The 219,971-nt window shown below is 70.8% G+C and carries 236 protein-coding genes, 2 tRNA genes, 2 pseudogenes and 1 riboswitch (1 of these 241 running past the window's edge); of the genes and pseudogenes, 163 read left to right on the top strand and 77 right to left on the bottom strand.

The genetic code is table 11. From position 1 onward, the window contains the following. On the bottom strand, positions 1–181 hold the 5' end (the start) of the coding sequence (dtd, locus tag ACBR40_RS33600; protein WP_344217976.1) for a D-aminoacyl-tRNA deacylase. The gene continues 245 nt to the left of window position 1, outside the view; only the first 181 of its 426 coding nucleotides appear in the window; the start codon lies at positions 179–181; the stop codon falls past the left edge of the window. A 72-nt stretch (positions 182–253) separates the two neighbouring features. Here dtd and ACBR40_RS33595 point away from each other — a divergent pair, with 72 nt between their 5' ends. Further along, positions 254–1,150: an asparaginase gene (locus ACBR40_RS33595; RefSeq protein WP_371251311.1), complete on the top strand. Its 897-nt coding sequence runs from the start codon at positions 254–256 to the stop codon at positions 1,148–1,150. 4 nt (positions 1,151–1,154) lie between these two features. Here the strand turns inward: ACBR40_RS33595 and ACBR40_RS33590 are convergent, their stop codons facing one another. Continuing rightward, entirely contained in the window at positions 1,155–2,765 is a 1,611-nt protein-coding gene (locus ACBR40_RS33590; protein WP_371251310.1) for a DUF2207 domain-containing protein, read from the bottom strand. 27 nt (positions 2,766–2,792) lie between these two features. After that, complete coding sequence (locus tag ACBR40_RS33585) at positions 2,793–3,881, bottom strand: FAD-dependent monooxygenase (protein WP_371251309.1); 1,089 nt, start codon at positions 3,879–3,881, stop codon at positions 2,793–2,795. Positions 3,882–3,986: 105 nt separating this feature from the next. Between ACBR40_RS33585 and ACBR40_RS33580 the strand changes: the two genes are divergently transcribed. Next, the gene (locus ACBR40_RS33580) at positions 3,987–4,931 is read left to right on the top strand and encodes a GntR family transcriptional regulator (protein WP_371251308.1); all 945 of its coding nucleotides are present in this window, start codon (positions 3,987–3,989) and stop codon (positions 4,929–4,931) included. A 6-nt stretch (positions 4,932–4,937) separates the two neighbouring features. Here the strand turns inward: ACBR40_RS33580 and ACBR40_RS33575 are convergent, their stop codons facing one another. Together ACBR40_RS33575 and ACBR40_RS33570 are read right to left on the bottom strand one after the other, a co-directional pair. Beyond that, a complete protein-coding gene (locus ACBR40_RS33575) occupies positions 4,938–6,017 on the bottom strand; it encodes an ABC transporter substrate-binding protein (protein ID WP_371251307.1) in 1,080 nt (359 codons plus the stop codon). After that, the gene (locus tag ACBR40_RS33570; RefSeq protein WP_344217964.1) at positions 6,014–6,550 is read right to left on the bottom strand and encodes a SigE family RNA polymerase sigma factor; all 537 of its coding nucleotides are present in this window, start codon (positions 6,548–6,550) and stop codon (positions 6,014–6,016) included. Before ACBR40_RS33570 ends, ACBR40_RS33575 begins: the two co-directional genes overlap by 4 nt. A gap of 269 nt (positions 6,551–6,819) precedes the next feature. On the opposite strand from ACBR40_RS33570, the gene ACBR40_RS33565 reads away from it, so the two are divergent. Continuing rightward, positions 6,820–7,026, top strand: coding sequence for a cold-shock protein (locus tag ACBR40_RS33565; RefSeq protein ID WP_344217962.1), 207 nt, complete (start codon positions 6,820–6,822; stop codon positions 7,024–7,026). Positions 7,027–7,090: 64 nt separating this feature from the next. Here the strand turns inward: ACBR40_RS33565 and ACBR40_RS33560 are convergent, their stop codons facing one another. Together ACBR40_RS33560 and ACBR40_RS33555 are read right to left on the bottom strand one after the other, a co-directional pair. Continuing rightward, on the bottom strand, positions 7,091–7,351 hold the full coding sequence (locus ACBR40_RS33560) for a MerR family transcriptional regulator (RefSeq protein WP_344218094.1): 261 nt from the start codon (positions 7,349–7,351) through the stop codon (positions 7,091–7,093). Positions 7,352–7,932: 581 nt separating this feature from the next. Beyond that, positions 7,933–8,949, bottom strand: coding sequence for a helix-turn-helix domain-containing protein (locus ACBR40_RS33555; protein ID WP_344217960.1), 1,017 nt, complete (start codon positions 8,947–8,949; stop codon positions 7,933–7,935). Between the two features lie 95 nt (positions 8,950–9,044). Between ACBR40_RS33555 and ACBR40_RS33550 the strand changes: the two genes are divergently transcribed. Further along, complete coding sequence (locus ACBR40_RS33550) at positions 9,045–9,863, top strand: dienelactone hydrolase family protein (RefSeq protein WP_371251306.1); 819 nt, start codon at positions 9,045–9,047, stop codon at positions 9,861–9,863. Here the strand turns inward: ACBR40_RS33550 and ACBR40_RS33545 are convergent. The 5 genes from ACBR40_RS33545 to ACBR40_RS33525 form a co-directional block, all read right to left on the bottom strand. After that, the gene (locus ACBR40_RS33545) at positions 9,848–10,213 is read right to left on the bottom strand and encodes a DUF2516 family protein (protein WP_020544674.1); all 366 of its coding nucleotides are present in this window, start codon (positions 10,211–10,213) and stop codon (positions 9,848–9,850) included. The two genes, ACBR40_RS33550 and ACBR40_RS33545, sit on opposite strands and share 16 nt — an antisense overlap. Positions 10,214–10,371: 158 nt before the next feature. Beyond that, a complete protein-coding gene (locus tag ACBR40_RS33540) occupies positions 10,372–10,806 on the bottom strand; it encodes a hypothetical protein (RefSeq protein WP_344217956.1) in 435 nt (144 codons plus the stop codon). Positions 10,807–10,809: 3 nt separating this feature from the next. Next, positions 10,810–11,301, bottom strand: coding sequence for a helix-turn-helix transcriptional regulator (locus tag ACBR40_RS33535; protein ID WP_344217954.1), 492 nt, complete (start codon positions 11,299–11,301; stop codon positions 10,810–10,812). 60 nt (positions 11,302–11,361) lie between these two features. Next, positions 11,362–12,267: a M56 family metallopeptidase gene (locus ACBR40_RS33530; RefSeq protein WP_371251305.1), complete on the bottom strand. Its 906-nt coding sequence runs from the start codon at positions 12,265–12,267 to the stop codon at positions 11,362–11,364. Then, on the bottom strand, positions 12,264–12,710 hold the full coding sequence (locus tag ACBR40_RS33525) for a BlaI/MecI/CopY family transcriptional regulator (RefSeq protein WP_344217950.1): 447 nt from the start codon (positions 12,708–12,710) through the stop codon (positions 12,264–12,266). The genes ACBR40_RS33530 and ACBR40_RS33525 overlap by 4 nt, the downstream gene beginning before the upstream one ends. On the opposite strand from ACBR40_RS33525, the gene ACBR40_RS33520 reads away from it, so the two are divergent. Beyond that, positions 12,709–13,215, top strand: a complete 507-nt coding sequence (locus ACBR40_RS33520) for an O-acetyl-ADP-ribose deacetylase (RefSeq protein ID WP_371251304.1) — start codon at positions 12,709–12,711, stop codon at positions 13,213–13,215. The genes ACBR40_RS33525 and ACBR40_RS33520 overlap by 2 nt on opposite strands. Here the strand turns inward: ACBR40_RS33520 and ACBR40_RS33515 are convergent. Beyond that, positions 13,212–14,012, bottom strand: coding sequence for a class I SAM-dependent methyltransferase (locus tag ACBR40_RS33515; protein ID WP_371251303.1), 801 nt, complete (start codon positions 14,010–14,012; stop codon positions 13,212–13,214). The genes ACBR40_RS33520 and ACBR40_RS33515 overlap by 4 nt on opposite strands. Positions 14,013–14,050: 38 nt before the next feature. Beyond that, positions 14,051–14,791: an SDR family NAD(P)-dependent oxidoreductase gene (locus ACBR40_RS33510; protein WP_344217944.1), complete on the bottom strand. Its 741-nt coding sequence runs from the start codon at positions 14,789–14,791 to the stop codon at positions 14,051–14,053. Between the two features lie 150 nt (positions 14,792–14,941). Here ACBR40_RS33510 and mshA point away from each other — a divergent pair, with 150 nt between their 5' ends. Genes mshA through ACBR40_RS33495 form a run of 3 tightly spaced genes read left to right on the top strand, consistent with a single transcriptional unit; the run spans position 14,942 to position 17,452 of the window. Beyond that, positions 14,942–16,180, top strand: a complete 1,239-nt coding sequence (gene mshA, locus ACBR40_RS33505) for a D-inositol-3-phosphate glycosyltransferase (RefSeq protein ID WP_371251345.1) — start codon at positions 14,942–14,944, stop codon at positions 16,178–16,180. A gap of 11 nt (positions 16,181–16,191) precedes the next feature. Further along, positions 16,192–16,671, top strand: a complete 480-nt coding sequence (locus tag ACBR40_RS33500) for a YbjN domain-containing protein (RefSeq protein ID WP_344217940.1) — start codon at positions 16,192–16,194, stop codon at positions 16,669–16,671. A 37-nt stretch (positions 16,672–16,708) separates the two neighbouring features. After that, the gene (locus ACBR40_RS33495) at positions 16,709–17,452 is read left to right on the top strand and encodes a phosphoglyceromutase (RefSeq protein ID WP_329585812.1); all 744 of its coding nucleotides are present in this window, start codon (positions 16,709–16,711) and stop codon (positions 17,450–17,452) included. 4 nt (positions 17,453–17,456) lie between these two features. Here the strand turns inward: ACBR40_RS33495 and ACBR40_RS33490 are convergent, their stop codons facing one another. Then, positions 17,457–17,690, bottom strand: coding sequence for a hypothetical protein (locus ACBR40_RS33490; protein WP_344217937.1), 234 nt, complete (start codon positions 17,688–17,690; stop codon positions 17,457–17,459). 49 nt (positions 17,691–17,739) lie between these two features. Beyond that, positions 17,740–18,384: a phosphate signaling complex protein PhoU gene (gene phoU, locus ACBR40_RS33485; RefSeq protein WP_344217935.1), complete on the bottom strand. Its 645-nt coding sequence runs from the start codon at positions 18,382–18,384 to the stop codon at positions 17,740–17,742. 133 nt (positions 18,385–18,517) lie between these two features. Between phoU and ACBR40_RS33480 the strand changes: the two genes are divergently transcribed. Both ACBR40_RS33480 and ACBR40_RS33475 read left to right on the top strand, forming a co-directional pair. Next, positions 18,518–19,693: an ATP-binding protein gene (locus ACBR40_RS33480; protein WP_344218092.1), complete on the top strand. Its 1,176-nt coding sequence runs from the start codon at positions 18,518–18,520 to the stop codon at positions 19,691–19,693. Positions 19,694–19,738: 45 nt separating this feature from the next. After that, complete coding sequence (locus ACBR40_RS33475) at positions 19,739–20,431, top strand: response regulator transcription factor (RefSeq protein ID WP_242377497.1); 693 nt, start codon at positions 19,739–19,741, stop codon at positions 20,429–20,431. A 67-nt stretch (positions 20,432–20,498) separates the two neighbouring features. On the opposite strand, the gene ACBR40_RS33470 is transcribed toward ACBR40_RS33475, so the two are convergent. Beyond that, positions 20,499–21,080 (bottom strand): copper chaperone PCu(A)C, encoded by a 582-nt coding sequence (locus tag ACBR40_RS33470; RefSeq protein WP_344217931.1) that lies wholly within the window; start codon positions 21,078–21,080, stop codon positions 20,499–20,501. A 274-nt stretch (positions 21,081–21,354) separates the two neighbouring features. Between ACBR40_RS33470 and ACBR40_RS33465 the strand changes: the two genes are divergently transcribed. The 4 genes from ACBR40_RS33465 to ACBR40_RS33450 all read left to right on the top strand — a co-directional run bounded on the left by ACBR40_RS33465 (position 21,355) and on the right by ACBR40_RS33450 (position 23,177). After that, entirely contained in the window at positions 21,355–21,837 is a 483-nt protein-coding gene (locus ACBR40_RS33465; protein WP_020544658.1) for a CarD family transcriptional regulator, read from the top strand. A 17-nt stretch (positions 21,838–21,854) separates the two neighbouring features. Beyond that, complete coding sequence (gene ispF / locus ACBR40_RS33460; protein ID WP_344217929.1) at positions 21,855–22,328, top strand: 2-C-methyl-D-erythritol 2,4-cyclodiphosphate synthase; 474 nt, start codon at positions 21,855–21,857, stop codon at positions 22,326–22,328. Between the two features lie 187 nt (positions 22,329–22,515). Then, positions 22,516–22,812, top strand: a complete 297-nt coding sequence (locus ACBR40_RS33455; RefSeq protein WP_344217927.1) for a GlsB/YeaQ/YmgE family stress response membrane protein — start codon at positions 22,516–22,518, stop codon at positions 22,810–22,812. A 137-nt stretch (positions 22,813–22,949) separates the two neighbouring features. Continuing rightward, positions 22,950–23,177, top strand: coding sequence for a GlsB/YeaQ/YmgE family stress response membrane protein (locus ACBR40_RS33450; protein ID WP_371251302.1), 228 nt, complete (start codon positions 22,950–22,952; stop codon positions 23,175–23,177). 133 nt (positions 23,178–23,310) lie between these two features. On the opposite strand, the gene ACBR40_RS33445 is transcribed toward ACBR40_RS33450, so the two are convergent. Beyond that, positions 23,311–24,699: a DUF2637 domain-containing protein gene (locus tag ACBR40_RS33445; protein ID WP_371251301.1), complete on the bottom strand. Its 1,389-nt coding sequence runs from the start codon at positions 24,697–24,699 to the stop codon at positions 23,311–23,313. A 52-nt stretch (positions 24,700–24,751) separates the two neighbouring features. Between ACBR40_RS33445 and ACBR40_RS33440 the strand changes: the two genes are divergently transcribed. The 5 genes from ACBR40_RS33440 to ACBR40_RS33420 all read left to right on the top strand — a co-directional run bounded on the left by ACBR40_RS33440 (position 24,752) and on the right by ACBR40_RS33420 (position 28,138). Further along, the gene (locus ACBR40_RS33440) at positions 24,752–25,138 is read left to right on the top strand and encodes a PPOX class F420-dependent oxidoreductase (RefSeq protein ID WP_344217923.1); all 387 of its coding nucleotides are present in this window, start codon (positions 24,752–24,754) and stop codon (positions 25,136–25,138) included. 43 nt (positions 25,139–25,181) lie between these two features. After that, on the top strand, positions 25,182–26,573 hold the full coding sequence (cysS, locus tag ACBR40_RS33435) for a cysteine--tRNA ligase (protein ID WP_344217921.1): 1,392 nt from the start codon (positions 25,182–25,184) through the stop codon (positions 26,571–26,573). Positions 26,574–26,639: 66 nt separating this feature from the next. Then, the gene (rlmB, locus tag ACBR40_RS33430; RefSeq protein ID WP_371251300.1) at positions 26,640–27,617 is read left to right on the top strand and encodes a 23S rRNA (guanosine(2251)-2'-O)-methyltransferase RlmB; all 978 of its coding nucleotides are present in this window, start codon (positions 26,640–26,642) and stop codon (positions 27,615–27,617) included. 20 nt (positions 27,618–27,637) lie between these two features. Beyond that, positions 27,638–27,710 (top strand) — tRNA-Thr (locus tag ACBR40_RS33425). Positions 27,711–27,859: 149 nt separating this feature from the next. After that, complete coding sequence (locus ACBR40_RS33420; protein ID WP_371251299.1) at positions 27,860–28,138, top strand: hypothetical protein; 279 nt, start codon at positions 27,860–27,862, stop codon at positions 28,136–28,138. Between the two features lie 75 nt (positions 28,139–28,213). Beyond that, a riboswitch (Fluoride riboswitch) is annotated at positions 28,214–28,324 on the top strand. A 6-nt stretch (positions 28,325–28,330) separates the two neighbouring features. Here ACBR40_RS33420 and ACBR40_RS33415 read toward each other — a convergent pair. After that, a pseudogene (locus ACBR40_RS33415) lies at positions 28,331–28,636 on the bottom strand (DUF4279 domain-containing protein); the annotation flags it as partial. Between the two features lie 78 nt (positions 28,637–28,714). Beyond that, on the bottom strand, positions 28,715–29,623 hold the full coding sequence (locus ACBR40_RS33410) for a DUF1963 domain-containing protein (protein WP_371251298.1): 909 nt from the start codon (positions 29,621–29,623) through the stop codon (positions 28,715–28,717). A 265-nt stretch (positions 29,624–29,888) separates the two neighbouring features. Here ACBR40_RS33410 and ACBR40_RS33405 point away from each other — a divergent pair, with 265 nt between their 5' ends. The 4 genes from ACBR40_RS33405 to ACBR40_RS33390 all read left to right on the top strand — a co-directional run bounded on the left by ACBR40_RS33405 (position 29,889) and on the right by ACBR40_RS33390 (position 33,287). Continuing rightward, positions 29,889–30,425: a hypothetical protein gene (locus ACBR40_RS33405; protein ID WP_371251297.1), complete on the top strand. Its 537-nt coding sequence runs from the start codon at positions 29,889–29,891 to the stop codon at positions 30,423–30,425. A gap of 291 nt (positions 30,426–30,716) precedes the next feature. Then, entirely contained in the window at positions 30,717–30,869 is a 153-nt protein-coding gene (locus ACBR40_RS33400; RefSeq protein WP_371251296.1) for a hypothetical protein, read from the top strand. An 83-nt stretch (positions 30,870–30,952) separates the two neighbouring features. Next, the gene (locus tag ACBR40_RS33395) at positions 30,953–31,744 is read left to right on the top strand and encodes a GNAT family N-acetyltransferase (RefSeq protein ID WP_371251295.1); all 792 of its coding nucleotides are present in this window, start codon (positions 30,953–30,955) and stop codon (positions 31,742–31,744) included. 130 nt (positions 31,745–31,874) lie between these two features. After that, the gene (locus tag ACBR40_RS33390; RefSeq protein ID WP_371251294.1) at positions 31,875–33,287 is read left to right on the top strand and encodes a serine/threonine-protein kinase; all 1,413 of its coding nucleotides are present in this window, start codon (positions 31,875–31,877) and stop codon (positions 33,285–33,287) included. A 77-nt stretch (positions 33,288–33,364) separates the two neighbouring features. On the opposite strand, the gene ACBR40_RS33385 is transcribed toward ACBR40_RS33390, so the two are convergent. From ACBR40_RS33385 to ACBR40_RS33375, 3 genes are all read right to left on the bottom strand, one after another. Beyond that, the gene (locus ACBR40_RS33385; protein WP_344217899.1) at positions 33,365–33,715 is read right to left on the bottom strand and encodes a DUF1330 domain-containing protein; all 351 of its coding nucleotides are present in this window, start codon (positions 33,713–33,715) and stop codon (positions 33,365–33,367) included. Positions 33,716–33,822: 107 nt separating this feature from the next. Further along, the gene (locus tag ACBR40_RS33380) at positions 33,823–34,551 is read right to left on the bottom strand and encodes an SDR family oxidoreductase (protein ID WP_371251293.1); all 729 of its coding nucleotides are present in this window, start codon (positions 34,549–34,551) and stop codon (positions 33,823–33,825) included. A gap of 32 nt (positions 34,552–34,583) precedes the next feature. Beyond that, the gene (locus tag ACBR40_RS33375; RefSeq protein WP_371251292.1) at positions 34,584–35,627 is read right to left on the bottom strand and encodes a DUF418 domain-containing protein; all 1,044 of its coding nucleotides are present in this window, start codon (positions 35,625–35,627) and stop codon (positions 34,584–34,586) included. Positions 35,628–36,011: 384 nt separating this feature from the next. Between ACBR40_RS33375 and ACBR40_RS33370 the strand changes: the two genes are divergently transcribed. Continuing rightward, positions 36,012–36,482: a hypothetical protein gene (locus tag ACBR40_RS33370; protein WP_371251291.1), complete on the top strand. Its 471-nt coding sequence runs from the start codon at positions 36,012–36,014 to the stop codon at positions 36,480–36,482. Between the two features lie 41 nt (positions 36,483–36,523). Here ACBR40_RS33370 and ACBR40_RS33365 read toward each other — a convergent pair whose 3' ends face one another. After that, complete coding sequence (locus ACBR40_RS33365; protein WP_371251290.1) at positions 36,524–36,856, bottom strand: hypothetical protein; 333 nt, start codon at positions 36,854–36,856, stop codon at positions 36,524–36,526. Continuing rightward, positions 36,853–37,311, bottom strand: a complete 459-nt coding sequence (locus ACBR40_RS33360; protein ID WP_371251289.1) for a MarR family winged helix-turn-helix transcriptional regulator — start codon at positions 37,309–37,311, stop codon at positions 36,853–36,855. Before ACBR40_RS33360 ends, ACBR40_RS33365 begins: the two co-directional genes overlap by 4 nt. 63 nt (positions 37,312–37,374) lie before the next feature. On the opposite strand from ACBR40_RS33360, the gene ACBR40_RS33355 reads away from it, so the two are divergent. From ACBR40_RS33355 to ACBR40_RS33345, 3 genes are all read left to right on the top strand, one after another. Next, the gene (locus ACBR40_RS33355) at positions 37,375–37,878 is read left to right on the top strand and encodes an SgcJ/EcaC family oxidoreductase (protein WP_371251288.1); all 504 of its coding nucleotides are present in this window, start codon (positions 37,375–37,377) and stop codon (positions 37,876–37,878) included. A gap of 17 nt (positions 37,879–37,895) precedes the next feature. After that, complete coding sequence (locus ACBR40_RS33350; protein ID WP_371251287.1) at positions 37,896–38,240, top strand: VOC family protein; 345 nt, start codon at positions 37,896–37,898, stop codon at positions 38,238–38,240. Positions 38,241–38,432: 192 nt separating this feature from the next. Next, a complete protein-coding gene (locus ACBR40_RS33345) occupies positions 38,433–39,566 on the top strand; it encodes an NAD(P)/FAD-dependent oxidoreductase (RefSeq protein ID WP_371251286.1) in 1,134 nt (377 codons plus the stop codon). A 6-nt stretch (positions 39,567–39,572) separates the two neighbouring features. Here the strand turns inward: ACBR40_RS33345 and ACBR40_RS33340 are convergent, their stop codons facing one another. Next, positions 39,573–40,028, bottom strand: coding sequence for a flavodoxin family protein (locus ACBR40_RS33340; RefSeq protein WP_371251285.1), 456 nt, complete (start codon positions 40,026–40,028; stop codon positions 39,573–39,575). Between the two features lie 186 nt (positions 40,029–40,214). Next, positions 40,215–41,207, bottom strand: a complete 993-nt coding sequence (locus ACBR40_RS33335) for a sugar-binding transcriptional regulator (RefSeq protein WP_371251284.1) — start codon at positions 41,205–41,207, stop codon at positions 40,215–40,217. Positions 41,208–41,504: 297 nt separating this feature from the next. On the opposite strand from ACBR40_RS33335, the gene ACBR40_RS33330 reads away from it, so the two are divergent. The 8 genes from ACBR40_RS33330 to ACBR40_RS33295 are packed head-to-tail and all read left to right on the top strand — an operon-like array spanning position 41,505 to position 50,061. Then, positions 41,505–42,497 carry a sugar phosphate isomerase/epimerase family protein gene (locus ACBR40_RS33330; RefSeq protein WP_344218090.1) on the top strand — a complete coding sequence of 331 codons (993 nt, stop codon included), beginning with the start codon at positions 41,505–41,507 and terminating at the stop codon, positions 42,495–42,497. Next, positions 42,494–43,387 carry a transketolase gene (locus tag ACBR40_RS33325; protein ID WP_371251283.1) on the top strand — a complete coding sequence of 298 codons (894 nt, stop codon included), beginning with the start codon at positions 42,494–42,496 and terminating at the stop codon, positions 43,385–43,387. The genes ACBR40_RS33330 and ACBR40_RS33325 overlap by 4 nt, the downstream gene beginning before the upstream one ends. Then, a complete protein-coding gene (locus ACBR40_RS33320; RefSeq protein WP_344217876.1) occupies positions 43,384–44,334 on the top strand; it encodes a transketolase family protein in 951 nt (316 codons plus the stop codon). Before ACBR40_RS33325 ends, ACBR40_RS33320 begins: the two co-directional genes overlap by 4 nt. Continuing rightward, the gene (locus tag ACBR40_RS33315) at positions 44,327–45,784 is read left to right on the top strand and encodes an FGGY family carbohydrate kinase (RefSeq protein WP_371251282.1); all 1,458 of its coding nucleotides are present in this window, start codon (positions 44,327–44,329) and stop codon (positions 45,782–45,784) included. The genes ACBR40_RS33320 and ACBR40_RS33315 overlap by 8 nt, the downstream gene beginning before the upstream one ends. Then, positions 45,781–46,425: a DUF2291 domain-containing protein gene (locus ACBR40_RS33310; RefSeq protein WP_344217872.1), complete on the top strand. Its 645-nt coding sequence runs from the start codon at positions 45,781–45,783 to the stop codon at positions 46,423–46,425. The genes ACBR40_RS33315 and ACBR40_RS33310 overlap by 4 nt, the downstream gene beginning before the upstream one ends. Beyond that, positions 46,422–47,960 (top strand): sugar ABC transporter ATP-binding protein, encoded by a 1,539-nt coding sequence (locus ACBR40_RS33305; protein ID WP_371251281.1) that lies wholly within the window; start codon positions 46,422–46,424, stop codon positions 47,958–47,960. The genes ACBR40_RS33310 and ACBR40_RS33305 overlap by 4 nt, the downstream gene beginning before the upstream one ends. After that, positions 47,957–49,042 (top strand): ABC transporter permease, encoded by a 1,086-nt coding sequence (locus ACBR40_RS33300; protein WP_344217868.1) that lies wholly within the window; start codon positions 47,957–47,959, stop codon positions 49,040–49,042. Before ACBR40_RS33305 ends, ACBR40_RS33300 begins: the two co-directional genes overlap by 4 nt. Before the next feature lie 29 nt (positions 49,043–49,071). Next, positions 49,072–50,061: a D-ribose ABC transporter substrate-binding protein gene (locus ACBR40_RS33295; protein WP_344217866.1), complete on the top strand. Its 990-nt coding sequence runs from the start codon at positions 49,072–49,074 to the stop codon at positions 50,059–50,061. A 32-nt stretch (positions 50,062–50,093) separates the two neighbouring features. Here ACBR40_RS33295 and ACBR40_RS33290 read toward each other — a convergent pair whose 3' ends face one another. Beyond that, positions 50,094–50,480, bottom strand: a complete 387-nt coding sequence (locus tag ACBR40_RS33290; protein ID WP_344217864.1) for a helix-turn-helix domain-containing protein — start codon at positions 50,478–50,480, stop codon at positions 50,094–50,096. Between the two features lie 91 nt (positions 50,481–50,571). Between ACBR40_RS33290 and ACBR40_RS33285 the strand changes: the two genes are divergently transcribed. Then, entirely contained in the window at positions 50,572–51,534 is a 963-nt protein-coding gene (locus ACBR40_RS33285) for an NADP-dependent oxidoreductase (RefSeq protein ID WP_344217862.1), read from the top strand. 59 nt (positions 51,535–51,593) lie between these two features. Next, on the top strand, positions 51,594–51,944 hold the full coding sequence (locus ACBR40_RS33280) for a YbaB/EbfC family nucleoid-associated protein (RefSeq protein ID WP_364462975.1): 351 nt from the start codon (positions 51,594–51,596) through the stop codon (positions 51,942–51,944). 11 nt (positions 51,945–51,955) lie between these two features. On the opposite strand, the gene ACBR40_RS33275 is transcribed toward ACBR40_RS33280, so the two are convergent. Together ACBR40_RS33275 and ACBR40_RS33270 are read right to left on the bottom strand one after the other, a co-directional pair. Beyond that, positions 51,956–52,906: a hypothetical protein gene (locus tag ACBR40_RS33275; protein WP_364462978.1), complete on the bottom strand. Its 951-nt coding sequence runs from the start codon at positions 52,904–52,906 to the stop codon at positions 51,956–51,958. A 24-nt stretch (positions 52,907–52,930) separates the two neighbouring features. Continuing rightward, positions 52,931–53,323 (bottom strand): hypothetical protein, encoded by a 393-nt coding sequence (locus ACBR40_RS33270; protein ID WP_344217856.1) that lies wholly within the window; start codon positions 53,321–53,323, stop codon positions 52,931–52,933. A gap of 221 nt (positions 53,324–53,544) precedes the next feature. Between ACBR40_RS33270 and ACBR40_RS33265 the strand changes: the two genes are divergently transcribed. Together ACBR40_RS33265 and ACBR40_RS33260 are read left to right on the top strand one after the other, a co-directional pair. Further along, entirely contained in the window at positions 53,545–54,762 is a 1,218-nt protein-coding gene (locus ACBR40_RS33265; protein WP_371251280.1) for a ricin-type beta-trefoil lectin domain protein, read from the top strand. A 100-nt stretch (positions 54,763–54,862) separates the two neighbouring features. Beyond that, the gene (locus ACBR40_RS33260; protein WP_371251279.1) at positions 54,863–55,921 is read left to right on the top strand and encodes an NAD(P)-dependent alcohol dehydrogenase; all 1,059 of its coding nucleotides are present in this window, start codon (positions 54,863–54,865) and stop codon (positions 55,919–55,921) included. Here the strand turns inward: ACBR40_RS33260 and ACBR40_RS33255 are convergent. Continuing rightward, positions 55,908–57,281 (bottom strand): sensor histidine kinase, encoded by a 1,374-nt coding sequence (locus ACBR40_RS33255; RefSeq protein ID WP_371251278.1) that lies wholly within the window; start codon positions 57,279–57,281, stop codon positions 55,908–55,910. The two genes, ACBR40_RS33260 and ACBR40_RS33255, sit on opposite strands and share 14 nt — an antisense overlap. Positions 57,282–57,410: 129 nt before the next feature. Between ACBR40_RS33255 and ACBR40_RS33250 the strand changes: the two genes are divergently transcribed. Next, the gene (locus tag ACBR40_RS33250; protein WP_371251277.1) at positions 57,411–58,667 is read left to right on the top strand and encodes a cation:proton antiporter; all 1,257 of its coding nucleotides are present in this window, start codon (positions 57,411–57,413) and stop codon (positions 58,665–58,667) included. 7 nt (positions 58,668–58,674) lie between these two features. On the opposite strand, the gene ACBR40_RS33245 is transcribed toward ACBR40_RS33250, so the two are convergent. Next, positions 58,675–60,270, bottom strand: coding sequence for an alpha/beta hydrolase (locus tag ACBR40_RS33245; protein ID WP_371251344.1), 1,596 nt, complete (start codon positions 60,268–60,270; stop codon positions 58,675–58,677). 101 nt (positions 60,271–60,371) lie between these two features. Further along, on the bottom strand, positions 60,372–61,133 hold the full coding sequence (locus ACBR40_RS33240) for a class I SAM-dependent methyltransferase (RefSeq protein WP_344217846.1): 762 nt from the start codon (positions 61,131–61,133) through the stop codon (positions 60,372–60,374). Between the two features lie 102 nt (positions 61,134–61,235). Here ACBR40_RS33240 and ACBR40_RS33235 point away from each other — a divergent pair, with 102 nt between their 5' ends. Next, positions 61,236–61,772 (top strand): CGNR zinc finger domain-containing protein, encoded by a 537-nt coding sequence (locus ACBR40_RS33235; protein WP_371251276.1) that lies wholly within the window; start codon positions 61,236–61,238, stop codon positions 61,770–61,772. Positions 61,773–61,823: 51 nt separating this feature from the next. On the opposite strand, the gene ACBR40_RS33230 is transcribed toward ACBR40_RS33235, so the two are convergent. Genes ACBR40_RS33230 through ACBR40_RS33220 form a run of 3 tightly spaced genes read right to left on the bottom strand, consistent with a single transcriptional unit; the run spans position 61,824 to position 62,700 of the window. Then, positions 61,824–61,949 (bottom strand): hypothetical protein, encoded by a 126-nt coding sequence (locus ACBR40_RS33230; protein WP_281249570.1) that lies wholly within the window; start codon positions 61,947–61,949, stop codon positions 61,824–61,826. A 31-nt stretch (positions 61,950–61,980) separates the two neighbouring features. Next, a complete protein-coding gene (locus tag ACBR40_RS33225) occupies positions 61,981–62,364 on the bottom strand; it encodes a ClpX C4-type zinc finger protein (RefSeq protein WP_371251275.1) in 384 nt (127 codons plus the stop codon). Positions 62,365–62,382: 18 nt separating this feature from the next. Next, positions 62,383–62,700 (bottom strand): hypothetical protein, encoded by a 318-nt coding sequence (locus tag ACBR40_RS33220; RefSeq protein ID WP_371251274.1) that lies wholly within the window; start codon positions 62,698–62,700, stop codon positions 62,383–62,385. Between the two features lie 339 nt (positions 62,701–63,039). Between ACBR40_RS33220 and ACBR40_RS33215 the strand changes: the two genes are divergently transcribed. The 8 genes from ACBR40_RS33215 to ACBR40_RS33180 all read left to right on the top strand — a co-directional run bounded on the left by ACBR40_RS33215 (position 63,040) and on the right by ACBR40_RS33180 (position 70,269). Continuing rightward, positions 63,040–64,851: a glycosyltransferase family 2 protein gene (locus ACBR40_RS33215; RefSeq protein ID WP_371251273.1), complete on the top strand. Its 1,812-nt coding sequence runs from the start codon at positions 63,040–63,042 to the stop codon at positions 64,849–64,851. 93 nt (positions 64,852–64,944) lie between these two features. Further along, positions 64,945–65,979: an energy-coupling factor ABC transporter permease gene (locus tag ACBR40_RS33210; protein ID WP_371251272.1), complete on the top strand. Its 1,035-nt coding sequence runs from the start codon at positions 64,945–64,947 to the stop codon at positions 65,977–65,979. A 4-nt stretch (positions 65,980–65,983) separates the two neighbouring features. Further along, positions 65,984–66,754, top strand: a complete 771-nt coding sequence (cbiQ, locus tag ACBR40_RS33205) for a cobalt ECF transporter T component CbiQ (protein ID WP_344217835.1) — start codon at positions 65,984–65,986, stop codon at positions 66,752–66,754. Continuing rightward, positions 66,748–67,485: an ABC transporter ATP-binding protein gene (locus ACBR40_RS33200; RefSeq protein WP_344217833.1), complete on the top strand. Its 738-nt coding sequence runs from the start codon at positions 66,748–66,750 to the stop codon at positions 67,483–67,485. The genes cbiQ and ACBR40_RS33200 overlap by 7 nt, the downstream gene beginning before the upstream one ends. 104 nt (positions 67,486–67,589) lie before the next feature. After that, positions 67,590–67,928 (top strand): STAS domain-containing protein, encoded by a 339-nt coding sequence (locus ACBR40_RS33195; protein WP_091080528.1) that lies wholly within the window; start codon positions 67,590–67,592, stop codon positions 67,926–67,928. A 48-nt stretch (positions 67,929–67,976) separates the two neighbouring features. After that, positions 67,977–68,750: an SDR family oxidoreductase gene (locus ACBR40_RS33190; protein WP_371251271.1), complete on the top strand. Its 774-nt coding sequence runs from the start codon at positions 67,977–67,979 to the stop codon at positions 68,748–68,750. A 16-nt stretch (positions 68,751–68,766) separates the two neighbouring features. Next, positions 68,767–69,531 (top strand): crotonase/enoyl-CoA hydratase family protein, encoded by a 765-nt coding sequence (locus ACBR40_RS33185; RefSeq protein ID WP_344217830.1) that lies wholly within the window; start codon positions 68,767–68,769, stop codon positions 69,529–69,531. 111 nt (positions 69,532–69,642) lie between these two features. Next, positions 69,643–70,269 (top strand): rhomboid family intramembrane serine protease, encoded by a 627-nt coding sequence (locus ACBR40_RS33180; RefSeq protein ID WP_371251270.1) that lies wholly within the window; start codon positions 69,643–69,645, stop codon positions 70,267–70,269. A gap of 28 nt (positions 70,270–70,297) precedes the next feature. On the opposite strand, the gene serC is transcribed toward ACBR40_RS33180, so the two are convergent. After that, positions 70,298–71,407, bottom strand: a complete 1,110-nt coding sequence (gene serC, locus ACBR40_RS33175) for a phosphoserine transaminase (RefSeq protein WP_344217826.1) — start codon at positions 71,405–71,407, stop codon at positions 70,298–70,300. A 199-nt stretch (positions 71,408–71,606) separates the two neighbouring features. Further along, positions 71,607–72,713 carry a citrate synthase 2 gene (locus ACBR40_RS33170; protein ID WP_344217824.1) on the bottom strand — a complete coding sequence of 369 codons (1,107 nt, stop codon included), beginning with the start codon at positions 72,711–72,713 and terminating at the stop codon, positions 71,607–71,609. A gap of 182 nt (positions 72,714–72,895) precedes the next feature. On the opposite strand from ACBR40_RS33170, the gene pdxH reads away from it, so the two are divergent. Next, positions 72,896–73,549 carry a pyridoxamine 5'-phosphate oxidase gene (pdxH, locus tag ACBR40_RS33165; RefSeq protein WP_344217822.1) on the top strand — a complete coding sequence of 218 codons (654 nt, stop codon included), beginning with the start codon at positions 72,896–72,898 and terminating at the stop codon, positions 73,547–73,549. Between the two features lie 10 nt (positions 73,550–73,559). Continuing rightward, on the top strand, positions 73,560–74,816 hold the full coding sequence (locus tag ACBR40_RS33160; RefSeq protein WP_371251269.1) for an MFS transporter: 1,257 nt from the start codon (positions 73,560–73,562) through the stop codon (positions 74,814–74,816). Positions 74,817–74,905: 89 nt separating this feature from the next. Here the strand turns inward: ACBR40_RS33160 and ACBR40_RS33155 are convergent, their stop codons facing one another. Next, positions 74,906–75,541, bottom strand: coding sequence for a UdgX family uracil-DNA binding protein (locus ACBR40_RS33155; protein ID WP_371251268.1), 636 nt, complete (start codon positions 75,539–75,541; stop codon positions 74,906–74,908). Positions 75,542–75,628: 87 nt separating this feature from the next. Here ACBR40_RS33155 and ACBR40_RS33150 point away from each other — a divergent pair, with 87 nt between their 5' ends. From ACBR40_RS33150 to ACBR40_RS33135, 4 genes are all read left to right on the top strand, one after another. After that, positions 75,629–76,336 carry a metal-dependent transcriptional regulator gene (locus ACBR40_RS33150; RefSeq protein WP_344217816.1) on the top strand — a complete coding sequence of 236 codons (708 nt, stop codon included), beginning with the start codon at positions 75,629–75,631 and terminating at the stop codon, positions 76,334–76,336. A gap of 123 nt (positions 76,337–76,459) precedes the next feature. Further along, on the top strand, positions 76,460–78,685 hold the full coding sequence (locus tag ACBR40_RS33145) for a SpoIIE family protein phosphatase (RefSeq protein WP_364463030.1): 2,226 nt from the start codon (positions 76,460–76,462) through the stop codon (positions 78,683–78,685). A gap of 16 nt (positions 78,686–78,701) precedes the next feature. Continuing rightward, positions 78,702–79,490, top strand: coding sequence for an alpha/beta fold hydrolase (locus ACBR40_RS33140; protein WP_371251267.1), 789 nt, complete (start codon positions 78,702–78,704; stop codon positions 79,488–79,490). A gap of 12 nt (positions 79,491–79,502) precedes the next feature. Then, the gene (locus ACBR40_RS33135; RefSeq protein ID WP_371251266.1) at positions 79,503–79,925 is read left to right on the top strand and encodes a MarR family winged helix-turn-helix transcriptional regulator; all 423 of its coding nucleotides are present in this window, start codon (positions 79,503–79,505) and stop codon (positions 79,923–79,925) included. Here the strand turns inward: ACBR40_RS33135 and ACBR40_RS33130 are convergent. Next, positions 79,922–80,086 carry a hypothetical protein gene (locus ACBR40_RS33130; RefSeq protein WP_177240627.1) on the bottom strand — a complete coding sequence of 55 codons (165 nt, stop codon included), beginning with the start codon at positions 80,084–80,086 and terminating at the stop codon, positions 79,922–79,924. The two genes, ACBR40_RS33135 and ACBR40_RS33130, sit on opposite strands and share 4 nt — an antisense overlap. 54 nt (positions 80,087–80,140) lie before the next feature. Continuing rightward, positions 80,141–81,286 (bottom strand): acyl-CoA dehydrogenase family protein, encoded by a 1,146-nt coding sequence (locus ACBR40_RS33125; protein WP_371251265.1) that lies wholly within the window; start codon positions 81,284–81,286, stop codon positions 80,141–80,143. Positions 81,287–81,489: 203 nt separating this feature from the next. On the opposite strand from ACBR40_RS33125, the gene ACBR40_RS33120 reads away from it, so the two are divergent. The 6 genes from ACBR40_RS33120 (at position 81,490) to ACBR40_RS33095 (ending at position 87,327) form a co-directional block, all read left to right on the top strand. Further along, positions 81,490–82,848, top strand: coding sequence for a hypothetical protein (locus ACBR40_RS33120; RefSeq protein ID WP_371251264.1), 1,359 nt, complete (start codon positions 81,490–81,492; stop codon positions 82,846–82,848). Further along, a complete protein-coding gene (locus tag ACBR40_RS33115; RefSeq protein ID WP_371251263.1) occupies positions 82,848–83,636 on the top strand; it encodes a class F sortase in 789 nt (262 codons plus the stop codon). The genes ACBR40_RS33120 and ACBR40_RS33115 overlap by 1 nt, the downstream gene beginning before the upstream one ends. Before the next feature lie 123 nt (positions 83,637–83,759). Further along, the gene (locus ACBR40_RS33110; RefSeq protein WP_371251262.1) at positions 83,760–84,632 is read left to right on the top strand and encodes a hypothetical protein; all 873 of its coding nucleotides are present in this window, start codon (positions 83,760–83,762) and stop codon (positions 84,630–84,632) included. A gap of 5 nt (positions 84,633–84,637) precedes the next feature. Continuing rightward, positions 84,638–85,408, top strand: a complete 771-nt coding sequence (locus ACBR40_RS33105; protein ID WP_344217800.1) for a class F sortase — start codon at positions 84,638–84,640, stop codon at positions 85,406–85,408. A gap of 47 nt (positions 85,409–85,455) precedes the next feature. Continuing rightward, positions 85,456–86,109 carry a hypothetical protein gene (locus ACBR40_RS33100; RefSeq protein WP_371251261.1) on the top strand — a complete coding sequence of 218 codons (654 nt, stop codon included), beginning with the start codon at positions 85,456–85,458 and terminating at the stop codon, positions 86,107–86,109. A gap of 72 nt (positions 86,110–86,181) precedes the next feature. Then, the gene (locus tag ACBR40_RS33095) at positions 86,182–87,327 is read left to right on the top strand and encodes an acetyl-CoA C-acetyltransferase (RefSeq protein ID WP_329585644.1); all 1,146 of its coding nucleotides are present in this window, start codon (positions 86,182–86,184) and stop codon (positions 87,325–87,327) included. 62 nt (positions 87,328–87,389) lie between these two features. On the opposite strand, the gene ACBR40_RS33090 is transcribed toward ACBR40_RS33095, so the two are convergent. Beyond that, the gene (locus ACBR40_RS33090; RefSeq protein WP_344217795.1) at positions 87,390–87,743 is read right to left on the bottom strand and encodes a MerR family transcriptional regulator; all 354 of its coding nucleotides are present in this window, start codon (positions 87,741–87,743) and stop codon (positions 87,390–87,392) included. 58 nt (positions 87,744–87,801) lie between these two features. Between ACBR40_RS33090 and ACBR40_RS33085 the strand changes: the two genes are divergently transcribed. Next, a complete protein-coding gene (locus ACBR40_RS33085) occupies positions 87,802–88,995 on the top strand; it encodes an MFS transporter (protein ID WP_371251260.1) in 1,194 nt (397 codons plus the stop codon). Here ACBR40_RS33085 and ACBR40_RS33080 read toward each other — a convergent pair. Next, complete coding sequence (locus ACBR40_RS33080; protein ID WP_371251259.1) at positions 88,949–90,337, bottom strand: serine hydrolase domain-containing protein; 1,389 nt, start codon at positions 90,335–90,337, stop codon at positions 88,949–88,951. The two genes, ACBR40_RS33085 and ACBR40_RS33080, sit on opposite strands and share 47 nt — an antisense overlap. A 135-nt stretch (positions 90,338–90,472) precedes the next feature. Between ACBR40_RS33080 and ACBR40_RS33075 the strand changes: the two genes are divergently transcribed. The 4 genes from ACBR40_RS33075 to ACBR40_RS33060 all read left to right on the top strand — a co-directional run bounded on the left by ACBR40_RS33075 (position 90,473) and on the right by ACBR40_RS33060 (position 95,641). After that, complete coding sequence (locus ACBR40_RS33075) at positions 90,473–92,344, top strand: acyl-CoA dehydrogenase family protein (RefSeq protein WP_371251258.1); 1,872 nt, start codon at positions 90,473–90,475, stop codon at positions 92,342–92,344. Between the two features lie 222 nt (positions 92,345–92,566). Next, the gene (locus tag ACBR40_RS33070; protein WP_371251343.1) at positions 92,567–93,835 is read left to right on the top strand and encodes an extracellular solute-binding protein; all 1,269 of its coding nucleotides are present in this window, start codon (positions 92,567–92,569) and stop codon (positions 93,833–93,835) included. Positions 93,836–93,914: 79 nt separating this feature from the next. Continuing rightward, complete coding sequence (locus tag ACBR40_RS33065) at positions 93,915–94,799, top strand: sugar ABC transporter permease (protein WP_344217787.1); 885 nt, start codon at positions 93,915–93,917, stop codon at positions 94,797–94,799. Continuing rightward, positions 94,799–95,641, top strand: coding sequence for a carbohydrate ABC transporter permease (locus ACBR40_RS33060; RefSeq protein WP_371251342.1), 843 nt, complete (start codon positions 94,799–94,801; stop codon positions 95,639–95,641). The genes ACBR40_RS33065 and ACBR40_RS33060 overlap by 1 nt, the downstream gene beginning before the upstream one ends. A gap of 37 nt (positions 95,642–95,678) precedes the next feature. On the opposite strand, the gene ACBR40_RS33055 is transcribed toward ACBR40_RS33060, so the two are convergent. Then, positions 95,679–96,416 (bottom strand): methyltransferase domain-containing protein, encoded by a 738-nt coding sequence (locus ACBR40_RS33055; protein ID WP_344217785.1) that lies wholly within the window; start codon positions 96,414–96,416, stop codon positions 95,679–95,681. Positions 96,417–96,542: 126 nt separating this feature from the next. Here ACBR40_RS33055 and ACBR40_RS33050 point away from each other — a divergent pair, with 126 nt between their 5' ends. Further along, complete coding sequence (locus tag ACBR40_RS33050; protein ID WP_371251257.1) at positions 96,543–97,082, top strand: RNA polymerase sigma factor; 540 nt, start codon at positions 96,543–96,545, stop codon at positions 97,080–97,082. Beyond that, complete coding sequence (locus tag ACBR40_RS33045; RefSeq protein WP_371251256.1) at positions 97,069–97,908, top strand: hypothetical protein; 840 nt, start codon at positions 97,069–97,071, stop codon at positions 97,906–97,908. Before ACBR40_RS33050 ends, ACBR40_RS33045 begins: the two co-directional genes overlap by 14 nt. Here the strand turns inward: ACBR40_RS33045 and ACBR40_RS33040 are convergent. Next, the gene (locus tag ACBR40_RS33040; RefSeq protein ID WP_344217779.1) at positions 97,897–98,919 is read right to left on the bottom strand and encodes an adenosine deaminase; all 1,023 of its coding nucleotides are present in this window, start codon (positions 98,917–98,919) and stop codon (positions 97,897–97,899) included. The two genes, ACBR40_RS33045 and ACBR40_RS33040, sit on opposite strands and share 12 nt — an antisense overlap. Positions 98,920–99,000: 81 nt before the next feature. Here ACBR40_RS33040 and ACBR40_RS33035 point away from each other — a divergent pair, with 81 nt between their 5' ends. Together ACBR40_RS33035 and ACBR40_RS33030 are read left to right on the top strand one after the other, a co-directional pair. Then, positions 99,001–99,654: a hypothetical protein gene (locus ACBR40_RS33035; RefSeq protein WP_371251255.1), complete on the top strand. Its 654-nt coding sequence runs from the start codon at positions 99,001–99,003 to the stop codon at positions 99,652–99,654. Positions 99,655–99,705: 51 nt separating this feature from the next. Beyond that, positions 99,706–100,275, top strand: coding sequence for a hypothetical protein (locus ACBR40_RS33030; RefSeq protein ID WP_344217775.1), 570 nt, complete (start codon positions 99,706–99,708; stop codon positions 100,273–100,275). Here ACBR40_RS33030 and ACBR40_RS33025 read toward each other — a convergent pair whose 3' ends face one another. Beyond that, entirely contained in the window at positions 100,276–101,484 is a 1,209-nt protein-coding gene (locus tag ACBR40_RS33025; protein WP_371251254.1) for a pyridoxal phosphate-dependent aminotransferase, read from the bottom strand. It abuts the gene before it with no gap. A gap of 157 nt (positions 101,485–101,641) precedes the next feature. Between ACBR40_RS33025 and ACBR40_RS33020 the strand changes: the two genes are divergently transcribed. The 8 genes from ACBR40_RS33020 to rplL all read left to right on the top strand — a co-directional run bounded on the left by ACBR40_RS33020 (position 101,642) and on the right by rplL (position 106,464). Next, positions 101,642–101,714: transfer RNA gene (locus ACBR40_RS33020), tRNA-Trp, on the top strand. A 77-nt stretch (positions 101,715–101,791) separates the two neighbouring features. After that, positions 101,792–102,037: a preprotein translocase subunit SecE gene (secE, locus tag ACBR40_RS33015; RefSeq protein ID WP_344217771.1), complete on the top strand. Its 246-nt coding sequence runs from the start codon at positions 101,792–101,794 to the stop codon at positions 102,035–102,037. A gap of 63 nt (positions 102,038–102,100) precedes the next feature. After that, positions 102,101–102,865: a transcription termination/antitermination protein NusG gene (gene nusG, locus ACBR40_RS33010; protein ID WP_344217769.1), complete on the top strand. Its 765-nt coding sequence runs from the start codon at positions 102,101–102,103 to the stop codon at positions 102,863–102,865. 121 nt (positions 102,866–102,986) lie between these two features. Then, on the top strand, positions 102,987–103,418 hold the full coding sequence (gene rplK / locus ACBR40_RS33005; protein ID WP_020544879.1) for a 50S ribosomal protein L11: 432 nt from the start codon (positions 102,987–102,989) through the stop codon (positions 103,416–103,418). Positions 103,419–103,487: 69 nt separating this feature from the next. Beyond that, positions 103,488–104,207, top strand: a complete 720-nt coding sequence (rplA, locus tag ACBR40_RS33000; RefSeq protein ID WP_091080601.1) for a 50S ribosomal protein L1 — start codon at positions 103,488–103,490, stop codon at positions 104,205–104,207. Between the two features lie 194 nt (positions 104,208–104,401). Continuing rightward, positions 104,402–105,223, top strand: coding sequence for an LppX_LprAFG lipoprotein (locus ACBR40_RS32995; protein WP_344217765.1), 822 nt, complete (start codon positions 104,402–104,404; stop codon positions 105,221–105,223). A gap of 251 nt (positions 105,224–105,474) precedes the next feature. Further along, positions 105,475–105,999, top strand: coding sequence for a 50S ribosomal protein L10 (rplJ, locus tag ACBR40_RS32990; RefSeq protein WP_329585600.1), 525 nt, complete (start codon positions 105,475–105,477; stop codon positions 105,997–105,999). Between the two features lie 72 nt (positions 106,000–106,071). Next, a complete protein-coding gene (gene rplL / locus ACBR40_RS32985) occupies positions 106,072–106,464 on the top strand; it encodes a 50S ribosomal protein L7/L12 (protein ID WP_020544883.1) in 393 nt (130 codons plus the stop codon). 110 nt (positions 106,465–106,574) lie between these two features. On the opposite strand, the gene ACBR40_RS32980 is transcribed toward rplL, so the two are convergent. Further along, the gene (locus tag ACBR40_RS32980; protein ID WP_371251253.1) at positions 106,575–107,240 is read right to left on the bottom strand and encodes a TetR/AcrR family transcriptional regulator; all 666 of its coding nucleotides are present in this window, start codon (positions 107,238–107,240) and stop codon (positions 106,575–106,577) included. Positions 107,241–107,292: 52 nt separating this feature from the next. On the opposite strand from ACBR40_RS32980, the gene ACBR40_RS32975 reads away from it, so the two are divergent. Together ACBR40_RS32975 and ACBR40_RS32970 are read left to right on the top strand one after the other, a co-directional pair. Further along, the gene (locus tag ACBR40_RS32975) at positions 107,293–108,477 is read left to right on the top strand and encodes a hypothetical protein (RefSeq protein WP_371251252.1); all 1,185 of its coding nucleotides are present in this window, start codon (positions 107,293–107,295) and stop codon (positions 108,475–108,477) included. Between the two features lie 10 nt (positions 108,478–108,487). Beyond that, the gene (locus tag ACBR40_RS32970) at positions 108,488–110,437 is read left to right on the top strand and encodes an ArnT family glycosyltransferase (protein WP_371251251.1); all 1,950 of its coding nucleotides are present in this window, start codon (positions 108,488–108,490) and stop codon (positions 110,435–110,437) included. Here ACBR40_RS32970 and ACBR40_RS32965 read toward each other — a convergent pair. Further along, on the bottom strand, positions 110,424–110,825 hold the full coding sequence (locus ACBR40_RS32965) for a nuclear transport factor 2 family protein (RefSeq protein ID WP_371251250.1): 402 nt from the start codon (positions 110,823–110,825) through the stop codon (positions 110,424–110,426). The genes ACBR40_RS32970 and ACBR40_RS32965 overlap by 14 nt on opposite strands. Before the next feature lie 85 nt (positions 110,826–110,910). Between ACBR40_RS32965 and ACBR40_RS32960 the strand changes: the two genes are divergently transcribed. From ACBR40_RS32960 to truA, 44 genes are all read left to right on the top strand, one after another. Beyond that, on the top strand, positions 110,911–111,477 hold the full coding sequence (locus ACBR40_RS32960) for a TetR family transcriptional regulator (protein ID WP_344217754.1): 567 nt from the start codon (positions 110,911–110,913) through the stop codon (positions 111,475–111,477). A 65-nt stretch (positions 111,478–111,542) separates the two neighbouring features. After that, positions 111,543–112,544, top strand: a complete 1,002-nt coding sequence (locus tag ACBR40_RS32955) for an ABC transporter ATP-binding protein (protein WP_329585583.1) — start codon at positions 111,543–111,545, stop codon at positions 112,542–112,544. Positions 112,545–112,732: 188 nt separating this feature from the next. Further along, positions 112,733–113,233 carry a hypothetical protein gene (locus tag ACBR40_RS32950; RefSeq protein ID WP_344217751.1) on the top strand — a complete coding sequence of 167 codons (501 nt, stop codon included), beginning with the start codon at positions 112,733–112,735 and terminating at the stop codon, positions 113,231–113,233. A 2-nt stretch (positions 113,234–113,235) separates the two neighbouring features. Continuing rightward, positions 113,236–113,727 carry a hypothetical protein gene (locus tag ACBR40_RS32945; protein ID WP_344217749.1) on the top strand — a complete coding sequence of 164 codons (492 nt, stop codon included), beginning with the start codon at positions 113,236–113,238 and terminating at the stop codon, positions 113,725–113,727. 467 nt (positions 113,728–114,194) lie between these two features. Continuing rightward, positions 114,195–117,662: a DNA-directed RNA polymerase subunit beta gene (gene rpoB / locus ACBR40_RS32940; RefSeq protein WP_371251249.1), complete on the top strand. Its 3,468-nt coding sequence runs from the start codon at positions 114,195–114,197 to the stop codon at positions 117,660–117,662. A 17-nt stretch (positions 117,663–117,679) separates the two neighbouring features. Continuing rightward, on the top strand, positions 117,680–121,555 hold the full coding sequence (locus ACBR40_RS32935; RefSeq protein ID WP_344216644.1) for a DNA-directed RNA polymerase subunit beta': 3,876 nt from the start codon (positions 117,680–117,682) through the stop codon (positions 121,553–121,555). 506 nt (positions 121,556–122,061) lie between these two features. Further along, positions 122,062–122,436 (top strand): 30S ribosomal protein S12, encoded by a 375-nt coding sequence (rpsL, locus tag ACBR40_RS32930; RefSeq protein WP_020542315.1) that lies wholly within the window; start codon positions 122,062–122,064, stop codon positions 122,434–122,436. A gap of 2 nt (positions 122,437–122,438) precedes the next feature. Then, on the top strand, positions 122,439–122,909 hold the full coding sequence (rpsG, locus tag ACBR40_RS32925; RefSeq protein ID WP_020542314.1) for a 30S ribosomal protein S7: 471 nt from the start codon (positions 122,439–122,441) through the stop codon (positions 122,907–122,909). A gap of 90 nt (positions 122,910–122,999) precedes the next feature. Next, complete coding sequence (fusA, locus tag ACBR40_RS32920) at positions 123,000–125,048, top strand: elongation factor G (protein ID WP_371251248.1); 2,049 nt, start codon at positions 123,000–123,002, stop codon at positions 125,046–125,048. Between the two features lie 110 nt (positions 125,049–125,158). After that, positions 125,159–126,352 (top strand): elongation factor Tu, encoded by a 1,194-nt coding sequence (tuf, locus tag ACBR40_RS32915; protein WP_020542312.1) that lies wholly within the window; start codon positions 125,159–125,161, stop codon positions 126,350–126,352. Positions 126,353–126,607: 255 nt separating this feature from the next. Continuing rightward, on the top strand, positions 126,608–126,916 hold the full coding sequence (gene rpsJ, locus ACBR40_RS32910) for a 30S ribosomal protein S10 (protein ID WP_012887830.1): 309 nt from the start codon (positions 126,608–126,610) through the stop codon (positions 126,914–126,916). Between the two features lie 14 nt (positions 126,917–126,930). Further along, positions 126,931–127,584: a 50S ribosomal protein L3 gene (gene rplC / locus ACBR40_RS32905; protein ID WP_329585564.1), complete on the top strand. Its 654-nt coding sequence runs from the start codon at positions 126,931–126,933 to the stop codon at positions 127,582–127,584. Beyond that, the gene (gene rplD / locus ACBR40_RS32900) at positions 127,581–128,231 is read left to right on the top strand and encodes a 50S ribosomal protein L4 (RefSeq protein ID WP_344216652.1); all 651 of its coding nucleotides are present in this window, start codon (positions 127,581–127,583) and stop codon (positions 128,229–128,231) included. The genes rplC and rplD overlap by 4 nt, the downstream gene beginning before the upstream one ends. Next, positions 128,231–128,533 carry a 50S ribosomal protein L23 gene (gene rplW / locus ACBR40_RS32895; RefSeq protein WP_329585558.1) on the top strand — a complete coding sequence of 101 codons (303 nt, stop codon included), beginning with the start codon at positions 128,231–128,233 and terminating at the stop codon, positions 128,531–128,533. Before rplD ends, rplW begins: the two co-directional genes overlap by 1 nt. Before the next feature lie 102 nt (positions 128,534–128,635). Further along, a complete protein-coding gene (rplB, locus tag ACBR40_RS32890; RefSeq protein WP_020542308.1) occupies positions 128,636–129,472 on the top strand; it encodes a 50S ribosomal protein L2 in 837 nt (278 codons plus the stop codon). Positions 129,473–129,483: 11 nt separating this feature from the next. Further along, on the top strand, positions 129,484–129,762 hold the full coding sequence (gene rpsS / locus ACBR40_RS32885) for a 30S ribosomal protein S19 (protein WP_030451498.1): 279 nt from the start codon (positions 129,484–129,486) through the stop codon (positions 129,760–129,762). A gap of 31 nt (positions 129,763–129,793) precedes the next feature. Continuing rightward, positions 129,794–130,147 carry a 50S ribosomal protein L22 gene (gene rplV / locus ACBR40_RS32880; protein ID WP_020542306.1) on the top strand — a complete coding sequence of 118 codons (354 nt, stop codon included), beginning with the start codon at positions 129,794–129,796 and terminating at the stop codon, positions 130,145–130,147. Continuing rightward, positions 130,147–130,974, top strand: a complete 828-nt coding sequence (gene rpsC / locus ACBR40_RS32875) for a 30S ribosomal protein S3 (RefSeq protein ID WP_344216656.1) — start codon at positions 130,147–130,149, stop codon at positions 130,972–130,974. Before rplV ends, rpsC begins: the two co-directional genes overlap by 1 nt. Positions 130,975–130,976: 2 nt before the next feature. Then, positions 130,977–131,396, top strand: a complete 420-nt coding sequence (gene rplP / locus ACBR40_RS32870; RefSeq protein ID WP_080043233.1) for a 50S ribosomal protein L16 — start codon at positions 130,977–130,979, stop codon at positions 131,394–131,396. After that, positions 131,396–131,632: a 50S ribosomal protein L29 gene (gene rpmC / locus ACBR40_RS32865; RefSeq protein ID WP_344216658.1), complete on the top strand. Its 237-nt coding sequence runs from the start codon at positions 131,396–131,398 to the stop codon at positions 131,630–131,632. The genes rplP and rpmC overlap by 1 nt, the downstream gene beginning before the upstream one ends. Further along, positions 131,625–131,933 (top strand): 30S ribosomal protein S17, encoded by a 309-nt coding sequence (gene rpsQ / locus ACBR40_RS32860; RefSeq protein ID WP_344216660.1) that lies wholly within the window; start codon positions 131,625–131,627, stop codon positions 131,931–131,933. The genes rpmC and rpsQ overlap by 8 nt, the downstream gene beginning before the upstream one ends. Positions 131,934–132,125: 192 nt before the next feature. After that, positions 132,126–132,497, top strand: a complete 372-nt coding sequence (gene rplN / locus ACBR40_RS32855; RefSeq protein ID WP_026214151.1) for a 50S ribosomal protein L14 — start codon at positions 132,126–132,128, stop codon at positions 132,495–132,497. Between the two features lie 8 nt (positions 132,498–132,505). Then, positions 132,506–132,802 carry a 50S ribosomal protein L24 gene (rplX, locus tag ACBR40_RS32850; protein ID WP_344217050.1) on the top strand — a complete coding sequence of 99 codons (297 nt, stop codon included), beginning with the start codon at positions 132,506–132,508 and terminating at the stop codon, positions 132,800–132,802. Further along, positions 132,802–133,377, top strand: a complete 576-nt coding sequence (gene rplE, locus ACBR40_RS32845; protein WP_344216662.1) for a 50S ribosomal protein L5 — start codon at positions 132,802–132,804, stop codon at positions 133,375–133,377. The genes rplX and rplE overlap by 1 nt, the downstream gene beginning before the upstream one ends. A gap of 4 nt (positions 133,378–133,381) precedes the next feature. Further along, positions 133,382–133,567, top strand: coding sequence for a type Z 30S ribosomal protein S14 (locus ACBR40_RS32840; RefSeq protein ID WP_020542298.1), 186 nt, complete (start codon positions 133,382–133,384; stop codon positions 133,565–133,567). Between the two features lie 156 nt (positions 133,568–133,723). Further along, positions 133,724–134,122, top strand: a complete 399-nt coding sequence (gene rpsH / locus ACBR40_RS32835; protein WP_020542297.1) for a 30S ribosomal protein S8 — start codon at positions 133,724–133,726, stop codon at positions 134,120–134,122. Positions 134,123–134,138: 16 nt separating this feature from the next. Beyond that, positions 134,139–134,681 (top strand): 50S ribosomal protein L6, encoded by a 543-nt coding sequence (rplF, locus tag ACBR40_RS32830; RefSeq protein WP_344216665.1) that lies wholly within the window; start codon positions 134,139–134,141, stop codon positions 134,679–134,681. Between the two features lie 2 nt (positions 134,682–134,683). Next, a complete protein-coding gene (rplR, locus tag ACBR40_RS32825) occupies positions 134,684–135,067 on the top strand; it encodes a 50S ribosomal protein L18 (RefSeq protein WP_091090113.1) in 384 nt (127 codons plus the stop codon). A gap of 31 nt (positions 135,068–135,098) precedes the next feature. Next, a complete protein-coding gene (gene rpsE / locus ACBR40_RS32820) occupies positions 135,099–135,728 on the top strand; it encodes a 30S ribosomal protein S5 (protein WP_103960875.1) in 630 nt (209 codons plus the stop codon). A gap of 2 nt (positions 135,729–135,730) precedes the next feature. After that, entirely contained in the window at positions 135,731–135,913 is a 183-nt protein-coding gene (gene rpmD / locus ACBR40_RS32815; protein ID WP_080043226.1) for a 50S ribosomal protein L30, read from the top strand. Between the two features lie 2 nt (positions 135,914–135,915). After that, positions 135,916–136,371 carry a 50S ribosomal protein L15 gene (gene rplO / locus ACBR40_RS32810; RefSeq protein ID WP_329585533.1) on the top strand — a complete coding sequence of 152 codons (456 nt, stop codon included), beginning with the start codon at positions 135,916–135,918 and terminating at the stop codon, positions 136,369–136,371. A 171-nt stretch (positions 136,372–136,542) separates the two neighbouring features. Next, positions 136,543–137,850 carry a preprotein translocase subunit SecY gene (gene secY / locus ACBR40_RS32805; RefSeq protein WP_344216667.1) on the top strand — a complete coding sequence of 436 codons (1,308 nt, stop codon included), beginning with the start codon at positions 136,543–136,545 and terminating at the stop codon, positions 137,848–137,850. Then, positions 137,850–138,500 (top strand): adenylate kinase, encoded by a 651-nt coding sequence (locus ACBR40_RS32800; protein ID WP_344216669.1) that lies wholly within the window; start codon positions 137,850–137,852, stop codon positions 138,498–138,500. The genes secY and ACBR40_RS32800 overlap by 1 nt, the downstream gene beginning before the upstream one ends. Positions 138,501–138,609: 109 nt before the next feature. Then, a complete protein-coding gene (gene map, locus ACBR40_RS32795) occupies positions 138,610–139,422 on the top strand; it encodes a type I methionyl aminopeptidase (protein ID WP_344216671.1) in 813 nt (270 codons plus the stop codon). A 15-nt stretch (positions 139,423–139,437) separates the two neighbouring features. Next, entirely contained in the window at positions 139,438–139,866 is a 429-nt protein-coding gene (locus ACBR40_RS32790) for a DUF1707 domain-containing protein (RefSeq protein ID WP_344216673.1), read from the top strand. Between the two features lie 104 nt (positions 139,867–139,970). Beyond that, on the top strand, positions 139,971–140,372 hold the full coding sequence (locus tag ACBR40_RS32785; protein WP_344216675.1) for a hypothetical protein: 402 nt from the start codon (positions 139,971–139,973) through the stop codon (positions 140,370–140,372). Positions 140,373–140,644: 272 nt separating this feature from the next. Continuing rightward, positions 140,645–140,866 carry a translation initiation factor IF-1 gene (gene infA / locus ACBR40_RS32780; protein WP_012887858.1) on the top strand — a complete coding sequence of 74 codons (222 nt, stop codon included), beginning with the start codon at positions 140,645–140,647 and terminating at the stop codon, positions 140,864–140,866. 22 nt (positions 140,867–140,888) lie between these two features. Then, positions 140,889–141,002 (top strand): 50S ribosomal protein L36, encoded by a 114-nt coding sequence (rpmJ, locus tag ACBR40_RS32775; RefSeq protein ID WP_003956441.1) that lies wholly within the window; start codon positions 140,889–140,891, stop codon positions 141,000–141,002. A gap of 216 nt (positions 141,003–141,218) precedes the next feature. Then, the gene (gene rpsM, locus ACBR40_RS32770; protein ID WP_020542286.1) at positions 141,219–141,599 is read left to right on the top strand and encodes a 30S ribosomal protein S13; all 381 of its coding nucleotides are present in this window, start codon (positions 141,219–141,221) and stop codon (positions 141,597–141,599) included. A gap of 45 nt (positions 141,600–141,644) precedes the next feature. After that, positions 141,645–142,049 (top strand): 30S ribosomal protein S11, encoded by a 405-nt coding sequence (rpsK, locus tag ACBR40_RS32765; protein WP_012887860.1) that lies wholly within the window; start codon positions 141,645–141,647, stop codon positions 142,047–142,049. Between the two features lie 23 nt (positions 142,050–142,072). Then, on the top strand, positions 142,073–142,699 hold the full coding sequence (gene rpsD / locus ACBR40_RS32760; protein ID WP_020542284.1) for a 30S ribosomal protein S4: 627 nt from the start codon (positions 142,073–142,075) through the stop codon (positions 142,697–142,699). Positions 142,700–142,796: 97 nt separating this feature from the next. Continuing rightward, a complete protein-coding gene (locus ACBR40_RS32755; RefSeq protein ID WP_020542283.1) occupies positions 142,797–143,813 on the top strand; it encodes a DNA-directed RNA polymerase subunit alpha in 1,017 nt (338 codons plus the stop codon). A 102-nt stretch (positions 143,814–143,915) separates the two neighbouring features. Then, positions 143,916–144,479 (top strand): 50S ribosomal protein L17, encoded by a 564-nt coding sequence (gene rplQ / locus ACBR40_RS32750; RefSeq protein WP_371251247.1) that lies wholly within the window; start codon positions 143,916–143,918, stop codon positions 144,477–144,479. Between the two features lie 76 nt (positions 144,480–144,555). Next, entirely contained in the window at positions 144,556–145,455 is a 900-nt protein-coding gene (gene truA, locus ACBR40_RS32745; RefSeq protein ID WP_371251246.1) for a tRNA pseudouridine(38-40) synthase TruA, read from the top strand. Here the strand turns inward: truA and ACBR40_RS32740 are convergent. The 3 genes from ACBR40_RS32740 to ACBR40_RS32730 all read right to left on the bottom strand — a co-directional run bounded on the left by ACBR40_RS32740 (position 145,420) and on the right by ACBR40_RS32730 (position 150,571). After that, positions 145,420–148,563: a hypothetical protein gene (locus tag ACBR40_RS32740; protein ID WP_371251245.1), complete on the bottom strand. Its 3,144-nt coding sequence runs from the start codon at positions 148,561–148,563 to the stop codon at positions 145,420–145,422. The two genes, truA and ACBR40_RS32740, sit on opposite strands and share 36 nt — an antisense overlap. Positions 148,564–148,816: 253 nt before the next feature. Beyond that, on the bottom strand, positions 148,817–149,839 hold the full coding sequence (locus tag ACBR40_RS32735) for a hypothetical protein (RefSeq protein ID WP_371251244.1): 1,023 nt from the start codon (positions 149,837–149,839) through the stop codon (positions 148,817–148,819). Between the two features lie 24 nt (positions 149,840–149,863). Continuing rightward, positions 149,864–150,571 (bottom strand): CAP domain-containing protein, encoded by a 708-nt coding sequence (locus tag ACBR40_RS32730; protein WP_371251243.1) that lies wholly within the window; start codon positions 150,569–150,571, stop codon positions 149,864–149,866. A 370-nt stretch (positions 150,572–150,941) separates the two neighbouring features. On the opposite strand from ACBR40_RS32730, the gene rplM reads away from it, so the two are divergent. The 3 genes from rplM to glmM are packed head-to-tail and all read left to right on the top strand — an operon-like array spanning position 150,942 to position 153,279. Beyond that, entirely contained in the window at positions 150,942–151,385 is a 444-nt protein-coding gene (gene rplM / locus ACBR40_RS32725; RefSeq protein ID WP_020542277.1) for a 50S ribosomal protein L13, read from the top strand. Positions 151,386–151,409: 24 nt separating this feature from the next. Beyond that, positions 151,410–151,928, top strand: a complete 519-nt coding sequence (gene rpsI / locus ACBR40_RS32720) for a 30S ribosomal protein S9 (RefSeq protein WP_329585493.1) — start codon at positions 151,410–151,412, stop codon at positions 151,926–151,928. 1 nt (position 151,929) lies between these two features. Then, on the top strand, positions 151,930–153,279 hold the full coding sequence (gene glmM, locus ACBR40_RS32715) for a phosphoglucosamine mutase (RefSeq protein WP_344216690.1): 1,350 nt from the start codon (positions 151,930–151,932) through the stop codon (positions 153,277–153,279). Positions 153,280–153,368: 89 nt separating this feature from the next. Here glmM and ACBR40_RS32710 read toward each other — a convergent pair whose 3' ends face one another. Continuing rightward, positions 153,369–154,085, bottom strand: a complete 717-nt coding sequence (locus ACBR40_RS32710; protein WP_344216692.1) for an ABC transporter permease subunit — start codon at positions 154,083–154,085, stop codon at positions 153,369–153,371. A 149-nt stretch (positions 154,086–154,234) separates the two neighbouring features. On the opposite strand from ACBR40_RS32710, the pseudogene ACBR40_RS32705 reads away from it, so the two are divergent. Continuing rightward, positions 154,235–155,485, top strand: a pseudogene (locus tag ACBR40_RS32705) (RNA-guided endonuclease InsQ/TnpB family protein). On the opposite strand, the gene ACBR40_RS32700 reads toward ACBR40_RS32705, so the two are convergent. The 4 genes from ACBR40_RS32700 to ACBR40_RS32685 are packed head-to-tail and all read right to left on the bottom strand — an operon-like array spanning position 155,466 to position 159,108. Further along, the gene (locus ACBR40_RS32700; RefSeq protein WP_344216694.1) at positions 155,466–156,383 is read right to left on the bottom strand and encodes an ABC transporter ATP-binding protein; all 918 of its coding nucleotides are present in this window, start codon (positions 156,381–156,383) and stop codon (positions 155,466–155,468) included. The pseudogene ACBR40_RS32705 and the gene ACBR40_RS32700 sit on opposite strands and share 20 nt — an antisense overlap. Next, a complete protein-coding gene (locus ACBR40_RS32695; protein ID WP_344216696.1) occupies positions 156,380–157,240 on the bottom strand; it encodes an ABC transporter permease in 861 nt (286 codons plus the stop codon). The genes ACBR40_RS32700 and ACBR40_RS32695 overlap by 4 nt, the downstream gene beginning before the upstream one ends. Beyond that, on the bottom strand, positions 157,233–158,141 hold the full coding sequence (locus tag ACBR40_RS32690) for an ABC transporter ATP-binding protein (protein WP_344216698.1): 909 nt from the start codon (positions 158,139–158,141) through the stop codon (positions 157,233–157,235). The genes ACBR40_RS32695 and ACBR40_RS32690 overlap by 8 nt, the downstream gene beginning before the upstream one ends. Positions 158,142–158,181: 40 nt before the next feature. Beyond that, positions 158,182–159,108, bottom strand: coding sequence for a DUF389 domain-containing protein (locus ACBR40_RS32685; protein WP_371251242.1), 927 nt, complete (start codon positions 159,106–159,108; stop codon positions 158,182–158,184). Positions 159,109–159,183: 75 nt separating this feature from the next. On the opposite strand from ACBR40_RS32685, the gene ACBR40_RS32680 reads away from it, so the two are divergent. Continuing rightward, on the top strand, positions 159,184–159,321 hold the full coding sequence (locus ACBR40_RS32680; protein WP_329585474.1) for a hypothetical protein: 138 nt from the start codon (positions 159,184–159,186) through the stop codon (positions 159,319–159,321). Here the strand turns inward: ACBR40_RS32680 and coaA are convergent. Further along, complete coding sequence (gene coaA / locus ACBR40_RS32675; protein ID WP_344217052.1) at positions 159,293–160,195, bottom strand: type I pantothenate kinase; 903 nt, start codon at positions 160,193–160,195, stop codon at positions 159,293–159,295. The genes ACBR40_RS32680 and coaA overlap by 29 nt on opposite strands. 182 nt (positions 160,196–160,377) lie before the next feature. Here coaA and ACBR40_RS32670 point away from each other — a divergent pair, with 182 nt between their 5' ends. The 13 genes from ACBR40_RS32670 to ACBR40_RS32610 all read left to right on the top strand — a co-directional run bounded on the left by ACBR40_RS32670 (position 160,378) and on the right by ACBR40_RS32610 (position 171,725). Then, a complete protein-coding gene (locus tag ACBR40_RS32670) occupies positions 160,378–161,793 on the top strand; it encodes a PhoX family phosphatase (protein ID WP_371251241.1) in 1,416 nt (471 codons plus the stop codon). 8 nt (positions 161,794–161,801) lie between these two features. Further along, positions 161,802–162,152, top strand: a complete 351-nt coding sequence (locus tag ACBR40_RS32665; protein WP_344216704.1) for a holo-ACP synthase — start codon at positions 161,802–161,804, stop codon at positions 162,150–162,152. A 21-nt stretch (positions 162,153–162,173) separates the two neighbouring features. After that, the gene (locus ACBR40_RS32660) at positions 162,174–163,637 is read left to right on the top strand and encodes an NAD(P)H-hydrate dehydratase (protein WP_344216706.1); all 1,464 of its coding nucleotides are present in this window, start codon (positions 162,174–162,176) and stop codon (positions 163,635–163,637) included. A gap of 59 nt (positions 163,638–163,696) precedes the next feature. Continuing rightward, on the top strand, positions 163,697–164,818 hold the full coding sequence (gene alr, locus ACBR40_RS32655; RefSeq protein ID WP_371251341.1) for an alanine racemase: 1,122 nt from the start codon (positions 163,697–163,699) through the stop codon (positions 164,816–164,818). Positions 164,819–164,832: 14 nt separating this feature from the next. Then, the gene (locus ACBR40_RS32650) at positions 164,833–165,882 is read left to right on the top strand and encodes an alpha/beta hydrolase (protein ID WP_344216708.1); all 1,050 of its coding nucleotides are present in this window, start codon (positions 164,833–164,835) and stop codon (positions 165,880–165,882) included. Positions 165,883–165,884: 2 nt separating this feature from the next. Continuing rightward, positions 165,885–166,343, top strand: a complete 459-nt coding sequence (tsaE, locus tag ACBR40_RS32645; RefSeq protein WP_371251240.1) for a tRNA (adenosine(37)-N6)-threonylcarbamoyltransferase complex ATPase subunit type 1 TsaE — start codon at positions 165,885–165,887, stop codon at positions 166,341–166,343. A gap of 159 nt (positions 166,344–166,502) precedes the next feature. Next, positions 166,503–167,165 (top strand): hypothetical protein, encoded by a 663-nt coding sequence (locus tag ACBR40_RS32640; RefSeq protein ID WP_371251239.1) that lies wholly within the window; start codon positions 166,503–166,505, stop codon positions 167,163–167,165. Between the two features lie 3 nt (positions 167,166–167,168). Continuing rightward, a complete protein-coding gene (locus ACBR40_RS32635; protein ID WP_344216714.1) occupies positions 167,169–167,708 on the top strand; it encodes a class F sortase in 540 nt (179 codons plus the stop codon). Next, entirely contained in the window at positions 167,705–168,622 is a 918-nt protein-coding gene (locus ACBR40_RS32630) for an aminoglycoside phosphotransferase family protein (RefSeq protein WP_371251238.1), read from the top strand. The genes ACBR40_RS32635 and ACBR40_RS32630 overlap by 4 nt, the downstream gene beginning before the upstream one ends. A gap of 48 nt (positions 168,623–168,670) precedes the next feature. Then, positions 168,671–169,348, top strand: a complete 678-nt coding sequence (gene tsaB, locus ACBR40_RS32625) for a tRNA (adenosine(37)-N6)-threonylcarbamoyltransferase complex dimerization subunit type 1 TsaB (RefSeq protein WP_344216718.1) — start codon at positions 168,671–168,673, stop codon at positions 169,346–169,348. A gap of 10 nt (positions 169,349–169,358) precedes the next feature. Continuing rightward, positions 169,359–169,808 carry a ribosomal protein S18-alanine N-acetyltransferase gene (rimI, locus tag ACBR40_RS32620; RefSeq protein WP_344216720.1) on the top strand — a complete coding sequence of 150 codons (450 nt, stop codon included), beginning with the start codon at positions 169,359–169,361 and terminating at the stop codon, positions 169,806–169,808. Next, positions 169,801–170,832: a tRNA (adenosine(37)-N6)-threonylcarbamoyltransferase complex transferase subunit TsaD gene (gene tsaD, locus ACBR40_RS32615; protein ID WP_329585447.1), complete on the top strand. Its 1,032-nt coding sequence runs from the start codon at positions 169,801–169,803 to the stop codon at positions 170,830–170,832. Before rimI ends, tsaD begins: the two co-directional genes overlap by 8 nt. A gap of 17 nt (positions 170,833–170,849) precedes the next feature. Further along, entirely contained in the window at positions 170,850–171,725 is an 876-nt protein-coding gene (locus ACBR40_RS32610) for an N-acetyltransferase family protein (RefSeq protein WP_371251237.1), read from the top strand. Between the two features lie 36 nt (positions 171,726–171,761). Here ACBR40_RS32610 and ACBR40_RS32605 read toward each other — a convergent pair whose 3' ends face one another. From ACBR40_RS32605 to ACBR40_RS32595, 3 genes are all read right to left on the bottom strand, one after another. Next, complete coding sequence (locus tag ACBR40_RS32605) at positions 171,762–173,822, bottom strand: hypothetical protein (protein ID WP_371251236.1); 2,061 nt, start codon at positions 173,820–173,822, stop codon at positions 171,762–171,764. A gap of 192 nt (positions 173,823–174,014) precedes the next feature. Beyond that, positions 174,015–175,190 (bottom strand): methyltransferase domain-containing protein, encoded by a 1,176-nt coding sequence (locus ACBR40_RS32600; RefSeq protein WP_344216727.1) that lies wholly within the window; start codon positions 175,188–175,190, stop codon positions 174,015–174,017. Positions 175,191–175,201: 11 nt separating this feature from the next. Further along, complete coding sequence (locus ACBR40_RS32595; RefSeq protein WP_371251235.1) at positions 175,202–175,786, bottom strand: MarR family winged helix-turn-helix transcriptional regulator; 585 nt, start codon at positions 175,784–175,786, stop codon at positions 175,202–175,204. A gap of 90 nt (positions 175,787–175,876) precedes the next feature. On the opposite strand from ACBR40_RS32595, the gene ACBR40_RS32590 reads away from it, so the two are divergent. From ACBR40_RS32590 to ACBR40_RS32570, 5 genes are all read left to right on the top strand, one after another. Continuing rightward, on the top strand, positions 175,877–176,731 hold the full coding sequence (locus tag ACBR40_RS32590) for an NAD-dependent epimerase/dehydratase family protein (protein ID WP_371251234.1): 855 nt from the start codon (positions 175,877–175,879) through the stop codon (positions 176,729–176,731). Positions 176,732–176,926: 195 nt separating this feature from the next. Next, the gene (gene groES, locus ACBR40_RS32585) at positions 176,927–177,241 is read left to right on the top strand and encodes a co-chaperone GroES (RefSeq protein ID WP_211212579.1); all 315 of its coding nucleotides are present in this window, start codon (positions 176,927–176,929) and stop codon (positions 177,239–177,241) included. A 69-nt stretch (positions 177,242–177,310) separates the two neighbouring features. Next, positions 177,311–178,930 (top strand): chaperonin GroEL, encoded by a 1,620-nt coding sequence (groL, locus tag ACBR40_RS32580; RefSeq protein ID WP_344216733.1) that lies wholly within the window; start codon positions 177,311–177,313, stop codon positions 178,928–178,930. Between the two features lie 313 nt (positions 178,931–179,243). Next, positions 179,244–179,870, top strand: coding sequence for a hypothetical protein (locus ACBR40_RS32575; RefSeq protein ID WP_371251233.1), 627 nt, complete (start codon positions 179,244–179,246; stop codon positions 179,868–179,870). Positions 179,871–180,114: 244 nt separating this feature from the next. After that, complete coding sequence (locus ACBR40_RS32570) at positions 180,115–180,750, top strand: sigma-70 family RNA polymerase sigma factor (RefSeq protein WP_329592664.1); 636 nt, start codon at positions 180,115–180,117, stop codon at positions 180,748–180,750. 259 nt (positions 180,751–181,009) lie between these two features. Here ACBR40_RS32570 and ACBR40_RS32565 read toward each other — a convergent pair whose 3' ends face one another. Beyond that, complete coding sequence (locus tag ACBR40_RS32565; RefSeq protein WP_329585425.1) at positions 181,010–181,387, bottom strand: DUF5319 domain-containing protein; 378 nt, start codon at positions 181,385–181,387, stop codon at positions 181,010–181,012. 126 nt (positions 181,388–181,513) lie between these two features. After that, positions 181,514–182,524: a helix-turn-helix domain-containing protein gene (locus ACBR40_RS32560; RefSeq protein ID WP_344216738.1), complete on the bottom strand. Its 1,011-nt coding sequence runs from the start codon at positions 182,522–182,524 to the stop codon at positions 181,514–181,516. Positions 182,525–183,005: 481 nt separating this feature from the next. Between ACBR40_RS32560 and guaB the strand changes: the two genes are divergently transcribed. The 5 genes from guaB (at position 183,006) to ACBR40_RS32535 (ending at position 187,950) form a co-directional block, all read left to right on the top strand. Next, positions 183,006–184,487, top strand: coding sequence for an IMP dehydrogenase (gene guaB / locus ACBR40_RS32555; protein ID WP_344216740.1), 1,482 nt, complete (start codon positions 183,006–183,008; stop codon positions 184,485–184,487). A gap of 4 nt (positions 184,488–184,491) precedes the next feature. Continuing rightward, a complete protein-coding gene (locus ACBR40_RS32550; protein WP_344216742.1) occupies positions 184,492–185,613 on the top strand; it encodes a GuaB3 family IMP dehydrogenase-related protein in 1,122 nt (373 codons plus the stop codon). A gap of 112 nt (positions 185,614–185,725) precedes the next feature. Continuing rightward, a complete protein-coding gene (locus ACBR40_RS32545; protein ID WP_371251232.1) occupies positions 185,726–186,310 on the top strand; it encodes a TetR/AcrR family transcriptional regulator in 585 nt (194 codons plus the stop codon). Further along, complete coding sequence (locus tag ACBR40_RS32540) at positions 186,307–187,128, top strand: alpha/beta fold hydrolase (protein ID WP_371251231.1); 822 nt, start codon at positions 186,307–186,309, stop codon at positions 187,126–187,128. The genes ACBR40_RS32545 and ACBR40_RS32540 overlap by 4 nt, the downstream gene beginning before the upstream one ends. A 24-nt stretch (positions 187,129–187,152) precedes the next feature. Further along, entirely contained in the window at positions 187,153–187,950 is a 798-nt protein-coding gene (locus ACBR40_RS32535) for a phosphotransferase family protein (RefSeq protein WP_371251230.1), read from the top strand. A gap of 47 nt (positions 187,951–187,997) precedes the next feature. On the opposite strand, the gene ACBR40_RS32530 is transcribed toward ACBR40_RS32535, so the two are convergent. From ACBR40_RS32530 to ACBR40_RS32515, 4 genes are read right to left on the bottom strand one after another with little or no spacing between them, the layout of a single operon-like run. Continuing rightward, entirely contained in the window at positions 187,998–188,822 is an 825-nt protein-coding gene (locus ACBR40_RS32530; protein ID WP_371251229.1) for a ketose-bisphosphate aldolase, read from the bottom strand. A gap of 9 nt (positions 188,823–188,831) precedes the next feature. After that, positions 188,832–189,731, bottom strand: coding sequence for a 1-phosphofructokinase family hexose kinase (locus ACBR40_RS32525; protein ID WP_371251228.1), 900 nt, complete (start codon positions 189,729–189,731; stop codon positions 188,832–188,834). Continuing rightward, the gene (gene nagA / locus ACBR40_RS32520; RefSeq protein WP_371251227.1) at positions 189,731–190,864 is read right to left on the bottom strand and encodes an N-acetylglucosamine-6-phosphate deacetylase; all 1,134 of its coding nucleotides are present in this window, start codon (positions 190,862–190,864) and stop codon (positions 189,731–189,733) included. The genes ACBR40_RS32525 and nagA overlap by 1 nt, the downstream gene beginning before the upstream one ends. After that, entirely contained in the window at positions 190,861–191,733 is an 873-nt protein-coding gene (locus ACBR40_RS32515) for a sugar isomerase (protein WP_344216756.1), read from the bottom strand. Before ACBR40_RS32515 ends, nagA begins: the two co-directional genes overlap by 4 nt. A 126-nt stretch (positions 191,734–191,859) precedes the next feature. On the opposite strand from ACBR40_RS32515, the gene ACBR40_RS32510 reads away from it, so the two are divergent. From ACBR40_RS32510 to ACBR40_RS32500, 3 genes are read left to right on the top strand one after another with little or no spacing between them, the layout of a single operon-like run. Next, positions 191,860–192,630 carry a DeoR/GlpR family DNA-binding transcription regulator gene (locus tag ACBR40_RS32510; protein ID WP_344216758.1) on the top strand — a complete coding sequence of 257 codons (771 nt, stop codon included), beginning with the start codon at positions 191,860–191,862 and terminating at the stop codon, positions 192,628–192,630. Between the two features lie 48 nt (positions 192,631–192,678). Then, entirely contained in the window at positions 192,679–194,415 is a 1,737-nt protein-coding gene (locus ACBR40_RS32505; protein ID WP_364461411.1) for a glycerol-3-phosphate dehydrogenase/oxidase, read from the top strand. Then, positions 194,412–194,924, top strand: a complete 513-nt coding sequence (locus ACBR40_RS32500) for a DUF664 domain-containing protein (RefSeq protein WP_344216762.1) — start codon at positions 194,412–194,414, stop codon at positions 194,922–194,924. Before ACBR40_RS32505 ends, ACBR40_RS32500 begins: the two co-directional genes overlap by 4 nt. 6 nt (positions 194,925–194,930) lie before the next feature. Here ACBR40_RS32500 and ACBR40_RS32495 read toward each other — a convergent pair whose 3' ends face one another. From ACBR40_RS32495 to ACBR40_RS32485, 3 genes are all read right to left on the bottom strand, one after another. Continuing rightward, a complete protein-coding gene (locus ACBR40_RS32495) occupies positions 194,931–196,187 on the bottom strand; it encodes a S8 family serine peptidase (RefSeq protein WP_371251226.1) in 1,257 nt (418 codons plus the stop codon). Positions 196,188–196,309: 122 nt separating this feature from the next. Then, on the bottom strand, positions 196,310–198,262 hold the full coding sequence (locus ACBR40_RS32490) for a beta-propeller domain-containing protein (RefSeq protein WP_371251225.1): 1,953 nt from the start codon (positions 198,260–198,262) through the stop codon (positions 196,310–196,312). A 31-nt stretch (positions 198,263–198,293) separates the two neighbouring features. Next, positions 198,294–200,618 carry a protein kinase gene (locus ACBR40_RS32485; RefSeq protein ID WP_371251224.1) on the bottom strand — a complete coding sequence of 775 codons (2,325 nt, stop codon included), beginning with the start codon at positions 200,616–200,618 and terminating at the stop codon, positions 198,294–198,296. Between the two features lie 73 nt (positions 200,619–200,691). On the opposite strand from ACBR40_RS32485, the gene ACBR40_RS32480 reads away from it, so the two are divergent. The 3 genes from ACBR40_RS32480 (at position 200,692) to ACBR40_RS32470 (ending at position 204,905) form a co-directional block, all read left to right on the top strand. After that, positions 200,692–202,197, top strand: a complete 1,506-nt coding sequence (locus tag ACBR40_RS32480; RefSeq protein ID WP_371251223.1) for a succinic semialdehyde dehydrogenase — start codon at positions 200,692–200,694, stop codon at positions 202,195–202,197. Next, positions 202,194–203,843, top strand: a complete 1,650-nt coding sequence (locus ACBR40_RS32475) for a GMC family oxidoreductase (protein WP_344216772.1) — start codon at positions 202,194–202,196, stop codon at positions 203,841–203,843. Before ACBR40_RS32480 ends, ACBR40_RS32475 begins: the two co-directional genes overlap by 4 nt. A 63-nt stretch (positions 203,844–203,906) precedes the next feature. Next, the gene (locus ACBR40_RS32470; protein WP_371251222.1) at positions 203,907–204,905 is read left to right on the top strand and encodes a PLP-dependent cysteine synthase family protein; all 999 of its coding nucleotides are present in this window, start codon (positions 203,907–203,909) and stop codon (positions 204,903–204,905) included. Here the strand turns inward: ACBR40_RS32470 and ACBR40_RS32465 are convergent. After that, complete coding sequence (locus ACBR40_RS32465) at positions 204,886–205,629, bottom strand: N-acetyltransferase (protein ID WP_371251221.1); 744 nt, start codon at positions 205,627–205,629, stop codon at positions 204,886–204,888. The two genes, ACBR40_RS32470 and ACBR40_RS32465, sit on opposite strands and share 20 nt — an antisense overlap. A gap of 88 nt (positions 205,630–205,717) precedes the next feature. Between ACBR40_RS32465 and ACBR40_RS32460 the strand changes: the two genes are divergently transcribed. Beyond that, positions 205,718–207,208, top strand: coding sequence for a DUF885 family protein (locus ACBR40_RS32460; protein WP_344216778.1), 1,491 nt, complete (start codon positions 205,718–205,720; stop codon positions 207,206–207,208). A gap of 105 nt (positions 207,209–207,313) precedes the next feature. On the opposite strand, the gene ACBR40_RS32455 is transcribed toward ACBR40_RS32460, so the two are convergent. Further along, complete coding sequence (locus tag ACBR40_RS32455; protein WP_371251220.1) at positions 207,314–208,246, bottom strand: hypothetical protein; 933 nt, start codon at positions 208,244–208,246, stop codon at positions 207,314–207,316. Between the two features lie 97 nt (positions 208,247–208,343). Here ACBR40_RS32455 and guaA point away from each other — a divergent pair, with 97 nt between their 5' ends. The 4 genes from guaA to ACBR40_RS32435 all read left to right on the top strand — a co-directional run bounded on the left by guaA (position 208,344) and on the right by ACBR40_RS32435 (position 213,272). Further along, positions 208,344–209,891 (top strand): glutamine-hydrolyzing GMP synthase, encoded by a 1,548-nt coding sequence (gene guaA, locus ACBR40_RS32450; protein WP_344216782.1) that lies wholly within the window; start codon positions 208,344–208,346, stop codon positions 209,889–209,891. A 152-nt stretch (positions 209,892–210,043) separates the two neighbouring features. Next, positions 210,044–211,222 (top strand): fused response regulator/phosphatase, encoded by a 1,179-nt coding sequence (locus ACBR40_RS32445; protein WP_364461440.1) that lies wholly within the window; start codon positions 210,044–210,046, stop codon positions 211,220–211,222. Further along, the gene (locus ACBR40_RS32440; RefSeq protein ID WP_344216786.1) at positions 211,219–212,808 is read left to right on the top strand and encodes a CHASE3 domain-containing protein; all 1,590 of its coding nucleotides are present in this window, start codon (positions 211,219–211,221) and stop codon (positions 212,806–212,808) included. The genes ACBR40_RS32445 and ACBR40_RS32440 overlap by 4 nt, the downstream gene beginning before the upstream one ends. After that, the gene (locus ACBR40_RS32435; RefSeq protein ID WP_371251219.1) at positions 212,805–213,272 is read left to right on the top strand and encodes a response regulator; all 468 of its coding nucleotides are present in this window, start codon (positions 212,805–212,807) and stop codon (positions 213,270–213,272) included. Before ACBR40_RS32440 ends, ACBR40_RS32435 begins: the two co-directional genes overlap by 4 nt. Here the strand turns inward: ACBR40_RS32435 and ACBR40_RS32430 are convergent. The 6 genes from ACBR40_RS32430 to ACBR40_RS32405 all read right to left on the bottom strand — a co-directional run. Continuing rightward, positions 213,269–214,402: a glutamate--cysteine ligase gene (locus ACBR40_RS32430; RefSeq protein ID WP_371251218.1), complete on the bottom strand. Its 1,134-nt coding sequence runs from the start codon at positions 214,400–214,402 to the stop codon at positions 213,269–213,271. The two genes, ACBR40_RS32435 and ACBR40_RS32430, sit on opposite strands and share 4 nt — an antisense overlap. 25 nt (positions 214,403–214,427) lie before the next feature. Continuing rightward, entirely contained in the window at positions 214,428–215,900 is a 1,473-nt protein-coding gene (locus ACBR40_RS32425) for a hypothetical protein (RefSeq protein WP_371251217.1), read from the bottom strand. Between the two features lie 34 nt (positions 215,901–215,934). Continuing rightward, positions 215,935–216,651 (bottom strand): polysaccharide deacetylase family protein, encoded by a 717-nt coding sequence (locus tag ACBR40_RS32420; protein ID WP_371251216.1) that lies wholly within the window; start codon positions 216,649–216,651, stop codon positions 215,935–215,937. Between the two features lie 61 nt (positions 216,652–216,712). After that, positions 216,713–217,411, bottom strand: a complete 699-nt coding sequence (locus ACBR40_RS32415; RefSeq protein WP_344216796.1) for a class I SAM-dependent methyltransferase — start codon at positions 217,409–217,411, stop codon at positions 216,713–216,715. 4 nt (positions 217,412–217,415) lie between these two features. Then, positions 217,416–218,684 carry a glycosyltransferase gene (locus tag ACBR40_RS32410; protein WP_371251215.1) on the bottom strand — a complete coding sequence of 423 codons (1,269 nt, stop codon included), beginning with the start codon at positions 218,682–218,684 and terminating at the stop codon, positions 217,416–217,418. Positions 218,685–218,795: 111 nt separating this feature from the next. Then, on the bottom strand, positions 218,796–219,971 hold a 1,176-nt coding region (locus ACBR40_RS32405; protein WP_371251214.1), incomplete at its 5' end, for a hypothetical protein.

Genomic DNA, 219,971 nt, shown 5'->3' with positions numbered 1-219,971 from the left:
ACTTCTCGCCGTGCAGGATCCGCAGGCCCCACAGCTTGGCGGCGAGCTTGGCCGCCTCGGCTCTCGTGTCGGTGTGCGTGACCCCGACCAGGACGAGCAGGCCGGGCTCGGCGATCTCGCCGACCGTGCGGCCCTCGACCTCCACGGACGCTGAACTCACTCGCTGCACCACTGCTCGCATGACATCTCATTCTGGACCAGGAAAGACCCTCCGTAGACTCGTCCCGAAAGGGGTTCGGATATGTCGTTGCTCGTGGAAGTCGTGCGATCCGGGTTCGTGGAGTCCACGCATCAGGCCCGCATGCTGACCGTGGACGCCGAAGGCCGCCTGGTCGAGACGCGGGGCGCGGTGCACGTGCCCGCCTCGCCGCGCTCGTCGATGAAGCCGCTCCAGGCGCTCGGCATGCTGCGCAGCGGGCTGGCGCTGGAGGGCGAGCTGCTGGCGCTGGCCTGCGCCTCGCACTCGGGCGAGCCGTTCCACGTGGAGGGGGTACGCAAGATCCTCGCGGGCGCCGGGCTGGAGGAGTCGGCGCTGCAGTGCCCCGAGGACCACCCGGCCGACCGGCGCTCGACCGAGTACGGCCGGATCTACATGAACTGCTCGGGCAAGCACGCCGCCATGCTGGCCACCTGCGCGGTCAACGACTGGCCGCTGACCACCTACCTGGAGCCGTCTCATCCGCTGCAGCGGGCGATCAGGCAGACCGTCGAGGAGCTCACCGGCGAGCGGGTGGCGGCCTCGGGCGTGGACGGCTGCGGGGCGCCGCTGTTCTTCGTGTCGATGCTGGGGGTGACCAAGGCGTTCCGGGCGTTCCCGAGGTCGTCGGAGGACTCGTACGAACGCAGGATCTTCGACGCGATGCGCGCCCACCCCGAGTGGACGTCCGGCACCGACCGGCCCGAGGCGAAGCTCATGCGCGCGCTGCCCGGCCTGATGCTGAAGGCGGGCGCCGAGGGGTTCGACGCGTTCGCCTTCGAGGACGGCAGGGCGGGCGCCGTCAAGATCGAGGACGGCTCGGCGCGGGCCCGCGGGCCGGTCACGGTGGCGGCGCTGCGCTCGCTCGGCCTCGACGCCCCTGAGCTGGCCGAGCTGGCCGCCCCGCAGGTGCTCGGCGGGGGACGGCCGGTCGGCGAGATACGGATCCGCTAGCCGTTCACAGGCTGCGGAACTGGCGGGTGGCGGAGATGGCGCCCGAGGTCGTCGTGCAGAACGTACGCATCGAGCCGGCGAACTTCGACAGGTCCCACTCCGCGGGCCCGTGATACCAGTAGAGGTTGTCGGCCTGGTGGCCGTTGCCGGTGACGGAGGCCACCACCCGCGACCAGTGCTCCACGCCGTCGAAGATCACCGCGTACGGCAGGTAGCGCGAGAACAGCTCCACCCGGTGCTGCTCGGGCACGTGGCCCAGGTCCCCGGAGAACAGATACTCGCGGAAGCCCAGGGTGTGGGCCAGCGCCGCCGAGCCCTTGGCGGTCTTGGCCGGCATGTACTGTCCGCCGACGGCGAGCGCGGCGCCCGCGATGATGACGGCGAGGCCGAGCAGACCGTACGTGGTGAACCAGGCGAGCCCCGCCGTGGCGAGCACGCCGGCCACGATGAGGACGACGCCCACCGTCGTCCAGCGGGTGCGCTCGGTGTCGGGCCGCCGGGCGAACCAGCCCTGCTTGACCACGTCGGCGTAGAGCGCGTCACGCACCTTGCCCAGGTGCGCGGCGAACGTCCCCGACAGTTGCGACAGCAGCACCGCGTCCCGGCCGTCGAAGATGGCGTCGTGGAGCGCCTTCTCGTAGGGCAGCAGGGCGTCGACCGGCGCGGTGGGGAGGCGTACGAGCAGCCAGTCGGGCGCGTCGTAGGTCTGGCGGGGCTGCTCGTCGATGCGCAGGTAGCCGCGGACGGCGAGGTCCACGATGGTGGCGGTGACGTCCACGACGTCGGCCTGCTCGTCCACGAGCGTGCCGATCTGGCCGGGACGGACCCCGTCCGGCGGGGAGAAGTGCCCGTTCTGTACGGGGTTGACCGCCCCCTGGTCGCCGCCCGCCACGCGGGCGTCGCGGCCCCGCGTCCAGTAGAGCAGGCCCACGCCGCCGAGCAGCAGCACCAGCAGGCCGGCCAGGGCGCCGCCGGTGACGGTGTTCAGCGTGAACGCCGAGGCCAGCGAGAAGCGCCGCTCCAGGATCGGCGTGCCCTTGCTGGAGCCCGCCGGATAGCCGATGACGACGGTCAGGGCCTCGCCGGTCGCCAGGTTCTCCTGCTCGAAGTCGGCCTGCGTGCCGGTGTGGTCCATGGAGGCGGCGGTGCAGCCGACGGCGGAGCTGAGCTCGCCGGCGAAGCAGGACAGGTTCTGCACCTGGCCGGGGCCCTGCACCTTGACGGTGGCCTTGGCGACCTGCTGGTTCCAGCCGCTCACCGCGAACCAGCGCAGCTCCTCGACGCCGCCCGAGGACATCACCGCGCCCTTGACGTCGTACTCGACGGTGCCGCTCGTCACGGTGAGCACGTCGCCGTCGAAGGTGCCGCCCTTGACGTTCGAGATCTGGTAGAGGCGGTCGTTGCCGTCGTCGTACCGGGTGCGGGTGATGAAGGTGCGCTTCAGACCGCTCGACCCGCCGCTGATCTTCTCGACCACGTGCAGGGTGCCGTCCTTGCCGAGGGTCATCGTGACGTCGTCCGTGATCCCGGCCGTGCCGGCGAGGGCGGCGGGAGCGGCGGTCAGCGTCAGAGCGGTGGCCCCCAGCGCGGCCAGCGTGAGTCTGAAACCGGTCATGGCGGCAAATCGTAGCGGTTTGTCCCGTCAATCGAGCGTGATGGCGTTCGCCGCCCGTTCGATGCTCTCCGGGGCCGCGCCCTGGCCGGGATTCTCGGTGGCGAGCGCCTGGTTGGCGGCCACGAACGGGCGCATCCGCCGCTCGTAACGGTCGAAGGCGCCGTCCGGGGCCGCGCCGAGCTCCTGCGCCAGCACGTACGCCCCCACCATCGCGAGGCTGGTGCCCTGCCCCGACAGCGGCGAGGCGCAGTAGCCGGCGTCGCCCACCAGCGTCACCCGCCCGGCCGACCAGCGGTCCATCACCACCTGCGCCATCGCGTCGAAGTAGAAGTCGTCCGCCTTCCCCATCGCGTCGAGCAGCCGGGGCACCTCCCAGCCGAGGCCGGCGCAGCGCTCGTGGACGAGCCGCTTCTGGGCGTCGAGGTCGCGGTGGTCGTAGGCGATCGGGCCGTCCTCGAAGCCCAGGTTGACCCGCATCGTGGTGGCGTCGCGGTCGCTGTAGACGACGCCGCCCACCTGGCCCTCGCGGAACCAGGTCTGCCAGTGGTCGAGGCCGAGGAAATTGGGCGCGGTGAAGATGGCGACGTACGCGCCGAGGTGGCGGACGTAGCGCTCCTCGGGGCCGAAGGCCAGGCGGCGTACGTTGGAGTGCAGCCCGTCCGCGCCGACCACGTGGTCGTAGCGCTCGCGCCGGCCGCTGTCGAACGTGACGTCCACGCCGTCCGCGTCCTGGTCGAGGGCGGCGATCGAGTCGCCGTAGACGATGGCCGGGTCGGCGGCGGCGAGGACCAGCGCGGTCAGGTCGTCGCGCATGATCTCGACGTCGGGGCTGTCGAACGCGCCGCCGCTCAGCGTGCCCTCGGTGCTGCGCATGAGCTCGGTGCCGGAGCCGTCCACCATCGACATGCCGCGCATCCGGGTGCGCAGGGCCCTGGCCCGCTCCAGGACGCCCATCCGGTCGGCGACCGTGAGCGCCGCGCCCCGGACGTCGATGGCCTGCCCGCCGGTGCGCGGGGCCGGGGCCCGCTCGACGATCTCCGCCTCGATCCCGTGCCGCCCCAGCCAGTAGGCCAGGACGGGACCGCCGACGCTCGCGCCCGAGATGAGCACCTTCATGTTCCGCTCCTTGGTTTGTACGTTGTACGCGGAACTGAATGTACGGCGTACATACAGCAGGCCACAAGGCTATAATGAGAGGATCTGTACTAGAACAGGAGATAGATGGACACTCCGCCCTACGCCCGCATCGCCTGCGACATCAAGCGGCGCATCGCCGACGGCAGGCTGCGCCCCGGCGACCGCGTGCCCTCCACCCGCCAGCTCGCCCGCGACTGGGACGTCGCCCTGGCCACCGCCGCCAAGGCCCTCGCGCTGCTGGCCCAGGAGGGAGTGGTGGTCGCCGAGCCGCGGGTCGGCACGGTCGTCGCCGAGCTCCGCGGGCCGGGTCGTTCGACCGGCCGTTCCACTGGCCGCCGCGGCTCAGGACAGGCGGCCCGCGAGCCGGGCGGCGCCCGCGAGCGCGTCGTGCGGGCCGCCGTCGAGCTGGCCGACGCCGACGGGCTCGACGAGCTGACCATGCGCGCGCTCGCCGACCGGCTGGGGATGGCCACCATGTCCCTCTACCGCCACGTCAGCGGCAAGGACGAGCTGGTCCTGCTCATGGTCGACGCGGTGCTCGACGACCACCCGCTGCCCGGGGAGCGGCCCGCCGGCTGGCGCGAGGCGCTGGAGACGAGCGCCCGGCTGCAGTGGGCCGCCTACCGGGCGCACCCCTGGATGGCGGGGGTCACCTCGCTGTACCGCCCGCTGCCCTCCGCCGCCCTGCTGAAGCACTCGGAGTGGGTGATGAGCGCCCTGGCCGGCACCCGGCTCGACGCGACGGCCAAGATGAACGTGCACATCCTGCTCTACAGCTTCGTGCAGGGCCTGGCCGCCAACTTCGAGCAGGAGCGGCGGGCCCGCGCCGCCACCGGCCTGTCGGACGAGGAGTGGATGAGCGCGCAGGAGGAGCGCATGCGGGCGGTCAGCGAGTCGCCGGGATACGCGGCCTTCGCCGCGTTCCTGGGCGAGCTGGGGGAGTTCGACCTCGATCTCGACCGGCTCTTCGAGTTCGGGCTGCGGCCGCTGCTCGACGGCCTGGCCCGGCAGATCGACCAGCCGGGCTGAGGCCGCTCACTCGGTCGTCGCGACCGCCTCTCCCGGCTCCGGCAGACGCTTGAGCCAGCCGTGAGCACGGGCCAGGACGGCGATCCGCGTCAGGTGCGTCAGATCCAGCTTGCCGGGATAGGAGCCGAGCGTGACGTTCGCGACCGCCTTCTCGGAGATCTTGGTGTAGGTGGGCAGCGCCGCGCGGGCTTGCTCCGGGTCTGCGGCGACCAGGCGTTGCGCCTTGCCCAGCGCGCGCTGGAAGGCCGCCAGCGTGCGCGGGTTGTGCCGGATCCAGTCCTCGGTGGCCGCCATGCCCGAGGTCTGCACGTTCGCGAGGTCCCCGCTCGTCAGGTCCCCGACGACCCGCACCTGCCCGCTCTCACGTCCGACCGTGATGAAGGGCTCGGCCAGCAGCGCGGCGTCGTACCGTCCCCGCTCCAGCCCGCCGAGCATCTCGGGATAGGAGGTCTCGACCAGCATGACGTCCTCCGACGTCAGCCCGGCCCGCTTCAGCGCGGCGGTCAGAGCCAGCGTCGGGAGCCCGCGGAGTCCGGGGACGGCGATCTCCTTGCGCTTGAGGCCGGCGACCGTCCGCACCTTCGAGGTGGCGTTCACCACGAGGGCCAGCGTTCCCGGCGCGGACTGATGGAAGGCCGCCACGAGCTTGAAATCCTTGCCGGACGCGTTCGCCATGAAAAGCGTCGCGTAGTCGAGCTGGGCCAGATCCAGCCGCTTCAGGTCGAGCAGGGCCACCCCGACCGCCGACGACTGCAGGAACACCGGCCGCACGCTCAGCCCCTCCTCCCGGAAATAGCCCATCCTCTGGGCCACGTGCAGGACCGCGGACTCCACCGTCGGCACCACGCCGACGCTGATGCTCGACCGCTCCGGCGGGAGGGTCGGGCCGACCGCGGCGCGCGGTTCCGCGAGCAACGTCCGCGCCCCGATCGTGGCGGCGAGCAGGGTGACCACGACCGTCGCGGCGGCGGCGAACGCCACCAGGGTGCGCCTCCTCCGCTGATGGCGCTCCAACACCGCCGCGCCCAGGTCGCGCTGCGGCATCTCGTCGGCGATGCGGCCGAGCTCATCTCCGAGCCAGGTCATCGGCGTGCCCCCTCGTTCCAGGCCGGGTCGTCGTTCAGTGCGGGCAGATGGGACGCCAGCTCGGGCGCGAGCGCGCGCAGCCGGGCCAGCGCGTGGTGCGCCTGGCTCTTGACCGTGCCGACCGAGCAGCCCATGAGGGCGGCCACCTCGCGTTCGGTCCGGTCCTCGTAGAAGCGCAGCACCAGCACGGCGCGCTGCTTGGGCGTCAGCCGCATGAGCGCCTGACGCAGCACGATCCGCAGGACGGCGGAGTCCTCGCTCGAATGGGCGCGCTCGGGCAGCTCGGCGCTCAGCACTTCACCTGAGCGGCGGCGCCGTCGCCACGAGATGTACTGGTTCACCAGCGCCTTACGGGCGTAGGCGTCCAGATTGTCGATATGACGCAGCTTCGGCCACCGTCCGAGCATGCGGACCAGCACGCTCTGCAGGAGGTCCTCCGCGAGATGGACCTCCCCGGTGAGCAGATAGCACAGGCGCAGCAACGGGCGTTGGTGGGCATCCAGGAACGCCGTGAACGCGGCATCGCGATCCAACGTCTCTCCTCATGTCGGCACTGCCCCTTGAACGCCGTGGCCGCGGAGAAAGGTTGGCATCGCTGCGCCGTTCGCATCACGGTCGACCGTGTGCTAGGCTGACGGAAGTTGCAGTTGTGGTACCCATAATGAACTTGTGTGCGCCTGACGGTATGTAGCGTCAGGTGCATTTTTTGTTTGCCGGTCTTCTCCGGGTGTGGGCCTATCTGGCGACGCGAGATCCGTACCGTGCGGATTTCGGCTTTTGCACCGACCAAGAGGAGATCATCATGGCTTCCGGCACCGTCAAGTGGTTCAACTCGGAAAAGGGCTTCGGCTTCATTGAGCAGGACGGCGGCGGCGCCGACGTCTTCGCCCACTACTCCAACATCGTCTCCCAGGGCGGCTACCGCGAGCTGCACGAGGGCCAGAAGGTGTCCTTCGACATCACGCAGGGCCAGAAGGGCCCGCAGGCCGAGAACATCGTGGCCGCCTGACGCGACAGCGCCACACCAAGACCCGGTCGGCTTACGCCGCCGGGTCTTTTTGCGTCACGGGGTGCTACTGTCCGGCCGGCTGGTCGCGCGCGTCGTTCACGCGCAGAGCCTCGGCGAGCTGATCTTCGAGGACGATGATCCGGCAGGCCGCTTCGACGGGTGTGCCCTGATCGACGAGTTCGCGGGCGCGCGCGGCCAGCCGCAGCTGCCGGCGGGAGTAGCGGCGGTGCCCGCCGCCGGAGCGTTTCGGCTCGATCAGTCGCGCGGCGCCGAGAGCCCGCAGGAAAGCCGGGCTGACCCCGAGCATCTCCGCGGCGGCGCCCATGCTGTAGGCGGGGTAGTCCTCATCGTCGAACCGGTCTTCGGCGCCGGCTCCAGTCGTGGCTCCGGCGGTGTCCGCGATCCTGCCTCGCGGGAGCGTGTCACCTTCGGCAGCCGGGCGAGGTTGATCCATGCATTCCTTTCCATCACGCGCACAGGGGGCCCCGGCGCCTGTAGCGCCGGGGCCCCGAAGAGTTCAACACCATCTACCGGCCGTCCGGCCGGCTCACTGTTTTCCGCATTCGCCGTGCTGAACGGCGGTGCTGCGGGGATCGCGGATGCGTGACCGTAGACCACCTTCCTATCTGTGGAACTGCGGTACCCGAGCGGCGAGACTCAGCCGGCAACGGGCGATCCCGATGGCGTTCAACACTCCCTTCATCTCTGACTTCCGGACCACTGTCCGACTTCACCTGCGGCAGCGCGTCCACGATCTGGGCCCCTGACAACTGCGCTGGCCCTTCACGTCCGACCTTCTGCCGTTCATCGTGCTCCGGGCAGTTCATCGTGTTGCCAATACTTCCGCTGCCCGGTCAAACCGTTCCTTGCGATACGAGAAACACTAGCCCCAGCGGCCACAAATGTCTACTGCGGCGAAGACAGATTTTCGGTGACCGGCGCGGAAGATCCTCGGCCGGTGGCGCGGCGGAAGGCCGCCCGGTAGTCCTGCGGGCGTCGCCCGGTGTGCCTGGCGAACAGGGCGGCGAAGGTGCCGGGGTCCCGGTAGCCGACGGCCGCGGCGATGCCGGCCACCGTGCGGTCGGTCGTCTCCAGGAGATGGCGGGCGCGGCGGACGCGCGAGGACTGGAGATAGGCGAGCGGGCTCTGGCCGGTCTCGCCGGCGAAGCGCCGCAGCAGCGTGCGGGTGCTGACGTCGAACGTCCTCGACAGCGCGGCGAGGTCGTACCGCTCGGCGAGGTTCTGGTCGAGCCGGCGCATGACCCGGCGGGAGAACTCGTGCCCGGGTTGCGGCAGGAGCCGGGTGTCGACGTACGGGGTCTGGGACGAACGGGCGTCGTCCACGAGCGCCACCCGCGCCGTCGTACGCGCCACACGGGCGCCGCTGTGCTCGCGGATCAACGCCAGCGCGAAGTCGTACATCGCGCTGAAGGCCGCCGTCGTCGTCACCCCTCCGTCGGTGACGACCAGGTGTTCGGGCCTGACCTCGGCGTCCGGGCAGCGCCGGGCCAGCTCGTCGGCGAGGAGCCAGGCCGTCGTGGCCCTGCGCCGGTGGAGCAGCCCCGCCTCGGCGACCAGGAAGGCGCCGGCGCAGATGGCGACCACGGCGTTGCCCGCGGCCGCGTGCGAGCGGATCACGGCGAGCTCGGGGCCGAGGGGCGCCAGCTTCGCGGCCACGTCGAGGCCGGGTCCGAGCTCGAATCCCGGCACCACGAGGACGTCCACCTCGCGTACCGGGCGGACTCCCAGCGTCGTGCCGCCCGAGGCGGCGACCCGGCTCCGCGGCGACATGACCGCCACCTCGTACCTCACGAGGCCGGGACCGCCCAGGTGGGTGGCCATCGTGAGCAGATCGGGGACGCCGAACACCTCGGAGGCGAAACACCCCGGATAGGCCAGGACGCCCACACGCAGCTCGCTCACGCTCGACCTCCTCGGCACGCCTGTGGCGAGATTACCCCTGGACCTGGCGATCCGGCCGATCGCCCCGGCCTGCCCGATCAGTACAGGCTGCCCTCATGAGCCTTGACGATCCCATCACCGATTTCCGCCGCCGCAGCGTGGACGTGGAGGGGGTGGTGAAGACGGTGTACGTCGCGGGATCCGGGCCCGCGGTGGTGCTGATGCCGGAGATGCCGGGCATCAGCCCGGACGTCCTCCGCCTGGCGCGGTGGATCCGCGACGCCGGCTTCACCGTCCATGTTCCGTCGCTCTTCGGCAGGGACGGCGCCTATCCCACCGTGGAGGACGGAGAGAAGGTCGTCCGCCGCGCGTGCGTGAGCGCGGAGTTCCGGGCGTTCGCCGGAGGCGGCACCAGCCCGGTCACGACATGGCTGCGCGGGCTCGCGCGGCAGGCCCACGCCGAGTGCGGAGGTCCGGGCGTCGGCGCGATCGGGCTGTGCTTCACCGGCAACTTCGCCCTCACCATGGCGCTGGAGCCGGCCGTCGTCGCGCCGGTGGTCAACCACCCGTCACTGCCGCTGGACGACCCCGCCGGGCTGGAGCTCAGCGAGGCCGACGCGCTCGCGGTGCGCGAGCGCGTGAGGCGCGACGGGCTCAAGGTGCTCGGCTACCGCTTCGAGGGCGACCGCTGGTGCACCGGCCGGCGCTTCGCCGCCTATCGGGCGCTCCTGGGGGACGCCTTCGACGGCCGGGTCCTACCGGGCGGCGTCGCCCGCGAGGACCCGCCGCCGTTCTTCCGCGACGTGGTGGGAACCCCGCACAGCGTGGTCACCGCCCACCTCGTGGACGAAGAGGGACATCCCACGCTCGCGGCCAGGGACGAGATCCTCGCCTTCCTGGCCGGCGCGCTCGGAGTGGGTCACCAGGGTCCGTAGGGGCCGTTGTTGCCGCCCCGGCCCATGCCCTTCACGGCGGGCTTGACGTCCACGATGTAGACGGCCGCGGCGATGACGGCCAGGATCGAGAAGATCCCGAGCCCGATGCCCATGAACTGGCTGCTGCCGAGGAAGAGGAAGGTGATGAGGTATTCGTAGGCGTTCGCGGCGGAGAACAACGTGGCGAGCACCAGGATGAGCAGCCAGAGCGGCTTCTGGAGCTTGCCCGCCGCGAGGAACGCGTTGGCCGGCACCCGCAGCGCGTGCACGAGCGCGTAGACCGACATGCCGAAGATGACGGCGGCGAGCACCAGGAAGAGGAGGTTGAAGACTCCGTTGATCAGACTCATGTGTCGGCTCCGCCCAACGCCCGTGATGAAAAACCGTTCCCCAGCCTAATAGCCGGGACCGACAGCCGGGCACCCCAGAACAGAAAGGCCCGCCTCCGCGGTGCGGAGACGGGCCGTGCGCGACCGGCGCGGATCAGCGGATCAGCGGGGTCGACGGGTCAGGCCTTGGCGGCCTTGGTGGCGGCGGTGCGAGGGCGGGCGGCCGGCTTCTTCGGCTCGACGGGCTTGGCGACGGGCGGCTCGGCGGCCTCCGACACCTCCTCCAGCTCAAGGGCGGCCGTGCCGCTGGCCTGGCTGACGACCTTGCGGCCGCGCGTGGCGAGGTCCTCGTAGACCTCGGTGGCGCGGTTGGTCAGCTGGTCGGCGTACTCGCGGGCCTTGTCGGGGAACTCGCGGGCGACGGCCTCGACCTTGTCGGCGTAGGCGCGGGTGCGCTCGGGCAGCTCGCGGGTGAGCTCGGAGCGGCGCGACTGGAGCTTCTGGAGCTGCTCGGGCAGCTCGCGCAGCTTCTCGACGGCGTAGTCGCCGACACCGGCGACGACGTAGAACGGCTTGGAATCGGTGAGCTTCTTGACCTCGGTCGCGAGCGTCATGGGTTAACCTTCCTTGGTTTCCTGGTTGACGTTGCCGTTGCGTGAGGTCGCCGCGTAGGGCTCAAGCGCGGCGAGAAACTCCTCGGGCAGCGGCTCGTCGTCCTGCTCGGATCCGGAGTGGGGGCGAGCGTTCTGGGAGGTCTGCTCGCCCTCCTCCGGGTTCTCCTTGCGGAACGACTCGTAGATGTCGATCAGCACCTGGCGTTGCCGCTCGGTGAGACGCGGATCGGCCCGGATCGCCGTGATCACGTCGCTCGGCGGCTCCCGGTCCTCGATCAGGCCGGCTTGCACGTAGAGCGCCTGTGAGGAGATCCGCAGACCCTTGGCGATCTGGTTGAGGATCTCCGCGCTCGGCTTGCGCAGCCCCCGTTCGATCTGGCTGAGGTAGGGGTTGGAGACCCCGGCAGCCGCCGCGAGCTGGCGCAGGGAGATCTTCGCCTGCTGCCGCTGCTCGCGGATGTATTCACCGATCGAACCGACCTTGGGTAGTGCCATACCCATAGTCTGCCTCCCGCTGCTTGCAATTGCAAACGCGGAAGTTAACACCAGCAAGCATCAGAGCTGGTAGACCCACAGGGTGGGAGCGGCGGTGAGCAATGTCACAGCGAGCGTGAGATAACCGTAACGCACCGTCGCCGCGAGCTCGGGGCCGGGCTTGACCAGGCGGTTCACCCGCGCCATGACGTTGTGGGCGTGCACTCCGAGCATGCCGTGGGGCGTCGGCATGGCCCCCGCCGAGCCGAACCTGAGCAGCGCCGTGGCGAGCCGCCGCGGCGAGCAGTAGCGCCGGGCCCGGTCGTCGGCGGCCATCTCGATGAGCAGCTCGACCTGCGCCTGCGCGTCGGCCACGACCTTCGACCACGGCAGCGCCCTGCGCAGCGCGGCGAAGGGCAGCAGCACCAGGTCGTGACGCTCGCGTACGTGCGCCGCCTCGTGCGCCAGCACGGCCGCGAGCTCGTCCTGCGACAGCAGCCTGCGCGCGCCCTCGCTGACCACGACCTGCGAGCGCAGCCCGGGGACGCAGTAGGCGGCCGCGCCCGGGTGGTCGAGCACCCGCACGCCCGGCATCGCCGGGTCGTCGTGGGCGATGAGCGCGAGCAGCGTGCGGTGCCGGTGACGCGCCCGCAGCGCCTGGACCCCGGCGGTGAGCAGCACCGCGACGAGGACGGCCAGCGCGGTGACGCCCGCGATCATGGCGAGCACGTGCAGCGCGTCCCACGGGGTCGCAGGAGTCTCCCCCCGCGCGAACGCGATGAGCCCCGGCAGCACGCCGAGGTCGTAGGGCTGGACCGCGTACGCCAGCATCGCGCCGGTCGTCGCGAGCCCCCAGGCCACGCCCAGGGACTGCCAGAGAAAGATGGCCAGCCGCGGCGCGCGCGGAGTCCAGTCGGCTCTGGTGAAACGCCAGGAGCCGACAGCGCACGCCGCAGCGAGCACCGCCAGCGCCGCTGCCGTGATCACTCTTCCTCCAGCTCCGTGAGGGCTCTGCGCAGGATGTCCGCCTCGGGGCCTGAGACGGCCTGGGCGAAGCGGGTGAGGGCGGCCGACCGGTCGCCCGTCATGCCCAAGGCTTCCAGCATAAGCTCGGCGACGTAGGCGTCGCGGCTTTCGGCCGGCTGATATCTCCAGGCCCGGCCGTCGCGGGTGCGCTGCAGGAACCCTTTGCGGGTGAGGCGGTCGAGCACGGTCATCACCGTGGTCGGCGCGAGGTCACGGTCGGCGATGAGCCTGCCGACCTCGCGGGCGGTCAGTGCGCCGTCCTCCGCCCACAGGATGTCCATGATGCTGCGCTCAAGCTCGCCAAGACCCTTCACGTCCTTCAGGGTAGCTCTACAAGGCGTCGAGCTGGCATTCGGGTGCCGGATGTCACAGACCCGATTCTTGCCGGGGGAAGAGGCGGACATGAACATCACGCTGGTCCAGGGCGACATCACCGCGCAGCCGGTGGACGCCGTCGTCAACGCCGCCAACTCCTCCCTCATGGGCGGCGGCGGCGTGGACGGCGCCATCCACCGGCGCGGCGGCCCCGACATCCTGCGGGCCTGCCGGGAGCTGCGGGCCGGCCGGTACGGGGGCGGCCTGCCGACCGGCCAGGCGGTGGCCACGACCGCGGGCCTGCTGCCCGCCCGCTGGGTGATCCACACCGTCGGGCCCGTCCACTCGGCCGCGGAGGACCGCTCGCACCTGCTGGCCTCCTGCTACCGCGAGTCGCTGCGGGTGGCCGACGAGCTGGAGGCCGCCACGGTGGCCTTCCCCGCCATCTCCACCGGCATCTACGGCTGGCCGATGGACGACGCCGCCCGCATCGCCGTGGCGGCCGTGCGGGCGGCGGAGACGTCGGTGACGGAGGTGAGGTTCGTGCTGTTCGACTCCGCGGCGTACGCGGTCTTCGAGGCCCGGCTTGGTTAGGGCGCGGACCGGGGGTCGATGGCGGCCCACGGCAGCGTCAGCTCGCCCAGCCGCCACCGCCGCCACCCGCCGAGCGGCGGCCGGTCGCACACCGGCCAGGAGCCCATGAGGAGGCGTACGGCGGCCAGCCACCGCTGCCGCGCCCCGTGCGCCCCGTAGGGGGCGCTCACCGCCCAGGCGTGGTCGAAATCGCGCAGGAACGCATGGATCCGCTCACCCGGCACGTTCCGGTGGATGAGCGTCTTCGGCAGCCGGTCGGCGAGGTCGGAGGGCCGCTCGAAGGCGTCGAACCTGGCCGAGAACGTCAGCGTGCCCGGCCCCTCGGGCGACAGGCCCACCCAGACCGCCCGCCGCCCGTTCTCCGAGCAGGTGCCCTCGACCAGCGCGCCGTCCGGGGCGAGCTTGCCGCACAGCACCTCCCAGTAGTGCCAGGCGTCCGCCTCGGGGTACTGGCGCAGCACGTTGAACGCCCGGACCAGCGCCGGCGGCCGGTCCACGGGCAGCTCGAAGCCGCCGAGCCGGAAGCTCAGGCCCTCCCGCTCGTACGGCTTCGCCAGCGCCACCCGCGCCGGGTCGATCTCGATGCCCACCACCTCGACCCGGGGAGCGACCCGGCGCAGCCGGGTGAACAGCTCCAGCGTCGTGGTGTGCGAGGCCCCGTAGCCCAGGTCGACCACCAGGGGCCGCTCGGCCGCCCGCAGCCGCCGCCCGTGGACCGCGACCACCCACCGGTCGCTGCGGCGCAGCCGGTTGTGGCCCGTCGTGCCCCTGGTGACGGCCCCGACGGGCCTGCTCATCGGACCCTGCTCATCGGACCCTGCTCACTGGACCCCGTTCATCGGACGCGGTGCACCTTGTGCTGGGCCGCCTGGGCGCGCGGCCTGATGACCAGGCGGTCGATGTTGACGTGGGCCGGCCTGGTGACGCACCAGGCGATGGCGTCGGCGACGTCGTCGCTGCTCAGCGGGTCGGGGACGCCTTCGTAGACGCGGTCGGCGGCCTCCTGGTCGCCGCGGAACCTGGTGACCGCGAAGCCCTCGCTCCGCACCATGCCCGGCGCGATCTCCACCACGCGCACCGGCTGACCGACCAGCTCCAGGCGCAGGGTCTCGGCCATCGAGGTCTGGGCGTGCTTGGCCGCGCAGTAGCCGCCGCCGCCCTCGTACGACACCAGGCCGGCGGTCGAGGTCAGCATCACCAGCACGCCGTCGCCGGAGTCGATCAGCTTGGGGGTCAGCGCCTGCGTCATGCGCAGGGAGCCGAGCACGTTGACGTCGTACATGCGCTGCCAGTCGTCGAGCCGCCCCTCGGCCACGGACTCCAGGCCGAGCGCGCCGCCCGCGTTGTTGACCAGCACGTCGCAGCGCTCCAGCGAGGCCGCGAGCGTGGCCACCGACTCGTCGGAGGTCACGTCGAGCGTCACCGCCCGGATGCCGGGCACCTCGGCGGCCAGCTTGTCGAGCCGGTCGCGCCGGCGCGCGCCGGCCACCACGTCGTACCCCTCGGCGGCGAGCCGGCGCGCCGTCGCCTCGCCGATCCCGCTGCTCGCCCCGGTCACCACAGCCGTCTTCCGCATGCCCCACATCCTGCCAGCGCGGGGCCGGCGCGTCTGACGTGCCCCCGGTGTGGTCACATGTCGGGAATGTCGTAAAAATCTGGATGGTTAGCAGCAGGGAGGTGATGTCGAGTGAGGCGACGACGGGTCAGCCGGGTCGCGACCATCAGCATGCACACGTCGCCGCTGCACCAGCCCGGTACGGGCGACGCCGGCGGCATGAACGTGTACATCGTGGAGTCCGCCAAGCGGCTCGCCGAGCTCGGCGTGGAGGTGGAGATCTTCACCCGCGCCACCGCCCGCGACCTGCCCCCCGTGGCCGAGCTCGCCCCCGGCGTCCTCGTCCGGCACGTCACCGCCGGCCCGTACGAGGAGATGGACCGCGCCGACCTGCCCGCCCAGCTGTGCGCGTTCCTGTCCGAGGTGCTGCGCATCGAGGCCATGTACGACCCGGGCCGCTACGACGTCATCCACTCCCACTACTGGCTCTCCGGCCAGGTCGGCTGGCTGGCCAAGGAGCGCTGGGGCGTCCCCCTCGTCCACACCATGCACACCATGGCCAAGGTCAAGAACCTCCTCCTCGCCGCCGGCGACAAGCCCGAGCCGCAGGCCCGCGTGGTCGGCGAGGAGCAGGTCGTGCAGATCGCCGACCGCCTGGTCGCCAACACCGGCGACGAGGCCCGCGAGCTCATCGACCTGTACGGCGCCCCCGAGCAGCGCGTCGCCGTCGTCAACCCCGGCGTCAACCTCAACGTCTTCAGGCCCGCCTCGCAGGCCGCCGCCCGGCACCGCCTGGGCCTGCCGCTGGGCGCGCACGTGCTGCTGTTCGTCGGCCGCATCCAGCCGCTCAAGGCGCCCGACGTGCTGCTGCGGGCCGCGTCCCGGCTGCTCATCGAGGATCCGTCGCTGCGCGGGCGGCTCGTCGTGGCCTGCGTCGGCGGCCCGTCAGGCAACGGACTCGCCCGCCCGTCGATCCTCGCCGAGCTGGCCGTCGAGCGGGGCATCCTCGACGTCGTCAGGCTCGTGCCCGCGGTGCCGCAGCAGGAGCTCGCCGACTGGTACCGGGCGGCCACGGTCACGGTCGTGCCGTCGTACAGCGAGTCCTTCGGCCTCGTCGCCCTGGAGTCGCAGGCGTGCGGCACGCCGGTCGCCGCCGCGGCCGTCGGCGGGCTGCGCACCGCCGTCAGGGACGGCGTCTCCGGCCTGCTCCTCGACACCCACGACCCGGCCGAGTGGGCGCGGGCTCTGAGCCGCTTCGTCACCGAGCCCGCCTGGCGCGACCGGCTCGCCGACGGCGCCCGCGCGCACGCCGCCGCCTTCGGCTGGCAGGCCACGGCGTCCCGGCTGGTGGAGGTCTACGCGGCCGCCGTCGCCCACCTGCACAAGACGCCCGTGGCGATCAATCTGTAGCCTGCGTAACCATGCGAGAGATCGTAGAAGCCGCGCTGAAGGCCTCGGAGGTCACCTACGACGAGCCGAGGCCGGGGGCGTTCCTCGTCAAGCTCCCCGGACAGCACAAGCTCGCCACCATGACCTGGCTCATCGTCGGCGAGCGGGTGCTGCACGTCGAGGCGTTCTTCTGCCGCAGGCCGGACGAGAACCACGAGGAGTTCCAGCGCTGGCTGCTGGAGAAGAACGGCTCCATGTACGGCGTGCACTTCTCCCTCGACCCCGTCGGCGACGTCTACCTCGTGGGCCGCGTCCCGCTGGCCGCCGTGGACGCCGACGAGATCGACCGGCTGCTCGGCTGCGTGCTCACCTACGCCGACGACTGGTTCGACCGGGCCCTTGAGCTGGGCTTCGCCTCCTCGATCCGGCGCGAGTGGGCCTGGCGGGCCAAGCGCGGCGAGTCGCTGGCGAACCTCCAGGCGTTCGCCCGCTTCGCCGACCCCGACCGCTGAAAGCCCGCGCGGACCGGCCACCCCTAGGATTGGGGCCATGGCGACTTTGGTGCTGCTACGGCATGGCGAGAGTGACTGGAACGCGAAGGGCCTGTTCACCGGCTGGGTGGACGTGAGCCTGTCCGCCAAGGGCGAGGAAGAGGCCCGCCGGGGCGGCAAGCTCCTGGTGGAGGCCGGGCTGCGCCCGGACATCGTCCACACCAGCCTGCTCAGCCGGGCCATCCAGACGGCCCAGCTCGCGCTGGCCGAGGCCGACCTGGCCTGGCTGCCGGTCAAGCGGAGCTGGCGGCTCAACGAGCGCCACTACGGCGCTCTCCAGGGCAAGAACAAGGCGCAGACGCGCGAGGAGTTCGGCGACGAGCAGTTCATGCTCTGGCGCCGCTCCTACGACGTGCCGCCGCCCCCGATCGCCGACGACGACGAGTTCTCCCAGGCCGGCGACCGCCGCTACGCGCTGCTCCCGCCGGAGCTCATGCCCCGCACGGAGTGCCTGAAGGACGTCGTGGAGCGCATGCTCCCCTACTGGTACGACGAGATCGTCCCCGACCTCTCGGCCGGCCGCACGGTGCTGGTGGCCGCCCACGGCAACTCGCTGCGGGCCCTGGTCAAGCACCTCGACGGCGTCAGCGACGAGGCCATCGCCGGGCTCAACATCCCGACCGGCATCCCGCTGCGCTACGAGCTCGACGCCGACTTCCGCCCGCTCGTCAAGGGCGGCGAATACCTCGACCCCGAGGCCGCCAAGGCCGCCATCGAGGCCGTGGCCAACCAGGGCCGCTGAGGCTTCACCCGCCCGTGGTCGGGCCGAACGGGAGACCCCGTTCGGCCTTGTCCACGCAGTCCGGGCAGACCGGCTGGTCCGCCGAGCGGGCCAGCGCCTCCGGCGTCGCCGGCCGCAGCGTGCCCGCGACGGTGATGCCCGGCGGCAGCCCGGTCGCCCGGTCCACCAGGAACGTCGTCACCTCCGCGGGGTCGTAGTCGAACTCCCGCCTGCACGCGTAGCAGCGACCGCGCTCCATGAGGCCCGCCCCTTCCGACGCCCGACGGGCCCCAGCCTACGACGTGGTTTCAGCTCGGGCGGCTGCCGGTGACGAGGTAGACGACGTCCTGCGCGACCCGTACGGCGTGGTCGGCGTAACGCTCGTAGTAGCGGCCGATGAGCGTGACGTCGATGGCCGACTCCACCCCGTGCGGCCAGTCCTTGCTGAGCAGCATCCGGAACAGCCGGCGGTGCAGCCGGTCCATCGCGTCGTCGTCCTGCGGCAGCTCCAGCGCCGACTCCACGTCGCGCGAGGCGACGCAGCTGCCGGCCTTGGTGACGAGGGCCTCGGCGATCTGGCCCATCTCCACGATCGTGGAGCGCATCTGCGCCGGGATCGCCGAGTCGGGATGGCGCAGCCGGGCGACCTTGGCGACGTGGACCGCGAGGTCGCCCATCCGCTCCAGGTCGGTGCCCATGCGCAGCGCGGTGATGACCAGCCGCAGGTCCACCGCCACCGGCTGCTGCCTGGCCATCAGGTCGAAGATGGTGGTCTCGATCTCGGCGAAGATCGCGTTGACCTCCTCGTCGCGCGAGATGACGCTCTCGGCGATCGCCAGGTCCGAGTCGAGGAGGGCGGTGGTGGCACGGGAGATGGCGGACCGGACCAGCCTGGTCATCTCGACCAGTTTGTCGGTCAGTCCTTCGAGTTCTTCATGGTAGGCGTCGCGCATGTCGTCACCGTACGAGGCGCATGATGAACGAACTTCGACCGCGAGATGAACTTTCCACGAAAGGGACGTTCATCCCCTGATGAGAGGGCATGTAGCCCGAAGCGGGCCACCTACCATCGAAGACATGAGTGAGATGGCCATGAGCTTCGCGGCCCTGGCCGGGTTCGTCGTGGGAGCCCTGGCGGTCCTGTTCTACCGCAACCAGATCGAGGCGCCGAGCCGCGCCGCCGCCGACGAGGGGGCGACGCCAGGGACGGCGCTGCCGCAGGGCGTGGCCTCCGTGCTCGCCGTGCTGCCCTCCTCCGCCGTGGTGCTCGACGCGCACGACCGGGTGCTGCGCGCCAGCTCCGCGGCGCGGGCGTTCGGGCTGGTCAGGGGGGACCGGCTGATGGCCGCCGAACTGCTCGCCCTGGCCCGCCAGGTACGCCGCGACGGCGAGATCCGCGAGAGCGAGATCGACGTCGCCGGGCACAAGTTCGGCCAGGAGACCACGAACTTCGCCGTCCGCGTCGCGCCGCTCGGCTCCTACGGCCAGGTGCTGGTGCTGGCGGAGGACCAGACCGAGCGGCGCCGCGTCGAGGCCGTGCGCCGCGACTTCGTCGCCAACGTCAGCCACGAGCTGAAGACCCCCGTCGGCGCGCTCAGCCTGCTGGCCGAGACCATCCAGGACGCCGCCGACGACCCCGAGGCCGTCACCCGCTTCGCCAACCGCATGCAGCACGAGGCGGCCAGGCTCAACTACCTGGTCCAGGACCTCATCACGCTGAGCAGGATCCAGGGCGCCGAGCCCATCCCCATCCCCGAGCAGGTCGCGATCGACGAGGCCGTCCAGGACGCCATCGACCACTGCAACACCAAGGCCGGGGCGAAGGACATCGCGATCGTCACCGGCGGCACCGAGGGCCTGCGCGTCTGGGGCGACGACGAGCTGCTCGTCACCGCCCTGCGCAACCTCATCGACAACGCCGTCGCCTACAGCCCCGAGCACACCCGGGTCGTCGTCAGCGTCAGACCGGCCGGTGACTCGGTCGAGATCAGCGTCAGCGACCAGGGCATCGGCATCCCGGAGGAGGCGCTGGAGCGCATCTTCGAGCGCTTCTTCCGGGTCGACGCGGCGCGGTCCCGAGCCACCGGCGGCACCGGTCTCGGCCTCGCCATCGTCAAGCACGTCGCCGTCGCGCACGCCGGCGAGGTGTCCGTCTGGAGCAAGGAAGGGTCCGGCTCCACCTTCACCCTCCGCCTGCCGGCCTTCGGCGGCACGGCGGTGGCAGTACCACCCGCAACCCCTCTGGAGGCAGCCCGTGACTGAGCGGAGCCCACGAACCATCGGACACAGCACCCCCAGGGAGGCGTCGTGACCCGGGTGCTCGTCGTCGAGGACGAGGAGTCGTTCTCCGATGCCCTGTCCTACATGTTGCGCAAGGAGGGGTTCGAGGTGTCGGTCGCGGCCACCGGGCCGGAGGCGCTCGACACGTTCGACCGCAACGGCGCCGACCTGGTGCTGCTCGACCTCATGCTGCCCGGCCTGCCCGGCACGGAGGTGTGCCGGTCGCTGCGGCAGCGCTCCAAGGTGCCGGTGATCATGCTGACCGCCAAGGACAGCGAGATCGACAAGGTCGTCGGCCTGGAGCTCGGCGCCGACGACTACGTGACCAAGCCGTTCTCCTCGCGCGAGCTGGTCGCCCGCATCCGGGCGGTGCTGCGCCGCCAGGGCGACGTCGTGGAGGAGCTGGAGAGCGCCGTGCTCGCCGTCGGGCCGGTGCGCATGGACGTCGATCGGCACGTGGTGGCGGTGCGCGGCGAGCAGGTGCAGCTGCCGCTGAAGGAGTTCGAGCTGCTGGAGGTGCTGCTGCGCAACGCCGGCCGGGTGCTCACCCGCGGCCAGCTCATCGACCGCGTCTGGGGCGCCGACTACGTGGGCGACACCAAGACGCTCGACGTGCACGTCAAGCGCCTGCGCGCGAAGATCGAGGCCGATCCGTCCAACCCGCGGTGCATCCTCACCGTGCGCGGCCTCGGCTACAAGTTCGACGTGGTGGACGACTGAAAAACCCCTTGTTCCGGTACGTGACGCGTACCGGGACAAGGGGTTTTCCGCTGTCTCGGGGCTGTCGCTAGTGCGACTCCTCCTCGGCGGGGGCCGAGGCGGAGGGAGTGGGCGTGGGGGCGGGGGTCGCGCCGGGGGCCGGGGGGTATTCGGCGAACTCGCGGCTGCGCGTGACCACAGGCACGTTGAGGGACACGGTGCCGGCGTTGGCGAACTGGAGGTCCAGCTTGATGGTCTCGCCGCCCCTGAGGCTCTTGGAGATGCTCTCGAGCATGAGCTGAGGGCTGGGCTTGCCGGTGTTGACGAGCTGGTTGCTCGGGATCTGGATCGGGCTGGCGATCTTGACGCTGCCCATGTTCCCGGCCGAGACCGCCTGCAGGGTGTCGGGGGTGGCCGCGGTGTTGAGGATGTTGAGGTAGATCGGGGCGGAGCCGCGCCACGGGAGCTGGGCTCCGGAGTCGGGGCCGAGGATGAACGCCTGCGGGATGTTGATGCCACGCGAACCGTAAGCGCCGTTCTCGATCAGAACCTGAGCTTCGTTAGGGGCGTACGGCTTGGCGGTGGTGGCGTCGAATCCCGCGCCGCAGCCGGCGAGCACGGGGGCAGCCAAGAACGCTGCGGCGGCGACAATCCAGCGACGGCTGGTCACGAGCGGGTACTCCTTGGGTCTTGCGCATGCGTGTCGGGGGCTCTCGCGCATGTATCAACGGCGCGTGAGTGCAGCGCCAACCATATCGATCCGAATCCATGGTCATATCCGCGCCCCCGCAGGTCATTCGCTATGTCCGGAAATGTCAGGCATAGAGTTGAGCGCATGTCAAGCCCCAATATGCGGCTTTGACCTGCAGTTATGAGGATTTCACTGTTCCGGGAGGCTGTGGATGCGTGGTACCCTGGAGTACAGCGGAAGGGGTACTTGTCACATGACTTTCCAGGTCGGCGACACTGTCGTCTACCCCCACCATGGGGCTGCTCGGATCGAAGCAATCACGACGCGATCCATCAAGGGTGAGGAAAAGACCTACCTGGTGCTCAAGGTCGACAAGGGCGACCTTACCGTCCAGGTGCCAGCCGAAAACGCAGAACTTGTCGGTGTGCGCGATGTCGTCGGCCAGGAAGGCCTTGAGCGGGTTTTCGATGTCCTTCGCATGCCGCACACGGAAGAGCCGACCAACTGGTCTCGTCGATACAAGGCCAATCTGGAGAAGCTCGCGTCCGGAGATGTGAACAAGGTCGCCGAAGTCGTTCGGGACCTGTGGCGGAGGGACCGCGAGCGCGGTCTGTCCGCGGGCGAGAAGCGCATGCTCGCCAAGGCGCGCCAGATCCTGGTCAGTGAGCTGGCGCTCGCCGAGAAGACCAACGAGGACAAGGCCGAGGCCCTTCTCGACGAGGTTCTCAACAGCTGAACACGAATCTTCCACGGGTGGGCGTCGGTGTCGACGTCCACCCGTTCGCTTCCAAGGACTCAGGGCGCGAGCTGAGCCTCGCCGGGCTGCGCTGGCCGGGGGAGCTCGGGCTTGAGGGCCACTCCGACGGCGACGCCGCCGCCCACGCGGCCTGCGACGCGCTGCTGTCCGCGGCCGGCCTCGGCGACCTCGGCCGCCTGTTCGGCACCGCCGACCCGCGCTGGGCGGGCGCCACGGGCGTCGTCCTGCTGGAGGAGACCGCCCGCCAGGTGCGCGCCGCGGGCTACGAGATCGGCAACATCGCCGTCCAGGTGATCGGCAACCGGCCGAAGCTCGCGCCGCGCCGCGTCGAGGCCGAGCTCGCGCTGACCAACGCCGCGGGCGCGCCCGTGAGCGTCTCCGCCACCACCACCGACGGGCTCGGGCTGACCGGCCGTGGTGAGGGCATCGCCGCCGTCGCGACCGCGCTGGTGGTGAACCTCTCCGGCTAGCCGGGCGTCTCTCATGTGGGATGCGTGAGGGTGTCCCGGCGGGTCGTCAGCCAGCCCGCCTGAATCGGAGGCGGCGGTTCGTCACTGGCGCGGTACGGACCGCCGCCTTCTTCGTACATTGGGTTGTTTGTCCTGTTCAGGGGTACGTCTTCCCGAGACATGTGAACGTCTTCGGGGGGAGCTACACATGATCGGCGCGATTGTCTCCGCCGTGATCATCGGCGCCATCGTCGGTGCACTCGGCCGCCTGCTGGTCCCGGGCCGGCAGAACATGTCCATCGGGCTGACCCTCATCGTCGGCATCGTCGCGGCCTTGATCGGCACAGCGATCGCGTCAGCGCTCGGCGTGGCCAACACGAAAGGCATCAACTGGATCGAGCACATCATCCAGATCGTTCTGGCCGTCATAGGCGTGCTGCTCGTCACCCGGATGGGCATCAGGGGCGGTCGCGGAGGACGTTCTCGCGGCAGTACGACCACATGACCTGCGCAAATCAAAATCAGCGCATAATCGCCGGAGATCGGGTAGCGACATTCCCGTGAGCGTGAATGGGTCACCTCACGGGGAGGTTTCGAACCATGACAATCCAGTCCATCCTTGGCGCCATCGTGATTGGTGCCGTGATTGGCGCAATCGGTCGCCTGCTGCTTCCCGGTAGGCAGGCCATCGGGTGGATCCTCACCGTCGTCGTCGGCATCGTGGCCGCCCTCGTGGGCACGCTGCTCGCGCAGGTGCTGGGCGTGGAGACGACCCCCGGCATCGACTGGATCGAGCTGGTGATGCAGGTCGTGCTCGCCATCGTGGGCGTCGGCCTGGTCGCCGGACTCAAGCGCGGCCACCGCGTCTAGCGAACGCGAACAGCGAACGCGAACAGACAGCAGGCCGGCGGCACGGCACTGGCGCGCTTACGCCGGAGATGCGCCGGACATACATCGGCCCGCCTCGCTCCGCGAGGCGGGCCTTCCTGCTGCGGCTTGTTCGTCAGTCCTCCGGCTCCGGAGGGCGCGGAGTGCTCCGCAGACGGCCGGACGGGGCCGGGGTGTCCTCGCGGATCACCGGGTGGGGGGCCGTGTCCTCTAACTCGCCCTCAGGGGCGTCCGGCGGGGACTGGGGCTTTGAGGGTTCGTCCCTGATGACGGGCTGGGGCTGGGTGTCGGCGTTCCTGGGGTCGGGGCGGGGGTGGACCAGGACGTCGGTGGGCTTGTAACGGTCACCCCAGCGGACCGGGCGGGTGGGGGGCTCCTGCGGTCGGGGGGCGGGTTCTGCGGGCTGTGCGGGCTCTGGGGCGGCGTCCTGGCTGGGCTGAGCGCCACGGCCCTCATGCTCGTCGTCCAGAGCGTCGTTGTGATGGTCGTCGCGGGGGGCGGGGTGTTCCTGCGGCGGCTCCTGGGCGCGCTCAGACGCGGGCGCGTCCGTGAACTCCGGCCGGGACTCCGGCTCCCGGAACTCCGGCTCCCGAGACTCTGGCTCCCGGGACTCCGGCTCCTGGGGCTCTGGCTCCGAAGCTTGCGGCTCCCGGGACTCCGGCTGCTGCCGCTCCTGTTCCCGGAGCCCCGCTGACTGCCCCGAAGCCCGCTCCGAAGCCCGCTCCCGGTCCTGGGGCTCCTGGGACTCTTTGGCGGCATGCCATTCGGCGACCTGAGCCGATACTGGGGCCTGAGCCGATGCCGAAGCGCTCAGCGACCCGGGCTCGTCGTCCTCCCTCGTGGCCGCCGCCCCCGCTTCGTAAGGCGAGACCGGGGGAGTCTCGGGGGCGGGGGTGGGCCCGACGACCGGCGTGGGCTCGAGCACCGCGGCCGCCGCCGCAGCCGGGGAACCCGTCGTACTCGCCGTCACCAGGGGCGGCGGACCCGCCTCGGCCGCGCTTCGCCCCCGGTGGAACGGCACGATGTCCGTCTCCGCGGCACCGTCGTCCCCGGCACCCGAGGCACGCCCACCGGTCACCCTCCCGCCCGACTGGACGTGCTTGATCAGCAGCAGCCACAGCCACAGGGCCACGGCGAGCATGACCCACGGAGCCAGCGCCACCCCCACGGCCACCTGCCGGGCGTCGAAGGCGAAACGCGTCGCGGTGGCCACGTTGACCGCCGCCGCGGCGACGATGAGCAGGACCAGCACGGTCGCCGCCTGCACGCGTACCAGCACGCGGGCCGAACGCAGCAGCAGCACGCACACCAGCGCGACCACGAGCAGCGCGTCGAAGGCGGCCGGGTAGAGATAGGCGAGGTCAGTCCTGGCCTCGCCGACGACGGCGAGCGCGCGCAGGTCGTCGAACGAGAGCGCGCATGCGGCACCGGCGAGCGCGGCGACCGCGAGCCCCGCGAGGGCGATGCCCAGGCGGCGGAGCAAAGAGGGGGGAGTCACGTCCATGGCGGTTTCGAGACTACAGAAGAATGTGATCCGAGACCGATCAAGGAGAGACATGGCCGAGTTGCCCGAGGAAGCGCGCAAACTCCTGGACGCGCCCAATTACGCCACCGTCACCAGCCTCAACGCCGACGGCGGCCCCCAGTCGACGGTGGTGTGGGTACGCGCCGACGGCGACGATGTGCTCTTCTCCACCGTGAAGGGCCGCGTGAAGCCGCGCAACTTCGAGCGCGACCCGCGGGCGAGCCTGCTGATCATCGATCCCGACGATCCGTACCGGTATCTGGAGGTCCGGGGCACGGTGACCATGACGCCGGACCCCGAGGGAGCCCTGATTCAGGAGCTCTCGCAGAAGTACCGAGGCCAGCCGTGGCAGGACAAGCCGGGCACCGAGCGCCTTGTTGTCCGGATTCGGCCGGACAGGGTCGTGTTGCGAGACTGATTTATCGGCCTGATGACGGCCATGAGGCGTTAGCCTTGCCTTCGTGAGCCTGCACATCTACGACACCAGCACGCGCGCCATCCGTGAATTCGTTCCGGTCGAAGCCGGCCGGGCGTCGATTTACCTGTGTGGGGCCACCGTGCAGGCTCCGCCGCATATCGGGCACATCCGCTCGGGCGTGAACTTCGACGTGCTCCGGCGCTGGCTGACCCGTTCCGGCTATGAGGTGACGTTCTGCCGCAACGTCACCGACATCGACGACAAGATCATCAGGGTGTCGGCCGCGGAGGGCGTGCCCTGGTTCGTGGTGGCCGAGCGCAACCAGCGGGCCTTCACGTGGGCGTACGACACGCTGGGCTGCCTGCCGCCGACGGTCGAGCCGCGGGCGACGGGGCACGTGCCCGAGATGATCACCCTCATGCAGCGGCTGATCGATCGCGGGCACGCCTACGCCTCCGGCGGTGACGTCTACTTCGACGTCCGCTCCTGGGCCGACCACTACGGCTCCCTCTCCAACCAGAAGCTGGAGAACATGCGGGGCGCGGGCGACACCGACGACGAGAGCTGCAAGCGCGACCCGCGCGACTTCGCCCTGTGGAAGGGCGAGAAGCCGGGCGAGCCCACCTGGCCCACGCCGTGGGGCCCCGGGCGTCCCGGCTGGCACCTCGAATGCTCGGCGATGGCCACGAAATACCTCGGGCCGACGTTCGACATCCACGGGGGCGGCATCGACCTGATCTTCCCGCACCACGAGAACGAGATCGCCCAGTCCCAGGCGGCCGGCGACGGGTTCGCCCGCAACTGGATGCACAACGGCATGCTCAAGATCGGCGCGGAGAAGATGAGCAAGTCGCTCGGCAACTCCCTGCTGATCCCCGAGATGGTGCAGAAGGTGCGCCCGGTCGAGCTCCGCTACTACCTGGCGGCGCCGCACTACCGCTCCTCGATCGAGTACTCCGAGGAGGCGCTGCTGGAGGCGGCGGCCGCCTACCAGCGCATCGAGGGCTTCGTCACCCGCGCCGCCGAGGTCATCCACGACGTGGACGCGGACGCGCCGCTGCCGCAGGCGTTCGTCGACGCTCTCAACGACGACCTGGGCACGCCCCAGGCGCTGGCGGTCGTCCACGAGGTGGTGCGCGAGGGCAACGTGGCGCTGTCGCGCGGCGACAAGGAGGCCGTGGCGCGGCTGCTCGCCGAGACCCAGAACATGCTCGACGTCCTCGGTCTCGACCCGCGTTCGCCGCAGTGGCGCGGCACCGGCTCCGACCTGTCGCCCGTCGTGGACGCGCTGGTGGCGGTGGCCTTGGAGCAGCGCAAGGCGGCCCGCGCCCGTAAGGACTACGCGGCGGCCGACGCGATCCGCGACCAGCTCGGGGCCGCGGGCATCACGGTCGAGGACACGCCGCACGGCGCCCGCTGGGAGCTGTCCCGCTGACGGAGCCTCACTCCGCCCGAGTGCGAGTGGAGTGAGGCGCCCGGCGGCCCGAGTACCCTTGTTCACATGGCAGCAGGCGGTAGGGCTTCGGGCAGGCCCGCGAAGAAGAAGGGCCCGACCAAGGGCACCGGAGGCCAGGTGCGCCGCGGTCTCCAGGGCAAGGGCGCGACCCCGCCTGCCGAGATGCGTCACTGGTACAAGGACAAGGCCCGCTCCGAGCGCGTCGCGCGCGAGGAGCGCGGCGGGGGCACGGGCGCCCGCCGCCCGTCCGCCGGAGCGTCCCGCCAGCGCCGCTCCGAGGACTCCCCGGAATACATCGGCGGCCGCAACCCGGTCCTGGAGGCCCTGCAGGCCGGCGTGCCCTGCACCGCCCTCTACGTCGCCCAGCGCATCGACAACGACGACCGCGTCCGCGACTCCATCAAGATCGCCGCGGAGCAGGGCATCGCGCTGCTCGAGATCACCCGCGACAAGCTCGACCGCCTGACCGAGGGCGCGGTCCACCAGGGCATCGCACTCCAGATCCCGGCGTACGACTACGCGCACCCGTCCGACCTCGTCGAACTCGCGCAGGACGCCGCCGAGACCCCGCTGATCGTCGCCCTCGACTCGGTCACGGACCCGCGCAACCTCGGGGCCATCGCCCGCTCGGCCACCGCGTTCGGCGCCCACGGCCTGCTCATCCCGTCCCGCCGCTCGGCCGGCGTCACGGCGGGAGCCTGGAAGACCTCGGCCGGCACCCTCGCCAGCCTCCGCGTCGCCCGCGCCTCCAACCTCACCGCCGCCCTCCGCGAATACCGCGACGCCGGCCTGTTCGTCATCGGCCTGGACGGCACCGGCGACACCGACATTGCCGACGTCGACCTCCTGACCGAACCCGCCGTCATCGTCGTCGGCTCCGAGGGCAAGGGCCTGTCCCGCCTGGTCCGCGAACAATGCGACGTCCTGGCCCGCATCCCGATGCAGGCCGCCGCCGAATCCCTGAACGCGGGGGTGGCGGCCGGAGTGGCGTTGTACGAGGTCGCTCGTCAGAGACGCCTCTAGCGTCTACACTGATAGGCCGCGCCGACGTAGCTCAATCGGCAGAGCATCTGTCTTGTAAACAGAAGGTCAGGGGTTCGATTCCCCTCGTCGGCTCTGCAACTCAAAGGCCCCTTCCGGGATTCGGGAGGGGCCTTTTTTGATCTCTGTGCAGCAGCGCCGTACAGCAACGGCCTCGCACCGATCAGACGCCTACTGCACACGAGCTCCTTACGCACTGCGCGGACGTAGTTGTCGAAGGCAGCTTGGAGATCGTCGTGATGCTTCACCCCATCCGTCTTCGTGTAGATGATCAGATGATCCTTGGCCTTCTCCGCCGCCCGATAACTCGCTGCCGAGGCGAAGACCTGGACTGTCAGCAGCGCGTTGAACAGGGCTTTGAACTGCGCTTGATCGAGGTCGGGTGGGGTGGGCCCCTGGTGGTACTTCGTGTGGAACGCCGTCGCATTCCAGTACCCGTTGAAGGTCTTCAGGAATTGGGTATGAGCCTCTCGCCGGTGCTGCCGGGATTGAACAGGCGCTGAGCGCTGAAAGCTGTCGGGAACATCAGGCCGTGCACCGTCCAGCCTTCGCCGGTTTCGAGCGTTCCTGGTTGTGGGCTGCCTTGCGGCGATGAGGCTACTCCGTCGCCAGCTCTACGATAAGTCGTACTCGTCGATCCATAGATCGGCTCCAGCTTTGTGAAGAGAGCTGATGGCTTCTGCGTCGAGGATGAGCCCTCGCGGGTTGGAGTGCTCTCCCGGTTCGAACGACCGAAGCATGACCAACGTGGCCGTTGTGCCACCGGCGGTCAGCTCTCCGATTCGATCCCAGGCGCCGGCCAGCTGATTCATCACAGCTTCCGTCTGCTCACCGAGTGAGGTGGTCTCCGCGAGGCCGGAGTCGAGCATCCATTCGTGTCGTGGCGGTAGCAGGCGCCCACTCTTCCTGCCGCGTCGTGACTCCTTCGCCTCGGACCGAGTCGGCTCGACGCCCACGTATCGGGTGATCTGCTCGGGATCGTATTCATCGGACTGAATCATGAAGTAGACCTGCTGCTCGACGATCACGTGGAAACGGTAGCGGTAGGGCGTGAAAGGTGGCGTGCCATGTGGGTGAGTTCATGAGCCTTGGCTGAGGGACTCCACGGGGCGCTCGGGGCACTCCAAGCAGACGAACAGGTAGAGCGATCCGGCATCCTGGATCATGACATCGGCGGGATTCTGCACTTCCGGAGGAGCGTGAGGGGTCAGCAGCGGACGCTCTTCGATGGGAGCCCAGCGCCTGCCGCTCTCGATGTCGAGTTCCCAGCTCGCAATGGTCAGCAGATGTGCCATCTCGTGGCCTCTGCCGCACACCGACTGCTCCGGATCCTGAATCCAGTTCGCCCAGCCTCCGACCTTGCTTCCTGGAGCAGTCGCAAGGTGGGAGAAGTAACTCCAGCCGTCAGAGTTCGCGGCACTCTCTTCCCACGCCCAGATCCTGGCCCTGAGCTCTGCTGGAAGCTCCCAGCCGTCCGGATACTCCTCCACCCGCTCCGGTGACAGGACGCAGGTCGTGGGGAGATACGAGTCATCGCTCTCGGGATCGGGCTCGGGGGCCTCAATGAGCGGACTTCCGACCTCTTCAGCCTTCCGCCAGCGCACGATCGTGTGAGGCTCACTGTACGGTTTGTGATCGACCGGGCACCACAGCACTTGGAGGGTGTCTGTGCCATCAGGGAAAGGCAGCTCAGGAACATCTCGAGCGAAAAGCTGCATGACCGGGATCAGCGGAAGTGGATCCCGGCCTTTAGATGGGCCATGGGACAGCGGCTCAGGACAGCTTGGCCAAGGCTCATCCGCAGGCCACAACAGCGGGCCACCCATGGAACTGTCGGTGATGGCGGGCTGTCCCTGACGCGGGTGCAGTCGGACCGTGGTCCGGCGCTGACCGGCCAGTTCAGGGAAAACAGTCGCTACATCGAACGGCGCCGAGGGCGTCGTCAGTCCCATGCTCACCACTCCGATCGCAACGGACGACGTCGTCATGGCACACCGTAGAGCAGGGGACCGACAGAACCCCCTGTTCGCAGTTGTGATCTTCGTGTCCTTCGCGTGCCGTCAACCGGGGTGACGAGTGGGCTACCACGAACTGCGGCACCTTCTTGCATCTGTTCAAGGGCAGTATCGAGCTGTAGCCTGTGGCTCAGTGATGATGATCTACCTAATGGGGGACCGATCGTCCCTTTGCTGGGAAGAGGATTTTCTGTCGGCTGTGGCCTCCAGTTGAACCGTTCTCTCCAGGGATTTGGCCATGCGGAGACCGACCTTGGCGCTCGTGGCGACAGCGGGAATGGTGATCGTCGTGATCGCGGCTGCCGTCGCAGCCCTCGTGCCCGTCTTGTCGCTGTCATCGAGCGAAACCAGCTTGGCGATCACGCCGGCTCCTGCCGCGTCCCAGCAAGCCGGCGACCAGGAAGAAGAAGACGGGGAGCGGGTAGCTCCCGGAACCGCGTGGTCGCTGCAGCTCGACGAGGCGGAGCGCCGAAGCCTCGTCGAGGCCGCGCGTAGAGCAGGTGCGTCCGTAGCAGTCGGTGTAGTTGCGAGTGGGACGATATATTATGGCGCCGTATATGGTCAGACCGAAGCCCAGGATAACTTCTACGCGATCGCCATTACCGACCGGATTAACTTCTGGAGCAGGCAGGGCGACAACGAATGGCGCTATGAGGGGGAATTTCAAACAGCGGGCTGCATTCCTCCCGTACCGCTCCGGCTGTACACCGAATGGGGCCTGAGTCTCTCGACAGAACGGCCGACCGGCCAGCCGCCGTGCCCCGTTCGTCAATAGGCGGCAATGTAGTGAGAAACCCCTGAACAGGCGATTCGCCGTCAGGGCGATTTCGTGATCTTGCTGGCGGGCTTGCCGGCACGTCCGCGGCTGCTCGTGGATGACGCGGGCGTGGGGAGCCGGGTGGGTGTGTTCAGGAGGAGAGCGGTCTCCCCCGCTGGTCGTGAAGGCGTACGCCTCCGTCGTTCCAGATACGCGATCTCCGCTTTCGAGCGGCTCGGCGCCGGTGGAGGAGTGACTCGACATCGTCGTCGCCATCGCCCAGGCACTGCGGCGGGGCATGGCGAGGGGGTGTTCCGCCCGATCGGTCCGAAGGTCGTGGCCACGAACCTGTTCACCGTCGTGCATGGCGCTGCGGACGTGATCGCCGCCGGCGATCCACCGAAGCGCGGGTTGGAGGCCGTACGCGACCTCACCCGCCAATGGCTCGGATCGCCGGCGTGACGAGGCGCCGCCGGGGTTCGCTCGGTTGCGCCTAGTGGTGTGGCCGGACAAATCAGTCGTCATGACCCTTACTGTCTTGTCCTGTGACAGACATCGACGATTTGCTCGCGGCCTATGACCAGCAGATGCGGGGAGTGCCTCCCCACCCGCCCGCCGGGGTCACGTACGAGCAGGACGGTCCGCTGTTGCGGATCGTCGGCCAGTTCCGCGGCTTCGTCAGCGCTCCGCGCGACGTCGGCGTCCGCGGCGGCGAGCTCGACCGGCTGATCATCCGCCAGCGCGACTACTTCGCCGCGCGTGGCGAGGCGGTCGAATGGAAGACCCGCGGGCACGACCAGCCGGCCGACCTCACCGAGCGTCTGCTCGCGGCGGGCTTCGTACCGGAGGAGCAGGAGACGGTCCTCATCGGCCTGGCCAAGGACATGACCGCCGCACCGGCTCTGCCGAGCGGTGTCGCCCTGCGGCAGGTGACCGAGGATGTCGACATGCGTCGCATCGCGGCCATGGAGTCCGTCGTCTGGGGACAGGACTGGTCCTGGCTCGGTGAGGACCTGATCGCCCGCGTGTCGGCGGCTCCGGACGAGATCGTGGTCATGGTCGCCGAAGCCGATGGGGAGGTGGTCTCCGCAGCCTGGCTGGTCTTCCGGGAGGACACCGAGTTCGCCGGCTTGTGGGGCGGCTCCACGTTGCCGGCATGGCGGGGCCGGGGCATCTACCGCGCGCTGGTCGCCGCCCGGGCGGAACGCGCCGTTGCCCGCGAGGTCAGGTACCTGCACGTGGACGCGTCCGACGACAGCGCGCCGATCCTGCGGCGGCTCGGCTTCCGCGCGGTGACCACGACGACGCCGTACGTGTGGTCGCCGCCGCAGCCTTGACGGGTAGGGGTCGTGCCTGCCGCGTCACCTGTCCGAAGGCGTTCGGCGTACACCGCGGGTCTGGGGATTTGACAGATTCGCGCGCGTACGCACAGGTACGCTGTCAGGACTTCGGTGCAGACGAGGGAGCATGGTGGCCGCGCAGACACAGCCAGGACGTCTGATCAGCGGGCGGTACCGACTGGAGTCCGTTCTGGGCGGCGGGGGCTTCGGGCGGGTCTGGAAGGCTCACGACGAATCTCTCGATGTGGATGTGGCGGTGAAGGAGGTCTGGCTCCCGTCGGCCGCCTCCGACGAGGAGCATGCGCAGCGGCTGCGGCGCGCCGAGCGGGAGGCGCGCAACGCGGCACGGCTGCGGTCGCATCCGCACATCGTCACCCTCCATGACGTGGTGATCGAGGATCAGGCGCCGTGGATCGTCATGGAACTCGTCGACGGCGGCACTCTCGCTGAGCGGATTCTCCAGAATGGTCCGTTGGAGGCCCGCGCGGTCGCACTGGTCGCCAAGGGGTTGTTGGAGGCCCTCGGTACGGCGCACGCGTCCCGGATCGTGCACCGGGACGTGAAGCCGGCGAACGTGATGTTCGGAGGGGACGGGCGCGTGCTTCTCACCGACTTCGGGATCGCGGTGAAGCAGGGGGACACCGCTCTCACGATGAGCGGTGGGCTGATGGGCTCGCTGGAGTACATCGCGCCGGAACGGTTCAACGGCGTGGACAGCGGGGGTGCGGGGGATCTGTACTCGCTCGGGGTGACGCTGTACCAAGCGTTGGAGGGGGTGTCCCCGTTCCATCGGGACACCCCGACGGAGACGCTCACCGCTGTGCTGTTAGGGGAAGCGCCTGTTCCTCGCGAGGCCGGCGGGCTTGGGACACTGATCACCCGGCTGCTGGACAAGGATCCGGCCAGGCGGCCCACCGCTGCCGAGGCTCTGGCCATGATTGATGCTCTTGAGCTGTCCCGGGTGCCGAACGGCCCTGTGGCGGCGGCCGGTCGTCCTGTCTCGGCGGTCTCGTCGCCGACCCGTACCGAGAACGTTCCTCCTCCGCAGTGGAATCGCAAGTTGCTTATCGCGGGTGGTGCGGTGGTCGCTGCGGTGACAGCTGCGGTTGTCATTGTCGTGGCCACCCAAGGAGACGGAACTCAGGTTCCGCGGGCTGATTCGTCCAGTTCGGCAGCGGATTCCACGGCGCCTGCCGCGAAAGAGTCCGGCGCGAAAGGGCAGGGGATGCCGCCGGGGTGCGAGAACCTGACCGAAGTCATGGAGAAGTGGAACCAGGTCCCGTTGAGCGGAACGGTGCCGCTTCCGCCGACCGAGCACGTCCTGACCGAGATCCTGGACCTTCAGAAGGCCAATCTGGCGAAGGCGGTTCGGCCGGCGGTCAAGACCGCGCTCCAGAACGACATCGACATCGCTGAGAGGGCACTCAAGGCGCTTCGTGCCGATGACCCCGAGACATATCGGCAGGCCGTGGCGAAGGACAAACTCAAGCACCTGACCGAGCTCTCCGACGCCTGCTTCTTCAACAATCTGGGTTCGTGAGAGTGGCGATGGCCACGAGGGACGGCACAATGGGCCGCCCGGTGAGCCTGCCGACCCGGGCGCGACGTCGTCATTGCCTATCCACGGGCGCCTAGCGCCTCCCGCATCTCGTTCGCGGTGGAAATCGGGTCGAAGCCCTCGGGGACGCCTTCCACCAGGATGATGTCGCCCTCGATGTGCCGTGAGCGCAGTGGTGCGATCTCCTGGTACGCGGGCGAGTCCCACCAGCTCTGCGCTTCTTCGATCCCCGGGAAGCCGATCATCACGATGTCCCCCGGCCAGCTGCCCTCCAGCACCTTGCGCTTCGCGCCGCGCACGAGAAAGCGGCCGCCGTACGGCTCGAAGGTGGCGGGGATGCGCTCCATGTACTCGACGATCTCCGGGTGCGGGGCGGACTCTCGCAGGTGAGCTATGACGTAGGCAGACATGGGATCCCTTCCGATCGGTCGCGCTTCGTACTTCCGTGATCGTGGCAGGCGGCCGTGCAGTGAGTCGATGACGTCACAGGTAAAGAGCGGGCGGCGATGTGACCCGCTCAGACCTGTTCGAAGTGGAATGCCTTGATGAAGCAGTCGCGGGGCTGGGTGACCGCGAAGAGGATGCAATCCACGAGTGACTGCGCGGTGAGGGCGTCCTTGGCCTCCCGTGGCGTGGACTCCCACTCCTCGGAGAGGGGGTCGGGGTTGTCGAAGTCGGGCGGGTAGAGCGATATCACCCGGACTCCCTGGGGCCGCAGGCGCTTGGAGAGAATTTCGGTGAAACCGGCTTGGGCGCTCTTGGCCGCGTAGAAGGCGTCGTGCGCGTCCGAACGGTGATGTCCGGCCGTTCCGCAGGCGGAGACCATCGTCACTACGTCCGGCTTGTCCGAGTTGAGCAGGAGGGGGAGGAAGTTCTTCACGGTCAGGACCGTGCCGGTTGCGCCGGATGCGATGGTGTCGACGACATCCGCGTCGGAGGCCGACTGGAGGTCCGGGCCGTGGAGGTAGCGCGCGCCGTTGTTGATCAGGATGTCGACGTGGTGGGTGTGCTGGGCGACGCCGGACGCGAAGTCGCGGATCGAGGCGGGGTCGGTCAGGTCGCAGGCGTACGCGTGGACCTGCTGGTGGCCTCGGTCGCGGATCTCGTCGCGGACGTGCTCGGCGGCGGCGAGGGTGCGCGCGGACAGGAAGACCTCCGCGCCGAGGTCTGCGAATCGGAGGGCCAGGGTTCGCCCGAAGTCGCGGCCGGCAGCGGTGATGACAACGCGATGGTCGTCGAATCTCATGGGTTCGCTCCTTGTTCGGTTCGGGGCATGGATCACTCACTATGCCCGCCCCTGCTGAGGGGTGGGCGGTGCGTCCAGGTGGCCCAGCGCCAGAGCCATTCGACGGGGCCCTGGCGGTAGTGGCGGAGCCAGAGCGTGCAGAACAACCACTGGGCGGCGAGGATGGCTCCGGCGGTCCAGTACGCCGTCGTCAAGGACTCGCCGATCGGCAGGCCGAGGACGCGCGCGGCCAGGAGAACGAGGAGCGTGGCGGTCAGGTAGCCGGTCAGCGCCATCCGGCCCAGTGGTGCGAAGACGAAGCGCAGTGCCGGTCGCAGCGGGGTTCTGAGCAGGATCAGCATGCCGCACACGTACACGCCGACGAGCAGCAGATCGGCCAGGGTGGTCATGGCGGGCAGGTACGTCGTGGCGCCCACGGCCCGCATGCTCGCCTGGGCCCACACAGCGGCGGCCAGTCCCGCCGCGAACGCCAGGCCCAGCAGGAGCGGACCGCGGGTGGAGCGCTCGATCTGGCCGATGACCCCGTAGCGGACCAGCGTCGCGCCCAGCAGGAACAGGCCGGCGATCAGCAAGGGCCCGCCCCCGCCGAGGACCAGCGCCGCCGGGATGAGTACGGCGGCGAGGCCGGCCGTGGCCCAGCGCGGCAGCCAGGTCGAGGGCAGCAGCACCAGCATGCCGACGACGGCGTAGTCGGTCAGGATCTCGCCCGGCCACAGCAGCATGTGGACGAGGCCGATCGCGAGCAGCGCCCCGAGCCGGCGCAGCAGGACCAGGCGTGGGCGAGGGACGCGGCTCGCGGCGGAGTCCAGCAGCAGCGCGAAGCCGATGCCGAACAGCAGGGAGAAGATCGGCAGCCCGAGCCAGGGGTCCCAGTCGCCCATCGGCTGGACCGCGACGGCGGAGCCGCCGGTGGCCATGAGCTGGATGTTGGCGAGCAGGATCTCGCACAGCGCGAAGCCGCGCAGCACGTCGAGCGCGAGGATCCGGGGGCGGCCCGAGGGGGGCGCGGCGCTCTCGGGTTGCCGGTCGGCCGGGACCTGGGGGTGCGAGTTTTGGGGGAGGTCTTCGCGTGGCATGGGGCTTCATCCTGGAGAGCCACGCGAGGTGACGGCACCGGTCGGAAGCAGGGGCCGTGGGGGCCGGGATCATACTTTCGGTCGGTTCAGGGGCGGGTGTGCGGTGTACGGCCATCCGGCGGAGTGGTTCGTCGCATGCCGAAGTCGTCGGGGAGTCCATGGGGCGGGGGAGCGCACGCGTATGGGGCCGATCTCGCCTGTCGCGCCGAACAGAGCCATGATGGCGAGCGCTGTCACGGTGCCGGAGCATGGCGACCTGTCGCCGGCCGCCAGGATGGAGGAATGCGTACAGCCCCGTGGATGGTTCTCATCGGTCCGGCCGCAGCAGGAAAGACCACGCTGGGGGAGGGACTGGCCTCAGCCACAGGAAGAGAGTTCGTTGACGTGGACGCGCTCGGCGAGACCTATTACGTCGAGGTCGGATGGAGCATGGATCGGCTGCGTGACCGGATCCAGGCCGTGGGCAGGGTCGCGGCCGAGCGGGAGTGGGAACCCGCGCGTGCTCATGCCGTGGAGCGCATGATGGCCGACCATCCGGGCGCGATCGTCTCCCTCGGAGCCGGTCACAGCCACTACACGCGGTCCGAGTTGTTCGAGCGGGTTCGGCTCGCGCTTCGCCCCGTCGGTCATGTGGTGCTCGTGCTGCCCTCTTCCGACCGCGAACGGTCCGTCCAGATCCTGCTGCAGCGCAGCCTCGCCACGAAGGGGACCGACTGGATCAGCCGGGACGGGCACGACTTCCTCCGTCAGTGGGTGCACGACCCGGGGAACGTGGCTCTTGCGACGACGGTCCTCCACACCGAGGGGGAAGAGCCCGGGCAGAGCATCAGCCGCCTTTTCACCATGTGTGCGTGATTCACGTGTACAGGTCCCGGTAGCCGCGGTCTTCCACCCCCTCAAGCCCTGCGGACGCTGGAGTGCCGGGGTGCCTGCGGGTGCGCCAGCGGCACGGCGACCGCGGCCTCCCACTGCGGGTCGGCGCTCAACAAGCTGAAACCGGCACGGCAGCCGTTACGACCACCGGCAGGCAGGCGGTGGACGAGCTGCGCCGGCACCTCGGGGTGCTCGCCGACGCCGGGCTGCCGCACCCTGGCATCGAGGACCCGGGGTCGGTCGCCGCCGGCCTGCCCTCGCGGGTGGATCAGCACGGTACGGCCCGGCCGCTCGACACCACTGTCGGTGTGGCCGCAGGCGGACGGGGGCGCCGGGTCCCGGCGCCGCCCGTTCATGAAGAGCTTCTGAGGCGGGTGGCCTGGTCCTCCTGGACGTCCCGGGCGGTGCGCAGGAAGTCGAGGATGACGGCGAGCTCGTCCGGGCCGTACCGCTGGAGCGCCTGGGCGCCCGCCAAGCCGACCGGGGCGAAGATCTCGGACTCGGCCGTACGGGCGGCGTCGGTGGCTGTGACGAGGACGCGGCGGCGGTTGTCCGGATCGGGGGAACGGGTCACCATGCCCGCGCGCTCCAGCCGGTCGATGACCGTGGTGGTGGCCGCCGGGCTGAGCTTGAGCGCGGCACTGATCTGGCCTGCCGTCACCGGGCCGTCGGCCAGCACGCCGTCGAGGCAGCGCAGGTCGGTGCGGTTCAGTGCGAGCCGGGCGGCGGCGGCTTCGTCGAAGGCGTCGAAGCTCTGCTGCAGCAGCCGGAGCTGCATGGCGATCTCTCCGATGAGTTGACGTTTCGACATTCGAATCTTTCTGTTATCGTACATTTCGTTGATCGAAAGAACGATATCAGCCGAGGAGGCATCATGCGTACACCTGCCCTCGCCGAAGGGTCCACCAGCCGCGACACCGAGCGGATCGAGCGGCTCTTCGCCGACTTCAAGGCCGCCTGGACGGCGGGGGACGCGGAGGCGTTCGGGGCGTTGTTCACCGACGACTCCGACTACGTCTCCTACGACGGCACCATCGCCCGCGGCCGGCACGAGCACCAGCGCAACCATGACACGCTCTTCCGCGGCGTCCTGGCCGGCTCGGCGCTGGTCGGCGAGCTGGAGTCGATCCGCTACCTCACCCCTGACGTGGCGGTCGTGCACGGCACGGCCTCCGTCCTGATGCCGTGGCGGTCCGCTCTCCCCGAGCGGCGGCTGTCCCGGCAGACCGTCGTCGTGGTACGGACGGACGCCGGATGGAGGATCGGCGCCATCCACAACGGGCGCGTCCGTCCCGTCACCGTTCCCGAACCTGACGCCCTTCCTTCCCGTCTGTCGCGGTTGATGGCGCGGATCGCGCGCAGGTTCGGCCGCGGATGATCGCTACGCTGGCGGTCATGCGTGTGAGCCAGATTGTGGTGGACTGCCGGGATCCGGCGAACTTGGTGGGGTTCTGGGCGGCGCTGCTGGGCGGGGAGCCGGTGCACCGGGCGCGGGGATGGGCGCACGTGGAGCCGCCCGGCGGCGTACGGCTCGCGTTCCAGCCGGTCGCCGAGGGCAAGGCGGTGAAGAACCGGCTGCACCTGGACATCGAGGTCGAGGCGATCGGGCCGGCCGTCACTGCCGCGGTACGGCTCGGCGCCGCGCCGATCGGCGAGCAGGTCGTGGACGATCAGGGGGCGTTCCAGGTCATGGCCGATCCCGAGGGCAACGAGTTCTGCTTCGTCGCGCCCGCTGGCTGAGGTCTGGTGCTGCTCCCGGGTGCACTCCGGTCAGCCCGAGGGCGAGCAGCCGGTCGGCTCGGGCCGCCGCGTCGGCGGCAGTGGCGCGCGCTGGCCGCGCATTTGTGGTGAATGCGGAGAAGAGGTGAGGGTGCCGGGCGGATACCGTGCAGACCGCCGTCCCGGCGCGGGAGCGCGCCTACCTTGCGAGATATGCGAAGAGTGGACGTACTGGTGGTGGGGGCGGGGCTGGCCGGTCTGCACACCGCCCGGCTGCTCGCCCGGCGCGATCTGGACGTGCTGGTGATCGACCGGCGCAGATCGCCGGACTCGGGGATCCGGACGACGGGGATCTTCGTCCGCCGTACCCTCGACGACTTCGACCTGCCCGAGCACCTGCTCGGGCCGGGCATCCGGGACGTGCTGCTGTACCCGCCGTCGCGGCGCTCGCCGGTCCGGCTCACCAGCGACCGGGACGAGTACCGCGTGGCCGACATGCCGGGCGTCTACCGGTACGCGCGCCGCGCGGCGGAGGCCGCCGGGGCGGAGGTCGTCCCCGGTGTCCGGTACGTCGGGGCGCGGTCGGGCGTCGTGACCCTGGAGGGGGCGGAGCCGGTGGCGGCGCGGTTCGTGGTCGGCGCGGACGGCGCCCGCTCGCACGTGGCCCGTGACCTCGGCCTCGACGTCAACCGGCGGTTCCTGGTCGGGGCCGAGCTGGTGCACCCGATCGCGCCGGGCACGGGCGGCCCGGCGTTCCACTGCGTGCTGGATCCGCGGGTCGCGCCCGGCTACCTCGGGTGGGTGGTGGACGACGGGCGGCAGTCGCACGTCGGCGTCGCGGGGGATCCGGGCGCGATGCGCGCCGGGGTACGGCACCTGCTGGACGCCTTCCTGGCGGACGGCGCGCCGGGGCACGCGCCGCCGGCCGGGCCGGTCGAGCGGCGGGGCGGGCCGATCCCGGTGGGCGGGGTGCTGCGGCGGCTGGCCTGCCCGGCCGGGCTGCTCGTCGGGGACGCGGCGGGCGCGGTGTCGCCGCTGACGGCCGGTGGGCTGGACCCGTGCCTGCGCCTGTCGGAGCTGGCGGCGGCGGTCGTGGCGGGATACCTGCGGACCGGCGACCAGGAGGTGCTGCGACGGTACGACGGGGGCGCGCTGCGGGCGCGGTTCCGGGGGCGGCTGCTGCTGCGGCGGGCGCTCGCCGGCGTACGGACGGCCGCGGCGGCCGAGGCGGCGGTGGGGCTGCTGCGCGGCCGGGCCGGGCGGGCGCTGGCGGCGCGGGTCCTGTTCGGCGACGGCTCGTTCCCCGACGTACGGGCCGGGCTCGCCGACCTGGCGGCCACCCGATGACGCGCCCTACGTGGGGCTGATGGTCGCGGCGAGGGTGGCGCCGAGTTCCCAGCAGGCCGCGAGGTCGTCCTTGCCCGGCGGGCCCGTCACCGTGACCGGCCGGACGACCCGCTCCCACCCGAGCCCGGCCGCGATCGACTCGACGGCGCGCACGGCCCCGGTCGTGTCGTTGTTGCCGTGGACGTACAGCCCGTACGGCATCCGCCGCGTCTCCTCCAGGCACGGGTAGTAGACGGTGTCGAAGAAGTGCTTGAGCGCGCCGCTCATGTAGCCGATGTTGGCGGGCGTGCCCAGGACGACCCCGTCGGCCTCGAACACGTCGACGGCGGTGGCCCGCAGCGCCGCCCGGGCGACCACCTCCACGCCTTCGACCTCGTCGGTCGTGGCGCCGTCGCGCACGGCGGTGAAGAGCTCCTGGAGCGTGGGCGAGGCGGTGTGGTGCACGATCAGCAGGCGTGACACGGCGACGATCCTCTCACGCCTCCGGCGGGCGGCCCGCGTCGGCGCGCGCGGCGGCGTGCGCCGCGGCGGTCCGAGGACCAGGCTCTGGCGGCGGGCTGTCCGGGAACCAGCAGGGCGGGCGGCGGGAGGGCCGGCTTCCCCGCCGTCAGGGCCGGCTTCCCTGCCGCCAGGGCGGGCGGCGGCCCCTCAGAAGTCGTCCGGCTCGTCGAGCAGGGCGCGGGCCGTGGCGACGTCGGTGATGATGACGTTGACCCAGCCGCCGCTGATCGCCGCTCGGATGGCGGCGTGCTTGCGCTCGCCGCCCGCCATCCCGATGCGGCGCGGGATCGCGCGGAAGACCTTGGGGTCGATGCCGACGACCCGGCTGTTGAGGTCGCTGTGGATCAGCTCGCCGGTCGCGTCGAAGAAGCGCTGGCAGACGTCGCCGACCGCGTGGGCGGCGATGAGTTTGTCCTGGTCCGTGGCGGCGAGGGCGTTGCCGCTGTCGCGCAGCAGCGGCGAGGGCTGCACGCTGCCGATGCCGACCAGCGCCATCGTCAGGCTCCGCCACTCCTCGGTAACCGTGCGCATGGCGGCGTCGCCGACCAGGCTCTGGCTGATCTCGGCCGTGCCGACCAGGCCGGGCGCCTGGACGTAGATCGGCTCGGCGCCGACCAGCTCGGCGAGGTGGCCGAGGAGCCGGTTGGCCTTGGCCTGGACGGTGCGCTCGCCGACGCCGCCGACGAGCTGGACCACGCGATCGGCGCCGGCCACCCGCAGCGGGCGGAGCCGGTCGGCGACGGACAGGAGCGTCTGGCTCCACGGGGAGATGCCGATGCGCTCGCCGCCGGCGAGGGTCGACTCGAGGTAGGCCGCCCCGGCCGAGCCGATGCCGGCGAGGATCTCCGACTCGTCGCCGTCGACGTCGACGACGACCGCCTCCCGTAACCCGTAGCGGTCCTCCAGCGCCTGTTCGAGCGTGAGGTGCACGCCCTGGGAGACCACGACGACGGTTCGTACGATGCCGATCTCGCCGGCCCGCTTGAGCAGCCGGGACACCTTCGTCTGCGAGATGTGCAGGGCGTCGGCGATGTCGGCCTGGCGGATGCCGCGCTCGTGGTACATGTGCGCGACCTTGGTGATCAGCCGCACCCGCCCTTCGGGGCCGGACCGGCCGACGCCGCTCGCGTGCACAGCCATCAGGATCCGCCCTTCTCGCCACCGCGAAGACTCCTCGCCCAACATTTTCCATCGGACGGGTCGTTCCTCGCGCCGCCGCGGCGACGGCTGATTGTTTCGCGCACGCTACGTCATCCTCACAGTCGGGTGGAGGAGGTGGCGAGAAGTTATTGACAGCCACCTCACGGATCAGCCACCCTACGGGAACGGAAGATTATGCGTTAGAGCATAAATATGCAATGGACCGTGGTGATGTGCCGCGTGCTGACCGCCGGGACACCACGACCTGCTCAACAAGGAGTGATCGACGTGACGGGCATGCCGACCTTCGGTGCCGGGATCTGGCACTTCGCCACCTACAAGGACCGTTACGCCACCGACGGGTACGGTCCACCGGTCGGGCTGCTGGAGCAGATCGACCGCGCCGGCGCGGTGGGCGAGCTGTCGGTGGTGGACCTGAACTGGCCGTTCGTCGGGTTCGACGGCAGCCTGGACGACGTCAAGGCGGCGCTGGCCAAGAACGACCTGAAGGCCATCGCGATCACGCCCGAGATCTACACGCGCGACTTCGTCAAGGGCTCGTTCACCAACCCCGACCCCGCCGTGCGCAAGAAGGCGATCGCGTTGATGCACGACGCCACCGAGGTGGCCTTGGAGCTGGGCTGCTCGTACGTGAAGCTGTGGCCGGGCCAGGACGGCTGGGACTACCCGTTCCAGGTGAACTACCACGACATCTGGCAGCTCGCGCTGGACGGCCTGACGGAGCTGTGCTCCGCGCACCCTGAGATCAACTATGTGATCGAGTACAAGCCGCGCGAGCCCCGCGTGAAGATCATTTTCCCGAGCGTGGCCCGCACGCTGCTCGGCATCGAGCGCATCGGCCTGCCCAACCTCGGCATCCTGCTCGACTTCGGCCACTCGCTCTACGGCCAGGAGACCCCGGCCGACGCCGCGCAGCTCGCCATCGACCACGGCCGGCTGTTCGCCATCGACGTCAACGACAACATGCGCGGCTGGGACGACGACATGGTGGTCGGCTCGGTGCACCTGGTGGAGACGTTCGAGTTCTTCCACACCCTGCGCCGCAACAACTGGGACGGCGTCTGGCAGCTCGACCAGTTCCCCTTCCGCGAGGACAGCGTCCAGGCCGCCAAGCAGGCGATCCGCTTCCTCAAGGCGGTGCACCGCGCGCTCGACGTCCTCGACGACGACGCGCTCGCCGCCGCCCAGGCCGCGCACGACGCGCTGGCGGCGCAGCGGCTCGTCCAGAACGCGCTGCTGACCTCGATGGCCGGGCTGGAGGAGGCATGACCGAGCTGGCCGTGCACGAGCACGTCGGCCTGCCCGTCTTCGAGCGGCTCGGCCCGCACGCGAGCCGCGCCGAGCAGGTCGCGCACCTGGCCGAGGCCGCCCGGCAGATCCGCATCCAGGACCTCAAGCTCGTCCACCACGCGCGGGCGGGCCACATCGGCGGCGACTTCTCGGCCATCGACATCCTGGCCACCTTGTACGGCGCGGTGCTCGACCTCAGCCCCGAGCGGGTCGCCGACCCGGAACGCGACCGGTTCATCCTGAGCAAGGGCCACGTCGCAGGGGCTTTGTACACGACGCTGGCCGCGTTCGGCTACCTGCCGGTGGCCGAGCTGGCGACGTTCCTGCAGCCGCTGTCGGCGCTCAACGGCCATCCCAGCCGGACGAAGGTCGCGGCCGTCGAGGCCAACACCGGGCCGCTCGGGCACGGGCTGCCGGTCGCGGTCGGGCACGCGCTGTCGGCCAAGCTGGACGGCTCGCCGCGCCGGACGTACGTGCTGGTCGGCGACGGCGAGCTGCAGGAGGGCAGCAACTGGGAGGCGATGATGGCGGCCTCCCAGCACCAGCTCGACCGGCTGACCGTGATCGTCGACCGCAACCGGCTGCAGCAGGGCGCCACCGTCGAGGAGACCAACGACCTCGACCCGCTGCACGACAAGGCGGCCGCGTTCGGCTTCGCCGTGACCGAGGTCGACGGGCACGACCACGGCGAGCTGCTGGACGTGCTGTCGTCGGTGCCGCTGCGGCCCGGCAAGCCGACCTTCGTGATCGCCCACACGCACAAGGGCCACCCGATCTCGTTCATGAGCGACAACGTCGCCTGGCACCACAAGGTGCCGAACGAGGCCGAGTATCAGCAGGCGCTCACCGAACTGGAGGACAAGTCATGACCTCGGTCGCCGACCGGCCCCGCTTCGACTGCCGGGACGCCTACGTCGCGACCCTGTCGGAGCTGGCGCACGAGGACCACCGGATCGTCGGCGTGGTCAACGACTCGGTCGGCTCCAGCAAGCTCGCCGGCTTCCGCACGTCCTTCCCCGACCGGCTGATCAACGTCGGCATCGCCGAGCAGGACATGGTCGGCGTGGCCGCCGGCCTGGCCAACGGCGGCCGGATCCCGTTCGTCTCCGCGGCCTCCTGCTTCCTCACCGCCCGGGCCCTGGAGCAGATCAAGGCCGACGTCGCCTACTCCAACCACAACGTCAAGCTGTGCGGCATGAGCCCCGGTCTGGCCTACGGCGAGCTGGGCGCCACCCACCACTCCATCGAGGACATCGCCTGGCTGCGGGCCATCGACAACCTGACCGTCATCGTCCCCGCCGACCCGATCGAGACCAGCGCCGCGCTGCGCTGGGCGGCCGAGGTGGAGGGGCCGGTGTTCGTCCGGGTCAGCAGGATGAGCGTGCCGCAGGTGAACGCCGACGACTACACCTTCGTCCCCGGCCGGGCGGTGACGCTACGCGAGGGCGGCGACGTGACGCTGATCGCCAACGGCACCGTGCTGTGGCGGGCGCTGGTCGCCGCCGAGCAGCTGGAGGCCGAGGGCGTCTCGGCACGGGTGCTGTCGATGCCGACGGTCAAGCCGCTCGACACGGAGGCGGTCGTAGCGGCCGCGCGGGAGACCGCGGGCATCGTCACCGTCGAGGAGTCGACCATCGCCGGCGGTCTCGGAGGCGCCGTCGCCGAGACCGTCGTCCAGCACCACCCCGCCAGGGTCGCCATCCTCGGCGTCCCCGAGTTCGCCCCCACCGGGTCGGCCGCCTTCCTGCTCGACCGCTACGGCATGTCCCCGGAGGGCATCGCCGCCTCGGCGCGGAGCCTGCTCAGCCATGGCTAGCCCGCTCATCCTCGCCATCGACCAGGGCACCAGCTCCACCAAGGCGCTCCTGGTCGATGAGGACGGCCGGGTCGTCTCCCGCGCGGCCGTCCCGCTCGCCGAGGTCCAGCCGCGGCCGGGCTGGGTCGAGCAGGACCCCGCGGAGCTGTGGCAGAGCGTGCGGCGGGCGGTCGCCGCCTGCGTCGCCCCCGAGCACGCCCACCGGGTCGCCGGCGTCGGGATCAGCAACCAGCGCGAGTCCCTGGTCCTGTGGGACCGGCGCACCGGCGAGCCCGCCGGGCCGCTGCTGAGCTGGCAGGACCAGCGCACCGCCGACCGCTGCCACGAGCTGGCCGGCTCGGCCGAGCTGGTCCGCTCGGTCAGCGGCCTGCCGCTGGACCCGATGTTCTCCGCGCTGAAGGCCCGCTGGCTGCTCGACACGTACGGGCGGCGCGGGCTCTGCCTCGGCACGATTGATTCCTGGCTGCTCAGCCGCTTCGGCGGCGAGCACGTCATCGAGGTCGGCAACGCCTCCCGCACCCAGCTCCTCGACATCGGGACCGGGCAGTGGGACGAGCGGCTGCTGGAGCTGTTCGGCGTGCCGGCCGAGGTGCTGCCCCGGGTGACGGCCTCGACCGGGCCGTTCCCCGGCGTCCGCGACCTGGCGCCGCTGCCCGACGGGACGCCGGTGCTGGCGGTGCTGGGCGACTCGCACGCCGCGATGTTCGCCCACGCCGGCTGGCGGCCCGGGGTGGTCAAGGCCACCTACGGGACCGGTTCCTCGGTGATGGCGGTCGGCGGCGGGGACGCGCCGGGGCTGTGCCGCAGCATCGCGTGGGACCTCGGCGACGGCCCGGTGCCGGCCGTCGAGGGCAACATCCGGGCCACCGGCCGCGTGATCTCCTGGCTGGCGGACCTGCTGGACGCGCCCGCCGAGACCCTGCTGGCCGAGGCGGAGGACGCGGACACCGGCGGGACGCACTTCGTGCCCGCCTTCGGCGGCCTCGGCGCCCCCTGGTGGGACCCGGACGCGACGCCGGTCATCACCGGCTTCTCGCTGGGCACCCGGCGGGCGCAGCTGGTGGCCGCCGCACTGGAGGCCGTGGCCTTCCAGGTCGAGGACGTCGTGGCCGCCGTCGAGGCGGCGACCGGACGGGTCCGCGTCCTCATGGCGGACGGCGGGCTCACCCGCAGCGCCCGGCTCATGCGCCTGCAGGCCGACCTCAGCGGGCGGATCGTCGCCCGCAGCGGCGAGCACGACCTGTCCGCGCTGGGCGCGGCCGACGCCGCCGGGCTCGCCGCCAAGCTCTGGACCCTCGACCGCCTGGAGGCCAGGCACCGGCCCGCCGACACCTACCGGCCCGCCATCGACGAGGCCGGGCGCGCCAGAAGGAAGGCTGCCTGGCACGCGGCCGTCCGTCAGGCCCGTCCCGAGCACTCCGGGCCCTCGCAGGAAGGAGAAGTCACATGACCGCATCGGCGCCGGCCGCCCGCCGGCGCGTCCCGGCCCGGTGGATCGCCGCCGCACTGGTCGCCCTGCTGATCGTGCTCATGGCGGTCGACACCGAGTACCGCACCGCCGAGACGGCCGCCGCCGCGGCGCCCGCGAAGTTCGACCCGGCCGCCTTCGGCGCCCAGAACTACCAGGCCAAAGTGGTGCCCGCCATCGAGCAGTCCGCCGTCGACCTGCCGGTCCTGCTCAAGGCCCTGGCCGACGACAAGGAGGCCGCCGGCCAGAAGTACGGCAAACGCCAGGGCACCGGCCCGTACAGCTTCGCCGTCAAGGGCACGGGCACCGCGGGCAAGGCCCGCTCCGGCCTGCTGCCCGTCACGGTCGAGGGCCTGCCGGAAGACACGAAGGTGTCGCTGCAGATCGGCCCGGCCATCAACGGCACGGCGCTGCGCGACGCCGCAGGCTTCATCACCTTCGGCCAGTTCACGAACCAGGTCGAGTACGCGGACGCCGCCACCGCGCTGAACAACGAGCTGCGCGGCAAGCTGCTGAACGGCCTCGACGTCGCCGCCCTGGACGGCAAGGAGATCACCTTCACCGGCGCGTTCACGCTGCTCACCCCGCAGACCGTGACCATCACCCCGGTGGCGATCTCATGAGCGCTCCCGTGCTGCGGGCCTGCGAGGTCACCAAGGTCTACGGCGGCACCCACGCGCTCAGAGGCGTCGACTTCCCCGTCACCGGGGGCCGCGTGACCGCGCTGTTCGGCGAGAACGGGGCCGGAAAGTCCACGCTGATGAAGATCCTGGCCGGCATCGAGCGGCCCACTACGGGTCACGTCGAGCTGGACGGGCGGGCCGTGCGGCTCCAGTCCTCCCGGCACGCCGCCGACCTGGGCATCGCCATCATCCACCAGGAGCTGAGCCTGTGCCCGAACCTCAGCGTCACCGACAACCTGTTCCTGGCCCGCGAGGTCCGCACCGGGTTCGGCACCGTCGATCGCAAGGCGCAGCGCGCGGCCACCCGGGCCGTGCTCGACCGGCTGGAGGAGCACACCGACCCGGACGAGCTGGTCGGCGACCTGCGGCTGGGCCAGCAGCAGCTCGTGGAGATCGCCCGCGCCCTGCTCCAGGAGGCGCGCGTCCTGATCATGGACGAGCCTACCTCCGCGCTGACCGCGCCCGAGGTCGAGGTGCTGTTCAAGGTGATCAGGGAGCTGACCGCCGCGGGCGTGGCCGTCGTCTACATCTCCCACCACCTCGACGAGGCGCTCGACATCGCCGACGACGTCGTGGTGCTGCGTGACGGCGCGCTCGTCGCCACCGCCAGGGCGGACGAGGTGGACATCCGCTGGATCGTCGAGCAGATGGTCGGCCGCGACCAGGACACCCTCTTCCCCGACCGCGAGCCCGTGCTCGGCGAGGAGGCGCTGACCGTGCGCGGCCTCACGGTCGCCGACCCGGCCGTCCCCGACCGGCTCGCCGTGGACGGGCTGTCGCTCGCCGTGCGCGCGGGCGAGATCGTCGGCGTCTACGGCCTGATGGGCGCGGGCCGCACCGAGCTGCTGGAGGCGGTCGCGGGCCGGCTCCGGCCGGTGTCCGGCGAGATCCTGCTGGCCGGGACACCCCTGGAGGGGCCCGGCATCCGCGAGCGCATCGAGCGCGGCGTGGTGCTGGTGCCCGAGGACCGCCAGCGTGACGGCCTCGTCCAGACCATGTCGGTGGGGCAGAACCTGTCACTCGCGGCGCTCGGCTCGTACGTCCGCGGCCTGTTCGTGTCGCAGCCGCGCGAGCGGGCCGCGGTCACCCGCGCGATCACCGACGTCACCGTCAAGACCAGCGGCCACGCGGCGGCCATCGGCTCGCTCAGCGGCGGCAACCAGCAGAAGGTGGTCATCGGCAAGGCGCTGCTGACCGGGCCGCGCGTGCTGCTGCTCGACGAGCCGTCACGCGGGGTCGACGTCGGCGCCAAGGCCGACATCTTCGAGTTGATGGCGGCCCAGGCCAGGAGCGGGCTGGCCGTCCTTTTCACCACATCCGACGCCGAAGAGGCTCTGCACATCCCCGACCGGCTGCTCGTGCTCGCCCGCGGCGCCCTCGTCGGCGAGTTTCGGCGCGGCGAGCTCACCCGGGAGGAACTCATGCGCGTGTCCGACGGCGGAACCCAGGCCGAAGAACGGGACGGCGCGTCATGACGGCGACCGCCACCGCCGCGCCCCCGGAGCGGGAAGCCGCCGCCCGCGCCCGCCGCCTGTCGCTGCTCAACGTGGCCTTCGAGGCGCGCGCGTTCATCGCGCTCGCCGTGCTCATCGTCGTCTTCGCCCTGCTGTCGGACGCGTTCCTGACGGTCCCGAACCTGATCACGATGACCAAGCACGTCGCCATCAACGCGGTCATCGCGCTCGGCATGCTGCTGGTCATACTCAAGGGCGGCATCGACCTGTCGGTCGGCTCGATCGTCGGGCTGTCCGGCGTGGTCGCGGGCGAGCTGCTGGGCGGCCTCCACGTGGGCGGCGTGATCGCCTATCCGCCGGTGTGGGTGGTGATCGTGCTGTGCGTGACGGTCGGCATGGCCGTCGGCGCGCTCAACGGGCTGCTCGTCACCCGCTTCAACGTCGCGCCGTTCATCGCGACGCTCGGCATGCTGTACGTGGCCCGCGGCGCGGCGATGCTCATCTCCGACGGCGCCACCTATCCCAATCTGGCCGGCAACCCCGCCCTCGGCAACACCGGCTTCGGCCTGCTCGGCAGCGGCCGCCCGCTCGGCCTGCCCACCTCGATCTGGATCATGATCGCGCTGGCGGTGGCGGCGACCCTCCTGCTCGCCAAGTCGCCGTTCGGCCGCTGGCTCTACGCCACGGGCGGCAACGAGCGGGCCGCCGACCTGTCCGGCGTGCCGATCCGGCGGGTCAAGACCCTCGTGTACGTCATCTCCGGAGCGTGCGCCGCCGTGGCCGGGCTCATCATCGCCTCCGAGCTGACCTCGGCCGCGCCGCAGGCGGGGGAGACGTACGAGCTGAACGCCATCGCCGCGGTCGTCATCGGCGGCGCGGCGCTCAGCGGCGGCCGGGGCACCGTGCGCGGCACCCTGGTCGGCGCGTTCGTCATCGGCTTCCTCGCCGACGGCCTGGTGATCCTGGGCGTGTCGACGTTCTGGCAGATCCTCATCAAGGGCGCCGTGATCATCCTCGCCGTCATGCTCGACCAGGGCCAGCAGCGATTCAAGCGCCGTGGGGCCGCCGCCGCGGCGGTCGCCGCGACCAAGCACCACGACTAGACAGCACCACCCCCCGAAGGAGAACCACCATGCGCCGTGTGCTCACCATGGCCCTGTCCCTGACCATCGGCTGCGCCGCGCTGACCGCCTGCGGAGGGGGCGGCGGCGAGCAGCCGGCCACCAGCGCGTCCGCGAGCGGCGGCGCGAGCGCGGCCGGCGGGCTGATCGCGATCATCACGCCCTCGCACGACAACCCGTTCTTCAAGGCCGAGGCCGACGCCGCCAAGGCCCAGGCGGAGAAGCTCGGCTACCAGACGTCCGTGGCCTCCCACGATGACGACCCCAACAAGCAGAGCGAGCTGATCGACGCGGCGATCTCCCGCCAGGCCAAGGCGATCATCCTGGACAACGCCGGCGCGGACGCCTCCATCGGCCCGGTGCGCAAGGCGACCGACGGCGGCATCCCCGTCTTCCTGATCGACCGGGAGATCAACGCCACCGGCATCGCCAAGGCGCAGATCGTCTCCAACAACGCCCAGGGCGCGCAGCTCGCCGCGCAGTCGTTCGTCGAGGCCATGAAGAACAAGGGCAACTACGTCGAGCTGGTCGGCAAGGAGTCCGACACCAACGCCAGCGTGCGTTCCAAGGGCTTCGCCGACGTCATCTCGCAGTACCCGGACCTGAAGCAGGTCGCCAAGGAGAGCGCCAACTGGGACCAGCAGGAGGCGTTCACCAAGATGGAGACCATCATCCAGAAGAACCGCGACATCCAGGGCGTGATCGCCGGCAACGACACCATGGCCCTCGGCGCGGTCGCCGCGCTCAAGGCCGCCGGCCTGCTGGACAAGGTCACGGTCGTCGGCTTCGACGGCAGCCCCGACGCGATCGCCGCCATCAAGGCCGGCGAGATGCACGCCACCGCGCTGCAGCCCGCCGCGCTCGGCGCCATCAGCGCCGTCGACCAGGCCGACCAGTTCATCAAGACCGGCAAGACGGGCAAGGAGGAGAAGCAGTCGATCGACTGCGAGCTGGTCACCGCCGACAACGCGGACGAGTTCGGGGTGTTCGCCAGGAAGTAGCGCACAACCGGGCCGACGCAGCGGTGGCCACGCTACTCGTGGCCACCCGCGTCGGCGCGCGCGGCGTGGATCTCGTCGAGGTGCTGCTCCACCCAGGAGCGCAGCAGGCCGAGGGGGCCGGCCACGCCGCGGCCGAGGTCGGTGAGCGCGTACTCGACGTGCAGCGGGACCGCCGGGTAGATCGTCCGGTCGACGAACCCGTTCTCCTCCAGGCGGCGCAGGGTCTGGGTGAGCACCTTGGGGCTCACCCCCTCCAGGCGGCGCTGCAGCGCGCCGAACCGCTGCGGCCCCTCCTCCAGCGCGCCGACCGCGAGGGCGGACCACTTGTTGGCCAGCAGATCGAGGACGTCCCGGCAGGGGCACTGCGCGGCGTAGACGTCGTGCCGGTCGTGCAGGCCGGAGCGGCAGGTCAGCGCCATGACCTGGTCCTTTCCTTCATGGGTGATTACTACCCAAAGGATAGTAGTGTCCCTTGCTAGTTACTACCCTCTCTTGGGTAGCGTCGGCTGCATGTCATCCACCATGCATGCGATCGTTCAGGACTCCTTCGGCGGCCCGGAGGTGCTGCGCCTCGCCGAGGTGCCGCGACCGGCCCCGCTGCCCACCGAAATCCTCGTACGGGTGCACGCCGCCGGCGTGAACCCCGTCGACTGGAAGACCCGCCAGGGCGGCGGCATGGCCGGGGTGCTGGGGGAGCCGCCGTTCATCCTGGGTTGGGACGTCTCCGGCGTGGTCGAGGAGACCGGGTTCGGCGTGACGATCTTCGAGCCGGGGGACGAGGTGTTCGGCATGCCGTGGTTCCCGCGCCAGGCGGGGGCCTACGCGGAGTACGTCACCGCGCCCGCCCGCCACTTCGCCCGCAAGCCGCGCGCCTTCGGCCACGAGGCCGCCGCCGGGACCCCGCTGGCCGCCCTCACCGCCTGGCAGGCCCTCGTCGACACCGCCGCGCTCGGCAGCGGGCAGCGGGTGCTGGTCCACGCGGCGGCGGGCGGCGTCGGCCATCTGGCGGTGCAGCTCGCCCGGCACGCGGGCGCGTACGTCATCGGCACCGCCAGCGCCGCCCGGCACGACTGGCTGCGCTCGCTGGGCGTGGACGAGGTGATCGACTACACCACGACCAGGTTCGAGGAGGCCGTACGCGACGTGGACGTGGTCCTCGACCTCGTCGGCGACTCCCACGACCGGACGAGCACCCGTTCGCTGGAGGTGCTGCGGCCGGGCGGGCTGCTCATCGCGGTGCCGTCGGGCGTGCAGCCCGAGCTGGTCGAGCGCGCCCGCGAACGCGGCGTGCGCGCCACCGGCATCCTGGTCGAGCCGGACGGCGCGGCGCTGACCAGGATCGCCGAGCTGATCGACAAGGGCGAGCTGAACGTCGAGGTCGAGGAGGTCTTCCCGCTCGCGGAGGCCGCCGAGGCGCACGCGCGCGGCGAGCGGGGGCGCAACCGGGGCAAGATCGTGCTCCGCGTCCCCTGATCTGCTGTGTCTTTTGTTAGGTATTGCGCCTTATGTGAGTTTTGTGGCACAACTGGCGCATGATTCAGCGCGATCTCCGCAGCGGCGATCCGGAGCTCGACCGCCTCATGGCGGAGCTCCAGGCGAGTTCTCAGGAGTTCTCCGAGGTCATCGGCAAGGTCGGTGACGTGGTGGGGCAGGCCGAGAGCACGGACGGGAAGATCAAGGTGCGCGTCTCGTCCTCGGGACAGCTCCTCGGCCTGCACCTCGACCCCAGGGCGATGCGGCTGGGGTCGCAGGAGCTGGCGGGCGCGATCATGGAGCTGTCGCGGCGCGCGACCGACGACGCGGCGCGCCGGCTCATGGAGGTGACGCGCCCCTACCTCGAAGGCGACCGGCCTCCCGCCCAGGGCGATCGGCGCCGCCGATAGCCGCAGCCTCGTCACGGGCGCGCGATGAGGCTGCGCGTGCCGTGGATGAGGAACTTCTGGTACATCTCCTCCTTGGTCAGGCCGTGCTCCGCGCCGGGCAGCGGGTTGTCCCCGTGCTGCGCGTCCATCGTCATCGAGTACGTGACGGAGGACGCCATCCGAGGCAGGAAGCTGCCGGTGTTCAGCTCGGTGCCGTTCGGCAGCTTGACGTGGGTGGCGACGTTCCGCAGGCCGGGCACCTTCGCCATCAGCGCCGTGCTGCCCTCGGCCACCGTGTCGAAGGCCATGTTCGCCACGAAGTGCTCGCGGAAGGCGTCGAGGTTGTAGCCGGCCGACCTGACGTCGTTGCCCGACAGGTCCTTCTTGACGCCGCCCAGGTAGTTGATCCCCAGGGGCAGGACGACCTCGCCGGTCGCGTACGCGGCGCTGTCGGCCAGCATGTACGCGAACAGCGGCAGCAGCATGACGACGAACCGGTTGGCGGTGTACTTGAGCACCAGCGCCTTCCGCTTCATGATCGCCTGAAGGATCTTCCAGGTGACCACCTGGTAGCCGATGGTGTACATCATGTCCACCGTCAGGATCCAGCACAGCACGTGCAGGGCGTGATTGATCTTCTCGATCGTGTCGGCGTAGGCGCGGCAGGCGTTGGCCACGTTCCGGTGCTTGAGCGAGACCGCGAGCACGGCCGGGCCGTACTGGGTGGTCCAGAACTTCTTGAACTCCTCGACCGCCGGGTCCTCGCTGGTCTTCCAGACCTTCTCGGCGGCCGCGTTGGCCTCGCGGAAGTGCTTGTCGATGTCGTCGGCGACGTCGTCCAGAGTGTCGGCCAGCTCGCGGATCTTCTTCGGGTCGCCGTCCAGGTACGAGATGCCGAACAGCACCTCGGGCGCCAGCACGCCCGCGGCTCCGGCCCCGGCCATGCCGGTCAGCGCGACCTTCGCTCCGAGCCCCAGGGCCATGCCCGTCCCCTCCCTCGCCGGCCGTCAGGCCAGCTCGACCGGTGTGGTGGGCACGGCGAGGTCCTTCGGCTGCTGCTTGCCGAACTCCACCAGGTCGTGCACGAAGGCGTTCTTGTCGACCATGCTCGCCCAGTCGGCGGTCTTGACGTTCTTGCTCATGGCCGTGACGGCCGCGCCGATGGCCTCGTACGACTTGGTGAGGTTGTCCAGGGCGGTGAACAGGTCCTTCTGCGCGGCGTCGTAGCCGGGGTGGCCGTCCTTGCCCCTGCGGAAGATCAGCGCCGCCTCGTCCTCGCCGAGGTAGGCCCTGAGGGTCTCCACCGCCGAGCGGTCCAGGCTGACGGCCCTGGCGAACTCGCCGCCCTCGTCGTGGATCGCCTTGCCGGCGGCCTCCATGCTCTTGTGATCGATGTCCACAACAGCCCCTCCTGCCACTTCTGCACGGAATCGCCAGTCTCCGAACGGATTATTTCGGGGCGATGTCCTATTGGTTGCTACTTCGAAGCGAAGTCGGGTCTCGCAGTGAGAGCGCTCTCTTGACAGGGACGGTGAGATTGCCGGAAGGTTTCCGTAAAATCACGACTCGTGGATCCGATGAGGTAACCCGAATGATCCGCACCCCCCGAACATCCCGCACGTTGCTCGCTGTCGGCGCCGCGCTCGTCTCGGTGCTCGCCCTGCTCGTCCCCCTGGCCGGCACCGCGAGCGCCGCCCCCGCCCCCGGCCCGCTGGTCTGGTCCGACGAGTTCGACGGAGCCGCAGGCAGCGCCGTGAACGCCGCCAAGTGGCGCTTCGACATCGGCGGCGGCGGCTGGGGCAACAACGAGCAGCAGTACTACACCGACAGCACCCGCAACGCCGCCCTCGACGGCTCGGGCAACCTGGTCATCACCGCCCGCCGCGAGAACCCGGCCAACTACCAGTGCCACTACGGCACCTGCCAGTACACCTCGGCCCGGCTGCTCACCTCCGCCACCTTCACCCGCGCCTACGGCCGCTTCGAGGCCCGCATGAAGCTCCCCAGGGGCCAGGGCATCTGGCCGGCCTTCTGGATGCTGGGCAACGACATCGGCTCGGTCGGCTGGCCCAACAGCGGCGAGATCGACATCATGGAGAACATCGGCCGCGAGCCGAACACCGTCCACGGCACCATCCACGGCCCCGGCTACTCCGGCGGGGGCGGCATCGGCGCGGGTTACACCATCGGCGGCGCGTTCGCCGACGCCTTCCACACCTTCGCCGTCGACTGGTCGCCCAACCTGATCGTCTGGTACGTGGACGGCGTGGAGTACCAGCGGCGCACCCCCGCCGACCTCGGCGGCAACCGCTGGGTCTTCGACCACCCGTTCTTCATGATCATGAACGTCGCGGTCGGCGGCAACTGGCCCGGCTACCCCGACGCGACCACCACGTTCCCGCAGACGATGACCGTCGACTACGTCCGCGTCTACGCCCCGCCCACCGACACCGGCACCGGCGGCCGCATCACCGGCATCGGCGGCAAGTGCGTCGACGTGGCCGGGGCCGCCACCGCCAACGGCACCGCCGTCCAGCTCTGGGACTGCAACGGCACGGGCGCCCAGAACTGGTCGTGGAACGCCGACGGCTCGGTGCGCGCGCTCGGCAAGTGCATGGACGTCACCAGCGGCGCCACGGCCAACGGCGCGAAGGTGCAGCTCTACGACTGCAACGGCACCGGCGCCCAGAAGTGGACGTACAACTCCGGCAACGGCCAGATCGTCAACCCGCAGTCGGGCAGGTGCCTCGACGCGACCGACGTGAGCTCGGCCAACGGCACCCGCCTGCAGATCTGGGACTGCGGCGGCGGCGCCAACCAGAAGTGGTCCCGTTCCTGAGAGAGCGCGTTCTCGGCGGCCCCGCCCGGTGAACGGGCGGGGCCGCGTCATTCCCCGCGGGGAATTGTCCCGGCCCGCGCGGTCACCGCAGGATCGGCCCATGACCGACACGACGACCGGCACGACGACCGGCACGACGACCGGCACGACGACGAGACGGCGGATGCTCGGCTGGCGCGCGCGCAGCGGGGCCGGGATCGACGGGCTGGAGCTGCGCGAGGAGCCGGAGCCCGTCCCCGGTCCCGGCGAGGTGCTGGTGGCGGTGCGGGCGGTCACGCTCGGCTACCGGGAGCTGCTGGTGCTGCGGGGCGAGTACGTCCTGCCGGTCAAGGACGACCTGGTGCCGGTGTCGGACGGCGCGGGTGAGGTGGTGGAGCTCGGGCCGGGGGTGCGGCGGGCGCGGATCGGCGACCGGGTGACGGCCGGGCTGTTCCCGTACTGGCTGGACGGGCCGTTCGGCCGGCCTGAGCACTTCCCGCAGCTCGGCGGCTCGCTGGACGGCTGGCTCGCCCAGAAGGTGGTCCTGCCGGAGAGCGCCCTCGTGCCGGTGCCCGCCCACCTGTCCTACGCCGAGGCCGCGACGCTGCCGTGCGCCGCGGTGACCGCCTGGCACGCGCTGGACGGCGTACGGGCCGGCGACACCGTGCTGACGCTCGGCACCGGCGGCGTGTCGCTGTTCGCGGCCCAGCTCGCCAAGCTGCTCGGCGCGCGGGTCCTCGCCACCACCGGCGACGCCGCCAAGGCCGGGCGGCTGCGCGCGCTGGGCGTGGACGAGGTGGTGGTCCGCGGCGACGGCGACTGGCCCGAGCGGGTACGCGCGCTCACGGACGGCGGGCGGGGCGTGGACCGGGTCGTCGACGTGGTGGGCGACCTGCCGCGCGCGCTCCGCGCGGTGGCGATGTCGGGGGAGGTGGCGCTGGTCGGGTTCCTCGGCGGGGAGCCGCCCGTGCTGGATCCGCGGGCGCTGTTCGGGGCCGGCGCGCGGGTACGGCCGCTCGCGGTGGGGAGCCGGGCCCAGTTCGAGGCGATGAACCGGGCCATCGAGGCGGGCGGGATGCGGCCGGTGGTGGACCGGGTGTTCGGGTTCGAGGAGGCCGTCGCGGCCTTCCGCCACTACGCGGAAGAGCGCCCGTTCGGCAAGGTGGTCATCGCCCTCTGAGAGCCGGCAGCCGCAGCACGAAGCGGGCGCCCGCGTCGGAGTCCTCGATCGTCAGCGTGCCGCCGTGCGTCCGGGCGATCTCGCGGGCGATCGGCAGGCCGAGCCCGGTGCCTCCCGCGTCCCTGCTGCGGGAGGCGTCGAGGCGGGTGAAGCGCTGGAAGACCATCTCGCGGTGCTCGGGCGCGATGCCCGCGCCGTCGTCCAGCACCTCCAGCACGGCCTCCCCGCCCTGCTGCCGCACGGTGACGAGGATCTTCCGCTCGGCGTGCCGTTCCGCGTTGTCCAGCAGGTTGGTGAGCAGGCGGACGAGCTGGAGCGGGTCGCCGCTGACGACGACGCCCGGCCGCAGGCTGGTGATCACCTGCTTGGCGCGGGGCCGGACGGTCTCGGCGGCCACCAGTTCGCCGAGGTCCACCTGCTCCCGGGAGGAGGGCGCGCCGGCGTCCAGCTTGGTGAGGGTGAGCAGGTCGGCGACGATGGCCTGGAGCCGGTCGAGGCTGGTCAGCACCTCACGCCCGGTCTCCGGCCAATCGGTGTCCTCGGGGTGGAGCAGCGCGTCCTCGACCTGGGTGCGCATGGCGGTGATCGGGCTGCGCAGGTCGTGTGAGGCGTCGGTGGCGAACCTGCGCTGCCGCTCCATCGCGAGCTCCTGCTGGTGTCTCGCCTTCTCCAGCCGCTCCAGCATGTGGTTGCCGGTCACGGCGAGGTCCCTGATCTCGTCGTCGTGCTGCGTGACGGGCAGACGCATCGGGCCGTCGCCGCCCGCCGTGATGTCGGCCAGTTTCCTCGTGATGGCGCTGACCGGGGCGAGCGCCCTGGCCACGATGTGGGAGACCCCGAAGTAGGCCAGCGCGACCAGCAGCGCCGTGACGACCACCTGGAAGACGATCAGCCGCGGGCTGACGTACCAGGGGACGGACGGGGCGAAGGCGAGGATGCGGTAGTCGCCTTCCGGCTGGTAGGCGATCAGCCCGGCCACCGTCTTGCAGGAGCCGGGGAAGGCGGGCAGGTCGCAGACCTCGTCGGCGACGTCGCTGGCCATGGTCCCGCGCGGGACGACGGTCGTCTGCCGGGGCTGCCCGGCCAGGTTGGGGGTCGAGGAGATCGGTCGGCCGGACGGGTCGAGCACCTGGATGCCGTCGAGGCCGTTGGCCGGCAGGATCGCGCCGAGCCTGTTCCGCTTGATCAGCAGGAGCACGAACAGGGCCTTGCCCGACGTCTCGTGCGCGTGGGCGATCGCGGCCTGGTTCCGGACGCCCCACACCACGAACGCGCTGACCACCACGTTCAGCAGCAGCATCACGATGGCCGCGTACAGTGCCAGCCGGCTGCGGAGCGAATGCCCCAAACGTGTCTTCACGCCCCTCCCCCGCTGGCCAGGACATCACAGCCCATGTCTTCGGCGAAGGATCAGCCACCCCAAGGTTGGATAAAAAGGTCGCGGCGGCGGCACGACTGTCCGCGGCCGGGCAGGGAAGTGACCCGGCTGATGTCCTCCCCTGATCTTGTCCTGGCCCTCGCGGGCGCCGCCGCGCTGCTCGCCGCCGTCCTGCCCGGCCTGCTGGCCCGCCGGGCGATCTCGCTTCCCCTCGTGTACCTGCTCGCCGGCATGGCGCTGTACCTGCTGCCGATCGGGCTTCCCGAGCCCGACCCCGTCGTCCACCGGACCGCCGTCGAGCACGTCACCGAGATCTGCGTGCTGGTCTCGCTCATGGGCGCCGGGCTGGCGCTCAACCGGGCGGCCGGGTTACGGAGCTGGTCGAGCACGTGGCGGCTGCTCGGCTGGGCCATGCCGCTGACCGTCGCCGGGGTCGCCGCCGCCGCGACGGGCATCCTCGGCTGGCCGCTCGCCGCCGCGCTCCTGCTCGGGGCGGTGCTCGCGCCGACCGACCCGGTGCTCGCCTCCGACGTCAGCGTGGGCGAGCCGGTCGACGCCGAGAACGCCGACGACGAGGTCCGCTTCGCCCTCACCTCCGAGGCCGGGCTGAACGACGGCCTCGCCTTCCCCTTCGTGTACGCCGCCATCGCCCTCGCCACCGTCGGCGGCACGGGCTGGCTGGGCGAATGGGCGCTGACCGACGTGCTCTACCGGGTGGTCGCGGGCGTGGTCTGCGGCCTGCTCATCGGCCGCCTGATCGGCCGGCTCACCTTCCACTCGCCGGCGGAGGAGCTGCGCCTGGCCGAGCGCCGCGACGGCTTCGTGGCGCTGGCCGCCACCCTCCTCGCCTACGGGGTGACCGAGCTGGCCGGCGGCTACGGCTTCATCGCCGTGTTCGTCACCGCCTGCGCCATCCGCAGGGTCGAGCACGGCCACGGCTACAACAGCGTCCTGCACGGCTTCGTCGAGCAGCTCGAACGGCTCTTCACCGCCTGGCTGCTGCTCCTGCTCGGCGGCTTCGTGGCGGCCGGGGGCCTGGCCCCGCTCACCTGGGGCGGCGCCGCCGTCGGCCTGCTGCTGCTCCTGGTCATCCGCCCGCTGGCTGGCTGGCTCTCCCAGCTCCGCGGCCCGGCCGGGCCACGGGAGCGGGGGGTGATCTCGTTCTTCGGCATCCGGGGGATCGGGTCGCTGTTCTATCTGGCGTACGCGCTGGGCCACGCCGACTTCGGCGTGCCCGCGGAGGAGCTGTGGGCGGTGACCGCCTTCACCGTGGTGGTCTCGGTCGTCCTGCACGGCATCACCGCCACCCCGGCCATGAACCGCCTCGACGCGCTCCGCGAGCGCGTCGAGGCGGGCGGCCGGAGCTAGGGGCGGGTCACCGGCGGGCGTACGTCCAGCCGGGCAGACCGGGCCGCGGACCCGGGTACGGACGCGGCGCGCTCTTGGCGCTCACCTCGGCGGGCGGTACCGCCGGGCAGCGGGCGCCCTTGGCGGGAAGCTCGCCGGAGACCAGGTAACGGTCGATGGCGCCCGTCGGGCACTCGCCGTGGCCGTAGATGCCGTGGCCCCACCCTTCGTACGTCAGCAGCCGGGCCTCCCGCCCGATCTGCGCCGCCGCGTTGACCGCCCACGGGTAGGGCGTGGCGGGGTCGTGCAGGGAGTTGCCGACCAGCAGCGTCGGCGAGCCGTCCACCTTCAGCCGGTGCTGCGGGTTCGGCGTGCGCGTGCCCTGGCAGGTCAGCGTCAGCGGGTGCGCCGCTGAGCTGATCAGCATGTCCGGGGCGATGGCCGCCGACCTGCGGAGCAGCCGGTCCCATTCGCGGAAGTCGCGTACGGGCAGCGCGTAGTCCTGGCAGAAGACGAAGCTCGCGTCGTTGATGGTCTCCTCGGCGGCGACGGCGGCCTTCTTGGCGGTCACCGGGGCGAGGAGGGGGCTCACGGTCCCCGTGCCGCTCTCCATGGCCGCCAGCAGCTCGGCCAGCTCGCGCCAGATCGGGCCGTAGAAGGCGCTGAAGGCGATCCCGACGAGGTCGAGCTTGCGCAGCACGAAATCAGGCTGCCCGGGGAAGGTCAGCTCGCCGCGCTCGGCCTTCGCCAGCAGCTCGTGCCAGAGCGCGCGGACGTCCCTGCCGTGCAGCGCGCAGGTGTCGGTCCGGCCGCACCAGGTCACGAACTCGTCGAAGGAGTCCTGCGCGGTCCACGACTCGGTGTCCAGGAACGCCTGGGTGCCGAGGCTGTGGTCCATGTTGCTGTCGAGCGCGAGGGCGCGGACCCGGCGGGGGTAGCGCTCGGCGTAGAGCTGGCCGATTAGCGTGCCGTAGGAGATGCCGTAGTAGGTGAGCTTGTCGTCGCCGAGCGCGGCGCGCAGGGCGTCGAGGTCGCGGATCACGTTACCGGTGTGGACGTGGTCGAACAGCGGGCCGGTGCGCCGGCGGCAGTCGTCGGCGTAGCGCCGGTTGAAGGCCAGCATCGCGTTCCAGTCGGCCTGGCCGCGCAGCGCGGTCGGGTCGGGGGCCTGGACGGCGAGCTCCAGCGAGCAGGTGATGGGGTGGCTGCGGGCCACGCCGCGCGGGTCGAAGCCGACCACGTCGAACCGGCTGGTGATCTCGGGGGTGAAGCCGAGCCACTCGCCCAGCACGGCGTCCACGCCGGAGCCACCGGGGCCGCCGGGGTTGATCACCAGGGAGCCGATGCGGGCGGCCGGGTCGCTCGCCCTGCGCCGGGCGAGGGCCAGCTCGAAGGTCCCGCCGCGCGGGTTGTTCCAGTCGATCGGCACGGTCAGCGTCCCGCACTCGACGGCGGCGTTCTCCGCGCAGGGGGCCCACCGCAGGGCCGGCGCCGCGCCCGTCGCGCCGGTCGTGCTGGTGGCGGCCGGGTCGGCCGGGGCGGCTGTCGCGCCGGCGGCGGTCGCCGGCGCGAGCGGCGCGACGAGACCCAGGAGGAGGGCGAGGATCAGGACTGGTCTTCGCATCACGATTCCCATCGTCGGGGGACTCGATCATCGGTCAGCGAACCCGACAAGAGCATCCGACTGAAGTAGGAAATCGTGTCATACCAGGGTCCCAGCCGGGGTCACCCGCGTACGGCGCACAGCAGCCGGTTGTTGCCGCGCTGCCAGAGCGTGCCCACCTCGCCGAACCCGGCCGCCCGCAGCGCCTCGACGTGCTCCGACAGCAGGTGGGACTCCGAGCCGTGGTGGTCCGCCCCGGCGGTGGTCCGCTCGCGGTCGAGCTCGGCGAGCGCCGGGTCCGCGCTGACGGCCTCCCACCAGGCGCGCCAGTCCTCGGGCCGCTCGGCGCCGAAGACCCGCTCGGTCTCGCGCTCGTGCAGCGCGCGCTCCAGCCGGGCGAGCTCGGGCGTGACGTCGTCGCTGTCCAGGTGGTCGCCGTTGAGCAGCAGTCCGCCGGGGCGGAGCACCCCGGCCAGCTCGGTGTAGACCCTGAGCAGGTCGGGGCCGGAGATCCAGTGCAGCGCGGTCGTGCTGACGGCCGCGTCCGCGGGCCGGTCGAGGCCGAGCAGGTCGCTCCAGCCGGGCGTACGCAGATCGGCGGGGACGAACGTGAGCCCCGGATAGGCCGCACGGCCGAGCCCGAGCAGCAGCGGGTCGGCGTCCACGGACACGACCCTGGCCTCGGGCAGCCGTTCCACGATCCGCGCCGACAGCGACCCGGGCCCGCACCCCAGGTCGATGACCAGCGGATCGGGCCGGTCCAGGGCTTCGAGGGCGTCGATCAGGGCGGTGAAGCGCTCCTCGCGGTCGGGCAGGTAGCCCTCCTGCTGGCGGTCCCAGCGCGCGATCCACTCCCGTGCGGCATCGTGAGTGAGCACAGACATCTCCTTGTGACTGTCGTTTATGCTTTCGTCAGTCACAACATAGAACGCGAAGGTGTAACCGGTCAATTGGACTTCAACAGTCACACCGATGGAGTGGTCCGGGTGACGGTGGCGTTGGTGAACGCCCTGACCCCCGGCGAGCAGCGCGGACGCCCCTATCCGGGGCCCGCGGACGCCGGCGTCGCGGCCACCGACGCGCTGCGGACCGTCTACCGGACGTACCGGGAGGTGAGCGCCGCCGAGGGCGGCGAGCTGGCCGCGGTCGCCGCCCGCCTGCGCGCGGTCTTCGCCGCCGTCGCGGCCGGCGACGTCGACACCGCCGCTATCACGGTCAACGGGCTGCTGGAGGAGTTCCGCGCCCGCCCGATGCTCGAACGACACGACGGCGAGCCCTGGCACCTGCACTTCCACGGCCCGAGCGGCACTCCGGCCGGCGAGTGGGGGGCGAGCTGCGCGACGGGCCTCGCCATCGTGCTCGGCGGTGAGTTCGCCGAGCGGCTCGGGGTGTGCACGGCGCCGCACTGCGACCGCGTCTACGTGGACGTCTCGCGCAACGGCACCCGCAGGTTCTGCTCCACGGCCTGCCAGAACCGGGTCAAGACGGCCGCCTTCCGCGCCCGGGGCCGTGCGGGGGAGTGAAAGCCCCCCTGCTCCAGCTCCCCGTGCGCGGACGGGGAGCTGGAGCCCGTTCTAACCGGCTTCCTGCGCCGGGGCGCCGAGCCGTTCCGCCTCTTCGTGCAGCGCGAGGACCAGCACCAGCTCCAGGCGGAGCTCGTCGAGGTCCGGCGCGGCGAGGCCGCCGAGGACGCGCATCATCAGCCTCCCTGCCGATGAGACGCCCCAAGGGTCACACGGGATTACCGACCGGGCCCTCGGATCTGAACCGTTCCCACGCCGACTGGCGCGTCATGCCGAGCGCGGAGCCGATGCGTTCCCAGCTCACGTTCCGGTCGCGGAGTTGCGCGACCCAGTCGTGCAGATTGTCGTCCACCTGAGCCTGTACGGCGGCGATTTTCGGCAGATGGTCGAGGATTTCCTGATCGGACATGGATTCCCAGGCGGGAAGCCGGGGCTCCGGGGAAGCGGTGGTGCGTTCGCTTTCCAGGATTACGTTGCACAGGTCTACGCATTCGTTGCAGATGTGTACACCTGGGCCTGCGATGAGTTTGCTCACTTCCGCGCTTCTCTTGTGACAGAAGGAGCACCGGAGTTTGTCTTTCCAGTCAGGCATGGCCTGACGATACGCCCGTCAGGCGACTCCTGACAAGCCTTGCCGCGAATCTCGCGCGAACTGCTCCTCCACGATGGCCCGGCGCTCCTCGGTGATGCGCCCGCAGATCGCCACGTAGGCGTTCAGCACCTTGCAGTACGACTGCCGCGCCCGCTCCACGTCCGCACGCAGGGCGAGGACGCGTTCGGCGTCGCCGCTCAGCTCGGCCTCGGCCAGCAGCGCGCGGGCCTCGGCGACGATCTCCTCGGCGCGCCTTCTCGTACGGCGGAGCAGCGCCGAGCATTCGTGCAACTCGGTCAACCGAGCCGAGGAGACGATGAACTCAGCGACATGCACGGCCGATCCCATTTCCTGCCACCTCCCGGTCACGGTTGCCTAACTGTAGACGCGCGTACCCCATGAGTGGATCACACGGTCCGTAGGGGAGTACCTCAGTGCACCCCCCGGAGAGGTTTCTACCACCGGGAGGGAAAACCTCTTTCCTGAGCCGCGTTCGGTCGCGCGGTAATGCGGCAATTGGCGGCCCTGCCGGTGCCTATTGGCGAAATGCGGTCATTATCCGTTGTCTGCAAAAAGCCGGAGACGAAGACAGCCGATCGGCCCCCCGGAGGTCGCGTCTTGGTCACATACTGAGACCACAACGCGACTGACAGTGATCACGGGAGTGGTGGAGCGATGCCGGCGCCTGGCAACGACGACGCGGTGGACGTCAGTGTCGTCATCCCCGCACACAACTGCCGCGACTACCTGGACAGATGCCTCACGTCCGTGCTGGTGCAGCGGGTGAAGAAGGAGATCGTCGTGGTGGACGACGGCTCCACCGACGGCAGCGCCGACCTGCTCGACCTCTACGCCGCCTACCACCGCGACAGCGTGCGCGTCGTGCACATCAGGGGCGGCGGCGGCGCCGGCCGCCCGCGCAACGTCGGCATGGAGCACGCCACCGGCCGCTACGTGTTCTTCTGCGACGCCGACGACTACCTCGGCCCCGAGGCGCTCGAACGCATGGTGGCCATGGGCGACCGCAACGGCTCCGACATCGTCCTCGGCAAGATCGTCGGGCACGGCCGCCGCGCGCCGCAGTCGATGTTCCAGCACAACGCCGACCGCGCCGACCTCGGCGACAGCACCGTCTACAACAGCCTGAGCTGCTTCAAGCTGTTCCGCAGAGACCTGCTGGAGCGTCACCGCATCCGCTTCGGCGAGGGCATGCTCGTCGGCGAGGACATCATCTTCACCGTCCACGCCTACTGCCACGCCCGGGTCATCTCCGTGGTCGCCGACTACGACTGCTACCACCTGGTGTCCAGGCCCGACGGCAGCAGCATCATGCAGCAGCCGGGCAGCCGCGACCCGCTCGCGTGGCTCGCCATGATCCGCGAGCCGATCCGGCTCATGGCCCGGCACATCCCGCCCGGCGCGCTCCGCGACCACCTGCTGCGCCGGCACTTCAGGCTCGACGCCTTCGCCCAGCTCGGCTTGGTCTTCCTGGAGAGCGACGACATCCGGCGCAAGGACATCGCCCGCGAGGTCGCCGCCCTGTGCGAGGAGTGGTACACCCCGGGCGTGCACGAGCGGCTCAACAGCATCGACCGGCAGCGGGCGGGCGCGCTCGACGACATCGACCGGCTGGTGCGCCTGGCCCGCATCGAAAGCGCCACCGTACGCCGCCGGCTGACCGGGCTGAGCTGGGACGGCGACCGCCTGGTGGTGACGGGAGCCGCCCGCCTCGACGGGATCAGCAGGGACGACGGGGTCACGCTGGTCCTGCGCTCGCGCTACGACCCGCACGCCGAGCTGGTCGTGCCCGCCCGGCGCAAGGGCGGCGAGTTCGTCGCCCCGATCGACGTGGCGGCGCTCGACTCCGGCGTCTGGGACCTCCGGGTCGCCGTCGAGCTGGAGGGCGTGGTGCGTCACGGCCGGCTCGGCGCCGAGCGCGACAAGGGCGTCGCCCGCCCGGAGCCCCGGCTGGTGGGCGAGATGGCGGTGCTCCCTTACTTCACCCGCGACAACGGCAACCTGAGCATCGACGTCGGCGGGCACGTGGTCGACGTGCCCGGCGCGGTGCGCCTGCTGCGCACCCGCTGGTCGCTCGGGCGCCGGCTGCAGGTGCACGGCGAGGTGAGCGTCGCCGGGTCCACCCCGTCCGCCGCGGCGGTCCGGCAGCTCGTCTGGCGCGAGCGGCGCAGCGGGCGCGAGCGGGCCGAGCCGGTGACGGCGCTGCCCGGCGGCGCTTTCACGGCCAGGCCCGCGATCGGGCGGCTCGCGCCCGGCACCTGGGACGCCTACCTGGAGCTCGATCTCGGCGGTCCGCCCGCGCGGTTCAGGATCGAGGCCGACGCGGACGCGGTCGCCACGCCGCGCCGGTGGCCGGGGGCCGCCCTGCTGCGGAGCGTGCGGCCGTACGCGACGTCGGGCAAGGGACGGCTGAGCGCGGTGGTCAGGCGGATGTCGGCCAGGAGCCTCGCGAGGCGCATTCTCAAGTAATTGCCACCCATGTGCAGGTGCAACACCATGTCCTAAAGTAGGGGGTTGTTCGTCCCCATTTGGCGGGTCGTCCCCTTTTTGGGAGGCAAGGTCGTGCACGTACCTGATGGGTTCTTCAATGTGGCGACGTCGGTTTCCGCCGGAGCGGTGGCGGCGGCCGGCGTCGCCGTGTGCCTGCGCGGCGCGCGGCGGGAGCTCGACGACCGTACCGCGCCCATGGCCGGGCTGGTCGCGGCCTTCATCTTCGCCGTCCAGATGCTCAACTTCCCCGTCGCGGCCGGCACCAGCGGGCACCTGCTGGGAGGGGCGCTCGCCGCGATACTCGTCGGCCCCTACACCGGCGTGTTGTGCATGGCCGTGGTCCTCCTCGTCCAGGCCGTGTTCTTCGCCGACGGCGGGCTGACCGCGCTGGGCGTCAACGTCACGATCATGGGCCTGGTCACCGTGCTCGCCGGATGGGCGGTCTTCCGCGTGGTCACCGGCTTCGCGCGGGGCAAGGGCGGGGTGACGGCGGCGGCCTTCCTCGCGGCGCTGGTCTCCGTACCGGCCTCGGCGCTGGTGTTCACGCTGCTGTTCTGGATCGGCGGCACCGCGCCGATCTCGGTCGGCGCGGTCGCGGCGGCGATGGGCGGCGTGCACCTGCTCATCGGCATCGGCGAGGGCGTCATCACGGCGGTCACCGTGGGCGCGGTCCTGGCCGTCCGGCCCGACCTCGTGTACGGCGCGCGCAATCTGGCCAGGCCGCTGGTGCTGCGCGGCGCGGACGGCGAGAGCACGACCGTGGCCGTGCCCCAGCCCGTGGCGGCGGCGCCGGCGGGAGGGCGGCTCAAGCCGTTCCTGCTCGGCGGCGTCGGCGTGACGCTGGTGCTGGCCGGGCTCGTGTCGTTCTTCGCCTCGCCCGACCCCGACGGGCTGGAGGCCGTGGCCGAGAACCAGGGCTTCGGCGGGCAGGCGGGCGAGCACGCCTTCGGCGGATGGGCGCTGGCCGACTACGGCGAGGTCGGCGGGATCCCGGTCGGCATCGCCGGGATCATCGGCGTCGGCCTGGTGCTGCTCATCGCCGGAGCGGTGGCCTTCGCCGCCAGGAACCGCGACGCCGCCACGAAGCGCGACGGCGTCAGGGCGTGACGACGTGAGCGCGGGCCACCACCACCGGCTCCACCTGCCGGGCGACTCCGTCGTGCACCGGCTGCCGCCGCAGTGCAAGCTGCTGGCGGTCCTCGCGTTCGCGATCGTGGTGGTGGCCACCCCGCGGGAGCGGTTCTGGGCGTTCGCCGCCTACGCCGTGCTGCTCGGCGCGGTCGCGGCGGCCGCCAGGGTGCCGGCCGGGCACATCGCGCGGCGGATGGTGATCGAGGTGCCGTTCGTGCTGTTCGCGGTGCTCATCCCGGTCATCGGGCTGGGGGAGCGGGTGAGCGTGCTCGGCCTCTCGCTGAGCGTGGAAGGGCTCTGGGCGGCCTGGAACATCCTCGCCAAGGCCACACTCGGCGTGGTGGCCTCCATCTTGCTGGCCGCCACCACGGAGCCGCGGGTGATCCTGCTCGGCGCGCAGCGGCTGCGGCTGCCGGACCTGCTCGTGCAGATCGCCATGTTCATGCTGCGCTACATGGACGTGATCCTCGACGAGATGCGCCGGATGCGGGTGGCGCGGGAGTCGCGGGGGTTCGAGGCCAGGAACGCCCGGCACATCCCGGTGATCGCCCGCTCGGCGGGGGCGCTGTTCATCCGCTCGTACGAGCGGGGCGAGCGGGTGCACCTGGCCATGCTGAGCCGCGGTTACACCGGCCGGATGCCGATAATGGCAGACATGACGGCATCGACCGCCCAATGGGCCACCGCGCTCGCCCTGCCCGCCGGGGCCCTCGCCGTGCTGGGACTCTCCCTGGCGGGGCTCGGGTGGTGAACTCCCTGGAGGTGAGGCGGCTCGCCTACGCCTACCCGGACGGCACGCAGGCCCTGTTCGGCGTGGACCTGTCGATCGCCCGGGGCGAGCGGGTGGCGCTCCTCGGCCCCAACGGCGCGGGCAAGACCACGCTCGTCATGCATCTCAACGGCATACTCGCGGCGGGCCACGGCACCGTCACCGTGGCCGGCACCCCGGTGCGCAAGGACACGCTCAAGGAGATCAGGCAGCGCGTCGGCCTGGTCTTCCAGGACCCCGACGACCAGCTCTTCATGCCCACGGTCCGCGACGACGTGGCCTTCGGCCCGGCCAACGCCGGACTGCGCGGCGCGGAGCTGGACCGGGTCGTGACGGCGGCCCTGGAGCGGGTGGGCATGCTGGACGCGATCGACCGGCCGCCGCACCACCTGTCGTTCGGCCAGCGGCGCCGGGTGGCCGTGGCGACCGTGCTCGCCATGGAGCCCGAGATCCTGGTGCTCGACGAGCCCTCCTCCAACCTCGACCCGGCCGCGCGACGGGAGCTGGCCGAGATCCTGCGCTCGCTCGACGTGACCGTGCTCATGGTCACGCACGACCTGCCGTACGCGCTGGAGCTGTGCGAGCGCTCCCTCATCCTCTCCGGCGGCGTGATCGCCGCCGACGGGCCCACGCGCGAGCTCCTGGCCGACGCGGAGCTGCTGGCCGAGCACCGCCTGGAGCTCCCGTACGGGTTCACCATCCCGGCCGCGTGACCAGGGCTGTCCCAACTCGCCCGTTTTATCCGGCTGTTCGTGGTCTGTGCATGCCCAGTGGAGGGGCATGTCGAAGTACAGTGGCTCATCGAGGAGGGGCCCAAATGAAGCTGCGGCTTGCGCGACATGCCCTGGGAGACGCCGTGGTGGTGGCCGTTGAGGGAGAGCTCGACCTGTTCACCGCACCGTTCCTCCGGGACGAAGTACGCGACGCCATCAAGCAGGACAGCGCGAAGCTCGTGCTCGACCTGCAGCAGCTGTCGTTCATGGACTCCAGCGGGCTGTCGGTGCTGATCGAGGCCTGGCGCCTGGCCACCGGAGAGGGCGGCGGGGTGTCGCTCGCGGCCCCGCAGGCCCCCGTCGCGCGCATCCTGCGCACCACGGGCCTGGACCGCCGGATCAAGGTTTACTCCGACGTGGACAGCGCCGTGGGCGAGATTTAACCACCCCCAAGTAGAACTTCATTCGGTTCTCGGGTTAGGGTCCGGGTTATGGACGTGAACGGATCCTCAGCAATCATCTCCGGCGGCGCCAGCGGCCTCGGCGAGGCGACCGCCCGCGAGCTGGCCCGCGCCGGCGCCACCGTGGTCGTGGCCGACCTCAACGAAGAGCGCGGCAAGTCGGTGGCCGACGAGATCGGCGGCGTCTTCGTCAAGACCGACGTGTCGGACGAGGAGCAGGTGCAGGCGGCCGTGGACGCCGCCGTCGCCACCGGCAAGCCCCTCCGCGTGGTGGTCAACAGCGCCGGCATCGGCTGGGCCGAGCGCACGGTCAACCGCGATGGCAGCCCGCACAACCCGGCCACCTACCGCAAGGTCATCGAGGTCAACCTGATCGGCACGTTCAACCTCATGCGCCTGGCGGCGGCCGCCATCGCCAAGACCGAGCCGGCCGACGCCGACGGTCAGCGCGGCGTCGTCGTCAACACCGCCTCCGTCGCCGCTCTGGAGGGCCAGACCGGCCAGCTCGCCTACTCGGCGTCCAAGGGCGGCATCGTGGGCATGACCCTGCCCGCGGCGCGCGACCTGTCCGCCATCGGCGTCCGTGTGAACACGATCTGCCCCGGCATCATCGACACCCCCATCTACGGCTTCTCGCCCAACTCCGAGGAGTTCAAGGCCAAGCTCGTCGCGCCGGTCGTCTTCCCCAAGCGCATGGGGCGCGCCGACGAGTTCGCGCACCTGGTGCGCTCGCTGGTCGAGAACGACTACATGAACGGCGAGGTCATCCGCTTCGACGGCGGCATCCGCTTCCAGCCCAAGTAGCCCGGGAGTCTTTCTCGTGTCTGACGAAGTGCTCGTCGAGGAGTCCGGCAACGTCGCGATCCTCACGATCAACCGCCCCAAGGCCCGCAACGCGGTCAACGGCGCGGTGGCGCGCGGGATCGCGGAGGCCCTGGACGGCCTCGACGCCCGCCCGGAGATCTCCGCGTACGTCCTGACCGGCGCGGGCGGCACCTTCTGCGCCGGCATGGACCTGAAGGGCTTCCTGACCGGCGACCTCCCGGTGGTGGAGGGACGCGGCTTCGGCGGCCTCACCGAGGCCCCGCCGAAGAAGCCGCTGATCGCGGCCGTCGAGGGCTACGCGCTCGCCGGCGGCTTCGAGCTGGCCCTGGCCTGCGACCTCATCGTGGCCTCCGCGGAGTCCACCTTCGGCCTGCCGGAGCCCAAGCGCGGCCTCGTGGCGGGCGCGGGCGGCATCATGCGGCTGCCGCGGCGGATCCCGTACCACGTGGCCATGGAGATGGCGCTGACGGGCGACCACTACCCGGCCTCGCGCCTGTACGAGCTGGGCCTGGTCAACCGGATCGCCGAGCCGGGCAAGGCCCTTGAGGAGGCGCTGGAGCTGGCCCGCAAGGTCGCCGCCAACGCGCCGCTGGCCCTCGCCGCGACCAAGAAGGTCGTCATCGAGTCGCAGGACTGGTCGCTGGAGGAGATGTTCAAGAAGCAGGGGGCGATCATCAACCCGGTGTTCGGCTCCAAGGACGCCATGGAGGGCGCCGCCGCGTTCGCGGAGAAGCGCGCCCCCCAGTGGAAGGGCGAGTAACGCCCTGGTCCCGGCCCTCCCGTCCCGGCTCAGGGACGGGAGGGACTTAGCGCGCGCATAGCTCGTTCCGCTTACGGTAAAGAAAGAGGGAACAAGCTACCGGGAGAGCGCATGGGCGACTATTCGGGTTCGAGGTTCGACTCCGTCAAGCGGGGCGCGGGGTCGCTGCTCTCGGGCGCCCTCAGCGCGTTCCTCATCGTGGCCGCCATGCTCGCCATCATGTGGATCGTCGAGGTCGTGGACGTCTTCCTCAACGGCGCGCTGGATCGCAACTTCGGCATCGTCGGCTGGGAGAGCGACGGACTGGTCGGCATCCTCTTCGCGCCGTTCCTGCACGGCGGCTTCGGCCACCTCATGGCCAACTCGCTGCCGCTGCTCGTGCTGGGTTTCCTGGCCGGGCTGCGTGACCTGCGCAAGTTCTTCCTGGCCACCCTGATCATCATCGTGCTGGGCGGGCTCGGCACCTGGCTGATGAGCCCCAGGGCGATCACGGTGGGCGCGAGCGGGCTGATCTTCGGCTACTTCGGCTACATCATGGCCCGGGGGCTGTTCGACCGGCGCCTGCTCGACCTCGTCATCGCCGTGGGCGTCGGCATCGCCTACTGGGGCATCCTGGCCGGTCTGCTGCCCAACCAGCCGGGCATCTCCTGGCAGGGACACCTGTGCGGGCTGATCGCCGGCGTGCTGGCCGGCTGGCTGCTGCGCCGCAGGAGCAAAAAGGAGATCCCCGCCTACTGAGCGCGCAGGCGGGGACCTCGCAGGAGCGCTAGAGGCGCTCGACCACGTAGTCGACGCAGGTCGTGAGCGCCTCGACGTCGGCCGGGTCGATGGCCGGGAACATCGCGATGCGCAGCTGGTTGCGGCCCAGCTTGCGGTAGGGCTCGGTGTCGACGATGCCGTTGGCGCGCAGCACCTTGGCCACGGCGGCGGCGTCCACGTCGTCGCTGAAGTCGATCGTGCCGACCACCTGCGAGCGGAACTCGGGCGCGGCGAACGGCGTGGCGTAGGACGACTTCTCGGCCCAGGTGTAGAGGCGCGAGCTGGAGTCGGCGGTGCGGGAGGTGGTCCAGGCCAGGCCGCCGTTGCCGTTCATCCAGTCGAGCTGGTCGGCCAGCAGGAACAGCGTGGCCACGGCCGGGGTGTTGTAGGTCTGGTCCTTGCCGGAGTTGTCGATCGCGATGGGCAGGCTGAAGAACTCGGGCACGTAGCGGTCGGTCGCGGCGATCTCCTCGACGCGGGCCAGGGCGCGCGGCGACATGAGCGCGATCCACAGGCCGCCGTCGGAGGCGAAGCTCTTCTGCGGCGCGAAGTAGTAGACGTCGGTCTCGGAGACGTCGACCGGCAGGCCGCCCGCGCCGGAGGTGGCGTCCACGAGCACCAGGGCGTCGTCGCCGCCGACCCGCTCGATCGGCATGGCGACGCCGGTCGAGGTCTCGTTGTGGGTGAGCGCGTAGACGTCGACGCCGTCCTCGGCGACCGCCTTGGGGTGGGTGCCGACGTCGGACTTGATGACGCTCGGCTCGGCCAGCCACGGCGCCTTCTTGGTGACGGCGGCGAACTTCGAGGAGAACTCGCCGAAGGACAGGTGCTGCGACTTCTCGCGCACCAGCCCGAAGGCGGCGATGTCCCAGAACGCGGTGGTGCCGCCGTTGCCCAGGACCACCTGGTAGCCCTCGGGCAGCGAGAACAGGTCGGCGAGACCGGAGCGTACGCGGCCGACCAGGTTCTTGACCGGCTTCTGGCGGTGCGAGGTGCCCATGAGCTCCGCCCCGGAGGCGGCGAGCGCGGCCAGTTGCTCGGTGCGAACCTTCGAGGGCCCGCAGCCGAAGCGGCCGTCGGCGGGCTTGATGTCAGCGGGAATCACGATGTCAGCCACATGATGGAGCCTACCGACCGGAGCCGGGTGGCTCGCACGGGGTCCGACATCTGAGATTGACGCGTTTTGCCGTCATGTGCCCAGGTCAGCGGCCCTGCGGGAGAGGGCGGGCAGGCGGGCACGGAACGGCCGCCGCGCGGGTGCGAGCCACGCGGCGGCCGTCCGTTCCGTCACCGGAGTCTCGTCCGGGGAGGGGGTGTCAGAGCTTGCCGACGACCTCGTCGGCGCCCGGCACGTCGCTCAGCGGGCGCGAGGACGGGCCGACGTAGTTCGCGCTGGGGCGGACGAGCCTGCCCGTGCGCTTCTGCTCCAGGATGTGCGCCGCCCAGCCGGCCGTGCGGGCACAGGTGAACATCGAGGTGAACATGTTGGAGGGGACCTCGGCGAAGTCGAGCACCACGGCCGCCCAGTACTCCACGTTCGTGGCGAGCACCCGGTCGGGCTTGCGGGCGTGCAGCTCCTCCAGCGCGGCCTGCTCCAGCGCCGCGGCGACCTCGTACCGGGGAGCGTCGAGCTCCTTGGCGGTGCGGCGCAGCACGCGGGCCCGCGGGTCCTCCGCGCGGTAGACGCGGTGGCCGAAGCCCATGAGCCTGTTGCCCTTGTCGAGCTCGCTCTGCACGTACTTCTTGGCGTCGCCGAGCTGCTCGACGCCCTCGATCATGTGCAGCACGCGGGCCGGGGCGCCGCCGTGCAGCGGGCCCGACATGGCGCCCACGGCGCCGGAGAGCGCGGCGGCCACGTCGGCGCCGGTGGAGGCGATGACGCGGGCGGTGAACGTGGAGGCGTTCATGCCGTGCTCGGCCGCGGAGGTCCAGTAGGCGTCGATGGCCCTGACATGCTTGGGATCGGGCTCGCCGCGCCAGCGGATCATGAAACGCTCGACGATGCTGGTGGCCTGGTCGACCTTGCTCTCGGGAACCATCGGCAGGCCGAGACCACGGGCGGATTGCGCCACGAACGACAGGGCCATGACCGACGCGCGGGCGAGCTGGTCGCGGGCCTCGTCGTCGCTGATGTCGAGCAGCGGCTTGAAGCCATAGGCCGGAGCCAGCATGGCGAGCGCGCTCTGTACGTCTACGCGGATGTCACCGGAGTGGACAGGGATGGGGAACGGCTCCGCCGGGGGCAGACCCGGCTGGAACGTGTTGTCGACCAGCAGGCCCCAAACGTGCCCGAAGGGGACACGGCCGACCAGCTCTTCGATGTCGACGCCCCGGTATCGAAGGGCGCCCCCTTCTTTGTCCGGTTCCGCGATCTCGGTCTCGAAAGCTACGACGCCTTCGAGCCCGGGTTTGAAGTCGGACATACTCGGCCGCCTCCCTTTCTGCCATGTTCCGGCAATGCAAAGCCTTGATGTCGAGATACCGGCGGGTCAATTTAACCCCCTCCCAGCTCCTGCTCGGTCTCCGGACCCGCCGAAGCGCCAAAGCCGCTGGTGGGGAGCGGTGTAGTGGGATCTACCACACGAGCGCGCAACAATACCGTCTCGTGGATGCCACCCCGCGCCCGCCCTCGCTGGCGGGGCTCCGACGCACGTACGAGGGCGAGCCGCTGCTCGAAGCCGATCTCGCGGCCGACCCGATCGCCCAGTTCACTCTCTGGTTCCAGGAGGCCACGGCCGCCGGGATCCCGGAGCCCAACGCCATGGTGCTCGCCACCGCCTCGGCAGGCGGCCGGCCGAGCGCCCGCATCGTCCTGCTCAAGGGCTACGACGAGCGCGGCTTCGTCTTCTACACGAACTACGAGTCCCGCAAGGGCCGCGACCTGGCCGAGAACGCCCGCGCGTCCCTGCTGTTCCCCTGGCACGCGATCCGCCGCCAGGTCCGCGTGGACGGCACCGTGAGCCGCATCTCCCACGAGGAGTCGGCCGAATACTTCAACTCCCGCCCGTACGGCTCCCGCATCGGCGCGTGGGCGTCGCGGCAGTCGGCCGTCGTACGCTCCCGCGAGGAGCTGGACGCCCGCTACGAGAAGCTGGCGGCGCGCTGGCCGGAGGAGCCGCCGGTGCCCGAGTTCTGGGGCGGGTTCCGCGTCCATCCCGTGGAGATGGAGTTCTGGCAGGGACAGCTCGACCGGATGCACGACCGGCTCCGCTACCGGCGGACACCACCCGGATGGGTCCTGGAGAGACTTGCACCTTAATGTTCGTTAAGTGGCATTCGGGGACTTGATCAAGCGTCATCTCGTGGACACCCGGCCGCTCGGCGTGCCGGCCTACCGGCGGATCTGGCTCGGCCAGGCGGTCTCGCACGTAGGGGTCGGGGTCACCGTCGTCGCGGTCGGCAAGCAGGTCTACGACATCACCGGGTCCTCGTTCTGGGTCGGGCTGCTCGGCCTGGCCAACCTGGTCCCGCTCATCGTCTTCGGGCTGTGGGGCGGAGCCGTGGCCGACGCCGTCGACCGGCGCAAGCTGCTGCTCGCCGGATCGGCCGTGGCCTGGACGGCGACGCTGTTCATCCTCGTCCAGGCGCTGATCGGGCTCGACAACGTCTACGTGATCTTCGCCGCGGTCGCGGTGAACGCCACCGGGTTCGCCATCACCGGGCCGACCCGGGGCGCGATCATCCCCCGCATCCTGCGGCCGGAGCTGGTCCCCGCGGCCAACGCCCTCAACTCGCTGGTCTACAGCATCGGCGCGGTGATCGGGCCGATGCTCGGCGGCCTGCTGCTCGTGGGCGGCGGGTACGCGGCCGCCTACGCCGTGGACGCCCTCCTCTTCACCGCCGGCCTCTACGCGGCCTTCAAGCTCCCCGCGCTGCCCCCGCTGGGCGAGGTGACCCGGCCGGGTGCGCGGGCGGTGCTGGAGGGGCTCGCCTTCATCATGCGCAGCCCCGTGCTGCTCATGTCGTTCGTCGTGGACATCATCGCCATGGTCTTCGCCCTGCCCAGGGCGCTCTTCCCCGAGGCGGCCGACCTGTGGTTCGGCGGCTCGGCGCTCGCGCTCGGCTGGCTCAACGCGGCCATGGCCATCGGCTCCGTCGTCGGCGCGCTGTTCTCCGGCTGGGTCGGCAGGGTGCGGCGGCAGGGCGTCGCGCTGGTCGTCGTCATCGCCGTGTGGGGGCTCGCCGTCGCCGCCGCGGGGATGACGGGGAACCTGTGGCTGGTGGTGACGTTCATGGCCGTCGGCGGGGTGGCCGACGTCATCTCCTCGGTGTGGCGGCAGTCGATACTCCAGCTCTACGCGCCGGACGAGATGCGCGGGCGGATGCAGGGCGCCTTCATGGTGGTGGTGGCCGGCGGGCCGCGCCTCGGCGACCTGCGGGCCGGCGCGACCGCCACGATGCTCGGGCTGAGCGGCGCCTGGGTGGGCGGCGGCCTCGCCTGCGCGGCCGTGGTGCTCGTCGTCGGGCTGTCGGTCGCGGGCTTCCGCAACTACCGCGCCGACCTGGTGGCCGAACGGGCGGGCTAGGCGACGCCCACCGCCGAGGCGGGCGGGTTGGGCGACGTCCTCCGCCGAGGCGGGCGGGTTGGGCGACGTCCTCCGCCGAGGCGGGCGGGCTAGGCGACCTCCGCCGCCGCGCGGAGGTCGGACAGGAAGCCCGCGTACGCGGCCTCCCGGTCGGGGGCGCGCAGCACGGCGGACGGGTGGATCGTCGCCACCGCCAGCCGGTCCCCGAGCGACACCGCCTCGCCCCGGTGCCGCGTCACCCTGAACGCGGCGCCGAGCAGCGAGCGCGCCGCCGTCGCGCCGAGCACCACGACCACGCGCGGCTCCACCGCGGCCAGCTCGGCTTCCAGCCACGGCCGGCAGGCGGTGATCTCGCCGGCCGTCGGCTTCTGGTGGATGCGCCGCTTGCCGCGCGGCACCCAGGAGAAGTGCTTGACGGCGTTGGTGACGTACACGTCGTCGCGGGCGATGCCCGCCTCCTCCAGCCCTCTGTCCAGGACGCGGCCCGCCGGGCCCACGAACGGATGCCCCTGCCGGTCCTCCTGGTCGCCTGGCTGCTCGCCCACGAGCATGAAGGCCGCCTTCCCCGGCCCCTCGCCGAACACCGTCTGCGTGGCGTCGCGGTAGAGATCGCAGCCCTCGCAGCGGGCCGCCGCCGCGCGCAGCGAGGCGAGGTCGAGCCGGTCGGGAAGGAAGTCGCCCGCGCCGTTGTTGCCGTCCTTGACCATCGTCGGTCGTTCTCCCAATAGGGTTCCCTGCGTGACCTACGTGCCCGAGGCGGACGGGCTCAGTCCCCGCCACGACCGACGTAACATTCAGTTGGGAGGACTGCCTTGACCGCACACGGCCTGATCGACACGACGGAGATGTACCTCCGCACGATTTACGAGCTCGAGGAGGAGGGCATCGTCCCGCTGCGTGCCCGCATCGCCGAGCGCCTGCAGCAGAGCGGCCCCACCGTGAGCCAGACCGTCGCCCGCATGGAGCGCGACGGCCTCGTCCGGGTCGAGGGCGACCGCCACCTCGCGATGACCGACCTGGGCCGCCAGCTCGCCACCCGCGTGATGCGCAAGCACCGCCTCGCCGAATGCCTGCTCACCCAGGTCATCGGCCTGCCGTGGGAAGAGGTCCACGTCGAGGCGTGCCGCTGGGAGCACGTGATGTCGGAGTCGGTGGAGGCCCGGCTGGTGACCCTGCTCGACAACCCCACCGTGTGCCCGCACGGCAACCCCATCCCCGGCCTGGCGGAGCTCGGCGCCAAGGAGCCGGCCGAGGCCGCTCCCGACGGGCTCACGTCGATGAGCGACCTTGCGGTGGGCCCCATGGGCGTGCCCGTGGTGGTGCGGCGAATTAGCGAACAAGTGCAAAGTGATCCCGCTGTGATGCTTAAACTCAAGCAAGTTGGGATACAACCCGGACGCGAGGTCACGCTCGCGGCGAGCGACGACGGTGTGCGGGTGACAGGTGACGGTGACGCGAACGACAATCCCGCGGAGCTTCCGCGTGATGTTGCCGCGCACGTTTTTGTCTCCAAGCGCTGACGTGCGCGCAGCGGCTTGGTTGAATCCCTTCTGGGAGGCCCTCCACTCTCCCCAGACCAAGACTGTTGCAGGAGCGCTCGTGGTTCGCTGTGCATGCTCGCCACCCCGAGGAGTGGTCTTCGGATGAAGCGTTGGGGGGATCTGTCACAGGACGGGGTTGATCATCTCGCCGCCGGGTCCGTTCTCGACCATGCCGAGATGGCGGTGGTCGTCACCGACCGTTTCAGCAATCTCCTCTACTGGAACCCCTTCGCCGAGAAGCTCTTCGGCCGGCCGGGCCCCGCTTCGCCGGGGGACACCTCGGTCCTGTCCCTCGGGATCATGGAGAAGGACCACCCGCAGGCGATCGAGCTGGCCAAGCACGTGCTCAAGGGCGGGGTGTGGGAGGGCACCTTCGACGTCAAGCGCGGCGACGGCACCATCGTCTACGTCCGCGCCCAGGCCGTGCCGCTGCGCCACACCTCCGGAGCCGTCACCGGCATCGTGATCACCGCCCGCGAGGCCCTGCGCAGCAACGAGCGCGAGAAGGACCGCTTCGGCCTGCTGGAGCGCATCGGCGAGCGGCTGGCCGGCTCCCTCTACGTCGAGGAGACGCTCAAGCGGGTCGCCGAGATGCTCGTCCCGCAGTTCGCCGACCACTGCTTCATCGAGCTGATGGAGGGCGACCGCCTCGTCCGGCGGGTCGCGCATCACGTGCAGGGGTGGACCCCGCCGTCGGGCACGTGGAAGCCGGTGGGCGCGGAGATCCGCTACCCCATCGGCCACTACGCCGACACCGCGCTGCGCCGCCAGGAGACCATCCTCGTCGAGGACTTCGCCACCAGCAGCTTCCCCTCGCCCAGCGAGGGCAGCGCCCGCCTGTGCGGCGAGATCGGCATGACCTCGGCCATCGTCGCCCCGCTGCTGGTGCGCGGCGAGACCCTGGGCCTGATGTACCTCGGCCTGTCCAACCTCACCGACCGCCGCAGCCCTCATTACGACGCCTTCGACCGTGACTTCGTCGGGGCCATCGCCACCCGGGTCGCGGTCGCGATCGACAACGCGCTGCTGTTCGAGGAGGAGCGGCACACCGCCGAGTCGTTCCAGAAATACCTGCTGCCGCGCGGCGCGATGCCCCGTCTCGACGGCCTGCAGATCGCGGTGCGCTACTTCCCTGCGGCTCCGCTGGCCTCTCACGGGCAGGGCATCCAGACCCAGGTCGGCGGCGACTGGTACGACGTGATCCCGCTGTCGGCCGGCCGGGTCGGCATCGTCATCGGCGACGTCGAGGGCCGGGGCGCCAAGGCGGCGGCCGTCATGGGCCAGCTCAGGGCCGCCCTGCGGGCCTTCGCGCAGGACGACAAGTCGCCCGCCGACATCCTCGCCAGGCTCGACGAGTGGACCCGCATCATCGCCACGCCCGAGCAGGACGACAACGGCGCCGACATCAGCATCCCGCCCATCGTGACCTGCCAATACCTCGTCTACGACGCCTGGTCGCGGCAGCTGTCGTTCGCCAACGCCGGGCACGCCCCGCCGCTGCTGCTGGTCGACGGCCAGTGCGTGGAGCTCGACATCGAGGAGGTCGGCCAGCCGCTCGGCGTCCGCGCCAAGGGCCTGCACGCCGACCTGGTCTACAAGGAGGAGACGCGCACCCTCCCGCCGGGCGCGGCGCTGCTGCTCTACACCGACGGCCTGGTCGACCGGCGGCCCGGCCGCGACGGCCACCCGCCGACCGAGTCCGAGACGCTGGGCGTGCTCTGCGAGAAGCTGTCCAAGCTGTCCGACGCCGACGTCGAGCGCATCGCCGAGACCGCCACGGTCGCGGTGCCCGGCGAGATCGACGACGACATGGCGATCCTGGTGGTCCGCTCCAGCGACGTCGATCTCGACGTCGAGGAGCGCACGTTCCCGGCGCAGCCGATCATGGTCGGCGAGGCGCGGCGGATGGCCGCCGAGGCCTTCTCCGGCTGGAACGTGCCCGAGGAGCGGGCCGAGCTGGCCTGTCTGCTGGTCTCCGAGGTCGTCACCAACGTCGTGCTGCACGCCTCCACCGCCACCGTGCCGCGCAGGGAGCTGTCCGTGGACGGGCCGCCGCTGCCGTTCGAAGAGTCCTGGGACCTGCCGGGCTTCGAGGACGAGGCGATCGGCGACAAGGAGTTCACGCTCCGGCTGCGCAGGGGCGAGGAGGCGGTCTGGGTCGAGGTGTTCGACCAGGACCTGCGCCTGCCGCGGATCCGCAGCGCCGGCGAGAACGACGAGGGCGGGCGCGGCCTCTACCTCGTGGACCAGCTTGCTCGGCGTTGGGGCTCGCGTCCTACCAAGGAAGGCAAAGCCGTCTGGTTCGAGATTCCCACCCGCGGCAGGTGAGTGGTCTACTGGCCGCATGGACCTGGCCTTCGAACGGCGGGGCACCGGCGCGCCGCTGATCCTCATCCACGGCATCGGGCACCACTGGCAGGCCTGGCTGCCGGTGCTGGACCGGCTCGCCGCCGAGCGCACGGTCTTCGCCGTGGACCTGCCCGGGTTCGGCGACTCGCCGGGGCTGCCGGAGGGCACCCCGTACACACCGGAGTCGCTGGCGGACGCGGTCGAGTCGTTCTGCGCGCTGCTCGGCATCCGTGAGCCCGCCGTCGCGGGCAACTCGCTCGGCGGCTACCTCGCGCTCGAACTCGCCGCCCGCGGCGTCGTCAGCTCGGCCGTCGCGCTGTCGCCGGCCGGCTTCTGGACCCGTTCCGAGTTCCTGTACGCCCGCACGGTGCTGCGCGCGCTGCGCGCCACGGCCCGCGCCCTGCCGCCCGAGCAGGCCGCCCGCATGGCGGAGGAGCCCGCCTCGCGGGCGCTGTCCGCCGGGATGCTGGTCGCCCACCCCACGAGGATGGAGCCTGCGGCGCTGGTCGCGGCCACGCAGGCGCTGGCCGCCGCGCCCGGGTTCGACGAGACGCTCGCCTCCTTCGAGGGGCTCATGCCGCCCGCGCCACCGAAATCGCCGATCACCATCGCGTGGGGCGAGCACGACCGGCTGCTGCTGCGCAGGCAGGCGGTCCGCGCCGGGCGGTGGTCGGGGCAGCGGGTCAAGCTGCTGAACGGGTGCGGCCACGTCCCGATGAGCGACGATCCGGCGCTGGTCGCGCGGGTGATCCTGGACGCGATCCAGCCGGTCGTGCCGGGGTAGCATCGCCACCCTATGCACGAGGACAAGGACATCGCCGCCATCGAACGCGCGATGGTCGCCATCAGGCGCAGGCAGCGGCGGCGCGCCCTCGCCGCGGCCGACGGCGCGGGCCCCGAGCACGACGTCCTCGACGTCATCGAGGGCGCCCGCGAGCCGGTCACGGTGACCGGGGTCGCCGAGGCGCTCGGCGTGGACCAGCCGCGGGCGAGCCGGCTGGTGGCCGCCGCCGTGACGGGCGGCCTGGTGCGGCGCGAGGCCGACCAGGCCGACGGCCGGCGCTCGCACCTCGTGCTGACCGACGCCGGGCGGGACGCGCTGGCCCGTGCGCACGAGAGCAGGCAGGCGAGCTTCGCCGAGGCCACGCGGACGTGGACGGCGGCCGAGCGGGCGGAGTTCGCCCGGCTGCTCACCCGGTTCGTGGAAGGGATGCGCTAGACCTTCGTCTGGCCCCAGACGAGCAGCATGGCGATGATGAACACGATCATCACGCCCGCGTAGCCCACGGCTCCCAGGCGGAAGGCCCGGCGCACCCGGTTGAGCAGCCAGGCGAACAGCAACGCCAGGAAGACCAGGAGGATCAGGCCGCCGGATTCCATGCTGTCCAGTATGCGGCGCGGGGCCGGTCCGCGCGCGGCCCCGCGGGCTTCCGGTCAGAATTCGAAGGACCGGCCGATGATCTCCTTCATGATCTCGGTGGTGCCGCCGTAGATCGTCTGCACCCGGCTGTCCAGCCAGGCCCTCGCCACGGGGTACTCCGTCATGTAGCCGTAGCCGCCGTGGAGCTGGAGGCAGCGGTCGATGACCTTGTTCTGCAGCTCGGTGGTCCACCACTTGGCCTTGGCCGCGTCCACCGCCGTGAGCTCGCCTGCGTTGAGCGCGAGGATGCACTTGTCGACGTAGGTGCGGGCGATGTCGGTCTCGGTCGCCAGCTCGGCCAGGACGAACCTGGTGTTCTGGAACGAGCCGATGTTGCGGCCGAAGGCCTGGCGGGACCTGCAGTACTCGATGGTCTGCTCCAGCACTGACTCCGCCGAGGCCACGGCCGCCACGGCGATCGACAGGCGCTCCTGGGGCAGGTTGTGCATGAGCTGGAAGAAGCCCTCGCCGTCGTTCGGGCCGAGACGGTTGGCCACGGGGACCCGGACGTTCTCGAAGAACAGCTCGGCGGTGTCCTGGGCCTTCATGCCGACCTTGTCCAGGTTGCGCCCGCGCTGGAAGCCCTCCGTGCCCCGCTCGACCACGATCAGCGTCGTGCCCCTGGCCCTGGCCGCCGGATCGGTCTTGGTGACCACGACCACCAGGTCGGCGTTGATGCCGTTGGTGATGAAGGTCTTCTGGCCGTTGATGACGTAGTGGTCGCCCTCGCGGACCGCGGTCGTCCTGATGCCCTGCAGGTCGCTGCCCGCGCCGGGCTCGCTCATCGCGATCGCGGTGATCAGCTCGCCGCTCACGAAGCCGGGCAGCCAGCGCTGCTTCTGCTCGTCGTTGGTGAGGTCCACGACGTACGGGGCCATGACGTCGTTGTGCAGCGAGAACCCGAGGCCGGACGCGCCGTGCCGGATGATCTCCTCGACGATCACCGCGTTGTAGCGGAAGTCCTTGACGCCCGCGCCGCCGTACTCCTCGGGCACCGAGAACCCGAACATCCCCAGCTCGCCGGCCTGTTTCCAGACCTCGCGCGGGACGATGCCCTCCTTCTCCCACCGCGCGTGGTGCGGCACCACCTCGCGGGTCATGAACTCGCGCACCGTCTCACGGAAGAGCAGGTGCTCCTCGTCGAAAAGATCTCTCTCCATACGCCACCTCCAGAACGGGATTCTGTTACTGGACACGGCTTCATCACAAGTGATGGAAGATGGGGCATTCCGCATGTGTTGTCGGTCTTCGCGACTCTAGGATCTACCCTCGGTCTATTTGTGGGTGATCGGAGTCTCCCGTGAGTCGGTTGCGCAAGGCGTTGATCGCCGCATCGGTCGGTTCCGTGGCGGCATTAGGTGCGATGGTGTCGTCGAACCTGCCCGCGTCGGCGGCGCAGGCCGATCTTGAGGTCGAATACATCTGTAAGCCGACCGGTACGAGCAGCATCGTCAGGCACGGTCCGGTGCGGCTGGTCACCAATCTGACCTTCGACACCGACCTCGTCGTGGGCGGGCCGCTCAACTACACGTGGAAGCTCCAGTACACCGGTGACGGCAGCCGGTTGCAGTCACCCGGCTACTTCGGGCCGGGCGGAGAGGTCCACGCCATCGGCAACCTCGAGCTCAAGAGCAACTGGGTTGGCATCCTGCAGCCCAAGGGCAGCGCCGATCCGGAGAAGGCCCTGCGGCCTGATGACGAACTCGGCCTGCCTCCCATGCTGAACGACCCCGGCCTCATCGACAAGCCGGGCACTATCAAGATCACCCCGAAGGACATCGACCTCGACTTCACTCCGCCGGACAGCAGTGTGGTCATCAACGACGGTGACGACACCGACAACCCGAGCGACATGCAGATCGTCTACCACGGCACGTGGACGCCCGTGGGCGGCCGCCCGTCCTCCGAGCATCACGTGCACAACGACCTGCACGAGACCACCGAGTTGAACGCCTCCGCTGAGCTGACCTTCGTCGGCACGAGCGTCAAGTACATCGGCCCGACGGACAAGGACGCCGGGCCGGTCAACATCTACATCGACGGCATCAAGCGGGCGACGGTGGACCCCTCGCGCGACGGCAACGACGACCCGGTGAACCATGACCTCAACGGCGGCCAGCCGTTGTGGGTCTCGCCCAAGCTGACCTACGGCAAGCATGTGATCAAGGTCGAGAACGCCTCGACCAAGCCTGCCTGGCTGGACGCGTTCGAGGTGTCGACGGCCACCGCGCAGCTTCCGACCGGATTCCACGGCGCGAAGTGCACGCCGGCCAGCCCTCCCGGATCCATCGTGGTCACCGTCGGGGAGAGAGTGACCAGCCCGCCGCCCACGACGAACGAGCCCACGACCACGCCGCCGACCAGCCCGCCGGCGACCAACACCAGCACCGGCACCCCGACGACCACGGCGACCGGCACGAACTCGCCGTCGCCGAGCTCGCAGTACACCCACCCGGGGATCGTGATCGTCGGGCCCGGCGGCACCAGCACCACCACCCCCACCACCTCGACCTCCGCCACCCCGACCGTGACCAAGTACGTCAGGCCGCAGGTGGTCAAGACGCCCAAGGGCGGGGTGAACACCGGTGAGGCGCCGGATCCGCCGGTGGACTCCGGGGCGTACACGTTGATCGCGGGCGGCTCCGCGATGATCATGGGTAGCGCCGCGGGCGGCCTGGTGCTGTGGCGTCGCCGCGCCGCACACGCCGGAGGTGTGAAGTGATGAGCGAGCAGAAGCAGAAGTCGACTCTCGACAAGGCGATGCCGGGCCTGCTGATCGCGGGCTCGCTGGCCGGGGTGGGCGCCGTCATGGTGGGCCTGCTCTCGCTGGCGCCCACGGTGGACGACGGCTCCGGCCCCGGCGGCCCCCTCGCGGCGGGCCAGCCGTCCACGGTGCAGATCGAGAACGCGGGCGCGTTCGTCCTGCCGCCGACCGTCGGCCCCGGCGGCAAGAGCGGCCTGACCCCGGCCCGCATCGACGCGCCGCCGCCGCTGGCCGCGGTGCCGACCGTGGCCCCGATCCCGGCGGCCAGGACCACGAAGGCCAAGGCCAAGGCGAAGCCGTCGCGCATCAAGATCCCGAAGATCAAGGTGAACGCGCCGGTCGGCCAGGTGACGGTGGACCTCAAGGGCAACCTGGGCACCCCGTCGCTGAGCAAGCCGAACCAGACCGGCTGGTACCGCTTCTCCCCGCTTCCGGGCGAGAACGGCCCGACGGTCATCAACGGGCACGTCAGCACCCGCAAGGGTCCCGCCGTCTTCGCCCGGCTCTCGGAGCTGGTGAAGGGCGACAACATCTACGTGTACCGGTCGGACGGCAAGGTCGCCCGCTACACGGTGAGCGGGATCGAGCAGGTCAGCAAGACGACCTTCCCGACGAAGCGGGTCTACGGCAACACCGAGGGCGCGCAGCTCCGGCTGATCACCTGCGGCGGCGTCTACAACAAGGGAGCGCACAGCTACAAGGACAACATCGTCGTGTACGCCACGCTCTCGAAGAAGAAGGTCTGACCCGGGAGCAACCGGTTTGACGGTTTACGGGAAGTTGACAGGTAGAGTTCGTAAGATCTCAACCTAGCCGAGACCAAGAATTGGAAAACTGGCACACTCCCGCCAACCTGCACTGAATTGGAGATGGAAGTGCTGACGTCCAAGGCGCGGCGCCGCCTCGCCCTCAAGACATCCGCCATGGCCGTCCTCGGTGCAGGGATCTTCGGTGGGCTGCCGGTGGTGGCCGCGCTGGCCGCCCCGGTCGACGTGGTCTACAGCTGTACGGCGACGGGCAGCCAGCCCACGAACGTGCCCTTCCGCATGGAGCTGCGCACCCCGGCCGCCGCCACGCCCAGCGGGGCGGTCACCGTGACGTGGGACATCGCGCAGCCGACCAACACGCAGAGCCGGCTCCCGGCGCCCTCGGAGATCACGCCGAGCAGCGCTGTGGTGGCCGTGGGCACGATCAGCCCGAGCGGCACACCGGTGCCTGCGACGCCGGTGACGGTGGGGCAGACGTCCACGCCGTTCGCGACGATCTCCGAGGGCAGCCCGATGCCGCTGGCCACCATGACCATGGTGATCACGCCGACCGCGACCGGCACGGTGGCGCTCAAGGGCGGCGGCTTCGCGCTCCAGGTCAACGGCCACCCCGTCTACACCTGCGCGCCGGGCGCGTCCGGGGGGCCGTCGGCGCAGTTCGTCGTGACGACCGGGGGTACGGGCACGCCGACGGGCACCGGCACCCCCACCAGCACCGGGACCGGCACGCCGACGCCCACGCCCACCACCTCCACCCCCCGGCCGACCAAGACGACCACCGAGATCGTCACCATCACCCCGTCCAGCAAGCAGTCCACGAAGAAGTCCCAGACCCCCAAGGCGGGCGCCGACACCGGTCTGGGCGGCACGATGGGGCCGGACGGGCGGACGTTCATCCTGGCCGGAACCGCGCTGATCGGCGCCGCCACGGTGGGCGGGCTGCTCATGCGCCGGCGCAACGCGACCAGGGGCTGAGCGCGGTGTCGGGATACCACCCGTACGGCGGCGGACTTCCTGCCCCGCAGCCGCCGCAGCCGGACAAGGGGAGCACAGCGCTCAGGGCGGTGCTGATCGTGGCGGCCATCGCCGGGGTCGTGACGGTCGTGGCCGGGCTGCTGATCGTGCTGAACTCGCCCGACGAGTACGGCCTGGCCGCGAACAACCGCGACAGCCTGGCGCTGCCGTCCCAGCCGCACGCCGCGGGCAACAACCCGGAGCAGGCGCTCTTCCAGGCCGACCCCGACGCGCCGCCGCCGCTGCCGCAGATCACCCCGGCCCCGCCGATGCTGCCGTCCACCCCGATCCGGGTCGTGATCAAGCGGCTGGGGATCAACGCCCCGGTCAAGACCGTGGGCCTGGCCAAGGACGGCACGATCGAGGTGCCGCCGGCGGACGACCCGAACCTCGTGGGCTGGTACCGCAACATGTCCACGCCGGGCGAGGCGGGCCCGGCCGTGCTGCTCGGGCACAAGGACACCAGGACGCGCAGTGCGGTGTTCAGCAGGTTGCCCGAGATCAAGAACGGCGACACCATCGAGGTCAAGCGGCAGGACAAGACCACGGCGGTGTTCACCGTGGGCGGCGTGGAGCAGGCGAACAAGAAGACGTTCCCGACCCAGCGCGTCTACGGGCCGCAGGACAACGCCCAGCTGCACCTCATCACCTGCGGCGGGACCTACGACCGGCGCACCGGGCACTACACCGACAACGTCATCGTCTACGCGACGATGACGAGCTCCTATCGAAGCTGACCGCATAGAGCGGCTCACTGGCAAGCGCGGAGGCGGGCATGGGCTGGATGGCCAAGCGGAGACTGCGTACGGGCCCGACGGCGGTGCTGCCGGCCAAGGTCCAGCCGGCCGAGCTGTTGCAGGTCGTACGGCTGGCCGACCCGGCCGCCCGCCTGGACGGCGACGACGTCGTGGCCACGGACGTACGGGTGTGCGCGCCCGTGGAGGCCGAGCCCGGGCTGACGGGCGGCGTGCTGGAGAAGTCGTGGGCGGTGCGGGTGGCCGGCGAGGGGCCGCTGCCGCTGGACTTCTTCGACCGGTTCCTGGCCGAGGGCATCGCGTTCCGGCTGAAGGGGCTCGCGGTCTGCCGCGGCGAGGTGAGCGACCCGGCCGACGAGGAGGACTCGGGCCCCGCGGTCATCGTCCCGGTGCGCCCGTCCGCCGAGGAGCTGGCGCCGCTGCTGGAGCCGCAGGAGGACGACGAGTTCACGTTCACGGCGGGGGAGATCCGGGCCGTGCTGGTGCCGCAGAAGGGGCAGCCGCCCGCGGTGGGGGAGCTGCTGCCGTTCGCGACCGAGCTGACCGCGATCGAGCTGCGCGGCGACGAGCCGGCCAAGCTGGGGGCGTTGGCGCTGGAGCTCGCCGACCAGCTCAACGGGCTGGTCGTGGACCGGTGGCGGTTCCGGGTGGACGCCGCGGAGGACCTTCTCCCCCCGGAGTGAGCAGCGCCAGAACGTCGTTCTGTTGTAGGCTGCCCTTAGTAACCGAATAATGCTCGGTTTCCAGGAGGCACTGTGGCAGAGGCGTACATCGTCGGGGCGGTCCGCACCCCGGTCGGCAAGAAGAAGGGCGGTCTTTCCACCGTCCACCCCACTGACCTGGCCGCTCACACGCTGAAGGCGCTCGTCGAGCGCACCGGCGTGGACCCCGCCGCGGTCGAGGACGTCATTCTGGGATGCGTCATGCAGTTCGGCCCCCAGAGCATGGACATCGCCCGTAACGCCTGGCTGTCGGCCGGTCTGCCGGAGACCGTCCCCGGCGTCACCATCGACCGCCAGTGCGGCTCCTCGCAGCAGTCGATCCACTTCGCCGCCCAGGGCGTCATGTCCGGCACGCAGGACCTCGTCGTGGCCGGCGGCGTCGAGTCGATGAGCATCGTCCCCATGGGCTCGTCCATCAAGGCCGCGCTCGACATGGGGATGCCGTTCCCGTTCGGCGAGAAGTGGGTCGAGCGGTACGGCAAGCAGGAGATCTCGCAGTTCCGCGGCGCGGAGCTGATGTGCGAGAAGTGGGGCTACACCCGCGAGGTCCTGGAGCAGTTCGCGCTGGAGTCGCACCAGCGGGCCGCCAAGGCCATCGCGAACGGCTACTTCAAGGAGCAGATCGCCCCGATCAACGGCGTCGAGGACGACGAGGGCCCGCGGGCGGACACCACCCTGGAGAAGATGGGCACCCTCAAGACCCTGAAGGAGGGCGGCCAGATCACCGCGGCCACCTCCTCGCAGATCTCCGACGGCTCGGGCGCCGTGCTCATCGCCTCCGAGCAGGCGGTCAAGGACCACGGGCTGACCCCGCGCGCCCGCATCCACCAGCTCGCGCTCATGGGCGACGACCCGGTCTACATGCTGACCGCGCCGATCCCCGCCACGCAGCGGGCGCTGAAGAAGGCCGGCATGTCGATCGACCAGATCGACGTCGTGGAGATCAACGAGGCGTTCGCCCCGGTGCCGCTGGCCTGGATGCACGAGCTCGGGGCCGACCCGGCCAAGGTCAACCCCAACGGCGGCGCCATCGCCCTCGGCCACCCCTTGGGCGGCACCGGCGCGATCCTGATGACCAAGCTCCTGCACGAGCTGGAGCGCACGGGCGGCCGCTACGGCCTGCAGACGATGTGCGAGGGCGGCGGCCAGGCCAACGTCACGATCATCGAGCGGCTCTAGGAGCAGATGAAAGAGACGGAGCGCCGTCTCCTCGGCCGACGAGGAGGCGGCGCTTCCGCATGTCACACGCGGGACGCCGCGATCACCCGGTCGAGGGCGTCGCGGGACTCGCTCAGGTCCGCCATCGCCCGGTCGATGCGCTCGCGCTCGCCGCGCAGCTGCCCGACGACGTCCCGGCAGGTGGGGGCCAGCACCTCGCCCTCGGGCTCCAGGCAGGGCAGCACGGTCGCGATCGTCGAGGTGGACAGGCCCGCCGAGAGCAGGCAGCGGATGCGGCGCACGGTCTCCACGTGGGCCTCGGTGTAGACGCGGTAGCCGCTGGGAAGGCGCTCCGGGGCCAGCAGGCCCTGCTCCTCGTAGTAGCGCAGCAGCCGCTCGCTCACGCCGGTGCGCCGGACCAGCTCGCCGATCCGCATGTGATCCCCCTCACCGCCGATTGACTCTCACATCCATGTGAGACTTTAGCGTACCCGCATGAAACAGGGACTTTTCGTACCGGCCATGCTCATGGTGAGCGTCTTCGTGGTCGGCACTTCCGAGTATCTGATCGCCGGGTTGCTGCCGCAGGTGGCCGCCGACTTGGACGTCACGCTTTCCACGGCCGGGCACGCGGTGACGGCGTACGCGCTGGGCGTCGTGGCCGGCGGGCCGCTGGTGACGATCGCGACGGTGCGGCTGCCGCGCAAGGGGCTGGCGCTGGGGTTGCTGGTGCTGTTCGCGGCGGGCAACGCGATCTGCGCGGTAGCCGGGTCGTACGGGGTGCTGATCGCGGGCCGGGTGGTCGCCTCGCTCAGCCACGCCGCCTTCCTGACGCTGGCGCTCATGCTGACCGTGCGGGCGGTCGCGCCGGAGCGGGTGGGGACGGCCATCGCGGTCGTCGGCTCAGGGTTCTCGGCGGCGACCCTGCTGGGCGTGCCGGTCGGCGTGCTGGTGGGGGACGGGGCCGGGTGGCGGGCGCCGTTCGCGGGGCTCGCGGTGCTGGCGCTGGCCGCCGTCGTGCTGCTGGCCGTGGTGCTGCCACGGGAGGCCGCGCCGGACACCAGCGTCGCGGCCGAGCTGCGAACCATGCTGCGCCGGCCGGTGCCGGTCGTGATCGCGACCACCGCCGTGGGGCTGGCGGCCACCTCGACCGTGTTCACCTACCTCGCGCCCGCCCTGTCGCGGATCACCGGGTTCGCGCCGGCGGCGGTGTCGGCGTTGCTGCTGGTGTACGGCGTGGGCGGCCTGGCGGGCGGCCTGGTCGCGGGACGGCTGGCCGACCGGTCGCTGCCGGCCACGGTGCGCGGGACGTTCGCCGGGCTCGCGGTGGTGCTGGCGCTGTTCCCGTTCGCGCTGGGATGGCCGGTGGCGGCCGTGGCCGTGGTGCTCGCGTTCGGCCTGCTGACCTCCGCCACGACCCCGGTGCTGCAGAGCCTGCTGCTGCGGCACGCGGGCGGCGCGCCGACGCTGGCGGTGTCGGTGAACGTGTGCGCGTTCAACATCGGCATCGCGGCCGGCTCCGCGCTCGGTGGCGGCCTGGTCGCGGCGGACGGCCTGCGGTGGCTCGGGCTCGCCGCCGCCGCGCTCGCCCTGGCCGCGCTGGCCGTGAGCTACGTGGCCGTCCCGGCGGCCCGCCGTCAGGTCAGCGCGGCCGGCGGTTCCGTAGCGCGAGCACGCGGGCGAGCGTGACGGCGGCTCCCGCGAGGGCCGTCACGAGCAACGTGATCGACAGCGGCGCCGCGAAGTACGTGAGCTGCGCCCACGTGACGGTCCTGCCGTTCATCAGGAACGACACCCAGTCGGGGTAGGTCGCCAGCACCACGGCCGGCAGCAGGGCGGGCAGCAGCCGGAGCGCGTACCACCGGCGGGGCCTGGCCGCCCAGCGGCGGGCGCGGAGCACCCCCAGCGCGCCGAGCCCGGCCGCCACGAGCGCGACCGCGGCCAGGATGCCGTCGTAGAGCCGCCGGTCGGCGCCCGGCGGCTCGGGCACGCGGCCCTCGCTCAGCGCCGTCAGCCCTTGCATGATCGTGTACGTGTCGTCCTGCAAGGCCGCGCTGTTGCTCATCACCGCGAAGCCGTAACCGGTGCGCGGCGAGAGGGCGGCCACCGCCGTGTACGTGAACAGGTTCCCGGAATGCACGAGCTGCCCGGACTCCTCCTCCACGCCCCAGCCCATCCCGTACGGGCGGACCGCGGCGGGCGTGTGCATGGTCTCCAGGCTCCGCTTCCCGACCACCGGACGGCCGTCCCCGGACTGGGCGATGAGCCACTTGCCCATGTCGTTCGCCGTGGTGACGACGCCGCCCGAGCCGCTGCCGTTGAGGAAGGCGGGCAGCTCGGGGCGCGGCAGCCAGGCCCCGTAGACGGAGTTGTAGCCGTCGGCGGGGCGGACCACCTGGTCGCTCACGGCGCTGGAGGTCATGCCGAGCGGCCCGAAGACCCGATCGCGCAGGTACGAGCCGAAGTCCCGGCCCCCGGCCACCTCGACCAGCCGGGCGGCGAGGTCGTAGTTGACGTTGCAGTACTCCCATCGGGTGCCCGGCTCGGCCCGCAGCCGCCCGCCGGACAGCCGGGCGGTGTAGTCGGCCAGCGTGATCGTCTCCTCCAGGGCGTTGACGTCGACCGTGGTGTCCGACAGGCCGGAGGTCTGGTTGAGCAGCTGGCGCACGGTGACGCGGGCGGCGCGCGGGTCGGCCATCCGGAAGCCGGGAAGCTGCGCGGCGACCGGGTCGTCCAGCCGGATCTTGCCGCGCTCGACGAGCGTCATGACCGCCGTCGCGGTGAACGCCTTGCTCACCGAGGCCACCCGCATCGGCGTGTCGGCGGTGACCGCGTGGCCCTCGGAGTCGTGGCCGTACCCGGCGGCGTGCACGACCTGCCCGTCGTGGGTCACGACCACCGACACGCCCGGCAGGCCGGTGGTGGCGACGGCGTCGCGCACGTACGCGTCCACGGAGGCGGGAGTCAGGGCGGGAGCGGGGGCCGGGAAGAGGGCGCCCGCCGCGAACAGGCTGATCAGGAGCGTTTTCACGTCACGAAACCTAGGGAAGGAGCAGCCCCCTCCGGATCTGCCGTCCGGTCACCGGCGCCCCTGACGAAAGTCGGGTCTCATCTGAGAAAGAGGGCATATAACCGGCACCGGGACGGCGTGACGTCTGGAGGCGCGATGACGCAGCACACCAGGTACGAGGAGTCCAGAGCGGTCGGCGAGCAGGCCCGCGAGCAGGAGTGGACCCGGCCCAGCTTCGGCAAGCAGCTCTTCCTCGGCGACTTCCGGCTGGAGCTGGTCCATCCGGCGCCCGCCCTGCCCGACGAGGCCGCCAAGCGGGGGGAGGAGTTCGTCCGGGCGGTCCGCCGGTTTCTGGACGGGCACGTCGATCCCGCGCTCATCGAGCGGACCGGGCAGATCCCGGACGACGTGGTCAAGGGCCTGGCCGGGCTGGGCGCGTTCGGCATCACGATCGGCGAGGAGTACGGCGGGCTCGGTCTGCCCTACCTGTACTACTGCCGGGCCCTCATGCTCGTCGGCTCGTACTGCCCGGCGCTGGCCACGCTGCTGTCGGCGCACCAGTCGATCGGGGTGCCGCAGCCGCTGAAGCTGTTCGGCAGCGAGGAGCAGAAGCGCGCGTTCCTGCCGCGCTGCGCGCGGGGCGAGATCTCCGCCTTCCTGCTGACCGAGCCCGACGTGGGCTCCGACCCGGCCCGCCTGGCGACCACCGCCGTCCGCGACGGCGACGACTACGTGCTCGACGGCGTCAAGCTGTGGACGACGAACGGCGTCATCGCCGACCTGCTCGTGGTCATGGCGCGGACCGGGAAGAAGATCAGCGCGTTCGTGGTCGAGGCCGACTCGCCGGGCATCACGGTCAGGCGGCGCAACACGTTCATGGGCCTGCGCGGCATCGAGAACGGCGTCACCGAGTTCAAGCAGGTCAGAGTGCCCGCGGGGAACCTGATCGGGCGCGAGGGCGACGGGCTGCGGATCGCGCTCACCACGCTGAACACCGGCCGGCTCTCCCTGCCCGCCACCTGCGCGGGCAACGCCAAATGGGCGGTGCGGATCGCCCGCGAGTGGAGCAACGCCCGGGTGCAGTGGGGCCACGCCATCGGCCGGCACGAGGCCGTGGCCACGAAGATCGCCTTCATCGCGGCCACCGCGTACGCGCTGGAGGCCGTCATGGAGCTCAACTGCCGCCTGGCCGACGACAAGCGCAACGACATCAGGATCGAGGCCGCGCTCGGCAAGCTGTACGCCTCGGAGATGGGCTACCGGGTGCTGGACGAGCTGGTCCAGATCAGGGGCGGGCGCGGCTACGAGAGCGCGGAGTCGCTGGCCGCGCGCGGCGAGCGCGGCGTGCCCGCCGAGCAGATGCTCCGCGACGCCAGGATCAACCGCATCTTCGAGGGCTCCACCGAGATCATGCACCTGGCGATCACCCGCGAGGCCGTGGACGCCCACCTGTCGGCCGCCGGCGAGCTGATCAACCCGGACGCCTCCCGCCAGGAACGCGCCGCGGCGGTCAAGCGGGCCGGCCGCTTCTACGCCGGCTGGCTGCCCACGCTGGTCGCCGGCGCGGGCACCCTGCCCGGCGGGTACGCCGCCTTCGGCCCCCTCGCCGCCCACCTCCGTTTCGTGGAGCGGACCAGCAGGAAGCTGGCCCGGTCCACCTTCTACGCGATGTCCCGCTGGCAGGGCAGGCTGGAGCACCGGCAGGCGTTCCTCGGGCGGGTCGTGGACATCGGGGCGGAGCTGCTCGCCATGACCGCCGTCTGCGTCAAGGCCGAGAGCGACTCCGCCGATCTCGGGCGGCGGCCGTACGAGCTGGCCGACACCTTCTGCCACCAGGCCAGACGCCGGGTGGACACGCTGCTCGACCGGCTCTGGGACAACACCGACGCCCGGGACGTCCGGCTGGCCGGGTACGTGCTGGACGGCCGCTACGACTTCGTCGAGGAAGGCGTGCTGGACCCGTCCATCGACGGGCCGTGGATCGGCGCCCCCGAGGGCGGCGAGAACGTCCGGCGGAAGATCACCTGACATCTGGTCTAGACCGGTTGTGCGCAGCCGTCGCGATGACTGTTGTCGAACCGCAATAGACCGGTATAGACCGGGTGGGGAACGCTCGCTTACGCTGGCGCAAACACGGAGGGCTTCCGGGTCATCGCAGTGCCTCCGTGAGCTCATCCCCCTGGGCGGGGTCCGACCACTGGTACGGACCAGCGTCACCCGTCCGACGAGAAGGCGGTATCTCCAGTGAACATGAAGCTTGTGGGCGGCGCCGCTCTCAGCCTTGCCACGCTGCTGGTCCTGACCAGCTGCGGCTCGGGCGACGGCGGCAGCGGCAACGGCGGCGGCGACCAGGCGTCCTCCGGCGGCGAGGTCACGCTCAAGATGGTCGCCGCCGACTACGGCGACGGGCCGGGCAAGCCGAACTCGGGCGAGACGTTCTGGAAGGGCGTCGTGGACGAGTTCCAGGCCGCGAACCCCGGCATCAAGGTCGACGTCCAGGTCATCAACTGGAACGACATCGACAAGCAGGTCGCCACCATGGTCCAGAACGGCCAGGTGCCCGACATCCTGCAGACCGGCGACTACTCCGGCTTCGTCAAGGACGGGCTGCTCTACAAGACCGACGAGGTCCTCTCCCCGAACGTCTCCGGCGACCTGCTGCAGAAGTTCGCCGACTTCGGCAAGGTGGACGGCACCGGGTACGGCATCCCGTTCGTCTCCTCCGCCCGCGCCATGTTCTACAACAAGGACCTGTTCAGCAAGGCCGGCATCAGCGAGCCCCCCAAGACCTGGGACGAGCTCAAGGCCGCCGCCGAGAAGCTGAAGGCGGCCGGCGTGACCCAGCCGTTCGGCCTGCCCCTCGGCCAGGAGGAGGCCCAGGGCGAGTCGTTCCTGTGGATGCTCGGCAACGGCGGCGGCTACAAGGACGCCTCCGGCAAGTGGGCCATCAACTCCCCGCAGAACATCGAGACCTTCACGTACATGAAGGGCCTGGTCGACGCCGGCCTGACCACCCCCAACCCCGGCACCAAGGACCGCAAGACGGTCTGGGAGGACTTCGGCGCCGGCAAGGTCGGCATGGTCAACGGCGGCCCCATGTCGATCCCGATCTTCGACGCGGCCGGCCTGAAGAACTACGGCGTCGCGCCCATCCCCGGCAAGAGCGGGCCGCTCGACACCACGCTCGGCGTCATGGACTGGATCATGGCGTTCAACAAGAACGGCCACGCCGCCGAGATCAAGAAGTTCTTCGACTTCTTCTACACCGGCAACGCCGCGCAGAAGATCTCCGACACCTACAAGCTGCTGCCGGTCACCAACGGCGGCATCGAGAAGCTGTCGGGCGACGAGAAGCTGAAGCCGTTCCTGGACGCGCTGCCCAACGCCAGCTTCTACCCCTTCCAGGACCCGAAGTGGGCCGAGGTGAACCCGGCGATCAAGCAGACCATCGGCGGCGCCGTCAAGGAGGACCCGGCCAAGGTCCTCGGCGAGCTGCAGAAGGTCGCCGAGGCGGGCTGATCACGGTGGCCGGCCCGGCGTCCGTGACGGGCGCCGGGCCGCCTCCCGTGACGACACTGTCCCACGTGGAAGGTTCTGCATGAGAAGGTTGCGCGCCCTCGAACCCCTCGCCTGGGTCGGGCCGGCCGTGGTGCTCATCGCGGTGGTCGTGCTCTGGCCGGTGATCGAGATGATCCGGTCGTCGTTCCTCAAGATCAGCCGGTTCGGCGTGGTCCAGGGCGGCAACGGGCTGGCGAACTACGAGAAGCTCTTCAACGAGAAGGACTTCGCGGACATCATGGTCCGCAGCGTGATCTGGGTGGTCGCGGTCGTCGTGCTCACCGTGCTGGTCTCGCTGGCCCTCGCCCAGCTGTTCAACCAGCGTTTCCCGCTGCGCAAGGTGGCCCGCTGGGCGCTCATCGCGCCCTGGGCGGCGTCCGTGCTGATGACGGCGATCATCTTCAAGTGGATGCTCGACCCCGAAGTGGGCGTCATCAACCAGATCCGCCTCAAACTCGGGCTCATCGACGCGATGGGCGGCGCGGCGGCCGACCAGCTCGGCGACGCCTCCACGGCCATGCCGTGGCTGGTGTTCGTGGCCGTGTTCGTGTCGGTGCCGTTCACCACGTACGCGCTGCTCGCCGGCCTCGCCACCATCCCCGGCGACGTCTACGAGGCGGCCAGGATGGACGGGGCGGGGCGGCTGCGTACGTACTGGTCGATCACGCTGCCGCTGCTGCGCCCCGCGCTCACCGTGGCCGCGCTGATCAACGTGATGAACGTCTTCAACAGCTTCCCGATCATCTGGGCCATGACCCACGGGCAGCCCGGCTACTCCACGGCCACCTCGACGATCCTCATGTTCATTCTCAAGAGCTCCGACATCGGCGAGTCGGCCGCCATGTCCGTGGTCAACTTCGGCATGGTCGTCGTGCTGACCGTGATCTTCCTGCGGGTGTCGCGGTGGAACAAGGAGGTGGCGTGATGGCGAGCCGAGGCGCCGTCGTGCGCACCATGCCCAGGCTCAAGACCGTGCTCGTCGCGGCCGCCGCCTACGTCGTGGCGCTGATCTTCCTGTTCCCGTACGTGGTGATGCTGCTCACCTCGCTGCGCAGCCAGGACTCGCTGCGGGACGTGACGTTCTGGCCCGACGAGTGGGTGTGGTCGAACCTCGCCGGCTTCTGGAGCAGCGGCCTGGCGGGCAACCTCTGGGTCACGATCAAGGTGGCCGCCGGCTCCACCGTGCTGGTGCTCCTGGTGGCGCTGCCCGCGGCGTACTACTCGGCCCGGCACCGCTTCAGGGGACGGACCGCGTTCCTGATCCTGGTGCTGATCACCCAGATGTTCCAGCCCACGGCCATGCTGGTGGGCATCTACCGCGAGTTCTACCAGTTCGGGCTGGTGGACTCGATCTGGTCGCTGATCCTGGTCAACGGCGGGTTCAACCTGGCGTTCGCGGTCTGGATCCTGAACGCGTACTTCGCCTCGATCCCGCGGGAGCTGGAGGAGGCGGCGTTCATCGACGGCAACGGGCGCTTCGGCGCGCTGTTCCGCATCACGCTGCCGCTCGCCATGCCCGGGGTCATCACGGCGCTGATCTTCACGTTCATCGCGGCGTGGAACGAGTTCGTGGTCGCGCTCACGCTGACCACGACGCCCGACAGGCAGCCGCTCACCGTGGCGCTGAACTCCTTCATCGGGCAGTACCAGGTGGACTGGCAGAACCTGTTCGCCGGTTCGGTGATCGCCACGATCCCGGTGATCATCCTGTTCGCGCTGATCGAGCGCAAGGTCGTCGGCGGCCTGACCGCCGGATCGATCAAGTGAGGCGCGGGGGAGGCCCACCGGCCTCCCCCGGCCGCCCTCAGCTCTGGGGAACGCGCGCCACGCAGAAGACCGTCTGGCCGAACGGCGGACGGAAGAACCGCTCGATGAGCCGCGTCAGCGGCACCACCGTACGGTCGTAGATCTTGACCAGGCGCGGGTCGGGATAGCCGACGCCGCCCCGGCGCACCGCCGCCCACCAGGCGATGCCGCCCAGGAAGTTGATCGGCTTGAGCACCTCGACGTCCAGGCCCGCCCGCGCGACCGTGGCGCCCAGCGTCTTCGGCGTGTAGCGCTGGACGTGGCCGACCTTGCGGTCGAAGTCGCCGTAGAGCTGGGGGTAGCCCGGCACCCAGATGATGATCCGGCCGCCCGGCAGCGTCACCCGCGCCAGCGAGCGCAGCGCCTCGGCGTCGTCCTCGATGTGCTCCAGGACGTTCATCAGCACGACGGTGTCGACCTTGTCCTTCAGCGGGATGTCGGTCGGCAGGCCGAACTGCAGCACGTCGATCTCGTCGCGCCCCGCGAAGCGCTTCTCCAGCTGCTCGACGCAGTAGGGGTCGAAGTCGCTGACCACGAGCCGGTCGAGGCGCGGCAGGAACTGCTCGGCGAAGTGCCCGAGACCCGAACCGATCTCCAGCATCGAGCGGCCCACATGCGGGGCGACCATGTCGAACTCGTACTGCCGGTAGTTCTTGGCCTCGTCCCCACCGAGGTGGTTCTCCAGGGCCTCGTCACCGGCCGCCGGTTGCACTACACGGTCATACCCAGAAGACATAGTCCCGTTCCTTCAAGGGAGCACACGGATTGCCCGAGTCTAATGCCCCGATCAGCGGCAGGGGTCACGCGATCCGATGGACGCTCTTCCCTGCTGGCCCTGGTTTGCGGTGGAATCTGACTCGTCATGGACGACGACGAGGCGATCGCGCGCTCGCTCGACGGTGACCTGAACGCCTATGAGGCTCTGGTCGCCCGCTACAGCGCGCTCGCCCACCGTACCGCGTACCTGCTCGGCGCGGGGGACGAAGCCGAGGACGTGGTGCAGGAGGCGTTCGTCAAGGCGTTCCGGCACCTGCCGGGCTTCCGGCGGGAGTCGCCCTTCCGGCCGTGGCTGCTGCGGATCGTGGCCAACGAGACGCACAACCTGACCCGGTCACGGGGGCGGCGCGCGGAGCTGGCGCTCCGGCTGGGCGCGGCCGCCGACGGGCGGGCGCCCGACGACCCCGAGGGGGCCGCCGTCGCCACCGACCGCCGCGCCCGGCTGCTGGCCGCCGTCCGGTCACTGCCCGAACGGGAACGCCAAGCCGTGGTGTGCCGGTACTTCTTACAGCTGACGGAGGCGGAGACGGCCCAGGTGCTGGACTGTCCGCTGGGCACCGTCAAGTCCAGCACCCATCGGGGGCTGGCGCGGCTGAGGGAGGAGGTGGGCAATGAACTCGCATGACCCGAACGACCCGGACACTCCGGACACGCACGCAGACACTCCGGACCGGGATGCGGACGCTTCGGACGCGCGTCCGGACGCGCTGGAGTCCGAGCTGCTCGCCCTCGGCGCCCTGCTCGACGTGCCCCCCGCCGCCCCCGCCACCGACATGGCCACCGCTGTCCGCGCCCGCCTCACCCAACCCGATCCCGGTGCGCCTGCCCGGCCGGACCCCGTCCTGCCTGCCCGACCGGGTGGGCGGCGGAGGCGGCGGTGGGTGGTCGTGGTGGCGGTGGTGGCGGTGGTCGTGGCCATCACCGCCGCCACCCCGCAGGGCCGGGCCGCCGTGGTGAAGATCCTCCGCTTCGCGGGCGTCGAGCTGCGGGTCTCCGACACCCCGCCCCCGCCGCTCACCACCACCGCGCCGCTCCCAGGCGAGCGCACCGTGGCCCCGGAGGAGCTGCCGGCCCTGGCCCGCTTCCCGGTACGCACCCCCACCCGCCTGGGCCCCCCGCGGACGGCGACGGTCTCCGACGGCGGCCGGGTGGTGTCGATGTTCTGGCCGGGCGGCATCCGCCTCGACCAGTTCGACGGCGAGATGAGCCCGTACTTCTTCAAACAGCTCGGCCCTCCGTTCCCCACGCACGTCGAGCTCGACGGCGGCGCGGAGGGCTGGTGGGTCGGCGGCGAGCACCCGCTCGGCTACCTCCGCCGCGCGGACGGCACGGCCGTGCCGCTCCGCCAGGCGGCGCCCACGCTCATCTGGACGAGCGGCGGCGTCAACCACCGCCTGGAGGGCGTACGCACCGCGCGCGAGGCCGCCGAGATCGCCGCATCACTCCGGTGACCCGGTGAGCCAGTCGTCGACGCCCTTCAGCAGCTCCTTGCGCACCGCCTCGGGCGCCGCCGACGAGCGCACCGACTGCCGGGCCAGCTCGGCGAGCTCGGCGTCGGAGAAGCCGTACTCCTCCCTGGCCAGCTCGTACTGCCGCAGCAGCCGGTCGCCGAACAGCAGCGGGTCGTCGGCCCCCAGCGCGATCGGCACCCCCGCGTCGAACAGCCGCCGCAGCGGCACGTCGGCGGCCCGCTCGGCCACCCCCAGCCCGACGTTCGAGGTCGGGCAGACCTCGCAGCAGATCTGCCGATCGGCCAGGCGGCTCATGAGCCAGTCGTCCTCGGCCGACCGCACGCCGTGCCCGACCCGGTCGGCCCCCAGGTCGTCCACGCACTGCTGGACGCTGCGCGGGCCCAGCAGCTCGCCGCCGTGCGGCACGGCCAGCAGCCCGCCCCGCTTGGCGATCCTGAAGGCGCGCTCGAAGTCGCGGGCCTCGCCCCGGCGCTCGTCGTTGGACAGCCCGAAGCCGATGACCCCGTGATCGCGGTATTGCAGGGCGAGCCTGGCCAGCGTGTTGGCGTCCAGCGGGTGCCTGGTCCGGTTCGCGGCCACGATCACCGCGATGCCGACGCCGGAGTGCTCGGCGGCCTGGCGCACGGCGTCCAGCATCAGCTCCAGCGTGGCCGTCAGCCCGCCGAACCGCTGGGCGTAGCCGGACGGGTCCACCTGGATCTCCAGCCAGCGCGACCCGGCCTCCGCCTCGTCCTCGGCGGTCTCGCGCAGCAGCCGGTAGACGTGCTCCGGGCGGGTCAGGACGGACCGGGCGATGTCGTACAGCCGCTGGAACCTGAACCAGCCGCGCTCGTCGGTGGCCCGCAGCTTGGGCGGCCAGTCCTGCTCCAGCGCGTCGGGCAGGTGCAACCCCTGATCCCTGGCCAGCTCGATCAGCGTGGCGTGCCGCATGGAGCCGGTGAAGTGCAGGTGAAGATGTGCTTTGGGGAGCGTGACCAGGGACTTCGGCATCTCCTCATCTTGCCACCGGCGTCGCCATCGGTTGGCTCAAAAGAGGGGTAGGAGGCGGGCCGAGCAGGGGATCATCGGGGAATGATCCCCGAGGGGCGCGTGTACGGGCAGGAACCCGCGGCCGGAACCGCGGACGCGGGCGGGCAGAGCAGGCGGGCGGCGCTCGCGGCGCTGGCGTTCGCCGCGACCGCGGTGGCCATCTACGGGCTGTTCGCGTCGGGCTTCGGGCGAGTGCGCCCGCTCGACCCGGCGGCGGAGCCGGCCGCCGCCGGGCAGGGCCCGCCCGCCCCCGCCCCGCCGGCGCGGACCCCGTCGCCCGAGCCGGCCGCGCCGCCGGCGCCCAGGCTGGCTGTGATCGCCGACGGCTTCTACCTCACCTACCTCCCTCCGGGCCTGAAGCGCACCGGCGGTGGAACGTTCGGCGCCGGGGCGGGCGGCTGGGCCAGGTACGCCCCGGCGGGCTCCGGCCAGTCCGGCAGGTACATCGTGGCGCGCGTCGAACGCGGCCCCTTCGCCGCCGACTGGCCGCGCTACCGCTCCCATGCCGCCGTGCTCGACGGTCGTGCCACCGTGCTGCACGGCAGGCCCGCCGTGGTCGGCCGGGACCCGCGCGGCGGCCGGACGATCGCCTGGCTGGAGCGCCGCGGCACAGGCGTGCGCGTCAGGGCAGGTGAATCCCTGCGTAAGGAACTCCTCGCAGTTGCCGCCTCGGTCAAGGCTCGTGTAGGAGACTAGAGCCCCTTCCCGTCCCCTTCCCGGGGTGTCCACACACGTCATGGGGGGTCCATGCGGCGTCCGGCGGCGGTGCTCCTCGCGCTCGCGCTCTTCGGCTGCGCGCTTTCCGGCTGCGCGGGCGACGGCGGCTCGGGCGGCGGCGAGGCCCCGGTGCCCCGTACGTCCGCCGAGCCTCTGTCCCAAGAAACCCTGTCCGAAGAGCCCCTGCCCGAGGAGACCCCGTCCGCCGAGCAGGCCGGCAGCCAGGCGCTGACGCTGTCGTGCGACGCCGCCTCCGAGGTCCAGCTGCCCGCCGTGCCCGCCCCGCTCGAACGCGCGGGCGCCTTCTCCCGCCTCCCCGCCCTCACCCGCCCCCTCGCCGTGCACGGCCTGATCTGGAGCCGGAACGACGAGCGGCTGTACGTCGGCGTGGTGTGCGGCCCGCGTACCGCCGAGCAGTTCGTCACGCTGGTGGCGCGGGCGCGGCTCACGGCGTGGGAGGGTCGGCCCGCGCTGCACTGGACCACGCGCACGGGCGTGCGCAACCTCATGTGGCTGGACCGCCCCGGCGTGGCCGTCTACGTCGGCGCGACGCCGGGGCTCAGCGACCGGATCCAGCCGATCGCCGCCGGGATCGGCTAGTCAGCGGGCCTCGGCCAGCAGCTTGCCCAGGCGGCTGACGCCCTCGACCAGGTCGTCGTCGCCCAGCGCGTACGACAGCCGGAAGTATCCAGGCGTCCCGAACGCCTCCCCGGGCACCACCGCGACCTCGGCCTCCTCCAGGATCAGCTCCGCCAGCTCGGCGGACGTCCCGGGCCGCCGCCCTCGCAACTCCTTGCCGACCAGCGCCTTGACCGACGGGTAGGCGTAGAACGCCCCCTTGGGCTCCGGGCACAGCACGCCCGGGATGTCGTTGAGCATCCGCACCATCGTCTGCCGCCGCCGGTCGAAGGCCGTGCGCATCTCGGCCACCGCCGACAGGTCGCCGGAGACCGCCGCCAGCGCCGCCATCTGCGAGACGTTGGAGACGTTGGAGGTGGCGTGCGACTGCAGGTTGGTGGCCGCCTTGACGACGTCGGCCGGGCCGATCAGCCAGCCCACCCGCCAGCCGGTCATCGCGTACGTCTTGGCCACCCCGTTGAGTACCACGACCCGGTCGCCCAGCTCGGGGACGGCCGTGGCGATGCTGGTGAACTCGGCGCCGCCGTACACCAGGTGCTCGTAGATCTCGTCGGTGATCACCCACAGGCCGTGCTCGGCGGCCCACCGGCCGATCTCGACCGTCTGCTCGCGGGTGTGGACCGCGCCCGTCGGGTTGGACGGCGAGACGAACAGCAGCGCCTTCGTCCGCTCCGTGCGCGCCGCCTCCAGCTGCTCGACGCTCGCGAGGTAGCCGGTGGACTCGTCGGTGACCACGTCGACCTGCGTGCCCCCGGCCAGCTTGATCGCCTCGGGGTAGGTCGTCCAGTAGGGCGCCACGACGAGCACCTCGTCGCCCGGGTCGAGCAGGGTGGCGAACGCCTCGTAGACGGCCTGCTTGCCGCCGTTGGTGACGAGCACCTGCGAGGGCTCGGCCGAGTAGCCGGAGTCGCGCCGCGTCTTGGCCGCGATGGCCTGCTTGAGCTCGGGCAGCCCGCCGGCCGGGGTGTACTTGTGGAAACGCGGGTCGCGCGCCGCCTCGACCGCCGCCTCGACGATGTAGCCGGGCGTCGGGAAGTCGGGCTCGCCCGCGCCGAACCCGATGACCGGGCGCCCGGCGGCCTTCATGGCCTTCGCCTTGGCGTCCACGGCCAGGGTGGCGGACTCGGAAATCGCGGAGATTCTTGCGGAGATGCGGCGTCGGCTCGGCATGGTTCCATCGTCGCACGACACGCTGACCTGGGGGATCAGGTTTTGGTTCGACGTGCCGGGCAATCCCCCGTATGCTTCAGCTCGGTCCTTCCGCCGCATGTCGGCGAGCGGTTCGGTCCAGGCAGTGATTCAATCAGGGTAACCTGGTTGATGACATAGGGCACTGGCGCAATTGGTAGCGCACCGGTCTCCAAAACCGGCGGTTGGGGGTTCGAGTCCCTCGTGCCCTGCGAGTGCGGTCCGCGCAAGATAGGCGTGTAAGCGCGCCGCAGAACTGCGTTGGATACGACGAATTCAGGTGAGGACTGTGGCGATCGACACGCGCGGCGAGACCGCAGACAAGCCCAGTGGCGAGAAGAAGACGCGCACTTCACCTGCCCTCTTCTATCGGCAGGTCGTCAACGAGCTTCGTAAGGTCATCTGGCCGACACGCAAGGATCTCATCACTTACACCACGGTCGTTCTGGTATTCGTTCTGATCATGGTTGCCATCGTCTACGGGCTCGACAGCGCCCTGGGATGGGCAGTGCTGAAGGTCTTCGGCGGGGCCTGATCCTGACGCCGCCGGTCGACTGACGGAGTCGCCCTTCGATTCGACGAAAGAGGAAGAGTCACCGTGTCCGAGTCTTCATTTCCGGCGGACGAGTCTCGCGACGAGTGGGACGACGAGCTGGAAGAGGCCACTGAGGAGACCGCCGAGGCGGAGTCCGAGGAGGCCGAGGTAGCGGAGAGCGACGAGCCGACCGAGGCCGATGCTTCCGCCGCCGAGGACGCTTCGGCCCTTCCCGACGTCGATCCCGTCGAGGAGTTCAAGCAGTCGCTGCGCGGCCTGCCCGGCGAGTGGTACGTCATCCACTCCTACGCCGGCTACGAGAACCGCGTGAAGTCCAACATCGAGAGCCGCAACGTCTCGCTCAACATGGAGGACTACATCTACCAGGTCGAGGTGCCGACGCACACCGTCCAGGAGTTCAAGAGCGGCAAGAAGGTGCCGGTCAAGGAGCGCGTGCTGCCCGGCTACGTCCTGGTGCGCATGGAGCTGACCGACGAGTCCTGGGCCGCGGTGCGCAACACCCCGGGCGTCACCGGCTTCGTCGGCCTGTCCAACAAGCCGAGCCCGCTCAGCCTCGACGAGGTCGCCAAGCTGCTCGCCCCCGAGCCGACCGAGGAGACCAAGAAGGCGGCCACCAAGACCGCCACCGGCCCCACGGTCGAGTTCGAGATCGGCGAGTCCGTCACGGTCATGGACGGCCCGTTCGCCACCCTGCCGGCCTCGGTGAGCGAGATCAGCCCCGAGTCGCAGAAGCTCAAGGTGCTCGTCTCGATCTTCGGCCGGGAGACCCCGGTGGAGCTGTCGTTCAACCAGGTCTCGAAGATCTAGGTCGATCACCTACACTTAGACGTTCGGACTGGCCGCCTGCGCTGTCGGGCGGCCTCCGACATGTCAGGGCCGCATCCGCCGCCCGGCATCGCATCACAATCCAGGACCCGGAGAAGGACACATGCCTCCGAAGAAGAAAATCGCCGCGTTGGTGAAGGTCCAGCTCCCCGCTGGCCAGGCCACCCCGGCGCCGCCGGTGGGTACCGCCCTCGGTCCCCACGGCGTCAACATCATGGACTTCGTCAAGCAGTACAACGCTGCGACGGAGGCCCAGCGGGGCAACATCATCCCCGTTGAGATCACCATTTTCGAGGACCGCAGCTTCACCTTCGTCACGAAGACGCCGCCGGCCCCCGAGCTGATCAAGAAGGCCCTCGGCCTCGACAAGGGCAGCGCGGTCCCGCACCGCGACAAGGTCGGCAAGCTGAGCCGCGAGCAGCTGCGCAGCATCGCCGAGACCAAGATGCCCGACCTCAACGCCAACGACATCGAGGCGGCCGAGAAGATCATCGCCGGCACCGCCCGGTCGATGGGCATCACGATCGCCGAGTAACACCCCTTCCCAGACGTCGTGGGAGGGCCGCCGCGACGGCGACGGCCCGAGTACCACTAGGAGTACGCAATGAAGCGCAGCAAAGCGCACAAGGACGCGGCGGCCAAGGTCGACCGCGACAAGCTCTACACCCCGGTCGAGGCCGCCAAGCTCGCCAAGGAGACGTCGACCACCAAGTTCGACGCCACCGTCGAGGTCGCGCTGCGGCTGGGCGTCGACCCTCGCAAGGCAGACCAGATCGTGCGCGGCACGGTCAACCTTCCGCACGGCACCGGCAAGACCGCCCGGGTCCTGGTCTTCGCGACCGGTGACCGTGCCGAGGCTGCCCGCGAGGCGGGCGCCGACATCGTCGGCGCCGACGAGCTGATCGACGAGATCTCCAAGGGCAACCGGCTCAACGAGTTCGACGCCGTGGTGGCCACGCCCGACATGATGGGCAAGGTCGGCCGCCTGGGCCGCGTTCTCGGCCCGCGTGGCCTCATGCCCAACCCGAAGACCGGCACGGTGACGCCCGACGTCGCCAAGGCCGTCACGGACATCAAGGGCGGCAAGATCGAGTTCCGCACCGACCGGCAGGCCAACCTGCACTTCATCATCGGCAAGACGTCCTTCGGCGAGCGTCAGCTCCTGGAGAACTACGCTGCCGCGCTGGACGAGGTGCTGCGTCTCAAGCCGTCGGCCGCCAAGGGCCGCTACCTGAAGAAGGTCACCTTCTCCACGACGATGGGCCCGGGCGTTCCGGTCGACCCCAACGTCACCCGCGGCATCACCGCCGAGCTGGGCGAGTAATCGCGTCTGCTCAGGTAGAGCCCCGCCCGTCTCGTACGGGCGGGGCTCTTCTGCTTGGGTCAGGCGTTCTTTGCGCCGGAGGGGTTGGGGGTTGTGGAGGAGCTGTGCAGAGTGTGTGGGGGAGAACCCTGGGTTTTCCCCGAATTGTGCGGGGAAGCCGCTACAGTCCCGGATCGCAAACGTAGGGTCAAGACATGCTGAAGCGCACGATAAGTCTCGCCGCGGCCGGAGCCGCGCTCGTCGTGGCCGCGGTTGCCGGTTGTGGCACGAACGCCCAACCCATCCAGGTCAACTTGGCGGCCTCTGAGGTCCTGGCGCAGGCCGCGCAGAAGACCTCCGAGGTCACCAGCTACACCGTCGACGCCGTCGTCAACGCCTCCGCCGCCCAGGAGGGCAACGGCCGGGTGCAGGGCCGCATGCTCTACCAGAGCAAGCCCGAGCTCGCCGTGGACCTCACGCTGGACACCGTGGACATGGGCGGTCAGAGCCTGCCTGGCGGCGTTCGCGCCGTGCTGCAGGGCGACACCGTCTACGTCAAGGTCGAGGCGCTGAACAAGATGCTGGGCGCCACCAAGCCGTGGATCAAGGTCTCGCTGAACGAGGTCGGCGACCGTACGCAGGTCGACCAGTACCTCGCCCAGATCCAGCAGTTCGACCTGGCCAACGTCACCAAGCTCGTCACGGCCTCCAAGGACGTGAAGCAGGTCGGCACCGAGAGCGTCAACGGCGAGGACACCACCCACTACAGCGGCACCTTCCCGGTCGAGGCGGCCGTGCTGCTGCTGCCGGCCGACCGGCAGGAGCAGGCCCGCTCGAACCTGGCCGAGCTCAAGGACGTCGCGTTCGACGTCTGGGTGGCCGCCGACGGCCTGCCCCGCAAGCTCGCCCTGAACGGCCAGAAGGACGGCGGCAAGCTGGACGCCACGCTGTTCTTCAAGGACTACAACAAGCCCGTGACCATCCAGGCCCCGGCCGCCGACCAGGTCGGCGAGATGCCGAAGACCACGACCAACTAGGAACCACCACCGAGAACGATTTGGAAACTCGGCGGCCAGCGCGTACTCTGGTCGTTGCCGAAGACCGCCGGTCGTCGTCAGGTGCTCACATCCTGGCGGCCGAAGGTTCCACGTCTTGTGGACGACCCGCGCAGGTGTGATGCGAGTTTCCCGCATGGTCATCCATGTGCGTGAGCCCCGTGTGCGCCCTGCGCCCGGGGCTGTTCTCATTTCTGAAGACCTTCGCCGGCGGCACATCTGGAAGGAGGCCCATGGCGAGGGCGGATAAGGCGACGGCTGTTGCCGAGCTCAAGAACGAGTTCGAAGGTAGCGCCGCCGCCGTTCTGACCGAGTACCGCGGTCTCACCGTCGCGCAGCTCAAGGACCTGCGCAAGTCCCTCGGTGAGAATGCGAAGTTCGCCGTGGCGAAGAACACCCTGACCAAGATCGCGGCCAACGAGGCCGGCGTGACGGGTCTGGACGACCTGCTGGTCGGCCCCACCGCTGTCGCCTTCGTCAAGGGCGACGTCGTGGAGGCGGCCAAGGGTCTGCGTGACTTCGCCAAGGCCAATCCCCTTCTGGTGATCAAGGGCGGCGTGCTCGAGGGCAAGACGCTCGACGCCACCGAGATCACCAAGCTCGCCGACCTCGAGTCCCGCGAGGTCCTCCTCGCGAAGCTTGCCGGTGCGCTCAAGGCGAAGCAGAGCGCCGCTGCCGCGATGTTCGCCGCGCTGCCCACGCAGATGGCTCAGCTGGCCGAAGCCCTTCGCGCGAAGCGCGAAGAAGCAGGCGAGTAACACGGGGGTTGCCGCACCCACCGCGGTCCCGTTCCTAGTTTTCAGCAAGTCCTAAACGTAAGGAAACGCATCATGGCGAAGCTCAGCAACGACGAGCTCATCGACGCTTTCAAGGAGATGACCCTCCTTGAGCTCTCCGAGTTCGTGAAGCAGTTCGAGGACATCTTCGACGTCAAGGCCGCCGCCCCCGTCGCGGTCGCCGCCGCCCCCGCCGCCGGTGGCGGTGCCGAGGCCCCGGCCGCCGAGGAGCAGGACGAGTTCGACGTCATCCTCGAGGCCGCCGGCGACAAGAAGATCCAGGTCATCAAGGAGATCCGCGCCCTGACGTCCCTGGGCCTCAAGGAGGCCAAGGACCTGGTTGACGGTGCTCCGAAGCCGGTCTTCGACGGCAAGGTCAACAAGGAGCAGGCGGAGAAGGCCAAGGCTGCCCTCGAGGGCGCCGGCGCGACCGTCACCGTCAAGTAAGACGGCTGGAGCTCCTGGCTCGACGCTGAAGGGGCGGAGGACATCCTGGTGCCGGATGTCCGCCGCCCCTTTTCGTATGCCCGGGGGCTTCCGCGACCACGACGGCGGTGTCAGAGCCGGCTCTGGATGCCGTCGAGGATGAGCGTGAGCCCGAGCTCGAACTGGGCGTCGAAGTCGTCGATGCGCACCTGCGCGAGCTCGGCGAGCTGCGGGCGGTGCCGTTCCAGATGCCGCGCGGTCCGCTCGCGCAGGTCGGTCTCGGCCGGAGGGGTGCGGACGACGGTCCGCCAGATGTTCTCGGCCGCGACGAACCCGTTGACGTAGGACGACAGGGTCCCGACGGCGGCGACCAGCTCAGGGCCGGACAGGCCGGCGCCGGCGAGGGCGGCGTAGCAGCGTTCGGAGCGGGCCAGGGCGTTGGGGCCGAGCAGCGGGCGGGTGGCGGTGAGCGCGGGAGCCCACGGGTGCCGCCGCATGACCTGCCTGCTCTGGGTGAGCTGGGCGGTCAGCAGGTCGCGCCAGGATGGGTGCTCGCGCAGCTCGACCTCGCCGATCACCTCGTCGAGTGCCAGGTCGAGCACGTCCTCCTTGCTCGTGACGTACTCGTACAGGGACATTGTGCCCGCCTGCAGGCGCGCGGCCAGGGCGCGCATCGAGAACCCGGGCACGCCCTCCGCGTCGAGCAGCGCGACGGCCGCCTCGACGATGCGCGCGCGGGACAGGCGCGGCTTGCGCGGGCGTTCGTCGTCGCCGCGCAGCCAGATCGACTCGGGCATCCGTCCTCCGGCCGTGCGCTGTACGGAAAACCGTACGGCTAGCTTACGCGCCATGACCGAACCGCGCTGGACGCACGCGTACGCCCTGCTCGCCCTGCGCCTGAACCGCCTGATGGGCGGCGGCGCACTGATCTACCGAGGCCCGCGAGAGTGGCGTGACCAGGCCGAGTCCGAGGCCCCCGCCGTCCCCGGCCGCCTGGCGGACGACGCCGACCGGCTGCTGGAGCGCCCGCCGTCCCCCTACCTGGCCGCCCACGTGACCGCGATGCGGGCGGTCGCCCGCTATCTGGCCGGCGAGCGGCTGCCCCTCACCGAGTACGCCCGCCAGGTCCTGGGCCTGGAGCCGCGGTGGCTGCCCGAGTCGCTGTTCGAGCAGGCGCACGACCGGCTCGACCGGGCGCTGCCGAAGCGGCCGGGGCCGTTGTCCGAGCGGCTGCACGACTGGCAGGCCGCGCACACCCTGCACGCCGTCGAACGCCTGCCCGGCCTGGTCGCCGAGGCGGTGGCGGAGTGCCGCCGGCGGACGAACGAGATCATCCCGCTCCCTCCCGGCGAGGTCGTCGACTGCCTGCTCGTCCGGGACACGCACTTCCACGCGGCCGGTGACTATCAGGGCGGGCTGAGGTCGGCGATCCACATCAACGTCTCGATCCCCTTCAACCTGGCCGATCTGCTGTACGTCGTCGCGCACGAGGGCCATCCCGGACATATCGCGGAGTCCATGCTCAAGGAGGCGCGCGCGGACCAGCGCGTGAGGTTCATGGTGTCCCCGTCGTTCCTGCTCAGCGAGGGGCTGGGGCTGCTGGCCGAGGAGATCGTCTTCCCCGGTGACGAGGCCCAGGAGTGGCTGACCGCCCACATCCTCCCCACCTGCGGCATCCGTCCGGACGGGAGCGACTTCGCGGCCGTTCACCAGGCCAGGAACGTGTTGTGGGGCGTCTGGGGCAACGCCGCGCTCATGGCCGCCGAGGGGCGCGGGGAGGCGGAGGTGGGCGCGTACCTGGCCCGGTGGGCGCTGTACGACGACCGGGAGGTGGCGGCGGCGCTGGCGGGACTCCAGCCGTCGGCGGCCAGCCCGTACATCTTCGGATATTTCCATGGATGGGAGCTGCTGCGGCCCTGGGTCACCGGTCCCGACCGGGTCCGCCGCCTCCTCACCGAGCAACTTCTCCCCGGCGACGTCGGGCTCAGGAACTTCTCATCCCCGTCTCAGGGCCGCTCCACCCCGCCTGCCTAGCGTGCGGGACGTGAAAGACAAGTCTCGCTGGGCGCTCGCCGCCCTGCTCGCGGGCACGGGCGTGCTCTACGTCTGGGGGCTCTGCGCCTCGGGGTGGGCGAACGCGTACTACGCGGCCGCCGTACAGGCGGGCAGCCAGAGCTGGAAGGCGTTCTTCTTCGGGGCCTCCGACGCCGCGAACGCGATCACCGTGGACAAGACCCCGGCCGCGCTCTGGCCGATGGGGCTGAGCGTGCGGCTGTTCGGGCTGAACACGTGGGCCATGCTGGTGCCGCAGGCGCTGATGGGGGTCGCGACGGTGGCCCTGGTGCACGCCTCGGCGCGCCGGCTGTTCACGCCGTGGGCCGGGCTGCTGGCCGGAGCCGTCATGGCGCTGACGCCGGTGGCGGTGCTGATGTTCCGCTTCAACAACCCCGACGCGCTGCTCGTGCTGCTGCTGACCGCGGCCGGCTACTGCGTGGTGCGCGCCCAGGAACGCGGCGCGACCCGGTGGCTGGTGCTGGCGGGGGCGGCGATCGGGTTCGCGTTCCTCGCCAAGATGCTGCAGGCGTTCCTCGTGCTGCCGGGGTTCGCGCTGGTGTACCTGGTGACCGCGCCGGTGCCGGTGCGGCGGCGGCTCTGGCAGCTCCTGGCGGCCGGGGCGGCGCTGGTGGCCGCCGCCGGGTGGTGGCTGCTGGCGGTGGCGCTGGTGCCCGCCGGCGAGCGGCCCTACATCGGCGGCTCGCAGGGCGACAGCGTGCTGGAGCTGGCGCTCGGCTACAACGGCATCGGGCGGATCAACGGCGACGACTACGGCGGGCTCGGCAACCTCGACCAGCAGGCCGGGTGGCTGCGGCTGTTCGACACCGAGGCGGGCGGGCAGATCGCCTGGCTGCTGCCGGCGGCGCTGGCGCTGCTCGTCGCGGTCACCTGGCGGACCAGGCGGGCGGCGCGGACGGACGCGGTGCGGGCCGCGTTCTGGGTGTGGGGGAGCTGGCTGGTGGTCACGGGGCTGGTCTTCAGCCTCATGCGGGGGATCTTCCACGCGTACTACACGGTGGCGCTGGCTCCGGCCATCGCGGTGCTGGTGGGCATGGGCGTGGCGGCGCTGTGGGAGCGTGGGGCGCGTCGATCGCTGGCGGTCGTGGTCATGGGGACGGTCGTGTGGGCGTATGTGCTGCTGTCGCGCAGCGCCGGCTGGAACCCCTGGCTCGGGATCGCGGTGGTCGTGGCGGGGCTTGTGGCCGCGCTGGCGATGTTGCTGACCCGGCGGGTGACGGCCGTGGCGGCCGTCGCGGTGGTGGCGTGCCTGGCGGGGCCGGCCGCGTACGCGGTGGACACGGCGGCCACGCCCCACACCGGGGCGATCCCGACGGCCGGGCCCAGCACGGGCGGCGACTTCGGCCGGGCTGGTGGAGGCGGGTTCCGGCCCGGAGGCGGGCGGGCGTTCCGTCAGGACGGGGACGGGGACGGGGACGGGGACGGGGACGGGGCCTGGGACGGGGACGGCGCCGGAGCGGGCAGCGGCGGTGTCGGACGCGGCGGCGTGGGCCCCGGCGGCGTGGGCCCCGGCGGCGTGGGCCCCGGTGGGAGGGGGCGCGGCGGCGGGGGCGGGCTGCTCGACGTCGGCGCTCCGAGCGCCGAGCTGACCGCGCTGCTGAAGGCCGGCGGCTACACGTGGGCGGCGGCCACCGTCGGCTCCAACAACGCGGCCGGCTACCAGCTCGCCACCGGCCTCCCGGTGATGGCGGTGGGCGGCTTCAACGGCACCGATCCCGCGCCGACGCTGGAGGAGTTCCAGCGTCACGTCGCGGCGGGGAAGATCCACTACTTCCTCGGCACGGGAATGGGCGGCTTCGGCGCAGGACGTAAGGGGGCGGGCGGCAGCGACGACGCGGCCAGGATCGCCGCCTGGGTCCAGGAGAACTTCACCGCCACCACCGTCGGCGGCGTCCCCGTCTTCGACCTCACCCGGAAGTGACAGTTTCGGAACGCACCCGGGCGATGGCACTGGTGTCCATGTAGTCCCTGGCGTGGACGATCGCGCCGTCCCGTACCCGGAGGATCACCAGGCTGGGGACCTCCACGGCGCGCTCCCCGGCCCTGACGCGCGTCACCTGCTCCACGACCACCACCTCGGGGTCCTGAGCGCGGTGCAGCGCCACCAGCCGCACCTCCTCGGCCTCGAACGGCGAGCCGCCCCACATGACCCGGTACGCGTCCCTCACGGCCTCCCGCCCGGCGAGCGGCGCGAGCCCCCCGAACGGGAACTCGTGCAGCCCCTCGGGGGAGTAGAGCCCGGCCAGCTCGTCGGGCGACTTGTGCAGCATCGCGGCCTGGTAGCCGGCGACGATCTCCTCGATGGACATGGCCGTCCCTTTCGCTCAACGTTTGTTGACTCAACGAGCGTAGAGCGAAAAGGCTCGGCCGGTCAACGCGGGTAGAGTCGGCGTCGTGAGCGAACGACTGCCGCCCCGGGCCGAGCGGCGGCGCAGGACCGAGCGGCACATCCTCGACGCGGCCCGGACGCTGTTCGCCGAGGTGGGGTACGAACGCACCACGATCCGGGCCGTCGCCCGCGCCGCCGGAGTGGACCCCGCCCTGGTCATGCAGTACTTCGGCAGCAAGCAGGAGCTGTTCAGGCACGCCGCCGAGGCGGTCCCGCCCCCGGAGGAGGGCCTGGACGCCGACGAGCTGGTCGACCACCTCCTCGGCACCCTCGACACCAAGATCGGCGAGCTGTCCCCGGGATCGCTGGCCATGCTGCGCTCGATGCTCACCCATCCCGAGGCCGGCGCCGCCGCCCGCGAGGCGCTGGCCCGGCAGATCGACCGGCTGGCGACCGCGATCCCCGGCGACGACGCCCGGCTGCGGGCCGCGCTGATGGCCGTGGTCATGCTGGGCGTCACCATCGGCCACCAGCTCCTGGAGCTGGAGGAGCTGCGGGGCGTCCCGCCGGAGGAGATCGCCCGGCTGCTGCGGCCCGGCCTGCTGGCCCTTACTGGACCCGAGGTCTCATAGCCGCTTCCCAAGCGGCCCGCGTCCCCGTTACGGTGAGGCCATCGTTCGCGACTGGGAGGTGGCCGGTGGGCGTCGAGGTCGTCGTGGAAGGGCTCACCAAGTCGTTCGGGCGCCAGGTCATCTGGGAGGACGTCTCCTTCACCCTCCCGGCCGGGCAGATCTCCGTGCTGCTCGGCCCGTCCGGCACCGGCAAGTCCGTCTTTCTCAAGACGCTGGTCGGCCTGCTCCGTCCCGACCGCGGCCACATCTGGATCGACGGCCACGACCTCGCCAACTGCCGCGAGAGCAAGCTCTACGAGCTGCGCAGGCTGTTCGGCGTGCTCTTTCAGGACGGCGCGCTGTTCGGCTCGCTCAACCTCTACGACAACATCGCCTTCCCGCTGCGCGAGCACACGAAGAAGAGCGAGTCCCAGATCCGCGACGTCGTCATGGAGAAGATCGAGCTGGTCGGCCTGCGGGGCGCGGAGGACAAACTGCCGGGCGAGATCTCGGGCGGCATGCGCAAGCGGGCCGGGCTGGCCAGGGCGCTCGTGCTGGAGCCCGAGATCATCCTGTTCGACGAGCCGGACTCCGGGCTCGACCCGGTGCGCACCGCGCTGCTCAACCAGCTCATCGTGGACCTCAACGCCGAGGTCGAGGCCACGTTCCTGATCGTGACGCACGACATCAACACCGCCCGTACCGTGCCGGACAGCATCGGGATGCTCTTCCGGCGCGAGCTGGTCATGTTCGGCCCGCGCGAGATGCTGCTGTCCAGCGACGAGCCGGTGGTACGGCAGTTCCTCAACGCCCGCAGGCATGGCCCGATCGGCATGTCGGAGGAGAAGGACCTGTCCGAGCTGGAGGCCGAGGCCCAGCTCGGGCACGACCCCGGCGTGCTGCCGCCGATCCCGCCGCAGCTCATGCCGACGGGCAACCGCGTCCGCCGCACCCAGCAGCCGCCCGGCACGTGGCTGGCGGCCAACGGCGTGATCCCGCCGCAGGGGTCGTTCGTGGACGAGCGCGGGCGCAACTGGCTGGAGGAGTACCCCCGCCTGGTCAACGCCCACCTGCACGGCGTCCAGTAGTCGGGCCGGCCCGGGGGGAGTGCCCGACCGGCCGGAGTTCTGCCCGGAGCGGCCGTCTCAGGGCCGTCTGGGGGCATTTTAGGGACGCATCCGCCTTCGCCCCCGTTACCACACCGCCTCGGTCGTTTCCGGGACTCCGGGGACGAGCGCCGCGTTATGATCCGGCGATCTGGGAGGGGTGAGTGGTCATGACATGGCTGGGCGTCCGTTCCGCGCGCATCGTGATCACGGTGCTCGGCGGGATGCTGGCGGTGCTCGTGGGCATGGGCGCCTGGATCGCCGCCGAGGCCCGCGAGGTGCAGGGTAGGGCGGGCGACCGCGAGGCCGTGCTGCTGGCCGCCGGCGCCCACGCGAGGAACCTCGTCTCGCTCGACTACCGCACCGTGGACGCCGATCTGCAGCGCATCCTCGACACCTCCACGGGCCCGGCCAGAGCCGAGTACGTCGCCACCGCCGCCAAGCTGAAGACCACCACCGTCGAGAGCAAGGTCGTCCAGACCGGCGTGCTGCGCGCCACGGGCCTGGTCTCGCTGACCGGCGGCAAGGCCAAGGCGCTGGCCGTCGCCGACGTGGAGATCCACTGGGACGGCTCGGACAGCCCGGCCCAGGAGCGCTACTACCGCTGGTCGATGGAGCTGGAGAAGGTCGGCGGCGTCTGGCGGGTGTCGAAGGCGGTGCAGGTGCTGTGAGGATGTTCGCGATCGTGCTGCTGGGCGTCCTGGTGGCGGTGGGCGCCGTGCTGGTGCCGACCATGTGGTTCAACCTGCGCGACCTGCGGGAGGCCGACGCGGCCGGCGACTCCGCGATGGCCGCCGCTCGGCAGGTCGCCCCCCAGTTGCTCTCCTACGACTACCGCACGATCGAGCAGGACCTCGCGCGGGCCGGCGGGCACACCACCGGTGAGCTCACCCGGCACTACAAGGAGCTGGCCACCAGCCTGGTCACGCGGGCCAAGGCGGAGAAGATCGTACGGACCGCCGCCGTCGCGGGGGCCGCGGTCGAGAGCGCAAGTCCCGACCGCGTGGAGGTTCTGCTGTTCGTGAACATGGGTACGGTCAGACAGGTGCCCGGTCAGGCCGGGCCGCAGCAGCAGGTGGCCCAGAACCGCGCCAGGCTCGTCATGGTCCGCCAGGGGGAGCGCTGGCTGGCCGCCGATCTCTCCACGCTCCTGGGGAGCGCGTGAGGCCCGCAGGGCCGATGACCTGCGCCTGGAGCCCCCGGGCGCGCCGCCGGGTTCAATTGTTACCAAAAAGCTGGTTTAGCGCCGTCCAAGAGACGGGTAACCCAGTCACAGCTACACCGGTGATCGGCATGGGTTCGACCCCCGGTGTGACGGAGCGTTAACCGCCCCCGTTCGCGGGTATCGTCTTGGGCCATGGCGGTAGGCGATCTGTCACGCAGGGAAGAAAACCCAGCGTCCGGGCCCCGAACCGGCTATTAGTCGGGCTCGCGGGCTTGACGTATCCGCCCGAACGGGCGATGCTGCGACCAACGTGGAGCATGCAGCGAGAGCGAAGTGGACAGGCGTGTGCCGATCGGCTACACTGCCCCTTTGCGCTGCCCTTTGACGACCCGTGATGCTTGCTCACGTTGCGAGGTTGTCTGGCGTGCGTGTAGTCAGTCCGCCGCGAGCCCTCGGAAGGACATCTGTTGGCAGCCTCGCGCAACGCCTCCGCCGTACCCGCTGGTCCCCGTCGCGTGTCTTTCGCGCGTATCCAGGAGCCGCTCGAAGTTCCTGACCTTCTGGCCCTGCAGACCGAGTCTTTCGACTGGCTGCTCGGCAACGACAAGTGGAAGGCCCGGGTAGAGGCGGCTCGTCAGGCCGGGCGCAGGGACGTCCCGACCCAGTCGGGCCTCGAAGAGATCTTCGAAGAGATCAGTCCGATCGAGGACTTCTCGGGGACCATGTCCTTGTCGTTCCGGGATCACCGGTTCGAGCCGCCGAAGTACTCCGTAGACGAGTGCAAAGACAAGGACATGACCTACTCCGCCCCGATGTTCGTCACGGCGGAGTTCATCAATAACACCACTGGTGAGATCAAGAGCCAGACGGTGTTCATGGGTGATTTCCCGCTCATGACGCCGAAGGGCACGTTCATCATCAACGGCACCGAGCGTGTCGTGGTCTCGCAGCTGGTCCGCTCGCCCGGTGTGTATTTCGAGCGCACTGTGGACAAGACCTCCGACAAGGACCTGTACGGGTGCAAGGTGATCCCGTCGCGGGGTGCCTGGCTGGAGTTCGAGATCGACAAGCGTGACAGCGTCGGTGTGCGTATCGACCGCAAGCGCAAGCAGGCCGTGACGGTGCTGCTGAAGGCGCTGGGCTGGACGAACGACCAGATTCTGGAGCGGTTCGGCCAGTACGAGTCGATGCGGGCGACGCTGGAGAAGGATCACACGGCGGGTCAGGACGACGCGCTGCTGGACATCTACCGCAAGCTGCGGCCGGGTGAGCCGCCGACCAAGGAGTCGGCGCAGACGCTGCTGGAGAATCTGTACTTCAACGCCAAGCGGTACGACCTGGCGAAGGTGGGCCGCTACAAGATCAACAAGAAGCTCGGGGTCGACGCGGAGATCACGCAGGGCACCCTGACCGAAGAGGACATCGTCGCCACGATCGAGTACATCGTCCGGCTGCACGCCGGCGAGGAGTCGATGCCGGGCGCCAACGGTGAGGTGATCGTCGAGATCGACGACATCGACCACTTCGGCAACCGCCGCCTGCGCAGCGTCGGCGAGCTGATCCAGAACCAGGTCCGGCTCGGCCTGGCCCGCATGGAGCGGGTCGTGCGCGAGCGGATGACGACGCAGGACGTCGAGGCGATCACGCCGCAGACCCTGATCAACATCCGGCCGGTCGTGGCGTCGATCAAGGAGTTCTTCGGCACCTCCCAGCTGTCGCAGTTCATGGACCAGACCAACCCGCTCGCCGGCCTGACGCACAAGCGGCGTCTGTCCGCGCTGGGCCCCGGTGGTCTGTCCCGTGAGCGGGCCGGCTTCGAGGTCCGTGACGTGCACCCGTCCCACTACGGCCGGATGTGCCCGATCGAGACCCCTGAAGGCCCCAACATCGGCCTGATCGGCTCGCTGGCCTCCTACGGCCGCATCAACGCCTTCGGCTTCGTCGAGACGCCCTACCGCAAGGTCGTCGACGGCAAGGTGACCGAGCAGGTCGACTACCTGACCGCCGACGAGGAGGACCGCTACGTCAAGGCGCAGGCCAACACGGCGCTCAACCCCGACGGCTCGTTCGCCGAGGCCCGCGTCCTGGTCCGCACCAAGGGCGGTGAGACCGAGCTCGCCCGTGCCGAGGAGGTCGACTACATCGACGTGTCGCCGCGCCAGATGGTGTCGGTCGCGACGGCGATGATCCCGTTCCTCGAGCACGACGACGCCAACCGCGCGCTCATGGGCTCCAACATGCAGCGCCAGTCGGTGCCGCTGCTCAAGAGCGAGGCGCCGCTGGTCGGCACCGGCATGGAATACCGTGCCGCGACCGACGCCGGCGACGTCATCAGCGCCGAGAAGGCCGGCGTGGTCGAGGAGGTCTCCGCCGACTACGTCACCGTCATGAACGACGACGGCACGCGCACCACCTACCGTGTCGCCAAGTTCAAGCGTTCCAACCAGGGCACCAGCTTCAACCAGAAGCCCATCGTCGCCGAGGGCGACCGGGTGGAGGTCAACCAGGTCATCGCCGACGGCCCCTGCACCGACCAGGGCGAGATGGCGCTGGGCAAGAACCTCCTGGTGGCGTTCATGCCGTGGGAGGGTCACAACTACGAGGACGCGATCATCCTGTCCCAGCGCCTGGTGCAGGACGACGTGCTGTCGTCGATCCACATCGAGGAGCACGAGGTCGACGCCCGCGACACCAAGCTGGGCCCCGAGGAGATCACGCGGGACATCCCGAACGTCTCCGAGGAGGTGCTGGCCGACCTCGACGAGCGCGGCATCATCCGCATCGGCGCCGAGGTCGTCCCCGGCGACATCCTGGTCGGCAAGGTCACCCCGAAGGGCGAGACCGAGCTGACCCCGGAGGAGCGGCTGCTTCGCGCGATCTTCGGCGAGAAGGCCCGCGAGGTCCGTGACACCTCGCTGAAGGTGCCGCACGGCGAGTCCGGCAAGGTCATCGGCGTCCGGGTGTTCTCCCGCGAGGAGGGCGACGAGCTTCCTCCGGGCGTCAACGAGCTGGTCCGCGTCTACGTCGCGCAGAAGCGCAAGATCACCGACGGCGACAAGCTGGCCGGCCGGCACGGCAACAAGGGCGTCATCTCCAAGATCCTGCCGGTCGAGGACATGCCGTTCCTGGAGGACGGCACCCCGGTCGACATCATCCTCAACCCGCTGGGCGTGCCCGGCCGAATGAACGTCGGCCAGGTGCTGGAGACCCACCTCGGGTGGATCGCCGCCCGTGGCTGGGACATCTCGGGTGTCCAGGAGGCGTGGGCCGAGCGGCTGCGCGACAAGGGCTTCGGCCAGGTCGAGCCGCGCACCAACGTCGCCACCCCGGTCTTCGACGGCGCGCACGAGGAGGAGATCGTCGGTCTGCTCCAGAACACCGTGCCCAACCGCGACGGCCAGCGGATGGTCCAGCCCTCCGGCAAGGCCCAGCTGTTCGACGGCCGCTCCGGTGAGCCGTTCCCGTACCCGATCTCGGTCGGCTACATCTACATCCTCAAGCTGCTCCACCTGGTCGACGACAAGATTCACGCTCGGTCGACCGGCCCGTACTCCATGATCACCCAGCAGCCGCTCGGCGGTAAGGCCCAGTTCGGTGGCCAGCGCTTCGGTGAGATGGAGGTGTGGGCGCTGGAGGCGTACGGCGCCGCCTACGCCCTGCAGGAGCTCCTGACCATCAAGTCCGACGACGTCCTCGGCCGCGTGAAGGTCTACGAGGCCATCGTCAAGGGCGAGAACATCCCCGAGCCCGGCATCCCGGAGTCCTTCAAGGTCCTCATCAAGGAGATGCAGTCGCTGTGCCTCAACGTCGAGGTGCTCTCCAGCGACGGCATGTCCATCGAGATGCGCGACACCGACGAGGACGTCTTCCGCGCCGCGGAGGAGCTCGGCATCGATCTGTCCCGGCGTGAGCCGAGCAGCGTGGAAGAAGTCTGAGGGGGAGATCGCACATAATGCTGGACGTCAACTTCTTCGACGAGCTTCGGATCGGGCTGGCGACGGCCGACGACATTCGTCAGTGGTCGCACGGCGAGGTCAAGAAGCCGGAGACCATCAACTACCGCACCCTCAAGCCGGAGAAGGACGGGCTCTTCTGCGAGAAGATCTTCGGTCCGACCCGCGACTGGGAGTGCTACTGCGGCAAGTACAAGCGCGTCCGCTTCAAGGGCATCATCTGTGAGCGCTGCGGCGTCGAGGTGACCCGCGCCAAGGTGCGTCGTGAGCGGATGGGCCACATCGAGCTGGCCGCGCCGGTCACGCACATCTGGTACTTCAAGGGCGTCCCGTCGCGTCTCGGCTACCTGCTCGACCTGGCCCCGAAGGACCTGGAGAAGGTCATCTACTTCGCGGCCTACATGATCACGCATGTCGACACCGAGATGCGTGAGCGTGACCTGCCCTCGCTGGAGGCGAAGATCTCCGTCGAGCGGCAGCACATCGAGCAGCGCCGTGACGCCGACGTCGAGTCCCGGCAGAAGAAGCTCGAGACCGACCTGGCCGAGCTCGAGGCCGCCGGCGCCAAGGGCGACCAGCGCCGCAAGGTCCGTGAGGGCGCCGAGCGCGAGATGCGTCAGCTCCGTGACCGGGCCCAGCGCGAGCTGGACCGGCTGGAGGAGGTCTGGAGCCGCTTCAAGAACCTCAAGGTCCAGGACCTCGAGGGCGACGAGCTGCTCTACCGCGAGATGCGCGACCGCTTCGGCCGCTACTTCAAGGGCGGCATGGGCGCTCAGGCCATCCAGGACCGCCTGATCGGCTTCGACCTCGACGCCGAGGCCGAGAACCTCCGCGAGACGATCCGCAGCGGCAAGGGCCAGAAGAAGGCCCGCGCGCTCAAGCGGCTCAAGGTGGTGTCGGCGTTCCTCAACACCACCAACTCGCCGCGCGGCATGGTGCTCGACTGCATCCCGGTGATCCCGCCGGACCTGCGTCCGATGGTGCAGCTCGACGGTGGCCGCTTCGCGACCTCCGACCTCAACGACCTCTACCGCCGGGTCATCAACCGGAACAACCGCCTCAAGCGTCTGCTCGACCTCGGCGCGCCCGAGATCATCGTGAACAACGAGAAGCGGATGCTCCAGGAGGCCGTGGACGCGCTGTTCGACAACGGCCGGCGCGGCCGCCCGGTCACCGGCCCCGGCAACCGTCCGCTCAAGTCCCTCAGCGACATGCTGAAGGGCAAGCAGGGCCGGTTCCGCCAGAACCTGCTGGGCAAGCGAGTCGACTACTCCGGCCGTTCGGTCATCGTCGTCGGCCCGCAGCTCAAGCTGCACCAGTGCGGCCTGCCCAAGCAGATGGCGCTGGAGCTGTTCAAGCCGTTCGTGATGAAGCGGCTGGTCGATCTCAACCACGCCCAGAACATCAAGTCGGCCAAGCGGATGGTCGAGCGCGCCCGCCCGGTGGTGTGGGACGTGCTCGAAGAGGTCATCACCGAGCACCCCGTGCTGCTCAACCGCGCTCCGACGCTCCACCGCCTGGGCATCCAGGCGTTCGAGCCGCAGCTCGTCGAGGGCAAGGCCATCCAGATCCACCCGCTCGTCTGCACCGCGTTCAACGCGGACTTCGACGGCGACCAGATGGCCGTGCACCTGCCGCTGTCGGCCGAGGCCCAGGCCGAGGCGCGCATCCTGATGCTCTCGACCAACAACATCCTCAAGCCGGCCGACGGCAAGCCCGTCACCATGCCGACCCAGGACATGGTCATCGGCCTCTACTGGCTGACGACCATGAAGGAAGGCGCGAAGGGCGAGGGCCGGGTGTTCGGCTCGGTGGCCGAGGCGCAGATGGCCTTCGACCGCCGCGAGCTGGACATCCAGGCCAAGATCCAGATCCGGCTCAAGGACGTCCTGCCGCCGCGCGCCTGGGTGGCTCCCGAGGGTTGGGAGCAGGGCGACCCGGTCCGGCTGGAGACCACGTTCGGGCGGTGCCTGTTCAACCAGACGCTGCCGGTCAGCTACCCGTTCGTCGACTTCCAGGTCGGCAAGAAGCAGCTGTCCCAGATCGTGAACGAGCTGGCGGAGACCTACCCGAAGATCGAGGTCGCCGCTTCGCTCGACGCGCTCAAGGACGCCGGCTTCCGGTGGGCGACGCGCTCCGGCGTCACGATCTCGATCGAGGACGTCGTCGCGCCGCCGAACAAGACCGACATCATGGAGAACTACGAACGCCGGGCCGACAAGGTCCAGCGCGAGTACGAGCGCGGTCTGATCACCGACGAGGAGCGCCGCCAGGAGCTCATCGAGATCTGGACGCACGCGACGGCCGACGTCGAGACCGACATGGTCAACGCCTTCCCGGCGACCAACCCGGTCTGGATGATGGTCAACTCCGGCGCCCGAGGCAACAAGATGCAGGTCCGCCAGATCGCCGGCATCCGCGGCCTGGTGTCCAACACCAAGGGTGAGACGATCCCGCGGCCGATCAAGGCCTCGTTCCGCGAGGGCCTGTCGGTGCTGGAGTACTTCATCTCCACCCACGGTCAGCGGAAGGGTCTCGCCGACACCGCGCTGCGCACCGCCGACTCGGGCTACCTGACCCGTCGTCTGGTGGACGTCGCGCAGGACGTCATCGTGCGTGAGATCGACTGCGGCACCGACCGCGCGGTCCCGCTGCACGTCGGCGACAGGGACGCCTCGGGCAACCTGGTCAAGGCGGAGAACGCCGAGTCCAACGTGCACGGGCGCATCCTGGCCGAGGACGTCGAGGTCGACGGCAAGGTCATCGTGCCGGCGGGCGTCGACATCAACGACACCCACGTCACGAAGCTGGTCGAGGCCGGCGTCGAGACCGTGCGCACCCGCAGCGCGCTGGTGTGCGAGGCGAAGATCGGTGTCTGCGCCACCTGCTACGGCCGCTCGCTGGCGACCGGCAAGCTCGTGGACGTCGGCGAGGCGGTCGGCATCATCGCCGCCCAGTCGATCGGTGAGCCCGGCACGCAGCTGACGATGCGGACCTTCCACACCGGTGGTGTGGCGGGCGCCGACATCACCCACGGTCTGCCCCGTGTCACGGAGCTGTTCGAGGCGCGCATCCCCAAGGGTGTCGCCCCGATCTCCGAGGCCGAGGGCCGGGCGAGGATCGACGAGACCGACAAGACCAGGAAGATCGTCATCACTCCGGACGACGGCTCGGAGGAGATCGCCTACCCGGTCTCGATGCGTTCGCGCCTGCTCGTGCAGGACGGCGACCGCGTCTCGGTCGGCACCCAGCTCGTGGCCGGTGCGGTCAACCCCAACGAGGTGCTGCGCATCCTCGGCCCGCGGGCCGTGCAGCTGCACCTGGTGGCGGAGGTCCAGCAGGTCTACCGCTCGCAGGGTGTGTCGATCCACGACAAGCACATCGAGATCATCGTCAGGCAGATGCTCAAGCGGGTCAACGTCCTGGAGTCCGGCGACACCGACCTGCTGCCCGGCGAGCTCGTCGAGCGGCCGAGGTTCGAGCAGATGAACCGCGAGACGGTGGCCGAGGGCGGCAGCCCGGCCGCGGGCCGTCCGGTGCTCATGGGCATCACCAAGGCCTCGCTGGCCACCGAGTCGTGGCTGTCGGCGGCCTCCTTCCAGGAGACCACCAGGGTCCTGACGGACGCGGCGATCCACGCCAAGTCCGACTCGCTCCTGGGCCTGAAGGAGAACGTCATCATCGGTAAGCTCATCCCGGCCGGCACGGGCATGCCCCAATACCGCAACATCCGGGTGGAGCCGACCGAGGAGGCCAAGGCGGCCATGTACACCGTCGGCGGTTACGACGGCTCGGCGGCCGACTACACCTTCGGCACCGGCAGCGGCGAGGCCGTGCCGCTGGAGGAGTACGACTTCGGCCAGTACAACCGGTAAATCCGCGACGTACGGCGCGCCCGGGTCCCTCTGCCGAGGGGCCCGGGCGCGTCGCTTCTCCGGGGCGCTCAGGCCCGCGGGGGCGTCGTTTCCGGTCGCGGTACGGTGACGGTTCGCCGTACCGCGAACGAGAGCTCGTCAGGGCCTATATCATTACCCGGGAGCTGTGGGACGGGCCGCATGCGAGACGCCTGATGAAGCAGGGCCCCGACGACCCGGAGCAGCATGGCTTGCTGGTCATGCTGCGCCGTTTTGACGTGTCGCTCGGGCCTGGGTAGTCTTGAGCATCGTGCCCGTTCTCATGCGGGCTCTCGACCGTGCGCTCATGACAAGCGCAGGACGGTCTTCCGGCTCGTAAACCTCGCGGGAAGTCTGCGTGAACAACGCGACACGCCCGAGCGCGGGGGCACCGGGACGGAGAAAATCAGCAGGTCATGACACCGGCAGTGCCTGCGAAAAGCACCACCAATGACGTGACACCGGCCAAGGCACGAAACGGAGTGGCAGTGCCCACTATTCAGCAGTTGGTCCGCAAGGGCCGGCAGGACAAGGTCTCCAAGACCAAGACTCCTGCCCTCAAGGGGAGTCCGCAGCGGCGCGGCGTCTGCCAGCGCGTTTACACCACGACTCCGAAGAAGCCCAACTCGGCACTGCGCAAGGTGGCCCGCGTTCGGCTCACGAACGGCATCGAGGTCACGGCTTACATCCCCGGTGTGGGTCACAACCTTCAGGAGCACTCCATCGTGCTCGTGCGTGGCGGTCGTGTGAAGGACCTGCCTGGTGTTCGCTACAAGATCATCCGCGGTTCGCTGGACACCCAGGGTGTCCGCAACCGCAAGCAGGCCCGCAGCCGCTACGGCGCGAAGAAGGAGAAGAGCTAACAATGCCTCGTAAGGGTTCTCCTGGCCGTCGGCAGCTCATGGCCGACCCGGTCTACAGCTCGCCCCTGGTTACCGCTCTGATCAACAAGGTCCTCCTCGACGGCAAGCGTTCCATCGCCCAGTCGATCGTGTACGGCGCCCTCGAGGGCTGCAGGGAGAAGACCGGCAACGACCCGGTCGTCACCCTGAAGCGCGCGCTCGACAACGTCAAGCCCACCCTCGAGGTCCGCAGCCGCCGCGTCGGTGGCGCGACCTACCAGGTGCCGGTCGAGGTGCGCGCCGCGCGCAGCACCACCCTGGCCCTGCGCTGGCTGGTGCAGTACTCCCGCGCCCGCCGCGAGAAGACCATGACCGAGCGCCTCATGAACGAGCTCCTCGACGCCAGCAACGGCCTCGGGGCGAGCGTCAAGAAGCGCGAGGACACCCACAAGATGGCCGAGTCCAACAAGGCCTTCGCCCACTACCGCTGGTAACCCGGCGGGTCCGACGAGACGACGAGGACGCGAGTTACAGTGGCCGCTACGACCGCTCTTGACCTGGCCAAGGTCCGCAACATCGGGATCATGGCCCATATCGACGCGGGCAAGACCACCACGACCGAGCGCATCCTGTTCTACACCGGCATCAACTACAAGCTCGGTGAAGTCCACGAGGGCGCAGCCACCATGGACTGGATGGAGCAGGAGCAGGAGCGCGGCATCACCATCACGTCTGCCGCGACGACCTGCGAGTGGATCGGTCACACGATCAACATCATCGACACCCCGGGTCACGTCGACTTCACCATCGAGGTGGAGCGTTCGCTCCGCGTCCTCGACGGCGCGGTCGCCGTGTTCGACGGCGTCGCCGGTGTTGAGCCCCAGTCAGAGACGGTGTGGCGCCAGGCGGACCGCTACAACGTCCCGCGCATCTGTTTCGTGAACAAGATGGACCGGGTCGGCGCGGAGTTCCACCGCTGCGTCGACATGATGGTCAGCCGTCTGGGCGCCACGCCGGCCGTCATCCAGCTCCCGCTGGGCGTCGAGGCCGACTTCAAGGGCGTCATCGACCTGATCAAGATGAAGGCCCTGCTCTGGAGCGCCGAGGCGGCCAAGGGCGAGATGTACGACACCGTCGACATCCCGGCCGACCACGCCGACGCGGCCCGTGAGTGGCGCGACCGCCTCATCGAGACGGTCGCCGAGAACGACGACGAGCTGATGGAGCTCTTCCTCGAGGGCACCGAGCCCTCCGAGGAGCAGCTGGTCGCGGCCCTGCGCCGCGCGACGCTGGCCAGCGCCATCAACCCGGTGCTGTGCGGCACCGCGTTCAAGAACAAGGGCGTGCAGCCCCTGCTCGACGCCATCGTCGCCTACCTCCCGGCGCCGACCGACATCCCGGCCTTCAAGGGCCACGCGGTCGGCAACGAGGACAAGGTCATCGAGCGGCACGCGGACCCGGCCGAGCCGTTCTCCGCCCTGGCCTTCAAGATCGCCAGCGACCCGCACCTGGGCAAGATCACCTACATCCGCATCTACTCGGGCACGCTCGAGTCCGGTTCACAGGTCATCAACTCTGTGAAGGGCAAGAAGGAGCGGATCGGCAAGATCTACCAGATGCACGCCAACAAGCGCGAGGAGCGCCCGTCGGCGATCGCTGGCCAGATCGTCGCGGTCATGGGTCTGAAGGACACCACGACCGGCGACACCCTGTCCGACCCGTCCAACCAGGTCGTGCTCGAGTCGATGACGTTCCCGGCCCCGGTCATCAACGTCGCGATCGAGCCCAAGACCAAGGGCGACCAGGAGAAGCTGTCCACCGCGATCCAGCGGCTGGCCGAGGAGGACCCGTCCTTCCAGGTCCGCCGTGACGAGGAGACCGGTCAGACGGTCATCTGGGGCATGGGCGAGCTTCACCTGGAGATCCTCGTCGACCGGATGCGTCGCGAGTTCAAGGTCGAGGCCAACGTCGGCCGCCCGCAGGTCGCCTACCGCGAGACCATCCGCCGCAAGGTGGAGAAGGTCGACTACACCCACAAGAAGCAGACCGGTGGTTCCGGTCAGTTCGCGCGGGTGATCATCGACCTCGAGCCGCTCGGCGAGGGCAACGACGGCTACGAGTTCGAGAACAAGGTCACGGGTGGCCGCGTCCCGAGGGAGTACATCCCGTCGGTCGACGCGGGCGCTCAGGAGGCCGCCGAGTTCGGCGTGCTGGCCGGCTACCCGATGGTGGGCGTGAAGGTGACGCTCCAGGACGGTGCCGCGCACGACGTCGACTCCTCGGAAATGGCCTTCAAGATCGCCGGCTCGATGGCCTTCAAGGAGGCCGCGCGCAAGGCGGACGCCGTTCTTCTCGAGCCGATGATGGCCGTCGAGGTCACCACGCCCGAGGACTACATGGGTGATGTCATCGGTGACCTCAACGGTCGCCGCGGGCAGATCCAGGCGATGGACGAGCGGGCCGGCGCCCGTGTCGTCCAGGCGCTCGTGCCGCTGTCTGAGATGTTCGGCTACGTGGGCGACCTGCGTAGCAAGACGCAGGGGCGCGCGAGCTACAGCATGCAGTTCGACTCCTACGCGGAGGTGCCTCCGGGCATCGCCAAGGAGATCGTCGCGAAGGCCCGGGGCGAGTAGTTCCGGTCCCTGGCGGGGTGGTGCGAGCCACCCCGCCGCCTAGGGGTCTGGGTTCTCCCGGGCCCGAGTGTGTAGACGAAAGTCAGTCAGATTCTCTAAGGAGAGAACCAGTGGGCAAGGCCAAGTTCGAGCGGACCAAGCCGCACATGAACATCGGCACCATTGGACACATCGACCACGGCAAGACCACGCTGACCGCGGCGATCACCAAGGTGCTTCACGACCGTTACCCCGAGCTCAACAAGGCGACCCCGTTCGACAAGATCGACAAGGCGCCGGAGGAGAAGGCTCGCGGCATCACGATCTCCATCGCGCACGTCGAGTACCAGACCGAGAAGCGCCACTACGCCCACGTGGACTGCCCCGGTCACGCCGACTACGTGAAGAACATGATCACCGGTGCCGCTCAGATGGACGGCGCCATCCTCGTGGTCGCCGCCACCGACGGCCCGATGCCGCAGACGAAGGAGCACGTCCTCCTGGCCCGCCAGGTCGGCGTCCCCTACATCGTCGTGGCCCTCAACAAGTCCGACATGGTGGACGACGAGGAGATCCTGGAGCTCGTCGAGCTCGAGGTCCGCGAGCTGCTGTCGGCGCAGGAGTTCCCCGGCGACGACCTGCCCGTGGTGCGTGTGTCCGCGCTCAAGGCCCTCGAGGGCGACGAGAAGTGGGCCGACAGCATCATCGAGCTCATGAACGCCGTGGACGAGAACGTCCCCGAGCCGCCGCGTGAGACGGAGAAGCCGTTCCTCATGCCGGTCGAGGACGTCTTCTCGATCACCGGTCGCGGTACGGTCGTCACCGGCCGTATCGAGCGCGGCATCGTCAAGGTCAACGAGCAGGTCGACATCATCGGCATCAAGCCGGAGAAGACGACGACCACCGTCACCAGCATCGAGATGTTCAACAAGATGCTCGACGAGGGTCACGCCGGTGACAACGCCGCCCTGCTGCTCCGCGGCATCAAGCGCGACGACGTCGAGCGCGGCCAGTGCATCATCAAGCCGGGCACGACCACCCCGCACACCGAGTTCGAGGGCCAGGTCTACATCCTGTCCAAGGACGAGGGCGGCCGGCACACGCCGTTCTTCAACAACTACCGCCCGCAGTTCTACTTCCGTACGACGGACGTGACCGGCGTGGTGAACCTCCCCGAGGGCACCGAGATGGTCATGCCGGGCGACAACACCGAGATGCGCGTTGAGCTGATCCAGCCCATCGCCATGGAGGAAGGCCTGAAGTTCGCGATCCGTGAGGGTGGCCGCACCGTCGGCGCCGGTCGGGTCACGAAGATCATCAAGTAGCCAGACCGTGGGGGCGGCGGTCGGGCCCCGAATCCCGGGCCCGACCGCCGTTCCACGTGGACCTCGCGCAAAAGGCGCCGTGATCCAGCAGTGAATTCGGCCCCAGTGACCGAAGTCACTGCCGGATCACGGAAGAAAAGGCAGATCGACTACGTCTGCCTCGTGGGGTCAAAGCAGGCATCGACCTGCACTGACATAGCGGCAACAGGCCGCACGATACTTTTTCAGACGACAGCGAAGGACACCGAGGCCACTATGGCGGGACAGAAGATCCGCATCCGGCTTAAGGCCTATGACCACGAGGTCATCGACAGCTCGGCCAAGAAGATCGTCGAGACGGTGACGCGGACTGGCGCGAAGGTCGCGGGCCCGGTGCCGCTGCCGACCGAGAAGAACGTGTACTGCGTCATCCGCTCGCCGCACAAGTACAAGGACAGCCGCGAGCACTTCGAGATGCGCACGCACAAGCGGCTGATTGACATCATCGACCCGACCCCCAAGACGGTCGACTCGCTCATGCGGCTCGACCTCCCCGCGGGTGTCGACATTTCGATCAAGCTCTGAGGGAACGCACTGACATGGCTAAGACGATCAAGGGCGTCCTAGGCAAGAAGCTCGGCATGACCCAGGTCTTCGACGCGGACAACCGGATCGTACCGGTGACCGTGGTCGAGGCCGGTCCGTGCGTGGTGACCCGGGTCCGCACCGCGGAGAAGGACGGCTACACCGCCGTCCAGCTCGGCTACGGGCAGGTCGACCCCCGGAAGGTCAACAAGCCGCTCGGCGACTACCTGCGCAAGCACGACATCACCCCGCGCCGTTACTTCGCGGAGATCCGCACCGACGACGCGAGCGACTACACCATCGGCCAGGAGCTGCTGGCCGACACCTTCGAGGCCGGCCAGTTCGTCGACGTGACGGGCAAGAGCAAGGGCAAGGGCTTCGCCGGTGTCATGAAGCGGCACGGCTTCGGTGGTCTGGGCGCGTCGCACGGTACGCAGCGCAAGCACCGCTCGCCGGGTTCCATCGGTGGCTGCGCCACCCCGGGCCGCGTTTTCAAGGGTCTGCGCATGGCTGGCCGGATGGGCAACGTCCGCACCACCGTGCAGAGCCTCAAGGTTCACGCCGTGGACGCCGAGAAGGGTCTCATCCTCATCAAGGGTGCGATTCCCGGCGCCAACGGCAGCCTGGTCCTCGTCCGTACCGCTGCCAAGAAGGGGGCTGCCAAGTGAGCACCACTATTGACGTCCTCGACGCCAGCGGCGCGAAGACCGGCACCGTCGACCTCCCCGAGGACATCTTCGGGGCCAAGGTCAACGTTCCGCTGATCCACCAGGTGGTCGTGGCCCAGCTCGCCGCTCGCCGGCAGGGCACCCACAAGGCCAAGACCCGTGGTGAGGTCTCCGGCGGCGGCAAGAAGCCGTACCGCCAGAAGGGCACCGGCCGCGCCCGTCAGGGCTCGACCCGCGCGCCGCAGTTCGCCGGCGGTGGCGTCGTCCACGGCCCCGTGCCGCGCGACTACTCCCAGCGCACGCCCAAGAAGATGAAGTCCGCCGCGCTGCGCGGTGCGCTGTCCGACCGCGCGAGCGGCGGCCGCGTGCACGTGGTCAGCTCGCTGGTCACGGGGGAGACCCCGAAGACCAAGTCGGCGCTGGAGGCCCTGCGCAAGATCACCCAGGCTCCGCGCGTCCTCGTCGTGGTCGACGAGGCCGACGAGCTGACCTGGCTGAGCCTGCGCAACGCCCCCGAGGTCCACCTGCTGGACTCCGGGCAGCTCAACACCTACGACGTGCTCGTGCACGACGACGTGGTCTTCACCCAGGAGGCCTACGACCAGGTCGTCGCTCGCCTGAGCAACAGCGGGAAGGAAGAGGCCTGATGGACAAGATCGCCGACCCGCGCGACGTCATCATCAAGCCGGTCGTCTCCGAGAAGAGCTACGGCCTGATCGACGAGAACAACAAGTACACGTTCCTGGTGAAGAAGACCGCGAACAAGACCCAGGTCAAGATCGCCGTCGAGCAGATCTTCGGGGTCAAGGTCACCAGCGTGAACACGATCAACCGGCAGGGCAAGCGCAAGCGCACCCGCACCGGCTACGGCAAGCGTCCCGACACCAAGCGCGCGATCGTGAGCCTGGTCGAGGGCGATCGGATCGACATCTTCGGTCAGATCGGCTAGCAGCCAGAAGATAGAGCGGGCCCCCGAGGTCCGCGGGGTGAGACCGCCGCACGCTCGTGCGGCGGGCTCATCCATGTAACCGACGAAGGATGAACGAAAAAGATGGGCATCCGTAAATACAAGCCGACGACTCCCGGTCGCCGCGGATCGAGTGTCTCGGACTTCTCCGAGATCACTCGCAGCGAGCCCGAGAAGTCGCTGCTTGCGCCCCTTCACAACAAGGGCGGCCGCAACGTGCACGGCCGGGTGACCGCACGCCACCAGGGCGGCGGCCACAAGCGCGCCTACCGGATCATTGACTTCCGTAGGCATGACAAGGACGGCATCCCGGCGAAGGTCGCTCACATCGAGTACGACCCCAACCGCACCGCCAACATCGCTCTGCTGCACTACGCCGACGGTGAGAAGCGCTACATCATCGCGCCGACGGGCCTCAAGCAGGGCGACCGCATCGAGAACGGCCCCGCGGCCGACATCAAGACGGGCAACTGCCTGCCGCTGCGCAACATCCCGACCGGTACCTTCATCCACGCGGTGGAGCTCCGTCCGGGCGGCGGCGCCAAGCTCGGTCGCTCCGCCGGCGCCCAGATCCAGCTGCTCGCCAAGGAAGGCCAGTACGCCACCCTGCGTATGCCGTCCGGTGAGATGCGCATGGTCGACGTGCGCTGCCGGGCGACGGTCGGCCAGGTCGGCAACGCCGAGCAGGCCAACATCAACTGGGGCAAGGCCGGCCGTATGCGGTGGAAGGGCAAGCGCCCCACCGTCCGCGGTGTCGCGATGAACCCCGTCGACCACCCGCACGGTGGTGGTGAGGGCAAGACCTCCGGTGGTCGCCACCCGGTGAACCCGAAGGGCAAGCCCGAGGGCCGCACCCGCCAGGCGAACAAGGCCAGCGACCGGCTGATCATCCGGCGTCGCAGCAAGAGGAAGAAGCGGTAGGAGCAGCCGAAATGCCACGTAGCCTTAAGAAGGGTCCCTTCGTGGACGACCACCTGCAGAAGAAGGTGGACGCCCAGAACGAGAAGGGCACCAAGAACGTCATCAAGACGTGGTCGCGGCGCTCCATGATCGTTCCCGACATGCTCGGGCACACGATCGCCGTGCACGACGGCCGTAAGCACGTCCCGGTGTTCGTCACCGAGTCGATGATCGGCCACAAGCTCGGAGAGTTCGCCCCGACGCGGACGTTCCGCAGCCACGTCAAGGAAGACCGGCGCAGCCGGCGATAGACGCCTTCAGAAGCATTCAGAGGAGTAAGCGATGGAAGCCAGGGCTCAGGCGCGGTTCGTCCGCGTCACGCCCCAGAAGGCCCGCCGTGTGGTGGACCTCATTCGCGGGCTGCCCGCTTCGGAGGCGCAGGCCGTGCTGCAGTTCGCTCCCCAGTCGGCGAGCGAGCCGATCTACAAGGTGCTCAGCAGCGCCATGGCGAACGCCGAGCACAACTTCGACCTCGACCCGCAGACGCTCGTCGTCAGCCGGGCCTGGGTCGACGAGGGCCCGACGCTGAAGCGGTTCCGCCCGCGTGCACAGGGTCGTGCCTATCGGATCAACAAGCGGACGAGCCACATCACCGTGATCGTGGAGTCCCGCGAGCCGAAGGGAAGGACCCGATAGTGGGCCAGAAGGTTAACCCGCACGGGTTCCGCCTCGGCATCACGACCGACTTCAAGAGCCGGTGGTACGCCGACAAGCTGTACAAGTCCTACGTCGCCGAGGACGTGTCGATCCGCCGCATGCTCCAGAAGGGCATGGAGCGGGCCGGCATCTCCAAGGTCGAGATCGAGCGCACCACGGACCGCGTGCAGGTGGACATCCACACCGCGCGTCCCGGCATCGTGATCGGCCGTCGCGGCGCCGAGGCCGACCGCATTCGCGGTGACCTGGAGAAGCTGACCAAGAAGCAGGTCCAGCTCAACATCCTCGAGGTCAAGAACCCGGAGATCGACGCGCAGCTCGTCGCGCAGGGCGTGGCCGAGCAGCTGTCCAGCCGTGTCTCGTTCCGCCGCGCCATGCGCAAGGCGATGCAGTCGGCCATGAAGTCCGGCGCCAAGGGCATCCGTGTCCAGTGCTCCGGTCGTCTGGGCGGCGCCGAGATGTCCCGGTCGGAGTTCTACCGCGAGGGCCGCGTGCCGCTGCACACCCTCCGCGCGGACATCGACTATGGCTTCTACGAGGCCCGCACTACCTTCGGCCGCATCGGCGTGAAGGTCTGGATCTACAAGGGCGAGGCTCCGACCAGCCGCGCCGAGCGCGAGGCGGCTGCCGCCGGCGCCCGGGCCGGCCAGCGCCGTGAGCGTGACGACCGTCGCGGTGGCGGCGACCGTCCGCGCCGTGGCGGCGACCGCGCACGTCGCGGCGGCCGCGCCCCCCGCACCGAGGCGGCCGCGCAGGCCGCCCCCGAGACCGGCCCGGCCGCGCAGCCGGGTGCTGAAGGGAGCTGACCATGCTGATCCCGCGCAGGGTCAAGCACCGCAAGCAGCACCGGCCCGACCGCAGCGGAGCCGCCAAGGGCGGCACCAGGGTCGTGTTCGGCGAGTTCGGCATTCAGGCCGTTGAGCACTCCTACGTGACCAACCGCCAGATCGAGTCGGCTCGTATCGCCATGACCCGTCACATCCGCCGTGGCGGCAAGGTGTGGATCAACATCTACCCCGACCGTCCGCTCACGAAGAAGCCGGCCGAGACCCGCATGGGTTCCGGTAAGGGTTCGCCGGAGTGGTGGATCGCCAACGTCAAGCCCGGACGCGTGATGTTCGAGCTGTCCGGCGTGGCGGAGCCGATCGCTCGCGAGGCGCTTCAGCGTGCGATCCACAAGCTCCCGATGAAGTGCAAGATCGTTAAGCGTGAAGTGGGTGAGGCGTGATGGCACAGGGCCTGACCGCCGGCGAGCTGCGGCTCGAGGACCAGGACACCCTGGTCCAGAAGCTGAAGGAGGCGAAGGAGGAGCTGTTCAACCTCCGCTTCCAGGCGGCGACCGGTCAGTTGGAGAGCCACGGGCGGCTGCGGGCCGTCCGCCGCGAGATCGCCCGTATCTACACCGTGATGCGCGAGCGGGAGCTCGGCATCGTCACGGTCGAGAAGGAGTCGAGCGATGGCTGACGAGACCACCACCAGCACCGAGGCCGGCGCGGCCGAGGCCGAGGGCACCCAGCGGAACTTCCGCAAGGTGCGCGAGGGCCTCGTCGTCAGCGACAAGATGGACAAGACCGTCGTCGTCGCCGTCGAGGACCGCGTCAAGCACCGCCTGTACGGCAAGGTCATCCGCCGGACGACCAAGTACAAGGCGCACGACGAGGCCAACGCCTGTGGCGTCGGCGACCGCGTGCTGCTGATGGAGACCCGCCCCCTCTCCGCCACCAAGCGGTGGAGGGTCGTGGAGATCCTCGAGAAGGCCAAGTAAGGCCCTCTCGCATATACCGCGCCCCGTGGGGGCTCTTCAGAGCCCCCATGACGGCGTCCAAGGACGCGGGGTCCTCCGGGGCCTCGCGTCGCCTGCGGTGCGGCCCCAGCGGGGCTGTGGCCGTGGGAACAAGACAACATCAGGTTCCGCCAGGCTCAGCGATGAGAACCGGCGCGACTAACAGGAGTTAACGTGATCCAGCAGGAGTCGCGGCTCAAGGTCGCCGACAACACGGGCGCGAAGGAGATCCTTTGCATCCGTGTGCTCGGCGGCTCGGGCCGACGCTACGCCGGTATCGGCGACGTGATCGTCGCCACTGTCAAGGACGCGCTGCCGGGCAGCACGGGCGTCAAGAAGGGCGACGTGGTCAAGGCCGTCATCGTCCGCACGGTCAAGGAGCGGCGCCGGCCCGACGGCTCCTACATCCGCTTCGACGAGAACGCCGCCGTCATCATCAAGGACAGCGGTGACCCTCGTGGCACTCGTATCTTCGGCCCGGTCGGCCGCGAGCTGCGTGACAAGAAGTTCATGCGCATCATCTCGCTCGCCCCGGAGGTGCTGTAATGCCGAAGCTGCATGTGAAGAAGGGTGACCTGGTCGAGGTCATCGCCGGCAAGGACAAGGGCGCCAAGGGCCGGGTCATCGCCGCGCTCCCGGGCGAGGACCGTGTGGTCGTCGAGGGCGTCAACATGATCAAGAAGCACGCGAAGGAGACCCACCAGGGTCCGCGCGGCGCCAAGACGGGCGGCGTGCAGACCATGGAGGGCCCCATCCACGTCTCGAACGTGAAGAGGCTCAAGGACGACAAGCCCGCCGACAAGAAGGCCGACGAGAAGAAGGCCGACGAGAAGACGGGTGAGGACAGCTGATGACTGCCACGACCACTGAGACCGAGCGCCCGACGCCCCGGCTCAAGACGAAGTACCGCGAGGAGATCGCGGCGCAGCTGCGCGAGCAGTTCGACATCAAGAACGTCATGCAGACCCCCGGCCTGGTCAAGATCAAGGTCAACATGGGTGTCGGCGAGGCGGCTCGCGACTCCAAGCTGATCGAGGGCGCCGTTCGCGACCTCACCGTGATCACCGGCCAGAAGCCGGCCGTCGTCCGGGCCCGCAAGTCCATCGCGCAGTTCAAGCTGCGTGAGGGCATGCCGATCGGCGCGCACGTCACGCTGCGCGGCGACCGCATGTGGGAGTTCCTGGACCGGCTGCTCGCGCTCGCGCTGCCCCGTATCCGTGACTTCCGCGGCCTTTCGCCCAAGCAGTTCGACGGCAACGGGAACTACACCTTCGGTCTGACCGAGCAGGTCATGTTCCACGAGGTCGACCAGGACAAGGTCGACCGGCCGCGCGGCATGGACATCACGATCGTGACCACCGCGACCAACGACGACCAGGGCCGGGCGCTGCTGAAGCTCCTCGGCTTCCCGTTCAAGGAGGCCTGATCCAATGGCGAAGAAGTCGCTGATCGCCAAGGCGGGGCGCAAGCAGAAGTTCGAGGTCCGGGCCTACACCCGGTGCTCGCGGTGCGGCCGTCCCCGCGCCGTCTACAGGAAGTTCGGGCTCTGCCGCGTGTGCTTCCGCGAGATGGCGCACCGTGGCGAGCTGCCCGGCATCACCAAGTCGAGCTGGTAGGTAACCTGGTGGGCGGCTGTGCCGCTCACCAGGCACTCATATTTTCGTAGTACAAGGATCAGGACGCCCGGTGCGGGCGTCCGTGACCACGCCGAAGGTCCACCGGCAGAGCGCTGCTTGGCCGACTGGAAACCGCGGCGAGGAAGGCCACTGGCCATGACGATGACCGACCCGATCGCAGACATGCTCACGCGTCTGCGCAACGCGAATTCGGCGTACCACGACAGCGTGTCGATGCCGTACTCGAAGATCAAGGCGCACATCGCCGAGATCCTCCAGCAGGAGGGCTACATCCAGGCCTGGACCGTCGAGGACGCCAAGGTTGGCAAGAACCTTGTCGTGGAGCTCAAGTTCGGGCCGACCCGTGAGCGGTCGCTCGCGGGTCTGCGCCGGGTTTCCAAGCCCGGCCTGCGGGTCTATGCGAAGAAGGACAATCTGCCTCGAGTCCTGGGCGGGCTGGGCGTCGCGATCATCTCGACGTCCCACGGCCTCATGACCGACAAGCAGGCCGGCAAGCGTGGCGTGGGCGGGGAAGTCCTCGCCTACGTCTGGTAGAGGGGAGGAACCCAGCATGTCGCGTATCGGACGGCTGCCCATCCCTGTGCCCAGTGGCGTGGACATCACGATCGACGGCCAGAGCGTTCAGGTGAAGGGCCCTAAGGGCACGCTTACTCACAACGTCGCGGAGCCCATTCAGGTGGGTCGCGACGACGACGGCTCCATCGCCGTCACCCGTCCCAACGACGAGAACAAGGTCCGTGCCCTGCACGGCCTCTCGCGCACGCTCATCGCCAACATGGTGCAGGGCGTGACCCAGGGCTACTCGAAGTCCCTGGAGATCGTCGGCGTCGGTTACCGCGTCCAGGCCAAGGGCCCGACGCAGCTGGAGTTCTCCCTGGGCTTCAGCCACCCGGTCATCGTGGACGCCCCCGAGGGCGTCACCTTCCGCGTCGAGAAGCCGACGCTGTTCCACGTGGACGGCATCGACAAGCAGAAGGTCGGCGAGGTCGCCGCGAACATCCGCAAGCTGCGCAAGCCTGACCCGTACAAGGGCAAGGGCGTGCGCTACCAGGGCGAACAGATCCGCCGCAAGGTCGGAAAGGCTGGTAAGTAGGCATGGCTCCGAAGACTGCGTTCAGCAAGCACACGGCTGCCCGCACCGTCTCGCGGGCCCGCCGTCACCGCCGCGTCCGCAAGTTCGTCGTCGGTACGGCCGAGCGTCCGCGCCTGGTCGTCAACCGCTCGACCCGTCACATGTTCGTCCAGATCGTGGACGACTCCGTCGGCCACACGCTGGTGAGCGCGTCCACCATGGACCCCTCGCTGCGCACGCTGGAGGCGGACAAGACCGAGAAGGCGAAGAAGGTCGGCGAGCTCCTCGCTCAGCGGGCCAAGGAAGCCGGGATCACCAAGGTCGTCTTCGACCGCGGTGGCAACCGCTACGCGGGGCGCATCGCCGCGCTGGCGGACAGCGCCCGCGAAGGTGGGCTCGAATTCTGATGACCGCAAATGCTGAGATGAGGAACCACTGATGGCTGCAGCTCCGCGTCGCGGTGGCGGCACCGGTGGCGAGCGGCGGGACCGTCGTGACGATCGCCGCGGTGGCGCCGCCGACAAGGGCGTCTCGTACATCGAGCGCGTAGTGAAGATCAACCGAGTGGCCAAGGTCGTGAAGGGTGGTCGTCGCTTCAGCTTCACCGCCCTCGTCGTCGTCGGTGACGGCAACGGCCTGGTCGGCGTCGGCTACGGCAAGGCCAAGGAAGTGCCCGCGGCCATCGCCAAGGGCGTCGAAGAGGCCAAGAAGCACTTCTTCAAGGTGCCCCGCATCCAGGGCACCATCCCGCACACCGTGCAGGGCGAGGAGGCGGCCGGTGTCGTCTTCCTGCGTCCGGCCTCGGCCGGTACCGGCGTCATCGCCGGTGGCCCGGTGCGCGCGGTGCTGGAGTGCGCCGGCATCCACGACGTCCTGTCGAAGTCGCTCGGCTCCGACAACCCGATCAACATCGTGCACGCCACCGTGGCCGCGCTGAAGGGCCTTTCGCGCCCCGAGGAGATCGCCGCCCGCCGTGGCCTGCCGATCGAGGACGTGGCTCCGGCCGCCATGCTCAAGGCTCAGCGCGAGGGCCTGGCGGAGGCCGCGGCCGCTAAGGCGGTGAGCTAGTCATGGCACGCCTGAAGATCACTCAGGTTCGCTCGAAGATCGGTGGCAAGCAGAACCAGCGTGACTCGCTGCGTTCGCTTGGCCTGAAGCGAATCGGCGACGTCGTCGTCAAGGAGGACCGTCCCGAGATTCGCGGGATGGTCTCCGTGGTGACGCACCTCGTCGAGGTGGAAGAGGTCGACTAGTCATGACTGACAAGGCTCCGCTCAAGATTCACGACCTCCGTCCGGCTCCGGGCGCCAACAAGTCCAAGATCCGCAAGGGTCGCGGCGAGGCGTCCAAGGGCAAGACGGCCGGTCGGGGCACCAAGGGCACGCACGCCCGCACCACGATGCTCCCGGGCTTCGAGGGTGGCCAGGTGCCGCTGCAGAGGCGTCTGCCGAAGCTCAAGGGCTTCTCCAACGCCCTGTTCAAGACGACCTACCAGGTCGTCAACCTGGACCGGATCGGTGAGCTGTTCCCCGAGGGTGGCGAGGTCACCGTCGAGGCGCTGGTCGCCAAGGGTGCTGTTCGCAAGAACCAGCTCGTGAAGGTCCTCGGCACCGGTGAGATCTCCGTCGCGGTCAACGTGCAGGCGCACGCCTTCTCGTCCGCGGCGAAGGAGAAGATCGCCGCCGCCGGTGGCTCCGTTACCGAGCTGTAGTAACGCTATGACGAGGCGTGGGGGCCCTGACAATGGGCTCCCACGCCCGTAGTGCGTTAGAGTTCGCGAGACGGCAGGCTTCTGTCCGGCTCGTTCTGACAATGAGACTCAGATGGCAGATCCCCGCACCATCGCATACTCAATTCGCCTCATAGGCGCGCAGGAGGGACCGTGCTGACCGCGTTTACCCGGGCGTTCCGGACGCCGGACCTGCGCAAGAAGTTGCTCTTCACGCTGGGCATCATCGCGCTTTTCCGTCTCGGCTCGGTTCTTCCGACTCCGGGAGTTCACGTCCAGAATCTGGCCGCCTGTTTCAACCAGGCGCGCGCTGATCAGGAGACCGGCAACATCTACGGGATGGTGCAGCTGTTCAGCGGTGGCGCCCTCCTGAAACTTTCAGTGTTCGCGCTGGGCATCATGCCGTACATCACCGCGAGCATCATTCTCCAGCTGCTCGTCGTGGTCATTCCACGACTGGAGGCGCTGAAGAAGGAAGGCCAGGCCGGCCAGACCAAGATCACGCAGTACACGCGTTATCTGACCATCGGCCTCGCGGTCCTGCAGTCGACGGCCTTCATCGCCCTGGCCCGCACGGGTCAGCTCTTCCCGAACTGTCAGCAGAGCGTGCTGCTCGACCCTGACGACATCTTCAGCATCGTCACGATGGTCGTCATCATGACGGCGGGCACCTCGGTCATCATGTGGCTGGGTGAGCTGATCACCGACCGCGGCGTCGGCAACGGCATGTCGATCCTGATCTTCACCCAGGTCGTGGCGGTCTTCCCGTCCGAGCTGGTCAACATCTTCAAGGCCAACCCCTTCACCTTCACGGTGGTCATGGTGGTCGGCGTCTTCATGATCGCCGCGGTGGTCTTCGTCGAGCAGGCGCAGCGCCGCATCCCGGTCCAGTACGCCAAGCGCATGGTCGGCCGGCGGATGTACGGCGGCACCTCGACCTACATCCCGCTGAAGGTCAACCAGGCCGGCATCATCCCGGTGATCTTCGCGTCCTCGCTGCTCTACCTGCCGCAGCTGGTGACCTCGCTCTTCCAGACGAGCGACAACGCGGTCATCAGGTGGATCTCGACGAACCTCGCCACCGGCGACACGCCGATCTACATGGCCACGTTCTTCCTGCTGATCATCTTCTTCACGTACTTCTACGTGTCGATTACGTTCAACCCCGCTGAAGTCGCCGACAACATGAAGAAGTACGGTGGGTTCATTCCGGGCATCCGCCCCGGTCGCCCGACGGCTGAGTACCTCAACTTCGTGCTCACCCGCCTGACGGCTCCGGGGTCGCTCTATCTGGGTCTCATCTCCATGGTCCCGATCGTCGCTCTCGCGGTGTCCGGTGCGAGCCAGAACTTCCCGTTCGGAGGGACGAGTATCCTGATCATGGTAGGCGTGGGCCTGGACACGGTTAAGCAGATCGAGAGCCAGCTGCAGCAGCGTAACTACGAAGGCTTCCTGCGGTAGTGCGTCTCGTCCTGGTGGGGCCTCCCGGAGCGGGTAAGGGGACTCAGGCCCAGTACATCGCATCGAACCTGTCCATCCCGAAGATCTCGACAGGTGACATCTTCCGTGCCAACGTCTCCGGCGGCACGGACCTCGGCAAGCTGGCCAAGACCTACATGGACCGCGGCGACCTGGTGCCCGACGAGGTCACCATCGCCATGGTCCGCGACCGCCTGTCCGAGCCCGACGCGCAGGACGGTTTCCTGCTCGACGGGTTCCCGAGGAACGTCGCGCAGGCGGAGATCCTGCGCGACATGCTCAAGGACTGGGGCCAGGCGCTCGACCTGGTCCTGGAGCTGGTCGTGGACGACGACGAGGTGGTCAGGCGGCTGGCCGGCCGGCGCACCTGCAGCCAGTGCGGCCGCATCTGGCACGTCGACTTCGACGACAAGAAGGACGACAGGTGCGACGCGTGCGGGGGCGTGCTCTTCCAGCGGGACGACGACAAAGAGGAGACCGTCCGGCACCGGCTGGAGGTCTACCAGGAGCAGACCGCGCCGCTGGTCTCCTACTACGCGGAGGAGGGCATCCTCGTGGGGGTCGACGCGACCGGCCCCGTGGAGGAGGTCACCGGGCGGGCCATGGAGGCGATCAGCCCTTACATGGGCTAGCTGCGGCATCGACAAGGCGGAGGTGGCACGGGTTTCCGTGCCACCTCGCGGCTATTGTGGGGGAATTGGGCCCCCGATGTGGCCCGTTGAGACCCATGGGGGGCAGAACATGTTCAAGAGGAACCGGCACGGCATCCAGATCAAGTCGCCGGAGCAGCTGGAGAAGATGCGCGCGGCCGGGCTGGTCGTCGGGCGCACGCTGGACCTGCTGAAGCGCTCGGTCGAGCCGGGGATGACGCCGCTCGACCTCGACTCCATCGCCGAGAAGGCGATCAGGGACGAGGGCGCGATCCCGTCGTTCAAGGGCTACCAGGGCTTCCCCGCGACGATCTGCGCCTCGGTCAACGACGAGGTGGTCCACGGCATCCCCACCGACGCCCGCAAGCTGCGCGAGGGCGACGTCATCTCCATCGACTGCGGCGCCATCCTGGACGGCTGGCACGGCGACTCGGCCGTGACGGTCCCGGTCGGCGAGGTGGACCCGAAGCTGACCGAGCTGATGCGGGTGACCGAGGAGGCCATGTGGCGCGGCATCGCGGCGCTGCGGCCCGGCCGGCACCTGTCCGACATCGGCTTCGAGATCGAGAAGTACGTCAAGTCGCAGGGCCGCTTCGGCATCCCGCCCGAGTACGGCGGCCACGGCATCGGCACCGAGATGCACATGGACCCGTGGATCGCCAACCACGGCCGGCCGGGGCGCGGCCCGGTGCTGGAGGAAGGCATGTGCCTGGCCATCGAGCCCATGGTCAACCTGGGCACCGAGCGCACCCGGGTGCTGTCCGACGAGTGGACCGTGGTGACCGTGGACGGCAAGTCGTCCGCGCACTTCGAACACAGCGTCGCCGTGACACATAATGGTCCTTGGGTGCTTACCGCCCTGGACGGGGGCGAATCTCGCCTCGGAGGACACTCGCAGAACTGAACCGGGAGTGGTGGGATGGCGAACAGCCCTGAGATGCGAGCCTCGGACGGCGACCGCGACCGGGTCGCCGCCGTCCTCCGCGAGCACACGGCCCAGGGCCGCATCACCATGGACGAGTTCAACGAGCGGCTCGAACAGCTCTACAAGTCCAAGACCTACGGTGAGCTGGCCAGGCTGACCGCCGACCTGCCGGAGGTCGACCTCCGAAACCGCCCCAAGGTCTCGAAGGAGATCGAGAAGAAGCGCGACGCGCACGCGGGCATCAAGGCGGCGTGGGGCGCGTGGGCGATGGCCAGCGGCATCAACTGGGTGATCTGGTTAATCGTGAGCTCCACCTCCAACGGTGACGTCTATCCCTGGCCGTTGTGGGTCATGGGCCCGTGGGGCGTGATCCTGCTGATCAGCACCATCTTCGGCAACAACCAGCCCAAGCAGCAGCAGTAGGGATTTGTGCACTAGTGCACTGTGTGCATTCATCCGCAGTACGGACAAGTCCGGATTCCTAACGTGAGCGGTGTCGGCAACACCACTCACCGGAGGAACCCAAGATGCGCAAGCTGTTCGCGGCCGCCGCCCTCGCCGGCTCGATCGCCGTCACCGGCCTCACCCTCGCCGCCCCCGCCGCCCAGGCGGCCACCTCGCAGACCACGGCCAGTTCGGTGAAGAGCTGGGGCAAGTACTACTCCAGCAACCGCAAGGCCTACACCTACGGCAAGACCTGGAAGTCCGGCGGCCGGGTGTACACCCACTGGTACGGCAAGGAGTCGACGCCGAAGAAGGGCTACGTCTGGTTCAAGTACTACTCGGGCGGGAACTGGCACTCCTTCTACCGCGGCTGGAACGGCTCGTACCACGAGACCTGGTCGCAGCCGGGCATCAAGAAGCTGTACACCTACACCTGCTGGGGCGGCCCCACGAAATACTGCGGGCCCACGCACCGCATCTACTGATCGTCCCCTTCCGGAAAGGTCCGCCGGGCTCTCTCCCCTGGCGGGCCTTTCGGGCTGTGCGGGTGGGGTACACTCTTACATGGTTGTGTCAGGACACCTGGCACGCGTTTCGCGTTTTTGGCTCAGGTGTCGTACACTCCTTAGTCGGCTCACTATGACTTGTCACGCGTCGGCGGTCCTCGCTGATCGCCGCTCTCTCCGAAGCGTGAAGGTCGCGGCTGCGTAGTGAACCGGAGCCTCAGACGACCGATCAGTGAAACGCGAGGAATTCTTTGGCCAAGAAAGACGGCGCCATCGAGATCGAGGGCACTGTGGTCGAGTCGCTCCCGAACGCCATGTTCCGGGTGCAGCTCGACAACGGCCATAAGGTCCTGGCCCACATCAGCGGACGGATGCGGATGCACTACATCCGGATTCTGCCGGACGACCGGGTAGTCGTTGAGCTGAGCCCCTACGACCTCAGTCGTGGGCGGATCGTCTACCGATACAAGTAAGACGTCTGAGGAACAAAGGACAATGAAGGTAAAGCCGAGCGTCAAGAAGATCTGCGACAAGTGCAAGGTGATCCGCCGGCACGGTCGCGTCATGGTGATCTGCGACAACCTGCGCCACAAGCAGCGCCAGGGCTAAGTCGCCGCAAGGCTTCTCCGAGTCCGCCCCGATCGCGGGAGCGGGCTCGACGCATGAGAAGCCTCCAGTCAGTTAGCGCGTTTCACGCCTGAGCAGGCGGCCTTTCGGTCGAACCGTTCAGGAGACCCCCGGTCGGAGGCCGGGGCCCTCACCCCGGGCATGGGGAGGGGTAGTGCGGCGCAAGACCTCCGCCACAGAAAAGGAGAATGCCCGACCATGGCTCGCCTGGTTGGCGTCGACCTCCCCCGCGACAAGCGGCTGGAGATCGCTCTCACCTACATTTACGGGATCGGCCGCACCCGCGCCCAGGAGATCCTCGAGGCCACCGGTGTCAGCGGGGACCTTCGCGTCCACCAGCTCAGCGACACCGAGCTCGTCCCGATGCGTGACTACATCGAGGCGAACTTCAAGATCGAGGGTGACCTGCGCCGCGAGGTCCAGGCCGACATCCGTCGCAAGATCGAGATCGGTTGCTACCAGGGCATCCGGCACCGCAAGGGCCTGCCCGTGCACGGTCAGCGCACGCAGACCAACGCGCGCACCCGCAAGGGCAAGAAGAAGACCGTCGCCGGCAAGAAGAAGCCCGGTAAGAAGTAGTCCTCGCAGCCGCTGGACCGAAGACCTCAGGAGTAACGGCAAACAATGCCTCCTAAGAGCCGTCAGGGCGCGCCGAAGAAGGTGCGCCGCAAGGAGAAGAAGAACGTCGCTCACGGGCACGCCCACATCAAGAGCACGTTCAACAACACGATCGTCTCGATCACCGACCCCAGCGGGAACGTGATCTCCTGGGCCAGCGCCGGCCACGTGGGTTTCAAGGGCTCCCGTAAGTCCACCCCGTTCGCCGCCCAGATGGCCGCCGAGAACGCCGCCCGCCGCGCCATGGAGCACGGCATGCGCAAGGTCGACGTCTTCGTCAAGGGTCCCGGCTCCGGCCGTGAGACCGCGATCCGCTCGCTGCAGGCCACCGGCCTCGAAGTGGGCTCGATCCAGGACGTCACCCCGGTTCCGCACAACGGTTGCCGGCCGCCCAAGCGCCGCCGCGTCTGAGATAGCGCAGGAGATAGAGACACATGGCTCGTTACACGGGCGCGGACTGCAAGCTGTGCCGCCGCGAGAAGACCAAGCTCTTCCTCAAGGGCAGCAAGTGCGAATCCGCCAAGTGCCCCATCGAGATCCGTCCTTACCCGCCGGGTGAGCACGGCCGCGGACGTCCCAAGGAGTCCGAGTACCAGCTTCAGCTTCGTGAGAAGCAGAAGACCCGCCGCATCTACGGCGTCCTCGAGAAGCAGTTCCACAACTACTACGAGGAAGCCTCCCGCAAGACTGGCAAGACCGGTGAGGTGCTGCTCCAGATCCTGGAGAGCCGCCTCGACAACGTGGTCTACCGCGCCGGTTTCGCCCAGTCGCGCGACGCCGCCCGCCAGCAGGTCCGTCACGGGCACATCCTGGTGAACGGCAAGAAGGTCGACATCCCGTCCTACCTGGTCCGGGAGCACGACATCATCGAGGTCCGCGAGAACAAGCGCAACCTCATGCCGTACGAGGTCGCGCGGGCCACGGCCGGCGACCGCACGATCCCGGCCTGGCTGGGCGTCGTGCCGGACAAGCTCCGCGTCCTGGTGCACCAGCTGCCCGTCCGGCAGCAGATCGACACCCAGGTCCAGGAGCAGCTCATCGTCGAGTACTACTCGAAGTGAGCCTCGGCCGAGGTGCGGTTCGCCGTACCTCGGCTACGCTTTTCATCGGAGTGGTGTCATATAGCGGGCGCCACACGAAAAAGGGGAGAACCCGCACATGCTGATCGCTCAGCGCCCGACTCTCCTGGAAGAGTCGCTCGACGACACCCGGTCCCGGTTCGTGATCGAGCCGCTGGAGCCGGGCTTCGGTTACACCATCGGCAACTCGCTGCGTCGCACGCTGCTGTCGTCCATTCCGGGCGCGGCCGTGACGAGCATCCGCATCGAGGGCGTGCTGCACGAGTTCTCGACCGTTCCCGGGGTCAAGGAAGACGTCACCGACATCATCCTCAACCTCAAGGAACTGGTCGTCTCCTCCGAGCACGACGAGCCGGTCGTGATGTACCTGCGCAAGCAGGGCCCGGGCGAGGTCACCGCCGCCGACATCGCGCCTCCGGCCGGTGTCGAGGTGCACAACCCCGAGCTGCGCATCGCGACGCTCAACGGCAAGGCCAAGCTGGAGATGGAGCTGACCGTCGAGCGCGGCCGCGGCTACGTCTCCGCCGCCCAGAACAAGCAGCCGGGCCAGGAGATCGGTCGCATCCCGATCGACTCGATCTACTCCCCGGTGCTCAAGGTCACCTACAAGGTCGAGGCCACCCGAGTCGAGCAGCGGACCGACTTCGACCGGCTCATCCTCGACGTCGAGACCAAGCCCGCCATGAAGCCCCGCGACGCGGTGGCCTCCGCCGGCAAGACCCTCGTCGAGCTCTTCGGCCTGGCCCGTGAGCTCAACGTCGAGGCCGAGGGCATCGACATCGGCCCGTCGCCCACCGACGCCGCCCTGGCGGCCGACCTGGCGCTGCCGATCGAGGAGCTCAACCTCACCGTCCGCTCGTACAACTGCCTCAAGCGCGAGGGCATCCACACCGTGGGCGAGCTCGTCGCGCGGAGCGAGCAGGACCTGCTCGACATAAGGAACTTCGGCGCCAAGTCGATCGAAGAGGTCAAGCAGAAGCTGCACGAGATGTCGCTGTCGCTCAAGGACTCCCCGCCCGGGTTCGACCCGAGCGCGGTGGCCGGCGGCGGCTACGACGACGACGACAGCGCGTACGTCGAGACCGAGCAGTACTGATCACACACTGATAGCGCGGGCCCCCTGGCAAGCAGGGGGCCTGGCGGCCCGACTCCGGTACCTGGCACGGCCGGGGCGGGTTGACTCCGAGGAGAGAATCCCATGCCCAAGCCCACCAAGGGTGCCCGTCTTGGCGGCAGCCCGGCGCACGAGCGGCTGATCCTGGCCAACCTGGCGACGGACCTGTTCCGGCACGGCAAGATCCGTACGACGGTCGCGAAGGCCAAGCGCCTGCGTCCGGTCGCGGAGCGCCTGATCACCAAGGCGAAGAAGGGCGACATCCACAACCGTCGCCAGGTCCTGACCGTCGTCAGGGACAAGGGCGTCGTTCACCACCTCTTCACCGAGATCGCGACGACGTTCGCCGAGCGTCCCGGTGGCTACACCCGGATCACCAAGATCGGTCCGCGTAAGGGCGACAACGCCCCCATGGCGATCATCGAGCTGGTGACCGAGCCGCTGAACGCCGTCACGACCCGCCGCACCGAGGCTCCCGCCGCCCCGGCCGCCGCTCCGGCGACCGAGGAGGCCCCGAAGTCCGAGGCCGCCGAGGCCGACGCCGCCGAGGAGCCCAAGGCCGAGACCGCCGAGGCTCCGGAGGCTCAGGCCGCCGAGGGCGCCGGCGACGCGGAGAAGAAGGACGCGGAGAAGAAGGACGAAGCCTGATCTTTCAGGCAGGACGTATCGGGCCCGGACCCCTCCACGGGGGGCCGGGCCCTTTGCTCTCTCAGGGGGATTCATCGTGGTACGGCTCCGCCTCGACCTCGCGTACGACGGGAGCGAGTTCTCCGGCTGGGCCCGGCAGCCCGGGCGGCGTACCGTCCAGGGCGAGCTCGAACAGGCGCTCGGCCGGATCCTGCGCCTCGGCGAGCCCGCGACGCTGACCGTGGCCGGGCGGACGGACGCCGGCGTGCACGCCCGCGGCCAGGTCGCCCATCTGGACGTGCCGGACGACGCCCTCGCCGAGCTGGACGGCAACCGGGGACCGCTCGGCACGGCGGAGCGGCTCGCTGCGCTCGTTCGGCGGCTGGGTGGGGTTCTGCCCCTCGATGTACGGGTTCATCGCGTCAGCGTGGCTCCTGAGGGCTTTGACGCACGGTTCTCGGCGACGTTCCGGCGGTACGCGTACCGGGTGTGCGACACGGTGGGCGGAGTGGACCCGCTGCGGCGGCACGAGATCGTCTGGCACAACCGCCCCCTCGACCTCGACGCGCTCAACGCGGCCGCGGCCCGGCTGCTCGGCGAGCACGACTTCGCGGCCTTCTGCAAGAAGCGCGAGGGCGCCACGACCATCCGGGAGCTGCGGCGGCTCGACTGGGTGCGCGAGCCCGGCGGCGTGCTGGTGGCCACCGTCGTGGCCGACGCGTTCTGCCACTCGATGGTGCGGGCGCTGGTCGGGTCGCTGCTGGCGGCCGGCGACGGGCGGCGGCCGGTGGAGTGGCCCGGACAGGTGCTGGTCCGGGCCGTACGCGACTCGGGCGTGCACGTCGCGCCCGCCCACGGGCTGTGCCTGGAGGAGGTGGGCTACCCGCCGGACGCCGAGCTCGCCGCGCGGGCGGCGGCCACGCGGCGGGTGCGCACCCTGCCGGTCCCCGGCGACGCGGCCTCAGCCGCCGGTGACGCGGCGCTCCAGGACGAGTGAGGTCTCGTCGCGGAAGGCGCCGCTGACCTTCGGCAGCGTCTTCTCGTTGTCGGCCGGGGTGCGGCCGTCGGCGTACGTGGCGTAGCTGAAGACGATGTAGCGGCCCCAGACGAGGCCGGCCGCGTACCCGCCGGCGATCTGCACCCGATCGCCGCCCGAGCCCTTGGGGCCGGGCAGCGGGCGGAACCAGACGTTCTTCCCGAGGTCCTTCGTCTGGTCGACGGCGGTGGCGGCTTCCTTGGTCGGCAGGACCGCGATGCCCGTGGTGACCGCGTAGCGCTTCTTGCTGTCCACGTAGGTGGCGCGGAGGACGCGGGTGCAGCTCTGCGCCTTCAGCGCGTCGGCGAAGGCGCCGGTGGCGGCCTTGTCGCAGGTCGTCTCCATGCCGGCCTTGACCCGTTTGAACGTCGTGCCCGCCGCGCTCACCTTCTTCTTCGGGAACGCCTCCGACAGCGACAGCTTCTGCGGGTCGCTCTGCTCCGAGTCGAGAACGGACGCGCCGGGGCCGTCGCTGGTGACGGCGGTCTGCTGGGGCTGGCCCTGGCCCTGCCCCTGACCTTGCCCGTCCTGGCCGGACGGGGGGCCGGTGCGGGCGGCGGCCGTGGTGGGGGCCGGGTCGCTCACCGCCTGATAGGCGAAGAAACCGCCGGTGGCGACGCCGACCAGGGCGAGGGCGCCCAGGGTGACCAGCAGCGCCCGCTTCCCGCCGCCCGAGGGGGGCGGGGGTGGGGGCGGGATCTGGAACGGGGCCTGCTTGAACGCCCCCGGCGGGAACGCCGGGCCGCCTCCGGCCGTGCCCTTGCCCGCCGTGGTGACCGCCAGGCCGTGGGGCGGGGTCGGCAGGTCCAGGCTGGTGGACTGGCGCTGGCCCCAGGTGTCGCGGGAGAAGGGGAGGTCGGGGATCCGCTGCGGGGCCGTCGCGCCCGTCGCGTCCGTCGCGCCCGGCGGGAGCGGCGGGAGCGGCGGCCAGACGGGGACGTCGCCGGGCTCCGCTGGGCGGACGGGGGTGGGGGCGTTCGGATCGAAGGGGGTGGCGGGCGGCTGGTCGTCGTCCGGGGTGCCGGTGTCCTCGGGCGGCGTGGCGCCGTGAGGAGACGCGGGTGCTCCGGAGGGGGCGGCCGGCTGGGGCGGCAGGGGCGCGTCCGACGGTTGCCGCTGCTCGGCAGGGCGGGTGTCCACGGCCTCGGCCACGGGGGCGGAGAGGGGGATCGCGTGGCCGCCGCTGTGCCGTCGCGGGTCCTCGTCCGGCGTCGCGCCCTGCTGGGCGTCGTCGGAGGGGTGCCGGTGAGGACCTTCCTGAGGAACGGGGACAGCGCCGGGACGGGTGGCGTCCGGGTCGGTGCCGTCGGGAGAGGCGGGGTGTCCGGGCGCGGAGGCGTTCTGGCTCGCGGGCGGCGGGGCGCCTGGGCCGGGCGTGGAGATGCCCGGGGCGGTGGTGGCGGGGTAGGCGGTGAGCCCGGTGGCGGGCTGCGAGAGGCCGGCGGGGCGCTGGACGGGGTGCGGGCCGCTCGGCCCTTGCGGGTCACTCAGCCCTTGTACGTGGCCCGGGCCCTGCGGGTGGCTCGGCCCTTGTACGTGACCCGGGCCTTGTGGGCCGCTGGGGCCTTGCTGCAGGTGGCTCGGTCCTTGCGCGTGGCCCGGGCCCTGCGGACCGCTGGGGCCTTGTTGTGGGTGGCTCGGTACCTGGGGCTGGTCCGGGGTGGGCGCGGCGGAACTGTGGGGTGGGCGAACGGTGCCCTCCGGGTCGGTGGCGTTGGCGTCGAAGGCGGTGGGCTGAGGCTCGTCGGGCTCGGCCACCAGCTCGCCGGTGGCCGCGGGCCACGGGGGCATGGCGTGCGGGTCCGAGGGCGGGGCCGGCCATACGGGCATGCCCGCCGCTGCGGCGGTGAAGGCGGGAGGCGGCTCCCACGGGGGCGCACCGGGTACGCCGGGGTTCACGGGCCAGGACGGCGGGTCCTGCGCGGTCGGCTGCTGCGGGGCGGGACGGCCGTCGGACGCCGGGGTGGCGGACGGCCAGGGGGCACCCTCGGCGGGCTGGTGGCCGATCACGCCCTGGAGGTCCGCCTGGAGCGGCCCGACCCACGGGGTGTCGGCGGACGGCTGCCCAGGCTGCGGGACAGGGGCCTGCTGAGAAGCGGCGTCCGGAGAGCCGACGTAAGGGGAAGCGGCGTGCGGCTCAGCGCCATCCGGGAACGCGGTGTGCGGGGAAGTGGCGTGTGCCTCGGTGCCGCCTGGAAAAGTGGCGTGCGGGGAAGCAGCGTGAGGGGTAACGGCGTGCGGTCCGGTGCCACCCGGAGAAGCGGCGTACGGGGGGATGGGCTGCGGGCCGCTGACGTGCGGGTGTGCGGTCTCCGCGCCGGGGGCCTGCCCCATCGCGGGCGGTTGGGTGGTGTGCGGGCCGCTTGTGGGCTGCGGATGGACGGTTCGGGGGTCGCCGGCCTGCTGTCCCGTGTACGGGCCGCTTGGGTGCGGGGCGGCGTGTGGCTGGGCCGGGTACGGCACCGTCGGCGGGTGTTGAGGAACGTCGGCGGCCTGGGAGGGCGCGGGGTACGGGTTGGCGCCGGAGTGGGGCGAGCGACCGTAGCCGGAGGGCGGCTGGGCGCCGTAGCCGGAGGGCGGCTGGGCGCCGGGGCCGGGGGGCGCGGCACCAGGGTGGGGCTGGTTCAGGCCGGGATGAGTCTGGTCGGAGCCGAGGTGAGTGGCGCCATGGCCGGGTTGCGCGAGGCCGTGGCCAGGTTGCGCGAGGCCGTGGCCGGGGTGCGCGAGGCCGTGGTCGGGCTGGGCGGTGTCAGCGCTGGGGTGCGCGGTGCCGTAGCCGGGCTGGGGGGCGTCAGCGCTGGGGTGAGCGGTGCCGTAGCCGGGCTGCGCAGGGCCGTGACCGGGCTGCATGGGGCCGGGGCCGGGTGGGGTGGCGCCGGGGGTGGAGTGGGGTGGGGGTGGCGCGGGGTGGCGGGGGGTGTGGGACGGGGGGTCGGCGTCGGCGTGGTCGGCGTACCAGTCGTACGGTGTGCCGGCGTCCGTCGGCACCTCCCACGGCTGTACGGCGCCCTCTGCCCCCGACGGCGGCTCGGTGGGTACGGACCCGAGGATCGGGGGGACGACGGACACGGTCTCGTCGCCGGGCTCCTCCGCTGGGGAGGCGGGCGCCGGCGGTTGGGCTCGCCCGTTGGTCTGGCCGAAGCTAGGCGGCGGCGTCGCAGGTCGGGCAGTGTTGCCGGTGCCCTTGCGATCGTGTTCAGACCCGGGTTCCTGACCACGCATAGGGGGAGCCTAGCGAGAGAGGCGAGATCGTTACGTCGGTATGGGCGTTCCCAGAGGCAGTGGGCATCCCGTTTGGGGGGTTAAGACGGCAGAAGACGGGTTACGTCAACGGGCTGCCGGTCAGCGTCCGGTTGTCCAGAGCCTTGAAGACTGTCGCCTTCGTGATGTCGTCAATTGCCTGTGAAATGCGCTTTTGTCCCTTGGCGTCGGGCTTGGTGCCGTTCTTGTTCTGGAACCAGACGAGGACCGCATAGTGGCCGTGCGTCCAGATCCGCGCCCCGCCGCTGCCCGACCCTAGAAACTTGGTGACACTGTCCTTACCGGTCAGCGGCTTCACGTAGTTGCTCGCGTCGCCGACCTTGGCCACCTTGCCGGCGTTCTTGCCGGTCGAGAGGTTGGCCAGGCCGACCGTGCCGATCACCGTGCCCGCCTTGTCGCGGAAGCTCGCCCGGACGAATTGCGTGCACTTGGCGGCTTTGAGCGCCTTCTGCAGCTTGTCGCCGAGCGCGCCGTCGGTGCACTTCTTGTCCTTGCTGGTGATCGTCATCTCGTAGCCGCGGCCGGACGTGGTGAACTTCCGCTTCTTGCCGAAGACCTCCTTGACCGAGATGGGGTCGGGGTCGGTCAAGCGGTTCTCGGCGTAGCCGTACTTGCCGGGCGGCACGGACGGCAGCGGGGCCGAGGTGCGCTGCGGCTCGGCGGTCTCGGCGCTGGTGGGGCCGCCCGCGTTCCACATCATGGCGATGCCGCCGCCGAGCGCGCCGAGCACCAGCACGCCGCCGATCGCGAACCACAGCGGCGCGCGTGAGCGCGGCCCCTCGTCGTAGGGGCTCCAGCCGATCCTGCTGTTGACCTGCGTGGCCGCGCCAGGAGCGGGGTCGCCGGCGGCCTCCGCGCCGGGCGCGCCAGGAATGCCGGGGCCGTCAGGGCCGCCAGGGGTGCCGAAAGCACCGGGACCGCCGAAGGCACCGGGGCCGCCGGGACCGCCGGGAGCACCGGGGGCTCCACCAGGGGCGCCGGGGGCCGGTTGCTGCGCGGGTGCGGCGTCGTCGAAGGGGCGAGCGCGGCGGGACCGGCGAGGGGCGCGCTCCTGGGCGTTCTCAGGCTGCTCGGGAAAACCCATGCGGCGACATTACCGCGACGTGGCTCACTGAGTTCCGAAGTCCTGGGTCCACCAAGGGCCGTCGGGGCCGGACGCGACGCCCACGCCGATGGCCCTCAGGCCGCAGTCGAGGATGTTCCTGCGGTGGTCGGGGCTGTCGAGCCAGCCGCGCACCGCCTCCTCGGCCGTGCTGTAGCCGGCGCCGATGTTCTCGGCGGCGCCGTAGCGGTATCCGGCGCGCTCCATGCGGTCCCAGGGGGAGTCGCCGCCGGGGGAGTTGTGGGTGAGCCGGCCGGTACGGGCCATCTCCAGCGCGTGCGTACGCGCCGAGCGGGTCAGCCCCGAGTCCACCCGCAGCGGCCCGCAGCCGCGCCGCGCCCTGGCCGCGTTCGTGAGCGTGACGACGCGGCCCGCGAGGCCGGGGATGAGCGCCACCTCGGCGTCCTGGTCGCCGCCGAGCACCTGGGTGGGGTCGCCCTGGCTGTCGAAGGAGCCGGGGATCTGGCCGTCGGTGCGCGAGGCGGTGGGCTTGGGGGTCGCGCCGCCCGGGAGCCGGTTGGTCGTGACCTCGCGCGGGATGCTTTCGAGCTGCTGGTACGCCTTCTTCTCCACGGTCGGCGCGGGGTTGGCCGTGGCCGCGGCGGGCGGGGCGGTGCCGTTGAGGTAGATGTGGGGGTCCGCCGCCGGATCATCCGTCAATCGACCGATCAGCACCCCCGTGAACAGCACGGCGAACATGAGGCAGGTCAACACACCCAGATGGCTCCGGCGCCGAGCGCCCCGCTGGGATGGCCGGGTGTGAGAGGTCTGCCACATACCGCAAACAACGATAGGGATGAAAGGTCGTGGGAAAGAAGGGGTCCCAGGGAAACGAAATCGAACCGTTCTGAGTCGGGTAGACTCTTCCGCGGGTACCGGTCTTTTGACCTGCAGACAGGTGGGCGGGTAACCTAATCGTTCGTTGTGTGCATAGGTCCTGCGTGACCAATGCGCGGCGCGTCCGGCGTCATCTCCCGTAGCGAGGAGACGGAAGGTCCGGGCTGCCGTGTGCCCGCACCGACCGACCAATGCGGCTGTCGCATCCGACAGCGCCGAAGACGCGAGCATAAAGAAGGCTACGACCGTGCGCACGTACTCACCGAAGCCCGCCGACGTCCAGCGTCAGTGGTACGTCATCGACGCGACCGATGTCGTGCTGGGCCGGCTGGCCAGCCACGTCGCGACCCTGCTCCGCGGCAAGCACAAGCCGATCTTCGCCAACCACGTCGACACCGGTGACTTCGTCATCGTCATCAACGCGGACAAGATCGCGCTGAGCGGCAACAAGCTTGAGCAGAAGAAGGCGTACCGCCACTCGGGCTACCCGGGCGGTCTGCGTTCCGTCTCGTACGGCGAGCTCATGGAGAAGCGGCCCGACAAGGCCGTCGAGAAGGCCGTCAAGGGCATGCTGCCGAAGAACTCCCTCGGCCGGAAGATGGCCAAGAAGCTGAAGGTCTACGCGGGCGCCGAGCACCCGCACCAGGCCCAGAAGCCCGTGCCGTTCCAGATCACCCAGATCGCCCAGTAGTAGCGAAAGATTTAGAGGAGAACCGTGGCTGAGCCCACCGGTGTCGAGACGGTCGAGGCCGAGCTGGAGGAATACTCCGGCGAGGACTTCCCTTCCGAGTACACCACCGAGTCCACCGCCAGCGCTGACGCGCCTGTGCGTAAGCCCGTCACCACGGGCAACTCGTACGGCACCGGTCGCCGCAAGGAGGCGATCGCCCGCGTGCGCATCGTTCCCGGCACCGGCAAGTGGACGATCAACGGCCGTTCGCTGGACGTCTACTTCCCGAACAAGGTCCACCAGCAGATCGTCAACGAGCCGTTCGTCGTGCTCGGCGCCGAGGAGGCGTTCGACGTCATCGCCCGCATCGACGGCGGCGGCGTGACCGGCCAGGCCGGCGCGCTGCGCATGGGCCTGTCCCGCGCGCTGGCGATCCTGGACGTCGAGGTCAACCGGCCGCCGCTGAAGAAGGCCGGCTTCCTCACCCGTGACGCCCGCGCCACGGAGCGGAAGAAGTACGGCCTCAAGAAGGCCCGCAAGGCTCCGCAGTACAGCAAGCGCTAAATTGGCGCGCCTTTTCGGCACCGACGGGGTACGAGGGGTCGCGGGCCGCGACCTCACGGCCCAGCTCGCCATGGATCTGTCCGTGGCGGCGGCCCACGTCCTCGGCGATGCAGGCGCGTTCGCCGCCACCGGGCGTCATCCGGTGGCGGTGGTGGGCCGGGACCCGCGCGCCTCGGGGGAGTTCCTCGAGGCCGCCGTGGTCGCCGGCCTCGCGGCGTCCGGGGTGGACGTGCTGCGGCTCGGGGTGCTGCCCACGCCCGCCGTCGCCCACCTCACGGCCGCGCTCGGCGCCGACCTCGGCGTCATGTTGTCGGCCTCGCACAACGCGGCGCCGGACAACGGCATCAAGTTCCTGGCCCGCGGCGGCTTCAAGCTGTCCGACGCGGTCGAGGACGAGATCGAGCGGCGGCTCGGCGAGGAGTGGGGCTTCCCCGTCGGCTCCGGCGTGGGCCGGGTGCGTGACGCCTACGGTGAGGCCGACCGTTACATCTCGCACGTGCTGACCACGATGAACCACCCGCTCGACGGGCTCAGCGTGGTCGTCGACTGCGCCCACGGCGCCGCCCACATGGTGGCTCCGGAGGCGCTGGTGCGGGCCGGCGCCCGCGTCGAGGCCATCGGGGCCCGCCCCGACGGCCTCAACATCAACGACGGCTACGGCTCCACCCACCTCGACCGGGTCCGCCAGGTGGTCGTCTCGCGCGGCGCGGACCTGGGCGTGGCCTACGACGGCGACGCCGACCGCTGCCTCGCCGTCGATCACACGGGCGAGATCGTGGACGGCGACCGGATCATGGCGATCCTGGCCGGCGCCATGCACGACGAGGGCCTGCTGGCCAAGGACACCGTGGTCGCGACCGTGATGTCCAACCTGGGCTTCAAGCTGGCGATGCGCGAGGCGGGCATCTCCGTGGTGGAGACCGCGGTGGGCGACCGCTACGTGCTCGAACGCATGAAGTCCGACGGCTACAACCTCGGCGGCGAGCAGTCGGGCCACGTCATCATGCTGGACCACGCCACCACCGGCGACGGCCTGCTCACCTCGCTCCACCTGCTGGGCGTGGTGGCGAAGACGGGCGTGCCGCTGAAGGAGCTGGCCGCGGTGATGACGCCGCTGCCGCAGATCCTCATCAACGTCAAGGACGTCGACAAGGCCAAGGCCGGCGCCGACGAGCTGACGGCCGCCGTGCGGGCGGCCGAGGCGGAGCTGGGGGAGACCGGCCGGGTGCTGATCCGGCCGAGCGGCACCGAGCCGATGATCAGGGTCATGGTCGAGGCCGCGTCGGAGGAGCACGCCACCCAGGTGGCCAACCGCCTCGCGGACGTGGTCCGCAGAGCCTGCGGCACCTGAGCGACGAAAGAAGAAGGGCCCACGGGGAGCGCTCCCCGTGGGCCCTTCTCGTACCCCTGGTCCCATCGCTCTGCCCAGGAGTGCCGCGGTTATTCGTCTCCGGTCAAGGAATAGACGCGTAGGCGGCGGCCTGCCCAGAAGACGCCGGCGAGGGTGACGACGATCAGGGCGGGGACGGCGAAGCCCAGGGTGACGTCCGTACGGAAGAACGGGGAGTCGGTGATCTGGCCGGCGACGGACTGCCCCCACGCCTGGATGGAGAAGCGGCGGGCGCCCGGGACGAGGTTGCCCACGAGGCTCTCCCAGACCAGGGCGTAGATGACGCCGATCGTGACCGCGTGCCGGGTGACGACGCCGAGCAGCAGGAAGAGCGCCGCGTAGGCGATGCCCGCCACCAGGGCGCCGACGGCGAACCCGGCCGCGATGCCGGCCTCGTTCCCGACGAGCAGCCAGCCGGCGACGTACGTCGGCACCGTCGCGAACAGCGCCAGCAGCGAGACGGCCACCACGAACTTCGTCCGGATGATGACCGGGCGGGAGATCGGCTTGGACATCAGGTGGATGATCGTGCCGTCGTCGATCTCGGGGGCGATGACGCCGGTGCCGGCGATGAGGCCGAGCAGCGGCAGCATGGTGCTGAGCGCGAAGCTCTGCAGCAGCAGGACGGTGGTGCGCTGGTCGCTCTCGCCGACCAGCTTGAACAGCACCGCGAGCGCGATCAGGGCGAGGGGCAGCAGCAGGAGCAGCACGATCCGCCGCCGCCCGAGCAGGGCGCGGTAGGTGATGGCCGCGACGACGGTGTTCATCGAGAACCTCCGAGGAGACCCCCGCCTTCAGGCGGGGGAGGAATCGGACTCCTGCGGAGCGGGGCAGGAGCAGGCGGTGCGCCGTCAGGCGGACCGCCGTCTTTCGGGATCGTCCGGTGCTCGGCTGATCTCGCATCTAGGATCGAGGGGTGGCGCAGCTGGTGAAGCGGGCCTACAAGTACCGCTTCTACCCGACCCCTGAGCAGGCCGAGGAGCTTGTGCGGACGTTCGGCTGTGTGCGCCTGGTCTACAACAAGGCGCTGGAGGAGCGGACCCGCGCCTACACGCTGGAAGGCCGCGGCGTCTCCTACGCGGAGTCGTCGGCCGCGCTGACGGCGTGGAAGAAGACGCCGGAGCTGGCGTTCTTGTGTGAGGTGTCGTCGGTGCCGTTGCAGCAGACGCTGCGGCATCTGCAGGCGGCGTTCGCGAACTTCTTCGCCCGCCGCGCGAAGTATCCAACGTTCAAGAGCAAGAAGCGGTCGCGGGCGTCGGCCGAATACACCCGCTCTGGGTTCCGCTGGCGTGACGGGCGGCTCACCTTGGCCAAGATGGGCGCGCCGCTGGACATCGTGTGGTCGCGTCCGCTGCCCGAGGGGGCCGAGCCGTCCACGGTCACCGTGTCCAGGGACCCGGCCGGGCGGTGGTTCGTGTCCCTGCTGGTGGAGGAGAAGATCGCGCCTTTGCCGCCGGTCGAGCGGTCGACGGGCCTGGACGCGGGCCTCACCGCCCTGCTCACGCTGGCGTGCGGCGAGAAGATCGCCAATCCGCGTCATGAGCGTCGTGAGCGGCGCAGGGTGGTCAAGGCACAGCGGGCGCTGGCCCGCAAACAGAAGGGATCGAACAACCGGGCCAAGGCCCGGCTGCGCGTGGCGAAGATCTACGCCCGGATCGCCGACCGCAGGCGCGACTACCTGCACAAGGTCACCACACGGCTGGTACGCGAAAATCAAGTGATCGCCGTGGAGGACCTGGCCATCCGCAACCTGCTCAAGAACCATGCGCTGGCCCGCGCCATCTCCGATGCCGGCTGGCGGGAGCTGCGGCGCCAGCTGGAGTACAAGACGGACTGGTACCGCCGCACGCTGGCGGTCGTGGACCGCTTCTTTCCCTCCTCCAAGTTGTGCTCGGTCTGCGGGGCCCTGCAGGAGAAGATGCCGTTGAGCGTCCGGGTGTGGGTCTGTGCGTGCGGTGCGGTCCATGACCGGGAGGTGAACGCGGCCCAGAACGTGCTCGCCGCCGGGCTGGCGGAGAGCTGAAACGCCTGTGGAGCTGGTGTAAGACCTCAAGCGGGAGTCCTCCTCTCGGGCGGGCGATCGGCGGTGAAGCAGGAAGACCGACCGGCGACGGTCGGACTCTCCCTCGTTCAAGAGGGGGAGGATGTCAACCGGTGCTCCTGTTGATCAGGTACGAGAAGACGCTCTCCAGGTCCTCGTCGGCGGGGGAGACCTGGTGCAGGCGGACGCCTTCGGCCTGGGCGAGCTTGGGCAGCAGGCGGGCGAAGCGCCGGAACTCGGTCGCCTGGACCTCCAGGCCGTCGGGGCGCAGCGTGATGCCGCCGGCCGAGGGGTCGCGGATGAGGGCGGCGGCGAGCTTCCTGTCGTCGCTGGAGCGGATCATGAACAGGTGGGGGCGGTCGGTCATGAGCCGTCGGATGTCGCGGAAGTCGCCGGAGGCGGCGTGGCGGCCGGAGACCAGCACCTCGATGTGCTGGGCGACGCGCTCGACCTCCTCCAGGATGTGCGAGCTGAACAGGATGGTCTTGCCGGCCGTGCCCATGGCCCGGATCAGGTCCATGAGGTGCAGCCGCTGGCGCGGGTCCATGCCGTTGAACGGCTCGTCCAGCAGCAGCACGGGCGGGTCGTGGACGAGCGCGGCGGCGACCTTGACGCGCTGGCGCATGCCCTTCGAGTACGTCTCCACCCGCCGGTCCTTCGGCTCCTCCATCTCGACCGTGGCGAGGGCCTTGCGGGCGGCCTCCTCGGGGTCGGACAGGCCGTGCAGCCGGGCGGCGGACAGGACGAACTGCCAGCCGGTGAGGAAGCCGTAGACGCCCTCACGCTCGGGGACCAGTCCGATATTTCGGTAAATCTGGTGGTTCTTCCAGACGCGGTCGCCGTTGAGCGTGACCGTGCCGCCCGAGGGGGCCAGGAAGCCCGCCATCATGTGCAGGAGCGTCGACTTGCCGGCGCCGTTGGGGCCGAGCAGGCCGGTGACGCCGGGGCCGATCGTCATCGTCACGTCGTTGACGGCGACGACGTTGCCGTACCAGCGCGACACCTGGGAGAGCTCGATCTTCATCGGGCGGCCGCCTTCCGGTAGCGCAGCGCGAGCGCGCCGAGGCCGGCGGCGATCAGCAGGACGAGGACCGCCAGCGAGGCGGGGCCGCTGGGGTAGGGAGCCTCGTCGATGAAGTGCGACGGGGTGCCGAACAACCAGGACTGTACGGAGTCGACCAGCCAGAACGGGTTGAGCAGCGCCGCCCAGGAGGCCGCGGCCTCGTTGCCGGTCGAGTAGAAGGCGCCGTAGACGATGGGCACGGACGCGGACGACAGCAGGTAGACGACCATCACCGAGGCCACGCCGAGCCCGCGCCGGGGCGTGAACGAGGCCAGCGCAAGCCCGAACGCGGCCAGCAGCAGCGCCAGCGCCAGCGCCATGAGGACCGAGCCGGCGTACTCGCCGGTGGCCAGGTCGCCCGGCAGGTCCACGACCACCTCGCCCACGAAGATGAGGGTGAGGGGCGCCGCGACGAGCAGGAACACCGCCACGGTCATGGCCGCGACCTTGGCGACCACGTAGTCGGTGACCGAGACCGGCCGCGACAGGTAGAGCGGGAGCACGCGGTGGCGCAGGTCGGGGGCGACCACGGTGGGCGACTGCGAGGCCAGGAAGATCGCCACGACGGCCTGCATGATCACCGCGTACGCGCTGTAGGCGATGCCGCGCTCCTTGAGCAGCGCCATGAGGGCGATGCTCACGACGGCGGGCATCAGCATGATGGCGAACAGCGCGAACGGCACGATCTTGCTGCGCGCCGGGCGGCCGAGGCCGAAGATCCCGCGCAGGCTGTGCACGGCCAGCGCCCGGAACGAGTGGGCGCGGCCGAGCCGGGGCCCGTCGTAGTGGCGGTAGCCGATGTCGTAGATCTCAGACATGCGCCACCTCCTCCCTGAAGACGTCCTCGATGCGGTGGCGGCCCTGCTCCAGCCGGATCAGGCACAGGTCGAGGTCGGCGGCGGCGTCGCGGACGGCGTCGTACGTCTCCGGCCCCACCACCTCCACCACCAGCAGCCGCCCCTGCGGCGAGACGGTGTGCCCGGCCTCGGACAGGCGGGCGGCCAGCGCGTCCATGCCCTCGTCGACCTCGACCGTGACGGTCCGCGTGGTCTGGGTGAACTCGCCGATGGCCGACGAGCGCAGCAGCCGCCCCGCGTCGATGACCACGACGTGGTCGCAGATGCGTTCGAGCTCGCCCAGCAGGTGGGAGGTGACCACCACGCTGATGCCGAACTCGGTGCCGATGCGCCGGACGAGCGCCAGCATCTCGTCGCGGCCGCGCGGGTCGAGGCCGTTGGTGGGCTCGTCCAGGAAGACCACCTTGGGGTCGTGGACGAGCGCCTGGGCCAGCTTGACCCGCTGCTTCATGCCGGTGGAGTAGCCGCCGATCGGGCGGTAGCGCTCTTCGGCGAGGCCGACGTGGCGCAGCACGTCGGCGGCGCGCTCGCGGGCGGCCGTGCGCGGCAGCCCGGACATCTGGGCGAGGTGGACCACCAGCTCGGTGGCGGAGACGTCGGGGGGCAGGCATTCGTGCTCGGGCATGTAACCGACGAGCCTGCGGATCCCGGCGCCCTGGGAGGTGACGTCCAGGTCGAGTACGCGGGCCGTGCCGCTGGTGGGCGGCAGCAGGCCGAGCAGGATCTTGATCAGCGTCGACTTGCCCGCGCCGTTGGCCCCCACCAGCCCGGTGACGCCGGGCCCGACGGTGACCGTGAGCTGGTCGACCGCGGTGACGGTGGGGAAACGTTTGGTCAGCCCCTCGGTGGCGAGGATGTGCATGAGCCGGACCCTACCTGGGCGGCCCGTGCCGTGGCGTCGGTCAAACGGATGAACGTCGTCCTACTTGAGGCCAGAATCTGCGCTGGATCTGCAGGGTGACGGTGCCCGCGATGACCATGCCGAGGATGTTGACCGCGAGCTGGGACACCGAGCCCGCGACCTCCTCCCAGTCGGCCAGCGCCAGGGCCACGGCGGCGTAGCCGGCCGCGGGAACCGTGGTGACCGAGATGAACACGCCGATCAGGGCCGAGGACTTGCCCGCGGTGACCGACAGCACCCCGGCCGCGCCCGCCAGCAGCGCCACGATGAACGACCACCGGTCGGGCTTGACGATGAACTGCACCTCGGCGTTGCTCTGCAGATTGCCGATGTCGATCCAGCCGAGCAGGTGGATGACCAGCGCGCAGGCGAAGGTGACGAAGATGGCCACCAGGAAGCCGACGACCAGCGTGCGCAGGGACGTGACGATGAGGTGCCAGTGCCGGTGGAGCAGGCCGAAGCAGATGGCGGCGATCGCGCCGAACTCGGGCCCGAGCACCATCGCGCCGACCATGAGGATCGGCGAGTTCTGCAGCACGCCGATGCCCGACAGCATGGTGGCGATGACGAAGAAGGTGAGGTACGCCCACGTCACACGGGAGTCGGCCGACACCCGCTGCGCCAGCTCCTCCCAGATGACCGCGTCGTCGGGATGGCCGGGCGCCTCCTCGACCGCCTCGTCGGCGACCTCGGACAGCGACAGGTCGACCTGCTCGGCCGCGATCGAGCCCTCGCTCCTCAGCCAGCCGAGGCGGCCGATCACTTCGTTGGCCGACTCGCGGGCCGCGTCGCAGAGGATGACGTCACCCTTGGGGACGCGGCCCGCGCCGGTCAGGACCACGATGTTGGTGACGCCGGGGCAGTCCTCCAGCACCGCCGTCACCTCGTCGGTGCGGCCGGCCGGGCTGATCAGTCGCAGATGCAGCACGAGCCCATTGTGATCGATCGTGGCGTCGATCGGACGTTGACGGGGTTTTGATACCTATGCCGGAAGCTCCCTGCCATGATCCGGTACAGATGCCACGAACACGGCGAAGAGTGCTGGTTCGCCGATCTCGACGACCAGGAGTGCGGGGGCAGGTTCGCCCTCTACCTGTTCGAGGAGGTGGCGTTCAGGTCCGGCGAAGCCGTACCCGCCTGACCGCGTGGTCGACGCCCTTCTTCAGCACGAGGTCGGCCCGGCCCCGGGTGGGGGCGATGTTCTCGACCAGGTTGCGCTCGTTGATGTCGCGCCAGACGTTCACGGCGAAGGCGGTGGCCTCGTCGTGGGAGAGCTCGGCGATGTGCCGGAAGTACGACTTCGGGTCCTCGAAGGCGGTGCGGCGCAGCTTGTGGAAGCGTTCGACGTACCAGGTGCGGATGCTCTCCACCTTGGCGTCGACGTAGATGGAGAAGTCGAAGTAGTCGTTGACGGCGAGGGAGGTGGGCGGGGCGGGCTGGAGGACGTTGAGTCCTTCGATGATCAGGATGTCGGGATTTTTCACGGTCTGGACCGCGCCGGGGACGATGTCGTACTCAAGGTGGCTGTAGACGGGCGCCCGCACCTCGGCAGCCCCCGCCTTGACCTCCGCCACGAACCTGACCAGCGCCCGCCGGTCATAGCTCTCGGGGAACCCCTTGCGGTGCATGATCCCCTTGGCCTCCAGCACCGCGTTGGGGTGGAGGAAGCTGTCGGTGGTGACCAGCTCCACGCGCGGATGCTCGGGCCAGCGGGCCAGCAGCGTGTGCAGCAGCCGCGCCGTGGTGGACTTGCCCACCGCGACGCTCCCGGCGATGCCCAGGATGTACGGCACGCGCGTCTCGGGATGGCCGAGGAACGCGCTCAGCACGCTGCTGCGTTGCTTGGATCCGGTGAAGTGCAGGTTGAGCAGCCGGGTCAGCGGAAGATAGATGTCCGTGACCTCGGTCAGGTCGATGGGGTCGTCCAGACCGCGCAGCTCTTCCAGCTCTTCGGCGGTGAGAGTCAAGGGCGTGTTCTTGCGGAGCTCGCTCCACTGCTCCCTGCTCAGTTCCACGTAGCCGTTGTTCACCTAGGCAGCGTAGCGATGCGCCACAAGGGAGATCATGGGCGGCCCCTGGTTCCGCGTCCACAGCCTGTGGATAAAAGATGGGGATTATCGAGAGCCAGTTCGGGGAACGATGATCGATTCGACGAAATCGTTATGCAAGGGTTGGGAGGCGGCTAGCCTCTCGTTGCGTGGACCGTCGCCGTTTCCTCACCGCCATGACCGCCGCCGGCGTCGTCGCCGGGCCGTTCGCCGGGGTCGCCTGCGCGGGACGGCAGGGCGGCGCCCAGGCCGCCCCCAGCGGTTACGGCCCGCTGCGCCCGGCCCGCGACCTGCGTGACGGCAAGGTGCGCCTGCACCTGCCCGAGGGCTTCCGCTACCGCTCGTTCAGCGCCGCGGGCGAGAAGTTCAGCGACGGCGGCGAGGTGCCCGGCCGGCACGACGGCATGGCCGCCTTCTCCGGGCCCGGCGACAGCGTGATCCTCGTACGCAACCACGAGGTCGGCGGCGCGGTCGGCGCGTTCGGCGACCGCGAGCGCGCCTACGACCCGATGGCCGGGGGCGGCACCTCCACCCTCCGCGTCACCCGCCAGGGCGAGGTCATCAGGGCAACCCCGTCGCTCACCGGCACCATGATGAACTGCTCGGGCGGGCCCATGGCCTGGCGGGCCTGGGTGAGCTGCGAGGAGACCGTCAACGGCCCCGACGTGGCCGACGCGCCCGGCGGCGAGGGCAACGCCAGGCTCACCCAGAAGCACGGCTACATCTTCGAGGTGCCGCTCAACCGCGCCGCCACGGCCAGGCCCATCCGGGCGGCCGGCCGGTTCGCGCATGAGTCGGCCGCCTTCGACCCCTCCTCGGGCGCCCTCTACCTCACCGAGGACAACTTCGCCCATCCGTCCGGGTTCTACCGCTACCTGCCGCCCAAGCACCCGGTGCTGGCCGGCAAGCTGCTCGACGGCGGGCGGCTGCAGATGCTGGCCGTCGCCGAAACCGAGCGCGCCGACCTGTCCCTGGGGCAGCGGCCCGGGGCCGCGTACGCCACCACGTGGGTGGACATCGACGACCCCGACCCCGCCTTCCGCGGCCGGCCCGCCTACGACGAGGCGGTCCAGGCCGTCGGCCGCCAGGGCCGGGCCAAGGGCGCGGCGATCTTCGCCAGGCTGGAGGGCGCGGTCTTCCACCAGGGCGTGGTCTACTTCGTCTCCACGCAGGGCGGCGACACCTCGCCGGCCGACCCCATGCCCGACGGGTTCGGCAAGGGGCGCGGCCAGGTGTGGGCGTACGAGACCTGGAGCGGCACGCTCAGGCTGGTCTACGAGTCGCCGCGCGCGTCGGTCCTCGACCTGCCCGACAACATCACGGTGAGCAGGCGCGGCACGCTCGTCCTGTGCGAGGACGGCGACGGCGACAACTACCTGCGCGGGCTGACCAAGGCAGGGAAACTCTTCGACTTCTGCCGGCTCGCGCCGATCGCCGGCGACCCCGGGGCCGAGTTCGCGGGCAGCACCTTCGGGCCCGGCGGGCACACGCTGTTCGTCAACGTGCAGGCCAAACAGGGCAGGTCGTTCGCCATCTGGGGGCCCTGGGAGCGCGGGCTGTTCTAATGGACGCCATGATCCTGGGCATCGGCGTGGACGTGGTGGACATCTCCCGCTTCGAGCAGGCGCTCGAACGCACCCCGAGCCTGCGCGAGCGGCTGTTCACCGAGAACGAGCAGACGCTGCCCGCGCGGTCGCTGGCCGCCAGGTTCGCCGCCAAGGAGGCCGTGGCCAAGGCGCTGGGCGCGCCCCGGGGGCTCGGGCACCGGGAGGCCGAGGTGTGCCGCGGCGAGCTGGGCCGGCCCGAGCTGCGGGTGACCGGGCGGGTGGCCGAGGTGGCGTACGAGCTGGGCGTCAAGCGCTGGCACGTCTCGCTCAGCCACGACGCGGGCGTGGCCGTGGCCTACGTGATCGCCGAGGGCTAGCGCGGGGGATAGCTTCGGATCATGCGCACCGCCTACACCGCCGACCAGATCCGCGCCGCCGAGCACGTCCTCATGGCCGGGCTGCCGCCCGGCACGCTCATGCAGCGGGCCGCCGCCGGGCTCGCCGCCGCCTGCGCGGGGCTGCTCGGCCGCGTGTACGGCAGCCGGGTCGTGCTGCTCGTCGGCAGCGGCGACAACGGCGGCGACGCGCTCTACGCGGGCGAGCGGCTGGCGCGGCGCGGGGCGCGGGTGGAGGCCATCCTCGCCGGGTCGAAGACGCACGAGGAGGGGCTGGCCGCGCTGCTGCGGGCCGGCGGGCGGGCAGCCGGGCCCTCAGCCGGGCCGGACGCGCTCACGCGGGCCGACCTCGTCATGGACGGGCTGGTCGGGATCGGGGCGTCGGGGGCGCTGCGGGAGCCGTACGCGGCGCTGGCCGAGCAGGCGAACGCGGCCCGCGCCCCCGTCGTCGCCGTGGACGTGCCGAGCGGCGTGGACGCGAGCACCGGCCGGGTCGAGGGCGCGGCCGTGCGCGCCCAGGTGACCGTGACCATGGGCGCGATCAAGACCGGGCTGCTGGTCGATCCAGGAGCCGGGTACGCCGGCCGGGTCGAGCTGGTGGACATCGGGCTCGGCCCCTGCCTGCCCGACCCCGACGTGGCCGCGCTCACCGGCGGCGACGTGGACGACCTGCTGCCGCGCCCCGGCAACGAGTCCGACAAATACCGCAGGGGAGTGCTCGGCGTGCTGGCCGGCAGCGACCTCTACACCGGCGCGGCCGTGCTGGCCGTCGGCGGGGCGCTGCGCGCCGGGGCCGGGATGGTCCGCTACGCCGGCCCGGCCGAGCCCGTGGCGCAGGTGCGCGCCGCCTGGCCGGAGGCCGTGATCACCACGCTCGACCGGCCGACCATCGAGGACGTCGGCAGGGTGCAGGCGTGGGTGCTCGGGCCGGGCCTCGGCACCGGCGACTGGGCGCACGAGCTGGCCGCCCAGGTGCTCGGCACCGGCCTGCCGGTGCTCGTGGACGCCGACGGGCTGACCGTGGTCGCGCGGGACCGCTCGCTGCTGCGCCGCGCCGCGCCCACGCTGATCACCCCGCACGCCGGCGAGCTGGCCAGGCTGATCGGGGCCGAGCGCGCGGACATCGAGGCGGCACGGCTGGAGCACGCCCGCGCGGCGGCGGCGGAGCTGGGCGTGACCGTGCTGCTCAAGGGCTCGACCACGGTCGTGGCCGAGGAGTCCAGGCCGGTCCGGGTCAACCCGACCGGCACCTCCTGGCTGGCCACCGGCGGCACCGGCGACGTGCTGTCGGGCGTGGCGGGCTCGCTGCTGGCCCAGGGGCTCGGGGCGTACGACGCGGGGTCGTGCGCGGCCTATCTGCACGGGCTGGCCGGCCGGCTGGCCGCCGACGGCGCTCCGCTGGCCGCCGCGGACGTCACCACGGCCGTTCCCGCCGCCATCCGGGCGGTGACGGCCGGGGGCGCCTGAGGTGAAAAACGCGCTCGACCACGCCCGTGAGCTGCCACACTGGGAGGATGTACTCCTCGATGGCCACGCCCGCGGAGGCACGCGTCGACCTGGCCGCCATCAGGCACAACGTCGCCCTGCTCAAGGAGCGCACGGGCGCCGAGCTGATGGGCGCCGTCAAGGCCGACGCCTACGGGCACGGCCTTGTCCCCTGTTCGCGCGCGGTGCTGGAGGGCGGCGCGAGCCGCCTCGGCGTCGCGTTCGTCAGGGAGGCGCTGGAGCTGCGCGCGGGCGGCGTGACCGCGCCCGTCCTCGCCTGGCTCATCACCCCGGGCGAGCCGCTCGACGAGGCGCTGACGCACGACGTCGAGCTGTCGGCCGCCGACGTGCGGCTGCTCGACGAGATCGCCGCCGCCGCGCGCCGCACCGGACGCACCGCCCGGCTGCACCTGGAGGCCGACACCGGCATGAGCAGGGGCGGCGCTCCGCTGGCCGCCTGGCCGGGGCTGCTGGCCAGGGCGCTGGAGCTGCAGGCCGAGGCGGCCGTCGAGATCGTCGGCCTGTGGTCGCACTTCGCCTGCGCCGACATCCCCGGCCATCCGTCCGTGCACCAGCAGCTGGAGGCCTACCAGACGGCGCTGAAGCTCGCCGAGCAGGCGGGCGCGGCCGGCTCCCACGTGATCAGGCACCTCGCCAACTCCGCCGGCGCGCTCACGCTGCCCGAGGCCCGCTACGACCTGGTCCGGCCGGGCATCGCGATGTACGGCCTCAGCCCGATCCCCGAGCAGGGCGGCTTCGGCCTGCGCCCGGCGATGACCCTGGTGGCGCAGGCCGCGCTGGTCAAGCGCGTCCCGCAGGACTCCGGGGTCAGCTACGGCCACCTCTACACCACCGAACGCGAGACTCACCTGGCGCTCGTCCCTCTCGGCTACGCCGACGGCATACTCCGGCACGCCACGGGAAGAGCCGAGGTGCTCGCGGGCGGGCGGCGAAGGCGGGTCGCGGGCCGCGTGTGCATGGACCAGTTCATGATCGACCTAGGTGACGACCTGCTCGCCGCCGGCGACGAGGTGGTGCTGTTCGGCCCGGGCGACGGGGGCGAGCCGACCGCTCAGGAGTGGGCCGATACCCTCGGCACGATCACGCATGAGATCGTGACCAGGATCGGCTCGCGGGTGCCGCGGGTCCACACGGGCGCTTGAGAAGGATCGGGGAGATGACGACGACAACACGCCGCAGGTTCGGGATCGCCGGCGCGCTCGTCGGCGCGGCGTCGGCGGGGGTCGCGGCGGCGGCCATGGCCAAGCGCTACGCGGTCGGCCGGATCAGGCTCCGCCCCGACACCGAGGCCAGCGAGCCGTTCGGCGAGCTGCGGGGCAGGGAGCGCACGCACATCACCTCCGACGGCGTGGCGCTGCACGTCGAGCTCGACGGCCCCGACGACGCGCCGCTGACCATCGTGTTCTGCCACGGCTACTGCCTCAGCCTGGAGTCCTGGCACTACCAGCGCAAGGACCTGCGCGAGAACTACCGGCTGGTGCTGTGGGACCAGCGCTCCCACGGCCGTTCGCAGCGCGCCCAGGCCGACGAGAGCATGATCGACCGGCTGGGCGACGACCTGGCCGAGGTGATCGAGGAGTTCGTGCCCGGCCCGTGCGTGCTGGTCGGCCACTCCATGGGCGGCATGACGATCATGGCGCTGGCCGACCGCCACCCCGGCCTGTTCGGTGACAAGATCCGAGCCGTGGCGCTGCTCGCGACCTCGGCGGGCAAGCTGGCCGAGCTGACGCTGGGCCTGCCGGCCATGCTGTCCAAGGTCGTCCACAAGTTCGCGCCGGGCACGGTGTCCATGCTGGGCAAGCGCGGCGCGCTCATCGACCGCACCCGCAGCGCCGGCAGCGACATCGCCTTCCTCATCACCCGCTACATGGGCTTCGGCGACGCGAAGAACGTCAGCCCCACCGTCGTCGACTTCGCCGAGTCGATGATCAGGGCCACCCCCACCGAGGTCTTCGCCGACTTCTACCCGGCCCTGATGAACCACGACAAACTGGCCGCGCTGGACGTGCTCGACTCCGTGCCCACCGCGATCCTCGTGGGCGACGGCGACTGGCTCACCCCGCCCGACCACAGCAAGGCCATCGCGGCCGCGCTGCCCAAGGCCCAGCTGACCGAGGTGCCCGACACCTCGCACCTGATCCAGCTCGAACGTCCCGGCGTGGTCAACGACGCGCTGCGCGACCTGGCCAAGAGGGTGGAGCTGTAGCGATGAGAGCAGCGACCGCCGAGGCCATGCGGGCGTTCGGCGCCCGGCTGGCGGCCCACCTGCGGGCCGGCGACCTGATCGTGCTGTCCGGGCCGCTCGGCGCGGGCAAGACCACGCTGGTGCAGGGCATCGCGGAAGGGCTCAAAGTACGCGGCCCGATCACCTCGCCCACGTTCGTCATCGCCCGGGTGCACCCCTCGCTGCGCCAGGGGCCGCCGCTCGTGCACGCCGACGCCTACCGGCTGGGCGGCGACCTGGAGGTCGACGACCTCGACCTCGACGCCTCGCTGGAGGAGTCCGTCACCGTCGTCGAGTGGGGCGAAGGGCTGGTCGAGGGCCTGGCCGACGACCGGCTGGAGATCCACATCGACAGGGAGGCGGGCGACGAGGCCCGCGTGCTCACCGTGCGCGGCGTGGGGCCGCGTTGGGCCGACACGCCGATTGATCGGCTCGAAGGGTAAAACGCCGGTCACGTCCTGGCAAAACTGGCACCCTTGACGTACCCGGCCGAAGACATGATCGTTGGCAGGGATTCGCCCAGAATTTCTGGGTATCAGGGAGGGCGACATCCACGATTTGGGTGGATGCTGGTGGCAGGACGGCAAAGTGGGGTGCGGCCGGTGCTCAGGGTCAGGCGTGTCGCGTACGCGGGAGCTCTCGTCATCGTAGGTCTGACCGGCTGCACAGCCTCGGCCGAGACCGAACCCACGGCAACCCCGACGGCCACGGCGTCGGGCACGCCGTTATCCAGCGCCACCGGCACTCCCGCGCCCACGGGCACCCGGCCCAGGATCCAGGTCCAGCTCAACCCCGACCGGGTCACCGCGGGCCAGACCAACACCGTGTGGATCCTCGCCAACTGCCCCGTCCCCACCGGCGGCCCGGCGCACACCGGCACCGCCACGTCCCGGGCGTTCGTCAGCGGCGCCACGCTCAACCCCGTGCCCTCCGGCGCCAGCTCCCCGACCCCCACCGGCTCGGCGGCCGGCTCGCCCTGGGTGCGCGGCTCCGCGCAGGTCTCAGGAACGGTCCCGCGCGGCACCTACACCGTCAGCGTCAAGTGCGACGGCACCAACGACGCCGGCAGCGCGCGGCTGCGCGTCGTGGCCGGCGAGGCGCTGCCCACCCACGTCCCGACCCGGGCGCCCCGCGCGGGCGGCGGCGGCACGTACGCCAAGGACGTGGACGAGGGCTCCTCCATCCCCTTCGGCCCGGCGGGCGTGCTGCTCGGTCTCGCCCTCGCGGGTGGCATCGGCTGGGCGGTCAAGCGGCGCAAGGGGTAGACGATGGCACGACCTGGACGGGTCGTCGTCGCGGGGGTCGTCACGGGGCTGGTGCTGTTCGCCTTCGGCAAGGGCGCTCAACAGGAGGCGTCCACGCCCGCCGCGAACGTCGTGCCCGAGAGCCTCGACATCCCCTCGATCGACCTGGAGGCCCCGCTCATGAAGCTGGGCCTCGCCAAGAACGGCGACGTCGAGCTGCCGCCGTACGAGAAGCCCAAGACCGCCGGCTGGTACGAAGGCAGCGCCGTGCCCGGCGAGAAGGGCGCCTCGGTCATCATCGGCCATGTCGACACCAAGACCGCCCCCGCCGTGTTCTACAAGCTCAGGGACCTGCGCAAGGGCCAGACCGTCAAGGTGCGGCGCAGCGACGGCAAGACGGTGACGTACAAGGTCGACTCGATCGAGCAGGTGCACAAGGACAGCTTCCCCACCAGGCGGGTCTACCTGGAGGACGGGCTGAGGCTGGTGACCTGCGGCGGCGAGTTCGATCGCGCGCGTGGCGAGTACCTCGACAACGTCATCGTCTACGCTTCCCGTGCATGAGCCATCCTCCCGCCGTCGGCGGCAGCCGGGTGCCCTGGTCGCGGGTGCCTGAAGAGGTCCGCGCCGCGGTCGAGGAGTTCCTCGGCGGGCGCGTGATCGAGGCGCGCACCCAGGAGGGCGGGTTCTCGCCCGCGGCCGCCGTACGGCTGCGCACCGAGCACGGCCGGCGGGCCTTCGTCAAGACCGTCGGGCCCGAGCCCAACCCCGACACCCCGCCCATCTACCGCGCCGAGCTCAGGATCGCCGCGGCCCTGCCGGAGTCGGCGCCCGTGCCCCGGCTGCTGACCGGGTTCGAGCTGGCCGGCTGGGTGACGCTGGTCTTCGAGGACGTCGAGGGCGAGCACCCCGAGCTGCCCTGGAGACGCGACCAGCTCGACCGGGTGCTCGATGCGCTCGCGCGGATGTCGCGGGCGCTGACCCCCTCGCCCGTCGCCGACGCGCCGACGGTCGCCGAGGTCTTCGGCGACTCCTTCCACGGCTGGCGCAGGCTGACCGGTGAGGACACCGCCGGGCTCGACCCGTGGGCGCTGCGCCACCTCGGCGAGCTGGCCGAGCTTGAGGCCGGCTGGGAGGCGGCCGCGGCCGGCGACAGCCTCGCGCACGGTGACCTGCGCGCCGACAACATCCTGCTGGCCGGCGAGCGCGTCTTCGTCGTGGACTGGCCCTGGGCCTGCCGGGCGGCGCCCTGGTTCGACCTGCTGTGCATGCTGCCGTCCGTCGGGATGCAGGGCGGCCCGCCGCCGTGGGAGCTGTTCGCCGACGCCGAGCCCGCCGTGGTCGCGGCGGTGGCCGGATATCTGGCCCGGCAGTCGCGGCAGCCGCCACCGCCGGGGCTGGCGACGGTACGGGAGTTCCAGCGGGCGCAGGGCGTGGTCGCGCTGGAGTGGCTGCGGCGGCGTACGGGCTGGGACTGACGGCGTTACGGGCGGGTGCGCGGTCCGCTGCGGGTAGGCTAATCAGTCGTGCTGGTCCTGGCTTTCGATACCGCGACACCCGCCGTCACCGCCGCGCTCCACGACGGCGAGCGGGTGCTCGCCGAGCACACGACGATCGACGCGCGGCGCCACGGCGAACTGCTCGCCCCCACCATCGAGCTCGTGCTGGCCGAGGCCCGCGTGACGCTCCGCGACGTGACCGCCGTCGTCGCCGGCAGCGGCCCCGGCCCCTACACCGGGCTGCGCGTCGGCCTCATGACCGCGCAGGGGCTCGCGACCACGCTCGGCGTGCCCGCGTACGGCGTCTGCACGCTCGACGCGCTCGCCTACGGCAGCGGCCTGACCGAGCCGTTCCTCGCCGCCACCGACGCGCGGCGCAAGGAGGTCTTCTGGGCCCGCTACGCCGACCTGCGCACCCGGCTCGACGGGCCGGCCGTCGACCGGCCCGCCGACGTCCCCGCCGACGGGCTGCCGGTCATCGGCGCCGGCGCCGACCTCTACCGCGACGTGCTGGAGGGCAAGGGCCACGAGGCGCCGCCCTACCCGTACGCCGGATCGCTGGCCGCCCTCGCCGTCGAACGGCTGGCCGCCGGCGCCCCGCTCGACCCGGCGCGCCCCATCTACCTGCGGCGCCCCGACGCCGTCGTGCCCGGCGCCCCGAAGAAGGTGCTCGCGCCCGGCGAGAGCGGGCGGGCGACGGCGTGAGGCGGCCCACATGGTGACGCTGCGGCCCATGACCGGCGCCGACCTGCCGGCGGTCATGGCGATCGAGCGGGCCACGTTCCCGCTCGACGCGTGGAGCGAGGGCATGATGCGCGGCGAGCTGGACGACATGCCGCGCACCCGCCACTACGTGGTGGCCCTGGACGAGGACGAGATCGTCGGCTACGCCGGGCTCGCGGCCGCCTCCGACCAGGCCGACGTGCAGACCATCGCGGTGCTCGACAAGCACCAGGGGCGCGGCATCGGCAGCGCCCTGTTGACCGAACTGCTGGCCGAGGCCCGGCGCAGGGGAGCGCGCGAGATGTTCCTGGAGGTCCGCGCGGACAACCCGCGCGCCCAGGCGGTCTACCGGCGCTTCGAGTTCGAGGAGATCGGCACCCGCCGCCGCTACTACGACGACGGCACCGACGCGATCATGATGAGAAGGAAGCTGGATGGCTGACGAACCCCTGGTGCTCGGCATCGAGACGTCCTGCGACGAGACCGGCATCGGCATCGTCCGCGGCCACACGCTGCTGGCCAACACCATCGCCTCCAGCATGGACGAGCACGCCAGATTCGGCGGCGTGGTGCCCGAGGTAGCCTCGCGCGCCCATCTGGAGGCCATGACGCCCACCGTGGAGGCGGCGCTGGCCGCGGCCGGGCTGCGCTTCACCGACATCGACGCCATCGCCGTCACCGCGGGGCCCGGCCTCGCGGGGGCGCTGCTGGTCGGCGTGGCGGCGGCGAAGTCGTACGCGCTCGGGCTCGGCGTCCCCCTCTACGGCGTCAACCACCTGGCCGCGCACGTGGCCGTGGACGAGTTGGAGCACGGGCCGCTGCCCAAGCCGTGCATCGCCCTGCTGGTCTCCGGCGGGCACTCCTCGCTGCTGCTCGTGCCCGACGTGACCGGCGACGTCATCTCGCTCGGCTCGACCGTGGACGACGCGGCGGGGGAGGCGTTCGACAAGGTGGCGCGGGTGCTGGGGCTGCCGTTCCCCGGCGGGCCGCACATCGACCGGGCCGCCCGCGACGGCTCGGGCACCGCCGTCACGTTCCCGCGCGGCAAGATCGACGACGGCACGCTCGACTTCTCCTTCTCCGGGCTCAAGACCGCCGTGGCGCGGTGGGTGGAGGCGCGCGAGGCGGCGGGGCAGAGCGTGCACGTGCCCGACGTGGCCGCCTCCTTCCAGGAGGCCGTGGTCGACGTGCTCACCCGCAAGGCGCTGCAGGCATGCCGCAAATACGGTGTCTCCGACCTGCTCATCGGCGGCGGCGTCGCGGCCAACTCGCGGCTGCGGGCGCTCGCCCAGGAGCGGTGCGACGCCGCCGGGGTGCGGCTGCGGGTGCCGCGGCCGGGGCTCTGCACCGACAACGGGGCGATGGTGGCCGCGCTGGGCTCCGACCTGATCGCGGCCGGCGTCTCGCCGTCCAGCCTGCAGATCCCGGCCGACTCGTCCCTGCCGATCACCACCGTGCACGTGTGACCCTGACCCGGCCTTCGATGCGCATCGTCCCTCTGGTCGATCCGGAGCCGACGCCGTCCAGCCGGCGCCTCGCCTGGCTCGCCACCCTGCCGACCGGCGCTCCCGCCGGGTCGGCGTTCCTGCGCCTGTACGTGAAGGCGGGCCAGGATCATCTGGCCGAGCTCGACCTGCACGTCCACCCGGCCGAGCAGCGCAAGGGCGTCGGTTCCCTCCTGCTGGACGCCGCGGTGACGGCGGCCCGGCAGGAACGGCGGCGCAGCCTCACCGCGCAGGCGGAGCCCGGCTCGCCGGCGGAGGCGTTCCTGGCCGCGCGCGGCTTCCGTACGGTCCTGACCCTGACCTACGCGCGGCTGCCGCTGGCGGACACCAACCCGGACGACCTCAAGGCGATCGTCCAGAGCCCGCACCCCGGCTACCGGCTGGTCACGTGGGAGGGTGTCGTGCCCGACGACCTGGCCGAGACGTTCGCCCGATCCCGCCGCGCGATGGACGACATGCCCATGGACGACACCGACCACGGCACCGTGAGCTGGGACGTCGACCGCGTACGACAGGCGGCGCTGACCATCGGGAAGCGCGGCGAAACGCTGCACACCGTCGCCGCCGTCGCGGAGCCGGACGGGTCCATCGCCGGCTTCACCGAGCTGGTCGTGCCGGGAGACGGCAGGGGCGACGCCCAGCACTACGGCACCGGCGTGCTGCCCGAGCATCGCGGGCACGGGCTCGCCCGCTGGATGAAGGCCGAGGCCATCCGGCAGGCACGCGAGCGCTACCCGGACCTTGAGGGCCTGCTGACCGACACGGCCGACAGCAACCGTCACATGCGCGCCGTCAACGACGCGCTCGGCTACCTGCCGACCCACAGGATGCTGACGCTGCAGCTCGACCTTTAGCGGCCCCGTGAACACGTCCGTGGTCACGGGGATGCCTCAGTCCTTGGTACGGGTGGGGCGGAGCAGGGCCTCGGCCAGGGCCAGCATGGTGTCCTCCAGCGCGCCCAGTCGCCTGGTGAGGTCGGCCGCGGCCGGCTCGACGATGCCGGTGACCGTACGGGCCAGCTCGTCGCGGTCGGGGCGCGAGCCCACCAGCTCGGTCAGCGCCTCGGCGGCGGCCGTCAGGCGGTCGGCCTGCTCGCCGGCCTGAGCGCCGAGCAGCTCCGGCAGCCCCAGGGACGCGGGCAGCCCGTCGACCCGGCGGCCGACCGCGTCGATGCGGCCGTCGATGGCGTCGAGGTGCCGACCGGTCTGCCCGGCGCTGGCGGCCAGCCCGGTGAGGTGGGCGTCGAACCCGTCGAAGCGGCCGCCCAGGTGCTCCTCGGCCTCTCCCAGCCGCTCGTCGAGCGCGTCGAGCTGGGTGTCGAGCTTGTTGAAGCGGCCCTCGCTGCGGTTGGCGGTCTCGCCGATGCGCTGGTCGGCGGCGGCCACCCGGTCGTCGAGCGCCGTGAAGCGGGCGTCGAGTCGGGTGCCGAGCGCGTCGAAGCGGTCGTCGTGGCGGCTCAGGTGGCCGTCCACCGTGCCGAGGCGCTGGTCGAGCGCGCCGAGCTGGCCGTCCATGTGGGTGAGCCGCGTGTCGACACCGCCCATGCGGCCGTCGAGGCTGCCCATGCGGCCGTCGAGGCCGTCGAGGCGGGTGTCGATGTCGGCCAGGCACTCGTCGGTCGACTCCAGCCGCCCGTCGAACCCGGTGAGCCGGGTGTCCAGACCGGCCAGCCGGCCCTCGACCCGGCCGAGCCGGGCGTCCACGCCGGCGAGGCGGTCGGTCAGGCGCTGCTCGCTCTCGCCGAGCTGCACGGCCAGGTGCTGGTCGGTCTCGTCGAGGCGGGTCGTGAGGCGCTGCTCGATCGCGGCGAGGTGGCCGTCGAGGCGTTCGTCGGTCTCCCGCAGGCGGACGGTCACCCGCGCGTCGGTCTCCTCCAGGCGTGCGGTCAGCCGCCTGCCGGTCTCCTCGACGCCGGCGGCGGTCTCGTCGAGCTTGGCGCTGAGCCGCTGGTCGGTCTCGTCGAGCCGGGTGGACAGGTTGCGGTCGGTCTCCTCCAGGCGGGCGGTGAGGGCGCGGTCGGTCTCCTCCAGACGTGTGGAGAGGGCGCGGTCGGTCTCGTCTAGGCGGGCGGTGAGGTTGCGGTCGGTGTCGCCGAGGCGGGCGGACAGGCTGCGGTCGGTCTCCTCCAGGCGGGCCGTCAGCCGTTGGTCCGTCTCCTTGAGGCGGGTGGTGAGGCGCTGGTCGGTGGCGTCGAGGCGGGCGGTGAGCTGCTTGCCGGTCTCCTCCAGGCGGGCCGCGCCGTCGTCGAGGCGCGCGGTGAGGCGCTGCTCGACGGCCTCGACCTGGACGGAGAGCCGTTCGGCCGTGCCGGTCAGCCGGTCGTTGACGCCCTCGGACAGCTCGCCGACGACCGCCTCGACCTGCTCGGTGCGGGAGCTCAGCTCGGCCACGGACCTGTCGAGCCTGGTGAAGCGGCCCGCCGCGGCCTCCATCCCGGCGTGAAGATTGGCCAGCATGCCGGCGAAGTCGGACATCCCCTTGGTGATGCCGTCGGTGGTCTCCAGCACGGACTGCAGGCGCTTGAGCGCCTCGTCGACGTTCTCGCCCACGGTGCCGAGATCGGCCCAGAGGCTCGGCAGCTCGGACACCGGGGCGACGCGGGCGTCCACGTGGCCCACCCGGTCGCCGACGGCGTCCACGTGGTCGCGTACGGCCTCGACGTGCTGTGCCAGCCCCTCCGCCCACATCGGCGGCTTGGCGGAGATGTCCTCCAGCCGCCCGTTGACCGACTCCAGAGCGCCGCTGAGGCCGCCCAGCTCGCGCTCGCGCACCTCCCGCAGCAGCCACTCCATGCCTTCGAGCCGCTGGCGGATCTCGTCGAGGACGGCCCCCTGCGTGCGCTGCTCGTAGACGTGGTCCTGTGACGCGCGGTTGAGCAGGTCTCGCATCCTCTCGGAGACGTTCGTGTAGCCCCCTGCCGTGAGAAGGGTCGTGTGGTTGGAATTGTCCACCGAAAGGCTCCTTCGCTCGCCGGCGGTCTGTTGCGCAGCGGTGGGATAGGTCCGGTTTGCAGTGAAATGGCGAGAACGCGACAACCGCATCAGGGGGAGAACTCCCGCCCGCCAACCTTAGCCCCTCGATCAAGGTCCGGAAGCGTCGAATGGAAAGATCGTGGTTGGCGAGAGATCGACCGTTATCCGTGGTCAGGCACTTGGGGAGGTGTCGCAGATAAAGGCATATGGGCGCTCCATAATGCGAGTCAGGATGATTACCGCTGACTTTTCCCCATTGAGTCGCAAGTCGGCTCGGAGCCGTTCGATGTCGAGAGCAGAGCCGCGCTTCTTGATGGTGACATTTCCGATTTGTCGCTCACGCAGCGCCGCCCGGAGTTTCTTCAGCGAGAACGTCATCACCTCGTCCACGGCGTAACGCGCGGCCCACGGGGTGTCGATCGGCTCGTCGGCGGCGATGTAGGCGATCTGCTGGTCGAGCAGCCGCCCGCCGACCAGGCCGGCCACCTCGCGCACCAGGTGCGCCCTGATCGCGGCGCCGTCGGGCTCGTAGACGTAGCGGCCCAGCGCGCCGACCGGCGCCAGGCTCTCGGGGCCGGTGGCGGCCAGGGTGTGCCCGCCGGGCAGCAGGGTGGCGCGGCGCATCGAGCGGCTGCCGGGGCCGGTCCAGATGGCCGCCTCCTTGACCTCCCCCTTGTACGAGACCCACTCGGCCTCGGCGGACTCGGGGATGTAGGAGTAGGGGATGCCCGGGGCGACCTTGACGCAGGCGCGGTCCGCCCGCGCCACCAGGTCGAGCACCGTCGGCCACGGCGGAGAGTACGCCAGAGGATCGAACGTGCGGCCCCGCCCCGTCCGCCTGGCCGGGTCGGCGAAGAGCGCGTCGTAGTCCTCGGGCCGCACCGCCCCCGCGTTGCCCACGACCACGCTCACCCGGTCGGCGACGCCGAGCGCCTCGGCGTTCGCCCTGGCCACGGCGACGGTCAGCGGGTCGATGTCCACGGCGGTCACGGTGCAGCCCGCCCGCGCCAGGGCGAGAAGGTCGCCGCCGACGCCGCAGCAGACGTCGATCACGCGCGCTCCTGCGAGGCGGCGGGCGCGGTGCTCGGCCACCTCCTTGCGGGTGGACTGCTCCAGGCCGTGCGGGGTGAAGAACATCACCTCGGCGTCCTCGCCGAACTTCGCCCGCGCCCGTTCGCGGAGCGCCGCCTGGGTGAGCGCGGCCGAGGTGAGCGCGGCGTCGTACGTGCGGCGCAGCCTGGTGGCGGCGGCGACGGGATCGGCCCCCGTGGCGGTCAGCTCCACGGCCTCGGCGAGCGCCTGCCGGCCGCGGGAGGTCAGGAGCTGTCGGAAGGCGTCGAGGTCCACGTTGCCCGACGTTATCGCGTCGCGGAACCCCTCGTGACGCCGCTCGTGACGGTCTCCGTAGTGGTCGCGGCGGCGTCCCCGGCGGCGCACGAGACGGCGGGGGTGTCGCCCAGGGACAGCAGGAGCTTGCGGAGCAGGGCGGCCAGGGCGTCCTGGTCGTCCGCGGAGAGCCCGGACAGCAGCCGGGCCTCGTTGGCCGCGTGCCGTTCGAGCACGTCGTCGGCCACCCGCCGGCCCTCTTCGGTCAGCCCGACGAACGTCATCCGCCGGTTGCCCGGGGCCGGCCACCGATCGACGAGCCCGCGGTCGAGCAGGTGGTCGATGCGGTTGGTGAGCGCGCCGGGGCTCACCATGGCGGCGGCCGAAAGGTCCTTCATGCACATCCGGACGTCCTCGGCGCGCCGGAGCGTGGCGAGCACGTCGAACTCCCACGCCTCCAGTCCGTGCTCGGCCAGGAACTCCCTGGCGGCGCGGTCCAGCAGCCGGGAGGCGCGCGTGACCCTGCCGACCACGCCCGTGGGGGACACGTCGACGCCGGGCCGCGCCCGCGCCCACTGGCCGATGATCTCGTCGACCGCGTCGATCGCCTCGTCCATGCGCTCGATCCTACGACATTGAAATGTTCGACGCCTGGCGCTATCTTCGGCGTGGAAGACTTCGATGTCGAACTTTTTGAGGTGAGAGTGATGCGGGTTCTGGTGATCGGCGCGACCGGTTACATCGGGGCGGCCGTCGTGGAGCGGCTGGTCGCGGGGGGCCACGAGGTGATCGCGTACGTACGCCCGCCGGCCGACGGCGCGAGGCGGGTGCCGGCGGCGTCGGGCGAGCGGTACGGCGACCTGTCGGACCCTGCCGCGCTGCAGGCGGCACTGGAGCCGGGTGTCGAGGTCGTCGTGCACGCCGGGCAGCTCACCGGCGACCGTGAGACCGACCTCGCCGTCGCGGGTGTCCCGGCCGCCGCGGGGGCGCGGATGGTGTACCTGAGCGGCGTGTGGGTGCTCGGCGCGGTCGACGGGGGCGACGAGGACAGCCCGGCCCGGCCGATTCCGCTCGTGGCGTACCGGGACGAGGTGGAGCGAGTGGTGCTCGGCGGCGGCGGCTCCGTCGTACGGCCGGGCGTGGTGCACGGCAGGGGCTCCGGCATCCCCGCGCTCCTTCGCGGCCTGGCCGCCGAGCGCGGCACCGGAGTGTACGTCTCGGCCGACGGCACGGCGCCCACCTGGACCTTCGTGCACGTGGACGACCTCGCCGAGCTCGTCGCGGCGGTCGTGGAGCGCGGCGGGGCGGCGGTCTACCACGGCGTGAGCGAGGAGGCCGTGCCGCTCACGGACGTGGCCGAGGCGGCGGCCCGCGCGGCCGGCGTCAAGGAGGTCGCCGAGCCCTGGCCGCTGGAGGAGGCCGCGAAGGCGCTCGGGGCCGGATTCGCCGAGGCCCTGGCCCTCGGCCAGCGGGTCGGCGCGCCGCGCACCCGCCGCGAGCTCGGCTGGACCCCGACCCGGCCGGGGATCGTCGCCGAGCTCACCGAGGGCTCGTACGCCTGATCGACACCCGTTGTTCCGATCGCTGTCAGCAGACGCGGACGCGTTCGTGTTGACTGTCAAGGCCCTCTTGCATATGTTTCCTGTTGGCACTCTCCCCTTGAGAGTGCCAACGTGCGACGAGGCAGGTCTGACACCCGCGACGGCAGGCCCAGCTGGTCGCCTCTTCTGATCATTCACATCTGAAGGGGAGGTCCGATCGTGACGACCGCCACCAAGGTTCCCGTTAAGCCGCTCGGCGACCGCATTGTGGTTCAGCCGCTTGAGGCCGAGCAGACCACGGCTTCCGGCCTGGTCATCCCTGACACCGCCAAGGAGAAGCCGCAGGAGGGCCGAGTCCTCGCGGTGGGTCCGGGCAACTGGGACGAGGACGGCGAGAAGCGGATTCCGCTCGACGTCTCCGAGGGCGACATCGTCCTCTACAGCAAGTACGGCGGCACCGAGGTCAAGTACAACGGCGAGGAGTACCTCGTGCTCTCCGCCCGCGACGTTCTCGCGATCATCGAGAAGTAGGCCGGATGCGTCGAGCCCCGGGCGCTTTAGGGCGGCCGGGGCTTTCGACGCCAGGAGAGGACTTTCAGCATGGCGAAGATCCTGGAGTTCGACGAGAACGCGCGGCGCGCCCTGGAGCGCGGCGTCAACGCCCTCGCGGACGCCGTGAAGGTTACCCTCGGCCCGCGGGGCCGCAACGTCGTCATCGACAAGAAGTTCGGTGCGCCGACGATCACGAACGACGGCGTGACCATCGCTCGTGAGATCGAGCTGGAGGAGCGCTACGAGAACCTCGGCGCCCAGCTCGCCAAGGAAGTGGCCACCAAGACCAACGACATCGCGGGTGACGGCACCACCACCGCGACCGTCCTGGCCCAGGCCATGGTCCGCGAGGGCCTGCGCAACGTCGCCGCCGGCGCCTCGCCGCTGTCGCTCAAGCGCGGCATCGACAAGGCCGCCAAGGCGGTCAGCGACAAGCTGCTCTCGGTGGCCCGCGAGGTCGGCGACAAGAACGAGATCGCCAACGTCGCCACCATCTCCGCCCAGGACGCCAAGATCGGCGAGCTGATCGCCGAGGCGTTCGACAAGGTGGGCAAGGACGGTGTCCTCACCGTCGAAGAGTCCAACGCCATGGGCATGGAGCTCGAGTTCACCGAGGGCATGCAGTTCGACAAGGGTTACCTGTCGGCCTACATGGTGACCGACCCCGAGCGCATGGAGGCCGTCCTGGAGGACGCCTACATCCTGCTCACCCAGGGCAAGGTCTCCTCCATCGCGGACTTCCTGCCGCTGCTGGAGAAGATCGCCCAGACCAAGAAGCCGCTGCTCGTGGTCGCCGAGGACGTCGAGGGCGAGGCCCTGGCCGTCCTGGTCACCAACAAGATCCGCGGCACGTTCACCTCCGTCGCCGTCAAGGCCCCCGGCTTCGGCGACCGCCGCAAGGCGATGCTGCAGGACATGGCCATCCTCACCGGCGGCCAGGTCGTCAGCGAGGAGGTCGGCCTCAAGCTGGAGCACGTCGGCCTGGAGGTGCTCGGCACCGCCCGCCGCGTCGTGGTGACCAAGGACACCACGACCATCGTCGACGGCGCCGGTGACGCGCAGGCCATCGAGGACCGCGTCAAGGAGATCAAGCTCGCCATCGAGCAGTCCGACTCCGACTGGGACCGCGAGAAGCTGCAGGAGCGCCTGGCCAAGCTCGCCGGCGGCGTGTGCGTGCTGCGCGTCGGCGCGGCCACCGAGGTCGAGCTCAAGGAGAAGAAGCACCGCCTTGAGGACGCGATCTCCGCCACCCGCGCGGCGATCGAGGAGGGCATCGTCTCCGGCGGTGGCTCCGCGCTCATCCACGTCGGCAAGGAGCTCGACGACCTCGGCCTGAGCGGCGACGAGGCCACGGGCGTCGGCATCGTCCGCCGTTCGCTGGTCGAGCCGGCCCGGTGGATCGCCGAGAACGCCGGCCTTGAGGGCTACGTCGTCACGCACAAGATCGCCGAGCTGTCCGCGGGTCACGGCCTCAACGCCGCCACCGGCGAATACGGCGACCTCATCGGCCAGGGCGTCATCGACCCGGTCAAGGTCACCCGCTCGGCCGTCCAGAACGCCGCCTCGATCGCGGGCATGCTGCTCACCACCGAGGCGCTCGTCGTGGACAAGCCCGAGGAGGAGGCTCCGGCCGCCGGCCAGGGCCACGGTCACGGCCACGGCCACTGATCGGCCTTCTTTCCGCTTCACCTGTCACGGCCCGCGTCCCGCTGCCGCCTTCGGGCGGAGGGGGAGGCGGGCCGCGGCGGTTTCCGGGGCTCCGGTGTCCCAGCGGCTTTCGCGTCTCCGGGACCCTCGCGTCTCCGGGACCCTCGCGTCTCCGGGACCCTCGCGTCTCGGGCTTTCGGGGCTCCGGAGCACTCGTTCGCGTCTCCGGGCCCTTGCGTCTCCGGGCTTGCGTCTCGGGGGCTTCGCGTCTCCGGGCCTCCGGCGAGCCCCCGGGCTCGGCGGGTGCGTACGCTGGGCGGCGGGAGGTGGCGGGATGCAGTACCGGCGGGCGGTGCAGCGGCTGCGGCGGCTCGCCGAGACGTGCGACCAGACGCGCCGGGTGGCGGCGGCGGAGCCGTTCCTGCGGGCGGCGTACGTCTTCGGAGGGCTGCTGGAGGGAGCCGACCCGGTGGACGCCCTTGAGGTGGTCCTCGTGCTGAACCTGCCGCCCGAGGAGGTGACCTGGGGCTCCCAGCCGCCCGGCACGGCCTGGCTCGTGGACTTCCTGGAGTTGGACAAGGGCGGGATCGCCTACTGGTGGCGCTCCCGGAGGGACCCGGTGTGGAACCACCACATCAGGGAGCCGGTGCGGTTCTGGTCCGTGGAGGAGGGGACGGACCAGGACGTGCTCGACGCCCTCCGCGACCGCCGCACCGCCCTGCTGCGGCGCGAGACCCCGGGCAGCGCCCAGGACGTACGGGCACGCACCGCCGAGGAGCGGGAGGCGGCGCTCGAACACCTGCGTGAGGTGCACCGCTCCTACTGGGACCGCAAGTGGCGCCGTGACCACCGCGGCATCGGCCGCTACCCCGAACACCATCTGTGGGAGGCCGTCGAGGGCTACCTGGAGCTCCTGGACCTCGGCGGCGAGGACGCCGACGGCGGCGACGAGTCTCGTTAGAGGCCGAGGGCGGAGTTACGTTCGGTTGGGGAAGTGTCGGAAAAGGTGGACTAATGGCGTAAACCGGCAGTGCGTGATAAGCGTCGGTCTCTGACAATTGTCGCGCATTTCGGCTTATCAGGTGAAACATTATGCCAGCCTAAAGGCTTAGTGTGATCAGTCGATTACTCCCCGTTATCGTCGCGTCAATGTGACCAATCCGTAGCCGTTCGCCATGACGACAGGCCGGATCAGTGAGGGCATCATGCCTATCGTGAGCGAGGGAAGCGTCGCCGACGCCAAAATTGGGGTAAGGCTCGCGTCGAGACTTCCGGCACGGACGGATGACTCCGACCTAAGGGAACTGACGAGCCTCGCCGTACAGGGGGATCGCAGCGCGATCGAATCCCTGCTCGGCGAGTTGCGTCCGATGGTGGTGCGCTATTGCCGCGCCAGGCTGGGCAGGGTTTCTGGGCAATATCACATTGCCGATGACGTGGCCCAGGAGGTCTGCATCGCGGTGTTGTCCGCGTTGCCGCGATACCGCGACATGGGGCGGCCGTTCGCCTCGTTCGTCTTCGGGATCGCCTCGCACAAGGTGGCCGACGCGCTGCGGAGCTCGGTGCGCTCCGCCGTGCCGACCCAGGACCTGCCGGACGGGCCGGACGAGGGCCCGGGGCCGGAGGAGACGGTGGTCCGCTACATCGAGGTCGAGCACGCCCGCCGGCTGCTCGCCCGGCTGCCCGAGAACCAGCGCGAGCTGCTGCTGCTGCGGGTGGTCTCCGGTCTGTCCGCCGAGGAGACCGGTAATGTACTCGGTATGTCACCAGGTGCCGTCCGCGTCGCCCAGCATCGGGCGCTGACCAGGCTGCGGCAGATGGCGGAGCTGGAGTCCGCTTGACGCCGGAGCACGAGACCGACGCGCTGTTCGATGTGCTCGGTCGTGGAGAGCTGCCCGGCCCCGGCTCGGGTCACGCCGGCGACCCCGCGGTGCGCCTGCTGGCCGCGCTGGTCGGTGACGTCCTCGACAGGGACGTTCCGGATCGGGACGGGCTGGGCGGGCTCTGTGCCCTGGGAGGACGGCCTCGGCTGTCCGAGGTCGGTGACGCGGGCCGGGGCCGCTCCTCAGAGTCTTCCGACGGTTCGCCTGATGATCTCGGTCAGCGACGCTCCTCCGTGTCGATGACGCCGTCGACGTAGCCCCTGGCGTATTCCCAGGTCACGTAGTCGGCGGGGTCGGGGTGGAAGGCCGGCTCATGCACCTGCGGCTGGCCTTTCTCGATCATCTGCCGGAGGTTGCCGCGCAGCAGCTCCCAGTCGAAGTAGTGCTGCTCACCGCATTCCGGGCAGTCGAGCACGAGACCCAGCACCCCCTGCGGTTCGAGCAGGGAGCGGAAGACCTCGACGTCGGCGAGGTCGGTGATGGCCTCGTCACGCTCGGCCGCGGTCAGTGGCTCCGCGTCGTCGAGCGCGCCCATCGCCGAGGAAGGGTCGTTCGGGTCGTCCGCGAACGGGTCGCGGGGGACGTCTTCCAGCACCTTCCCACCATATGACCGATGCGGCCCGCGCGGTGAGTATCTGACACCGGCGGTGAGTGTCCCGCACCGGTGACGGCCTTGATCCGGTCGTCCCACGGGCGGCGCGGAAAGGGCCCCCGCCCCTGGTCAGCTCAGCCAGCCGCGCCTGGTCGCCTCGACTCCCGCGTGGAAGCGCGTCTGGGTGCCCAGCTCGGACATGGCGTCGGCGAAGCGGGCGCGTACGGTGCGGACCGAGACGCCGAGCTGGCGGGCGATGGAGTCGTCGCACATGCCCTGGGCGGCCAGGCGCAGCACCTGCACCATCCCCTCGCCCTTGCGGCCCCAGGGGAGCGGCACCGCCCGTCCCCACAGCTCGTCGAACAGCGCGCGCAGCACGCCGACGACCACAGGGGTGCGGACCAGGTAGAAGTTGTAGGCGTGGTCGGGCAGGTTGCCGCCCCAGAACGGCGGCAGGCCCGCCACCTCCGCCCCGGCCGTCATGAACCAGCTCGGCACCCTGCGCAGGGTGCGCACCTGGCCGCCGGTCTCGATGAGCTCGGTGAGCTGGGCGCGGACGCCGGGCAGTGCGAGCGTGTCCACGGGAATGACCGCGTATACCGTGAGCAGTTTTCGTTTTTGCGCATCAATCCAGGGATCCGCAAATTTGCGAACAAAGTCAGTCATAGTGCGCTCATCGGGGATCGCCGTCACCAATTCCATCCCCGGCGACTGCACCGCGATGCCGACGACGCTTTCGTAGAGCACGTCCGCGCCGTTCGCGAGTTCGACCGTGAAGGATCCGCTCTGGTAGTCGCGGCCGGCGTCGTAATCGCGGATGAGGCCGCGGATCGAGCCGAAGGCGGAGTCGATCATCCGGCTCTCCTCGGCGAGCCGGTCGAGGCGCTGGGCGATCACCCGGCCGAGCGCGGCGGCGGGGTGCCGGGCGAAGTACTCCCCGGAGTGCTCGTCCACGACCCCGAGCTTGACCAGATCGTCGAGCTGGCGGCCGACCTTCTCCACGGGGTCGTCCATCGCCTGGGCGATGTCGGTGCGGGTGGCCCTGTGCAGGCGCAGGATCGCCGTGTAGAGCGCGCGCTGGGCCGCGTCCAGGCCCAGCGTCTCCAGCGGATCTGTCCGGGTGCGGGACTCGTTGCGCATGGTGGGCGGCTCCGTAGGGGGAACACGGCGTGCCGTGAGAATAACGCCGCTTGACGCCCTTGTCCGCTTCTTGCGACGACTGGCGGTTCCTCCGCGTCCACCGGTGCGCCCTCGTGCAGCTTCGTGCAACTGCACGTTTGGACATTGCGGCGCTGCCGGTGCGTAACGCAGGATTCACATAGCGTCGGCATCTCGTCAGAGTGCGGCAGCGCAGCCCATCAGGACGCGGAGGGGGGTTCGGTGGTGCGTGGCGCCGCGGCATTGGGTTGCCGGTGGCCGGGGGATGGGACGGATCACCGACCGTCCCATCCCCCGGCACTTTTTGTTGCGGTGGATGCCGGGAGTACGACGGGCCGTGGGGGTCATCGTCCTCCCGGCATTCGCGTGTCCGGCGGGCGCGATGTGCGAGGTCGGCGGTGCGCGTTTGGCGGCAGGCCATAGACTGAGGCCCATCAACGGGAACGGCAGAGGGGGCCGCAGCATGTCCAAGTTCACCGAGACAGGACTGACCTTCGACGACGTGCTGCTGGTGCCAGCCTATTCAGACCTGCAGCCGGGCGAGGCCGACACGACCTCCCGCCTTTCGCGCGGCATCACGTTGTCCATCCCGCTCGTCTCGGCGGCCATGGACACCGTGACCGAGGCCCGCATGGCGGTCGCCATGGCCCGGCAGGGCGGCATCGGCATCCTGCACCGCAACCTCGCGGTCGAGGAGCAGGCGCAGCAGGTCGACCTGGTCAAACGGTCCGAGGCCGGCATGGTGACCAACCCCGTCACCTGCAGCCCCGACGACACGCTGGCCGACGTGGAGCGGCTCTGCGCGACCTACCGCATCTCGGGCGTGCCCGTGACGGACGTGTCGGGCGCGCTCGTCGGCATCGTCACCAACCGCGACATGCGCTTCGAGACCGACCAGTCGCGCCCGGTGCGCGAGGTCATGACGAAGATGCCGCTGGTCACCGCCCCGGTCGGGGTGTCGAGGGACGACGCGTTCGCCCTGCTGCGGCAGAACAAGATCGAGAAGCTGCCGCTGGTCGACCCGGACGGCCGGCTGCGCGGCCTGATCACGGTGAAGGACTTCACCAAGAGCGAGCAGTACCCGCTGTCCACCAAGGACGCCGACGGCCGGCTGCTCGTGGGCGCGGCCGTGGGCGTCGGCGGCGACGCCGAGCTGCGCGCCAAGGCGCTCATCGAGGCCGGGGTCGACGTCATCGTCGTGGACGTGGCCCACGGCCACTCCAGGGGCCTGGCCGACATGATCGCCAAGGTCAAGGCCAACAGCAAGGTCCAGGTCATCGGCGGCAACATCGCCACCAGGGCGGGCGCCCAGATGCTGGTCGACGCGGGCGCCGACGCGGTCAAGGTCGGGGTCGGCCCCGGCTCGATCTGCACCACCCGGGTGGTGGCCGGGGTGGGCGCGCCGCAGGTCACGGCCATCTACGAGGCGTCCAAGGCCGCCGCGCCCGCGGGCGTGCCGGTCATCGGCGACGGCGGACTCCAATACTCCGGCGACATCGTCAAGGCCATCGCGGCCGGCGCCGACACGGTCATGCTGGGCTCGCTGCTGGCCGGCTGCGAGGAGTCGCCCGGCGAGCTGATCTTCATCAACGGCAAGCAGTTCAAGTCGTACCGGGGCATGGGGTCGCTGGGCGCGGTGCGCAACCGCGAGCGCGGCGGCACCTCCTTCAGCAAGGACCGCTACGCCCAGGGCGACATCAGCGGCGAGGACAAGTTCATCCCCGAGGGCATCGAGGGCCAGGTGCCCTACCGCGGCCCGGTGGCGGCCGTCGCGCACCAGCTGGTCGGCGGGCTGCGCCAGGGCATGTGGTACGCGGGATGCCGCACGATCGAGCAGATGCACACCGACTGTGAGCTCATGCCGATCACCGCGGCGGGCCTCAAGGAGAGCCACCCCCACGACATCCAGATGACCGTGGAAGCTCCGAACTATCACAGAAGGTAAGTTCATGACTCAGCAGGTGGAGATCGGCCGGGGGAAGACCGGGCGGCGGGCGTACGCGCTGGACGAGATCGGTCTGGTGCCCTCGCGGCGGACCCGCGACCCGGAGGAGGTCTCGATCGCCTGGCAGATCGACGCCTACCGGTTCGAGCTGCCCGTTGTCGTCGCGCCCATGGACAGCGTCGTGTCGCCGGCCACCGCCATCGAGATCGGGCGGCTCGGCGGCCTGGCCCCGCTCGACCTCGAAGGGCTCTGGACGCGCTACGAGGACCCGCAGCCGCTGCTGGAGGAGTGCGCGGCGCTCGACGCCGAGGCGGCCACCAGGCGGCTGCAGGAGATCTACGCGGCGCCGATCAAGGAGGAGCTGATCGGCCGGCGCATCGAGGAGATCCGCGCCTCCGGGGTCACCACGGCGGTCCGGCTGTCGCCGCAGCGCACGGTCCAATACCACAAGGCCGTGATCGACGCGGGCGTCGACATCTTCGTCATCCGCGGCACCACCGTCTCGGCCGAGCACGTCTCGGGGCGCGCCGAGCCGCTCAACCTCAAGCAGTTCATCTACGAGCTGGACGTCCCGGTCATCGTGGGCGGCTGCGCCACCTACACCGCGGCCCTGCACCTCATGCGCACGGGCGCGGCCGGGGTGCTGGTCGGCTTCGGCGGCGGCGCCTCGCACACCACCCGCAACGTGCTGGGCGTGGCGGTGCCGATGGCCACGGCGATCTCCGACGTGGCGGCGGCGCGGCGCGACTACATGGACGAGTCGGGCGGCCGCTACGTCCACGTCATCGCCGACGGCGGCATGGGCACCTCCGGCGACATCGCCAAGGCCATCGCCTGCGGAGCCGACGCCGTCATGGTGGGCTCGCCGCTGGCCCGCGCGGCCGAGGCGCCCGGCCGGGGCTTCCACTGGGGCTCCGAGGCGCACCACCCCGACCTGCCCAGGGGGCGGCGGGTGGAGTTCGGCACCGTGGGGACGCTGGAGCAGATCCTGCACGGCCCCTCCAGCGTGGCCGACGGCTCGATGAACCTGATGGGCGCGCTCAAGCGCACGATGGCTTCCACGGGCTACTCCGACATCAAGGAGTTCCAGCGGGTCGAGGTCGTCGTCTCGCCGGTCCAGCGCTGACCGCCTCACGACCGCGACGGCCCGCCTCCCGCTCACCGGGAGGCGGGCCGTTTTTCATGCGTGTGCTAACCTAGTGCTCCTAGGTAAGAAGCTAGAGACACTAGGAGGACGGGTGGCGCGAGCGGGGCTGACGGCCGAGCGCATCACGCGGGCGGCGGCCGACCTGGCCGACGAGGTCGGCTTCGACAACGTCACGGTGTCGGCGCTGGCCCGGCACTTCGGCGTCAAGGACGCGAGCCTCTACTCGCACGTCAAGAACCTGCGCGACCTGCGCACCAGGGTGGCGGTGCTCGCCGCCGGCGAGATGGTGGACCTCATCGCGGCGGCCGTCGCCGGGCGGTCGGGCAAGGACGCCCTGGCCGCGTTCGCGGGCGCCTACCGCTCGTACGCCCTGCGCCACCCCGGCCGCTACGCCGCCACGCAGAGCAAGGTGGACCTCGCGCAGGTCGCCGACCTGGCGCCGTTCCTGCGCACCGGCGAGCTGACGTACGGGATGCTGCGCGCCTACGACCTGGCCGAGCCCGACCTCACCGACGCGGTGCGGCTGCTGCGCAGCACCTTCCACGGCTACACCAGCCTGGAGGCCGTGGGCGGCTTCCAGCACTCCCGGGACGTGGACGCGTCCTGGGACCAGGCGATCGAGGCCCTGCACGTGCTGCTGACGCACTGGCCCAGGGCGAACGAGGAGGAACGATGAAGACCGGCACGCTGCGCGTCCCCGGCGCCGAGCTGTTCCACGAGGTGCGCGGCACGGGCCCGATGCTGCTGCTGGTGCCGGGCGGGGGCGGCGACGCGGGCACCTTCGACGGCATCGCCGACGTGCTCGCCCGCGACTTCACCGTGGTCGCCGCCGACCCGCGCGGCTACTCCCGCAGCCGGCTCGACAGCCCCGAGCCCGTGGACCAGCGGGTGGAGACGCAGAGCGAGGACTGCGCCCGGCTCATCGACCACCTGGGCGGCGGCAGCGCGTACGTCTTCGGCGGCAGCGACGGCGCGATCGTCGTGCTCGACCTGCTCGCCCGCCATCCCGGACGGGTGCGGCGGGCCGTGGTCCACGAGCCGCCGTGCGTGGCGGTGCTGCCGGACGCCACCGAGCAGCTGGGGTTCTTCGGCAAGGTGTACGAGATCTACCGGGCCGAGGGGCTGGCTGCGGCGGGGGCGTACATGAGCGAGGGCATCGGCGGCACGCTCAGGCCGCTGCCGGATCCGGCGACGCTGTCGCCCCGGGCCGCCGAGCGGGTGGTGAGGACGGTGGCGAACATGCCGCGGTTCATGGAGCACGAGCTGCGGCAGTTCACCGCGTACGAGCCGGACCTGGAGGCGCTGGCGGCCGTCGCCGACCGGCTGGTCCTGGCGGCGGGGCGGGAGACGCGGGGGCATCTGCCGTACCGGCCGGCGGCGGAGCTGGCCCGGCGGCTCGGGCGCGAGCTGACCGAGTTCCCCGGCGGGCACGGCGGCTACACCGAGGCGCCCGAGGAGTTCGCCGAGCTGCTGGCACGGACGCTGCGGGGCTGAGCCGCCTGCCGTAGCATGCGCGGGATGGCCGATCTTCAGCACACCCACGAGGTGGCGTTCGACGGCGACGTCGTCACCAAGCGCTACCGCGCCGGCGGTCCGGGCTCGGCCGAGCGGGAGTGGCGGGCGCTCACCCTGCTGGCCGAGCACGCGCCGGGGCTCGCGCCTGAGCCGATCGCGTTCGAGGCGGGCGTGGTGCGGATGAGCCGCCTCGACGGGGAGCCGCTGCGCGGGCTGCCCGTGACCGACGAGCACCTGACGGCCCTGGCGGAGGCACTGGCCGGGCTGCACGCCGCCGTTCCCCTGCCGGTGCTGCTTGACGTGCCCGTGCGGCCGTGGCAGCGCGAGGCGGTCCGCGACTGGCTGCGCGGGCAGGGAGCGCGGTGGCGCGCCCGCGACCCGCTCGCCGACCGGGCCGTGCGCGAAGGGCTGCGCTGGCTGGACGGGTGGCGGCCGGACGGGAGCGGGGTGCGGCCGGTGTTCGGGGGCGGTGACGGCAACCTGGCCAACTTCCTGTGGGACGGCGGCCGGGTGCGGGTCGTCGACTTCGAGGACTCGGGGCGGAGCGATCTGGCGTACGAGCTGGCGGAGCTGGCCGAGCACGTGTCCATGTGGGTGGACGGCCCCACGGACGTCGGGGTGGACCTCGTCGCCCGGTTCGGGCTGGGCGCGGAGGAGGAGCGGCGGCTGCGCGAGTGCCGCAGGGCGCAGGCGCTGGTCTGGCTCTTCCTGCTCGCGCAGGACGACCCGGACAAGCCGCGCAACCCGCCCGGCACCTTCCGGCGCCAGGCGGAACGGGTGCTGGCCCGCCTGGACGGTTGAGGCGCGCCGACGGCCGCGCCGCAAGCTCGGCGAGGCGCGCCTGAGGCTCAGCCCGCCAGGACGCCCAGCAGGTGGCTGACCTCACGGGTCACCGCGTCGCGGCCGGCCTTGACGTATTTGCGCGGATCGACCACCCGCTCGTCGTGGCCGAGGTAGTCGCGGATCGCGCCGGTGAACGCCTTGTTCAGGTGGGTGGCGATGTTGATCTTCTTCATGCCGTGCCGTACGGCGGCCCGCAGGGTGTCGTCCGGCACGCCCGACGAGCCGTGCAGCACCAGCGGCACCGGCACCGCCGCGCGCAGCTCGGCGATGAGGCCGAGGTCCAGCTCGGCGGACTTCGTGGTCATGGCGTGGGAGGTGCCGACGGCCACGGCGAGCGCGTCCACGCCGGTCCTCGCGACGTAGTCGACGGCCTCGTGCGGCTTGGTGCGCGCGCCAGGAGCGTGCACGCCGTCCTTGCCGCCGACCTCGCCCAGCTCGGCCTCGACCCACACGCCGCGTTCGTGGCACCAGGCCGCCACCTCGGCCGTGGCGCGGACGTTGTCCTCGTCGGGCAGGGCGGAGGCGTCGTACATGACCGAGCCGAGGCCCAGCTCCACCGCCTCCTCCACGAGCGCGCGGTCGGTGGCGTGGTCGAGGTGGACGGCGACCGGCACGGCGGCGCGCCGGGCCACCGCGAGCGCGCCCAGCGCGATCGGCTCCAGCGCCCCGTGGTAGCGGACGCAGTTCTCGCTGATCTGCAGCACGACCGGCAGGCCCAGGGACTCGGCCCCGGCGACGATGGCGGTGGCGTGCTCAAGCTGGATCACGTTGAAGGCACCCACCCCCGCGGGGGACTGACGGACGATGTCGCCGATGGCGGAGAGGGGCATGGTCGCTCCTTACGTGATGACGATCTGGGGAAGGATCGCGGCGTAGACGTCGCGGTCGAAGTCGCCGGCCACCGGGGCGGCCACCGCGGCCGCGCCGAGCGCCGCCGCCCGCCGCAGCCGGTCCGGCCACGGGGTCGCCTCGGCCAGGCCCAGTGCCAGCCCGGCGACCAGGGAGTCGCCCGCGCCGGTGGGGTTGCCGCGCACGGTGTAGGGCATCCGGGCCCGGAACGTTCCCTCGCCGGTGACGGCGAGCAGCCCGCCCGCGCCCAGGGACACCACGACCGACTCCGCGCCCCGCTCGCGCAGCGCCCGCGCGCCCTCCTCGGGGGCGCCGGGCACGGCCCTCGCCAGCTCCTCGGCGTTGGGCTTGACGATCGCGGGCCGGCCCTCGGGCGCGTGGCGCAGCGGGTCGCCGTCGGCGTCCACGATGACCGGCGCGGCGGTGAGGCCGCTGAGCGTGGCGTAGAAGTCCGCGGGGACGCCGCGCGGCAGGCTGCCCGAGAGCACCACCACCTCGGCGTCGGCGGCCAGCGCCGCGTAGTGCCGGGTGAAGGCCGCCAGCTCCTCGCCCGTGACCTCGGGGCCCGGCTCGTTGAACAGCGTCGTCGCCGGCCGCTCGCCGGTCTCGGAGACCGCGAGCGTGGTGCGGGAGTCGCCCGCGACGGCGAAGACCGCGCTCGGCAGCTCCGCCGCCCGCAGGTCGTGCTCGATCGCCTGCCCGGTGGGCCCGCCGGCCAGGCCGGTGACCAGCACCTCCCGGCCGAGCGAGGCCAGCACCCTGGCCACGTTGACGCCCTTGCCGCCCGCGCGCCTGTGCACCTCCCCGACCCGGTTGACGCCGTCCCATTCGACGGCGGGCACCTGGTAGGTCACGTCGAGCGCCATGTTGAGCGTCACCGTGAGGATCATCAGGGCTCCGTCGTCCAGACGCCGTCCTTCATGACCGCGTCCACCTCCAGGTCGGGGGAGAGCACGACCAGGTCGGCGGCCTTGCCGACGGCGATCGAGCCGATGCTCCCCGCCAGGCCGAGCACCCGCGCGGGCGTCAGCGAGGTCACCTGGACGGCGTCGGGCAGCGACAGGCCGAGCTCGCGCACGGCCCGGCGGAAGGCGACGTCCATGGTGAGGGTGGAGCCCGCGATGGAGCCGCCCTCGGCGAGCCTGGCCACGCCGTCGTCGACGCGTACGCGCATCGAGCCGAGCCGGTAGTCGCCGTCGCCTAGCCCGGCGGCCGACATGGCGTCGGTGACGAGCACCGTGCGGCCGGGCCCGGCCACCTCGTACGCCAGCCGCAGCATGGCCGGATGCACGTGCACGCCGTCGTTGATCAGCTCGACCGTCACCCGCTCGTCGTCGAGCAGGGCCGCGATGGGGCCGGGCGCGCGGTGCCCGAGCTGCGGCATCGCGTTGTAGAGATGGGTGGCGAGGCTCGCGCCCGCCTCGATGCCGGCGATGGTCAGGTCGTAGTCGGCCTCGGTGTGGCCGATCGCGGCGATCACGCCCTCGGCCACGGCCAGCCGGATCGTGTCGAGCGCCCCGGGCAGCTCGGGCGCGATGGTGAGCATGCGCACATGCCCGCGCCCGGCCTTGACCAGCTCCGCGAACTCCTGCGGCGACGGCTCGCGCAGCGCCGCCGGGTCGTGCGCGCCGCACCGGCCGCGCGCGATGTAGGGGCCCTCGAAGTGGATGCCGGCCAGCAGCCCTTCCTCGCAGAGCTCGGCCAGCGCCGCCGCGGCCCGCGCCAGCGCCTCGGGGGCGTCGCTGACCAGGCTCGCCATCGTGGTGGTGGTGCCGTGACGCCGGTGCAGCGCCACGGCGGTGCGCGCCTGGTCGAGGTCGCCGGTGGGGAAGGAGCCGCCGGCGCCCCCGTGGTTGTGCACGTCCACGAAGCCGGGCACGACGTGCCGGCCGCCCAGGGCGAGGCCGGGGCCGGGAGCGCTGCCCTGGCCGACGTGCGTGATCCGGCCGTCTTCGATGGTCAGCCACCCCTCGTGCACACCTTCGGTGGTCACGATCCGGGCGTCGGCGAGAGTAAGGCTCATGGAGAAAGGATCACAGATCGCGTGAGGTGCATGGGCTCGTCGGGGTTGAGCCCGGCGGCGAAGGCCCGGGCGACCGCCACGCGCTGGGCGCGGATCAGCTCGGCCATCGGGTCGAGTCCGCTCTCGACGAACGTCGCGCCGGTCCGTTCGACCTGCGCGCGCAGGCCCTCGGGGGCCTCGCCGAGCATCCAGGTGACGCGGCCGGGCGCGCCGATGCTGATCGGGCCGTGCCGGTATTCCATCGCCGGGTACGCCTCCGTCCACGACCGGGACGCCTCGCGCATCTTGAGCGCCGCCTCCTGCGCCAGCCCGACGGTCCAGCCCGCGCCGAGGAAGCTGAACTGCTCGGCCTCCACCAGCTCGGCGGGCAGGGGAGCGGCCACGGCCTCCTCCGCGTCGGCGACGGCCTGGGTCAGGTCCTCGCCGAGGCTCGCGCGCAGCAGCGCGAGCTGCGTGGTGGCGAACCTGGTCTGCACGACCGACCGCTCGTCGGCGTAGTCGAGCACGACGACGTCGCCGGCCGCCTCCATGATCGGCGTCTTGGGGTCGGCGGTGATGGCCGTGGTCCGCGTGCTGATGCGGCCCAGCAGGTCGAGCACCTCGGTCGTGGTGCCGGAGCGGGTCAGCGCGAGCACCCGGTCGTAGGCGCGGCCCACGGGGAACTCGGAGGCCGCGAAGGCGTCGGTCTCGCCCTGCCCGGCCTGCTCGCGGAGCGTGGCGTAGGCCATCGCGATGAACCACGAGGTGCCGCAGCCGACCACGGCGACCCGCTCGCCCTCACGCGGCAGCGCGTCCGCGGGGACGTTCGCGACGGCGCGCCGCCAGCACTCCGGCTGTGACGCGATCTCGGCTTCGGTGTGGGTGGTCACCCGGCCTCCCCAGGATTGATTGTTTCTGCACCTTTTATAGCAGGAAAGTGCACATTTGGGCAGTGGTGGCTCCACCCCTCCCGGTGTGCCACGCTTGCTGCGGACCACATCCGCTAGGAGGCCCCCGTGTCCCGCTACGACCGCTGGAACGCCATCCTCGAACTGCTCGCCCAGGAGGGGCGGCTGACGGTGGAGGAGGCGGCCCAGGCGCTCGAGGTGTCCACCGCGACCATCCGGCGGGACTTCGACCAGCTCGCGCAGCAGCAGATGCTCATGCGCACGCGCGGCGGCGCGGTCGCCCAGAGCGTCAGCTACGACCTCCCGCTGCGCTACAAGACCGCCCGGCACGCCGACGAGAAGAACCGCATCGCCACCGCCGCCGCCGAGCTGGTCCCGCCCGGCGCGGTGGTCGGGCTCAACGGCGGCACCACGACCTCCGAGCTGGCCCGCACCCTGGCGATCCGGCCCGCGCTGGAGAGCGGTTTCACCGTCGTCACCAACGCGCTCAACATCGCCGCCGAGCTGACCGTACGCCAGCACGTCAAGATCGTGGTGACCGGCGGGGTCGCCAGGCCGCAGTCGTACGAGCTGATCGGCCCGCTCGCCTCCGGCGTCCTGGAGCAGGTGACGCTGGACATCGCCTTCCTCGGCGTGGACGGCCTGGACGTCGAGCTGGGCGCCTCCGCGCACCACGAGGGCGAGGCCAGCGTCAACAACCTGCTGATCAGCAGGGCCGCGCAGGTCGTCGTGGTGGCCGACTCCTCCAAGATCGGGAAGCGGGCGTTCTCCCGCATCTGCCCCATCACCAGGATCGACACGCTGGTCACCGACGACCGGCTCTCCGACGAGCTGGCGGGCGCGCTCAGCGACGCCGGGGTGAAGGTCGTACGCGCCTGAGGCTTATCTGTGGGTATGTAGGGGCTCAGGACGCTATCAGGGAGTGTTATGGCCTCGGGGATGGGTGCGGCCAGGCTCGGTCCAGCCGAGCGCGCCGCGGCGCTGGAGCGGATGGCCGAGCGGGAGCTCGACGTGGTCGTGGTCGGCGGCGGAGTGGTGGGGGCGGGGGTCGCACTCGACGCGGTGACCCGCGGCCTGGACACGGGCCTGGTGGAGGCGCGGGACTTCGCCTCCGGCACCTCGTCCCGTTCCTCCAAGCTCATCCACGGCGGGCTGCGCTACTTGGAACAGCTCAACTTCGAGCTGGTGCGCGAGGCGTTGCAGGAGCGCTCGCTGCTGCTCCAGCGCATCGCGCCGCACCTGGTCAGGCCGGTGCCGTTCCTGTTCCCCCTGACGCACCACCTGTGGGAGCGGCCGTACGTGGGGGCGGGGGTGGCCCTGTACGACACGCTCGGCTTCGCCTCGGGCCTGACCCGGGGCGTGCCCGGCCACCGGCACCTGTCGCGCTCGCGCGCGCTCCGGCTGGCCCCGGCGCTGAAGAAGTCCGCCTTCACCGGCGCGGTCCAGTACTGGGACGCCCAGGTGGACGACGCCCGCTTCGTGATGATGACGCTGCGCACGGCGGCCGCGTACGGCGCCCACGTCGCCCCGCGCACCCAGGTCGTCGGCTTCCTGCGCGAGGGCGAGCGGGTCACCGGCGTACGCGTCCGCGACCTTGAGTCCGGCGCCGAGCAGGAGATCCGGGCCCAGCAGGTGGTCAACGCGACCGGAGTGTGGACCGACGACATCCAGGAGCTGGTCGGCGGGCGCGGCCAGATCCACGTCCGGGCGTCCAAGGGCATCCACCTGGTCGTGCCGCGCGACCGCATCCACTCGCTGACCGGGATCATCCTGCGGACCGAGAAGTCGGTGCTGTTCGTCATCCCGTGGGGCCGCCACTGGATCGTCGGCACCACCGACACCAGCTGGACGCTCGACAAGTCGCACCCGGCCGCCTCCCGCGCCGACATCGACTACCTGCTCGACCACGTCAACGCGGTGCTGTCGACGCCGCTGACCCGCGACGACGTGGAGGGCGTCTACGCCGGGCTGCGCCCGCTGCTGTGGGGCGAGTCGGACGAGACGTCCAAGCTGTCGCGCGAGCACGTCGTCGCGCATCCGGTGCCGGGGCTGGTGATGATCGCCGGCGGCAAGTACACCACCTACCGGGTGATGGCCCGCGACGCCGTGGACGCCGTCGCGCACGGCCTGGACCAGCGGGTGCCGCCGTCGTGCACCGACCGCGTCCCGCTGGTGGGCGCCGAGGGCTACCAGGCGCTGTGGAACTCCCGGCACCGCCTCGCCCACTCCTCCGGCCTGCACGTGGCGCGGATCGAGCACCTGCTCCAGCGCTACGGCTCGCTCATCGACGAGGTGCTGGAGCTGATCGAGCGGGACCCGTCGCTGGGCAGGCCGCTGACCAAGGCCGACGACTACCTGCGGGCCGAGATCGTGTACGCCGCCACCCACGAGGGCGCCCGGCATCTCAACGACGTGCTGACCCGGCGCACCCGCATCTCGATCGAGACCTTCCACCGCGGCGCGGCGGTCGCGCAGGAGGCCGCCGAGCTGCTGGCCGGCCCGCTCGGCTGGACCGACGAGCAGGTCAAGCGGGAGGTCGAGTACTTCACCAAGCGTGTCGAGGCCGAACGCCGCTCCCAGGAGCAGGACTCCGACCAGGAGGCGGACGCGATCCGGCTGGGCGCCCCGGAGATCGTCCCCGTCGTCGTCCCGGAGCGGGCGTGAGCGGCGGCGAGCCGTCACGGCGGCTCTCCGACCCCCGCGAGCTGCTGGAGGGCTATCTCGACCACTACCGCGCCGAGGTCCTGCGGCTGCTGGAGGGCTTTCCCGACCCCGAGGTGAGCCGGGTGCCGTCCGGCTGGACGCCGGTGGCGATGCTCAAGCACCTGGCGTCCATGGAGCGGCGCTGGTTCGTGTGGGACCACGCGGGCGAGCCGGTGGACGATCCCGACGACGACCGCGACGAGGCCGGCGACCTCGCGACCGACGAGTCCTTCGCCGAGGTCAGGGCGTTCTACCTGGCGCAGTGCGAGCGTTCACGCCAGGTGGTCGCCGCGGGGCGGCTGTCGGACCGGGCCTCGCGGATCGGCCGCTTCCGCGAGGAGGAGCCGCCGACGCTGGGGTGGATCATGTTCCACGTGCTGGAGGAGTACATGCGGCACGCCGGGCACCTCGACATCGCCCGCGAGCTGGCCGAGGCGGAGGAGCGGGCGGCCCCGGGGGCCGCCCGCTAGCGAGAATCAGTACTTCGTGGCGTCGTGCACGTCGAGCAGCGGCTCCTTGACGCCGTCGCCCGAGTCGTCGGTCCAGTTGAAGTTGCCGGTCGAGATCAGCGTGCTGCGCACGGCGAGGGCGCCGGCCCGGGTGGTGGGCTTGCGGGTGCCCGCGGTGAGGACGCCGGCCGCGCCGGCCACGTGCGGGCTGGCCATCGAGGTGCCGCTGATCGTGTTGTAGCCGCCGTTGCGCCAGGTCGAGTAGATGCAGGTGCCGGGCGCGGTGATCTCGACGGTGGAGCCGTAGTTCGAGTAGAACGCCGAGGTGTCGTCCTGGTCGGTCTCGCTGCGGCACGACAGCGTGCTGCCGCCGGCGCCGCCGGCCAGGCCGTCGTTGTCGGTCAGCGCCGAGACGGTGACCACGTCGGCGTGGTTGGCCGGGAAGAAGCTGGAGGTGTTGGCGTGGCTGTTGCCGGCCGCCACGACGACCACGACGCCGGCGTTGGTGGCGTTCGTGATCGCGCTGCTGATCGCGCTGCTCGAACAGCCGCTGCAGCCGAGGCTCAGGTTGATGACCTCGATGGTGGCGGCGCGGGCCACCACCCAGTCGAGACCGGCGGCGATGGCGGACAGGGTGCCGGAGCCGGCGGAGTTGAGCACCTTCACGGCGTGGATGCGGGCGCCGGGGGCGACGCCGACCGCGCCGATGTTGTTGTCGATGGCGCCGATGGTGCCGGCCACGTGGGAGCCGTGGCCGTTGTCGTCGGTGCCGGAGTTGTTGACGCAGACGCCGGTCTGGCAGTTGGTGCGGGCCACCACGTTGAGGTCGGGGTGGGTGTAGTCCACGCCGGTGTCGACGACCGCGACGTCGGTGTTGATGCGGACGTCGTCCACGCCGTCGATGTCGAGGTTGGGGTTGCTCGGGCCGAAGATCCGCCGGATGCCGGTGGGCACGGTCTGGGCGAAGGTGTGGACCTCGGCGTCGGGCTCGACGCTCAGCACGTTGGGGTTCTTCTTGAGCCGTTCGGCCGCCTCGGCGGTGAGCTGGGCGGTGTAGCCCTTGAAGGCGTGCTCGTACACGCCGACGAGATGGCCGCCGTACTGGGCGGTCTGGGCGGCGGCGAGGCTCTGCGGGGCCTCCCGGGTGATCGGCCTGAGCTGGACGATGTACGTGCCCTCGTCGGCGGCCGCGCCGGTCGTGACGGCGGCCGACGCGCCGAGCGGCGTCAGGGGTAACGCCAGCGCGCCGACGAGCAATGCGAGCAGGGGGGTGAGTGATCGCATGGCAGCGTGAGCCCTTTCTCGATGAAGATCGGACAGGTTGCTGTCAGCAAAAGTTTCACGACTTGTCGGGTAAGTCCATACAAAAGACGCCGGTTAGCTACTAACCGGCATCTTTTGCTTGCTTAACGGAGCGGGATCCACGCTTGTGAGTCGAGCGTCGCCGCGTCGTTGACCTGCAGCCCTTCCTGCGACAGGGTCCAGACCGAGGACCCGATGACGATCGAGCGTTGGATACCGGGCTGGTATGGCTGGTCGCTGCCCTCTTGCCGCTGCGCCGGATGCCTGATCATGCCGAGCTTCGTCACCCCGGAGTCGTCGATCCGCAGCACCAGCGCGCCCGACCCGTCCTGCTGGAACAGGGGGATCACCGACAGGCCCGTCTTCGGCCAGTACAGGAACGCGTGCGGGTCCCACTCGGCCTCCGAGCCGGACTCCTTCTGGAAGAACCGCGACAGCCGGCGCGGCGCGGCCGGGTCGCTGACGTCGAACAGCGAGATCTGCGTGCCCAGCGTGCGGCCCTTGTCACTGGCCTCCTGGCCGATCCCGATCAGCCGCCCCTCGGCCCCCGGATGCAGGTACGCCGAATAGCCGGTGATCTTCAGCTCACCTGTCACCCTCGGCCGCGCCGGGTCGCGCAGGTCCAGCGTGTAGAGCGGGTCCACCTGGCGGAAGGTGACGCAGTAGCCGACCGGGCCGATGAAGCGCACCGAGTAGATGCGCTCGCCCTTGCCGAGACCGCCGACCTCGCCGGTCTTCGCCAGCGTGCGGGCGTCGAGGACGTGGACGGTGCTGGAGCTCTCACGGCCGTCGGCGGAGACGATCGTGGTGGCGGCGCGCAGGTGGCCGTCGTACTCCGACAGCGAGTACTGGTTCAGCAGGCGGCCGGCGACCTTGCCCGAGGCCGCGTACGCGGGCCGGCCGGGCGAGGCGACGTCGAAGCGGTGGATCTCGGTCTCCTCCGGCGGCGCCGTAGGCGTGGGTACCGGTTCCGTGGGCGTCGGCTCCACGGCCGGGGCCTCGCCGGTGGCCGGGGTCTCCTCGGTGGGCAGCTGGGGCAGCGGCGCCCACCAGCGCGGGTTGCTGGCGACGTACAGGCTGGTGCCGGTGCCGTAGACGATGTCGCCGTCGGCGGCCAGCGCGATCGGGTCGGTGCCGGCGGCGGTGAGGCCCTGCGCCAGGTCGAGGGTGTGGATCGTCAGCAGTGACGTCCCGGTGTAGTCCGTTGGGTGGCTGATCCGCTCGCACGGGACCTTGCCGTCGGTGACCTTGCCCGCGGCGTCGGTGATCTGCAGCTTCGGCAGCCAGGCGTCGAGCGGCGCGCGGCGGACCGTCTCCTGGTTGCGCTTGAGCTGCTCGGCCTCCGTCGCGTTCTCGGCCTGCGGGAACTCGATCTGCGGCTGGCTGCGGGTGACGATGCGGACGGTCGAGCCGACCATGCGGGCGTCGACGTACGTGCCCGACGGCTTGACCGTGCCGATGACCTTCGGCCGGCCGCCGGCCAGGTCCACGAGGACGTACCGGGTGTCGCCCATCGGCATCATGCGGGTGCTCTTGACCATGATGTCGCCGTAGCCGCGGAACAGCACCAGCGCCCGGTCCCCGGCCATCAGCAGGTCCGCGGGGGCGTAGTAGTGCTGGTCGCCCTCGGTCAGCCTGAGCGAGCCCGTCACCTTTCGGGTGGCGGTGTCGATGATCCGCAGGGTGCCGTTCGTGACGGTCACGACCCGGTCGCCGTCGGTCTTGACCAGGTCGGGCTCGTCCACGCCGGCCTCGTGCACGTTCGTGGTGGAGTGCTCGGGCGTGCTCTGCTTCGCCGTGGCCGCGGTGTCCGAGCGCTCCATCATCATGGGCATCACGCCGCCGAGCCCCCAGGGGGACACGTTCGCGGCCGCGTGCTCGCGCAGGCCCGACAGCAGGTCGTCGCAGCCGCTGTAGGACACCAGGCGGATCGCGCCCAGCGACGACGGCTTCTGACGGCCGGGCGGCTCCTCCGCGGACTTCCCCGCCGAAGAGGTGCAGGACGCCACCGCCGCCAGCGCGGCGACGGTCGCGACCGTACGGATCAACGTTCTCATGCCCCTATCACGGCTCGCGGGGGCGAGCGGTTCAGGAGCGGTGCTGCGGGTTGACGGTGAACGCCGGGCTGAAGTCGAGGTCGTCGGGCACGTCGACCAGCTTGCGCACCAGCTTGCCGGTGAAGTCGATCACCTGGATCTCGTCGACGTCGTTGTTGTCCTGCTCCCAGCAGTAGAGGTGGCTCTCGTCGTAGAAGCCGAGCACCTTGTCGCAGTCGGAGCCGAACTTGCGCACCCGCTCGCCGGACGCGGTGTCCCAGATGCAGTGGTCGCCGTCGCCGCCGTTGGGGCAGTTGGTGACGAACGTCTTGCCGGAGGGCGAGAAGATGTCCTGGGTGCCGGCCGACAGCGTGCCGATGCCGGGCAGCGAGCGGGTCGCCTTGCCCTGGGCGTCGAAGAAGCGCAGGCCGCGGTTCTTCTCGTCGCCGTAGACGTTGATCGCGCCCTCGTCCTCGGCGTCGAAGCCGAAGGCGGTGTCGCGGACGGCGGTGTCGCTCACGTTGACCACGTCGGCCTTCTTGGCGGCCACGTCCACGAGGACGAAGCCGAGATAGACCCACTTGTCCGCGCCGGTCTTGCGCTCGATGTTGAGCAGGATCTTGGTGCTGTCCTTCGACCAGGCCCGGATGCTGCTGATCAGCGGGGACTTGACGGTCTTGATCGTCGAGCGGTCGCCGGTCGTGCGGTCGGTGATGACGATGAAGTCGTGGTTGTCGGAGCTGTAGTCGCGGCCCCGGGTGGCGAGGTAGCGGCCGTCGGGGGAGACCCTGGACTCCCAGTTACCGGCGTACTTGGTGAACGTCGTGTTCTGCAGCGAGTCGCGCGCGTAGTCGATCCAGTCCTCCTTCTTCTTGTCGTAGACCTCGTAGGAGGTCAGGAGGACGGCGTCGGAGGGGGTCTCGTAGAGGTGGATGGCGCCGCCGGCCAGCGTCTTGCGCTGGCCCTCGCGCGGGACGCCGGTCTCCTGGGGCGTGGACGGCGGCGTGCTCTCCCGGGGGTTCGTGCTCGCGGCGGGGGAGTCGGACGAGGCGACCTTGGCGCCGCCGCTGTTCGTCTTGTCCAGGGTGACGATCACGATGACGCCCGCGAGCAGCAGTAACGCCACGCCGGCGGTGATGCCGGCGATCAGCGGGCCGCGGCTCTTGCGGCGCGGGGGCTGCTGGCCGTACCTGCTGGGATAGGTCGGCTGGCCGTACGGCGGAGCCGGCTGGTGCGGCGGCTGCCACGGCTGGGACCCGGGCGGCGGGACGTGCCCCCCGTGGCCGACCGGCTGCGGCCCCGACTGCGGGTACGGCACCGGCCCCGACGCCGGACCACCCGGGTGCGGACCGGAGGGCGGGCCGGACAGCGGGCCGGACAGCGGACCCGAGTGCGGGCCCGGCATCGGGCCGCTGGGCTGGGGCCCCGAGGCCGGGCCGCCCGGCTGGGGCCCGGAGGGCCGGCCGGGCGGCGGGTAGGCGGCCGAAGGGCCGTGCGGGGCCGGCGGGCCGGCCGGGCTCTGCGGCGCGGCCTCGGCGGCGGCCTGGGCGAGGATGCCCGAGCCGCCCGCCGGATGCTGGAGCAGGCGCATGATCACCTGCTCGGCGGTGGGCCGCTGGGCGGGATCCTTGTTGAGGCAGTCGGTGACCACGTCGAGCAGCTGGCCCTCCAGCACGCCGAGGTCGGGCTGCTGGTTGAGCACGCGGTTGATCACCGCGGGCATGGTGTCGCTGCCGAACGGCGCCCGCCCCGAGGCCGCGTAGACCATGGCGCTGCCCCAGGCGAACATGTCGGCCGCCGGCCCCACGGTGTGGCCCATGATCTGCTCGGGCGGCATGTACGACGGCGTGCCCACGACCATGCTGCTGATCGTCGAGGTGGCGTCGAGCGCGCGGGCGATGCCGAAGTCGATGACCCGCGGCCCGTCGGCGCCGATGATCACGTTGGCCGGCTTGAAGTCGCGGTGCACGATGCCGGCCTGGTGGATGGCGGCCAGCGCGGTGGCCGTGCCGATGGCCAGCCGGTGCAGCACCGACCCGGTGCGCGGCCCCTCCTCCTGCACGACGCGGTGCAGGGAGGGGCCCTCGATGTACTCGCTGACGATGTAGGGGCGGTCCTGCTCCACGCCGGTGCCGAGGACGGCGGCCGTGCAGAACGGCGCCACCTGCTGGGCCACCTGCACCTCGCGCAGGAACCGTTCGACGCTGACGGCGTCGCCCGCCTGGTCGGGGCGCAGCCACTTGACGGCCACGTGTGTGCCCGACGGGTCCTTGGCGAGGTAGACGACGCCTTGACCGCCCTCGCCGAGCCGGCCGAGGAGATCCAGGCCCGCCAGCCGCTGCGGATCTCCTGGGCGGAGCGGAGCGAAGGATGCCATGTGGTGATTCTTGCGCTACCACGCGGATCCGCAAAAACTACCGGTGAGTAGGCAAGCGGAATATCCTTCTGCCATGCGTGCCACCGCCCCCGGCAGGACCCAGCACATCATCTCGCCCTTCACCGGCGAGACCATCGCCGAGCTCGCCCTCAGCGACGTCGAGGACGTCCAGGCGGCCTACCGGCGGGCGCGCTCCGCCCAGGCCGCGTGGGCCGCCCGGCCCGCCGCCGCGCGGGCGGAGCCGTTCCTGCGCCTGCACGACGCGATACTCGACCGCCGCGACGAGATCCTCGACCTCGTCCAGGACGAGACCGGCAAGGCCCGCAAGCACGCCATGGAGGAGGTGCTCGACGTCGCGGGCTGCAGCCTCTACTACGCCCGCCGCGCGCCCCGCCTACTCGCCCCGGCCCGCCGCCAGGGCATCTTCCCGCTCGCCACCCGGGTCACCGAGCTGCGCCAGCCCAAGGGCGTGGTCGCGGTGATCTCCCCGTGGAACTACCCGCTGTCGCTCGGCGTCACCGACATCGTCCCCGCGCTGCTGGCCGGGAACGCCGTCGTCCACAAACCGGACACGCAGACCGCCCGGTCCACGCTGTGGACCATCGACCTGCTCGTCGAGCTGGGCATGCCGCGCGAGATCTGGCAGGTCGTGCTGGGCGAGCCGGCCGACATCGGCGACGCGCTGCTGGACGACGCCGACTACGTGGCGTTCACCGGCTCCACGCGCGGCGGCAGGAAGATCGCCGAGGAGGCGGCCAAGCGGCTCATCGGCTGCTCGCTGGAGCTCGGCGGCAAGAACCCGATGCTGGTGCTCGACGACGCCGACCTGGACGTGGCCGTGCAGGGCGCGCTGCGGGCCTGCTTCACCAGCGCGGGCCAGCTCTGCCTGTCGACCGAGCGCCTGTACGTGCACGAGTCCGTCTTCGAGGAGTTCGCCCGCCGCTTCGTCAAGCAGGTCGGCAACCTCAAGCTGGGCGCGGGCCACGACTGGTCGGTCCAGATGGGCTCCCTGTCCTCGCGGCGGCAGCTCGACGCGGTGGCCGCGCACGTGGACGACGCCCTCGCCAAGGGCGCGCGGCTGCTGACCGGCGGCCGGGCCCGCCCCGACCTCGGCCCGCTGTTCTACGAGCCCACCGTGCTCACCGGCGTCAGCGAGGACATGGAGCTGTGCAGGAACGAGACGTTCGGCCCGGTCGTGGCGCTCTACCCGTTCGGGACCGACGACGAGGCGGTTGAGCTCGCCAACGACACGGTCTACGGGCTCAACGCCTCCGTCTGGACCTCCGACGTGGCGCGCGGGCGCAGGCTGGCCGCCCGGATCAAGGCCGGCACGGTCAACATCAACGAGGGGTACGGCTCCGCGTACGCCTCCTACGACGCCCCCATGGGCGGCATGAAGTCCTCCGGACTCGGCCGCCGCCACGGCACGGAGGGCCTGCTGCGCTACACCGAGTCCAAGACCGTGGCCGCGCAGGCGGGCTGGCTCGGCTTCGAGCCGCCGTTCGACCTGACGGCCGAGGCGTGGGCAGGGGTCCTCGCCGGCACGCTCAAGGCCATGCGCAGGCTCGGCGTCCGATGAGCTTCGACGTCCTCGTCATCGGCTCGGGGTTCGGCGGCAGCGTCGCGGCGCTGCGCCTGGCCGAGAAGGGCTACCGGGTCGGCGTGCTGGAGGCGGGCCGCCGTTTCGACGCGACCACCCTGCCCGTCACCTCCTGGCGGATCCGCGACTTCCTCTGGGCCCCGTGGCTGGGGCTCAAGGGCATCCAGCGCATCCACCTGCTGCGCGGCGAACGGGGCAGCAAGGTCATGGTGCTGGCGGGCGCCGGGGTCGGCGGCGGTTCCCTGGTGTACGCCAACACGCTGTACGAGCCGCTCGCCCCGTTCTTCGACGACCCGCAGTGGGCGGGCATCACCGACTGGCGGTCCGAGCTCGCCCCCCACTACGACCAGGCCAAGCGCATGCTGGGCGTGGTGCCCAACCCCACCTTCACGCCCGCCGACGAGATCATGACCAGGGTCGCCGCGAAGATGGGCGTGGCCGGCACCTTCCGCCTCGCCCCGGTCGGCGTCTACTTCGGCCCGGACGGCGTGGACCCCTACTTCGGCGGGGCCGGACCGGAGCGGCGCGGCTGCGTCGAGTGCGGCGCGTGCATGACCGGCTGCCGCTTCGGCGCCAAGAACATGCTGACCGAGAACTACCTCCACCTCGCCGAGCGGGCCGGGGCCAGGATCCACCCGGAGTGCACGGTCACCTCGGTGCGGCCCCTGCCGTCCGGCGGCTACCAGGTGTCCGCGCACCGGACGGGCTCGCCGCTGCGCCGCCGTACGTTCACGGCCCGGCAGGTGGTCTTCGCGGCGGGCACGTACGGCACCCAGCGCCTGCTCCACAAGCTGCGCGACGAGGGCGTGCTGCCGCGCCTGTCGTCCAGGCTGGGGGCGCTGACCCGGACCAACTCCGAGGCGCTGCTCGGCGTCGAGCGACTGGGGAGCGGCGGCGAGAAGCTCAACGGCGGCGTGGCCATCACCTCCTCCATCCACCCCGACGCCGAGACCCACATCGAGCCCGTACGCTACGGCGACGGCTCCAACGCCATGGGCCTGCTGCGCACCCTGCTCGTGGACGGCGGCCAGAACCGCCTGCGCGCCTTCGCCCGCGAGGCGGCCAGGCGTCCGCTGCGCACGCTACGCCTGTTCGACCTGCGCCGCTGGTCGGAGCGGACCGTCATCGCCCTGGTCATGCAGGCCAAGGACAACTCGATCACCGTGCGGAGGAGCCGGTTCGGGCTGCGCTCCTCGCTGGGGCACGGCGAGCCCAACCCGACCTGGATCCCCGCGGGCCACGAGGCCGTGCGGCACGCCGCCGCCGAGATCGACGGCATGCCCGGCGGGACGTGGCTCGACCTGTTCGACATCCCGACGACGGCCCACTTCCTCGGCGGCTGCGCGATCGGCGACTCGCCGGGCACCGGCGTCATCGACCCCTACCACCGCGTGTACGGCCACGAGGGGCTGCACGTCGTGGACGGCTCGGCCGTCTCGGCCAACCTGGGCGTCAACCCGTCGCTCACCATCACCGCCCAGGCCGAGCGCGCCCTGTCGTTCTGGCCCAATGCGGGGGAGCCCGATCCGCGTCCGCCGCTCGGCGCGGCGTACGCGCGGCTCGCCCCGGTCCGCCCCCGCCACCCGGCGGTCCCTGCGGGTGCTCCCGCCGCACTCCCGGAATAGGCCCGAATAGGCCCCTGGCGAACGCGCGGGCTCCGGCGGGCCGGAGGATGGCAGGGTGAGGGCGTGACCTGGACCACCTCCGCGCTCGCGCTCCTCGGGCCCGAGCCGCCGACCCCGCTGATCGAGCTCCCGGTCGCCGCGCCGGGCGTCCGGCTCCTGCTGAAGGACGAGTCGCGGCAGCCGACCGGCAGCCTCCGGCACCGCCACGCGCGGGCCCTGTTCCGGCGGGCGATCGCCGAGGGCCTGATCACCGAGGGCACGACCGTGGTGGAGGCCACCGGCGGCAACGCCGCCGTCGCGCAGGCGTGGTTCGCGCGGCGGCTCGGCCTGCCGTACGTCGTGGTCATGCCGGGCGAGCGCACCGAGGCCCGCGCGCGGCCGGTGGAGGCGCTGGGCGGCGAGTGCCGCTTCGTGACCCCGCCGCTCGCCATCTACGACGCCGCCCGCGCGCTCGGCGGCCACTTCCTCGACCAGTTCGGCCGCGCGACGCCGCACGACCTCGCCGGCGAGCTGTTCGGCCAGGTCAGGCCCGACTGGGTGGTGACGGGCGCGGGCACCGGCGCGACCTCGGCCGGTCTCGGCGCGTGGGCCCGCGAGCACGGCCTGCCCTGCCGCGTCGCGGTCGCCGACCCCGACAACTCCGCCTACTTCCCCGGCTGGACCCTCGACGCCGCCGACTACGCCACGGGCATGCCGTCGCGGATCGAGGGCATCGGCCGCCCCCGCGTCGAGCCCGGCTTCCGTTTCGACCTCGTCGACCTCGTCGTCCCCGTGCCCGACGCGGCGAGCGTCGCGGCGGCCCGCCGCCTGCGCGAGGTCACCGGCCTGCCGGTCGGCCCGTCCTCGGGCACCGCCCTCTGGGCGGCGCTGGAGCTGGTCGAACGCCTGCGCGCCAGGGGCGAGGGCGGCACGGTCGTGTCGCTGATCGGCGACGCCGCCGCGCGCCACCTGGCCACCTGCCACGACGACGCCTGGGCGGCGGCGAAGGGCCTCGACGTGGACCGGCACCTGGGCACGCTCCGCGAGCGCGTTCACGGGCCCGTCAGCTCAGAGGGTGGCTGACCCAGACGTTCGGCTCCACGTAGACCGCGTGGTCGTGCTCGACGCGACAGTGCACCGGGGTCAGCGCGCCCGGCACCTCGACCTCGCCCGACCGGTCGAAGGGCAGGCCGGTCCACGCCCGCCACTCGGCCAGGGTGCCCGCCACCACCATCGACCGCGGGGCCACCTTGACGATCTTCCCGCCCGCCCGTACGTGCACCCGCAGCCACGGGTCGTACGGCAGGCCGTCCTCGCGGACGCGCCAGGCGTACTCGGCCATGGGCGTGCCGGGCTCCAGGTGCTTGCGGTTGGGGCGGACTGGGGCGACCAGCTCGGCGAAGCCGAGGAGGGCGGCGCGCTCGCGCATCGCCCGGAGCATGACGCCCGACAGCCCCTCGCCCTGCCGGTCCTTGCGGACGCTGATCTCCAGCGCGGAGACGCCGTTCGCGTGCCGCCCCCGCGCGCGGGCCAGCCAGCCGCGCCTGATCACGCCGTCCCAGCCGTCGTCGGGCAGCTCGGCGGTCTCCGACCGGTACGGCATCATGCAGGCCCGCGCCACCATCCGCCCCGGCTCGGCGTCGTCGTCGGCCACCAGCACGTAGTCGGCGTACGTGGTGTCGGCGAGGGGATAGAACAGGTCGGCGATCGGGTCGTTGAGCGCGAACTCCGGCCAGGTGTGGTCCATCTTCCACAGCGTCGCGGCGAACTCCGGCCGCTCGGCGAGAGTGGTGATCGTCAGGGCCATGCCGATCATTGTCACATCACCCTTCACCGGCAAGCACCCGCTTTTTCGCCACTTAATGGGACTTATCGCCGTGCGCTACCGTCGGCCCATGACAGAACTCACCCCCAGGCTGCGCGCGGTCGCCGACCTCATCGTGGCCGAGGCGCGCGAGGCCGGCGGCAGGCACGAGTACGACGGCCACGTCCAGGACCTGTCGCCCGAGGGCGTGCGCGCCGGACTGGCGCGGCTCGGCGAGGGCGCCGCGCCCGGCGACCCGCACGACGCCGAGCACCTCCAGGTGTTCGAGGAGAGCCTGCGCTTCCAGTTCGGGGAGCTGGAGCTGCACCGGAAGAACCCGATGCCGCACCTGTCCAACCTCGAACTGGCCTGCTACGACCGCGACTACGGCCCCGCCGAGGACCGCGCCAGGGCCAAGGCCGCCCACCTCGCGCGCTGGCCCGAGGCCGTCGAGGGCGCGATCGCCTCGCTCGACCAGGTCAGCGCCCCCGTCGCGCGCTCGCTCATGGGCGCGGTCAAGGGCCTCGCGGCCGGCGTCACCGACGAGGCCGCGCTGGCCGCGCACGGCCGGCTCGTCGCCCACCTCGAACGCGCCGCCGCGGAAGGCGACCCCGACGCCGCGCTCGGCGCCGACGCCCTGAGCAGGCTCATGGGCACCGCCGAGGGCCTGCCCGTGGACCTCGGGCGGCTGGCCGAGCGTGCCGACGCCGAGCGCGACCGGCTCATGTCGCTGCTCGCCGAGTCCTGCGCCAAGCTCGGCCGCGCCGAGCCGCCGCTGGAGGTCGCGAGGGAGCTGGTCAAGGAGCACCCCGGCGCGGACGAGGTCATCGAGGCGGCCCGGGTCGGCACCGCCAAGGCCATCGCGTTCACCAGGGAGAAGGACCTGGTGCCGTACCACGACGGCGAGTGCCTGGTCGGCCCCGCGCCCGAGTCGCGGAGCTGGGCCATGGCGATGATGGCGTGGAACGCGCCCGCCGAGCCCGAGGGCCCGTCCTGGTACCACATCACACCGCCGGACCCGTCCTGGCCGCGGCAGGAGCAGGAGGAGTGGCTGGAGGTCTTCAGCCACACGACGCTGCCGGCGATCAACGTCCACGAGGTCGCGCCGGGGCACTTCTCGCACGCCCGCGCCATGCGCCACGCCCCGTCCGAGGTGCGCAGGCTGCTCATGTCGAGCGCCTTCGTCGAGGGCTGGGCGCACTACGCCGAGGAGCTGTGCGTCGAGGAGGGCTTCGAGCCCGACGACCCGCGCTTCGAGATCGGCGTCTGGCTGGAGGCGCTGCTCCGCGTCACCCGGCTCGCCTGCGCGATCGGCGTGCACACCGGGCAGTTCACGGTCGAGGAGGGCGCGCGGCGCTTCGAGTCCGACACGCACCTGCTCGGCCCCGCGGCGCTGTCGGAGGCGAGGCGGGCCACGTTCGACCCCACGTACGGCCGCTACACCTGGGGCAAGCTGCTCATCCTCGACCTGCGCGAGCAGGCTCGCAAGGAGTGGGGCACGGGCTTCACGGTGCAGCGCTTCCACCGGGAGCTGCTGGCGCTCGGCGCGCCGCCGCTGGGGCTGATCGGCGCGATCCTGTAGGTCCGGACGGGCCCGCCTTTACGACGGGCCCGCCTTTACGACGGGCCCGCCTTCGCGACGGGCCCGCCTTTACGGTGGCCCGCCGGGTTTGCGGCGGGCCCGCCGTCACCAGTGGCGCTCGTGGCCCAGGACCCGCACCACGTCGCCCTCGCGCCGCACCAGCAGGCGTACGCAGTCGCCCGGCAGAACGTCCTTGTAGGTGCCCGGGTCCACCGCGACCGCCTTGGCCCGCGCCGAACGCCCGTCGTGCAGCGCGAGATAGCGCGTCCCGTCGTCGTGCCACCGCTTGACGACGTGCCCGGCCACCTCTCGGCGGCGGGGGCCGCCGGCGGCGTACCCGGCGGGCTCGACGTCGTCCCCCTGCCAGCCGCTGCCGGTGAAGATCCACTCTCGCTGCGGCGACGGCCGGGCCGCGAGCTCCCTGCCGCGCGCGGTGAGCAGGAACCCCCGCCCGCCGAGCAGCAGGCTCCCGCCCGCCACGAACGACACCATCGTCGCGATCCCGCCCAGCCACGACACCCCGGCCTCGGCGACGGTGACGTACCAGGGGACGGCCAGCGCGACGGCCAGCCCGACCGGCACGATCAGGCTGGGCCAGCGCCGCCGGGCCAGCCCCAGGTCGATCGCCCGCCGCCGGACCAGCGGCGCGAACTCGCCCTCCAGGTCGGCCCCGTCCGGCATGAGCGCGACGAGCGGCGCCTCGGCCGCGCCGGCGTGGTCGCGGCCCGCCAGCCGCGCCCGCACCCGCTCCAGCGCCCACCGCTGGTACGCCGGCAACGCCTCTTCCACAGGAAAGGGCACGAGGGCGAGCCTGTCGCCCTCGATCCGGGCCGGCCCGAGCTCGGCCAGCTCGCACAGCGTCGCGTGGAACACCTCCTGCGCCCGCATCCCGCGCAGCAGCTCGCCCACCGCCCGCGGATCCGGCTCCCCGGCGGGCGCGGGGAAAGCGGCGGGCCGCTCCCTGCCGGCCACCACGACGGCCGCGGCCAGCGCGGCCACCCAGAGTGCCCAGGCGGTCGCCGGCCAGACAAGATCCATTGTTCTGTGTTAGCACGAGAGCCTCCGGCAGGCCAGGCGTAATATCCGGGACCGATAGACTGGAGTCACCGCACTTCGCCTTTGGGGGGTTCTCTCGGTGTCAGAATTCGACACGGTGCTGGTGGTCGACTTCGGCGCACAGTACGCGCAGCTCATCGCCCGGCGGGTGCGCGAGTGCCACGTCTACTCGGAGATCGTCCCGTCGACGATGTCCGTCGAGGAGATGATGGCGAAGAACCCCAAGGCCATCATCCTGTCCGGCGGGCCCTCCTCGGTCTACGCCGAGGGCGCGCCGCCGGTGCCGCACGGCCTGTTCTCGACCGGGGTGCCCACGTTCGGCATCTGCTACGGCTTCCAGGCCATGGCCCAGGCGCTCGGCGGCACGGTCGCCCGCACCGGCGTGGCCGAATACGGCGGCACCTCGCTCAAGGTGCTCGACGAGGGCGTCATCTTCGCCGGGCTGCCGGCCAGCCAGCAGGTCTGGATGTCCCACGGCGACAGCGTCGCGGCGGCGCCCGAGGGCTTCACGGTGACCGCCTCCACCGGTGAGACGCCGGTCGCCGCGTTCGAGCACCCCGGCCGCGGCCTCTACGGCGTGCAGTTCCACCCGGAGGTGCTGCACTCCGAGCACGGCCAGGCGGTGCTCAGGCACTTCCTGGAGGCGGCCGGCTGCCGGCCGAGCTGGACCATGCTCAACATCGTCGAGGAGTCCGTCGAGGCGGTGCGCCGCCAGGTCGGCGACGGCCGGGCGATCTGCGCGCTGTCCGGCGGGGTCGACTCCGCGGTGGCCGCCGCGCTCGTCCAGCGGGCCATCGGCGACCGGCTGACCTGCGTCTTCGTCGACCACGGGCTGCTGCGCAAGGGCGAGGCCGAGCAGGTCGAGCGCGACTTCGTGGCCGCCACCGGCGTCAAGCTGCGGGTCGTCGACGCCGCCGAGCGCTTCCTCAAGGCGCTGTCGGGCGTCACCGACCCCGAGGAGAAGCGCAAGATCATCGGCCGCGAGTTCATCCGCGTCTTCGAGGACGAGCAGCGCGCCATCATGGCCGACGGCCCGGTCGACTTCCTGGTGCAGGGCACCCTCTACCCCGACGTGGTGGAGTCGGGCGGCGGCACCGGCACGGCCAACATCAAGTCGCACCACAACGTCGGCGGCCTGCCGGAGGACCTGCAGTTCACGCTGGTGGAGCCGCTGCGCACGCTGTTCAAGGACGAGGTGCGTCGCGTGGGCGAGGAGCTGGGCCTGCCGGCCGCGATGGTCTGGCGGCAGCCGTTCCCCGGCCCCGGTCTCGGCATCCGCATCGTCGGCGAGGTCACCCGCGAGCGGCTGGAGATCCTGCGCGAGGCCGACGCGATCGCCCGCGAGGAGCTGTCGCGGGCCGGCCTCGACCGGCAGATCTGGCAGTGCCCGGTGGTGCTGCTGGCCGACGTGCGCTCGGTGGGCGTGCAGGGCGACGGCCGCACCTACGGCCACCCGGTGGTGCTGCGCCCGGTCACCTCCGAGGACGCGATGACCGCCGACTGGTCGCGGGTCCCCTACGACGTGCTGTCGCGCATCTCCACCCGCATCACCAACGAAGTACGCGACATCAACCGGGTGGTCCTCGACGTGACCAGCAAGCCCCCGGGCACCATCGAGTGGGAGTGAGCGCATCTGTCTGGCGCGCGCACGCATAATCGTGACGACGGGGGGAAGTGAATCTGGCTCTGCGCCAACTCGCGACCAAGTTGGTGACGGGACGCCCGAGGCGCCGGCCGGCGCGGGGGCACCGGCGCGGGCGGGAAGGATGACACGCCTGTATGCCCCAAGCTGACGAGCACAGCGACGCGGCGCCGCTGGTCCTGCTGGTCGAGGACGACCCGCAGGACGCGCTGATCGTCCGCGAGCTGCTGGAGGACAGCGGCCTGGCCGTACGCCTGGAGTGGGCGCGCTCGGTGAAGCAGGCGCGGCAGGCGCTGGCGCGGCTGCGCCCCCAGTGCGTGCTGCTCGATCTCGACCTGCCCGACGCCTACGAGTTCTCGGCGCTGTCGGCCGTGCTGGAGGAGGCCGGTGACGCGGCCGTCGTGGTGCTGACGGGCCTCGCCGAGGAGCAGGCGGGCCTCGCCGCGGTGACCGCGGGCGCGCAGGACTACCTCGTCAAGGGCCGGGTGGAGGCCGAGTGGCTGGGCCGGGCGCTGCGTTACGCCATGCAGCGCAAGCAGGCAGAGCAGGCCGCCGTGGCGCTGCACGCCGAGCGCGTACGCGCCAAGGAGAACGCCCGCCTCGAACGCGGCCTGCTGCCGACCCCGCTGCTGGAGACCATGCCGATCCAGGTGGCCTCCCGCTACCAGGCGAGCCGCGGCTCCCTCACCCTCGGCGGCGACTTCTTCGACGTCGTCGAGTCCGACGACAAGGTCGTGCACGCGGTGATCGGCGACGTGTGCGGTCACGGCCCCGACGAGGCGGCGCTCGGCGTCTGCCTGCGCATCGCCTGGCGGGCGCTGGTGCTGAGCGGCCTGGAGGGCGGCGCGCTGCTGCGGCAGCTCCAGCGCATCCTCGACGCCGAGCGGTCCAGCCCCGAGATCTTCGTGACGATGTCCACGCTCGTGCTGGAGCCGGACCGGCGCACGATCCGCGTCTGGCGGGCCGGCCACCCCGGCATGCTCGTCCACACCCCCGAGGGCATCTCCCTGGCCGAGCCGGCGCAGGGCCCCGCGCTCGGCCTGCCCGTCGAGAGCGACTGGGAGCAGCACGTCATGGAGCTGCCGCCGGGCGGCGGGCTGACGCTGTTCACCGACGGTCTGTTCGAGCGCCGCCTGCCCGGCGAGCGGGCCCGCTGGCTGGGCGAGGAGGGCCTGCTGGAGCTGGCCAGGCGGCGGGCGCACCTCGACGGTCAGTCCTTCATCGACGCGCTGGTCGAGGACGTCGAGACCGCCGCCCCCGAGACGGCCGCCGACGACCTCGCCGTGGTCCACCTCCGCTGGAAAGACGAGCTGTGAACGCTTCCCCCGTGCGCGGCTGGCGCCGCCTGACGGTCCACGCCTGGTTCGTCGCCGTGCTGGCGATCGCGGCGGTGCTGGTGATCGTCTGCGCCGTGGTCGCCACCCTCATGCTGGACCGCACCGCCCGCCTGTCCGACCAGCTCATCTTCCGGCTCTCCCCGGCCAGGATCGAGGCCGCCCAGCTGGAGAACGCCCTGCTCAACCAGGAGACGGGCGTCCGCGGCTATCTGCTCACCGGGCGGCGTGACTTCCTGGACCCGTACACCGAGGGCGTGCGGGCCGAGCAGAGCAGCGTCGCGAGCATCGCGGCGCTGCTCCAGGAGCATCCGGAGCTCGTCGCCGAGGTCGAGACGGTCCGCGCCGAGGCCGCGTCGTGGCGGCGGGCGTACGCCGAGCCCGCCATCGCCGCCAAGCGGGCCGACGCCGCCGTCCCGGAGGCGGGCAACGAGAGCGGCAAACAGACCTTCGACGCCATCCGGTCCCGCCTCGACCGGCTCTCTACGGAGCTGACCGAGGCCCGTGCCGCCGAGCAGGCCGACCTGCGGGCGGCGCAGCGCATCCGCGACTGGGCCTTCCTCGCCATGGTCGTGCTGTTCCTGCTGGCCGGCCTCGCGATGGCGATCCTGCTGCGCCGGGCGGTCGGGCGGCCCCTGGACGAGCTGCGGGTGGCCTCCCGGCACATCGCGACCGGCGACTTCGACCACCCGATCCCCGAGCGGGGCCCGGCCGACATCCGCGAGCTGTCCCGGGACGTGGACCTGATGCGCAAGAAGATGGTGCACGCGCTGCAGGAGTCGCACGAGCACCAGGGCCAGTTGCGCGCCCAGGCCGCCGACCTCGACGCGCAGGCCGTGGAGCTGCGCCGCTCCAACGCCGAGCTGGAGCAGTTCGCGTACGTCGCCTCGCACGACCTCCAGGAGCCGCTGCGCAAGATCGCCACGTTCTGCCAGCTCCTGCAGAAACGCTACGGCTCCGTGCTGGACGAGCGCGGCGCTCAATACATCCACTTCGCCGTGGACGGCGCGACCCGCATGCAGGTGCTCATCAACGACCTGCTCAGCTTCTCCCGCGTCGGCCGCATGTACGACGACCGCAAGCCGGTCGAGCTGGAGGAGGTGCTCGACAAGGCGCTCGACGACCTCGGCGCGGCCGTCGAGGAGTCCGGGGCCCGCGTCGAGCGCCCCGCCGAGCTGCCCACCGTCATGGGCGACCGGACGATGCTCGGCCTGCTCTGGCAGAACCTCCTCGGCAACGCGATCAAGTTCCGCCGCGCGGGGGAGACCCCGGAGATCCGCATCACCTGTGAGCCCGGCGACGAGGGCGAGTGGGCGTTCGCGGTCGAGGACAACGGCATCGGCGTCGAGGCGGAGTTCGCCGAGAAGATCTTCGTCATCTTCCAGCGCCTGCACAACCGCGAGACCTACGGCGGCACGGGCATCGGCCTGGCGATGTGCCGGAAGATCGTCGAGAATCACGGGGGCCGCATCTGGCTCGACACCGGCTACACCGGAGGCACCCGCATCCGCTTCACCCTGCCCACCTCTGGGCCCGAGGCCGCCACCCACCAAGAAAGCGACTCATGACCACTGCGCAGGCCATCGAAGTGCTCCTCGTCGAGGACGATCCAGGCGACGAGCTGATCACCCGCGAGGCGTTCGAGGACAACAAGATCCAGAACAACCTCCACGTCGTCAGGGACGGCCTGGAGGCGCTCGACTTCGTCTACCGGCGCGGCTCCTACGCCGACGCCCCCCGCCCCGACCTCATCCTGCTCGACCTCAACCTGCCGAAGTACGACGGCCGCCAGGTCCTGGAGAAGATCAAGGGCGATCCGGACCTGCGCGCGATCCCCGTCGTCGTCCTCACGACCTCCTCGGCCGAGGAGGACATCCTGCGCAGCTACGACCTGTTCGCCAACGCGTACGTCACCAAACCCGTCGACCTGGAGCGGTTCCTGGCCGTCATCCGCCAGATCGACGAGTTCTTCGTCACGGTGGTGCGGCTGCCCGGCCGCCTCCAGGCGCCGGGCAGCATGCCCGGAGCCTAGGCGGCCGGCCGGTAGGACGACGGGCCGTTCCAGGAGCACTCCCGGGTCTCGTCGAGCAGCAGGTCCACCACGTCCGTCAGGCGGCCCTCCCGCTGGTACGCGCGCCGCTGCCGGGCGGCCGAGCTGCCCCGCGCCACCGCCTCGCGGGCCAGGGTGGACACCAGCTCCCAGTCCTCCGTCTCCTCCAGCTCCGGCCGCAGCCCGTCCACCAGGTTCATGAACACCTCGGCGGCGGGCCGCGGCACGCCCTCGACCGGGTCCACGAGGTCGCCCTCCAGCCCGGACCTGGTCGCCTGCCAGGTGGCCGCGCGCACCGGCTCCAGCTGCATCTCGCGGTACGGGTCCCGCCGCACCGCCGCCAGCTCCCGGATGACCAGCGCCCGGAACAGCCCGGCGATGAGCGCGATGTCGTCCACCCGCGGGCAGGAGTCGCAGATCCGCAGCTCCACCGTCGGCACGTGGGCGGACGGCCGCACGTCGAAGTAGATCATCCCGGGGTCGGTGATCGTGCCGGCCTGGATGAGGTCCTGGACCATCCGCTCGTAGTCGGCGGCGGAGTCGAACTTGGCCATCGGCCCCGACGTGGGCCAGCGCTGCCACACGAGCGTGCGGTAGCTGGCGTACCCGGTGTCCTCGCCGAACCAGAACGGCGAGCTGCACGACAGCGCCAGCAGCGGCGGCAGCCACGGCGTCACGCTGTGCGCCACCGCCGTCGCGAGGTCCTTGTCCTCGATCTCGACGTGCACCTGCGTGCCGCAGATGAGCTGCTCGCGGGTGAGCAGCTGGTAGTCGTCCAGCATGCGCTCGTAGCGCGGATCGTCCGACACCTTCATGCGCGACTTGTCGGCAAGCGGCACCGTGCCGGCCGCGACGATGCCCAGCCCCAGCTCGTGCGCGGCCTGCACGAGCTGGCCGCGCAGCTCGCAGAGGTCGGCGGCGAGGTCCTCAAGACGGGCGAACGGCGCGCTGTTGGCCTCGATCGTGGAACGCTGCAACTCCTCGGTGAAACGTCCCTTGGGCAGGGCGTCGAGCAGCGGCCCCGAGCGGGTCGACAGGTGCCTGGTCCGCAGGTCCACGATGTGGAACTCCTCCTCGACGCCCACCGTGAAGGATCCCGTCCGACCTGCCATGATCTCTCCCGCCTCTATGCCCAGTTCAAGGAGCCGTCTTCTTTCCAGAAATGAGCCTTTTGCACCTGTCGACGGCATCCGGGAAGCGGGCCAGGCGCCACAGGCTGCCGAGGAGCAGCGGTGTCAGCAGCGCCCCGATGAGGATCGGGGCGGCCATGTAGCGGAAGTCCTGCGCCGAGATGTTGGCCAGCACCGCCAGCTGCTGCCCGGCGACCACGGCCGCGACGCCCAGCACGTACCGGTTGCGCCCGGCCAGCGCGCCCGCCGCCGCCGCCAGGTACGACAGGTACGCCCACGACGCCCCCCGCCACAGCGCCCAGTCGTACTCGGGGGCCAGCGACCCCGTCAGCCAGGGATCGGCCACCTGGTACAGCTCGTACGACAGCGGGCGCAGCGAGAACACCCACCGGCCGGGGAAGTCCGTCACCTTGCCGGGCCCGACGTAGGTGTCGGCGGTCGGCCGCAGCGACAGCCGGTACGTCGTCCCGCCCGTCAGCAGCGGATCGCCCACCGGCCGCCAGGCGATCGCGCCCCGGCACAGCCGGGTCTCCACCATCAGCCCGGGATCCTCGACCAGCAGCCGCCGCCACAGGGCGAGCAGCTCGGCGGCGTGCGCGTCGGCCTGCTGCCAGCTGAAGTCCTCCCGCCAGATCAGCGTGTTGACCGTGGAGCAGGTGCCGCCCCACCACCAGCGGTCCAGCGGCGCCACCGACTCCAGCAGCGCCCGGTCCCGCTCGCCGAACAGCTTCGGCCGGTCACGGAAGGCCACCGCGACGTCGCCGAAGGCCGTGTGGTAGACGTACGTCGAGGACGGGGCGACGATCCCGAACCGGGGGAGCACCACGTTCGTCAGCACCAGCGGCAGCGCCGCCGCGACCGCGCCGGCCAGCAGCAGCCGCACCCGGCCGGCCCGTACGACGAGGGCCAGCACCGCCACGGCCACGCCCACCACGAGGAAGCCGTTCGCCCGGAACAGCCCGAGCGCCAGCGTCAGCGCCGCCAGCCCGGCGAGCCCCGGCCCGCTCACCCGCCGCGCCGCCGCGAAGCGCGCGCACACGCCCGCCATCGCCACCGCGCAGATCGTGAACGGCACGTCCTTCCACAACGTGACCGTGAACGCCCCCACGGGCGGCGCGAGCGGCATCAGCATCGCCACCACGGTGGTGAGCCGGCGCGGCGCCCCCAACGCCTTCAGCGACTGCGCCAGGAACGTCAGCGCCACCGCCATGGCCGTCGTCTGCCCGAACGTGACCGCGCCCAGATCACCGGTCCTCGTGAAGCTCAGCCACATCAGCGCGTCGTAGAGCACCGAATGATCGCTCACCCAGGGCCCGGCGATCGTGTGGCTGAGGTAGAGCACCGAGTCGCGGCTGAACAGACCCGGGTAGTAGGCCGCCCACCAGCACGCGAGCCCCGCCTGGGCGACGATGAAGGTGGCGGGTGCCGGCCAGGGGCGCCGGGGCCGGGTCAGGCCCGCCGGGGTGCCGTCGCTCCCCATGATTCTCGCCATCGGAACCGGGAGTCGGGCGTCGTCAGGGGTAGCTCACTCCGGGCTCCAGCGCCTTGCCGCCGCCGCGGGCCAGCGTCGGGACCGTCACGAGGTGGTAGCCCTGCTTCTTCAGCTCCTTGAGAATGCCGGGCATGGCCTTGACGGTGGCCGGGACCGTGTCGTGCATGAGGATCACGCCGTCGCGCTTGGCCAGCTTGAGCACGGTCGCGGTGATCTTGCGGGCGTCGCGCAGCGACCAGTCGAGCGTGGTGCCGGTCCACATGATCTGCGACATCCCGGCCTCGTCGGCGATCCGCAGCACGCGGTCGTCGGTGTGCCCGTACGGCGGGCGGAACATCGTCGGCCGGTATCCCGTGGCCTGCTGGATGGCGTCCCGCCCGACCCGGATCTCCTGGCTGATCTCCTCGTCCAGCAACGCCCTGAGCGACTGGTGCGAGTAGGTGTGGTCACCGATCGCGTGCCCCTCGGCCAGCGTCTGCCTGGCGATCTTCGGGAGCTCTTCGACCCGCTTGCCGACCAGGAAGAACGTCGCCTTGGCGTTCGCCTTGCGCAGCGTCTTGAGCAGCGCGGGGGTCTGCGCGCCGGGACCGTCGTCGAAGGTCAGCGCCAGGCACTTCACGCGGGCGCAGTCCACCCGCGCCTCGGCGGACGACTCGACGGCGGCGGAGGTGGAGGCAGAGGCGGCGGCCGGGGCGGACGACAGGGTCAGGGCGGCGGCGAGGAGGGCATGAGTCACCACGACCGCAAGCCTAGAGCCAACCGGACCCACCCGCGCCCCCGCCCTTCACGGACCGGCTGGATCAGCGCTGGAGCCGGGCCCGCAGGAACAGGCTCACCCCGCGCAACGAGCCGACCGGCAGATACCGCTCGGCCCGGATCACCGCCGACAACCCCGCGTTGAGCAACGCCGGCACCTTGCTCAGATCGCTTCCCACCGACCGCCGCCGATGCCACTTGACCACGGGCCGCAACAGCACGTTCCAGCTCCAGACACGGTCCACCCGCAGCCCGGCCTTCTCGACCACGGTCGTCAGCGACTCCCGCCGGTAGCGGCGTACGTGCCCCACCGCGTCGTCGTGCGACGACCACAGCGCCATGTCGCACGGCACCGCGATCAGCACGTGCCCGCCGGGCGCGAGCACCCTCGCGATCTCCTCGGTGACCAGGTGGTCCTCGCGGATGTGCTCCAGCACGTCGAACGCGGTCACCAGATCGACGCTGCCCGACCCGAACGGCAGCGCCCGCGCGTCCGCCCGGACCGCCGGGACCCCGCGTTGCCGCGCCATCTCCAGAGCCGACTCGTCGGTGTCGGTGGCGGTCGCGTCCCAGCCCGCCTCGGCGAGCACCCGGGTGTTGCCTCCGCCCGCCGCGCCGATGTCCAGCGCCACTCCGGGCCGGCCCAGCTCGCGCAGCTCCCTGCGCAGGATCGCGCGGCGCTCGCGGTACCACCAGTGGGCGTCCTCCAGCGCGATGAGCCGGCGGATCTCCTCGGTCTCCATGTTCTCAGTTCCTCGTGAGGGGTGATGTGGCGGCGCGGATCACCATGAGCAGGCAGTACGCGGCGACGACCACGCCCACCTCGGCCATCCGCCCGGCCTGTGGCGGCAGCGTGTGCAGGAGGGCCACGGTGAGCGCGAGATTCACGGCGAAGAACAGCGCCGTGCGGAAACTGAGCACGGCGCCGGCGGTGCCAGCCAGGACAAGCGCGCACGTGGCCGCCGTAGCGGGTTCCTGGAAATCCCGCATCGGCCAATAAACCATTGCATAGAGAACGGCGGAGAACAACACGTGCACCGAGCCGGCGAACACCCCGCCCGGCGGCCACCCTCCTCGCGACCGCCCTCCCTGGGAGTGTCCTGCTCGCGACCACCCTCCCTGGAGGCGTCCTCCCTGGAGGCGTCCTCCTCGTGACCGCTCTTCTCGCGACCGCGCTCTCCGCGGACTTGCCGGCAGCGCGTCCGGATGGCACGGCACCAGCTCGGGCCGGACCACCGGAACGCGCGCCCGCCCCGCCGCCATCGCCCACGCCACCCGGGCCAGGCCCCGCAGATCGTCGACCGCCGTACGAACCAGCTGGACCCGCGAGTCCAGATCCTCCACCCAGTCCACCGGCACCTCGTGCACGCGCAGCCCGTTGTGCTCAGCGAGCAGCAGCAACTCGGTGTCGAAGAACCAGCCGTCGTCCTCGACCTTGTCCATCAGCGGCCGCACCACGCGGGCCCTCGCCGCCTTGAACCCGCACTGCGCGTCGCTGAACCCCGCCCGGAACCCGTGCCTGAGCAGCGCGTTGTACCCGCGCGAGATCACCTCCCGGCGTACCGAGCGGCGGATGCGCGCGCCACGGCCCAGCCGGGTGCCGATCGCGATCTCGGAATGCCCGCTGGCCACCGCCGCGACCAGCGGGAACAGCGCACCGAGGTCCGTGGACAGATCCACGTCCATGTACGCCACGATGTCGGCCTGGCTCTCCCGCCAGGCCGTCCGCAGCGCCGCGCCCCGGCCGCGCACGTCGATCCTGCGCGCGTGGACGCGGTCGTACTCGCCGGCCAGCGTCGTCGCGACCGGCCAGGTGGCGTCGGTGCTGCCGTTGTCCACGATCGTGATCCGCCACGGGAGCGGGAACCCGCCGTCGAGGAAGGTCACCAGCGTACGGACGCAGCCAGGAAGGGCGCGTTCCTCGTTGAGCACGGGGATGACGATGTCGACGCTCGCCGGACGGGCCGCCGCGTCCAGGACGCGGAAGGTCGGCTGCATGGCGGCACGCGTGTCCATCGAGCTCCCCGATCCTTCGCCTAGGGTGGCCGTCGTTCAGGGAAATGCTGCTGGGGCCCCTCGCGGGGCGGGCGCGTTTTCTTCGCGCATGCCCCGAAGGGGAGCATCCTTTTACCCGGCGGGAAGCTCGTACACGGAGAACGCCCTGTTACGGAAGCGCAGAACGGCATAGCCGTCGAGCCGCGGATTGACCCTGGTGAAAAGCCACCGGACCCCGTACTCGCCGGCGAGCCGCTGGACGTTCTCCCGCGTCGGCGCCGCGAACACCGCGTCGTTGGCCGCGAGCCGCGCCGCATCCGCGAAGGGCACGCTCAGGTACGACCCGCCGTATTCCCTGGCCCGAGACAACGTGCTCTCGGCATACGCCCACCCCTCCACGAGCACCCGCCGCTCACTGAACCCCGTCACCCAGTAATGCCTGCTGTCGCACCCCGGCGCGATGACCGGACGACAGTGCAGATCGGTCGCGACGACGTCATCGGCCCGCGAGTGCTCCCGCAACCACCGAGCCGCCTCCCGCCCACCACGCGGCACCACCCGCTCCCGCCGCCCCTCATCAGGCACCACATGCCGAACGACCTCGACCGCCGACGCCGGCACCCCGTACCCAGCCATGACCCCCACCACCACCAACACCACCCGAGCAGGCCCAACGGGCCTCCTCCGCACCACCGTGGTGGCCCCCAGCACCGTGACCACAACCAGCACCACAAAAGCCGCCACCACCAAGTAGGGCCCCACCACCCACATCAACCCACCCAGATCCGCCTCGATCCGTACGGACCCGCGCAACAGCTTCTGCCCCCCGGCGACCACCACCGCCACCCCCGCGCCCAGGGCCACCGCCGCGCCCACCACCCGAGCAACCAACCTCCCCTCACCCGTCCAAGCCCGCCCAGCCACCACCACCCCACAAACCGCCGCAACCGACAGATAAGGCCGAACACTCTCCAGGAAGTACAACTGCGACCCCGCCGGATGCCCCAGCACCAGAACCGCCCCGACCCCCGCACCCCCCATCCCCACCAGCAGCAGAACATCCGGCTCCGCCATCCGCCGCCACCCCAGCCCAGCCACCCCACCCCACACACACGCAAAACAGAACAACTGCACCGCCGCCAGCCCCCCAAAAACCCACACCGCCCCCGCCTCCGTCCCCGCCTCTGCCGGAAGCACCGCCGACTCGCCCTGAGCAACCCCGGTCACAACCCCCCACAACACCCGCATAGTGGCGAAAGGCGCGACCTCCATCCCCTGAGTCCCCCTCCCGAACACCACGGCCTGCGC

It is taken from the genome of Nonomuraea sp. AD125B, from assembly GCF_041402765.1.
GTDB classification, from domain to species: Bacteria; Actinomycetota; Actinomycetes; order Streptosporangiales; family Streptosporangiaceae; genus Nonomuraea; species Nonomuraea bangladeshensis.
This window is presented reverse-complemented; position numbering and strand designations above follow the sequence as displayed.

Coding starts and splice junctions, on each gene's coding strand:
- ACBR40_RS32980 (WP_371251253.1), bottom strand. CDS start 107,240: ATGCCCGAGTCGATCTGGCTGCGCGGCGACGACGAACGCCCGCGCAAG.
- ACBR40_RS32490 (WP_371251225.1), bottom strand. CDS start 198,262: ATGAGAACGTTGATCCGTACGGTCGCGACCGTCGCCGCGCTGGCGGCG.
- ACBR40_RS33585 (WP_371251309.1), bottom strand. CDS start 3,881: ATGAAGGTGCTCATCTCGGGCGCGAGCGTCGGCGGTCCCGTCCTGGCC.
- ACBR40_RS32630 (WP_371251238.1), top strand. CDS start 167,705: ATGAGCCATCCTCCCGCCGTCGGCGGCAGCCGGGTGCCCTGGTCGCGG.
- ACBR40_RS33140 (WP_371251267.1), top strand. CDS start 78,702: ATGGACCTGGCCTTCGAACGGCGGGGCACCGGCGCGCCGCTGATCCTC.
- ACBR40_RS32460 (WP_344216778.1), top strand. CDS start 205,718: ATGACAGAACTCACCCCCAGGCTGCGCGCGGTCGCCGACCTCATCGTG.
- phoU (WP_344217935.1), bottom strand. CDS start 18,384: ATGCGCGACGCCTACCATGAAGAACTCGAAGGACTGACCGACAAACTG.
- ACBR40_RS33135 (WP_371251266.1), top strand. CDS start 79,503: ATGCACGAGGACAAGGACATCGCCGCCATCGAACGCGCGATGGTCGCC.
- ACBR40_RS33310 (WP_344217872.1), top strand. CDS start 45,781: ATGACCGCATCGGCGCCGGCCGCCCGCCGGCGCGTCCCGGCCCGGTGG.
- ACBR40_RS32445 (WP_364461440.1), top strand. CDS start 210,044: ATGCCCCAAGCTGACGAGCACAGCGACGCGGCGCCGCTGGTCCTGCTG.
- ACBR40_RS33170 (WP_344217824.1), bottom strand. CDS start 72,713: ATGTCCGACTTCAAACCCGGGCTCGAAGGCGTCGTAGCTTTCGAGACC.
- ACBR40_RS32455 (WP_371251220.1), bottom strand. CDS start 208,246: ATGGATCTTGTCTGGCCGGCGACCGCCTGGGCACTCTGGGTGGCCGCG.
- ACBR40_RS33365 (WP_371251290.1), bottom strand. CDS start 36,856: ATGAACGGGCGGCGCCGGGACCCGGCGCCCCCGTCCGCCTGCGGCCAC.
- ACBR40_RS33275 (WP_364462978.1), bottom strand. CDS start 52,906: ATGGCCCTGGGGCTCGGAGCGAAGGTCGCGCTGACCGGCATGGCCGGG.
- rplC (WP_329585564.1), top strand. CDS start 126,931: ATGGCTAAGACGATCAAGGGCGTCCTAGGCAAGAAGCTCGGCATGACC.
- ACBR40_RS32595 (WP_371251235.1), bottom strand. CDS start 175,786: ATGGACGAGGCGATCGACGCGGTCGACGAGATCATCGGCCAGTGGGCG.
- ACBR40_RS32710 (WP_344216692.1), bottom strand. CDS start 154,085: ATGAACACCGTCGTCGCGGCCATCACCTACCGCGCCCTGCTCGGGCGG.
- ACBR40_RS33580 (WP_371251308.1), top strand. CDS start 3,987: ATGGACACTCCGCCCTACGCCCGCATCGCCTGCGACATCAAGCGGCGC.
- fusA (WP_371251248.1), top strand. CDS start 123,000: ATGGCCCATATCGACGCGGGCAAGACCACCACGACCGAGCGCATCCTG.
- tsaD (WP_329585447.1), top strand. CDS start 169,801: ATGGCTGACGAACCCCTGGTGCTCGGCATCGAGACGTCCTGCGACGAG.
- ACBR40_RS33480 (WP_344218092.1), top strand. CDS start 18,518: ATGGCCATGAGCTTCGCGGCCCTGGCCGGGTTCGTCGTGGGAGCCCTG.
- ACBR40_RS33590 (WP_371251310.1), bottom strand. CDS start 2,765: ATGACCGGTTTCAGACTCACGCTGGCCGCGCTGGGGGCCACCGCTCTG.
- ACBR40_RS33350 (WP_371251287.1), top strand. CDS start 37,896: ATGCGTGTGAGCCAGATTGTGGTGGACTGCCGGGATCCGGCGAACTTG.
- ACBR40_RS32525 (WP_371251228.1), bottom strand. CDS start 189,731: ATGATCCTCACGGTGACGCTCAACATGGCGCTCGACGTGACCTACCAG.
- rplP (WP_080043233.1), top strand. CDS start 130,977: ATGCTGATCCCGCGCAGGGTCAAGCACCGCAAGCAGCACCGGCCCGAC.
- ACBR40_RS32660 (WP_344216706.1), top strand. CDS start 162,174: ATGCGCACCGCCTACACCGCCGACCAGATCCGCGCCGCCGAGCACGTC.
- ACBR40_RS33465 (WP_020544658.1), top strand. CDS start 21,355: ATGACTTTCCAGGTCGGCGACACTGTCGTCTACCCCCACCATGGGGCT.
- rpsM (WP_020542286.1), top strand. CDS start 141,219: ATGGCTCGCCTGGTTGGCGTCGACCTCCCCCGCGACAAGCGGCTGGAG.
- ACBR40_RS33525 (WP_344217950.1), bottom strand. CDS start 12,710: ATGTCCGCCTCTTCCCCCGGCAAGAATCGGGTCTGTGACATCCGGCAC.
- ACBR40_RS32665 (WP_344216704.1), top strand. CDS start 161,802: ATGATCCTGGGCATCGGCGTGGACGTGGTGGACATCTCCCGCTTCGAG.
- ACBR40_RS32785 (WP_344216675.1), top strand. CDS start 139,971: ATGCGCAAGCTGTTCGCGGCCGCCGCCCTCGCCGGCTCGATCGCCGTC.
- map (WP_344216671.1), top strand. CDS start 138,610: ATGTTCAAGAGGAACCGGCACGGCATCCAGATCAAGTCGCCGGAGCAG.
- ACBR40_RS33410 (WP_371251298.1), bottom strand. CDS start 29,623: ATGACGACGTCGTCCGTTGCGATCGGAGTGGTGAGCATGGGACTGACG.
- rplB (WP_020542308.1), top strand. CDS start 128,636: ATGGGCATCCGTAAATACAAGCCGACGACTCCCGGTCGCCGCGGATCG.
- rpmD (WP_080043226.1), top strand. CDS start 135,731: ATGGCACGCCTGAAGATCACTCAGGTTCGCTCGAAGATCGGTGGCAAG.
- ACBR40_RS33040 (WP_344217779.1), bottom strand. CDS start 98,919: ATGCCGAAGTCCCTGGTCACGCTCCCCAAAGCACATCTTCACCTGCAC.
- ACBR40_RS33190 (WP_371251271.1), top strand. CDS start 67,977: ATGGACGTGAACGGATCCTCAGCAATCATCTCCGGCGGCGCCAGCGGC.
- ACBR40_RS33565 (WP_344217962.1), top strand. CDS start 6,820: ATGGCTTCCGGCACCGTCAAGTGGTTCAACTCGGAAAAGGGCTTCGGC.
- ACBR40_RS32790 (WP_344216673.1), top strand. CDS start 139,438: ATGGCGAACAGCCCTGAGATGCGAGCCTCGGACGGCGACCGCGACCGG.
- ACBR40_RS33545 (WP_020544674.1), bottom strand. CDS start 10,213: ATGAGTCTGATCAACGGAGTCTTCAACCTCCTCTTCCTGGTGCTCGCC.
- ACBR40_RS32560 (WP_344216738.1), bottom strand. CDS start 182,524: ATGCGCAACGAGTCCCGCACCCGGACAGATCCGCTGGAGACGCTGGGC.
- ACBR40_RS32950 (WP_344217751.1), top strand. CDS start 112,733: ATGACATGGCTGGGCGTCCGTTCCGCGCGCATCGTGATCACGGTGCTC.
- rpsJ (WP_012887830.1), top strand. CDS start 126,608: ATGGCGGGACAGAAGATCCGCATCCGGCTTAAGGCCTATGACCACGAG.
- ACBR40_RS32505 (WP_364461411.1), top strand. CDS start 192,679: ATGGCCTCGGGGATGGGTGCGGCCAGGCTCGGTCCAGCCGAGCGCGCC.
- rplW (WP_329585558.1), top strand. CDS start 128,231: ATGGACAAGATCGCCGACCCGCGCGACGTCATCATCAAGCCGGTCGTC.
- ACBR40_RS32570 (WP_329592664.1), top strand. CDS start 180,115: ATGCCTATCGTGAGCGAGGGAAGCGTCGCCGACGCCAAAATTGGGGTA.
- ACBR40_RS32700 (WP_344216694.1), bottom strand. CDS start 156,383: ATGAAGATCGAGCTCTCCCAGGTGTCGCGCTGGTACGGCAACGTCGTC.
- ACBR40_RS32410 (WP_371251215.1), bottom strand. CDS start 218,684: ATGGACACGCGTGCCGCCATGCAGCCGACCTTCCGCGTCCTGGACGCG.
- ACBR40_RS33345 (WP_371251286.1), top strand. CDS start 38,433: ATGCGAAGAGTGGACGTACTGGTGGTGGGGGCGGGGCTGGCCGGTCTG.
- rplL (WP_020544883.1), top strand. CDS start 106,072: ATGGCGAAGCTCAGCAACGACGAGCTCATCGACGCTTTCAAGGAGATG.
- ACBR40_RS33050 (WP_371251257.1), top strand. CDS start 96,543: ATGGACGACGACGAGGCGATCGCGCGCTCGCTCGACGGTGACCTGAAC.
- ACBR40_RS33335 (WP_371251284.1), bottom strand. CDS start 41,207: ATGGCTGTGCACGCGAGCGGCGTCGGCCGGTCCGGCCCCGAAGGGCGG.
- ACBR40_RS33535 (WP_344217954.1), bottom strand. CDS start 11,301: ATGGCACTACCCAAGGTCGGTTCGATCGGTGAATACATCCGCGAGCAG.
- ACBR40_RS32430 (WP_371251218.1), bottom strand. CDS start 214,402: ATGGCAGGTCGGACGGGATCCTTCACGGTGGGCGTCGAGGAGGAGTTC.
- ACBR40_RS32945 (WP_344217749.1), top strand. CDS start 113,236: ATGTTCGCGATCGTGCTGCTGGGCGTCCTGGTGGCGGTGGGCGCCGTG.
- rimI (WP_344216720.1), top strand. CDS start 169,359: ATGGTGACGCTGCGGCCCATGACCGGCGCCGACCTGCCGGCGGTCATG.
- rpsK (WP_012887860.1), top strand. CDS start 141,645: ATGCCTCCTAAGAGCCGTCAGGGCGCGCCGAAGAAGGTGCGCCGCAAG.
- ACBR40_RS33230 (WP_281249570.1), bottom strand. CDS start 61,949: ATGATGCGCGTCCTCGGCGGCCTCGCCGCGCCGGACCTCGACGAGCTC.
- ACBR40_RS33215 (WP_371251273.1), top strand. CDS start 63,040: ATGCCGGCGCCTGGCAACGACGACGCGGTGGACGTCAGTGTCGTCATC.
- ACBR40_RS33380 (WP_371251293.1), bottom strand. CDS start 34,551: ATGAGATTCGACGACCATCGCGTTGTCATCACCGCTGCCGGCCGCGAC.
- mshA (WP_371251345.1), top strand. CDS start 14,942: ATGCACACGTCGCCGCTGCACCAGCCCGGTACGGGCGACGCCGGCGGC.
- ACBR40_RS33375 (WP_371251292.1), bottom strand. CDS start 35,627: ATGCCACGCGAAGACCTCCCCCAAAACTCGCACCCCCAGGTCCCGGCC.
- ACBR40_RS32435 (WP_371251219.1), top strand. CDS start 212,805: ATGACCACTGCGCAGGCCATCGAAGTGCTCCTCGTCGAGGACGATCCA.
- ACBR40_RS32465 (WP_371251221.1), bottom strand. CDS start 205,629: ATGGCCCTGACGATCACCACTCTCGCCGAGCGGCCGGAGTTCGCCGCG.
- ACBR40_RS33405 (WP_371251297.1), top strand. CDS start 29,889: ATGCGGAGACCGACCTTGGCGCTCGTGGCGACAGCGGGAATGGTGATC.
- ACBR40_RS33300 (WP_344217868.1), top strand. CDS start 47,957: ATGACGGCGACCGCCACCGCCGCGCCCCCGGAGCGGGAAGCCGCCGCC.
- ACBR40_RS33550 (WP_371251306.1), top strand. CDS start 9,045: ATGAGCCTTGACGATCCCATCACCGATTTCCGCCGCCGCAGCGTGGAC.
- ACBR40_RS33045 (WP_371251256.1), top strand. CDS start 97,069: ATGAACTCGCATGACCCGAACGACCCGGACACTCCGGACACGCACGCA.
- ACBR40_RS33330 (WP_344218090.1), top strand. CDS start 41,505: ATGCCGACCTTCGGTGCCGGGATCTGGCACTTCGCCACCTACAAGGAC.
- ACBR40_RS33290 (WP_344217864.1), bottom strand. CDS start 50,480: ATGGCGCTGACCTGCCGCTCCGGCCTGCACGACCGGCACGACGTCTAC.
- ACBR40_RS32530 (WP_371251229.1), bottom strand. CDS start 188,822: ATGCCCCTCTCCGCCATCGGCGACATCGTCCGTCAGTCCCCCGCGGGG.
- rplE (WP_344216662.1), top strand. CDS start 132,802: ATGACTGCCACGACCACTGAGACCGAGCGCCCGACGCCCCGGCTCAAG.
- ACBR40_RS32425 (WP_371251217.1), bottom strand. CDS start 215,900: ATGGGGAGCGACGGCACCCCGGCGGGCCTGACCCGGCCCCGGCGCCCC.
- nagA (WP_371251227.1), bottom strand. CDS start 190,864: ATGAGCCTTACTCTCGCCGACGCCCGGATCGTGACCACCGAAGGTGTG.
- ACBR40_RS33520 (WP_371251304.1), top strand. CDS start 12,709: ATGAACATCACGCTGGTCCAGGGCGACATCACCGCGCAGCCGGTGGAC.
- ACBR40_RS32535 (WP_371251230.1), top strand. CDS start 187,153: ATGGCCGATCTTCAGCACACCCACGAGGTGGCGTTCGACGGCGACGTC.
- alr (WP_371251341.1), top strand. CDS start 163,697: ATGGCCACGCCCGCGGAGGCACGCGTCGACCTGGCCGCCATCAGGCAC.
- ACBR40_RS33390 (WP_371251294.1), top strand. CDS start 31,875: ATGGTGGCCGCGCAGACACAGCCAGGACGTCTGATCAGCGGGCGGTAC.
- ACBR40_RS33575 (WP_371251307.1), bottom strand. CDS start 6,017: ATGACCTGGCTCGGAGATGAGCTCGGCCGCATCGCCGACGAGATGCCG.
- rplR (WP_091090113.1), top strand. CDS start 134,684: ATGGCTCCGAAGACTGCGTTCAGCAAGCACACGGCTGCCCGCACCGTC.
- rpmJ (WP_003956441.1), top strand. CDS start 140,889: ATGAAGGTAAAGCCGAGCGTCAAGAAGATCTGCGACAAGTGCAAGGTG.
- ACBR40_RS33440 (WP_344217923.1), top strand. CDS start 24,752: ATGGCCGAGTTGCCCGAGGAAGCGCGCAAACTCCTGGACGCGCCCAAT.
- ACBR40_RS33060 (WP_371251342.1), top strand. CDS start 94,799: ATGGCGAGCCGAGGCGCCGTCGTGCGCACCATGCCCAGGCTCAAGACC.
- rplV (WP_020542306.1), top strand. CDS start 129,794: ATGGAAGCCAGGGCTCAGGCGCGGTTCGTCCGCGTCACGCCCCAGAAG.
- ACBR40_RS32590 (WP_371251234.1), top strand. CDS start 175,877: ATGCGGGTTCTGGTGATCGGCGCGACCGGTTACATCGGGGCGGCCGTC.
- ACBR40_RS32975 (WP_371251252.1), top strand. CDS start 107,293: ATGACCGAACCGCGCTGGACGCACGCGTACGCCCTGCTCGCCCTGCGC.
- ACBR40_RS32935 (WP_344216644.1), top strand. CDS start 117,680: ATGCTGGACGTCAACTTCTTCGACGAGCTTCGGATCGGGCTGGCGACG.
- ACBR40_RS33065 (WP_344217787.1), top strand. CDS start 93,915: ATGAGAAGGTTGCGCGCCCTCGAACCCCTCGCCTGGGTCGGGCCGGCC.
- ACBR40_RS32485 (WP_371251224.1), bottom strand. CDS start 200,618: ATGGCATCCTTCGCTCCGCTCCGCCCAGGAGATCCGCAGCGGCTGGCG.
- ACBR40_RS33260 (WP_371251279.1), top strand. CDS start 54,863: ATGACCGACACGACGACCGGCACGACGACCGGCACGACGACCGGCACG.
- ACBR40_RS32840 (WP_020542298.1), top strand. CDS start 133,382: ATGGCGAAGAAGTCGCTGATCGCCAAGGCGGGGCGCAAGCAGAAGTTC.
- rpsS (WP_030451498.1), top strand. CDS start 129,484: ATGCCACGTAGCCTTAAGAAGGGTCCCTTCGTGGACGACCACCTGCAG.
- ACBR40_RS33385 (WP_344217899.1), bottom strand. CDS start 33,715: ATGTCTGCCTACGTCATAGCTCACCTGCGAGAGTCCGCCCCGCACCCG.
- ACBR40_RS33445 (WP_371251301.1), bottom strand. CDS start 24,699: ATGGACGTGACTCCCCCCTCTTTGCTCCGCCGCCTGGGCATCGCCCTC.
- ACBR40_RS33110 (WP_371251262.1), top strand. CDS start 83,760: ATGGAAGTGCTGACGTCCAAGGCGCGGCGCCGCCTCGCCCTCAAGACA.
- rlmB (WP_371251300.1), top strand. CDS start 26,640: ATGGCAGCAGGCGGTAGGGCTTCGGGCAGGCCCGCGAAGAAGAAGGGC.
- ACBR40_RS33120 (WP_371251264.1), top strand. CDS start 81,490: ATGGTGTCGTCGAACCTGCCCGCGTCGGCGGCGCAGGCCGATCTTGAG.
- tsaE (WP_371251240.1), top strand. CDS start 165,885: ATGAGAGCAGCGACCGCCGAGGCCATGCGGGCGTTCGGCGCCCGGCTG.
- rplQ (WP_371251247.1), top strand. CDS start 143,916: ATGCCCAAGCCCACCAAGGGTGCCCGTCTTGGCGGCAGCCCGGCGCAC.
- rpsE (WP_103960875.1), top strand. CDS start 135,099: ATGGCTGCAGCTCCGCGTCGCGGTGGCGGCACCGGTGGCGAGCGGCGG.
- ACBR40_RS32475 (WP_344216772.1), top strand. CDS start 202,194: ATGAGCTTCGACGTCCTCGTCATCGGCTCGGGGTTCGGCGGCAGCGTC.
- ACBR40_RS32480 (WP_371251223.1), top strand. CDS start 200,692: ATGCGTGCCACCGCCCCCGGCAGGACCCAGCACATCATCTCGCCCTTC.
- ACBR40_RS33305 (WP_371251281.1), top strand. CDS start 46,422: ATGAGCGCTCCCGTGCTGCGGGCCTGCGAGGTCACCAAGGTCTACGGC.
- ACBR40_RS32495 (WP_371251226.1), bottom strand. CDS start 196,187: ATGCGATCACTCACCCCCCTGCTCGCATTGCTCGTCGGCGCGCTGGCG.
- ACBR40_RS32415 (WP_344216796.1), bottom strand. CDS start 217,411: ATGGAGACCGAGGAGATCCGCCGGCTCATCGCGCTGGAGGACGCCCAC.
- ACBR40_RS32610 (WP_371251237.1), top strand. CDS start 170,850: ATGCGCATCGTCCCTCTGGTCGATCCGGAGCCGACGCCGTCCAGCCGG.
- ACBR40_RS33285 (WP_344217862.1), top strand. CDS start 50,572: ATGTCATCCACCATGCATGCGATCGTTCAGGACTCCTTCGGCGGCCCG.
- rplA (WP_091080601.1), top strand. CDS start 103,488: ATGAAGCGCAGCAAAGCGCACAAGGACGCGGCGGCCAAGGTCGACCGC.
- ACBR40_RS33280 (WP_364462975.1), top strand. CDS start 51,594: ATGATTCAGCGCGATCTCCGCAGCGGCGATCCGGAGCTCGACCGCCTC.
- ACBR40_RS33510 (WP_344217944.1), bottom strand. CDS start 14,791: ATGCGGAAGACGGCTGTGGTGACCGGGGCGAGCAGCGGGATCGGCGAG.
- ACBR40_RS33090 (WP_344217795.1), bottom strand. CDS start 87,743: ATGCGGATCGGCGAGCTGGTCCGGCGCACCGGCGTGAGCGAGCGGCTG.
- rpmC (WP_344216658.1), top strand. CDS start 131,396: ATGGCACAGGGCCTGACCGCCGGCGAGCTGCGGCTCGAGGACCAGGAC.
- ACBR40_RS32575 (WP_371251233.1), top strand. CDS start 179,244: ATGCAGTACCGGCGGGCGGTGCAGCGGCTGCGGCGGCTCGCCGAGACG.
- ACBR40_RS32680 (WP_329585474.1), top strand. CDS start 159,184: ATGATCCGGTACAGATGCCACGAACACGGCGAAGAGTGCTGGTTCGCC.
- ACBR40_RS33325 (WP_371251283.1), top strand. CDS start 42,494: ATGACCGAGCTGGCCGTGCACGAGCACGTCGGCCTGCCCGTCTTCGAG.
- ACBR40_RS33075 (WP_371251258.1), top strand. CDS start 90,473: ATGACGCAGCACACCAGGTACGAGGAGTCCAGAGCGGTCGGCGAGCAG.
- ACBR40_RS32690 (WP_344216698.1), bottom strand. CDS start 158,141: ATGCACATCCTCGCCACCGAGGGGCTGACCAAACGTTTCCCCACCGTC.
- ACBR40_RS32965 (WP_371251250.1), bottom strand. CDS start 110,825: ATGTCCATCGAGGAGATCGTCGCCGGCTACCAGGCCGCGATGCTGCAC.
- ACBR40_RS33250 (WP_371251277.1), top strand. CDS start 57,411: ATGTCCTCCCCTGATCTTGTCCTGGCCCTCGCGGGCGCCGCCGCGCTG.
- ACBR40_RS32540 (WP_371251231.1), top strand. CDS start 186,307: ATGAAGACCGGCACGCTGCGCGTCCCCGGCGCCGAGCTGTTCCACGAG.
- ACBR40_RS33130 (WP_177240627.1), bottom strand. CDS start 80,086: ATGGAATCCGGCGGCCTGATCCTCCTGGTCTTCCTGGCGTTGCTGTTC.
- rplO (WP_329585533.1), top strand. CDS start 135,916: ATGACTGACAAGGCTCCGCTCAAGATTCACGACCTCCGTCCGGCTCCG.
- guaB (WP_344216740.1), top strand. CDS start 183,006: ATGTCCAAGTTCACCGAGACAGGACTGACCTTCGACGACGTGCTGCTG.
- ACBR40_RS32735 (WP_371251244.1), bottom strand. CDS start 149,839: ATGGGTTTTCCCGAGCAGCCTGAGAACGCCCAGGAGCGCGCCCCTCGC.
- ACBR40_RS33145 (WP_364463030.1), top strand. CDS start 76,460: ATGAAGCGTTGGGGGGATCTGTCACAGGACGGGGTTGATCATCTCGCC.
- ACBR40_RS33540 (WP_344217956.1), bottom strand. CDS start 10,806: ATGACGCTCGCGACCGAGGTCAAGAAGCTCACCGATTCCAAGCCGTTC.
- ACBR40_RS33560 (WP_344218094.1), bottom strand. CDS start 7,351: ATGGGCGCCGCCGCGGAGATGCTCGGGGTCAGCCCGGCTTTCCTGCGG.
- ACBR40_RS33245 (WP_371251344.1), bottom strand. CDS start 60,270: ATGCGAAGACCAGTCCTGATCCTCGCCCTCCTCCTGGGTCTCGTCGCG.
- ACBR40_RS33030 (WP_344217775.1), top strand. CDS start 99,706: ATGCGGCGTCCGGCGGCGGTGCTCCTCGCGCTCGCGCTCTTCGGCTGC.
- rpsD (WP_020542284.1), top strand. CDS start 142,073: ATGGCTCGTTACACGGGCGCGGACTGCAAGCTGTGCCGCCGCGAGAAG.
- ACBR40_RS33085 (WP_371251260.1), top strand. CDS start 87,802: ATGAAACAGGGACTTTTCGTACCGGCCATGCTCATGGTGAGCGTCTTC.
- ACBR40_RS33195 (WP_091080528.1), top strand. CDS start 67,590: ATGAAGCTGCGGCTTGCGCGACATGCCCTGGGAGACGCCGTGGTGGTG.
- rplJ (WP_329585600.1), top strand. CDS start 105,475: ATGGCGAGGGCGGATAAGGCGACGGCTGTTGCCGAGCTCAAGAACGAG.
- ACBR40_RS33490 (WP_344217937.1), bottom strand. CDS start 17,690: ATGGAGCGCGGTCGCTGCTACGCGTGCAGGCGGGAGTTCGACTACGAC.
- ACBR40_RS33180 (WP_371251270.1), top strand. CDS start 69,643: ATGGGCGACTATTCGGGTTCGAGGTTCGACTCCGTCAAGCGGGGCGCG.
- ACBR40_RS33125 (WP_371251265.1), bottom strand. CDS start 81,286: ATGGAGAGAGATCTTTTCGACGAGGAGCACCTGCTCTTCCGTGAGACG.
- rpsG (WP_020542314.1), top strand. CDS start 122,439: ATGCCTCGTAAGGGTTCTCCTGGCCGTCGGCAGCTCATGGCCGACCCG.
- ACBR40_RS33070 (WP_371251343.1), top strand. CDS start 92,567: ATGAAGCTTGTGGGCGGCGCCGCTCTCAGCCTTGCCACGCTGCTGGTC.
- ACBR40_RS33315 (WP_371251282.1), top strand. CDS start 44,327: ATGGCTAGCCCGCTCATCCTCGCCATCGACCAGGGCACCAGCTCCACC.
- ACBR40_RS33055 (WP_344217785.1), bottom strand. CDS start 96,416: ATGTCTTCTGGGTATGACCGTGTAGTGCAACCGGCGGCCGGTGACGAG.
- ACBR40_RS33025 (WP_371251254.1), bottom strand. CDS start 101,484: ATGCCGAGCCGACGCCGCATCTCCGCAAGAATCTCCGCGATTTCCGAG.
- ACBR40_RS32550 (WP_344216742.1), top strand. CDS start 184,492: ATGACTCAGCAGGTGGAGATCGGCCGGGGGAAGACCGGGCGGCGGGCG.
- ACBR40_RS32650 (WP_344216708.1), top strand. CDS start 164,833: ATGACGACGACAACACGCCGCAGGTTCGGGATCGCCGGCGCGCTCGTC.
- ACBR40_RS33495 (WP_329585812.1), top strand. CDS start 16,709: ATGGCGACTTTGGTGCTGCTACGGCATGGCGAGAGTGACTGGAACGCG.
- ACBR40_RS32695 (WP_344216696.1), bottom strand. CDS start 157,240: ATGTCTGAGATCTACGACATCGGCTACCGCCACTACGACGGGCCCCGG.
- ACBR40_RS33240 (WP_344217846.1), bottom strand. CDS start 61,133: ATGTCTGTGCTCACTCACGATGCCGCACGGGAGTGGATCGCGCGCTGG.
- ACBR40_RS33500 (WP_344217940.1), top strand. CDS start 16,192: ATGCGAGAGATCGTAGAAGCCGCGCTGAAGGCCTCGGAGGTCACCTAC.
- ACBR40_RS33515 (WP_371251303.1), bottom strand. CDS start 14,012: ATGAGCAGGCCCGTCGGGGCCGTCACCAGGGGCACGACGGGCCACAAC.
- rplF (WP_344216665.1), top strand. CDS start 134,139: ATGTCGCGTATCGGACGGCTGCCCATCCCTGTGCCCAGTGGCGTGGAC.
- ACBR40_RS33360 (WP_371251289.1), bottom strand. CDS start 37,311: ATGTCGAAACGTCAACTCATCGGAGAGATCGCCATGCAGCTCCGGCTG.
- ACBR40_RS33320 (WP_344217876.1), top strand. CDS start 43,384: ATGACCTCGGTCGCCGACCGGCCCCGCTTCGACTGCCGGGACGCCTAC.
- groL (WP_344216733.1), top strand. CDS start 177,311: ATGGCGAAGATCCTGGAGTTCGACGAGAACGCGCGGCGCGCCCTGGAG.
- ACBR40_RS33225 (WP_371251275.1), bottom strand. CDS start 62,364: ATGCCTGACTGGAAAGACAAACTCCGGTGCTCCTTCTGTCACAAGAGA.
- rpsQ (WP_344216660.1), top strand. CDS start 131,625: ATGGCTGACGAGACCACCACCAGCACCGAGGCCGGCGCGGCCGAGGCC.
- rplK (WP_020544879.1), top strand. CDS start 102,987: ATGCCTCCGAAGAAGAAAATCGCCGCGTTGGTGAAGGTCCAGCTCCCC.
- rpsH (WP_020542297.1), top strand. CDS start 133,724: ATGACGATGACCGACCCGATCGCAGACATGCTCACGCGTCTGCGCAAC.
- ACBR40_RS33035 (WP_371251255.1), top strand. CDS start 99,001: ATGATCCCCGAGGGGCGCGTGTACGGGCAGGAACCCGCGGCCGGAACC.
- ACBR40_RS33100 (WP_371251261.1), top strand. CDS start 85,456: ATGGCCAAGCGGAGACTGCGTACGGGCCCGACGGCGGTGCTGCCGGCC.
- ACBR40_RS33355 (WP_371251288.1), top strand. CDS start 37,375: ATGCGTACACCTGCCCTCGCCGAAGGGTCCACCAGCCGCGACACCGAG.
- ACBR40_RS33455 (WP_344217927.1), top strand. CDS start 22,516: ATGATCGGCGCGATTGTCTCCGCCGTGATCATCGGCGCCATCGTCGGT.
- ACBR40_RS32995 (WP_344217765.1), top strand. CDS start 104,402: ATGCTGAAGCGCACGATAAGTCTCGCCGCGGCCGGAGCCGCGCTCGTC.
- ACBR40_RS33115 (WP_371251263.1), top strand. CDS start 82,848: ATGAGCGAGCAGAAGCAGAAGTCGACTCTCGACAAGGCGATGCCGGGC.
- ACBR40_RS32635 (WP_344216714.1), top strand. CDS start 167,169: ATGGCACGACCTGGACGGGTCGTCGTCGCGGGGGTCGTCACGGGGCTG.
- ACBR40_RS32755 (WP_020542283.1), top strand. CDS start 142,797: ATGCTGATCGCTCAGCGCCCGACTCTCCTGGAAGAGTCGCTCGACGAC.
- ACBR40_RS33295 (WP_344217866.1), top strand. CDS start 49,072: ATGCGCCGTGTGCTCACCATGGCCCTGTCCCTGACCATCGGCTGCGCC.